The sequence below is a fragment of the Pantoea sp. PA1 genome (assembly GCF_056856975.1).
The window spans coordinates 446,262-674,594 of sequence record NZ_JBXGEE010000001.1; the positions used below are offsets into that span (position 1 = coordinate 446,262).

The 228,333-nt window shown below is 57.2% G+C and carries 216 protein-coding genes and 5 tRNA genes (2 of these 221 running past the window's edge); 131 read left to right on the forward strand and 90 right to left on the reverse strand.

The window, feature by feature from the left end; genetic code table 11:
• Positions 1-886 carry the 3' portion of a DNA-binding protein YbiB gene (gene ybiB, locus AC1V0D_RS02365; protein WP_482906923.1) on the forward strand. The gene continues 83 nt to the left of window position 1, outside the view, so the window shows 886 of its 969 coding nt (coding positions 84-969); its start codon lies off the left edge, out of view; the stop codon is at positions 884-886.
• A gap of 1 nt (position 887) precedes the next feature.
• On the opposite strand, the gene AC1V0D_RS02370 is transcribed toward ybiB, so the two are convergent.
• From AC1V0D_RS02370 to hutH (AC1V0D_RS02380), 3 genes are all read right to left on the reverse strand, one after another.
• A complete protein-coding gene (locus AC1V0D_RS02370) occupies positions 888-2,045 on the reverse strand; it encodes a M20 aminoacylase family protein (RefSeq protein WP_482906924.1) in 1,158 nt (385 codons plus the stop codon).
• A 203-nt stretch (positions 2,046-2,248) separates the two neighbouring features.
• Positions 2,249-3,934, reverse strand: coding sequence for a urocanate hydratase (gene hutU / locus AC1V0D_RS02375; RefSeq protein WP_150029455.1), 1,686 nt, complete (start codon positions 3,932-3,934; stop codon positions 2,249-2,251).
• Between the two features lie 15 nt (positions 3,935-3,949).
• Positions 3,950-5,500 (reverse strand): histidine ammonia-lyase, encoded by a 1,551-nt coding sequence (hutH, locus tag AC1V0D_RS02380; protein ID WP_046101485.1) that lies wholly within the window; start codon positions 5,498-5,500, stop codon positions 3,950-3,952.
• A gap of 305 nt (positions 5,501-5,805) precedes the next feature.
• On the opposite strand from hutH (AC1V0D_RS02380), the gene hutC reads away from it, so the two are divergent.
• Positions 5,806-6,561: a histidine utilization repressor gene (gene hutC / locus AC1V0D_RS02385; RefSeq protein ID WP_009091253.1), complete on the forward strand. Its 756-nt coding sequence runs from the start codon at positions 5,806-5,808 to the stop codon at positions 6,559-6,561.
• Here the strand turns inward: hutC and AC1V0D_RS02390 are convergent.
• Positions 6,545-7,087: a HutD/Ves family protein gene (locus tag AC1V0D_RS02390; protein WP_267372509.1), complete on the reverse strand. Its 543-nt coding sequence runs from the start codon at positions 7,085-7,087 to the stop codon at positions 6,545-6,547. The two genes, hutC and AC1V0D_RS02390, sit on opposite strands and share 17 nt — an antisense overlap.
• On the reverse strand, positions 7,084-8,439 hold the full coding sequence (locus tag AC1V0D_RS02395; RefSeq protein WP_482906925.1) for a formimidoylglutamate deiminase: 1,356 nt from the start codon (positions 8,437-8,439) through the stop codon (positions 7,084-7,086). The genes AC1V0D_RS02390 and AC1V0D_RS02395 overlap by 4 nt, the downstream gene beginning before the upstream one ends.
• A gap of 81 nt (positions 8,440-8,520) precedes the next feature.
• Here AC1V0D_RS02395 and hutI point away from each other — a divergent pair, with 81 nt between their 5' ends.
• The 7 genes from hutI (at position 8,521) to hutH (AC1V0D_RS02430) (ending at position 15,469) form a co-directional block, all read left to right on the forward strand.
• Entirely contained in the window at positions 8,521-9,738 is a 1,218-nt protein-coding gene (gene hutI / locus AC1V0D_RS02400; protein ID WP_482906926.1) for an imidazolonepropionase, read from the forward strand.
• Positions 9,735-10,526, forward strand: a complete 792-nt coding sequence (hutG, locus tag AC1V0D_RS02405) for an N-formylglutamate deformylase (protein ID WP_482906927.1) — start codon at positions 9,735-9,737, stop codon at positions 10,524-10,526. Before hutI ends, hutG begins: the two co-directional genes overlap by 4 nt.
• A gap of 312 nt (positions 10,527-10,838) precedes the next feature.
• Positions 10,839-11,687 (forward strand): transporter substrate-binding domain-containing protein, encoded by an 849-nt coding sequence (locus AC1V0D_RS02410; protein WP_307743516.1) that lies wholly within the window; start codon positions 10,839-10,841, stop codon positions 11,685-11,687.
• A gap of 12 nt (positions 11,688-11,699) precedes the next feature.
• Positions 11,700-12,419: an ABC transporter permease gene (locus AC1V0D_RS02415; RefSeq protein ID WP_482906928.1), complete on the forward strand. Its 720-nt coding sequence runs from the start codon at positions 11,700-11,702 to the stop codon at positions 12,417-12,419.
• Positions 12,420-12,427: 8 nt separating this feature from the next.
• Entirely contained in the window at positions 12,428-13,159 is a 732-nt protein-coding gene (locus AC1V0D_RS02420) for an ABC transporter permease (RefSeq protein WP_046101491.1), read from the forward strand.
• 1 nt (position 13,160) lies between these two features.
• Positions 13,161-13,955 carry an ABC transporter ATP-binding protein gene (locus AC1V0D_RS02425; RefSeq protein WP_009091239.1) on the forward strand — a complete coding sequence of 265 codons (795 nt, stop codon included), beginning with the start codon at positions 13,161-13,163 and terminating at the stop codon, positions 13,953-13,955.
• Positions 13,952-15,469, forward strand: coding sequence for a histidine ammonia-lyase (gene hutH, locus AC1V0D_RS02430; RefSeq protein ID WP_199559891.1), 1,518 nt, complete (start codon positions 13,952-13,954; stop codon positions 15,467-15,469). Before AC1V0D_RS02425 ends, hutH (AC1V0D_RS02430) begins: the two co-directional genes overlap by 4 nt.
• A 5-nt stretch (positions 15,470-15,474) precedes the next feature.
• Here the strand turns inward: hutH (AC1V0D_RS02430) and AC1V0D_RS02435 are convergent, their stop codons facing one another.
• Entirely contained in the window at positions 15,475-16,107 is a 633-nt protein-coding gene (locus tag AC1V0D_RS02435; RefSeq protein ID WP_009091235.1) for a flavin reductase family protein, read from the reverse strand.
• A gap of 141 nt (positions 16,108-16,248) precedes the next feature.
• On the opposite strand from AC1V0D_RS02435, the gene rlmF reads away from it, so the two are divergent.
• Entirely contained in the window at positions 16,249-17,181 is a 933-nt protein-coding gene (gene rlmF / locus AC1V0D_RS02440; RefSeq protein ID WP_482906929.1) for a 23S rRNA (adenine(1618)-N(6))-methyltransferase RlmF, read from the forward strand.
• A 307-nt stretch (positions 17,182-17,488) separates the two neighbouring features.
• On the opposite strand, the gene glnQ is transcribed toward rlmF, so the two are convergent.
• The 5 genes from glnQ to rhtA form a co-directional block, all read right to left on the reverse strand.
• Complete coding sequence (glnQ, locus tag AC1V0D_RS02445; protein WP_009091231.1) at positions 17,489-18,211, reverse strand: glutamine ABC transporter ATP-binding protein GlnQ; 723 nt, start codon at positions 18,209-18,211, stop codon at positions 17,489-17,491.
• Positions 18,208-18,867: a glutamine ABC transporter permease GlnP gene (gene glnP, locus AC1V0D_RS02450; RefSeq protein WP_009091229.1), complete on the reverse strand. Its 660-nt coding sequence runs from the start codon at positions 18,865-18,867 to the stop codon at positions 18,208-18,210. The genes glnQ and glnP overlap by 4 nt, the downstream gene beginning before the upstream one ends.
• 77 nt (positions 18,868-18,944) lie before the next feature.
• Positions 18,945-19,691 (reverse strand): glutamine ABC transporter substrate-binding protein GlnH, encoded by a 747-nt coding sequence (glnH, locus tag AC1V0D_RS02455; RefSeq protein WP_111208977.1) that lies wholly within the window; start codon positions 19,689-19,691, stop codon positions 18,945-18,947.
• Positions 19,692-20,019: 328 nt separating this feature from the next.
• Positions 20,020-20,523, reverse strand: coding sequence for a DNA starvation/stationary phase protection protein Dps (dps, locus tag AC1V0D_RS02460; RefSeq protein WP_009091225.1), 504 nt, complete (start codon positions 20,521-20,523; stop codon positions 20,020-20,022).
• A 325-nt stretch (positions 20,524-20,848) separates the two neighbouring features.
• The gene (gene rhtA, locus AC1V0D_RS02465) at positions 20,849-21,763 is read right to left on the reverse strand and encodes a threonine/homoserine exporter RhtA (protein ID WP_337021409.1); all 915 of its coding nucleotides are present in this window, start codon (positions 21,761-21,763) and stop codon (positions 20,849-20,851) included.
• A gap of 368 nt (positions 21,764-22,131) precedes the next feature.
• Here rhtA and ompX point away from each other — a divergent pair, with 368 nt between their 5' ends.
• Positions 22,132-22,644 carry an outer membrane protein OmpX gene (gene ompX / locus AC1V0D_RS02470; RefSeq protein WP_009091221.1) on the forward strand — a complete coding sequence of 171 codons (513 nt, stop codon included), beginning with the start codon at positions 22,132-22,134 and terminating at the stop codon, positions 22,642-22,644.
• Between the two features lie 235 nt (positions 22,645-22,879).
• On the opposite strand, the gene AC1V0D_RS02475 is transcribed toward ompX, so the two are convergent.
• On the reverse strand, positions 22,880-23,071 hold the full coding sequence (locus AC1V0D_RS02475; RefSeq protein WP_033736362.1) for a hypothetical protein: 192 nt from the start codon (positions 23,069-23,071) through the stop codon (positions 22,880-22,882).
• A 250-nt stretch (positions 23,072-23,321) separates the two neighbouring features.
• On the opposite strand from AC1V0D_RS02475, the gene mntR reads away from it, so the two are divergent.
• The 7 genes from mntR to AC1V0D_RS02510 all read left to right on the forward strand — a co-directional run bounded on the left by mntR (position 23,322) and on the right by AC1V0D_RS02510 (position 32,309).
• Entirely contained in the window at positions 23,322-23,780 is a 459-nt protein-coding gene (mntR, locus tag AC1V0D_RS02480) for a manganese-binding transcriptional regulator MntR (RefSeq protein WP_003850512.1), read from the forward strand.
• A gap of 20 nt (positions 23,781-23,800) precedes the next feature.
• Positions 23,801-24,910: an SLC13 family permease gene (locus AC1V0D_RS02485; RefSeq protein WP_482906930.1), complete on the forward strand. Its 1,110-nt coding sequence runs from the start codon at positions 23,801-23,803 to the stop codon at positions 24,908-24,910.
• 148 nt (positions 24,911-25,058) lie between these two features.
• Positions 25,059-26,204 carry an HlyD family secretion protein gene (locus AC1V0D_RS02490; RefSeq protein ID WP_009091215.1) on the forward strand — a complete coding sequence of 382 codons (1,146 nt, stop codon included), beginning with the start codon at positions 25,059-25,061 and terminating at the stop codon, positions 26,202-26,204.
• Complete coding sequence (locus AC1V0D_RS02495) at positions 26,201-27,769, forward strand: DHA2 family efflux MFS transporter permease subunit (protein ID WP_058957704.1); 1,569 nt, start codon at positions 26,201-26,203, stop codon at positions 27,767-27,769. The genes AC1V0D_RS02490 and AC1V0D_RS02495 overlap by 4 nt, the downstream gene beginning before the upstream one ends.
• A gap of 1 nt (position 27,770) precedes the next feature.
• Positions 27,771-29,300, forward strand: a complete 1,530-nt coding sequence (locus AC1V0D_RS02500; RefSeq protein WP_009091211.1) for an efflux transporter outer membrane subunit — start codon at positions 27,771-27,773, stop codon at positions 29,298-29,300.
• A gap of 837 nt (positions 29,301-30,137) precedes the next feature.
• Positions 30,138-30,539: an H-NS family histone-like protein gene (locus tag AC1V0D_RS02505; protein ID WP_009091208.1), complete on the forward strand. Its 402-nt coding sequence runs from the start codon at positions 30,138-30,140 to the stop codon at positions 30,537-30,539.
• 177 nt (positions 30,540-30,716) lie between these two features.
• Positions 30,717-32,309, forward strand: coding sequence for an ABC-F family ATPase (locus tag AC1V0D_RS02510; RefSeq protein ID WP_009091206.1), 1,593 nt, complete (start codon positions 30,717-30,719; stop codon positions 32,307-32,309).
• An 89-nt stretch (positions 32,310-32,398) separates the two neighbouring features.
• On the opposite strand, the gene moeB is transcribed toward AC1V0D_RS02510, so the two are convergent.
• Both moeB and moeA read right to left on the reverse strand, forming a co-directional pair.
• Positions 32,399-33,157: a molybdopterin-synthase adenylyltransferase MoeB gene (gene moeB / locus AC1V0D_RS02515; protein WP_111208980.1), complete on the reverse strand. Its 759-nt coding sequence runs from the start codon at positions 33,155-33,157 to the stop codon at positions 32,399-32,401.
• Positions 33,158-34,393: a molybdopterin molybdotransferase MoeA gene (gene moeA, locus AC1V0D_RS02520; RefSeq protein ID WP_482906931.1), complete on the reverse strand. Its 1,236-nt coding sequence runs from the start codon at positions 34,391-34,393 to the stop codon at positions 33,158-33,160.
• A gap of 253 nt (positions 34,394-34,646) precedes the next feature.
• Here moeA and AC1V0D_RS02525 point away from each other — a divergent pair, with 253 nt between their 5' ends.
• The 8 genes from AC1V0D_RS02525 (at position 34,647) to AC1V0D_RS02560 (ending at position 43,797) form a co-directional block, all read left to right on the forward strand.
• Positions 34,647-35,606, forward strand: coding sequence for an isoaspartyl peptidase/L-asparaginase family protein (locus tag AC1V0D_RS02525; protein WP_325973469.1), 960 nt, complete (start codon positions 34,647-34,649; stop codon positions 35,604-35,606).
• 9 nt (positions 35,607-35,615) lie between these two features.
• Entirely contained in the window at positions 35,616-37,472 is a 1,857-nt protein-coding gene (gsiA, locus tag AC1V0D_RS02530; RefSeq protein ID WP_337021414.1) for a glutathione ABC transporter ATP-binding protein GsiA, read from the forward strand.
• A 54-nt stretch (positions 37,473-37,526) separates the two neighbouring features.
• The gene (gene gsiB, locus AC1V0D_RS02535; protein WP_058957698.1) at positions 37,527-39,062 is read left to right on the forward strand and encodes a glutathione ABC transporter substrate-binding protein GsiB; all 1,536 of its coding nucleotides are present in this window, start codon (positions 37,527-37,529) and stop codon (positions 39,060-39,062) included.
• Between the two features lie 45 nt (positions 39,063-39,107).
• Positions 39,108-40,037 carry a glutathione ABC transporter permease GsiC gene (gsiC, locus tag AC1V0D_RS02540; protein WP_009091200.1) on the forward strand — a complete coding sequence of 310 codons (930 nt, stop codon included), beginning with the start codon at positions 39,108-39,110 and terminating at the stop codon, positions 40,035-40,037.
• On the forward strand, positions 40,034-40,939 hold the full coding sequence (gsiD, locus tag AC1V0D_RS02545) for a glutathione ABC transporter permease GsiD (protein WP_009091199.1): 906 nt from the start codon (positions 40,034-40,036) through the stop codon (positions 40,937-40,939). The genes gsiC and gsiD overlap by 4 nt, the downstream gene beginning before the upstream one ends.
• Positions 40,936-41,385: a DUF4385 domain-containing protein gene (locus tag AC1V0D_RS02550; protein WP_009091198.1), complete on the forward strand. Its 450-nt coding sequence runs from the start codon at positions 40,936-40,938 to the stop codon at positions 41,383-41,385. Before gsiD ends, AC1V0D_RS02550 begins: the two co-directional genes overlap by 4 nt.
• Before the next feature lie 521 nt (positions 41,386-41,906).
• The gene (locus AC1V0D_RS02555; RefSeq protein WP_009091197.1) at positions 41,907-42,542 is read left to right on the forward strand and encodes a carbonic anhydrase; all 636 of its coding nucleotides are present in this window, start codon (positions 41,907-41,909) and stop codon (positions 42,540-42,542) included.
• A 118-nt stretch (positions 42,543-42,660) separates the two neighbouring features.
• Positions 42,661-43,797 carry a PQQ-dependent sugar dehydrogenase gene (locus AC1V0D_RS02560; protein ID WP_140924465.1) on the forward strand — a complete coding sequence of 379 codons (1,137 nt, stop codon included), beginning with the start codon at positions 42,661-42,663 and terminating at the stop codon, positions 43,795-43,797.
• 1 nt (position 43,798) lies between these two features.
• Here the strand turns inward: AC1V0D_RS02560 and AC1V0D_RS02565 are convergent, their stop codons facing one another.
• Positions 43,799-44,455 (reverse strand): HAD family hydrolase, encoded by a 657-nt coding sequence (locus AC1V0D_RS02565; protein ID WP_009091195.1) that lies wholly within the window; start codon positions 44,453-44,455, stop codon positions 43,799-43,801.
• Between the two features lie 272 nt (positions 44,456-44,727).
• On the opposite strand from AC1V0D_RS02565, the gene AC1V0D_RS02570 reads away from it, so the two are divergent.
• Complete coding sequence (locus AC1V0D_RS02570; protein WP_072052704.1) at positions 44,728-45,930, forward strand: serine hydrolase; 1,203 nt, start codon at positions 44,728-44,730, stop codon at positions 45,928-45,930.
• A gap of 256 nt (positions 45,931-46,186) precedes the next feature.
• On the opposite strand, the gene ybjG is transcribed toward AC1V0D_RS02570, so the two are convergent.
• Positions 46,187-46,792: an undecaprenyl-diphosphate phosphatase gene (gene ybjG, locus AC1V0D_RS02575; RefSeq protein WP_046101501.1), complete on the reverse strand. Its 606-nt coding sequence runs from the start codon at positions 46,790-46,792 to the stop codon at positions 46,187-46,189.
• A gap of 231 nt (positions 46,793-47,023) precedes the next feature.
• On the opposite strand from ybjG, the gene AC1V0D_RS02580 reads away from it, so the two are divergent.
• Entirely contained in the window at positions 47,024-47,197 is a 174-nt protein-coding gene (locus AC1V0D_RS02580) for a hypothetical protein (protein ID WP_336793213.1), read from the forward strand.
• Here the strand turns inward: AC1V0D_RS02580 and AC1V0D_RS02585 are convergent.
• Positions 47,192-48,880 (reverse strand): aspartate:alanine antiporter, encoded by a 1,689-nt coding sequence (locus tag AC1V0D_RS02585; protein WP_009091191.1) that lies wholly within the window; start codon positions 48,878-48,880, stop codon positions 47,192-47,194. The genes AC1V0D_RS02580 and AC1V0D_RS02585 overlap by 6 nt on opposite strands.
• A gap of 258 nt (positions 48,881-49,138) precedes the next feature.
• Here AC1V0D_RS02585 and ybjM point away from each other — a divergent pair, with 258 nt between their 5' ends.
• A complete protein-coding gene (gene ybjM, locus AC1V0D_RS02590) occupies positions 49,139-49,504 on the forward strand; it encodes an inner membrane protein YbjM (protein ID WP_009091189.1) in 366 nt (121 codons plus the stop codon).
• A gap of 79 nt (positions 49,505-49,583) precedes the next feature.
• Here the strand turns inward: ybjM and AC1V0D_RS02595 are convergent, their stop codons facing one another.
• A complete protein-coding gene (locus AC1V0D_RS02595; RefSeq protein ID WP_046101502.1) occupies positions 49,584-49,847 on the reverse strand; it encodes a GrxA family glutaredoxin in 264 nt (87 codons plus the stop codon).
• Between the two features lie 253 nt (positions 49,848-50,100).
• Between AC1V0D_RS02595 and AC1V0D_RS02600 the strand changes: the two genes are divergently transcribed.
• From AC1V0D_RS02600 to rlmC, 10 genes are all read left to right on the forward strand, one after another.
• The gene (locus AC1V0D_RS02600) at positions 50,101-50,352 is read left to right on the forward strand and encodes a DUF1418 family protein (protein ID WP_482906932.1); all 252 of its coding nucleotides are present in this window, start codon (positions 50,101-50,103) and stop codon (positions 50,350-50,352) included.
• A 16-nt stretch (positions 50,353-50,368) separates the two neighbouring features.
• Complete coding sequence (nfsA, locus tag AC1V0D_RS02605; RefSeq protein WP_476640076.1) at positions 50,369-51,091, forward strand: oxygen-insensitive NADPH nitroreductase; 723 nt, start codon at positions 50,369-50,371, stop codon at positions 51,089-51,091.
• Between the two features lie 20 nt (positions 51,092-51,111).
• Entirely contained in the window at positions 51,112-52,014 is a 903-nt protein-coding gene (gene rimK / locus AC1V0D_RS02610; protein WP_046101504.1) for a 30S ribosomal protein S6--L-glutamate ligase, read from the forward strand.
• 87 nt (positions 52,015-52,101) lie between these two features.
• On the forward strand, positions 52,102-52,581 hold the full coding sequence (locus tag AC1V0D_RS02615) for a YbjN domain-containing protein (protein WP_009091179.1): 480 nt from the start codon (positions 52,102-52,104) through the stop codon (positions 52,579-52,581).
• Positions 52,582-52,961: 380 nt separating this feature from the next.
• Positions 52,962-54,071, forward strand: coding sequence for a spermidine/putrescine ABC transporter substrate-binding protein PotF (gene potF, locus AC1V0D_RS02620; protein ID WP_009091178.1), 1,110 nt, complete (start codon positions 52,962-52,964; stop codon positions 54,069-54,071).
• A gap of 122 nt (positions 54,072-54,193) precedes the next feature.
• Positions 54,194-55,327, forward strand: coding sequence for a putrescine ABC transporter ATP-binding subunit PotG (gene potG, locus AC1V0D_RS02625; RefSeq protein ID WP_009091176.1), 1,134 nt, complete (start codon positions 54,194-54,196; stop codon positions 55,325-55,327).
• Between the two features lie 9 nt (positions 55,328-55,336).
• Complete coding sequence (gene potH, locus AC1V0D_RS02630) at positions 55,337-56,299, forward strand: putrescine ABC transporter permease PotH (protein WP_482906933.1); 963 nt, start codon at positions 55,337-55,339, stop codon at positions 56,297-56,299.
• A complete protein-coding gene (gene potI, locus AC1V0D_RS02635; protein ID WP_046101505.1) occupies positions 56,296-57,141 on the forward strand; it encodes a putrescine ABC transporter permease PotI in 846 nt (281 codons plus the stop codon). Before potH ends, potI begins: the two co-directional genes overlap by 4 nt.
• Before the next feature lie 75 nt (positions 57,142-57,216).
• Entirely contained in the window at positions 57,217-57,684 is a 468-nt protein-coding gene (locus AC1V0D_RS02640; RefSeq protein ID WP_009091170.1) for a YbjO family protein, read from the forward strand.
• Between the two features lie 41 nt (positions 57,685-57,725).
• Complete coding sequence (gene rlmC, locus AC1V0D_RS02645; protein ID WP_482906934.1) at positions 57,726-58,859, forward strand: 23S rRNA (uracil(747)-C(5))-methyltransferase RlmC; 1,134 nt, start codon at positions 57,726-57,728, stop codon at positions 58,857-58,859.
• Between the two features lie 31 nt (positions 58,860-58,890).
• Here rlmC and AC1V0D_RS02650 read toward each other — a convergent pair whose 3' ends face one another.
• The 6 genes from AC1V0D_RS02650 to AC1V0D_RS02675 form a co-directional block, all read right to left on the reverse strand.
• Complete coding sequence (locus AC1V0D_RS02650; protein ID WP_046101507.1) at positions 58,891-59,622, reverse strand: arginine ABC transporter substrate-binding protein; 732 nt, start codon at positions 59,620-59,622, stop codon at positions 58,891-58,893.
• 115 nt (positions 59,623-59,737) lie between these two features.
• The gene (gene artM / locus AC1V0D_RS02655) at positions 59,738-60,406 is read right to left on the reverse strand and encodes an arginine ABC transporter permease ArtM (protein WP_009091164.1); all 669 of its coding nucleotides are present in this window, start codon (positions 60,404-60,406) and stop codon (positions 59,738-59,740) included.
• Positions 60,406-61,122 carry an arginine ABC transporter permease ArtQ gene (gene artQ, locus AC1V0D_RS02660; RefSeq protein ID WP_009091162.1) on the reverse strand — a complete coding sequence of 239 codons (717 nt, stop codon included), beginning with the start codon at positions 61,120-61,122 and terminating at the stop codon, positions 60,406-60,408. The genes artM and artQ overlap by 1 nt, the downstream gene beginning before the upstream one ends.
• 6 nt (positions 61,123-61,128) lie before the next feature.
• Positions 61,129-61,860 (reverse strand): arginine ABC transporter substrate-binding protein, encoded by a 732-nt coding sequence (artJ, locus tag AC1V0D_RS02665; protein ID WP_009091160.1) that lies wholly within the window; start codon positions 61,858-61,860, stop codon positions 61,129-61,131.
• 15 nt (positions 61,861-61,875) lie between these two features.
• A complete protein-coding gene (artP, locus tag AC1V0D_RS02670; protein WP_009091158.1) occupies positions 61,876-62,604 on the reverse strand; it encodes an arginine ABC transporter ATP-binding protein ArtP in 729 nt (242 codons plus the stop codon).
• A gap of 215 nt (positions 62,605-62,819) precedes the next feature.
• On the reverse strand, positions 62,820-63,359 hold the full coding sequence (locus AC1V0D_RS02675) for a lipoprotein (RefSeq protein ID WP_009091156.1): 540 nt from the start codon (positions 63,357-63,359) through the stop codon (positions 62,820-62,822).
• 106 nt (positions 63,360-63,465) lie between these two features.
• Here AC1V0D_RS02675 and AC1V0D_RS02680 point away from each other — a divergent pair, with 106 nt between their 5' ends.
• A complete protein-coding gene (locus tag AC1V0D_RS02680) occupies positions 63,466-63,786 on the forward strand; it encodes a heavy metal-binding domain-containing protein (protein WP_009091154.1) in 321 nt (106 codons plus the stop codon).
• Positions 63,783-64,607, forward strand: a complete 825-nt coding sequence (locus AC1V0D_RS02685; protein WP_312828415.1) for an N-acetylmuramoyl-L-alanine amidase — start codon at positions 63,783-63,785, stop codon at positions 64,605-64,607. Before AC1V0D_RS02680 ends, AC1V0D_RS02685 begins: the two co-directional genes overlap by 4 nt.
• Before the next feature lie 3 nt (positions 64,608-64,610).
• Here AC1V0D_RS02685 and ltaE read toward each other — a convergent pair whose 3' ends face one another.
• From ltaE to AC1V0D_RS02700, 3 genes are all read right to left on the reverse strand, one after another.
• Positions 64,611-65,612, reverse strand: a complete 1,002-nt coding sequence (gene ltaE, locus AC1V0D_RS02690; protein WP_482906935.1) for a low-specificity L-threonine aldolase — start codon at positions 65,610-65,612, stop codon at positions 64,611-64,613.
• A gap of 71 nt (positions 65,613-65,683) precedes the next feature.
• Positions 65,684-67,405, reverse strand: coding sequence for a ubiquinone-dependent pyruvate dehydrogenase (gene poxB / locus AC1V0D_RS02695; protein ID WP_058957467.1), 1,722 nt, complete (start codon positions 67,403-67,405; stop codon positions 65,684-65,686).
• 218 nt (positions 67,406-67,623) lie between these two features.
• Entirely contained in the window at positions 67,624-68,523 is a 900-nt protein-coding gene (locus AC1V0D_RS02700) for a LysO family transporter (protein WP_009091147.1), read from the reverse strand.
• A 133-nt stretch (positions 68,524-68,656) separates the two neighbouring features.
• Here AC1V0D_RS02700 and AC1V0D_RS02705 point away from each other — a divergent pair, with 133 nt between their 5' ends.
• Positions 68,657-70,294 (forward strand): DUF2813 domain-containing protein, encoded by a 1,638-nt coding sequence (locus AC1V0D_RS02705; RefSeq protein ID WP_482906936.1) that lies wholly within the window; start codon positions 68,657-68,659, stop codon positions 70,292-70,294.
• A 71-nt stretch (positions 70,295-70,365) separates the two neighbouring features.
• Here AC1V0D_RS02705 and cspD read toward each other — a convergent pair whose 3' ends face one another.
• Positions 70,366-70,587 (reverse strand): cold shock-like protein CspD, encoded by a 222-nt coding sequence (cspD, locus tag AC1V0D_RS02710; protein ID WP_009091144.1) that lies wholly within the window; start codon positions 70,585-70,587, stop codon positions 70,366-70,368.
• Positions 70,588-70,903: 316 nt separating this feature from the next.
• Here cspD and clpS point away from each other — a divergent pair, with 316 nt between their 5' ends.
• Positions 70,904-71,224, forward strand: coding sequence for an ATP-dependent Clp protease adapter ClpS (gene clpS, locus AC1V0D_RS02715; protein ID WP_003849318.1), 321 nt, complete (start codon positions 70,904-70,906; stop codon positions 71,222-71,224).
• Positions 71,225-71,276: 52 nt separating this feature from the next.
• Positions 71,277-73,553 carry an ATP-dependent Clp protease ATP-binding subunit ClpA gene (clpA, locus tag AC1V0D_RS02720; protein WP_009091142.1) on the forward strand — a complete coding sequence of 759 codons (2,277 nt, stop codon included), beginning with the start codon at positions 71,277-71,279 and terminating at the stop codon, positions 73,551-73,553.
• Between the two features lie 86 nt (positions 73,554-73,639).
• On the opposite strand, the gene infA is transcribed toward clpA, so the two are convergent.
• The 5 genes from infA to trxB form a co-directional block, all read right to left on the reverse strand.
• Positions 73,640-73,858: a translation initiation factor IF-1 gene (infA, locus tag AC1V0D_RS02725; RefSeq protein WP_002211347.1), complete on the reverse strand. Its 219-nt coding sequence runs from the start codon at positions 73,856-73,858 to the stop codon at positions 73,640-73,642.
• Between the two features lie 345 nt (positions 73,859-74,203).
• Positions 74,204-74,896, reverse strand: coding sequence for a leucyl/phenylalanyl-tRNA--protein transferase (gene aat, locus AC1V0D_RS02730; protein WP_033736359.1), 693 nt, complete (start codon positions 74,894-74,896; stop codon positions 74,204-74,206).
• Between the two features lie 33 nt (positions 74,897-74,929).
• Positions 74,930-76,660, reverse strand: coding sequence for a heme ABC transporter ATP-binding protein/permease CydC (gene cydC, locus AC1V0D_RS02735; protein WP_482906937.1), 1,731 nt, complete (start codon positions 76,658-76,660; stop codon positions 74,930-74,932).
• Positions 76,660-78,429 carry a heme ABC transporter permease/ATP-binding protein CydD gene (cydD, locus tag AC1V0D_RS02740; protein ID WP_167428442.1) on the reverse strand — a complete coding sequence of 590 codons (1,770 nt, stop codon included), beginning with the start codon at positions 78,427-78,429 and terminating at the stop codon, positions 76,660-76,662. Before cydD ends, cydC begins: the two co-directional genes overlap by 1 nt.
• A gap of 144 nt (positions 78,430-78,573) precedes the next feature.
• Positions 78,574-79,539 carry a thioredoxin-disulfide reductase gene (gene trxB / locus AC1V0D_RS02745; protein ID WP_009091134.1) on the reverse strand — a complete coding sequence of 322 codons (966 nt, stop codon included), beginning with the start codon at positions 79,537-79,539 and terminating at the stop codon, positions 78,574-78,576.
• A gap of 110 nt (positions 79,540-79,649) precedes the next feature.
• Between trxB and AC1V0D_RS02750 the strand changes: the two genes are divergently transcribed.
• The 7 genes from AC1V0D_RS02750 (at position 79,650) to AC1V0D_RS02780 (ending at position 89,271) form a co-directional block, all read left to right on the forward strand.
• The gene (locus tag AC1V0D_RS02750; RefSeq protein ID WP_141629822.1) at positions 79,650-79,883 is read left to right on the forward strand and encodes a hypothetical protein; all 234 of its coding nucleotides are present in this window, start codon (positions 79,650-79,652) and stop codon (positions 79,881-79,883) included.
• Between the two features lie 174 nt (positions 79,884-80,057).
• Positions 80,058-80,552 carry a leucine-responsive transcriptional regulator Lrp gene (lrp, locus tag AC1V0D_RS02755; protein ID WP_006118610.1) on the forward strand — a complete coding sequence of 165 codons (495 nt, stop codon included), beginning with the start codon at positions 80,058-80,060 and terminating at the stop codon, positions 80,550-80,552.
• Between the two features lie 118 nt (positions 80,553-80,670).
• Positions 80,671-84,276, forward strand: a complete 3,606-nt coding sequence (locus AC1V0D_RS02760; protein ID WP_482906938.1) for a DNA translocase FtsK 4TM domain-containing protein — start codon at positions 80,671-80,673, stop codon at positions 84,274-84,276.
• 177 nt (positions 84,277-84,453) lie between these two features.
• On the forward strand, positions 84,454-85,065 hold the full coding sequence (gene lolA / locus AC1V0D_RS02765) for an outer membrane lipoprotein periplasmic chaperone LolA (protein ID WP_009091130.1): 612 nt from the start codon (positions 84,454-84,456) through the stop codon (positions 85,063-85,065).
• Between the two features lie 7 nt (positions 85,066-85,072).
• Positions 85,073-86,416 (forward strand): replication-associated recombination protein A, encoded by a 1,344-nt coding sequence (locus AC1V0D_RS02770; RefSeq protein ID WP_009091128.1) that lies wholly within the window; start codon positions 85,073-85,075, stop codon positions 86,414-86,416.
• A 92-nt stretch (positions 86,417-86,508) separates the two neighbouring features.
• Positions 86,509-87,801: a serine--tRNA ligase gene (gene serS, locus AC1V0D_RS02775; protein ID WP_009091126.1), complete on the forward strand. Its 1,293-nt coding sequence runs from the start codon at positions 86,509-86,511 to the stop codon at positions 87,799-87,801.
• A 318-nt stretch (positions 87,802-88,119) separates the two neighbouring features.
• Positions 88,120-89,271: an MFS transporter gene (locus tag AC1V0D_RS02780; RefSeq protein WP_058957478.1), complete on the forward strand. Its 1,152-nt coding sequence runs from the start codon at positions 88,120-88,122 to the stop codon at positions 89,269-89,271.
• Between the two features lie 53 nt (positions 89,272-89,324).
• Here the strand turns inward: AC1V0D_RS02780 and pflA are convergent, their stop codons facing one another.
• From pflA to ycaO, 4 genes are all read right to left on the reverse strand, one after another.
• The gene (gene pflA / locus AC1V0D_RS02785) at positions 89,325-90,065 is read right to left on the reverse strand and encodes a pyruvate formate lyase 1-activating protein (protein WP_009091122.1); all 741 of its coding nucleotides are present in this window, start codon (positions 90,063-90,065) and stop codon (positions 89,325-89,327) included.
• A gap of 164 nt (positions 90,066-90,229) precedes the next feature.
• The gene (gene pflB, locus AC1V0D_RS02790) at positions 90,230-92,512 is read right to left on the reverse strand and encodes a formate C-acetyltransferase (RefSeq protein ID WP_009091120.1); all 2,283 of its coding nucleotides are present in this window, start codon (positions 92,510-92,512) and stop codon (positions 90,230-90,232) included.
• Positions 92,513-92,584: 72 nt separating this feature from the next.
• Positions 92,585-93,445, reverse strand: a complete 861-nt coding sequence (gene focA, locus AC1V0D_RS02795; protein ID WP_009091118.1) for a formate transporter FocA — start codon at positions 93,443-93,445, stop codon at positions 92,585-92,587.
• Positions 93,446-93,816: 371 nt separating this feature from the next.
• Positions 93,817-95,580, reverse strand: a complete 1,764-nt coding sequence (gene ycaO / locus AC1V0D_RS02800) for a 30S ribosomal protein S12 methylthiotransferase accessory factor YcaO (protein WP_009091116.1) — start codon at positions 95,578-95,580, stop codon at positions 93,817-93,819.
• Between the two features lie 314 nt (positions 95,581-95,894).
• Between ycaO and serC the strand changes: the two genes are divergently transcribed.
• The 12 genes from serC to AC1V0D_RS02860 all read left to right on the forward strand — a co-directional run bounded on the left by serC (position 95,895) and on the right by AC1V0D_RS02860 (position 109,902).
• Positions 95,895-96,980: a 3-phosphoserine/phosphohydroxythreonine transaminase gene (serC, locus tag AC1V0D_RS02805; RefSeq protein WP_009091114.1), complete on the forward strand. Its 1,086-nt coding sequence runs from the start codon at positions 95,895-95,897 to the stop codon at positions 96,978-96,980.
• A gap of 82 nt (positions 96,981-97,062) precedes the next feature.
• Positions 97,063-98,349 carry a 3-phosphoshikimate 1-carboxyvinyltransferase gene (gene aroA / locus AC1V0D_RS02810; protein WP_482906939.1) on the forward strand — a complete coding sequence of 429 codons (1,287 nt, stop codon included), beginning with the start codon at positions 97,063-97,065 and terminating at the stop codon, positions 98,347-98,349.
• Positions 98,350-98,547: 198 nt separating this feature from the next.
• Positions 98,548-99,234: a (d)CMP kinase gene (cmk, locus tag AC1V0D_RS02815; protein ID WP_009091111.1), complete on the forward strand. Its 687-nt coding sequence runs from the start codon at positions 98,548-98,550 to the stop codon at positions 99,232-99,234.
• A 108-nt stretch (positions 99,235-99,342) separates the two neighbouring features.
• On the forward strand, positions 99,343-101,016 hold the full coding sequence (gene rpsA / locus AC1V0D_RS02820) for a 30S ribosomal protein S1 (protein ID WP_009091109.1): 1,674 nt from the start codon (positions 99,343-99,345) through the stop codon (positions 101,014-101,016).
• 82 nt (positions 101,017-101,098) lie between these two features.
• Entirely contained in the window at positions 101,099-101,383 is a 285-nt protein-coding gene (ihfB, locus tag AC1V0D_RS02825; RefSeq protein WP_003849360.1) for an integration host factor subunit beta, read from the forward strand.
• A 203-nt stretch (positions 101,384-101,586) separates the two neighbouring features.
• Positions 101,587-103,842, forward strand: a complete 2,256-nt coding sequence (locus tag AC1V0D_RS02830) for a DNA internalization-related competence protein ComEC/Rec2 (protein ID WP_482906940.1) — start codon at positions 101,587-101,589, stop codon at positions 103,840-103,842.
• 34 nt (positions 103,843-103,876) lie between these two features.
• Positions 103,877-105,625: a lipid A ABC transporter ATP-binding protein/permease MsbA gene (gene msbA / locus AC1V0D_RS02835; protein ID WP_482906941.1), complete on the forward strand. Its 1,749-nt coding sequence runs from the start codon at positions 103,877-103,879 to the stop codon at positions 105,623-105,625.
• A complete protein-coding gene (lpxK, locus tag AC1V0D_RS02840) occupies positions 105,622-106,608 on the forward strand; it encodes a tetraacyldisaccharide 4'-kinase (protein WP_009091105.1) in 987 nt (328 codons plus the stop codon). Before msbA ends, lpxK begins: the two co-directional genes overlap by 4 nt.
• A gap of 41 nt (positions 106,609-106,649) precedes the next feature.
• Positions 106,650-107,864, forward strand: a complete 1,215-nt coding sequence (locus tag AC1V0D_RS02845) for a winged helix-turn-helix domain-containing protein (protein ID WP_009091103.1) — start codon at positions 106,650-106,652, stop codon at positions 107,862-107,864.
• A 104-nt stretch (positions 107,865-107,968) separates the two neighbouring features.
• Positions 107,969-108,151 carry a Trm112 family protein gene (locus tag AC1V0D_RS02850; RefSeq protein WP_009091101.1) on the forward strand — a complete coding sequence of 61 codons (183 nt, stop codon included), beginning with the start codon at positions 107,969-107,971 and terminating at the stop codon, positions 108,149-108,151.
• Entirely contained in the window at positions 108,148-108,897 is a 750-nt protein-coding gene (kdsB, locus tag AC1V0D_RS02855) for a 3-deoxy-manno-octulosonate cytidylyltransferase (protein ID WP_009091099.1), read from the forward strand. Before AC1V0D_RS02850 ends, kdsB begins: the two co-directional genes overlap by 4 nt.
• A 111-nt stretch (positions 108,898-109,008) precedes the next feature.
• Positions 109,009-109,902, forward strand: a complete 894-nt coding sequence (locus AC1V0D_RS02860) for a protein kinase family protein (RefSeq protein ID WP_140924423.1) — start codon at positions 109,009-109,011, stop codon at positions 109,900-109,902.
• Here the strand turns inward: AC1V0D_RS02860 and elyC are convergent.
• Positions 109,882-110,667 (reverse strand): envelope biogenesis factor ElyC, encoded by a 786-nt coding sequence (elyC, locus tag AC1V0D_RS02865; RefSeq protein ID WP_482907393.1) that lies wholly within the window; start codon positions 110,665-110,667, stop codon positions 109,882-109,884. The genes AC1V0D_RS02860 and elyC overlap by 21 nt on opposite strands.
• Positions 110,668-110,792: 125 nt before the next feature.
• Here elyC and cmoM point away from each other — a divergent pair, with 125 nt between their 5' ends.
• The 7 genes from cmoM (at position 110,793) to AC1V0D_RS02900 (ending at position 121,451) form a co-directional block, all read left to right on the forward strand.
• Positions 110,793-111,578, forward strand: coding sequence for a tRNA uridine 5-oxyacetic acid(34) methyltransferase CmoM (gene cmoM / locus AC1V0D_RS02870; protein ID WP_058957450.1), 786 nt, complete (start codon positions 110,793-110,795; stop codon positions 111,576-111,578).
• Positions 111,575-112,897: a chromosome partition protein MukF gene (mukF, locus tag AC1V0D_RS02875; protein WP_009091093.1), complete on the forward strand. Its 1,323-nt coding sequence runs from the start codon at positions 111,575-111,577 to the stop codon at positions 112,895-112,897. The genes cmoM and mukF overlap by 4 nt, the downstream gene beginning before the upstream one ends.
• Positions 112,878-113,603, forward strand: coding sequence for a chromosome partition protein MukE (mukE, locus tag AC1V0D_RS02880; RefSeq protein WP_009091092.1), 726 nt, complete (start codon positions 112,878-112,880; stop codon positions 113,601-113,603). The genes mukF and mukE overlap by 20 nt, the downstream gene beginning before the upstream one ends.
• The gene (gene mukB / locus AC1V0D_RS02885) at positions 113,600-118,087 is read left to right on the forward strand and encodes a chromosome partition protein MukB (RefSeq protein WP_482906942.1); all 4,488 of its coding nucleotides are present in this window, start codon (positions 113,600-113,602) and stop codon (positions 118,085-118,087) included. Before mukE ends, mukB begins: the two co-directional genes overlap by 4 nt.
• Positions 118,088-118,236: 149 nt before the next feature.
• Positions 118,237-120,048 (forward strand): L,D-transpeptidase, encoded by a 1,812-nt coding sequence (gene ldtD, locus AC1V0D_RS02890; protein ID WP_154927899.1) that lies wholly within the window; start codon positions 118,237-118,239, stop codon positions 120,046-120,048.
• A 185-nt stretch (positions 120,049-120,233) separates the two neighbouring features.
• Complete coding sequence (mepK, locus tag AC1V0D_RS02895; protein WP_009091085.1) at positions 120,234-120,782, forward strand: peptidoglycan L,D-endopeptidase MepK; 549 nt, start codon at positions 120,234-120,236, stop codon at positions 120,780-120,782.
• 39 nt (positions 120,783-120,821) lie between these two features.
• Complete coding sequence (locus AC1V0D_RS02900) at positions 120,822-121,451, forward strand: MBL fold metallo-hydrolase (RefSeq protein WP_482906943.1); 630 nt, start codon at positions 120,822-120,824, stop codon at positions 121,449-121,451.
• 61 nt (positions 121,452-121,512) lie between these two features.
• Here AC1V0D_RS02900 and AC1V0D_RS02905 read toward each other — a convergent pair whose 3' ends face one another.
• From AC1V0D_RS02905 to pncB, 4 genes are all read right to left on the reverse strand, one after another.
• Positions 121,513-122,703 carry an amino acid aminotransferase gene (locus tag AC1V0D_RS02905; RefSeq protein ID WP_009091082.1) on the reverse strand — a complete coding sequence of 397 codons (1,191 nt, stop codon included), beginning with the start codon at positions 122,701-122,703 and terminating at the stop codon, positions 121,513-121,515.
• A gap of 233 nt (positions 122,704-122,936) precedes the next feature.
• A complete protein-coding gene (ompF, locus tag AC1V0D_RS02910; RefSeq protein WP_046101533.1) occupies positions 122,937-124,061 on the reverse strand; it encodes a porin OmpF in 1,125 nt (374 codons plus the stop codon).
• A 300-nt stretch (positions 124,062-124,361) separates the two neighbouring features.
• The gene (gene asnS / locus AC1V0D_RS02915) at positions 124,362-125,762 is read right to left on the reverse strand and encodes an asparagine--tRNA ligase (protein ID WP_009091079.1); all 1,401 of its coding nucleotides are present in this window, start codon (positions 125,760-125,762) and stop codon (positions 124,362-124,364) included.
• Between the two features lie 158 nt (positions 125,763-125,920).
• A complete protein-coding gene (gene pncB, locus AC1V0D_RS02920; protein ID WP_009091077.1) occupies positions 125,921-127,126 on the reverse strand; it encodes a nicotinate phosphoribosyltransferase in 1,206 nt (401 codons plus the stop codon).
• A gap of 243 nt (positions 127,127-127,369) precedes the next feature.
• Between pncB and pepN the strand changes: the two genes are divergently transcribed.
• Positions 127,370-129,985, forward strand: a complete 2,616-nt coding sequence (pepN, locus tag AC1V0D_RS02925) for an aminopeptidase N (RefSeq protein ID WP_482906944.1) — start codon at positions 127,370-127,372, stop codon at positions 129,983-129,985.
• Between the two features lie 41 nt (positions 129,986-130,026).
• On the opposite strand, the gene ssuB is transcribed toward pepN, so the two are convergent.
• From ssuB to ssuE, 5 genes are read right to left on the reverse strand one after another with little or no spacing between them, the layout of a single operon-like run.
• On the reverse strand, positions 130,027-130,815 hold the full coding sequence (ssuB, locus tag AC1V0D_RS02930; protein ID WP_009091072.1) for an aliphatic sulfonates ABC transporter ATP-binding protein: 789 nt from the start codon (positions 130,813-130,815) through the stop codon (positions 130,027-130,029).
• The gene (gene ssuC, locus AC1V0D_RS02935; RefSeq protein WP_140924405.1) at positions 130,812-131,603 is read right to left on the reverse strand and encodes an aliphatic sulfonate ABC transporter permease SsuC; all 792 of its coding nucleotides are present in this window, start codon (positions 131,601-131,603) and stop codon (positions 130,812-130,814) included. The genes ssuB and ssuC overlap by 4 nt, the downstream gene beginning before the upstream one ends.
• A gap of 10 nt (positions 131,604-131,613) precedes the next feature.
• Positions 131,614-132,762 carry an FMNH2-dependent alkanesulfonate monooxygenase gene (gene ssuD, locus AC1V0D_RS02940; protein WP_046101538.1) on the reverse strand — a complete coding sequence of 383 codons (1,149 nt, stop codon included), beginning with the start codon at positions 132,760-132,762 and terminating at the stop codon, positions 131,614-131,616.
• A gap of 9 nt (positions 132,763-132,771) precedes the next feature.
• On the reverse strand, positions 132,772-133,725 hold the full coding sequence (locus AC1V0D_RS02945) for an aliphatic sulfonate ABC transporter substrate-binding protein (protein ID WP_482906945.1): 954 nt from the start codon (positions 133,723-133,725) through the stop codon (positions 132,772-132,774).
• Positions 133,726-133,735: 10 nt separating this feature from the next.
• Positions 133,736-134,287: an NADPH-dependent FMN reductase gene (gene ssuE / locus AC1V0D_RS02950; protein ID WP_009091065.1), complete on the reverse strand. Its 552-nt coding sequence runs from the start codon at positions 134,285-134,287 to the stop codon at positions 133,736-133,738.
• A gap of 738 nt (positions 134,288-135,025) precedes the next feature.
• Between ssuE and AC1V0D_RS02955 the strand changes: the two genes are divergently transcribed.
• From AC1V0D_RS02955 to AC1V0D_RS02970, 4 genes are all read left to right on the forward strand, one after another.
• Positions 135,026-136,006 carry a glycosyltransferase family 2 protein gene (locus AC1V0D_RS02955; RefSeq protein ID WP_046101540.1) on the forward strand — a complete coding sequence of 327 codons (981 nt, stop codon included), beginning with the start codon at positions 135,026-135,028 and terminating at the stop codon, positions 136,004-136,006.
• Between the two features lie 102 nt (positions 136,007-136,108).
• Positions 136,109-137,410, forward strand: coding sequence for a flippase (locus AC1V0D_RS02960; RefSeq protein ID WP_482906946.1), 1,302 nt, complete (start codon positions 136,109-136,111; stop codon positions 137,408-137,410).
• Between the two features lie 134 nt (positions 137,411-137,544).
• On the forward strand, positions 137,545-138,555 hold the full coding sequence (pyrD, locus tag AC1V0D_RS02965; RefSeq protein WP_111208088.1) for a quinone-dependent dihydroorotate dehydrogenase: 1,011 nt from the start codon (positions 137,545-137,547) through the stop codon (positions 138,553-138,555).
• Between the two features lie 153 nt (positions 138,556-138,708).
• A complete protein-coding gene (locus AC1V0D_RS02970; RefSeq protein WP_009091060.1) occupies positions 138,709-139,251 on the forward strand; it encodes a cell division protein ZapC in 543 nt (180 codons plus the stop codon).
• Here AC1V0D_RS02970 and AC1V0D_RS02975 read toward each other — a convergent pair whose 3' ends face one another.
• Complete coding sequence (locus AC1V0D_RS02975) at positions 139,252-140,361, reverse strand: YcbX family protein (RefSeq protein WP_482906947.1); 1,110 nt, start codon at positions 140,359-140,361, stop codon at positions 139,252-139,254.
• Between the two features lie 111 nt (positions 140,362-140,472).
• On the opposite strand from AC1V0D_RS02975, the gene rlmKL reads away from it, so the two are divergent.
• The 6 genes from rlmKL (at position 140,473) to rmf (ending at position 148,435) form a co-directional block, all read left to right on the forward strand.
• Positions 140,473-142,587 carry a bifunctional 23S rRNA (guanine(2069)-N(7))-methyltransferase RlmK/23S rRNA (guanine(2445)-N(2))-methyltransferase RlmL gene (gene rlmKL / locus AC1V0D_RS02980; protein WP_482906948.1) on the forward strand — a complete coding sequence of 705 codons (2,115 nt, stop codon included), beginning with the start codon at positions 140,473-140,475 and terminating at the stop codon, positions 142,585-142,587.
• A gap of 6 nt (positions 142,588-142,593) precedes the next feature.
• Positions 142,594-144,510 carry an ABC transporter ATP-binding protein gene (locus AC1V0D_RS02985; protein ID WP_058957434.1) on the forward strand — a complete coding sequence of 639 codons (1,917 nt, stop codon included), beginning with the start codon at positions 142,594-142,596 and terminating at the stop codon, positions 144,508-144,510.
• A 14-nt stretch (positions 144,511-144,524) separates the two neighbouring features.
• On the forward strand, positions 144,525-145,793 hold the full coding sequence (gene pqiA, locus AC1V0D_RS02990; protein WP_150029712.1) for a membrane integrity-associated transporter subunit PqiA: 1,269 nt from the start codon (positions 144,525-144,527) through the stop codon (positions 145,791-145,793).
• On the forward strand, positions 145,780-147,423 hold the full coding sequence (pqiB, locus tag AC1V0D_RS02995; RefSeq protein WP_009091050.1) for an intermembrane transport protein PqiB: 1,644 nt from the start codon (positions 145,780-145,782) through the stop codon (positions 147,421-147,423). The genes pqiA and pqiB overlap by 14 nt, the downstream gene beginning before the upstream one ends.
• On the forward strand, positions 147,420-147,989 hold the full coding sequence (gene pqiC / locus AC1V0D_RS03000) for a membrane integrity-associated transporter subunit PqiC (protein ID WP_009091049.1): 570 nt from the start codon (positions 147,420-147,422) through the stop codon (positions 147,987-147,989). Before pqiB ends, pqiC begins: the two co-directional genes overlap by 4 nt.
• Positions 147,990-148,267: 278 nt before the next feature.
• The gene (gene rmf / locus AC1V0D_RS03005) at positions 148,268-148,435 is read left to right on the forward strand and encodes a ribosome modulation factor (protein ID WP_008925875.1); all 168 of its coding nucleotides are present in this window, start codon (positions 148,268-148,270) and stop codon (positions 148,433-148,435) included.
• A gap of 68 nt (positions 148,436-148,503) precedes the next feature.
• Here rmf and fabA read toward each other — a convergent pair whose 3' ends face one another.
• Positions 148,504-149,022 carry a bifunctional 3-hydroxydecanoyl-ACP dehydratase/trans-2-decenoyl-ACP isomerase gene (fabA, locus tag AC1V0D_RS03010; RefSeq protein ID WP_009091047.1) on the reverse strand — a complete coding sequence of 173 codons (519 nt, stop codon included), beginning with the start codon at positions 149,020-149,022 and terminating at the stop codon, positions 148,504-148,506.
• Positions 149,023-149,090: 68 nt separating this feature from the next.
• The gene (locus AC1V0D_RS03015) at positions 149,091-150,959 is read right to left on the reverse strand and encodes an AAA family ATPase (RefSeq protein WP_337025023.1); all 1,869 of its coding nucleotides are present in this window, start codon (positions 150,957-150,959) and stop codon (positions 149,091-149,093) included.
• A gap of 53 nt (positions 150,960-151,012) precedes the next feature.
• On the opposite strand from AC1V0D_RS03015, the gene matP reads away from it, so the two are divergent.
• Positions 151,013-151,480, forward strand: coding sequence for a macrodomain Ter protein MatP (gene matP, locus AC1V0D_RS03020; protein ID WP_009091043.1), 468 nt, complete (start codon positions 151,013-151,015; stop codon positions 151,478-151,480).
• A 94-nt stretch (positions 151,481-151,574) separates the two neighbouring features.
• On the opposite strand, the gene ompA is transcribed toward matP, so the two are convergent.
• Together ompA and sulA are read right to left on the reverse strand one after the other, a co-directional pair.
• A complete protein-coding gene (gene ompA / locus AC1V0D_RS03025; RefSeq protein WP_009091041.1) occupies positions 151,575-152,645 on the reverse strand; it encodes a porin OmpA in 1,071 nt (356 codons plus the stop codon).
• Positions 152,646-152,995: 350 nt separating this feature from the next.
• Positions 152,996-153,487, reverse strand: a complete 492-nt coding sequence (gene sulA / locus AC1V0D_RS03030) for an SOS-induced cell division inhibitor SulA (RefSeq protein ID WP_111208080.1) — start codon at positions 153,485-153,487, stop codon at positions 152,996-152,998.
• A gap of 210 nt (positions 153,488-153,697) precedes the next feature.
• On the opposite strand from sulA, the gene AC1V0D_RS03035 reads away from it, so the two are divergent.
• On the forward strand, positions 153,698-154,327 hold the full coding sequence (locus tag AC1V0D_RS03035) for a TfoX/Sxy family DNA transformation protein (protein ID WP_058958010.1): 630 nt from the start codon (positions 153,698-153,700) through the stop codon (positions 154,325-154,327).
• Here the strand turns inward: AC1V0D_RS03035 and yccS are convergent.
• Together yccS and AC1V0D_RS03045 are read right to left on the reverse strand one after the other, a co-directional pair.
• Positions 154,324-156,465: a YccS family putative transporter gene (yccS, locus tag AC1V0D_RS03040; RefSeq protein WP_369750594.1), complete on the reverse strand. Its 2,142-nt coding sequence runs from the start codon at positions 156,463-156,465 to the stop codon at positions 154,324-154,326. The two genes, AC1V0D_RS03035 and yccS, sit on opposite strands and share 4 nt — an antisense overlap.
• A gap of 1 nt (position 156,466) precedes the next feature.
• Positions 156,467-156,907, reverse strand: a complete 441-nt coding sequence (locus tag AC1V0D_RS03045) for a YccF domain-containing protein (protein WP_009091033.1) — start codon at positions 156,905-156,907, stop codon at positions 156,467-156,469.
• A 123-nt stretch (positions 156,908-157,030) separates the two neighbouring features.
• Between AC1V0D_RS03045 and helD the strand changes: the two genes are divergently transcribed.
• On the forward strand, positions 157,031-159,085 hold the full coding sequence (gene helD, locus AC1V0D_RS03050; protein WP_265136561.1) for a DNA helicase IV: 2,055 nt from the start codon (positions 157,031-157,033) through the stop codon (positions 159,083-159,085).
• Position 159,086: 1 nt separating this feature from the next.
• On the opposite strand, the gene mgsA is transcribed toward helD, so the two are convergent.
• Positions 159,087-159,545, reverse strand: coding sequence for a methylglyoxal synthase (gene mgsA / locus AC1V0D_RS03055; protein ID WP_009091029.1), 459 nt, complete (start codon positions 159,543-159,545; stop codon positions 159,087-159,089).
• A 68-nt stretch (positions 159,546-159,613) separates the two neighbouring features.
• Positions 159,614-160,255, reverse strand: a complete 642-nt coding sequence (locus tag AC1V0D_RS03060) for a YccT family protein (protein ID WP_009091028.1) — start codon at positions 160,253-160,255, stop codon at positions 159,614-159,616.
• A gap of 176 nt (positions 160,256-160,431) precedes the next feature.
• On the opposite strand from AC1V0D_RS03060, the gene AC1V0D_RS03065 reads away from it, so the two are divergent.
• The gene (locus AC1V0D_RS03065) at positions 160,432-160,845 is read left to right on the forward strand and encodes a CoA-binding protein (protein ID WP_009091026.1); all 414 of its coding nucleotides are present in this window, start codon (positions 160,432-160,434) and stop codon (positions 160,843-160,845) included.
• A gap of 36 nt (positions 160,846-160,881) precedes the next feature.
• Here the strand turns inward: AC1V0D_RS03065 and hspQ are convergent, their stop codons facing one another.
• Together hspQ and rlmI are read right to left on the reverse strand one after the other, a co-directional pair.
• A complete protein-coding gene (gene hspQ, locus AC1V0D_RS03070) occupies positions 160,882-161,199 on the reverse strand; it encodes a heat shock protein HspQ (protein ID WP_009091024.1) in 318 nt (105 codons plus the stop codon).
• A 58-nt stretch (positions 161,200-161,257) separates the two neighbouring features.
• Entirely contained in the window at positions 161,258-162,448 is a 1,191-nt protein-coding gene (gene rlmI / locus AC1V0D_RS03075) for a 23S rRNA (cytosine(1962)-C(5))-methyltransferase RlmI (protein WP_482906949.1), read from the reverse strand.
• 85 nt (positions 162,449-162,533) lie between these two features.
• Between rlmI and yccX the strand changes: the two genes are divergently transcribed.
• On the forward strand, positions 162,534-162,812 hold the full coding sequence (yccX, locus tag AC1V0D_RS03080; protein WP_482906950.1) for an acylphosphatase: 279 nt from the start codon (positions 162,534-162,536) through the stop codon (positions 162,810-162,812).
• Here the strand turns inward: yccX and AC1V0D_RS03085 are convergent, their stop codons facing one another.
• Positions 162,813-163,139, reverse strand: coding sequence for a TusE/DsrC/DsvC family sulfur relay protein (locus AC1V0D_RS03085; RefSeq protein ID WP_482906951.1), 327 nt, complete (start codon positions 163,137-163,139; stop codon positions 162,813-162,815). It lies immediately after the preceding gene.
• 104 nt (positions 163,140-163,243) lie between these two features.
• The gene (gene yccA, locus AC1V0D_RS03090; protein WP_009091017.1) at positions 163,244-163,897 is read right to left on the reverse strand and encodes an FtsH protease modulator YccA; all 654 of its coding nucleotides are present in this window, start codon (positions 163,895-163,897) and stop codon (positions 163,244-163,246) included.
• A gap of 220 nt (positions 163,898-164,117) precedes the next feature.
• On the opposite strand from yccA, the gene AC1V0D_RS03095 reads away from it, so the two are divergent.
• The 3 genes from AC1V0D_RS03095 (at position 164,118) to agp (ending at position 166,353) form a co-directional block, all read left to right on the forward strand.
• A tRNA-Ser gene (locus tag AC1V0D_RS03095) sits at positions 164,118-164,205 on the forward strand.
• 73 nt (positions 164,206-164,278) lie between these two features.
• Positions 164,279-164,366, forward strand: a tRNA-Ser gene (locus tag AC1V0D_RS03100).
• A gap of 265 nt (positions 164,367-164,631) precedes the next feature.
• The gene (gene agp / locus AC1V0D_RS03105; RefSeq protein WP_482906952.1) at positions 164,632-166,353 is read left to right on the forward strand and encodes a bifunctional glucose-1-phosphatase/inositol phosphatase; all 1,722 of its coding nucleotides are present in this window, start codon (positions 164,632-164,634) and stop codon (positions 166,351-166,353) included.
• A gap of 64 nt (positions 166,354-166,417) precedes the next feature.
• Here agp and AC1V0D_RS03110 read toward each other — a convergent pair whose 3' ends face one another.
• The 3 genes from AC1V0D_RS03110 to wrbA are packed head-to-tail and all read right to left on the reverse strand — an operon-like array spanning position 166,418 to position 168,696.
• Positions 166,418-167,791 (reverse strand): NAD-dependent succinate-semialdehyde dehydrogenase, encoded by a 1,374-nt coding sequence (locus AC1V0D_RS03110; RefSeq protein WP_426607201.1) that lies wholly within the window; start codon positions 167,789-167,791, stop codon positions 166,418-166,420.
• Between the two features lie 54 nt (positions 167,792-167,845).
• Complete coding sequence (locus AC1V0D_RS03115) at positions 167,846-168,076, reverse strand: YccJ family protein (protein ID WP_482906953.1); 231 nt, start codon at positions 168,074-168,076, stop codon at positions 167,846-167,848.
• A 20-nt stretch (positions 168,077-168,096) separates the two neighbouring features.
• Positions 168,097-168,696: an NAD(P)H:quinone oxidoreductase gene (wrbA, locus tag AC1V0D_RS03120; protein WP_009091010.1), complete on the reverse strand. Its 600-nt coding sequence runs from the start codon at positions 168,694-168,696 to the stop codon at positions 168,097-168,099.
• Between the two features lie 301 nt (positions 168,697-168,997).
• On the opposite strand from wrbA, the gene AC1V0D_RS03125 reads away from it, so the two are divergent.
• Together AC1V0D_RS03125 and AC1V0D_RS03130 are read left to right on the forward strand one after the other, a co-directional pair.
• Complete coding sequence (locus AC1V0D_RS03125) at positions 168,998-169,171, forward strand: con-10 family general stress protein (RefSeq protein ID WP_009091008.1); 174 nt, start codon at positions 168,998-169,000, stop codon at positions 169,169-169,171.
• Positions 169,172-169,269: 98 nt separating this feature from the next.
• Positions 169,270-170,184 carry a DMT family transporter gene (locus AC1V0D_RS03130; protein ID WP_140924379.1) on the forward strand — a complete coding sequence of 305 codons (915 nt, stop codon included), beginning with the start codon at positions 169,270-169,272 and terminating at the stop codon, positions 170,182-170,184.
• On the opposite strand, the gene rutG is transcribed toward AC1V0D_RS03130, so the two are convergent.
• The 6 genes from rutG to rutA are packed head-to-tail and all read right to left on the reverse strand — an operon-like array spanning position 170,185 to position 175,114.
• On the reverse strand, positions 170,185-171,510 hold the full coding sequence (gene rutG, locus AC1V0D_RS03135) for a pyrimidine utilization transport protein G (RefSeq protein ID WP_058958004.1): 1,326 nt from the start codon (positions 171,508-171,510) through the stop codon (positions 170,185-170,187).
• 49 nt (positions 171,511-171,559) lie between these two features.
• Positions 171,560-172,072 carry an NADH-dependent FMN reductase RutF gene (rutF, locus tag AC1V0D_RS03140; protein ID WP_033736345.1) on the reverse strand — a complete coding sequence of 171 codons (513 nt, stop codon included), beginning with the start codon at positions 172,070-172,072 and terminating at the stop codon, positions 171,560-171,562.
• Positions 172,073-172,090: 18 nt separating this feature from the next.
• A complete protein-coding gene (gene rutD / locus AC1V0D_RS03145; protein ID WP_482906954.1) occupies positions 172,091-172,897 on the reverse strand; it encodes a pyrimidine utilization protein D in 807 nt (268 codons plus the stop codon).
• On the reverse strand, positions 172,897-173,292 hold the full coding sequence (gene rutC / locus AC1V0D_RS03150; protein ID WP_009090999.1) for a pyrimidine utilization protein C: 396 nt from the start codon (positions 173,290-173,292) through the stop codon (positions 172,897-172,899). The genes rutD and rutC overlap by 1 nt, the downstream gene beginning before the upstream one ends.
• 17 nt (positions 173,293-173,309) lie before the next feature.
• The gene (rutB, locus tag AC1V0D_RS03155) at positions 173,310-174,023 is read right to left on the reverse strand and encodes a pyrimidine utilization protein B (RefSeq protein ID WP_046102030.1); all 714 of its coding nucleotides are present in this window, start codon (positions 174,021-174,023) and stop codon (positions 173,310-173,312) included.
• Entirely contained in the window at positions 174,023-175,114 is a 1,092-nt protein-coding gene (rutA, locus tag AC1V0D_RS03160) for a pyrimidine utilization protein A (RefSeq protein ID WP_009090995.1), read from the reverse strand. Before rutA ends, rutB begins: the two co-directional genes overlap by 1 nt.
• A gap of 307 nt (positions 175,115-175,421) precedes the next feature.
• Between rutA and rutR the strand changes: the two genes are divergently transcribed.
• Together rutR and AC1V0D_RS03170 are read left to right on the forward strand one after the other, a co-directional pair.
• Positions 175,422-176,057: an HTH-type transcriptional regulator RutR gene (rutR, locus tag AC1V0D_RS03165; RefSeq protein ID WP_482906955.1), complete on the forward strand. Its 636-nt coding sequence runs from the start codon at positions 175,422-175,424 to the stop codon at positions 176,055-176,057.
• Between the two features lie 38 nt (positions 176,058-176,095).
• Positions 176,096-177,070, forward strand: coding sequence for a metal-dependent hydrolase (locus AC1V0D_RS03170; protein ID WP_058958002.1), 975 nt, complete (start codon positions 176,096-176,098; stop codon positions 177,068-177,070).
• 44 nt (positions 177,071-177,114) lie between these two features.
• Here AC1V0D_RS03170 and cycA read toward each other — a convergent pair whose 3' ends face one another.
• Complete coding sequence (cycA, locus tag AC1V0D_RS03175; RefSeq protein ID WP_046101562.1) at positions 177,115-178,515, reverse strand: D-serine/D-alanine/glycine transporter; 1,401 nt, start codon at positions 178,513-178,515, stop codon at positions 177,115-177,117.
• A 287-nt stretch (positions 178,516-178,802) separates the two neighbouring features.
• Between cycA and AC1V0D_RS03180 the strand changes: the two genes are divergently transcribed.
• The 3 genes from AC1V0D_RS03180 (at position 178,803) to AC1V0D_RS03190 (ending at position 182,118) form a co-directional block, all read left to right on the forward strand.
• Positions 178,803-179,498, forward strand: a complete 696-nt coding sequence (locus tag AC1V0D_RS03180) for an extensin-like domain-containing protein (RefSeq protein WP_482906956.1) — start codon at positions 178,803-178,805, stop codon at positions 179,496-179,498.
• A 1,166-nt stretch (positions 179,499-180,664) separates the two neighbouring features.
• Positions 180,665-181,387 (forward strand): autoinducer binding domain-containing protein, encoded by a 723-nt coding sequence (locus tag AC1V0D_RS03185; RefSeq protein ID WP_009090985.1) that lies wholly within the window; start codon positions 180,665-180,667, stop codon positions 181,385-181,387.
• 119 nt (positions 181,388-181,506) lie between these two features.
• Entirely contained in the window at positions 181,507-182,118 is a 612-nt protein-coding gene (locus AC1V0D_RS03190; RefSeq protein ID WP_033736343.1) for an acyl-homoserine-lactone synthase, read from the forward strand.
• Positions 182,119-182,155: 37 nt separating this feature from the next.
• On the opposite strand, the gene AC1V0D_RS03195 is transcribed toward AC1V0D_RS03190, so the two are convergent.
• On the reverse strand, positions 182,156-182,380 hold the full coding sequence (locus AC1V0D_RS03195) for a DUF2594 family protein (RefSeq protein WP_003849983.1): 225 nt from the start codon (positions 182,378-182,380) through the stop codon (positions 182,156-182,158).
• A gap of 430 nt (positions 182,381-182,810) precedes the next feature.
• Between AC1V0D_RS03195 and uvrY the strand changes: the two genes are divergently transcribed.
• From uvrY to AC1V0D_RS03225, 6 genes are all read left to right on the forward strand, one after another.
• Positions 182,811-183,470, forward strand: coding sequence for a UvrY/SirA/GacA family response regulator transcription factor (gene uvrY / locus AC1V0D_RS03200; RefSeq protein ID WP_009090981.1), 660 nt, complete (start codon positions 182,811-182,813; stop codon positions 183,468-183,470).
• Positions 183,463-185,295: an excinuclease ABC subunit UvrC gene (gene uvrC / locus AC1V0D_RS03205; protein ID WP_111208065.1), complete on the forward strand. Its 1,833-nt coding sequence runs from the start codon at positions 183,463-183,465 to the stop codon at positions 185,293-185,295. Before uvrY ends, uvrC begins: the two co-directional genes overlap by 8 nt.
• A gap of 69 nt (positions 185,296-185,364) precedes the next feature.
• Entirely contained in the window at positions 185,365-185,913 is a 549-nt protein-coding gene (gene pgsA, locus AC1V0D_RS03210) for a CDP-diacylglycerol--glycerol-3-phosphate 3-phosphatidyltransferase (protein ID WP_009090977.1), read from the forward strand.
• A gap of 152 nt (positions 185,914-186,065) precedes the next feature.
• A tRNA-Gly gene (locus tag AC1V0D_RS03215) sits at positions 186,066-186,141 on the forward strand.
• Positions 186,142-186,181: 40 nt separating this feature from the next.
• Positions 186,182-186,255 (forward strand) — tRNA-Cys (locus tag AC1V0D_RS03220).
• A gap of 10 nt (positions 186,256-186,265) precedes the next feature.
• Positions 186,266-186,352: transfer RNA gene (locus AC1V0D_RS03225), tRNA-Leu, on the forward strand.
• A gap of 111 nt (positions 186,353-186,463) precedes the next feature.
• Here the strand turns inward: AC1V0D_RS03225 and AC1V0D_RS03230 are convergent.
• Both AC1V0D_RS03230 and AC1V0D_RS03235 read right to left on the reverse strand, forming a co-directional pair.
• Positions 186,464-186,721 (reverse strand): hypothetical protein, encoded by a 258-nt coding sequence (locus AC1V0D_RS03230; protein ID WP_482906957.1) that lies wholly within the window; start codon positions 186,719-186,721, stop codon positions 186,464-186,466.
• 284 nt (positions 186,722-187,005) lie between these two features.
• Entirely contained in the window at positions 187,006-187,197 is a 192-nt protein-coding gene (locus AC1V0D_RS03235; protein ID WP_482906958.1) for a hypothetical protein, read from the reverse strand.
• A gap of 181 nt (positions 187,198-187,378) precedes the next feature.
• On the opposite strand from AC1V0D_RS03235, the gene AC1V0D_RS03240 reads away from it, so the two are divergent.
• Positions 187,379-187,576, forward strand: coding sequence for a DUF6404 family protein (locus AC1V0D_RS03240; protein ID WP_009090969.1), 198 nt, complete (start codon positions 187,379-187,381; stop codon positions 187,574-187,576).
• A 38-nt stretch (positions 187,577-187,614) separates the two neighbouring features.
• On the opposite strand, the gene AC1V0D_RS03245 is transcribed toward AC1V0D_RS03240, so the two are convergent.
• From AC1V0D_RS03245 to AC1V0D_RS03260, 4 genes are all read right to left on the reverse strand, one after another.
• A complete protein-coding gene (locus AC1V0D_RS03245) occupies positions 187,615-189,120 on the reverse strand; it encodes a SulP family inorganic anion transporter (RefSeq protein WP_482906959.1) in 1,506 nt (501 codons plus the stop codon).
• A 145-nt stretch (positions 189,121-189,265) separates the two neighbouring features.
• Entirely contained in the window at positions 189,266-189,520 is a 255-nt protein-coding gene (locus AC1V0D_RS03250; protein WP_033736573.1) for a biofilm/acid-resistance regulator YmgB/AriR, read from the reverse strand.
• A 379-nt stretch (positions 189,521-189,899) separates the two neighbouring features.
• Complete coding sequence (locus AC1V0D_RS03255) at positions 189,900-190,307, reverse strand: DUF2000 family protein (RefSeq protein ID WP_482906960.1); 408 nt, start codon at positions 190,305-190,307, stop codon at positions 189,900-189,902.
• Between the two features lie 41 nt (positions 190,308-190,348).
• The gene (locus AC1V0D_RS03260; RefSeq protein ID WP_150029694.1) at positions 190,349-191,197 is read right to left on the reverse strand and encodes a helix-turn-helix transcriptional regulator; all 849 of its coding nucleotides are present in this window, start codon (positions 191,195-191,197) and stop codon (positions 190,349-190,351) included.
• Between the two features lie 145 nt (positions 191,198-191,342).
• On the opposite strand from AC1V0D_RS03260, the gene AC1V0D_RS03265 reads away from it, so the two are divergent.
• The 23 genes from AC1V0D_RS03265 to AC1V0D_RS03375 all read left to right on the forward strand — a co-directional run bounded on the left by AC1V0D_RS03265 (position 191,343) and on the right by AC1V0D_RS03375 (position 210,748).
• The gene (locus AC1V0D_RS03265; RefSeq protein WP_009090959.1) at positions 191,343-191,774 is read left to right on the forward strand and encodes a MarR family winged helix-turn-helix transcriptional regulator; all 432 of its coding nucleotides are present in this window, start codon (positions 191,343-191,345) and stop codon (positions 191,772-191,774) included.
• A 2-nt stretch (positions 191,775-191,776) separates the two neighbouring features.
• Entirely contained in the window at positions 191,777-193,462 is a 1,686-nt protein-coding gene (locus AC1V0D_RS03270; protein ID WP_033736341.1) for an MFS transporter, read from the forward strand.
• A complete protein-coding gene (locus AC1V0D_RS03275) occupies positions 193,459-194,553 on the forward strand; it encodes an HlyD family secretion protein (protein WP_111208058.1) in 1,095 nt (364 codons plus the stop codon). Before AC1V0D_RS03270 ends, AC1V0D_RS03275 begins: the two co-directional genes overlap by 4 nt.
• The gene (locus tag AC1V0D_RS03280; RefSeq protein WP_482906961.1) at positions 194,550-195,932 is read left to right on the forward strand and encodes an efflux transporter outer membrane subunit; all 1,383 of its coding nucleotides are present in this window, start codon (positions 194,550-194,552) and stop codon (positions 195,930-195,932) included. The genes AC1V0D_RS03275 and AC1V0D_RS03280 overlap by 4 nt, the downstream gene beginning before the upstream one ends.
• Positions 195,933-196,198: 266 nt before the next feature.
• Positions 196,199-196,585, forward strand: a complete 387-nt coding sequence (locus AC1V0D_RS03285) for a hypothetical protein (RefSeq protein WP_058957993.1) — start codon at positions 196,199-196,201, stop codon at positions 196,583-196,585.
• Between the two features lie 228 nt (positions 196,586-196,813).
• Positions 196,814-197,545, forward strand: coding sequence for a beta-ketoacyl synthase chain length factor (locus AC1V0D_RS03290; protein WP_046101573.1), 732 nt, complete (start codon positions 196,814-196,816; stop codon positions 197,543-197,545).
• Entirely contained in the window at positions 197,538-198,338 is an 801-nt protein-coding gene (locus AC1V0D_RS03295) for a lysophospholipid acyltransferase family protein (RefSeq protein ID WP_009090948.1), read from the forward strand. Before AC1V0D_RS03290 ends, AC1V0D_RS03295 begins: the two co-directional genes overlap by 8 nt.
• Before the next feature lie 13 nt (positions 198,339-198,351).
• Positions 198,352-198,609 carry a phosphopantetheine-binding protein gene (locus AC1V0D_RS03300; protein WP_009090946.1) on the forward strand — a complete coding sequence of 86 codons (258 nt, stop codon included), beginning with the start codon at positions 198,352-198,354 and terminating at the stop codon, positions 198,607-198,609.
• Positions 198,610-198,625: 16 nt separating this feature from the next.
• A complete protein-coding gene (locus AC1V0D_RS03305; protein WP_009090944.1) occupies positions 198,626-198,880 on the forward strand; it encodes an acyl carrier protein in 255 nt (84 codons plus the stop codon).
• Positions 198,881-198,887: 7 nt separating this feature from the next.
• The gene (locus AC1V0D_RS03310) at positions 198,888-199,451 is read left to right on the forward strand and encodes a COG4648 family protein (protein WP_046101575.1); all 564 of its coding nucleotides are present in this window, start codon (positions 198,888-198,890) and stop codon (positions 199,449-199,451) included.
• Positions 199,448-200,767: an AMP-binding protein gene (locus AC1V0D_RS03315; protein WP_482906962.1), complete on the forward strand. Its 1,320-nt coding sequence runs from the start codon at positions 199,448-199,450 to the stop codon at positions 200,765-200,767. Before AC1V0D_RS03310 ends, AC1V0D_RS03315 begins: the two co-directional genes overlap by 4 nt.
• Entirely contained in the window at positions 200,754-201,101 is a 348-nt protein-coding gene (locus AC1V0D_RS03320) for a 3-hydroxyacyl-ACP dehydratase FabZ family protein (RefSeq protein WP_111208054.1), read from the forward strand. The genes AC1V0D_RS03315 and AC1V0D_RS03320 overlap by 14 nt, the downstream gene beginning before the upstream one ends.
• Positions 201,095-202,804 carry a glycosyltransferase family 2 protein gene (locus AC1V0D_RS03325; RefSeq protein WP_482906963.1) on the forward strand — a complete coding sequence of 570 codons (1,710 nt, stop codon included), beginning with the start codon at positions 201,095-201,097 and terminating at the stop codon, positions 202,802-202,804. The genes AC1V0D_RS03320 and AC1V0D_RS03325 overlap by 7 nt, the downstream gene beginning before the upstream one ends.
• A complete protein-coding gene (locus tag AC1V0D_RS03330) occupies positions 202,797-203,210 on the forward strand; it encodes an acyl-CoA thioesterase (RefSeq protein ID WP_009090934.1) in 414 nt (137 codons plus the stop codon). Before AC1V0D_RS03325 ends, AC1V0D_RS03330 begins: the two co-directional genes overlap by 8 nt.
• Entirely contained in the window at positions 203,204-203,812 is a 609-nt protein-coding gene (locus AC1V0D_RS03335; protein WP_337025032.1) for a LolA family protein, read from the forward strand. The genes AC1V0D_RS03330 and AC1V0D_RS03335 overlap by 7 nt, the downstream gene beginning before the upstream one ends.
• On the forward strand, positions 203,799-206,105 hold the full coding sequence (locus AC1V0D_RS03340; RefSeq protein WP_482906964.1) for an MMPL family transporter: 2,307 nt from the start codon (positions 203,799-203,801) through the stop codon (positions 206,103-206,105). Before AC1V0D_RS03335 ends, AC1V0D_RS03340 begins: the two co-directional genes overlap by 14 nt.
• Positions 206,102-206,674 (forward strand): DUF3261 domain-containing protein, encoded by a 573-nt coding sequence (locus AC1V0D_RS03345; RefSeq protein ID WP_482906965.1) that lies wholly within the window; start codon positions 206,102-206,104, stop codon positions 206,672-206,674. Before AC1V0D_RS03340 ends, AC1V0D_RS03345 begins: the two co-directional genes overlap by 4 nt.
• Positions 206,671-207,831, forward strand: coding sequence for a beta-ketoacyl-[acyl-carrier-protein] synthase family protein (locus AC1V0D_RS03350; protein ID WP_150029684.1), 1,161 nt, complete (start codon positions 206,671-206,673; stop codon positions 207,829-207,831). The genes AC1V0D_RS03345 and AC1V0D_RS03350 overlap by 4 nt, the downstream gene beginning before the upstream one ends.
• Entirely contained in the window at positions 207,821-208,297 is a 477-nt protein-coding gene (locus tag AC1V0D_RS03355; protein ID WP_058957513.1) for a hotdog family protein, read from the forward strand. Before AC1V0D_RS03350 ends, AC1V0D_RS03355 begins: the two co-directional genes overlap by 11 nt.
• Positions 208,294-209,025: a 3-ketoacyl-ACP reductase FabG2 gene (locus AC1V0D_RS03360; RefSeq protein ID WP_111208049.1), complete on the forward strand. Its 732-nt coding sequence runs from the start codon at positions 208,294-208,296 to the stop codon at positions 209,023-209,025. The genes AC1V0D_RS03355 and AC1V0D_RS03360 overlap by 4 nt, the downstream gene beginning before the upstream one ends.
• The gene (locus AC1V0D_RS03365) at positions 209,022-210,257 is read left to right on the forward strand and encodes a beta-ketoacyl-ACP synthase (RefSeq protein WP_181405379.1); all 1,236 of its coding nucleotides are present in this window, start codon (positions 209,022-209,024) and stop codon (positions 210,255-210,257) included. Before AC1V0D_RS03360 ends, AC1V0D_RS03365 begins: the two co-directional genes overlap by 4 nt.
• Positions 210,258-210,390: 133 nt before the next feature.
• On the forward strand, positions 210,391-210,534 hold the full coding sequence (locus AC1V0D_RS03370) for a hypothetical protein (RefSeq protein ID WP_009090920.1): 144 nt from the start codon (positions 210,391-210,393) through the stop codon (positions 210,532-210,534).
• A 40-nt stretch (positions 210,535-210,574) separates the two neighbouring features.
• Positions 210,575-210,748 carry a hypothetical protein gene (locus AC1V0D_RS03375; RefSeq protein WP_009090919.1) on the forward strand — a complete coding sequence of 58 codons (174 nt, stop codon included), beginning with the start codon at positions 210,575-210,577 and terminating at the stop codon, positions 210,746-210,748.
• Here the strand turns inward: AC1V0D_RS03375 and AC1V0D_RS03380 are convergent.
• Entirely contained in the window at positions 210,736-211,899 is a 1,164-nt protein-coding gene (locus AC1V0D_RS03380; protein WP_046101584.1) for a glycoside hydrolase family 1 protein, read from the reverse strand. The two genes, AC1V0D_RS03375 and AC1V0D_RS03380, sit on opposite strands and share 13 nt — an antisense overlap.
• 155 nt (positions 211,900-212,054) lie before the next feature.
• On the opposite strand from AC1V0D_RS03380, the gene AC1V0D_RS03385 reads away from it, so the two are divergent.
• Positions 212,055-213,515 carry a phospholipase D family protein gene (locus AC1V0D_RS03385; protein WP_009090917.1) on the forward strand — a complete coding sequence of 487 codons (1,461 nt, stop codon included), beginning with the start codon at positions 212,055-212,057 and terminating at the stop codon, positions 213,513-213,515.
• A 282-nt stretch (positions 213,516-213,797) separates the two neighbouring features.
• Here the strand turns inward: AC1V0D_RS03385 and mdoC are convergent, their stop codons facing one another.
• Entirely contained in the window at positions 213,798-214,928 is a 1,131-nt protein-coding gene (gene mdoC / locus AC1V0D_RS03390) for a glucans biosynthesis protein MdoC (RefSeq protein WP_111208047.1), read from the reverse strand.
• Positions 214,929-215,196: 268 nt separating this feature from the next.
• Here mdoC and AC1V0D_RS03395 point away from each other — a divergent pair, with 268 nt between their 5' ends.
• The 3 genes from AC1V0D_RS03395 to AC1V0D_RS03405 all read left to right on the forward strand — a co-directional run bounded on the left by AC1V0D_RS03395 (position 215,197) and on the right by AC1V0D_RS03405 (position 219,646).
• On the forward strand, positions 215,197-216,732 hold the full coding sequence (locus tag AC1V0D_RS03395) for a glucan biosynthesis protein G (protein ID WP_482907394.1): 1,536 nt from the start codon (positions 215,197-215,199) through the stop codon (positions 216,730-216,732).
• A complete protein-coding gene (gene mdoH, locus AC1V0D_RS03400; RefSeq protein ID WP_009090914.1) occupies positions 216,725-219,277 on the forward strand; it encodes a glucans biosynthesis glucosyltransferase MdoH in 2,553 nt (850 codons plus the stop codon). Before AC1V0D_RS03395 ends, mdoH begins: the two co-directional genes overlap by 8 nt.
• Positions 219,278-219,406: 129 nt before the next feature.
• Positions 219,407-219,646, forward strand: coding sequence for a YceK/YidQ family lipoprotein (locus AC1V0D_RS03405; RefSeq protein ID WP_033736571.1), 240 nt, complete (start codon positions 219,407-219,409; stop codon positions 219,644-219,646).
• On the opposite strand, the gene AC1V0D_RS03410 is transcribed toward AC1V0D_RS03405, so the two are convergent.
• The 3 genes from AC1V0D_RS03410 to AC1V0D_RS03420 all read right to left on the reverse strand — a co-directional run bounded on the left by AC1V0D_RS03410 (position 219,637) and on the right by AC1V0D_RS03420 (position 221,889).
• Positions 219,637-220,038 carry a MysB family protein gene (locus AC1V0D_RS03410; protein WP_009090912.1) on the reverse strand — a complete coding sequence of 134 codons (402 nt, stop codon included), beginning with the start codon at positions 220,036-220,038 and terminating at the stop codon, positions 219,637-219,639. The genes AC1V0D_RS03405 and AC1V0D_RS03410 overlap by 10 nt on opposite strands.
• A gap of 118 nt (positions 220,039-220,156) precedes the next feature.
• Positions 220,157-220,423: a hypothetical protein gene (locus AC1V0D_RS03415; RefSeq protein ID WP_009090911.1), complete on the reverse strand. Its 267-nt coding sequence runs from the start codon at positions 220,421-220,423 to the stop codon at positions 220,157-220,159.
• Positions 220,424-220,965: 542 nt separating this feature from the next.
• Complete coding sequence (locus AC1V0D_RS03420) at positions 220,966-221,889, reverse strand: Kdo(2)-lipid IV(A) acyltransferase (RefSeq protein ID WP_009090910.1); 924 nt, start codon at positions 221,887-221,889, stop codon at positions 220,966-220,968.
• Between the two features lie 253 nt (positions 221,890-222,142).
• On the opposite strand from AC1V0D_RS03420, the gene trhO reads away from it, so the two are divergent.
• Positions 222,143-223,192: an oxygen-dependent tRNA uridine(34) hydroxylase TrhO gene (trhO, locus tag AC1V0D_RS03425; RefSeq protein ID WP_009090909.1), complete on the forward strand. Its 1,050-nt coding sequence runs from the start codon at positions 222,143-222,145 to the stop codon at positions 223,190-223,192.
• Positions 223,193-223,239: 47 nt separating this feature from the next.
• Here trhO and AC1V0D_RS03430 read toward each other — a convergent pair whose 3' ends face one another.
• The 8 genes from AC1V0D_RS03430 to AC1V0D_RS03465 form a co-directional block, all read right to left on the reverse strand.
• Positions 223,240-223,812: a YceI family protein gene (locus AC1V0D_RS03430; RefSeq protein WP_009090908.1), complete on the reverse strand. Its 573-nt coding sequence runs from the start codon at positions 223,810-223,812 to the stop codon at positions 223,240-223,242.
• A 4-nt stretch (positions 223,813-223,816) separates the two neighbouring features.
• Positions 223,817-224,392 (reverse strand): cytochrome b, encoded by a 576-nt coding sequence (locus tag AC1V0D_RS03435; RefSeq protein WP_482906966.1) that lies wholly within the window; start codon positions 224,390-224,392, stop codon positions 223,817-223,819.
• A 294-nt stretch (positions 224,393-224,686) separates the two neighbouring features.
• Positions 224,687-225,799, reverse strand: coding sequence for an N-methyl-L-tryptophan oxidase (solA, locus tag AC1V0D_RS03440; RefSeq protein ID WP_046101588.1), 1,113 nt, complete (start codon positions 225,797-225,799; stop codon positions 224,687-224,689).
• 93 nt (positions 225,800-225,892) lie between these two features.
• Entirely contained in the window at positions 225,893-226,147 is a 255-nt protein-coding gene (bssS, locus tag AC1V0D_RS03445) for a biofilm formation regulator BssS (RefSeq protein ID WP_009090905.1), read from the reverse strand.
• Between the two features lie 240 nt (positions 226,148-226,387).
• Complete coding sequence (locus AC1V0D_RS03450; protein ID WP_009090903.1) at positions 226,388-226,660, reverse strand: hypothetical protein; 273 nt, start codon at positions 226,658-226,660, stop codon at positions 226,388-226,390.
• A 145-nt stretch (positions 226,661-226,805) separates the two neighbouring features.
• Positions 226,806-227,051: a DNA damage-inducible protein I gene (dinI, locus tag AC1V0D_RS03455; RefSeq protein WP_003849907.1), complete on the reverse strand. Its 246-nt coding sequence runs from the start codon at positions 227,049-227,051 to the stop codon at positions 226,806-226,808.
• A 62-nt stretch (positions 227,052-227,113) separates the two neighbouring features.
• Positions 227,114-228,157 carry a dihydroorotase gene (pyrC, locus tag AC1V0D_RS03460; protein WP_482906967.1) on the reverse strand — a complete coding sequence of 348 codons (1,044 nt, stop codon included), beginning with the start codon at positions 228,155-228,157 and terminating at the stop codon, positions 227,114-227,116.
• A gap of 134 nt (positions 228,158-228,291) precedes the next feature.
• On the reverse strand, positions 228,292-228,333 hold the final stretch of the coding sequence (locus tag AC1V0D_RS03465) for a lipoprotein (RefSeq protein WP_482906968.1). Its footprint extends 522 nt past the window's final position; only the last 42 of its 564 coding nucleotides appear in the window; its start codon lies beyond the right edge, outside the window; the stop codon is at positions 228,292-228,294.

Genomic DNA, 228,333 nt, shown 5'->3' on the forward strand with positions numbered 1-228,333 from the left:
CTACAGCGCCATGCTGGCGGGCGAGGTGCCCGATCTGGAACTGGGCGGTATCCTGATTGCGCTGCGCATCAAAGGCGAAGGCGAAGCGGAGATGCGCGGCTTTTATCAGGCGATGCAGGCGCAGATGATGCAGCTGCGTGCGCCGGAAAACCGGCCCATGCCGATCGTGATCCCCAGCTACAACGGTGCCCGTCGTCAGGGCAACCTGACGCCTCTGCTGGCGCTGCTGCTGGTAAAATTCGGCTTTCCGGTGCTGGTGCATGGCGTCAGCGACGACGCGACGCGCATTACCAGCGAGGCGGTGTTTGCGGCGCTTGGCATCGCACCGGTCACGACGGCAGAGGCGGCGCAGGCCAGACTGAATCAGGGCGAGCTGGCCTTTATCACCATCGATCACCTCTGCCCGCCGATGGCGAAGCAGCTGTCTCTGCGCTGGCGAATGGGCGTGCGTAACAGTGCGCACACGCTGGCAAAACTGGCGACCCCGTTTGCGGAGCGGGCGGCGCTGCGTCTGTCGAGCGTCTCGCATCCGGAGTATGTGCCGCGTGTGGCGAAATTCTTCAGCGACATCGATGCGCCAGCCCTGCTACTTAATGGCACCGAAGGGGAAGTGTATGCGAATCCGCAGCGCTGCCCGGCGATCAGCATGATTCAGGGCGCGGGAGCCGAAACCGAAGTCTGGGTGGAGCGTCAGCCAGAAGTAGCCGTTGAGCTGCCGGCAGATAAAACGGCAGAGGTGACGGCGCGCTGGATTGAGGAGGTGCTGAATCAGCAGCGCCCGCTGCCCGCGTCGCTGCGGCTGCAGATCGCCTGCTGCCTGCGCGCCAGCGGTCAGTGCGATTCACTGGCGGCGGCGGAGGAGCAGATCCGCGCCGCCGGTTACTGACTCAGGATTGCGGCAGGGCCTGTTCCACCAGATCCTGCCAGAAACGGATGCCAATCGGCAGCAGCGCGTCGTTGAAATCATAGCGGGCGTTGTGCAGCGGCGCAGAGGGGGTTTCTCCATCTGCGCCCAGCCAGAAGTAAGCGCCAGGGCAGGCTTCCAGCATGCAGGCAAAATCTTCCGACGCCATCGACGGATTCACCTGCCAGTGAACCTGTCCGGCACCCAGCGTCGCCAGCGCCACCTTGCGCACCTGCTCAGCGGGCAGCGCATGGTTAGCGGTCACCGGATAGCCCGGCAACCAGTGCACTTCACCACTGACGCCAAACGGACGCGGCAGAGTCGCCACAAACTCATCAATCAGTCCGCGCACCTTATCGCGCACGCTGGTCTGCAGACAGCGCACCGTGCCGCGCAGCACAATCTGCTCCGGGATAACGTTAATCGCCTCGCCACCGTGGATCTGGGTCACGCTCACCACCGCTGAGGCGAGCGGTGACAGGCGACGCGACGGGATCGTCTGCAGCGCCAGAATCAGCTCGGCGGCGACCACCATCGGATCGGCTCCGCTTTCCGGCATCGCCGCGTGGCAGCTTTTGCCGTGCAGGGTGATTTCAAACGAGTCCAGCGACGCCATCATGGCGCCGGGATTCACCGCCAGTGACCCCAGCGGCAGCCCCGGCCAGTTATGCATCGCGTAGATGGCATCCATCGGGAAGCGCTGGAACAGTCCCTCTTCCACCATTCTGCGTGCGCCACCGAGGTTCTCCTCGGCAGGCTGAAAGATGAAATGCACGGTGCCGCTGAACTGACGCGTCGCGGCCAGCTGGCGGGCAGCGGCCAGCAGCGTGGCGCTGTGACCATCGTGGCCGCAGGCGTGCATCACGCCCGGTGTGACAGAGCGCCACGCCGCTTCCCCTTTCTCCGTGATCGGCAGCGCATCCATGTCCGCCCGCAGGCCAATGACCGGGCCAGGACCATTCTCCAGCGTGCCGATGACCCCGGTGCCCGCCAGGCCACGAAACACCTGCAATCCCGCCCGGGCTAACTCCTCCGCGATAAACTGGCTGGTTTGCTGTTCCTGGTAACCTAATTCGGGGTGGCGATGAAACTCACGGCGCCAGCGCAGGGCATCTTCAAGCAGGGCAGGGGAAAGGGTCATGCAGAGTCGCGCTCCATACAGAATGAGAAGATTTCACTTTAGAGGTCGTCTGGCGCGGCGTCTATCGCCGTCAGGCTTAAATCGGGCTATAGGCTAAATCAAAATGGAATAAGTAATAAGGAAGTGATGTCAGCGGCCTGCCGCCGGGTGCGAAGCGTGAGGTTGAACGCCGGGGCAGGCTGCGGCCTGCCCCGGTCAGGGTGTTACTTCTGCATGGGCAGGTTCAGGTCGTGCTCTGCGGCGCACTGCTGCGCCAGCTCATACCCGGCGTCGGCATGACGCATCACTCCGGTCGCCGGATCGTTCCATAACACCCGACCCAGACGCGCATCCGCCTCTTTGCTGCCGTCACAGACAATCACCACACCCGAGTGCTGAGAGAAGCCCATACCCACGCCGCCGCCATGATGCAGGCTGACCCAGGTCGCGCCGCCTGCGGTGTTCAGCAGCGCATTCAGCAGCGGCCAGTCAGAGACCGCATCAGAGCCATCTTTCATCGCCTCGGTTTCGCGGTTCGGTGAGGCGACCGAACCACAGTCGAGATGGTCGCGGCCAATCACCACCGGCGCTTTCAGCTCGCCGTTGCGCACCATTTCGTTGAACGCCAGACCGGCCAGGTGCCGTTCACCCAGCCCCAGCCAGCAGATTCGGGCAGGCAGTCCCTGGAAGGCGATGCGCTCCTGCGCCATATCGAGCCAGCGATGCAGCGTTTTGTGATGCGGGAACAGCTCTTTGAGTCGGGCGTCGGTCTTATAGATATCTTCCGGGTCGCCTGACAGCGCCACCCAGCGGAAGGGGCCTTTGCCTTCACAGAACAGCGGACGGATATAGGCGGGCACAAAGCCGGGGAAATCGAAGGCGTTGCTGACACCCTCATCCAGCGCCACCTGGCGGATATTGTTGCCGTAATCCACGGTCGGAATGCCCATATGACAGAAGTCGAGCATCGCCTGGACGTGGACCGCCATCGAGGCGCGCGCCGCTTTCTCTACCGCTTTCGGCTGGGAAACACGCTCCTGCTCCCAGCGCGCCAGATCCCAGCCAATCGGCAGATAGCCATTGATCGGGTCGTGCGCCGAGGTCTGATCGGTCACGATATCCGGCTTCGGCCCGCCCGCCCTGGCGCGTTTTACCAGCTCCGGCAGAATCTCAGCGGCATTGCCCAGCAGACCGACAGAAATCGCTTTTTTTGCGGCGGTGGCGTCGCTGATTAACGCCAGCGCCTCATCCAGCGTGGTAGCTTTGTAGTCGACGTAGCGGGTGCGCAGGCGGAAATCGATGCGCGACTCCTGGCACTCAATCGCCAGCACACAGGCGCCCGCCAGCACCCCGGCCAGCGGCTGCGCGCCGCCCATGCCGCCCAGTCCGGCGGTGAGGATCCAGCGTCCGCTCAGGTCATTGTTGTAGTGCTGACGTCCCGCCTCGACAAAGGTTTCGTAAGTGCCCTGCACGATGCCCTGCGCACCGATATAGATCCAGGAGCCTGCCGTCATCTGGCCGTACATCATCAGGCCCGCTTTATCCAGCTCATGGAAGTGATCCCAGTTTGCCCAGTGCGGCACCAGGTTGGAGTTCGCCAGCAGCACGCGCGGCGCGTCGGCGTGGGTGCGGAAGACACCGACCGGCTTGCCGCTCTGGATCAGCAGGGTCTCGTCCGGCTGCAGAAGCTGCAGGGAACGCAGGATCTGCTCGAAGCATTCCCAGTTGCGTGCCGCCTTCCCGATGCCGCCGTAAACCACCAGATCCTCCGGCCGCTCGGCCACATCGGGGTCAAGGTTGTTCTGAATCATGCGGTAAGCCGCTTCAATCAGCCAGTTAGCGCAGTGCAGCGTAGTGCCGTGTGGCGCACGAATCTCACGTGCCACAGCCTGAGAAAGAGTTTCGCTCATTACAGATTCCTTAATTCAAGAAGTGGAGCGCATGCTCGGCAGCAGCGCGGTCAATGCCTGAGGCCAGTCAGCGCGACTCGCCCACTGACGCATGGCGTCGATATCGGGTGCCAGCAGGCGATCTTCCTCCAGGAAGGCCACCTGCTGACGGATCTCATCTAACGCCTGCTCAATCAGCGCAGAACTTTTCAGCGGCCGGTTAAACTCAATACCCTGCGCGGCAGCCATCGCCTCGATGCCCACCACGGCGGCGCTGTTAAAGCACATGCTGCCGAGACGACGCGCAGCGTAGGTCGCCATGGAGACGTGATCTTCCTGGTTTGCAGAGGTGGGGAGGCTGTCGACGCTGCCCGGATGGGCCAGCGACTTGTTCTCAGAGGCCAGCGCAGCGGCGGTGACCTGGGCGATCATGAAGCCGGAGTTCACGCCGCCGTCACGCACCAGGAAGGGCGGCAGACCGGATAAGCCGCTGTCCAGCAGCAGCGCCAGCCGCCGTTCAGAGATGGCGCCTACTTCGGCAATCGCCAGCGCCAGGATGTCAGCGGCAAAGGCCACCGGCTCAGCATGGAAGTTGCCGCCGGAGATCACCTCACCGCTGTCGCTGAACACCAGCGGATTGTCCGAGGCGGCGTTCGCTTCGATTTCCAGAATCCGCGCCGCGTGGCGGATATTGTCCAGGCAGGCACCCATCACCTGCGGCACGCAGCGGATGGAGTAGGGGTCCTGCACGCGGCCACAGTGGGTGTGGGACTGCAGGATTTCACTTCCTTCGATCAGGCTGCTGACGGCGGCCGCGACCGCAATCTGGCCCTGCTGACCCCGCGCCTGATGAATACGGGCGTCGAACGGTTTCAGGGAGCCTTTAATCGCCTCCAGCGACAGTGCACCGGCCATCAGACCGGCGGCAAACAGATTCTCCCCTTCAAACAGGCCGCGCAACGCCAGCGCGGTCGAAACCTGGGTGCCGTTAAGCAGCGCCAGCCCCTCTTTCGGCCCGAGCACAAAGGGCGACAGGCCCACGCTTGCCAGTCCCTCTGTTGCCGGGATCAGCGCGCCATTGACCCGCACCTGGCCTTCGCCCAGCAGCATCAGCGACATGTGCGCCAGCGGCGCGAGATCGCCAGAGGCCCCGACCGATCCTTTTTCCGGAATGCAGGGCATGACACCGGCATTGAACAGCGCCAGCAGCGCCTCCACCAGTTCGATCCGCACGCCGGAGTGACCGCGGGCCAGGCTGACGATTTTAGTGGCGACCACCAGACGGGTGACATTGTCGGGCAGCAGATCCCCCAGCCCGACGCTGTGAGACAGCACCAGGTTGCGTTGCAGATCGGCCAGACGGCTGGCCGGAATTTGCGTCTGTGCCAGCTTGCCAAAGCCGGTGTTAATGCCATACACCACATTGCCGGAGGCGACGATCGCCTCCACGGTCTGCTGCGCCGTTGCAATCGCCTGACGCGCGCTGTCATCGAGGCTCAGCGTTACGTGACCCTGATAGATGGCGCGTAAGGTGGCGAGGTCTACCTCGCCTGGCACCAGGCGCAATGCCTGAGACGAACCTGACATAGTCTACTCCTGTCTATACAAGTGTGCTGGCACGGCTGAGCGGTTTTTCCTGCCCTGAACCAGCGGGATAAAGCGAGTGAAACATAAGTGTCTATTCTTGTCTATACAAGTAGCAAGGGACGTGCCAGGCCGATCACAAAAATGGAATGCCCGCCTGCTGCGGGTGGATGAGGAAACGAAGGCGGAGGCTGCACCATCAGGAGGCGGGCGCTGCACCAGCGGGGCACAGCGCGCCGGACTGGATGTATATACATTCACGCGGTGAGACAGTAAACTGAAGGCACTATCAGGAAAAGGAACAGCAAATGGTCGAGCATACGGCACTGGCACAACTGGCGGCGGCGATGAGCGATGAGCCCGCCCCGATTTATCAGCGGGTGAAGCAGGCGATCATCAGTCAGATCCGCGAAGGAATGTGGAAAGCGAATCAGCGTGTGCCGTCAGAAAGTGAACTGGTTAATGAGCTGGGCGTCAGCCGCATGACCATCAACCGGGCGCTGCGTGAACTGACCAGCGAAGGCTTTCTGGTCCGGATGCAGGGCGTCGGCACCTTCGTGGCCGAGATGAAAGGCTACACCGCCATGCTGGAGGTGCATAACATCGCCGATGAGATCGCCCAGCGCGGTCATCAGCACAGCTGTAAAATTCTCGCTATCGGCCAGAACAAAGCCGATCCTGAACAGGCGGCGGTGCTGGGACTGACCACCGGACAGACGCTCTATCATTCGCTGATTGTGCACTACGAGAACGATCTGCCGGTACAGCTGGAGGACAGGCTGGTCAATCCGCTGGTCGCCCCCGATTATCTGGCGCAGGATTATCAGCAGATGACCCCGTATACCTATCTGATGCGGGTTGCGCCGCTGACGGCGGGCGAGCACATTGTCGAGGCGGTGCTGCCCGATGTGCGTCAGCGCAAACATCTGTCGCTGGATGAGCACGAACCCTGCCTGCTGATCCGCCGTCAGACCTGGAGCGACAACAAAATCGTGACCTACGCGCGGCTGCTCTATCCCGGCTCACGTTACAAACTGCTGGGCCGCTTCAGGGGACACGGCTAAGCCGGGTAAACAGCAGCCGGGCGTCCCGGCTGTCGGGCATGAAACTGCACGCCTCATCGACCCACCATGCGCCCTGTCGGACGGTCAGCTGTTTCCCGTCGTCGCTCCGCCACGCGCCTGCCAGCACCCAGGCAACCCCGTGCAGGCTGCTGACGGGGGCGGTAACCACCTCAACCGTGGCCTGCCACTGCTCCCGCCGCGTCATAATGTTAAAGTCTTCACTGATGCTGCCCTGCAACTGCGCGGTCAGGGCCAGTTCGCCGGCAAATGACCAGGGCTGCTGCGGCATTAACCGATGCGCTGTGCCCGGCGCGGTAAGCAGGACCGGGTCGCCGTGCAGCAGGGTGATGATCCGATCGATGCCCGGAAAGGCTGAGAAGGGGCCATCCTGCGCCAGGGTGGCAATGCTGGCGCGCCAGCCAAAGGATTCCGCACCGGGCGGAAAGCTGACAATTTCGCGGGTTTCGCCTCCGCCATTACGCCAGCGGCTGACCGCCAGGTCAGCGTAAGAGAAGCGGGCGATCATTGCAGTGCCGCCATGGCCTGACGGAAGCGTCTGGCACACGCCGCCTGATGAGGATGCTCGCCATCGACGATCACCGCCTTACCCGCCACGTAGACATCCCGAATCTGATCGCGCTGACCGGCAAACAGCCAGCGGTTCAGCAGCGCCTGAGATTCCACGCTGCCGAGCCACGCCTCATCGCGCAGCACCAGCCAGTCGGCGCGCTGCCCCACCGCCAGCGTTCCCTGCTGAATGCCGCACGCCTGCGCACCGCCCGCCGCCGCCTGCTGCCACAGCAGATCGCCGACCGACGGCTGGCCGGGCAGGGTAATGCGGTTGCGGCGCTGATCGCGTAGTCGCTGCGCATACTCCAGCCAGCGCAGCTCTTCCTGGGCGCTGAGCGAGACATGGCTGTCGGAGCCGATGCCCCAGCGTCCTCCCTGCGCGATATACTCCCCCGCCGGAAAAATGCCGTCACCGAGATTCGCTTCGGTGGTGGGGCAGAGACCGGCAACCGCACCGCTGCGGGCGAGGCGCGTCAGCTCGCTCTCATCCAGATGAGTGGCGTGGATCAGGCACCAGCGTGCATCCACGGCAAAACGGTTCAGCAGCCAGCTCACCGGGCGTTCGCCGCTCCACGCCAGCGAGTCATTCACCTCTTTCTGCTGCTCCGCCACATGGATATGCACCGGCAGCGTCGGATCGCTCTCCGCCAGCACCGTCTCCATCTGACTTTCACTGACGGCCCGCAGCGAATGAAAACAGAGGCCGCGGTTCAGCAGGGGCCGCTGCTGCTGCCACGCATCCAGTCGCGCCTGCTGTTGCAGATAACGATCGGTCTGCTGAATAAAGCGTTTCTGCCCGGCAGTTGGAGGCTGGCTGCCAAAGCCACTGTAGCTGTAGAGCACCGGCAGCAGCGTCTGGCCGATACCGGCCAGTTCGGCGGCGTCGATCAGCTGCTGCATCATGGCGTCATCTGCATAGGGCGCGCCGCTGGGATCGTGATGCAGATAGTGAAACTCCGCGACCTGGGTGTAACCCCCTTTCAGCATCTCAATGTAGAGCAGGGCGGCGATGTCGCCCGCCTGCTGCGGCGTCAGGCGCTGCACCATGCGGTACATCCGGTCACGCCACGTCCAGAAGCTGTCCTGCGGATCGCCCGCCACTTCCGCCAGACCGGCCATGGCGCGCTGAAAGGCGTGCGAATGCAGATTAGCGATCGCCGGGATCACCTCACCGTTGAGCAGCACCGCCTGATCGGCGTGGCTCTCCGGGGTAAGAGCGTCGATAAAACCGGCCTGATTGACCGTGATACGTACCTGCTGCTGCCAGCCCTCCGCCAGCAGTGCGCGCGGGGCAAAAAAAGTCGCCATGGTTGATCCTCGTCGGATGTAGTTGTATATACATATACATACTTTAAGAGACAGTGTAAACGGTGGAGGCACGAGGCAGCGATGGCGGAAGATATGCAGGTAGAGACGGTCTGGACCGGGGCGGATCTGGTCACCATGCGGGACGGAAAGTACCACCTGATACCTGAGGGGGCGATGGCGGTGCGGGCGGGTAAGCTGGTGTGGGTCGGCCCGGCGGCTGAGATGCCCGCCTTCGTCGCCGCGCGGCATCATCATCTGCCGGGCGGTATCGTGACGCCGGGACTGGTGGACTGCCATACCCATCTGGTGTTTGGCGGTGACCGCAGTCAGGAATTTGAACAGCGCCTGAATGGCGTCAGCTATGCCGACATTGCCGCACAGGGCGGCGGCATCCTCTCGACGGTACGGGCGACCCGCGCCGCCACGGAGGAGGCGCTGGTGGCGTCGGCGCGCTGGCGGCTCGACCGCCTGCTGGCAGAGGGGGTCACCACGGTGGAGATCAAGTCCGGCTACGGGCTGGATGAGGAGAGCGAACTGCGGATGCTGCGGGCTATTCGCCAGCTGGGGCAGAGCGTGGCCGCCGATGTCCGTGCCACCTGCCTGGCCGCCCACGCCTTTCCGCCGGAGTTTAAGCATGACCCGGAGGGCTGGGTCGACATCATCTGTGAACGGCTGCTGCCGCAGGTGCAGGCGCTGGGACTGGCGGATGCGGTAGACGCCTTCTGTGAACATCTCGCCTTTTCACCGCAGCAGGTCGCGCGGGTGTTTGATCGGGCGGTGGCGCTGGGTCTGCCGGTGAAGCTGCACGCGGAGCAGCTCTCGGCGCAGGGGGGAGCGGCCCTGGCGGCCCGTTATGGTGCCCTTTCTGCCGACCACCTTGAATACGCCACCGAGGAGGATGCGAAAGCGATGGCGGCACACGGCACCGTGGCGGTGCTGCTGCCGGGCGCTTTCTATCTGCTGCGGGAAACCCGGCGTCCCCCGGTGGATCTCTTCCGGCAGCACGGGGTGCCGATGGCGCTGGCCAGCGATGCCAATCCCGGCACCTCACCGGCGCTGTCGCTGCGTCTGATGCTCAACATGGGCTGCACCCTGTTCGGCATGACCCCGGAAGAGGCGCTGGCGGGCGTGACCCTGTGGGGCGCCAAAGCGCTGGGGCTGGCTGACAGCCACGGCTCGCTGGAGGCGGGAAAAGTGGCGAACTTCGTTCACTGGCCGCTGGCCCGTCCGGCAGAACTGGTTTACTGGCTGGGCGGTGAGCTGCCCTGTACCGTTATCTATCGTGGAGAACCCCAATGAATCCCTTTATATTTACCCGGGGCAGCCTGCCGCTGCTGGTCAGTATTCCCCATGCCGGCACCGAACTGACGCCCGAGGTGGACGCCGGACTGAGCGACGCCGCGCGCGGTTTACCGGACACCGACTGGCACATCCCGCAGCTCTATGATTTCGTGCGCGACCTCGGGGCCAGTGTATTAATCGGGCGTTACTCGCGGTTCGTGGTCGATCTGAATCGCCCGCCCGATAATCAGCCACTCTACACCACCGCCACCACCGGTCTGTTCCCGGAAACCCTGTTCGACGGCACCCCGACTTTCCTGCCAGGCAAAACGCCCGATGCGGCTCAGCGTCAGGGCTACATCGACCAGATCTGGCAGCCTTACCATCAGCAGATCCAGCAGGAGCTGGCGCGGCTTAAAGCAGAGCACGGCTATGCACTGCTGTTTGATGCACACTCCATCGCCAGTGAAATCCCCCGCCTGTTTGAAGGCCGCCTGCCCGATATCAACCTTGGCACCAATGACGGTGCCAGCTGCAGCCCGGCGATGAGCGCGGCGCTGGAGGCAGTCTGCGCCGCGCAGCACGACTACAGCTGGGTGCTCAACGGACGTTTTAAAGGCGGTTACATTACCCGCGCCTATGGTCAGCCGCAGCAGCAGACTCAGGCCGTCCAGCTGGAGCTGGCGCAGCTGAACTACATGGATGAAACCCCGCCTTATGCCTGGCAGCAGGCGCGCGCCGCGCAGTTGCAAAAAACGCTGAAAGCACTGATCCACGCCATGCTGGCGGAGGGCAAGCCCCGATAATCCCACCACGGCGATGCGCCACCCCGGTGCATCGCCGCGCTGAACCGGTGCAGGCGGGTGCAGGCCGCCTGACTGCACGGCGCTCCCGGCCGCCTTTTTCCCTTTTGCAGAGCTGGCATAACCTTTGCTTGGTTGTATGTACAAGTACAGCAGCGCATCTATCACATCATAAATTCTGTCTGGCTCACAAAACAGTAAAGCCGGGAATGAACTGCGCCGCGTTAGCTTGTATATACATGACATATCATCCTGTGAAATTTATGTTAAATCTCGTCAGGGCGATCACCAGGCCGCTACTTTCAGGAGAACCGTATGACGCACCCACTGACTCTTCGTCGTTTATGTCTCACGACCCTGGTTTCCTCTCTGCTGCTCTGTGGCGTCAGCGCCCAGGCGAAAGAGTGGAAGTCGATCACCATTGCCACCGAAGGCAGTTATGAACCCTGGAACCTGACGCTGCCAGGCGGCAAGCTCGGCGGCTTTGAACCGGAACTGATGGCGAATCTCTGCCAGCGTATGGCGATTCAGTGCAGGCTGGTGGTGCAGAACTGGGATGGCATGATCGCCGGGCTTAATGCCGGAAAATATGACGTGATCATGGATGCGATTGTGATTACCCCGGAACGAAAGAAAGTGGTCAGCTTCACCCTGCCTTACGCCTCGACGCCTGCCACCTTCATCACCCTGAAAGGGAGCCTGCTGCCCGCTGACAGCCAGATTATCAAGCTGACCGATGACGCAAAAACCGTGGAGCCGGCCATTGCAGGTCTGAAAGCGGCGCTGAAAGGTAAAACGATCGGTATCGCCTCCGGCACGGTTTACACCCCCTTTATCGACAAATATTTCAAAGAGGTGGCGGATGTCCGTGAATACACCAGCTCGGCCGACGCCATCCTCGACCTGCAGGCGGGGCGGATTGATGCGGTGTTTGACGACGTGACCTTCGCGCAGTCGATGCTGGCGCGGCCCGAGAACCGCAATCTCAGCTTCAGCGGCCCGCAGCTGGGCGGCCCGATCTGGGGTGAGGGAGAGGCGCTGGGCGTGCGCATGGCGGATAACGATCTGAAAGCCCGGCTGGATGAGGCGATCAAAGCCGCACTGACCGATGGCACAGTGAAAAAGCTGAGCGAGAAGTGGTTCAAAACGGATGTCACACCCTGAGTGAGGTAACTGATGATAAGCCTGCTGAGTTTTGGCCCGGACGGCTGGGGACGGTTGATTCTGAGTGCCGCGCTGACCACGCTGCTGCTGTCGTTTGCCGCGCTGGTGGTGGGGGCGGTGGTCGGATCGGGCGTTGCCGCCGCGAAGTTATCTCCCCACCGGCCGGTTCGCTGGCTGGGGGAGGGATACTCGGTGATCTTTCGCGGCATTCCTGAGCTGCTGGTGATCTACCTGTTCTACTTCGGGGGATCGGGGCTGATCACGCAGATCGGTCAGCTGTTTGGTGCCGACGGATTTATCGAAGCGCCGCCGTTTCTGATCGGGGCGCTGGCCATCGGGCTTATCTCCGGCTCTTATCAGGCGGAAGTCTATCGCGCCGCACGGCTGGCGCTGGCGAAAGGGGAGATCGAAGCGGCGGTCGCGATGGGCATGCCCCGCTGGCGCATCCGGCAACGCATCCTGCTGCCGCAGGTGGCGCGCTATGCGCTGCCGGGTTTATCAAACGTCTGGCAGATGAGCCTGAAAGATTCGGCGCTGGTATCGGTCACCGGCATTGTCGAGCTGATGCGGGCGAGCCAGATTGCCGCCGGTTCGACCCGTGACTACTTCGCCTTTTATCTGATGGGCGGAGGCTGCTATCTGCTGCTGACGCTGCTGTCCAACCGTGCCTTCCTGCGCGCTGAATCCCGTCTGGGGCGCGCCTGGCAAAGCCGCACCGCTGCACAGCATTAGGGGGATTGATGATCGATTTTGCGTTTCTCACAGACACCTTCCTGAAACTCAGCGCCGCGCTGCCGGTGACGCTCGGTCTGTTTATCAGCGCCTTTCTGTGCGGTGGCGTGCTGGCGACAGGGATTCTGGCGCTGCGCATGAGCCGCTGGCGGCTGCTCAGCGGCTTTGCCCGCGGCTACATTCTGGTGTTTCGCGGTTCGCCGCTGATGATCCAGCTGTTCCTGATCTACTACGGTCTGGGGCAGTTTGGCGTGATCCGCCACAGCCTCCTCTGGCCATTTCTGCGTGAGCCGTTCACCTGTGCGGTGCTCGCGCTGTCGCTCTGCACCGCCGCCTACACCGCAGAGATCCTGCGCGGGGCGTTGCTGGCGGTGCCGCCAGGCCAGGTCGAGGCGGGGCTGGCGTGTGGGATGTCACGCGGGCTGCTGCTGCGGCGCATTATCGCGCCGGTCATGCTGCGTTACGCGCTGCCTGCCTACTCTACCGAAGCGATTCTGCTGGTGAAATCGACCGCGCTCGCCAGTCTGGTGACAGTGTGGGATGTCACCGGGGTGGCGCAGCAGATCATCCAGCGCACCTACCGCACCATGGAGGTCTTTCTCTGTGCGGCGGCGATCTACCTGATCCTTAATTTCATCATTGTGCAACTCTATGCCCTGCTGGAGCGGCGTCTGACGCCGGTGCACAAACCGGAAAAAAAGCCGTTACCGTCCGCTAAGCCGATCCCCGGAGGAGAGTAATATGTCTGATTTGTCACCCGTCACGCTGTCGGCCAGCGATATCCACAAATCTTTTGGTGCCATGGAGGTGCTGAAAGGCATCTCACTGCAGGCGCACAAAGGCGATGTCATCTCGATTCTCGGTGCCAGCGGCTCGGGCAAAAGTACGCTGCTGCGCTGCATTAATCTGCTGGAGACGCCCGATTCGGGCGTGGTCAGCGTCGGTGGTGAGACCATTGAGATGAAGCGCCATGCCCGCGGGCATCAGCTGGCCGCTAATCCGCGCCAGATTGAACGGCTGCGTTCCCGGCTTGGCATGGTGTTCCAGAGTTTTAACCTCTGGTCGCATCTGACGGTGCTGCAGAATGTGATTGAAGGGCCGCACTATGTACTGAAGCGCGACAAAAAAGCCTGCATCGCCCAGGCGGAGCAGCTGCTGGACCGGGTCGGTTTACTCAACCGCAAAGATTTCTATCCCGCTCAGCTTTCCGGCGGTCAGCAGCAGCGCGTGGCGATTGCCCGCGCGCTGGCGATGGACCCGGAGGTGATGCTGTTTGACGAGCCGACCTCGGCACTCGACCCCGAACTGGTCGGTGAGGTGCTGAAGGTGATGCGCAGCCTGGCGGAGGAGGGGCGCACCATGCTGGTGGTGACGCATGAAATGGGCTTTGCCCGCCACGTCTCTAACCGGGTGGTGTTTATGCATCAGGGCACGATTGATTGTCAGGGCACGCCGGAGGCGATGTTTGGCGACGGCGGCTCGGCGCGCTTCAGGCAGTTTATCTCCCGTCATCATCAGGTGGAGCCGGTGTTATGAGCAGTACGCTGAATCCTCCGCAGGTGTGGGGCGATGCCCCGCTGACCTGGCCGTCGCTGGTGCAGGTCGCCCGGCACGATGCCCCTCTGACCCTCAGCGACAGCGCCTGGCAGCGGATTGCGCAGAGCCGCGAGATCGTCGGCACCATCGTGGCGACGGGTCAGGTCGCTTATGGCATCAATACCGGGCTGGGTGCGCTGTGCAACATTACCCTCTCTGAGGATGAACTGAGCCAGCTGTCGCGTAATACCCTGCTGAGCCACGCCTGTGGCGTTGGCCCGAAACTGGCCAGAGCCGAGGTGCGCGCCATCCTGTGTGCGGCGATCGCCAACTACAGCCACGGTAAATCAGGCGTCTCGGTAGCGCTGGTGCAGCAGCTGCTGGCGCTGCTCAACCGGGGGATTACCCCGCAGGTGCCGTCACAGGGGTCGGTCGGTTATCTGACCCACATGGCGCATATCGGGCTGACGCTGATCGGCATCGGTGAGGTGGAGTGGCAGGGCAGCGTCGTCCCGGCAGAGCAGGCGCTGGCGGAGGCAGGGCTGACGCCCTACCGGCCTGGCGCGAAAGAGGGGCTGAGCCTGGTAAACGGCACGCCGTGCATGACCGGCTTAGCCTGCCTGGCGCTGGATGATGCGGCGCGTCTGCTGGACTGGGCGGATGTCACGGGCGCGATGAGCTTTGAAGCGCTGCGTGGCCAGCTGGTGGCGTTTGATCCTGAGGTGCTGGCGCTGAAAGCCAGTCCGGGGATTCAGCGCAGCGGCGAACGTCTGCGCCAGTTGTTAAGTGACAGCCCGCTGCTGAAAGCGAGCGTCGGTATCCGGACACAGGATGCGATGAGCCTGCGATCGATGCCGCAGGTTCACGGTGCCTGCCGCGATCAGTTTACCCATGCGGTCCGTCAGGTGGAGACCGAACTCAACGCCTCTACCGACAATCCACTGATTCTGGGCACCCCCGACGCCTGGCGCGTCGTGTCGCAGTCGAACCCGCACGGCGAGTCGGTGGCGATGGCCTGCGACCTGCTGGCGATTGCGCTGGCGGAGCTGGGCAGCATCGCGGAGCGACGGCTTGATCGGCTGGTGAATCCGCTGGTGAGCGGTCTGCCGCCGTTTCTGGTGGCCGAGCCGGGCGTCAACTCCGGCATGATGATTGCGCAATATGTGGCGGCGTCGCTCTGCGCGGAGAACCGCCAGCTCGCTCAGCCGGCGGTGCTCGACAACTTTGTCACGTCGGGATTACAGGAGGATCATCTGAGCCTCGGCACCGGTGCGGCACTGAAGCTGCTGAAGCTGGTCAGCAATGTCGGGCACATCCTCGCGATTGAGTATCTGCTGGCGGCGCAGGCGCTGGAGTTTCACGGTGAATCCCAGCTGGCCGCAGGAACGCGGCGTGCCTGGCAGCAGTTACGGCAGGTAGTGGCGTGCTGGCAGCAGGATCGCTGGCTGGCGCCTGATATCGCCCGCGCGGCAGAACAGATCAGAGCGCACCGGTGCGATGCGCTTGAGGGATAGGCGGGTTACGACCGGCGGGCGTCCGGACGGACCAGGTCGAAGCGCTGGGCTTCACTGATGCCGTAATAGGCGCTGGGTCCCCCGGCGCGCAGAATCGGCTCCGCTTTGGCCGTCTGATAAATGCCCTCTTCCAGCAGCGTTTCACTGATGTGGATCGCCACCGCTTCGCCCATGACCAGCCAGCTGTCGAGCGGGTTGCCATCGGCATCCTGCAGCTGTATCAGCTGTGTTAAGCGACACTCAAAGTTGACCGGGCTCTCCGCCACCAGACTGGCGCTGACCTGGGAACCGGCCTGCGGCGTTAAACCGGCGAAGGTGAACTCATCCTGATCGGCAGGCAGCGACGCTGAGCTTTCATTCATCGCTTCCGCCAGCGGGCGGGTCGCCAGGTTCCAGACAAACTCTCTGGTCTCAGCAATATTGCGGACGCTGTCTTTCCAGCCGCTGCTGGCAAAACCGATAATCGGCGGATGATAGCTGAAGCAGTTAAAGAAGCTGTAGGGTGCCAGATTGCGCTGGCCGCTGGCGCTGACTGAGCTAATCCAGCCGATCGGGCGCGGGCCGATAATGGCATTCAGCGGATCGTGCGGCAGACCATGACCGGCACGGGGTTGATAAGAATAGCGTTTCTGGCTCATAACCTCTCCAACGGGGAATAATGATTAATCTTAGCGCGACAGCATGGCCTGTCGAATCGGAAAGCGGTAAGCGGATGGTGCGGGTTTATTTTCACTCGCCTACAGCGTATTGTACGCGCGCCTGAATAACTGAGAGAACGTATGAAAAAGTCAGCCAGCACCTCGCCTTTCCACGCCCGCAATCGCCATCAGGGCGAGTACGATTTTGCCGCGTTGACCGCCGCGCATCCGCCACTGGCGGCCAAAGTCCGGCCCAACGGGTATGGCGTGCAGTCGGTGGATTTTGCGGACCCCGAGGCGGTGATGCTGCTGAATCAGGCGCTGATCAAACTGTTTTATGATATCGACTGGCAGCTGGCCCCCGGCTCACTCTGTCCGCCGGTGCCGGGACGAGCCGACTATCTGCACTATCTTGCAGATTTGCTGGCGCTGGATAACAACGGCGTAATCCCCGCCGCTGACGTCCTGGATGTGGGCTGCGGCGCAAACTGTATCTATCCCCTGATTGGCGCGGCGGAATATGGCTGGCGCTTTACCGGCACCGAAATCAACGAGGTTGCACTCAAAGCGGCCAACCGCATTCTGGCCGCGAATCCGCGCCTGACGCGCCAGATCCGCCTGCGTCGTCAGAAAAACAGCGACGCGGTGCTGGCGGGCGTGATCAGCAAAAACGAATTTTTCAGTGCTGTCATGTGCAACCCGCCTTTCCACGCCTCTGCGGAGGAGGCCGCGGCGGGATCGCAACGCAAATTACGCAATCTCGGACTCAATAAAGCGGCGCCGCTCAACTTTGGCGGTCAGCATAATGAGCTGTGGTATCCCGGCGGTGAAAAAGCCTTTATCGGCAGGATGATCGCCGAGAGCGTGGCCTTTGGTCGTCAGATCGGCTGGTTTACCTCACTGGTGTCGCGCAAAGAGAATCTGCCCGCGCTGGAAAAACAGCTGCAGGCGCTCGACGTGGCTGAGGTGCGGGTGGTCAATATGGCACAGGGTCAGAAGCAGAGCCGCTTCCTGGCGTGGAGTTTTATGCCTGCTGCCCAGCGCAGCAAACTGCTGAGTCGCCTGGGGAACTGAGGCATCTCATTACGCAGGTAGCAGGAATCTATCTGCTGAGAAAAAAGGACGTGCTGCGATGCGGCCGTTTCAGACTGCTGACAAACCCAATCGGGGTTGCTCTTGCAGCAACACATTAGCTAATAGCGCAGGGAACACGGGCAGAGGAGGAAAGCGTCCCGCGCCATGGACGGCGCGGGCCGAGCGACCAGGGATGGTTTAAGCGACTTTCCGATCTGCCCGTGTTCCCTTCGCAGGGTCGGTCTCACAGCTGGGCAGGGCAGACTTTGCCAACAATAAAAACGGGCCGCTTAGCGGCCCGTTTTTATCAGGAGACGTGCTGCAGAAATTCGCGCAGACGCTCACTCGGGGGATTGCTGATCAGGCTGTCGGGATCGCCATCTTCCGCAATCCGGCCTTTGTCGATAAAGATCAGACGCGAGGCCACCTTCTGAGCGAAGCCGACTTCGTGGGTCACAATCACCATCGTCATGCCTTCTTCCGCCAGGTCCTGCATCACCTTCAGCACTTCGTGACGCAGCTCCGGGTCAAGCGCGGAGGTCGGCTCGTCAAACAGCATCATCTTCGGCTTCACCGCCAGCGCACGGGCAATCGCGACACGCTGCTGCTGACCGCCAGAAAGCTCAGACGGGAAGTGATGCGCACGTTCGGCGAGGCCCACTTTGCCCAGCAGCTCGCGCGCCAGCTGGCGTGCCGACTCTTTGCTGGCACCGCGCACCCGGATTGGACCGAACGCCACGTTGTCCAGCGCGCTCATCTGCGGGAACAGATGAAACTGCTGAAACACCATGCCCGCTTCCTGACGAATCAGGCGGTCATCGACTTTCGGATCGTTGACGCGCAGACCATCCACAATCAGCTCGCCGCTGGTGATCTCTTCCAGCTTGTTAATGCAGCGCAGCAGGGTTGATTTACCGGAACCGGAAGGACCGATAATGACCACCACTTCGCCCTGGTTAATTTTCAGGTCAATGTTGTGCAGCACCTGGGTCTGACCAAAATGCTTGGAGACATCTTTAAATTCAATCACAGGATTTTCACCCTTTTCTCAATGCGGCGCAGCACAAAGCTCAGCACCAGCGTAATCACCAGATAGATAATCGCGACGGCGCTCCAGATTTCCAGAGCGCGGAAGTTACCGGCAATAATCTCCTGACCCTGACGCGTCAGTTCAGCCACACCGATAACAATAAACAGCGACGTATCTTTAATGCTGACAATCCACTGGTTACCCAGCGGCGGCAGCATACGGCGCAGCGCCAGCGGCATAATCACGTAGCGCAGCGTTTCACGGCCCGACAGTCCCAGCGCCAGACCCGCTTCGCGGAAGCCTTTGTTGATTGACAGCACGGCACCACGGGTGATCTCGGCAATGTAAGCGCCGGAGTTAATCATGATGGTTACGACCGCCGCACTGAAGGGATCGATTCGCAGGTCGGGAAACGCCATTGGCAGGGCAAAGTAGATGAACATCACCTGCACCACGATAGGCGTGCCGCGGATGATTTCGATAAACACCAGCGCGATGTTATTGGTGATCCAGCCGCCGTAAGCACGGGCAAAACCGGCCACCAGACCGATAAGCAGACCGCCACACAGGCCGATGATTGAGATAATTAAGGTCAGTTTAGCGCCTTCGAGCAGCGCTGGCATGGCGGGCCAGATGACGCTCCAGTCAAACTCCATGGTGTCACTCCAGATATGTTGCGATGGAAAAAAGCAGGGAAAAGTTTCCCTGCTCAAATTAATTCACGGACAAATTATTATTTTGGTTCAGTGCCGAACCATTTTTTATAAAGCTGATTGTAGGTGCCGTTCTCTTTCAGGGTTTTCAGCGCGCCGTTGACTTTCTCACGTAAATCGTCGCTGCCTTTCGGGAAGGCAATACCATACTGCTGCGCTTCGATTGAATCGCCCACCGCTTTAAAGCGGCCTTTACCGGCGGTGTGAATGAAGTAAAGGATGTTTGGCGTGTCATGCAGCACGGCGTCAGCACGGTTAGTGCCCAGCTCCATGTAGGCGCTGTCGATGTTCGGGAACTGACGCAGATCTTTCGCTTTGATGTTGGCTTTCGCATACTCTACAGAGCCGGTGCCGCTTTTGACGGCGACCACTTTGCCATTCAGATCGCTGATGCCTTTGATGTTGTTTTCGTTGTTACGCACCATCACCTGCAGACCACTTTTGTAGTAGCCGTCAGAAAACTCGATCGCCTTTTTACGTTCTTCAGTAATGGTGATACCCGCCAGCGCCAGATCGACATTGCGTGTCTGCAGAGCAGGAATGATGCCGCTGAAATCCATCGGCTTCAGGGTGTAATCGAGCTTCAGTTCTTTGGCAATCGCATCCCACAGATCCACATCAAAGCCGACATATTTGTCACCCTGTTTGAATTCAAACGGAACGAAGGCGGTATCGGTCGCGACGACCAGCTTCTTTTCTGCTGCGGTGGAGGAGAGGGAGAAGGCCAGCGCCAGCGCGGCCACAGAAACTTTTAACAGTGACTTCATCATTTTTTCCTTTTTACACTCAGGCGGCAGGACCTGCGTTTTCGGCTTGTCATATGAAAAAATTATGCCAACTTTGCAAGATACGCGAAATCAGTGAGTTAAATATCACAGCTGAAGCGATTTTGCAGGTTATTCTGCATTTGCACCGTTTTGGTGCTCTATTGTGGTGCAGGTTGCGATTTTGGTGCAAGCGGTAGTTTGCCTCAGTTGTTGAAGCTTTGAAGCGAAGAAGAGAAGAACTGTTAACAGGGTCATAAAACGGGGTTATACAGACGTAAAAAAGGCGGGTTTCCCCGCCTGATTGACTGCACAGTCACTGCATTAAGTCTTATTCAATGTTGGCTTCGATGAACCACAGGAACTTGTCCAGGTCGCGAGAGGCCGCGGTGAAGATGTCAGCAGTATCTTCATCTTTCACTTCGGTAATCGCTTTACGGGTATCGTTAGCAACGATGGCATAACGATCGGCCAGTGCTTTCAGATGATCCTGCACGCTATGGATGTTCAGCGGATAGCTTTTCAGTGGGGTTTTGTCGTTCACGACCTGTGCGGTGCCCAGTGCCACGCCGCCCAGCTGCACAACACGTTCAGCAATCGTATCCTGATGATCGGTAATCGCGGTGCGGAAACCATCCAGCATCTCATGTACACCGATAAAGTTAGCACCGCGCATGTTCCAGTGCGCCTGCTTAGTGATCAATGACAGGTCGATAAACTCGACGACCAGACGATTCAGCACCTCGATGGTGGCTTTCTTTTCGTCTTCGGCTACGTCATTGCGGGTGTAAATCAGATCAGAAGATTTAGTTTTAACCAATTTAGCGGTACTCATCGTTTCAGTCCTCTCTTTGATGGTTGTCCTAATCAAGTACCGGATAAGTATAGCAGCGCTTTTTAACTTTGCAGAAACGACTTTATCAATGGATGAAATAGTGTCTCTCTTTGTCTGGTGCCGCGCGGGGTCAGGAAGGTTACTACTATGTTAAAATATAAAATAAAGAAAATTTTATTATGAATCAGTAAGTTAAATCATTTTGTAAATAACGGGTAAGTGACTGTTTCAAAATAGAAAGTGCAGAGGAATGAATCGGTTAAGAATAGTTCTCATGTTGAGCATGATTGTTATTTAGCCCGCCATAACAGCGGGCAGGACGCGCTTATTTCTGAGTGTCGCCGGATAATTCCACGTTGTTCAGCTGGCTCTTTTTCGGCCGCATCGTCAGTGTTGATCCTGCCGACGCGATGATGATAGCCAGCAGCGCCAGCCACTGGAGTGCACTCAGCGTTTCCCCCAGAAAGAGCATCCCTGAAAAGGCAGCCATCGCCGGCTCGAGACTCATCAAGGTGCCGAAGATGCGCGCCGGTAAGCGGGTCAGTGCGACCATCTCCAGCGAGTAGGGGATGGCGCTGGAGAGCAGGGCGACCAGCAGCGCGATGGGCATGACCGCCCAGTTCCAGATGCCATTCTCGGCAAAGGTCAGTCCCAGTGGCACAAAAATAACCGAGGCGATCAGCGAACCGATTGCCACGGTAGCAGGGCCATGCTCCGCGCCGGCCCGTTGTCCGGCCAGGATATAGATCGCCCAGCAGGCCCCGGCAGCGACAGCCAGCGCGGCCCCCACGGGGTCAATGGCGGTCATGCCTGTGCCAAACGGCAGCAGGAACCACAGGCCAATCACGGCCAGCACCACCCAGACAAAATCGAGCGGCCGGCGCGAACCAAACAGCGCCAGCGCCAGCGGGCCGGTGAACTCCAGACCCACCGCCACACCCAGCGGCACCGTCCGGATAGCCAGATAGAACGTGAAATTCATTGTGCCCAGCGCCAGGCCATACATCAAAAGGGGAAGACGCTGCTCGCGGCTGAAGCGTAAACGCCACGGTTTGAAAATTATGCAGAGTATCAGTGTGCCAAATCCCAGGCGCAGGGCGGTGATCCCGGTCGCCCCAACGGCAGGAAACAGTGACTTCGCCAGGGATGCACCGCCCTGAAGCGACAGCATCGCAATCAGCAGTACGGCGACCGGCAATAAAATCGGGGTAAGGTTTTTAGCAGCGGGAGAGGCAGACATCCTGTTCACTTTTCCTGGTCATCAACAAAATCAGTCGACCAGTGTAAAGGAAAGAGCGGCTAAAAAATCACGAATTTGCGTTTTAAATGCGAACGGGTTGCGCAGTTTTTGCCCGAATTCAGTGCCATTTTGGTAAAGAAATGTCAGGATTTTTTAGGATTTAACTTAAAGAGGGGATTCAGCACAAAATGATTGTTGCAGGAAGATGACGGATTTTATAAGAAAAATGAATGACATAGGATGTCGCATTAACGTCCTGTTACACCAAACTTTCTGTTAGACAACAAAATCCGGGCAGAGTTTCTCGCTATTTTTTGTTATATTTTCAGCGTTGTCAGGAGAGAAGTATTTTCACATTTGAGGTGGTTATGAAAAAAATTGCATGTCTTTCAGCATTAGCCTGTGTACTGGCAGTATCTGCAGGTTCAGCAATGGCACAGAGCACCGTAACTGGTGGTTACGCGCAGAGCGACTATCAGGGCGTGGCTAACAAAGCTAACGGCTTCAACCTGAAATACCGCTATGAAGACGGTTCTAACCCACTGGGTTGGATCGGTTCATTCACCTACACCGAAAAAGACCGCACTGAAGCTGGCGTTTACAACAAAGGCCAGTACTACGGTGTGACCGGTGGTCCTGCTTACCGTCTGAACGACTGGGCGAGCATCTACGGTGTTGTAGGTATCGGCTACGGTAAATTCCAGCAGAACGATACTTCTTCACGCGCTAAAACTGATTCAAGCGACGTAGGTTTCTCTTACGGTGCTGGTCTGCAGTTTAACCCAATTCAGGACGTCGCGCTGGACGTTGGCTACGAGCAGAGCCGCATCCGCAATGTGGACGTGGGTACCTGGATCGCTGGCGTAGGTTACAGCTTCTAAGTTTAGCTTAGCTGACCCGCCAAAAAACGGCCCCTCATGGGGCCGTTTTTTATTGTGCCGATGTTCTCCCTGCCATGCAGGCTCCCGCCTTTCTCTTCCCCAGCTGACAATCTCTGTGCCCTCATAGCCGGCAGCGTGATGCCCGCTGAGCGCGCGAAGTGTCAGGCGAAATAAGAGAAAAGAAAATAAGCAGAAGGGGAGAGCGCCTCCCGGGCTGAGAGGCGCTGAAAAGGGGTCAGCCGCGCCAGATAAGCTTCTGACAGCGACGATCGGCAGGTTTGTGGCCCAGCAGTTTCTCAATCAACATCAGACGCAGCGTGAAGGGGGAACGCGTCAGCAGGCACAGCCAGGATTTCATCTCCGTGGTTGTTCTCTTCTCAGCCTGGAAGCATTTGCTGCAATCTAAGCAACATTTCAGGGTGCTCATAGAATCACCTCCCAATCATTGTCAACGCGGTCGTCAGCAGCCTGGGGTGAGATACGTCATCACCGGATCCACCCAGGATCGCAAAGGATCCTCTGTGTGCTGCTTACATTATCAACAAATATAGCACTGGCTATATCCTTTAGCCAAGGCTAACGAGGAAAAATTTGAGCTTCTTTGCGGCTGGTTTACAATAAGCGCAGCTAAATCCGTACAGCAGTGCCCGTACGGGAAATAATAATGAGGAAGCTGAATGAGTCGTCGTGCTAAAAGCGTGGTTTCTGCGCCAAAAGGACCACTGAAAGATATTGAAGAGCATGTCGAAGGTTTTCGGCAGGTGCGTGAAGCGCATCGTCGGGAGTTAATTGATGACTACGTTGAGCTAATCTCTGATTTAATTGGTGAATTTGGCGAAGCACGTCAGGTCGATATGGCAGCCCGCCTGGGTGTGTCACAACCGACCGTGGCAAAAATGCTGAAACGACTGGGCAGTGCCGGACTGGTCGAGCAGGTCCCTTATCGCGGGGTCTTTCTGACCAGCGAAGGGGAGAAGCTGGCCGAAGAGAGTCGTGCCCGTCATCATATTGTTGAAAGTTTTCTGCTGGCGTTAGGCATCAGTCCTGAAACTGCCCGACGTGATTCAGAAGGGATTGAGCATCACGTCAGTGATGAAACTCTGGCTGTGTTTAAGAAGTTCTCCGAAACCCGTTAACGCTAAGGCGTACCCTCATCATGCCTCAACTGCTTCGATCTTTTTTGCACGACTCTATTTTGCATTTATTAATCGTGTTGGGTGTGGTTCTGGCTTTTCTGGCGGATTTCCGCTGGGGCGATCTGCCAGGTGCCGTAGACTGGCACACCATCATCACGCTGACCGGTTTGCTGATCCTGACCAAAGGGCTGGAAACGAGCGGCTATTTTGATGTGCTGGGGGGACGGCTGATTGCGCGTTTCCGGCATGAACGTGCGCTGGCGCTGTTTATGGTGCTGGCTGCTGCGCTGCTCTCGACCTTTCTGACCAATGATGTGGCGCTGTTCATTCTGGTGCCGCTGACCCTGACGCTGCGCAAATTCTCTCATCTGCCCATCTCGCGGCTAATCATCTTTGAAGCGCTGGCGGTGAATGCCGGATCGCTGCTGACGCCGGTCGGCAACCCGCAGAATATTCTGTTATGGAGTCACGGCAAGCTCAGCGTTATCGCGTTTATTGTGCAGATGCTGCCGCTGGCGGCATGGCTGCTGCTGAGCCTGATGGTCCTGACCTGGTTCAGCTTTCCAAAGCGGTCGATCGATAAGCATGACAATCCTGAACAGCCTGAGTGGCAGAAACCGCTGTTTATTGTCAGCGTGGTGCTCTACCTGCTGTTTATCGCCGGCCTGGAGCTGGAAATCACCGGCTGGGTGCTGCTGCTGATTCTCGCCACTTTTCTGGTCATGGCGCGCCCGGTGCTGCTGCGCATTGACTGGAGCCTGCTGGCGGTGTTTATCGCCATGTTCATTGATGTCTTCCTGCTGACCCGTCTGCCGGTGATGCAGGCGCACTTTGATGCGGTTTCCCACTTCGGTCATGGACAGCTCTATCTGCTGGCTATCGGGCTGTCACAGGTCATCAGTAACGTTCCGGCGACGATTCTGCTGCTGCAAAAGGTGCCACCCACGGATGTGCTCGCCTGGGCGGTGAACATCGGTGGATTCGGCCTGCTGCCGGGTTCTCTGGCCAATCTGATTGCGCTGCGTATGGCAAAAGATCGGGCCGTCTGGTGGCGTTTCCACCTGTTTTCACTCCCTCTGCTCGCCTGGTCGATGGCCAGCGGCTGGCTGCTGCTGCGGCTGCTCAATTAGTCCCACCCCGCCTGCCACCCTCATCAGGTGGCAGGACGTGCGCCATTTCTCAAGTTTCGTAAAGTTGCGCTGGATTTTGTCAGGTTCCGATATAAGGTTAACTAGACCTTTATGCCCGGAATCAGGGCCTTAGCCAGTGATGGGAACTATGAGCGAGAACAACCAACACGATCAACACCAGCAGGATGCCGATAACGCGACGGATAAAAACCGTCAGTCAGATGAAAACAAGGACAACGACCAGCAGCCAGAACGCAAACGCCCCGGTAAAAAGCCGCTGATTATTCTGGCGGTCGTGGTAGTGATCATGCTGATCGTTGGATTCTGGTTCTGGTTTACGACCCGCAATATTGAAACCACCGACGACGCCTTTACCGAAGGCGATGCGGTGACCATTGCGCCGAAAGCGTCCGGTTATGTGGTGAAGCTGCTGGTAAACGATAACCAGCGGGTGAAGAAGGGCGATCTGCTGGTGGAAATCGACCCCAGCGACAACCGCGCCCAGCGTGAACAGGCGCAGGCGCAGCTCGGCTTAGCTGTCGCGCAGCTTCATCAGGCGCAGGCGCAGCTGGCCCTGTCCCGGGTTCAGTATCCGGCTCAGCGCGATCAGGCGCTGGCGGACCAGGCGAAAGCGGAAGCTAACCTGCTGAACGCCCAGGCCGATTACCGTCGCCAGCGCGGCGTCGACCCGCGTGCCACCAGTCAGCGCAATATCGACAGCGCCTCGGCGCAGTTACGCTCGGCGCAGGCGCAGTTACAGAGCGCTAAAGCGCAGGTTGAAGTCGCATCACAGGTTGCCCTGCAGATTCGTCAGCAGGAAACCAATGTTGAAGCGCGTCAGCAGCAGGTTGAGCAGGCAAAAGCGCAGCTCAGCACGGCTGACCTTAATCTCTCCTATACCCAGGTTCGTGCGCCCTATGATGGCTTCATCACCAAGCGCAATGTTCAGCTGGGTACTCTGGTGCAGGCTGGCTCTTCGCTGTTCTCGCTGGTCTCACCGGACATCTGGATCACCGCAAACTTTAAAGAGTCTCAGCTTGAGCGCATGAATCCGGGCGATAAAGTTGAAATCAGCGTCGATGCCTGGCCGGATATGAAGCTGGAAGGGCATGTCGACAGCATTCAGATGGGCTCCGGTTCACGCTTTTCGACCTTCCCGTCAGAAAACGCCACCGGCAACTATGTGAAAATCGTGCAGCGCGTGCCGGTTAAAATCGTGATTGATAAAGGGCTCGATCCCAACCATCCATTGCCACTGGGTCTCTCTGTTGAACCCAAGGTGACGGTGGAATGAGTACGGCGCAGAGCTGGAAACCTGCCAGCAATCCGTGGTTAGTGGCGATCACGGTGACGCTGGCGGTGTTTATGGAGATCCTCGACACCACCATCGTCAACGTGGCGCTGCCGCATATCGCCGGTTCACTCTCCTCCAGTTACGATGAGTCAACCTGGGTGCTGACCTCCTATCTGGTGGCGAACGGCATCGTGCTGCCTATCTCTGCATTCTTCAGCCGTCTGTTTGGTCGTAAACAGTTTTTCCTGATCTGCATCGTGATGTTTACCATCTGTTCGTTCCTGTGCGGTATCGCCACCGAACTGTGGCAGATCATTCTGTTCCGCGTCCTGCAGGGCTTTTTCGGCGGCGGCTTACAGCCGGTTCAGCAGTCTGTGCTGCTCGACTACTTTAAAGCGGAAGATCGCGGCAAAGCCTTTGGTCTCTCCTCTATCGCCATCATCGTTGCGCCGGTGATTGGCCCGACGCTGGGTGGCTGGATTACGGATAACTACAGCTGGCGCTGGGTGTTCTTTATCAATATCCCGGTCGGGGTGCTGACCGTGCTGGCAATCTATCAGCTGCTGGAAGATCCACCGTGGGAGCGCAAATGGGCCAAAGGCAAACTTAAGATCGATTACATCGGTATCAGCCTGATTACCCTGGGGCTGGGTTGCCTGCAGGTGATGCTGGATCGCGGGGAAGATGAGGACTGGTTTGCCTCTCACTTTATCGTGCTGTTCGCTATTCTGGCGCTGGTCGGCATCGTCGGGGCCGTCTACTGGCTGATGTATGCCCGTAAACCGGTGGTCGATATCCTGGTGATGAAGGATCGCAACTTCTGGGTAGCGGGTTTGCTGATGGCGGGTATGGCGATGATCCTCTATGGCAGCTCTGTCGTGCTGCCTCAGCTGGCGCAGCAGGACCTGGGTTACACCGCCACCTGGTCAGGTCTGGTGCTGTCGCCCGGTGCGGTGCTGATCGTGCTGACGATTCCGCTGGTGCTGAAGCTGATGCCGATTGTTCAGACGCGTTACATCATCGCCTTTGGCTTCAGTTGTCTGGCGGTAGCGTTTTTCTACTCCGCCACCCTGGCACCGAATGTCGATTTTGCCACGCTGGTGATGATGCGCAGCGCGCAGTCGATCGGGCTGGGCTTCCTGTTTGTTCCGCTGACCACCATCGCGTTTGTCACCATTCCGCAGCGACTTAATGCGGACGCCTCGGCGCTGTTTACCATGTTCCGCAACGTGGCCGGATCGATCGGGATTTCGCTCTCGACCGCGGCTATTACCGAGCGCGAGCAGGTTCGCTCGGCGCACATGGTGCACAACATGACGCCGCTGAACGAGCAATTCAACATCACGCTGCAGCACTGGGCACAGGCGATACGCGACTTTACTTCGGCGGTAGGCGATCCCGTTACGCTGGCAACCGGTCAGCTTTATCAGGAGATGATCGCGCAGGCGCGCATTCTCGCTTATATCGATGTCTTCTCAGGCCTGAGTATTGTCGCCCTGATTTTGATTCCATTTTGCTGGCTGCTGTCGCCGATTAAGAGCGAAGGCAGTGCAGGAGCACACTAACATGAAGGTTTTTTACTCTCATCGCCTGAAACCCGTGAGTTTACTGCTGGCTCTCGCCCTGGCAGGTTGCGCCGTCGGGCCTGACTATCAGGCGCCGAAACCGGCCGTGCCGGGCAGTTTTAACGCCATGGCGTCGCAGGAGGCATCCGTACCCCAAAGCGCCGCGATTAACTCCCGCTGGTGGCGAAGCTTTAACGATCCGCAGCTCGACAGCCTGATTGAGCGGGCGATAGCAGGCAACCTGAGCCTGCAGCAGACGGTACTGCGTATTGCCGGGGCACGCGAACAGCTGACACAGGCCCAGGGTAGCCTGTTACCCAGCCTGAGCGGTTCGGCCAAAGTGACGCGTCAGCAGCTCGGTCTGGAAGGCTTGCTGAAAGCCAATGGGGCCACCGATCAGCTCGACAGTAACGTAGCCAGTCAGCTCAACGGCCTGACCCAGCCGGTCAATCTCTACCAGGGCAGCTTCGATGCGAGCTGGGAACTGGATCTGTGGGGCAAAGTGCGCCGTCAGGTTGAGGCCGCCACTGCCCAGCAGCAGGCGGCGATTGAGCAGCGCAATGATGCGCTGGTCTCACTGGAAGCGGAAGTGGCGCGCGCCTGGCTGCAGCTGCGCGGCGCGCAGAGCACCATCCAGACGCTGGAGCAGCAGATCAGCGTGGCGCAGCAGACGACCGAGCTGACACAGAGCCAGCAGCGTAATGGTCTGGCGCCGCTGACCGACGTGGAGAATGCCCGGGCCCAGCTGAGCACGCTGCAGGCGCAACTGCCGCAGTATCAGTCGCAGGCGCGGCAGGCGATGAACGGCCTGGCGGTGCTGCTCGGCAAGACGCCGGGCGCACTGGATGCGGAACTCAGTACACCGAAACCGTTGCCGCCGCTGCCTCAGTTTGTGCAGGTGGGTATCCCTTCAACGCTGGCGCGCCGTCGTCCTGATATTCGTCAGGCTGAAGCAACGCTGCATGCGCAGACCGCGGAAATTGGCGTCTCTGTCGCGCAGCTTTTCCCGAGTCTGTCGCTGACCGGCCAGCTGGGCGTGCGTAACACGGACGTCAGCTACCTGGATAACTGGAGCAGCCATTTCTACAGCTTTGGCCCCTCGTTATCAATTCCGATTTTCCAGGGCGGACAGCTGGTGTCGAGCGTGAAGCTGGCGCGGGCACAGCAGGCGAGTGCCGCACTGGATTATCGCCAGACGGTGCTGACGGCGCTGCAGGATGTGGAGAATGCGCTGGTCAGCTATCGCGCCGATCAGCAGCGTGTCACCGCGCTGGATGAGACAACCGGTGCTCTTCAGCGTGCCTTTGATCTCGCCAGCGACAGCTACCGTCAGGGGCTCTCCACCTTCCTGGAGGTGCTGGATGCACAGCGCCAGCTGGCACAGGCACAGGAGCAGGCAACCCAGGCACGGATGCAGAGCGCGCTCGATCTGGTGGCGCTTTATAAAGCACTGGGCGGCGGCTGGGAAACATACCAGACTGTTGAGATGCCGCACTACTCCGTCTTCGGTCCGGCCACCCAGGCCAATTAGTTCTCAGGCGGTCGCGGCGCTGCTGCCGTGACCGCCTGCTTATCCCTCTCCGCTGCTCGGTCAGCCCGCCATCTTCCGTTTACCGATAATCTAACTCATTGAATCAGCGGCAATCGTTGCCGGAATTCGTCAGGATAAAATGGCCGAAAATAAAACAGGCCTGACAGCAGGGCTATTATCTGCGCAGCGGTCAGGGCGTTATTATTTATGTGGCTGGCATCAGTTCAATTTAAGATTTAGAGCTGCATCACCTTTCTGCGTTTATTTCAGGATGCTTTTTTAATGCCACTCAGAACGCGCATGACAATTCGCCAGCGTCTGCAGAACGCGACCGCTGTTGTTCAACGGTCTTCTCTGCGAATAATCTGACGCTGCTGAAAAACGCAGCGGTAAAACATGCCGGGACGTCGCGACTGTCATAATAAAATCGAATAGGGCGATAATTCTTTAACGTTATTGCCCGATGAGAAGGGCAATTTTTAATCATGAACTGTAAACTATTGTGACAGAGGTAGCCTTTCCGGCCTTTTTTTATCGCCAGAGCATGGGCGATAAACCGGAAATAGCGGACCTGAGCCTGCACGCTTTCGCAGATGCGGTTATGCCTCTGCAGGCGGTATCGTCCGGCTGAAATCGTTTTCAATACAGGGACACAGGCCCGGTTTGTTGTTAATTCATCGTTAATAAACCTCAGGCGGGTCCGATTTTAAAAGCCATATTTCGGCATAATTAATACTTAAGAATTATCTGGGGCGTAAAAATAATTTATTTTTTTATTTGAATTAGGTAATCTTGCCGCTACAGTTTTATTAACCCCCCTTAATCAAGGACATTGTGATGAGTGACGCATTTAAGGTACTGAACAATATTCGCACATTACGTGCCCAGGCTCGTGAACTGCCACTGACCGATCTTGAAGAGATCCTCGAAAAATTAACTGTTGTTGTGACTGAGCGCCGCGAAGAAGCTGAAGCAGAAGAGACGCAGAATCGCGAAAAAGAAGAAAAGCTCTCTAAATATCGCGAAATGCTGCTGGCTGACGGCATCGATCCTAATGAATTATTAGGTGCCCTGGAAAGCGGAAAAAAACGCACCAAGCGTGCGCCGCGTCCGGCTAAATATACTTACACCGACGAAAACGGTGAGCAGAAATCCTGGACTGGCCAGGGCCGTACCCCGGCAGCGATTAAAAAAGCGCTGGATTCCGGTAAAAGCCTGGACAGCTTCCTGATCGATTGATCGACACAATCCTTGTAAGTGGGAGCCGGGGGCCATGATGGCCTGCCGGCTTTTTTATTTCTGTCGGGATATCAATCACCCGGCCAGCAATCCATCCCCGACGCTGGCGTGCGCTGCGTCACATCTGGCATAATAGCCGCCGTTTTTTCATCCACTCTCTTCACAAAGGTCAATGCCGTGTTAGTTAGCAGCAATATCACCATGCAGTTTGGCAGTAAGCCACTGTTCGAGAATATCTCCGTTAAATTTGGCGGCGGTAATCGTTACGGTTTAATCGGTGCGAACGGCAGCGGAAAATCCACCTTCATGAAGATTTTGGGTGGCGATCTGGTGCCTTCAGCCGGCAACGTCTCTTACGATCCCAACGAGCGTATCGGTAAGCTGCGTCAGGATCAGTTCGCCTTTGAACAATTCAGCGTGCTGGACACCGTGATCATGGGTCACCATGAATTATGGGAAGTTAAGCAGGAGCGTGACCGTATTTATTCTTTGCCAGAAATGAGCGAAGAAGAGGGGTATAAGGTCGGTGACCTTGAGGCGCTTTACGGTGAGATGGATGGCTATAGCGCCGAATCCCGTGCCGGTGAGTTATTACTCGGTGTCGGTATTCCGGTTGAACAGCATTATGGCCCGATGAGCGAAATTGCGCCGGGCTTTAAATTGCGCGTGCTGCTGGCGCAGGCGCTGTTTTCCAATCCCGATATTCTGTTACTCGATGAACCGACCAACAACCTGGACATCGATACCATTCGCTGGCTGGAGCAGGTGCTGAATGAACGTGACAGCACCATGATTATCATTTCGCATGACCGTCACTTCCTTAATATGGTCTGCACCCACATGGCGGATTTGGATTATGGCGAGCTGCGTGTCTATTCCGGTAATTATGACGAATATATGACCGCCGCAACCCAGGCGCGTGAACGTCTGTTATCTGACAACGCCAAGAAAAAAGCGCAGATTGCTGACCTGCAGTCGTTCGTCAGCCGTTTCAGCGCCAACGCCTCTAAATCGCGTCAGGCGACATCGCGCGCAAAACAGATGGATAAAATTAAACTGGAAGAAGTCAAAGCGTCCAGTCGTCAGAACCCGTTTATCCGTTTTGAGCAGGATAAGAAGCTGTTCCGAAATGCCCTCGAAGTGGAAGGATTAACCAAAGGGTTTGATAACGGTCCGCTGTTTAAGAATTTAAATCTGCTGATGGAAGTGGGCGAAAAGCTGGCGATCATCGGCGCCAACGGTATTGGTAAATCGACGCTGCTGAAGACGCTGGTAGGGCAACTTGAGCCCGATAACGGCAGCGTTAAATGGTCAGAGAATGCGCGCATTGGTTATTACGCGCAGGATCACGCCGAAGATTTTGCTAATGATTTGACCGTATTTGACTGGATGAGTCAGTGGAAACAGCCCGGTGATGATGAGCAGACGATTCGCGGTATTCTGGGTCGCCTGCTGTTTTCACAGGATGATATTAAGAAACCGGCGAAGGTGCTTTCCGGTGGTGAGAAAGGGCGCATGCTGTTCGGCAAGCTGATGATGCAGAAACCGAACATCCTGATTATGGATGAGCCGACTAACCACCTGGATATGGAGTCGATTGAATCGCTCAATATGGCGCTGGAGATGTATGAAGGCACACTGGTGTTTGTGTCGCACGACCGTGAATTTGTCAGCTCGCTGGCAACCCGCGTGATTGAGCTGAAAGCAGACAAGGTGGTGGACTTCACCGGCAACTATGAAGATTACCTGCGCAGTCAGGGAATCGTCTGATAAAAGGGGGGGGCGCAGGCCACCCCTTTTTTTGGCCCGGAATGGGCCGTGACGTAATCACTCTGAGGCCAGAGCCAGCTTCAGGGAGCCTATGCCCCATCGCCACACACTTCACAGTGCGCATCCTGCGCCACTTTCATGCTGCGGAATTCTGCACTCATGGCATCGTACATCAGCAACCGGCTGGTGGCCGGCGTGCCAAAGGCCGTCAGGACCTTAATCGCTTCCATCGCCTGCATTGCACCAATCACCCCCACCAGCGGGGCCATGACGCCTGCTTCGACACAACTCAGGGTCTGTTCGCCAAACAGGCGGCTGATACAGCGATAGCAGGGCGTGCCGGGCTGCCAGTTGAATACGCTGATCTGGCCCTCCATACGAATTGCCGCCCCGGAGACCAGCGGGACGCCCTGCTGGCGACAGAGCCGGTTGAGCTGCTCCCGCACCGCAACATTGTCGGTGCAGTCCAGCACCACCTGCTGGCGGGCTATCAGCGCCAGCAGTGCCGTATCATCCAGCTGGCCGTTGACCGGATGCAGCTGACAGTGAGGATTGATGGCCGCCAGGCTTTGTGCCGCCGATTCGACTTTGGCACAGCCAATATCGGCGTCATGATGCAGTATCTGCCGTTGCAGGTTAGAGTGCGACACGGTGTCGAAGTCAAGCAGCGTCAGGCTGCCGATCCCGGCTGACGCCAGCCAGGGCGCGGCGGCACAGCCAAGTCCGCCCAGCCCGACGATCAGCGCATGGCTGGCTTTAAGTCGCTCCTGACCGTCAAAATCGAAACCGCGCAGGACGATCTGCCGGTTGTAGCGCAGCATCTCCTCATCGCTTAATTCAGGCAGCATTTACGCCTCCAGCAGGGCGTTGAAGGGTTCCACCTCAACCCATTCGCCAGGCTCCACATTGCCGCGCTCCCGCTCCAGCACAATGAAGCAGTTTGCCTGCGCAAAAGAGCTGAAGACGTGGGAACCCTGCATGCCGGTGGTCTGCACCTCCAGCTCACCCTGCGCGTTCTGGCGCAGGATGCCACGCTGGAAGTCGAGCCGGCCCGGTGATTTTTTGAGCGCAGAGGCGCAGCGCACTTTCTGACGCGGCGGCAGAGCCGATTTCTGCAGGCCGGTAAGTTTCGCCAGCAGCGGCTGAACCAGCTGATAAAAGGTGACAGCAGCCGAGACCGGATTACCCGGTAAACCGCAGAACCAGCTGTGGCTGAGGCGGCCAAAAGCAAAAGGTTTGCCGGGTTTGATCGCCAGCTTCCAGAAGCTGATTGCCCCCAGCTCTTCCAGCATCGTTTTGGTAAAGTCCGCTTCCCCGACCGAGACACCGCCGGTGCTGATCACCACATCCGCCTGCCGATCCGCCTCTGCGAAAGCCGCCCGCAGGGCCGCCGGATCGTCTTTGATAATCCCCAGGTCAATGATGTCGCAGCCAAGCTTATTCAGCATCAGCGACACGGCGAAACGGTTAGTATCGTAAATTGCGCCTTCGGCCAGCGGTTCCCCCACCGGCTGCAGTTCATCACCGGTGGAGAAGATCGCCACCCGCACTTTTCGCACTACGCTGACCTGCGCAATCCCCAGTGAAGCCAGCAGGGGCAGTTCCGCCGCGCCCAGCCGCGTGCCCGCTTCCAGCACGACATGACCGGGCTGAATATCGTCGCCGGTCAGGCGGATATTCTGGCCGGGACGCACCGGTGCGGTGATCACAACGGCCCCCTCCCGCGTTTCCGTCTGCTCCTGCATCACCACCGCGTCGCAGCCTGCGGGAACCGGCGCACCGGTCATGATGCGGATCACGCTGCCCTGCGGCCACTCACCACTGAAGGGTGCGCCAGCGAAGGCTTTACCGGCCACCGGCAGCGGCTTACCGTGGCTGATATCTGCCAGCCTGACGGCGTAACCATCCATCGCGGAGTTATCAAAGGGCGGTACGGCGATAGAGGAGGTGACCGCTTTTGCCGTGATGCGGCCAGCCGCCGCGGCCAGCGACACGTTCTCAGCGTCGGCGATGGGCGTCAGCTGCGCGAGCATTTTTTGTTGCGCCTCCTCAAGGGAGATCAAACCTGCAGTAAAACTTTCCATAAGGGTCCAGCCTGGTGAATTCAGATGCTGCCTATTATGGTGGCAATTGGCCGCTGAGTCACATCGGTGTCACCCCGGGCTTGCCCGCGATAAGGGTCAAAATGATATAGGGTGGTAAGAAAAGGTTATAACCACAGGAACAGTTTCCGCTTTACAACCCTTAGCAGGCTTTCTATAGTCAAAAATCATCAAAAATGGATGAAAACCATTTTAAATCAGTGTTTTTCATGCGGATGCAACAGGGCAGAGCGTTATGGTTAAAGCAGTGATTGCCATTCACGGCGGCGCGGGTGCCATTACGCGCTCAGCGATGAGCGCTGAAAAAGAACAGGCATATCGTCAGGCGCTGCAGGAGATTGTCACTCAGGGCCAGCAGATCCTGGCGCAGGGTGGCAGCGCACTGGATGCGGTAACGGAAGCGGTGCGGCTGCTTGAAGAGTGCCCGCTGTTTAATGCCGGTAAGGGCGCGGTATTTACCCATCAGGGCACGCATGAACTCGATGCCTGCATCATGGATGGGCGCACGCTGGAGGCGGGCGCCGTCGCCGGCGTGACGCGGGTGCGCAACCCGGTTCTGGCGGCGCGTGCCGTGCTGGAAAAAAGCGAGCATGTGCTGTTCATCGGTGAGGGGGCTGAACAGTTCGCGGTGGCGAACGGGCTGGCGCCGGTGAGCCCCGACTACTTCTCGACGCCGGAACGGTGGGAACAGTTGCAGCGCGCGCTGAATAGCGAGTCGGCGGTGCTGGACCATGATGGCGCGGCACACCACGACGACCCGCTCGACCCTGACCGCAAGTTTGGCACGGTGGGCGCGGTGGCGCTGGACCTGGAGGGCAATCTGGCTGCGGCGACCTCAACGGGCGGCATGACGAATAAACAGGCCGGACGGGTAGGCGACTCGCCGCTGCCGGGTGCGGGCTGCTATGCCAGCAACGACAGCGTGGCGGTCTCCTGTACCGGCACCGGTGAAGTCTTTATGCGCACGCTGGCCGCTTATGACGTGGCGGCACAGATGCGCTATGCCGGTCGTACGCTGCAGCAGGCCAGCGTCAATGTCATTCATGACAGCGTACTGGAGCTGGGCGGCAGCGGTGGCCTGATTGCTGTCGATCGTGCGGGTAATGTGGCCCTGCCGTTTAACAGCGAGGGAATGTACCGCGGCGTCGCCCGGGTGGGCGAGCCAGCGGAAGTCGCTATCTACCGCGAAAGTTAAGGAGCAGAGATGAGCGACAGGCAAACGCATCCGACCCTGGCCCCTGAGCAGGTGCTGGCGGTGCGCGATCTCAGCGTGGAATTTCAGCATGAGGCGACCCTGACCCGCGCGGTGCGCCATTTGTCACTCGATCTGTTTCGCGGCGAGACGCTGGCGCTGGTGGGCGAGTCAGGTTCAGGCAAATCGGTCACGTCTCTGGCGCTGATGCGGCTCATTGAGCAGGCGGGAGGCCAGGTCAGTGGCGAAGCGCTGCTGCGCCGTCGCAATGGGGAGGTGCTGGATCTGATGCGTGCCTCAAAGCAGCAGATGCGCCGGGTGCGCGGCGCCGATATGGCGATGATCTTTCAGGAGCCGATGACCTCGCTGAATCCCGTCTTCTCCGTCGGCGAGCAGATCGCCGAATCGATTCGTCTGCATCAGGGGCAGAGTCATGCCGCCGCGCTGGCGGAAGCGCGCCGGATGCTGGACCTGGTACGGATCCCTGATGCGCAAAATGTCCTCTCCCGGTTTCCACATCAGCTGTCAGGCGGGATGCGCCAGCGGGTGATGATTGCAATGGCTCTCTGCTGCAAACCCGCCCTGCTGATTGCCGATGAGCCAACCACGGCGCTCGATGTGACGATTCAGGCGCAGATTCTGCAGCTTATCCGCGTGCTGCAGAAAGAGATGCAGATGGGGGTGATTTTTATCACTCACGATATGGGCGTAGTGGCTGAAATGGCTGACCGGGTTCAGGTGATGTACCGCGGCGAGGTGGTGGAAAAAGCCCCGGTCGACCGGCTGTTCAGCGCACCGGAACAGCCCTACACCCAGGCGCTGCTGGCCGCCGTGCCAAAGCTCGGTGCCATGCAGGGCCAGCCGTTGCCCGCGAAATTTCCCCTGCTGCACAGCGACGCGGCCCAAGACGTGCCGCAGGATACGGTACGCCGTCTGCAGCCCCCGATTTTACAGGTGCGTGATCTGGTGACCCGCTTCGATATTCGCGGCGGGCTGCTGAATCGGGTTAAAAGCCGGGTTCACGCCGTCGAAAAAGTCAGTTTCGACCTCTATGCCGGTGAGACACTGGCGCTGGTGGGCGAATCAGGCTGCGGTAAATCCACCACCGGACGTTCACTGCTCAGGCTGGTGGCGAGCCAGGGCGGCACGCTGACCTTCGACGGACAGCGGATAGATACGCTTTCCGGTGCCGCACTGGCCCATCTGCGACGCGACATTCAGTTTATCTTTCAGGACCCTTATGCCTCACTCGATCCACGCCTGACGGTGGGTTTTTCAATCATGGAGCCGCTGCTGGTACATAAGGTGATGCCGCGACGCGAGGCGGAGCAGCGCGTCGCCTGGCTGCTGGATAAAGTGGGTCTGCTGCCGGAGCATGCTCAGCGCTATCCGCATGAATTTTCCGGCGGACAGCGTCAGCGAATCTGCATCGCCCGTGCGCTGGCGCTGAACCCTAAAGTGGTGATCGCCGACGAGTCCGTCTCTGCGCTGGATGTGTCAGTTCAGGCGCAGATTATCAATCTGATGCTCGACCTGCAGCGCGAGTTTGGCATCGCCTTTCTCTTTATTTCTCACGATATGGCGGTGGTCGAGCGGATCAGCCACCGCGTGGCGGTGATGTATCTCGGTCAGATTGTCGAGATAGGGCCGCGTCAGGCGGTCTTTGAGCAGCCGCAGCATCCCTATACCCGCAAACTTATGGCGGCGGTGCCGGTAGCCGATCCGGCTCACCGCCGTCGTGAACGAGCCTTACTGGTCGATGAGATCCCCAGCCCGATCCATGCATTAGGGGATGAGCCTGAAGTGGCGCCGCTGATGGAGGTGGCGCCGGGCCATTTCGTCGCGCGCCACGTTATCAGTGCGACCTGAACAGTGACGATGTCGCCCCGGCGACCAACCCGACAGGGATTACAGGAGAACAAGATGCAGATAACGATGCGTAAAGGGTTACTGGCGGCTGGCGTGTTAAGCAGCGCAATGGCACTGCCCGCCTGGGCAGCACAGGATGCGGTGATTGCCGTCGCGTCCAATTTCACGACGCTCGATCCCTATGATGCCAACGACACGCTGTCGCAGGCGGTCGCCAAATCTTTCTATCAGGGCCTGTTCGGCTTTGATAAAGCGATGAAGCTGACCAACGTGCTGGCGGAAAGCTATCAGGCCAGCCCGGACGGACTGACCTACACCATTAAGCTGCGTTCCGGCATCAAATTCCAGGACGGCACGGACTTCAATGCCGAAGCCGTGAAGGTCAATCTCGATCGCGCCAGCAATCCCGATAATCACCTCAAGCGCTACAACCTGTTTAAACATATCGCCAGCACCGAAGTGGTGGATCCGACCACGGTTAAAGTGACCCTGAAGGAGCCGTTCTCCGCCTTTATCAACATCCTGGCGCACCCGGCGGCGGCGATGATTTCGCCCACTGCGCTGAAAAAATATGGCAAAGAGATCGGTTTCCATCCGGTCGGGACCGGTCCGTTTCTGTTTGAAACCTGGAATCAGACTGACTTTGTGAAGGTGAAGAAGTGGGATGGCTACTGGAAGCCGGGCTATCCGAAGCTGGACAGCATCACCTGGCGTCCGGTGGTGGATAACAACACCCGTGCGGCGATGCTGCAGACCGGTGAGGCGAACTTCGCTTTCCCGGTGCCTTATGAGCAGGCGAAGCGGCTGGAGCAGAACAGCAAGCTGGATGTGGTGACCACGCCATCCATCATGCAGCGCTACATCAGCCTTAACGTGACTCAGAAGCCGTTCGATAACCCGAAAGTGCGCGAGGCGCTGGAATACGCCATCAACCGTCAGGCGCTGGCGAAAGTGGCGTTCTCCGGATATGCGACGCCAGCGACCGGCGTTGTGCCGCCCTCCATCGACTTTGCGCAGAGCTATCCGGCGATAAGCTACGACCCGGCCAAAGCCAGAGCGCTGCTGAAAGAGGCGGGCTATCCGAACGGTTTCGAGACCACGCTCTGGTCGTCGCACAACCACAGTACTGCGCAGAAGGTGCTGCAGTTCACCCAGCAGCAGCTGGCACAGGTGGGCGTGAAGGTTAAGGTCACGGCGATGGATGCCGGTCAGCGTGCGGCGGAAGTTGAGGGCAAAGGGCAGAAAGAGAGCGGTGTGCGGATGTTCTATACCGGCTGGTCCGCCTCAACCGGCGAAGCAGACTGGGCGCTGACGCCGCTGTTCGCCACCGCAGCCTGGCCACCGGCCATCTTCAACACCGCGTTTTACAGCAATCCAAAGGTCGATAAAGATCTGGCCGATGCGCTGAAAACCACCGACCGTACTGAGAAAGCGCGCCTTTACAAAGATGCGCAGGATACCATCTGGCAGGATCACCCCTGGATCCCGCTGGTGGTTGAGCAGCTGGTCTCTGCTAACAGCAAAAACCTCAGCGGTTTTTATGTGATGCCCGATACCTCATTCAATTTTGATGAGGCGACTCTGAAGTAACGGAGCCGGCCAGCCCGCGGGCTGGCCGCAGCTGCAGGATGTTGCATGTTTAACTATTTCATTAAACGACTTTTCGGGCTGATCCCGACGCTGCTGATTGTGGCGGTGCTGGTGTTCCTGTTTGTGCACCTGCTGCCGGGCGATCCCGCACGCCTGATCGCCGGGCCGGAAGCCGATGCCTCCGTGGTGGCGCTGGTGCGGCAGGAGCTGGGGCTGGATCTGCCGCTGCCGCAGCAGTTCTGGCACTTTTTACTGAATGCGCTGCAGGGCGATTTTGGCCAGTCGATGGTGTCGAAACGGCCGGTCGCCGAAGAGATTGCCACGCGCTTTATGCCGACCCTCTGGCTGACGCTGGTCAGCATGGTCTGGGCAGTGATTTTTGGCATGGCGATTGGCCTTGTCTCAGCCGTCTGGCGCAACCGCTGGCCCGACCGGCTGGGGATGACGCTGGCGGTGTCGGGCATTTCGTTCCCCGCCTTTGCACTCGGCATGCTGCTGATGCAGGTCTTCTCGGTTGAGCTGGGATGGCTGCCGACGGTAGGTGCAGAGAGCTGGAAACACTACATCCTGCCTTCGATCACCTTAGGTGCCGCGGTCGCGGCGGTGATGGCCCGTTTTACCCGCGCCTCCTTTGTCGAGGTCATGCAGGAAGACTATATGCGGACTGCACGGGCCAAAGGGGTACGCGAGTCGCTGGTGGTGGTCAAACATGGCCTGCGCAATGCCATGATCCCGGTTGTAACCATGATGGGCCTGCAGTTCGGTTTTCTGCTGGGTGGCTCGATTGTGGTTGAAGTGGTTTTCAATTGGCCTGGCCTGGGACGTCTGCTGGTCGATTCTGTGACGATGCGCGACTACCCGGTGATTCAGGCAGAGGTCCTGCTGTTTTCACTGGAGTTTATTCTGATCAATCTGTTTACCGACATGCTCTATGCGGTCATCAATCCCGCTATTCGCTTTAAGGAGTCGCGATGAAAAACTGGCGACGCGAAGCGGCACTGAAAAGCATGCCGCTGCTCGCGGAGAATCGGGTGCGGACACCGTGGCGTGAGTTCTGGCGGCGTTTCAGACGGCAGCCGGTGGCGCTGCTGGCGGGCCTGTTTGTGCTGATGCTGATTGTACTGGCATTTATCGCACCGTGGGTTGCGCCGTTCGATGCGGAGAACTATTTCGATTATGACCGGCTCAACGAGGGGCCGTCACTGATGCACCTGTTTGGTGTGGACTCGCTGGGGCGCGATATCTTCAGCCGGGTGCTGGTCGGCACGCGTATTTCCCTGATTGCGGGTTTCTTCTCTGTGTTGATCGGCGCGCTGATTGGCACCCTCTCTGGCCTGCTGGCGGGATATTATGAAGGGTGGTGGGACCGCATCATCATGCGCATCTGTGATGTGCTGTTTGCCTTTCCCGGCATTCTGCTGGCGATAGCGGTTGTCGCCATTATGGGCAGCGGCATGAGCAATGTGATTGTGGCGGTAGCCATCTTCAGCATCCCGGCTTTTGCCCGCCTGGTGCGCGGCAATACGCTGGTACTCAAGCATCAGACCTTTATTGAGTCAGCGCGCAGCATCGGCGCCTCTGACTGGACCATTCTGATGCGACATATCCTGCCGGGGACGGTCTCACCGATTGTGGTATATTTTACCATGCGCGTCGGCACCTCCATCATCACCGCTGCCAGTCTCTCCTTTCTGGGTTTAGGGGCACAACCGCCCACGCCGGAGTGGGGCGCCATGCTGAATGAGGCGCGCGCCGACATGGTTATCGCGCCGCACGTGGCGATTTTCCCCAGTCTGGCGATCTTCTTCACTGTTCTGGCATTTAATTTACTCGGAGACGGGCTGCGCGACGCACTTGATCCTAAACTAAAGACATGAAACCTTTCGATTATGATCAGGACTTCAGCACTATCGACTTCCGTAAGCACCCTGAGCGATATCAGGTCGGCCGCGGGGAGCAGGGTGTGCTGATGGTCGAGCCTTATAAGAGCGAAATCCTGCCTCACTGGCGATTTCGCACCGTTCCCATTGCTGAAGAGTCGGCAGAAAAGATCATGGCGCTGTTTGAAGATTACCGGCGTCAGGATGACTTTGTCGGCATGGATATGGCGCGCAAGTTTATCCAGATGGGCTATACCCGTGCCCGCCGCTACAGCAATCACAAGGGCGGACGAAAATATGACGCTGAAGGCAAGGAGCTGCCGCGTGGCGTCAACGAAGAAAAAGCCGCGGCGGCGGCCATTTTCAAAGCTTACTGGGACCGTCTCCGGGCCGATGAGGACTATCTGCAACGGAAAAAGGCGCATCAGCAACTTTATGGCTGAGCGCTGAACCAGCATGACCGCTTTTCTGCCCGGCGCGTCTACAGCGCCGGGGAGGCGAAATTTATTTCACGCCGCAGTGCCTCCGCTTTCCGCGCTATTTCATCTTTCCTGCTTCTTCCCGTCAAAACCCTGCTGGCTGACTGCACCCGGCGGATTACGCTCACGGCGCAGCAATCTGCCGGATGCGATGCGTCCGCTGAGCGTGAATGACTGAAAACGATTTCAGCCTGGCGCACGACGTAAAGTAGTGAAAAAACGCGTAAAAGCCTGTTCGCTTTGCAGACCCGCATCAGGCTCAGAGAAAAACGGGCGCGTCGTGGTAACTCACCGTGCTATAAAAAGAAATCGCCGCCTGGACCGCTGTCTGGCGGATAAGCGAAGCGCTGTACGTAACCCCGGCTGAACAGTGAATGAAAAACGCGGGTTGATATTCACTTGTTTTCATTAATAATAAACCCGCTAACCCCACTGAGGGGGCTATGCCCCTCAGGTAATGAAATGGATAATGTGAGAGCTAAATAATGAAAGAGATCATCAAAGGATTTCTGAATTTCCAGCAGAATGTGTTTCCTGAAAGGAAGGATCTTTTCAAAAGCCTGGCGTCAAATCAAAATCCGAAAGCCCTGTTCATCTCCTGTTCAGACAGCCGTCTGGTGCCTGAGCTGGTGACGCAGCAGGAGCCAGGAGAGCTGTTCGTTATCCGCAACGCGGGCAACATCGTTCCCTCATTTGGCCCGGAGCCTGGTGGTGTATCCGCGACAATCGAATATGCCGTGGTCGCGCTGGGCGTTTCCGACATCATCATCTGCGGTCACTCCAACTGTGGTGCCATGAACGCCATTGCTTCCTGCGCCTGCATGGACACCATGCCCGCAGTAGAGCACTGGCTGCGCTATGCCGATGCGGCAAAAGCGGTGGTCGAGCAGCGTGAGTATGACTCACCGGAGAAGAAGCTGAATGAGATGGTCAAAGAGAACGTGATCGCGCAGCTGAACAACATGAAAACCCACCCTTCGGTTTCCGTCGCACTGCGCAACGGCAAACTGCGTCTGCATGGCTGGGTTTACGATATCGAAAGCGGCACCATTATGGCGCTGACCCAGGGTGGCAAGCAGTTCATCACCCTGTCTGAGAATCCGGACACCTGCTTCGAGTAATGCCTCTCACCCGCTGCGTCCTGCGGCGGGTTTCCTGTTTAATCTTTTGTAAATCCTCAGGTTCACTGTGCGCGGGCTGACTACGCTTAAGGGCACGCTATCCCATGAGGAGAACTCTATGTCCCGTTTTTCAACCGTTCTGCTGCTGACCGGTTCGCTGCTCTCAGTCCCGCCGCTGTTTGCCGCTGACCTGCAGGTTGAGGTGTTACAGGATAAGTTACAACATCCATGGTCGGTTGCCTTTCTGCCCGATAATAAAACGCTGCTGATAACCGAACGGAGCGGGCAGCTGCGCAGCTGGAACCCGGAGAGCGGTCTGTCGCAGCCGATTCAGGGCGTGCCAGAGGTCTGGGCACAGCGGCAGAGCGGCCTGCTGGATGTGGTGCTGGCTCCCGACTTCGCCAGCAGCCGTCGTGTCTGGCTCAGTTACACCGAGGCTGACAGCAAGGGCAAAGCGGGGGCGGTGGTCGGTGTCGGGACACTGAGCAGGGATAATCGCCAGCTCAGCGATTTCCGCGAGGTGATCCGGCAGACGCCGATGCTCTCCAGCGGTAATAACATCGGCACCCGGCTGGCGTTTGATACTCAGGGCTATCTCTGGATCGCCTTCGGCGATAATTTTGTCAGCAGCGCCGCGCAGGACCTCGATAAACTGCAGGGCAAACTGCTGCGGCTGAATGCCGACGGCAGCGTGCCGGATGATAACCCGTTTGTGAAACAGCCCGGCGCGCGGCCGGAGATCTGGGCGCTTGGCCTGCGTAATCCGCAGGGGCTGGCGCTGAATCCCTGGACCGGCATGATATGGGAAAATGAGCATGGCCCACGCGGCGGCGATGAAGTGAATATCATGAGCCGTGGAAAAAACTACGGCTGGCCGCTGGCGACCTACGGCATTGACTACAGCGGCGATAAAGTGCCGGAGTCAAAGGGTACCCATGTTGCAGGCACCGAGCAGCCGATCTGGCACTGGAAAGTCTCTCCAGCCATCAGTGGCATGGCGTTTTACAACAGTGCCCGTTTTCCGCAGTGGAAGAATTCGCTGTTTATCGGCGCGCTGAAAGAGAAGAACCTGATTCGGCTGAGTGTGAACGGCGAAAAAGTGGTGGAAGAGCAGCGTCTGCTGGGTGATCAGAATGCGCGGATTCGCGATGTGCGGCAGGGACCGGATGGCTGGCTCTATGTGCTGACCGATGAGGCCAACGGCAAACTGCTGAAAGTGGGATTAGCGCAGGACGCTGGCGCGTCCCGCGGCTGATTCAGCGTGCCCAGTGATAAACCTGCCATCCCCGGCTGACCGCTTCCTGATGCAGTCTTTCGTCCGGGTTGATGACATGGGCGTGATCGGCCTGCTCCAGCAGGGGCAGGTCATTCATCGAATCGCTGTAGGCCCAGGTGCGGTCAAACGTCTCCTCCGCCTGCAGCGCTTTCCAGTCACCCAGCCGGGTCACTTTGCCCTCTTTATAGGTCATGGTGCCGTAGGTATTGCCGCTGTAACGCTGGTCCACGATTTCAACGCCAATCGCCAGCGCACCGCAGGCCCCCAGTTGCTGAGCAATCGGCACCACCAGATGCTCACCGCTGGCAGAGATAATCATGACGCGGTCGCCGCGCGCCCGGTGCCACTCGATGCGTTCCCGCGCCGCGGGAAAAACGCGGGGCATGATGTCGCGATGAATAAAGCGGCGCACCCAGCCTTCCACCGTGAGGGTGGCCATACCCGACAGCGGTGAGAGGGTTTTATTCATATACTCTTCAATTGAGAGCGTGCCGGCATAGTACTGGGCCATCAGTGCTTGTTCCTGATCGATCAGTTCGCTGGGGGCGAACCCCTGTGATACCAGCCAGCGCAGCCACAGGCTGGTGCTGTCTTCACAAATAAGTGTTTCATCCAGATCAAAAAGGGCTAAGTCCATGGTCGGTCTCCTCGGCTGACTGGCTTTCAGGTTAGCGGAAAATTGTGACCGACTTAACTCTTCTGCGAAAAATCGGAATTTCACGCAGTTTTGGGAATGACAGAAGCGAGGCGAAAGGGCACGCGCGCGGCCGTTGTGCCAGGGTAAATCGACTAAACTCTAAAAAACTTTACGATTCGGCGGTTTTTTTCGCTGCCGTCAACGGTTAGCGTTTGAGTGAGAATTTTCTGCCCCTGGAATTTCGCGTTAACAAGGACAATCCGGCCACGCCCATGACAAACACTCGCTTCCCATCACGCCTGCGGCTTCTCGCTGCTACCTCATTACTGATTATCGCCCCGATCAGCGCCTATGCTGAACAGGCTCCCGCCGCGCCAGGCATTGACGCAAAAGCGTGGATCCTGATGGATTACGCCAGCGGTAAAGTCTTAACTGAATCCAGCGCCGATCAGCGTCTCGATCCCGCCAGTCTGACCAAAATGATGACCAGCTACGTGGTGGGTCAGGCGATTAAAGCGGGCAAAATTAAACCGGATGATATGGTTACCGTAGGACAGGATGCCTGGGCGACCGGCAATCCTAAGCTGCGCGGTTCATCCCTGATGTTTCTCAAGCCGGGTGACCGCATCCCGGTACATGAGCTGAATAAAGGCATTGTGATCCAGTCCGGCAACGATGCCTGTATTGCGCTGGCGGATTACGTGGCGGGCAGTCAGGATTCGTTTATCGGCCTGATGAATAACTACGTGAAGGCGCTGGGCCTGCAGAACACCCACTTTATGACGGTTCACGGCCTGGATGCAGAAGGGCAGTACAGTACCGCACGGGATATGGCCCTGATTGCGCAGGCGCTGATCCGTGATGTCCCCGATGAGTATGCGCTGAACAAAGAGAAAGAGTTCACCTTCAATAATATCCGCCAGATCAACCGTAACCGTCTGTTGTGGAGCACCAATCTCAAGGTCGATGGCGTTAAAACCGGCCACACCTCCGGGGCGGGGAACAATCTGGTTGCCTCTGCGACCGAAGGTGACATGCGCCTGATCTCCGTGGTGCTGGGCACCACCAGCGATGCGATCCGCTTCCGCGAAAGTGAAAAGCTGCTGACGTGGGGCTTCCGCTTCTTTGAAACGGTAACCCCTATTAAAGCCGATGCACCTTTTGCTCAGCAGCGGGTCTGGTTCGGCGATCGCAGCCAGGTCAATCTTGGCGTCGCAAAAGATGCGGCGCTGACCATCCCTAAAGGGCAGATGAAGAACCTGAAGGCGAGTTTTAAACTGACCACACCTCAGCTGGAAGCACCGCTGAAGAAGAATCAGGTGGTGGGCACGATCGATTTTCAGCTGGACGGCAAAACCATTGAACAGCGCCCGCTGGTGGTGATGCAGGATGTGCAGGAAGGCGGATTCTTCAGCCGGATGATTGACTTCGTGATGATGAAATTTAACGGCTGGTTTGGGAAATGGTTTTCATAAGTTATCAGGGACGCTGACGCGTCCCTGAAGCGGTTAATGCATCCAGACCAGGGGATAACCGCTACGCATCAACGTAAGGCGCAGGGAACAGGGTCAGAAGAGGAAAGCGTCCCGCGCCAGGGAAGGCGCGGGCCGAGCAGTCAGGGATGACGGTTTTGCGTCTTTCCGATCTGACCCTGTTCCCTGAGCAGGCTCGATCATGCCGCGAGCATCGCAGACCTGCACGGTAATTATCAGGAGGCTGTCGCCTCTTTTTTCAATCCTGCGTCCAGCCTTTGCGAATCGGCACCGCAAACAGCGCCCGATAGAGGGGATGGATAACAGCCAGCATCCGCTCGCCATAGAACTGCCATGCCAGATGCGAAGCCAGACAGCTCAGCAGCCCGACCAGGAATCCACCCAGCATATCCAGCGGCCAGTGAACGCCAAGATAGACCCGTGACCAGGCGATAGCGCAACCCACACCCATCAGAACCACCCCCGACCAGAGGCGATGCCAGAAAATAAAGGCCAGGGCAAAAGTGAAAATCGTGGTGCCGTGATCGCTGGGGTAGGAGTCATCCGCCGCATGATGCAGGAACTGATAACCGAAACCAATGGCGAACGGACGCGGATGGGGCAGCAGCTGGCCTACACACCAGGAGATCGTCAGCGCATAGATCAGCGCCATGCCGGTTTTCAGCACCAGTGCCCGCTGCGAAGAGAGCTGATCGCGTGGCCCCCACAACCACATCACCACGATGAGCAGCGGCACGATGGCAATCAGATCTTTGGCAATAAAGGTCGCCAGTTGCAGTAACCAGGCAGGTGACGCTGGTGTGGCATTAATGGCAGTAAACAGTGAGTGGTTCAGTTCTTCCATTCCGGGATAGATTCCTCAGCAGACAGCCCGGCTAACAGTGGCTGACGCTACCCGGTCAGCCTTCTGATAACAGCGGCAATAAAAACAGTCAGCACCAGCGCGCTCGCCCAGTTAATCAGCACAAATAGCTAATTTCACAGCACTCTATCCTGCTGATTGCGATGCGTTTCGTCCATCATCGTGCTCTTAATCTGTTACTGAGTTGTGCAACGGTTTAAGTTCGGCAGGGGAATGGCGGGATTCAGACGCGGCAGCGCGGCGCGCAAGAAAAAAGGGCATAAAAAAACCCGCCAGGAAAAAGACCAGCGGGCTCCACAATCTGGGGATTTCAAAGAAAAGCAGTGGCACTTATTAGGACTGCCCGCTGACAAAAAAGTTCTGGACGTAGCCAAAAAATTTTTATAGGGGCAATATCGGCCAGACAATTACAATCAGCGTCCCCGCCAGCGTCAGTAACACGTTGGCGATGGCGTAGGTCCCGGCATAGCCCAGCGCCGGGATATTACTGCGAGCCGTATCGCTGATAATCTCCATTGCAGGGGCGCAGGTGCGTGCGCCCATGATGGCACCAAACAGCAGGGCGCGGTTCATCCGCAGCACATAGGCACCAAACAGAAAGCAGATGATGACCGGAAGCAGGCTGACCAGCAGGCCGCACAGCAGCATCAGCGCACCATCGCTGCTCAGGCTGTGATTAATGCCGCTGCCGGCACTCAACCCCACTCCCGCCATAAACACCATCAGACCGAACTCTTTCACCATTGTCAGCGCGCCCTGCGGAATATAACCAAAGGTCGGGTGGTTGGCGCGCAGGAATCCCAGCATGATCCCGGCGAACAGCAGGCCGGCGGCGTTACCGATACCAAAACTGAAATTGCTGAACTGGAAGGTAATCAGACCAATCATCAGCCCCACGATAAAGAAGGCACAGAACGCCAGCAGATCGGTCATCTGACTGTGAATGGCGATAAAGCCAATGCGGTCCGCGACGCTTTTCACCCGGCGTGCCTCGCCGCTGACCTGCAGCACATCGCCTTTGTTCAGCATAATGCTGTCGTCGATCGGCATCTCAATCTGGCTGCGGATGACCCGGTTCAGGAAGCAGCCGTGATCGGTCAGGTTGAGCTTACTGAGGCGTTTGTTCACCGCGTTGTGGTTTTTCACCACGATCTCTTCGGTGACAATGCGCATATCCAGCAGGTCGCGGTCAAACACCTCTTTGCCGTTACGGAAGCTGGGATCGAGCCGGGCGTGCGCGTCGGGATAGCCGACCAGCGAGATATCATCACCCAGTTGTAACACCGCATCGCCATCGGGACTGGCGAGAATACCGTTGCGGCGGATGCGCTCGATGTAGCAGCCGGTCTGACGATAGATACCGAGCTCACGCAGATTTTTGCCGCCGCTCCACGCCACCAGCTCCGGGCCAACGCGATAGGCGCGGATTACCGGCAGGAAAACTTTGCGCTGACTGTCTGCATCCAGACCGCGCTCGCGGGCGATCTGCTGGGCGCAGGTAGGCAGATCCTGATGTTGCAGGCGGGGCAGGTAACGGGCACCAAAAATCAGACTGACCAGGCCAATCAGATAGGTTACGGCATAGCCCAGGCTCAGCTGATCCTGCATCAGTCCAAGCTGTTTAGGATCGCTGATGCTCTGCCGCAGCGTATCGCCTGCGCCCACCAGCACCGGTGTTGAGGTCATGGAACCGGCCAGCATCCCGGCGGTGAGTCCAATATCCCAGCCGAAGAGCTTGCCGAGTCCCAGTGCCAGCAGCAGCGCGCTGACCACCATAACGATGGCGAGCATGAAATAGTTTTTGCCGTCGCGAAAGAAAATAGAGAAGAAGTTAGGGCCGGCTTCGACGCCGACACAAAAAATAAACAGCATAAAGCCCAGGCTTAATGCATCGGTATTGATGGTGAAATGCTGCTGCCCTAATAAGAGCGAAACCACTAATACGCCAATCGAATTTCCCAGCTGAACTGAGCCAAGACGCAACTTACCCAGACAGAGGCCGAGCGCTAAAACGACAAATAATAACAAAATGTCATTTCCGCTTAACAATCCTGCGACGTTAATATTCACTGTTTAACTTCTTGTTTACTTGTAACCTGTTGAAGAGTGGCCTGTTTTTCGCTATCTTGAGCAGGCCGTTGAGGTGCTGTTGTATCAGTACTGCAAATGCAACCTTTTCCGCGGCGCTATTCTAATCACAAATATCTTCTACAGCCATTGGCTGTTTTCATTCGTTGTCACAACGAACTGTTTCTTTTTATTTCCATCTGAACGCAGCAGGGTTATCAGCAGGTCATTGTCGGGATTACTTTTAATCAGTGGGGTGGTATGCCGCAGCGCTCTTATCTCTGGACGACCCGCCTGTGCGGCGTGGTGTTGTACAGTCTGGTGTTTGTTTTTACCTGTCACACCTGGCAGGTGGGACCCGGCCCGCTTCGCGGTCAGCCTGAATTACTGCTCTTTATGCTTCCCGGCATTCTGATGGCGCTGCTGCAGGTGGAGAGTCCGCTGAAAAGCACGCTGCTGATGGGGCTGTGGGGGACGTTACTGGCCGCGCTACTGCTGAACAGCAGCCTCTTTATCCACGGCAACGGATTTTTTGTGCTCGCCTGGAGCCTCAGCGCGCTGTTCTGGGCAGGCTGCGGCGCCTTGCTGGTGCGGCTGATGCAGATCGTGATGGCGTCACTTAACTAAGCTCAGCCGTGCTGCTGATACCCGAAAGTAAAAAGGCGAGACACTGGTGTCTCGCCTTTTTTATTTGGCCTTTCAGCCCTTATGCGGCAAATCCCAGATTCTCTTTGGTCCAGGCCGCAAACTCGGTGTAACCACCGATATGTTTTTCATCCACAAAGATCTGCGGCACGGTAGAAACCGGTTTGCCCGCACTCGCTTCCAGATCGGCTTTAGTGATGCCTTCCGCCTGAATATCGACATACTGATAGCTAAAATCGTCCCGCTCGGCAGTCAGCTTATCAGCCAGTTCATGAGCGCGAACACAGTAGGGACAGCCTGGACGACCAAAAATAACAGCAATCATAGAAAACTCCTTGCAGCGACTGTTGTGTGATGTACATCACACAACTAAACAGAGAATGGCAACCATGATGCCCGCTCATATCGCTTAAAGAAAGCAGGATTTGCCTGTTAGTCTGATGCCCGCACGCTATGTTAAGCGTCAGGAAGCGTCTGAAACAGAGGCTTTTTTGCCCGTGCGGCGGCCACAGCCCGCGCAAATTTTGGGTTGTTGACCATAATTGACCCTCAGTAGCCCGTGAAGGCAGGAGAGTGTGATGCAGAGTGTAGCCAGATTACCGCGGTTTGTGGTGGTGATGGAGGCGGCTGGCGGCCTGTTAATTCTGGGGGCGCTGCTGCTGATAAACCACTGGCTGCCTGTGCCAGGTCTGGCTGAGCCAAAAACGCTGGCCACGCTGCTGTTTATCGCCGGGGTCGTGCTGATGCTGCCCGCCGCCTGGCTGTTGATGTGGCGTACCGCAAAAGCGATAGCCCCACAGCTGTTTAACCGAACCGATAAAAGAAAATAATGTTGCTGGAGACTTTATGACACCGACCATTGATTTACTGTGCAGCCACCGTTCAATCCGCGCCTTTACCGACCAGCCGGTCAGCGAAGCGCAGCGCGAAGCGATTATTACTGCGGCGCAATCGGCGTCCACATCCAGTTTTCTGCAATGCTCCTCCATTGTCCGCATCACCGACAAAGCGCTGCGCGAGAAGCTGGTCACGCTGACGGGCGGACAAACCTGGGTCGGAGAGGCTGCTGAGTTCTGGATCTTCTGCGCTGACTTCAATCGTCATCTGCAGATTTGCCCGGATGCCCAGCTGGGTCGTGCCGAGCAGCTGCTGCTGGGCTGCGTCGACACCGCGCTGATGGCGCAGAATGCAATGGTGGCCGCAGAGTCGCTGGAGCTGGGCGGCGTCTTTATCGGCGGGATCCGTAACAACATCGCCGAGGTGACCGAGCTGCTGGGCCTGCCGAAATTTGTGCTGCCGCTCTTTGGTTTCTGCCTGGGTCATCCGGAGTCAAAACCGGACGTGAAACCGCGCATGCCACACGCCATGCTGGTGCATGAAAACCGCTATCAGCCACTGGATAAAAACGTGCTGGCCGAATACGATAGCCGCACTGAACTCTATTATCAGCAGCGAGACAGCAACCAGCGTAGCGAAACCTGGAGTGAGCTGATTCAGCGTCTGATCATCAAAGAGACACGCCCGTTTATGCTGGATTATCTGCATCAGCAGGGCTGGGCAACACGCTAAGCCAGGAGCGGAGAGCAGAGATGAAAATCGCCATTTTGTCCCGTGATGCCACGCTTTACTCCAGTCGCCGGCTGCAGGATGAAGCGATAGCTCGCGGTCATGAGGTGCAAATCATCGATCCGCTCTCCTGCTATATGAACATCAATCCGGCCTCTCCGGCGGTTCACTATTGCGGTGAACCGCTGGGCCATTTTGATGCGGTGATCCCGCGCATCGGCAACGCCATCACCTTTTACGGAACGGCGGTGCTGCGACAGTTTGAGATGTGCGGCAGTTACACGCTCAATGCCTCCGCCGCGATTACCCGCACCCGCGACAAATTACGCTCGCTGCAGCTGCTGGCGCAGGAGGGCATCGACATGCCGGTTACCGGCTTTGCCTCCTCACCCGATGACACCGACGATCTGATCGCCATGGTGGGCGGCGCGCCGCTGGTGGTGAAGCTGGTGGAGGGCACGCAGGGTATCGGCGTGGTGCTGGCGGAAACGCGGCAGGCGGCAGAAAGCGTTATCGATGCCTTTCGCGGCCTCAACGCCCATATCCTGGTGCAGGAGTTTATCAAAGAGGCCCGGGGGCGCGATGTGCGCTGTCTGGTCATCGGTAATCAGGTGGTGGCGGCGATTGAGCGGGTGGCGAAAGAGGGCGATTTTCGCTCCAATCTGCATCGCGGCGGCAAAGCCTGTCCGGTGGAGATTACCCCTCAGGAGCGGGAAATTGCGGTGAAAGCCGCCGCTACGCTTGGGCTGGAGGTTGCGGGTGTCGATATTCTGCGCGCGCATCGCGGTCCGCTGGTGATGGAGGTTAACGCTTCCCCCGGTCTGGAAGGCATTGAAACCTGCAGTGAACTGAACCTCGCCGCGCTGATGATCGCGCGGATTGAACAGCAAACCATCCCCGGGCTCCGTCCTAAAACCGCAGGCTGAAACGCGCTTTTCAGCAGTTTTCGTGGCATCGTCGCCCGTTTTTCCGTAAGCTAAGTCGCCTGTTTATCACCCCACTGGGATTTTACGATGGATTCTCTTGTCGTTCCGGATATCGACCTGTTGCGTCGCTGGCTGGATCAGCAAAATATCACCTGGTTCGAATGCGATGCCTGTCAGGCACTTCATCTGCCGCACATGCAAAACTTTGATGGGGTGTTTGACGCCAAAATCGATCTGGTCGACAACGTCATCCTGTTCTCGGCGCTGGCGGAAGTAAAGCCCACGGCGCTGATTCCGCTGGTCGGCGATCTGTCGCAGATCAACGCCAGTTCGCTGACGGTAAAAGCGTTTATCGACATTCAGGATGACAATCTGCCGAAGCTGATTGTCTGCCAGTCAATGACGACCACCGCCGGATTAACCTTTGGTCAGTTCTCGCACTTTATGAAACAGAGCGAAGAGCAGATCTCGATGGTGATCCTGGAAGCCTTTGCTAACAATCTGCTGATTGTCGGCGAGGAAGAAGAGCACGTTGCGGTCTCCAGCGTGCATTCGGTGCTGCACTAGCCCGACCCCTCCAGACTAAGCCGTCCCTGAGACGGCTTTTTTATATCCGCCGCCTGCCGCCACCTTTTTTTATTCTGCATTTTGCCCTTTAATGCCAGATATCTGTCGTCGTTTATGCCATCAAAGCCGAACCTCATAGCTCAAACATGCATAAAATATCGGTTTCAGGCGTTTTTTACGCTGGGGTCTGGTGCAGCATGAGCAGGGGGGCTATGCTTGCGGGGCTGTAACAGGCGCGTAACTGCGCTTCAGATATAGGATTTTGCTATTAAACTCCCGCTGAATAATGATTCATTGTGTCACTGACGTCCTGTACAGAACGCAATGCAGGGATCTCAGGTTTGCAGCGTTGTTATGACCCGCTCAGGAGGATGGAAAACATGTTCAACTCACGTCAGAAATGGCTGTCAGCTGTGGTAGCGGCTTCGCTGATGGTCGCGTCGGCCAGCAGCATGGCGGAAGATAAAACGCTGCACGTCTACAACTGGTCCGATTATATTTCGCCAGATACCGTGCCGAACTTTGAAAAGCAGTCCGGCATCAAGGTTGTCTACGATGTCTTTGACTCCAACGAAGTGCTGGAAGGCAAACTGATGGCGGGCAGTACCGGCTACGATGTCGTGGTGCCATCCTCCAGCTTCCTGGCGCGTCAGCTTCAGTCCGGGGTCTTCCAGCCGCTGGATAAGAGCAAGCTGCCAAATTACAAAAACCTCGATCCGGCGCTGATGGAAAAAGTGGCGCAGCACGATCCGGGTAACAAATATGCGATTCCTTACCTGTGGGGCACCACCGGCATCGGCTATAACGTCGACAAGGTGAAGGCCGCGCTGGGAACCGATGCGCCGCTCAACAGCTGGGACCTGGTGATGAAGCCGGAAAACCTTGAGAAGCTGAAAAGCTGTGGTGTCTCATTCCTGGATGCGCCAGAAGAGATTTTCGCTACCGTGCTGAACTATCTGGGCAAGGATCCTAACTCTTCGGATGCCAAAGATTATTCCGGCGCGGCGACAGACCTGCTGCTGAAGCTGCGTCCGAATATCCGCTATTTCCACTCGTCTCAGTACATCAACGATCTGGCCAACGGCAATATCTGCGTGGCGATCGGCTGGTCAGGTGACATCCTGCAGGCGAAAAACCGTGCGGATGCGGCAAAAAATGGTGTGCATCTGGGCTACAGCGTGCCGAAAGAGGGGGCACTGGCCTTCTTCGACATGATGGCGATTCCGAAAGATGCGAAAAACATTGACGGCGCCTATGCCTGGCTGAACTACATCATGGATCCGAAAGTGATCGCTGATGTCTCCAATAAAATGAACTATGCCAACGGCAACAAAGCGTCACTGCCGCTGATCAATGCCGACATCCGTAACAACCCGGGTATCTTCCCGACGCCGGAAGCGATGTCGAAATTGTTTGTGCTGAAAGTCCAGGATCCGAAACTGGATCGTGTGCGTACGCGTGCATGGACTAAAGTAAAAAGTGGTAAGTAGTTCGTCCCGAACGGATTGACCTGTCACGTAACAGCAACAGAGGCGCAGTGTCGGCCTCTGTTGTGCCATTTTAGCGGCGGATTTTGCCGCGATGTTCCGCCTGGCTCCGGAGAGAGATAGTAGTGAACGATGCCATTCCCCGTCCTCAAAATAAAACCGCAAAGGCGTTAACGCCGCTGCTGGAGATTCGCAATCTGACCAAATCCTTTGACGGCCAGCACGCCGTGGATGATGTCAGTCTGACCATTTACAAAGGTGAAATTTTCGCGCTGCTGGGCGCGTCAGGCTGCGGCAAATCAACGTTGCTGCGGATGCTGGCCGGATTTGAGCCACCGACCAGCGGCCAGATTGTGCTGGATGGTCAGGATCTGTCGCACGTGGCCCCCTATCAGCGCCCGATCAATATGATGTTCCAGTCCTATGCGCTGTTCCCGCACATGACGGTGGAGCAGAACATCGCCTTTGGCCTGAAGCAGGATCGCCTGCCGAAAGGGGAGATCGCCAGCCGGGTCGCCGAGATGCTGTCGCTGGTGCATATGCAGGAGTTTGCCAGACGCAAACCGCACCAGCTCTCCGGCGGGCAGCGTCAGCGTGTTGCGCTGGCACGCAGCCTGGCGAAGCGGCCTAAACTGCTGCTGCTGGATGAGCCGATGGGCGCGCTGGATAAGAAGCTGCGTGACAGGATGCAGCTGGAGGTGGTCGATATTCTGGAGCGGGTTGGTGCGACCTGCGTGATGGTGACGCACGACCAGGAAGAGGCGATGACCATGGCCGGCCGTATCGCGATCATGAATCGCGGCAAGTTCGTACAGATCGGTGAGCCGGAAGAGATCTATGAGCATCCAACCAGCCGCTACAGCGCCGAGTTTATCGGTTCGGTTAACGTCTTCGAAGGCCTGCTGCGTGAACGTCAGGCGGACGGCCTGGTGATCGACAGCCCCGGTCTGATGCATCCGTTAAAAGTCGACTCCGATGTCTCGGTGGTGGATAACGTCCCGGTTCATGTCGCGCTGCGTCCGGAAAAAGTGATGCTGTGCGATGAGGTGCCTGCCGATGGCTGCAACTTTGCGGTGGGTGAGGTGGTTCACATCGCCTATCTTGGCGACCTCTCTATCTTCCACGTCCGTCTGCATAGTGGACAGATGATCAGTGCACAGTTGCAGAACGCGCATCGCTACCGCAAAGGGCTGCCCACCTGGGGTGACGAAGTTCGCCTCTGCTGGGAAAGCGACAGCTGCGTGGTGTTGACGGTTTAAGGAGCGGCTATGAGCCAGATTTTCCAACGCGCCAAAGCGCCCGCCCGGCTGGTCGGCACGCCGCTGCAACGCTGGGCCACCCGGGTCAAAATGCAGCATGGCCGCAAGCTGGTCATTGCGCTGCCTTACCTGTGGCTGGTGCTGCTGTTTCTGCTGCCCTTTCTGACGGTGCTGAAGATCAGCTTCGCAGATATCGCGCGGGCGATCCCCCCTTACACCGAGCTGGTGAGCTGGGCGGACGATCAGTTCAGCATTGTACTCAACTTTGGCAACTACCTGACGCTGACCGACGACCCGCTCTACATTGACGCCTATCTGCAATCCCTGAAGGTAGCGGCGATTTCGACGGTCATCTGTCTGCTGATTGGTTATCCGCTCGCCTGGGCTGTTGCACACAGCAAGCCGTCGATGCGCACGATTCTGCTGTTGCTGGTGATCCTGCCGTCGTGGACCTCCTTTCTGGTGCGCGTTTACGCCTGGATGGGGCTGCTGAACAATAACGGGATTCTCAATCGTTTCCTGATGTGGCTCGGCGTGATCGATCATCCGCTGGTGATCCTCTATACCAACACCGCCGTCTATATCGGTATCGTCTACTGCTATCTGCCGTTTATGGTGCTGCCGATCTATACCGCGCTGACCCGTATCGACTACTCGCTGGTGGAAGCGTCACTGGACCTGGGGGCGCGTCCGCTCAAAACCTTTTTCAGCGTCATCGTGCCGCTGACTAAAGGCGGCATTATCGCCGGATCGATGCTGGTCTTTATCCCGGCGGTCGGGGAGTATGTGATTCCTGAACTGCTGGGCGGGCCGGACAGCATCATGATTGGCCGTATTCTGTGGCAGGAGTTCTTCAATAACCGTGACTGGCCGGTGGCCTCTGCGCTGGCGGTGATTATCCTGCTGATCCTGATTCTGCCGATCATCTGGTTCCATAAGCATCAAAACCGTGAAATGGGAGAGAAGACATGAATAATCTGCCCACCATTCGCTCACCCTGGCGAACCGGTATTCTGGTCTGCTGTTTCCTGTTCCTCTATGCGCCGATGCTGCTGCTGGTGGTTTACTCCTTTAACAGCTCACCGCTGGTGACGGTGTGGGAGAATTTCTCTTTCCACTGGTACAGGGTGCTCTTCCAGGACAGCGCGATGATTGATGCGGTGCTGCTGAGCCTGAGCATTGCCGGGCTTTCCGCCACCATGGCTGTGGTGCTGGGCACGCTGGCGGCGGTCATCATCGTGCGCTTCGGGCGGTTCCGCGGACATAACGGGTTTGCCTTTATGCTCACCGCGCCGCTGGTAATGCCCGACGTAATCACCGGACTGTCGCTGCTGCTGCTGTTTGTGGCGATGGGCAACGCCTTTGGCTGGCCCAGCGAACGCGGCATGCTCACCATCTGGCTGGCACACGTGACCTTCTGTACCGCCTATGTGGCGGTGGTGATCAACTCGCGTCTGCGTGAACTGGACCGCTCGATTGAAGAGGCGGCGATGGACTTAGGCGCCACGCCGCTCAAGGTCTTCTTCGTGATTACCGTGCCGATGATTGCGCCGGCTATCGTGACCGGCTGGCTGCTGGCGTTTACCCTGTCACTCGACGATCTGGTGATCGCCAGCTTTGTCACCGGGCCCGGTGCCACCACGCTGCCCATGGCGATCTTTGCCACCGTGCGGCGCGGCGTGAATCCGGAAATCAACGCGCTGGCGTCGCTGATTCTGTTTGTGGTCGGTTTAGTGGGTTTTATCGCCTGGCGGGTAATGGCGAACGAAGAAAAACAGCGTTTAAGCGATATTCAGAAAGCTAAACGTGGCTGAAATCGTTAACCTTTGCCACTATATGAACGGGCCGGTTTAACCGGCCCGTTTTTCGATCGGGTGGAGCCACGGACTATGTCAGAAATCTTTAAAAGCAGTGCCACGCTTTCCGATGCGCCGGTGCCGGTCAGTGTGGCGGGCATTGCCATCATTGCCACCCGCTGCCTGAGCGTCCTGATGCTGGCCAATGAGCTGGGCTACAGCGAAATCGCCAACTTTGTTCACCGCAGTGCTCAGTCCTGGGACTCTACGCTTATCTTTATCGCCAGCCAGCTGATCTTCCTGTTTGAACTGCGCTGCGCCTTTACCCTGATGCGCGGCAGTAATGCCGGACGCTGGGGCTATGTGGCGACCCAGGTGCTCGTACTGGGCTACATGCTGGTGGCCTCGCTGGGCTGGATCTACCCTGAGATTTTCAGTATCGACGGCGACAACAATGTCCAGATTATTCACCACACCCTGACGCAGAAAATCCCCGATCTGCTGGTGCTGATGCTGCTGTTTCTGCCTGCCAGCAGCCGCGCTTTTTTCAGAAAGCGGTGATACAATCGCGCTCCGCCCGACCCGATCGTTAAGGCTTTACCATGCACTGCGCGCTTTATGACGCCAACCGTTGCCGCTCCTGTCAGTGGCTTGACAAACCCTATTCCACTCAGCTCAGCGACAAACAGTCACTGCTGGAACAGCTGCTGACTGAACAGCCGGTCGCGGCCTGGTTGCCGCCGGTGGTATCACCGCAGCAGGCGTTCCGTAATAAAGCGAAAATGGTCGTCAGCGGCAGCGTTGAGCGTCCGGTGCTGGGCCTGTTGTCCCGGGAGGGGGAGGCGGTCGATCTGTGTGCGTGCCCGCTCTATCCGGACAGTTTTCAGCCCGTCTTTGCCGCACTGAAACCTTTTATCGCGCGTGCCGGGCTGACGCCCTATAACGTGGCGCGCAAGCGTGGAGAACTGAAGTTTCTGCTGATTACCGAAAGTCAGCAGGGGGGTATGATGCTGCGCTTTGTCCTGCGATCGACGGCGAAGCTGGAACAGCTGCGTGCGGCGTTGCCGTGGCTGCAACAGCAGCTGCCACAGTTGAGGGTCATCTCTGCCAACATTCAGCCGGTACATATGGCGATTCTGGAGGGCGATGAGGAGATAGCGCTGACGCCGGATCAGTCGCTGGCGGAGAACTTCAATGGCGTGCCGCTCTGGATCCGACCGCAGAGTTTCTTTCAGACCAACCCGCAGGTTGCCAGCACGCTTTATGCCACTGCCCGCGACTGGGTCCGCGCACTGCCGGTCAACAGCATGTGGGATCTCTTCTGCGGCGTGGGCGGTTTCGGTCTGCACTGTGCGACACCGGCGATGCAGCTGACCGGGATTGAGATCAGCGCCGAGGCGATTGCCTGCGCTCAGCGCTCCGCCGCGATGCTGGGGCTGGAGAAGGTGCAGTTTGCGGCGCTGGATTCGACGGCGTTTGCCACCGGACGGGACGCGGTGCCGCAGCTGGTGCTCGTCAATCCGCCCCGTCGCGGGATTGGCAAGGCGCTGTGTGACTATCTGAGCCAGATGGCACCCGATTATCTGCTCTACTCAAGCTGTAATCCGCAGACCATGGCGCAGGATATCGCCCGACTGAGCGCGTATGAGATCACGAAGGTGCAGCTCTTCGATATGTTTCCTCATACCGCCCATTTTGAGGTGCTGACGCTGTTAACCCGCCGCCAGCAGCCGTAGAGCACGGAGGCGGGCGCTGCGATCGTGAGGATTACTCCGGGAACCACTTCTGATTGAGCTGCTGCCAGCTGCCGTTAGCTTTCAGCGCGGCGAGCGCCTGGTTAAACTCATCGCGCAGCGCCGTATTACCCTTACGTACGGCAATGCCAAGGCCGGTGCCAAAGTAGTCCGTGTCGGTCACATGCTCACCGACCGTAGCCAGCTCCGGATTGCTCTTCAGCCACTGATTCACCACCGCGCTGTCGCCAAATACCCCATCCAGCCGGCCACTCTTCATGTCGAGAATCGCATTCTGGTAGCTGTCATAGGCCACCACTTTCACTTCCGGATGTTTTTCCTGCAGGTACTTCTGGTGCGTGGTGCCGTTTTCCACGCCGATGCGCTTGCCTTTCAGGTCGCTGAAGTGACTGAACTGGCCTTTACGGGCGATCACGATCGCTGAGTTCGCATAGTAAGGCTGGGTAAAATCGACCTGTTTGCTGCGCTCTGCGGTGATATCCATGCCGGAGATGACCGCGTCATAGCGGCGGAACTTCAGGGAAGGGATCAGGCTGTCGAAGGCGTTATTGGTAAACGTACACTCCGCTTTCATCTGCTGACAGAGCGCTTTAGCCAGATCGATATCAAAACCCACCAGGTTATTTTCCCCGTCGAGAGATTCAAACGGCGGATAGGTGGCGGAAGCGGCGAAGCGAATTTTTTCCGCTGCCTGAGCGGTGATCGCCAGTGACGCCAGCGCCGCGGCAATAATCCATTTTTTCATTGTAAAAATCCTGTGTTGTGGTCAGCCAGAGAAGGCGATACCCTGCCACAGATTGAATGATTATGCAATTATTGTGATTTTCCAGGCGGGAAGGGCGAGCGAGCTCGCCCGGGGATCAGTTGCGCCTTTCAAAGGCCAGCGCACGCCTTTCGATCAGTCGCATCATCAGCGTCAGCAGACCGTTCACGCAGAGATAAATCAGGCCGGCTGCGGCATAGACGGTGACGTCATAGGTCCGGCCATAGAGCAACTGACCGTGGCCCATCACTTCCATCAGGGTGATGGTGTAGGCCAGTGAGGTGCCCTTGAAGACCAGCACCACCTCATTAGAGTAGGAGGAGAGGGCACGTTTAAATGCATAAGGCAGAAGAATACGCAGGGTATCTTTTCGGCGCATGCCAAGCGCTGCACACGACTGCCACTGCCCGGCAGGGATCGCTCGCACGGCACCGTAGAAGAGCTGGGTGGTATAGGCTGCGCTGTTCAGCGACAGGGCCAGCATCGCGCAGAGCCAGGGCTGTGAGAGTAAATGCCACAGCCAGGGGATCTGCTGAAGCGAGGGAAACTGTCCCGGCCCGTAGTAGATCAGGAAGATCTGCACCAGCAGCGGGGTGCCGGTAAACAGCGTAATAAATCCTTTTACCAGCGGCGAAAACAGCGGGGTTTTCAGTGACAGCACCACGGTGAAGAGCAGCGCAAGCAGCAGGGCCAGGATCAGCGAGGCCGCGGTGAGCGTCAGACTGGTGTGCAGCCCTTTCAGGAGTTCAGGCAGGTAAGCCAGCATTAGCTGTTCCCCCGTTCAAAGCGGGTAGTGCGCAGTTCGATGCGGCGCAGTACCGCCTGGCTGAACAGTGTAATCACTAAATAGATTGCCGCCGCCACAAGGAACCAGGTAAAGGGCTCCTGGGTGCGGGTAGCGATACTTTTGGTCTGCAGCATCAGATCGTTAACGCTGATCAGCGAAACCAGGGCGGTATCTTTCAGCAGAACCAGCCACTGATTGCCCAGACCGGGCAGGGCGTGACGCCACATCTGCGGCATAATCAGCCGCAAAAAAATGGCCGATTTTTTCATGCCCAGCGCCTGGCCCGACTCCCACTGGCCGACCGGAACCGCTTTCAGCGCGCCGCGCAGCGTTTGTGAGGCGTAGGCGGCATAGAGCATCGCCAGCGCAATCACGCCACACAGGAACGGACTGACATCGAAGTTCTCAATCTGCATCTGCACCGGCAGCTGAAACAGGCCGAAGTTAAGCGTGAAGCCGTCGGACAGGGTCAGGAGCAGCTGAGAGGCACCGAAATAGATAAACAGCACCACCAGAATTTCCGGCAGGCCGCGAATCAGGGTCACCAGGCCGGTGCCGATCCACGCCAGCGGTCTGAGGCGCAGTGACTCCCAGCCAGCAAACAGCATCGCCAGCACGAGGCCAGCGATGAGAGCACAAACGGCAAGGCCGACGGTCATACCGGCGGCGCTTGCAAGGGTCATCATTTCATTCATCAGAGATTACTGCTGGAACCATTTGCTGTAGATGGTTTTGTACGTCCCGTCAGCTTTGATCTTATCCAGTGCGCCGTTGAATTTGCTCTGCAGCTCGGTGTTACCGGTGCGCACCGCGATGCCCAGGCCGGTACCAAAGTAGGCTTTGTCCGTTACTTTGTCACCGACAGCCGCCAGCGCAGGGTTCTGCTTCAGCCATTCGTTGACCACGGCGGTATCACCGAACACGGCATCAATACGGCCATTTTTCAGATCCAGAACGGCATTCTGATAGCTGTCGTAAGGCACAGTGGTAATTTCGCTGTGTTTTTCCGTCAGGTACTTCTGATGGGTGGTGCCGTTCTGAACGCCTACACGCTTGCCTTTCAGCGCCTCAACGCTGGCCACTTTGCCTTTCTGGGCAACAAACAGCGCTGAGTTGTCATAGTAAGGCTTGGTGAACAGGACCTGCTTTTCACGCTCCGGAGTAATATCCATGCCGGCCATCACCGCATCAAAGCGGCGGAACTTCAGGCTTGGGATCAGGCTGTCGAACGCCTGATTGGTAAAGGTGCAGGTTGCGTCGATCTCTTTACAGAGCGCATTGGCCAGATCGACATCAAAGCCCTGAATCTTATTGTCCGCATCCACAAACTCAAACGGAGGATAGGAGGCTTCGGTAGCAAAACGAATCGTCTGCGCCGCCGTAGCGGTCAGGCTAAAACCAGCGAGCAGTGCAGCAAGTACCATTTTTTTCATTTTTAGCATCCTGACTTAGTGCGAAAGATAGTGAGCAAACGCCTCGGTTTGCGGCTGTGTAAAGCGGCTGGCATCGCCCTGTTCCACAATATGACCGTTCTCCATGTAAACCACGCGGCTGGCGGTTTTACGTGCCACTTCCACTTCATGGGTCACGATCACCTGAGTGATACGGGTCTGCGCCAGTTCGCGAATAATTGAGACAATCTGTGCGGTAATTTCGGGATCCAGCGCGGCGGTTGGCTCATCAAACAGCAGTACCTGCGGCTCCATCATCAGCGCACGGGCAATCGCCACGCGCTGCTGCTGACCTCCTGAGAGGTGAAGCGGAAAGCGGTCGCTGTAAGGGGTCAGACGTAGCCGGTCAAGCAGCCGGTCGGCGCGGGCGCGGGCATCGCTCTTGCTGAGCCCCAGCACCCGGCAGGGCGCTTCCATCAGATTCTGCAGCACGGTGAGATGCGGCCAGAGATTATATTGCTGAAAGACCATACCCACGTTCTGACGCAGCTCCCGAATCGCGGCATCGGAAGGCTTCTGACTGAAGTCGAACTGATTACCGGCAATCTGCAACTGACCTGAACGCGGCTGCTCCAGCAGGTTGAGGACCCGCAGCAGGGAACTTTTGCCCGCGCCGCTGGGGCCCAGCAGCACCAGGGTCTCGCCCTGAGGGCACTCAAGGTTGATGTCGAACAGCGCCTGATGAGCACCGTAGAAGCAGTTTATTGCGTTTAGTTGAATACTCATGCGCCAGATTTGAATAGCTATTAGTGCCGCGGATTTTAACGTCACCAGAATAGTTATGCAATTCAGGCGGGTTAAAATTTGTAAAACAGGGGGTAAACAGCAAAAGCTTAGCAGAAAATCATGCCCTGTCCGGGGACTGACGGGGGGCTGGCCAGGATGCAGAGATAAAAAAAGCGCGGCAGTGGGGCTGGCCGCGCTTCTCATGACTGTCTGATCTATTTTCGCGTTTTTTCCAGCATCTGGCTCAGGCTGCCACCGTCGGCATGCGCAGGATTTCCCATGTAGCGCACGTCATCCACCACCCAGCAGCTGCCCTGATGGATCATCAGCACTTCATCCTGCCACTGACGGTTGTCACGGCTCAGGTCAACCCGCAGCGGAATGTTGCGCGCATCGCGGTTCGGAATCGTTGAGGCATCGGCCACGCTGGCGGCTGTCGGACCCTGCGAGAGGCTGGAGAAGATATCGCCATTGCGCCACTGCGCACCGGCGTTGCTGCCGCTGGCCGCCTGTAACGCACGATAAAGCGCGTCACTCAGGTAGGGACGGTATTTCGCCAGCGTGTTGCTGTCGGGCAGTCCCGGCACCGGTTGTTCGATCCGCAGGTCATAAAACTGCTGAGCGACCTGGTCAGGACCGCCCTCAATGCAGGGCGCGGTTCGCGGCCCATTATCCTTAATCACGGGTTCCACGGTGGTACAGGCGCTGAGCAACAGGGCAGCCGGGATCATCAGCGCAAACGCATTGTTTCTCATCTCGATTTCCTTATGGTTCTCTGGCAAGGTGCCTTTTTTAGCATAGAGTATAGCCATGCTTTTTAGTCGATAGAGCCTTAGTCCGGTTTTCAACAAGGAGAATGCGATGAAATTTTCAACCACCCCAACCCTGGAAGGTCACAGCATCAGCGACTATTGCGGCGTAGTCACCGGTGAAGCGATTCTGGGTGCCAACATCTTCCGTGATTTTTTTGCCGGAATCCGCGACGTGGTCGGTGGCCGTTCCGGTGCTTATGAGAAAGAGCTGCGCAAGGCGCGCGAGATCGCTTTTGACGAGCTGGAAGCGCAGGCGAAAGCGCTGGGCGCCAACGCTGTGGTCGGCATCGACATTGATTACGAAACGGTGGGCAAAGAGAGCAGCATGCTGATGGTCAGCGTCACCGGCACGGCGGTGATCCTGCGTTGAGACGCCTGCTGTTGCTGCTGACGGCGCTGCTGCTGGCCGGCTGCCAGACCGGCATAGAATCCCGCGACGGCTACTGGGCCGACCTGCGGCATCCGGCACAGGGTGCGCGACCACGGGTGAAGGTGATCGTGATCCACTACACGGCCGAAGACTTTTCGTCGTCGCTGGCAACGCTGACGGATCGGGAGGTCAGCGCGCACTATCTGATCCCCCGTCAGCCGCCACAGCGCGCCGGGAAAGGGATTATCTGGCAGCTGGTGCCGGAGCAGCAGCTGGCCTGGCACGCCGGACCCAGCTTCTGGCGCGGGGCCACCCGTATCAATGACACCTCAATTGGGATTGAACTGGTGAACCGGGGCTATCGTCGCACGCCAACCGGTCCCGAATGGCAGCCCTTTACTGTTGCACAGATGACGGCGCTGGAGGCGCTGCTGCGGGATATTGCCCGGCGTTACGCGATCCCACCGGAAAATATCGTCGGCCACAGTGATATCGCGCCGCAGCGCAAGCAGGATCCGGGGCCGTGCTTTCCCTGGCAACAGCTGGCGCAGCGCGGACTCGGTGCCTGGCCGGATAGCCGTCGGGTGCAGTTCTGGCTGGCTGGCAAGGCGCCGCACGCGGCGGTGCCCGCGGATCAGGTTCTGACCCTGTTAAGCCGCTACGGCTATCCGGTGAGTGACGGGATGAGCGCGCGTGAGCAGCAGAAGGTGATTGCCGCCTTCCAGATGCATTTCCGGCCAGCGGATTATCGTGGGCTGCCCGATGCTGAGACGGCTGCGATAGCCGCCGCGCTGCTGGAACGCTATGGCGCGGCGCAGTAGCCGTTACTGCTGCAGAAACGCCTTCCAGTGTGCGACCACCTGTTCCAGCGCGGCACGATCCGTATCCAGATGGGTGACCAGACGGGTGCGGGTGCCCGCGCTGATTAATACCCCACGCGCTTTCATCCACTCGCCCAGCGGCCTGACCTGCGCCTCCGGCACGGCAACAAACAGCATGTTCGTCTGCTGCTCAATGACGTTGACACCCAGCTCATGCAACTGCTCACCCAGCCAGGCCGCATTGTCATGATCCTCCTGCAGCCGCGCCACGTTGTGTTCTAACGCGTAAAGGCCGGCTGCCGCCAGAATGCCCGCCTGACGCATGCCGCCGCCGGTCATTTTCCGCCAGCGACGTGCGCGCTCAATCAGCGCCGTGTCGCCGCACAGCAGGGAACCCACCGGTGTCCCCAGACCTTTCGAGAGACAGATAGTGAGACTGTCGCAGTAGCGGGCAATCGCCGCCAGCGTGGTCTGCTGCGCCACCACCGCATTAAAGATCCGTGCGCCATCAATGTGCAGCGCCAGCTGATGCGTGCGGGTAAAGGCCCAGGCCTGTTCCAGATAAGCCAGCGGCAGCACTTTGCCGTGATGGGTGTTCTCCAGACTCAGCAGACGGGTGCGGGCAAAGTGAATATCATCCGGCTTGATAGCGGCCGCCGCCACGTCGAGCGGCAGGGTACCGTCCTCACTGGCCAGCACCGGCTGGGGCTGAATACTGCCCAGCACCGCCGCGCCACCCGCCTCATATTTGTAGTTGTGCGCCTGCTGACCCACGATATATTCATCGCCACGTTCACAGTGGCTCAGCAGCGCCACCAGGTTTGCCTGGGTACCGGTCGGAAAAAAGAGCGCGGCGGCTTTGCCACTGAGTCGTGCCGCCTCCGCCTCCAGCGCATTCACGGTCGGATCGTCACGGTAGACATCATCACCGGTTTCGGCAGACATCATCGCGTTCAGCATGGCGGCGCTGGGCCGGGTCACGGTATCACTGCGTAAATCGATCACCTTATGCTCCTGAACGTAGCGGAAGACAAAAAAAAGGCGGGCATCGCGCCCGCCTGGATGGAACCCCTGTTTTACCGCAGCCAGTTGGTTTTCGCCAGTTCTACCACTTCATCCCCGCGACCGTTCATAATGGCGCGCAGCATGTAGAGGCTGAAGCCTTTGGCCTGCTCCAGTTTGATCTGCGGCGGCATCGCCAGCTCCTCTTTGGCGGTGATGACATCGACCAGCACCGGCCCGTCATGAGCAAATGCCTGCTCCAGCGCGCCGTTGAGTTCTGACGCTTTCTCCACCCGGATCCCTTTGATGCCGCAGGCCTGAGCGATGGCGGCAAAGTCGGGATTGTCCAGTTCGGTGCCGTCGGTCAGGTAGCCGCCCGCTTTCATCTCCATCGCCACAAAGCCCAGCACGCTGTTGTTGAAAATCACCAGTTTCACCGGCATTTTCAGCTGCGCCAGCGAGATAAAATCGCCCATCAGCATGCTGAATCCGCCGTCACCACACAGCGCCACCACCTGACGATTCCGATCGATGGACTGCGCGCCCAGCGCCTGCGGCATGGCGTTTGCCATCGAGCCGTGGTTAAACGACCCCAGCAGGCGACGTCTGCCGTTCATCTTCAGGTAGCGCGCCGCCCAGACGGTAGGCGTGCCGACGTCACAGGTGAAAATCGCATCCTCGCTGGCGTAGTGGCTGATCTGCTGCGCCAGATATTGCGGATGGATAGGCTGTTTGTCATTGGGCTGTGCCAGCTCATCCAGACTTTTCCTCGCCTCACGATAGTGCTTAACGGCGCTGTCGAGATGGGTACGATCGTTTTTGTGCGTCAGCTGCGGCAGCAGCGCCTGCAGGGTGGTTTTCACGTCACCGACATAGGCCTCATCAACGTGACAATGCGATCCCAGGCTGCCGGGATTGATGTCGATCTGGATGATGCGCGCCTTTTCCGGATAGAAGGCGCGATAGGGGAACTGGGTACCCAGCAGCACCAGCGTCCCGGCGTTCATCATGGCGTGGAAGCCCGATGAGAAGCCAATCAGACCGGTCATCCCGACATCATAAGGGTTATCATATTCCAGGTGTTCTTTGCCGCGCAGCGCATGCACGATAGGGGCCTTCAGCGCTTCGGCCAGCGCGACCACTTCCTGATGTGCTCCGGCGCAGCCACTGCCGCATAGCAGCGTAATGTCGCTGGCGTCATTCAGCGTACTGGCCAGCTGAGCCAGTTCGGCAGGCTGCGGCAGAACCTGCGGCAGCTGCGGTGGATACCACTCGGTGCGGGCACTCTCCGGCGCGGGCTGCAACGCGATATCGCCGGGTAAGACCACCACCGAAACCCCCCGGTTCAGGATCGCTTTACGCATCGCGATGCCCAGCACCTGCGGTAACTGCTCCGGATTGGAGACCAGCTCGCAGTAGTGGCTGCATTCGCGGAACAGCTCCTGCGGATGGGTTTCCTGAAAATAGCCGCTGCCGATTTCGCTGGAGGGGATGTGCGCGGCAATCGCCAGCACCGGCACGCGGTTGCGGTGGCAATCGAACAGACCGTTGATGAGATGTAAATTGCCCGGCCCGCAGGAGCCGGCGCAGACCGCCAGTTCGCCGCTGATGTGCGCTTCTGCGCCCGCCGCAAACGCCGCCACCTCTTCATGGCGCGTCGGCATCCATTCAATGGTGCCCATGCGATTAAGGCTGTCACTCAGGCCGTTCAGGGAGTCCCCGGTGACGCCCCAGATGCGTTTTACGCCCGCGCTTTCCAGCGTTTTGGCGACCAGCGCCGCCACGGTTTGTTTCATGCTCTTCTCCTTTGTCGGCTCGCCCTGATGTATGACGTGACCAGAACTGAAAAAAGAAGCGTAGACGACACGGCAGAAAAGCAGGCGTGAAAAAATGCGCTGGCAGAGCCGGGGGCCGTGCAGAGGACGGGCCACTTTTCGCTTCTGACCCTGTTCCCTGCGCGTTGCGCTTATTTATCGCGGCCAGGTAAATGGTGACCTGCGCATTTCAGACAGCTTCAGGCAGAGAAAAGGGCGATCAGAATCGGGGCCAGCAGGCTCATCACAAAGCCGTGTACGATGGCCGCCGGGACAATCTCATTGCCGCCCGCCCGCTGCAGCACCGGCAGGGTAAAGTCCATCGAGGTGGCGCCGCACAGGCCCAGCGCGCTCGAACGATGGCGGCCAATCAGCGCCGGGATCAGCATGATCGCCACCAGTTCACGCACCAGGTCGTTGAAGAAGGCGGCACTGCCGATGACCGGGCCAAAGGCTTCGGTCATCAGGATCCCGGAGAGGGAGTACCAGCCAAAGCCGCTGGCCAACGCCAGACCGGTTTTCAGCGGCACGCCAAGCAGCAGCGCGGCGATCACGCCGCCAGCCAGCGCGCTGACCAGCACCACGCTGGCGACCAGCAGGCCGCGGCGGTTCAGGATAATCTGGCGCAGCGTCATCCCACTGCCGCGCAGCTGAATACCGACCAGGAACAGCAGAAAGATCAGGGCATATTCGCTGGCCGTCGAAGCATGATGCAGCAGCGGCCACTGCGTCAGGCCGAGCAGAAAACCGATCACCACCACGCCGCAGAGCTTCAGAGAGTCCAGCGCCATATGCAGCCGCGACGGCAGCTTCTCCTGGCGATGCGCATGCTGCCAGGGGGCATATTTTTCCAGTCCGCGCAGTGCCAGCAGGTTACAGATCAGGATGCAGAATGCGGCCACCAGCGCAGTGTGAAACACCGCCAGCAGGTTGCTGCTGAGGTTGTCGAGAAAGGCCAGGCTGATGCCCATAAAAAACAGTATGACGTAAACCATCCAGCCCAGGAGCTGGTTGACCCGGCGCAGGGTCGCGGTCTGTCGGAAGGGTAACAGCCAGCCAGCGATCAGCGGCAGCAGAATAATCAGAAGTCCGGAGTACATAACAGCAGGTTCCATCCCTGGGGAAAAGAGGCGACAAGCTAACGAAAAAGGGTGACAGAGTAAACCCCGAAAACGCGGCTTGACCGGCTGGCTTACGGCAACCATGCTTCTTATAAACTGAGGATGGACGCCTGTGATTCTGGAACATATCGATATTCGGGGTTTCCGCGGCATCAATAAGCTTTCACTGCCTTTGACCCGGACCAACCTGTTGATTGGTGAGAACGCCTGGGGCAAATCCAGCCTGCTGGATGCCCTGAGCCTGTTGCTTTCGCCGCATCAACCGGCGCACGTTTTTACGCCCGCCGATTTTCACTTTACCCCGGGCGAGGCGGACGATCCGATGCGCCGTCTGTCGGTTCTGTTTCACTTTCGCGACGATGAGCGCGACGCCGATGAGCTGTTCGCTCCCTTCTGGCAGCGTGACGCTCAGGGACAACGCAGACTCTTTTACCGCGTCAGCGCCATCTGGCGGGATAGCGGTATTGAAACCCAGCGCCGTTTTACAGACGCTGACGGTCAGCTGTTGCCTGAGCCTGGCTGTGCCGGGGCCATCGATCGGTTGCTGAAACGTCATCCGGTTCTGCGACTGCGCGATGCGCGTTTCAGCAAGCGCACCCGGGGGAGTGCGCCGCTGGATTCTGCGCATACCCCGTTACTGGCGGGGATGGAGTCGCTGGCGCGCGATCTGGCGCGCCACCCACAGCAGCTCAGCGATGAGGCGCTGCGGCAGGGACTAAAGACCATGCAGCAGCTGATGCAGCACTACTTTCAGGTGCAGACGCCGGAAACCGGTCAGACGGCGCGGCCGCGGGATGGGCAGACGCGCGACGGCGGGCAGGGCTGGCGGGCGCTGGATCATCTCAATCAGCTGATTGCCGGAACGGACTCCCGCAGCCGCCAGCTGATCCTGCTGCAGATCTTTACCCTGCTGATCGCGGCGCGGGGCGATCTGCCTCTTGCCGCCGATGCCCGGCCGCTGCTGTTGATTGAAGACCCGGAAACCCGGCTGCACCCGATTATGCTCTCGGTAGCGTGGAACCTGCTGAGGCTGCTGCCGCTGCAGAAAATTGCCACCACCAATTCCGCTGAGCTGCTGTCGCAGGTGCCGGTGGAAAATGTCTGCCGTCTGGTGCGTGAATCGTCACGCGTGGCGGCCTGGCGCATCGGTCCGGAAGGACTGAGTGCCGAAGAGAGTCGGCGTATCGGCTTTCATATCCGTGTCAACCGTCCTGCGGCGCTCTTCGCCCGCTGCTGGCTGCTGGTGGAGGGGGAGACCGAAGTCTGGATCATGAATGAGCTGGCGCAGCAGTGTGGCTACAACTTTGCGGCTGAAGGGATCAAAGTGATTGAGTTTGCGCAGTCCGGCCTCAAGCCCCTGCTGAAGTTTGCCCGGCGTATGGGCATCGCCTGGCATGTGCTGACCGATGGCGATCAGGCGGGGCATAAGTATGCCGCCACGGCGCGCAGTCAGCTGCAGCCGGGTGACGCGGAGCCGCGTTTTCTGACGCAGCTACCGGCGCTGGATATGGAAAATTTTCTCTATCAGCACGGCTTCCAGGAGGTTTATCATCAGATGGCGCACCTGCCGTTAAACGTTCCGATGAGTTCCAGGCGTATTATTACCAAAGCGATTCACCGCAGTTCCAAACCTGAGCTGGCGATTGCGGTAGCCTCATCGGCGGCAGAGCGCGGGCCAGAGGCGATTCCGCCACTGATGCGGCAGATGTTTGCCCGGGTTATCCGGCTGGCCCAGGGGCAGGCAGACTGAATGCCCCTGGAAATGAAAATGCCAGCGGCACGGGCTGGCATTTGGGTCCACCGTTCATAAGGGGAGAAGTGTCAGGCCACAACCTGCACCTCAACGGGGACGATAAGGCTGGCGTGATTGCCTTTCGGACCTTCATGAACATCGAACTGAACCTGCTGGCCTGCCTTTAGCGTTCGGTAGCCCTCCATCTGAATGGTGGAGTAGTGCGCAAAAATATCGTCGCCGCCTCCGATCGGACAGATAAAGCCAAAGCCTTTGGAATTATTGAACCATTTAACGGTGCCCGTCTCCATGCTTTTACTTCCCTCGCAAGACATTTTATAAGTAGGTGAGGTCTCAGACGCTGTGAGTCAGAGTTGATTAAAACTCAATCAGCCTGTGCAGGTAGAATGTAGAGAAAGCGCCGCTGGCGTCAAGCAAACCACCGGGCCAGGTGGGGAAAAAATCATCAAAATTTGAGGCAGTTAACGCTATTGCGAATTTTGTGATGCAGGTCGCGCGAGGAAATTTCTGAATAAATTTTCAGCAGCGGCCAGCGGCTTGACAGACATGTTAAACTCTCAGGATGTAGCGACGTAAAAGCTCAAAGCGAAATCTCAACGGAACACTATGGCAAACACAAACGACTGGCTTAATTTTGAACATCTGGCCGAAGACAAAGTACGCGAAGGGTTAAAGCCGCCTTCAATGTATAAAGTCATTCTGAATAATGACGATTATACACCTATGGAATTTGTTATTGACGTTGTACAAAAGTTCTTTTCTTATGATGTTGAACGTGCAACGCAGCTGATGTTGAAAGTTCACTATCACGGCAAGGCGATCTGTGGTGTATTTACTGCAGAAGTCGCCGAAACAAAAGCGGCCCAGGTGAACAACTATGCGCGGGAAAATCATCATCCGTTGCTGTGTACGCTGGAAAAAGCCTGAACACGTCTCCATATAGGAAACTGGTAAGGGCGATAATTGGGGGAGGTGCCTAATGCTCAATCAAGAACTGGAACTCAGTTTAAATATGGCTTTCGCCAGAGCGCGTGAGCACCGTCATGAATTTATGACCGTCGAGCATCTGTTACTGGCATTGCTCAGTAACCCGTCGGCCAGAGAGGCACTGGAAGCCTGTACGGTGGACCTTGTGGCTCTAAGGCAGGAACTCGAAGCCTTCATCGAACAAACCACGCCGGTGCTGCCCGCCAGCGAAGAGGAGCGTGATACCCAACCGACGCTCAGCTTCCAGCGCGTTCTGCAGCGTGCGGTTTTCCATGTCCAGTCATCCGGTCGCAGCGAAGTCTCCGGCGCGAATGTGCTGGTCGCCATTTTCAGCGAGCAGGAGTCGCAAGCGGCCTATCTGTTACGCAAACATGAAGTCAGCCGCCTTGATGTGGTGAATTTCATCTCTCACGGTACGCGCAAAGATGAGCCGGGCCAGGCGCCAGGCGCAGAAAATCCGGTTAACGAAGAGCAAGCAGGCGGGGAGGAGCGTATGGAAAACTTCACCACCAATCTTAATCAGCTTGCTCGCGTCGGTGGGATCGATCCACTGATTGGTCGCGATAAAGAGCTGGAACGTACCATTCAGGTGCTGTGCCGTCGCCGTAAAAATAACCCGCTGCTGGTGGGGGAATCCGGTGTCGGTAAAACCGCCATTGCAGAAGGTCTCGCCTGGCGCATCGAGCAGGGTGACGTGCCGGAAGTGATGAAAGAGTGCACCATCTACTCGCTGGATATTGGTTCGCTGTTAGCTGGCACCAAATATCGGGGTGACTTTGAAAAACGGTTCAAAGCGCTGCTGAAGCAGCTGGAGCAGGACGAACACAGCATTCTGTTTATCGATGAGATTCACACCATTATCGGTGCAGGAGCTGCGTCCGGTGGCCAGGTCGATGCGGCCAACCTGATCAAACCGCTGCTTTCCAGCGGCAAGATTCGGGTGATGGGTTCTACCACCTATCAGGAGTTCAGCAACATCTTCGAAAAGGATCGTGCGCTGGCGCGTCGTTTCCAGAAGATCGATATCACGGAGCCGTCTGTTGATGAGACCGTGCAGATCCTTAATGGACTGAAAACCAAGTATGAAGCGCATCACGATGTGCGTTATACCGCGAAAGCGGTGCGCGCCGCCGTGGAGCTGGCGGTGAAATATATCAACGACCGTCATCTGCCCGACAAGGCGATTGACGTCATCGATGAAGCGGGTGCGCGTGCGCGCCTGATGCCTGCCAGCAAGCGCAAGAAAACCATCAATGTCTCCGACATTGAAACCGTGGTTGCGCGTATTGCCCGTATTCCGGAGCAAAGCGTCTCTGCAACTGATCGCGATACGCTGAAAAATCTGGGCGACCGTCTCAAAATGCTGGTCTTTGGTCAGGACAACGCCATTGAGGCGCTGACCGAAGCGATCAAAATGAGCCGCGCAGGTCTGGGTCAGGATCGCAAGCCAGTAGGTTCCTTCCTGTTTGCCGGACCAACCGGTGTCGGTAAGACGGAAGTGACCGTGCAGCTGGCGAAAGCGCTGGGTATTGAGCTGCTGCGCTTTGATATGTCTGAGTACATGGAACGTCACACCGTCAGTCGTCTGATTGGTGCGCCTCCGGGCTACGTCGGCTTTGACCAGGGCGGCCTGCTGACGGATGCCGTTATCAAGCATCCTCATGCGGTGGTGCTGCTGGATGAGATTGAGAAAGCGCACCCGGATGTGTTCAACCTGCTGCTGCAGGTGATGGACAACGGTATGCTGACCGATAACAACGGACGCAAAGCGGACTTCCGCAACGTGGTGCTGGTCATGACCACTAACGCCGGTGTGCGTGAGACGGAACGTAAGTCGATTGGCCTGATTCATCAGGACAACAGCACCGACGCAATGGAAGAGATCAAAAAGATCTTTACGCCAGAGTTCCGTAACCGTCTCGACAACATCATCTGGTTCAGTCACCTGTCACCAGAAGTGATCCACCAGGTGGTCGACAAGTTTATTGTCGAGTTGCAGGCGCAGCTAGATGCCAAAGGCGTGTCGCTGGAAGTCAGTGATGAAGCCCGCGACTGGCTGGCGGAGAAGGGTTACGACAAGGCGATGGGCGCGCGTCCGATGGCGCGTACCGTGCAGGACAGCCTGAAAAAACCATTAGCCAATGAGCTGCTGTTTGGTTCGCTGGTGGATGGTGGCTCGGTATCCGTGGCGCTGGATCGTGAGAAAGGTGAACTGACCTATCATTTCCTGAGTGCGGAAAAACGGAAAACTGAAGGCACGGTGCATTAATCGCCTGCTGCAGATGTGAAAAAGGCCGGATAATTATCCGGCCTTTTTTTTCGCTGCAACCTGAAGGGCGGCGAAATTAATGTCTGTTAGCGACTACGGAAGACAATGCGGCCTTTGCTCAGGTCGTACGGGGTCAGCTCAACGGTCACTTTGTCGCCCGTCAGGATGCGGATGTAGTTTTTGCGCATTTTACCGGAGATATGAGCAGTAACCACGTGTCCGTTCTCAAGTTCTACGCGGAACATGGTGTTAGGTAACGTATCCAGTACGGTACCTTGCATTTCAATATTGTCTTCTTTGGCCATCGAATCCTCTGGGTGTACTACCTTTCAGTTGAACCGGCAAGATAATGCCCAATTCAACGATTTATGTAAAGAACCGTCGGCGATTTTGCCAACGCTTTGCCGGGGGTGCTCGTCAGGGGCGGGCATCCGGTAAAATTAGGGTGTTTATGTGGCGTCTGCGGGGGATTAGCGGGCTAAGAATCTGTATCAACCGGTTACACGCGCACGATTGAAAACAGTTCCGAGAGTGCGTTGAGATTCCCAGCCTGGCAATTCCGGCTCGTTATTGCGAAGCGCGGACGACATACCAAACCCGACTATTATACCACTTAACCGTCTTTATGTGTGCAAAACATCTCGGCGTGACTAAAAAAGGGTCTGGGTCTGCCAGCAGCCTTCGCTGACCGGCTGGCTGGCAAAGTTCTGAACATAGTGCAGATAGTCACTGCGGGGGATCTCCTGCGCGCCCAGCGAGGCAGTGTGCGGGTTAAGCACCTGGCAATCGACCAGACGCCCCTGATGGCGGATGAAATGCTGGCAAAAGACTAACAGCGCGGTTTTCGAGGCATTCTGCTGGCGGCTGAACATCGACTCGCCGCAGAAAATCTGCCCCATCGCCAGCCCATACATGCCCCCCACCAGCTGATGCGCGTCCCACACCTCAATGGAGTGGGCGTGGCCCAGCTCATAGAGTCGGAGCCAGGCGCGCTTCATTTCAAACGTGATCCAGGTGCCTTCTTCGCGACCGCTGGCGCAGCCCTCGATCACCTCGGCAAACGCCTCATTCATCGTGACGCGATAGGGCGACTGGTTATGGAAACGCTTCATGCTGCGGCTGAGATGAAACTGCTCGGGCAGAAGAACCGCGCGGGGATCGGGTGACCACCACAGGATAGGATCGCCGGACGAAAACCACGGAAAGATGCCGCGCTGATACGCATTCAGTAACCGGGCAGGGGAGAGGTCGCCCCCCATGGCCAGCAGGCCATTCGGCTCACGCAGTGCCATTTCAGGAGGCGGAAATTGCAGAGATTCCCGTGACAGTTGTATCAGTCTCATCGCGATAGGTTACTCATCAGCATTTCGCTAAGACTATAGCGCAATCCGTTGCCGGAAACGCCAGTAGCGACCCGCTTTTGAGATTAATTCGCAATGGCTGCCCTGTTCGACAATCGTCCCGTTGTCCATCACACAGATGCGATCCATCTTTTCCAGACCGCTCAGGCGATGGGTAATCATAATGACGGTTTTTCCGGCGGTCAGCTGCTGTAGCAGGGCGAGAATATGCTGTTCAGTGGTGGCATCCAGCCCTTCGGTGGGTTCATCCAGCAGCCAGAGATCGCCGTCGTGCAGTAATGCGCGCGCCAGCGCCAGCCGACGCAGTTCACCACCGGAAAGCGGCCGGCCGCCTTCGCCCATCCAGGCATTTAAGCCTTCCTGATTCTCCAGCAGGCGCTGCAGGCCAACCTGGCTCAGTACCTGATTCAGTTGCTCATCACTGGCGCCGGGAGAGGCCAGCAGTAAGTTATCGCGCAGGCTCTGACTGAAAAGATGCACCCGCTGAGTAACCACACTGATGCGCTGGCGCAGTGCTGATTCGGACCAGGCGGCGATCGGCAGATCGTTCAGGCGGATATCACCCTGCTGGCTGTTCCAGCCGCGGGTCAGCAGCGCCAGCAGGGTGGATTTTCCGCAGCCGGTGGGCCCGAGCAGCGCAATGTGTTCGCCCGCATCCACTTTAAGCGTAAATTGATCAAGCACCCGGTCTGGGCGATCGGGATAGCTGAAGCCGAGCCGATCGATATCGACCGTCAGGCTGCCGGGCCGGGCAGCGGAATGGGCCGGAAAGGTGATGGCAGGTGATTGATCGATAATGTCACTGACCCGCTGAGCCGCGGTGGTCACCTGAGACATCGGCAGAAAGGCGCCCGCGACGGGAGCCAGCGCCTCAAAGGCTGCCAGCGCGCAAAACACGACCAGCGCAATCAGCGAGCCGGGCAGTTGCTGCTGACTGACTGTCGCAGCCCCAAGCCAGAGCAGAAGTGTAACCGTCACGCCGCTAATCAGCAGCAGCAGGCTCTGCGCCAGGGCCTGCAGACGCTGCTGCTGGCATTGCGACTGCTGCCACTGCTGTTCATCTTCATCCAGTCGCTGACGCCACGCCGGCGACGCACCGTATAACGTCAGTTCTGCCTGCGCCGTCAGCCACTGCATCAGCTGTAAGCGCCAGCGGGCGCGGCCACGCGCAATGGCGACGCCCGCGGGCCGGCCCAGGCGATAAAAGAGCGCGGGCATCACGATCAGGGTGACCAGCATGATGCCGCCCAGCGTCAGGGCCAGCCCGATATCGATGAAACTCATGCCCGTGGTGACCACCACGATGACCACCAGGGCACCGGTCAGCGGCGAAATAACGCGCAGATAGAGATGATCCAGTGTGTCTACATCTGCCACAAAGCGGTTGAGCAGATCCGCCTGCCGGAACCGCAACAGCTGCCCGGGCGAAAGCGCCATCAGACGGCTGAAGGTGTGGAGACGCAGATGCTGAAGCACCCGGAAAGTCGCATCGTGGCTCACCAGGCGTTCCGCATAGCGCGCCACCGTACGAATAATGGCGGCGCCCCGCACGCCGGCCGCAGGCAGCATATAGTTAAAGCTGTAGAGGCCTGCCACGCCTGCGACGGATGAGGCGGCCAGAAACCAGCCAGACAGGGTCAGCAGGCCGATACTCGCCAGCAGGGTCGCAATCGCCAGTACGATGCCCAGCGCGAGGCGAAAAGGGTGGCGCAGCCAGAGACGAAGAAAGGGGCGCAGGGCGGACATCAGCGGATCTCCTGTTGACGATGTTGCAGCATCTCACGAAAAGCACCGGGCTGTTGCGACAGCGCCTGCCACTCTCCCTGCTGCACCAGCTTACCCGCCTCCATAACCCAGAGGGTCTGCCAGCGGCTCAGCGTATCAATCTGATGGGTAATCATCAGCGTGGTCTGTCGGGAGGCCGCCTGATTCAGCGCTGCCATTACATGTCGTTCGCTGAGTGCGTCCAGGCTGGCAGCGGGTTCATCAAGCAGTAAAAAATGCGACCTTTTGTAGAGCGCGCGCGCGACGGCGATCCGTTGCGCCTGACCCACAGAGAGCAGCTGACCCCCCTCGCCGGGGCGGGTCCCGATGCCATCGGGCAGACGCGGCAGGAACTCATTAATTCCGCACGTCTCCAGCAGCGCGGCAAATCGTTCCGCCTCCCAGGCTGCATTCATCACGATGTTGTCACGGAGCGTGGCGGCCGGTAGCTGAGGGTTCTGTCCTACCCAGCTGAGCTGCTGATGCCAGTCCGCCCGCTGCAGATCGCGCAATTCAACCCCGTTAGCCCTGAGCGATCCCCGGTAAGGCAGGAAGCCGAGCAGGGCGTTCATCAGCGCCGTTTTGCCAGCCCCGCTCTGACCGACCAGCGCAATCTGCTCACCGGCGGCGATGGTAAACGTGAGCGGGCCACACAGTACCTGACCATCGGGAGCGCAGACTTCCAGCTGGTCGGCGGTCAGCGAGAGGGATCGATTGGCCGTAAAGGGGATCTGACCCTGCTGAGGTGTGGCGGCTGGCGTAGCCTGCATAAACGCCTCGAGTGCATCGGCAGCGCCTACCGCCTGAGCTTTCGCATGATAAAACGCGCCGAGATCGCGCAGTGGCTGAAAAAATTCTGGCGCCAGAATCAGTACCAGAAAACCGGCGAACAGCGTTACGCCGCGGCCATAGTCGCCGAAATGCAATTCGCCCAGATAGGAGAAGCCAAAATAGACTGCCACGACCGCGATCGCCAGGGAGGCAAAAAATTCCAGTACGGCGGAGGAGAGAAAAGCGAGGCGCAGCACTTCCATGGTGCGCTGGCGAAAATCGGTGGTGGCGTCTGCCACTGCCTGCTGCTCTGCTGCACCCCGATAGAAGAGTCGCAGCGTCTCCCGGCCGCGCAGGCGATCCAGGAAGTTACCGCTCAGACGCGCCAGCACCAGGAAGTTCCGCCGGTTGGCTTCAGCGGCGCCCATCCCCACCAGCGCCATAAACAGTGGGATCAGAGGAGCAGTGGCAAACAGGATCAGACCCGCGGTCCAGTTGAGCGGAAAAATTGTCAGCAGAATGCAGCAGGGGATCAGCACTGCCAGCGTCATCTGCGGCAGATAGCGTGCATAGTACTCCTGCATCTCTTCAATCTGTTCCAGCAGCAGGGTCGCCCAGCTACCGGCCGGTTTACCCTGAATCCACGCCGGACCCAGCCCGGCGAGCCGGTCCAGCACCTGCTGACGTAACGCCTGACGGATCGCCTGCCCGGCACGATAGCCGGTCCGTTCACGGGCATAATTTATCAGGGCGCGCAGCACAAAGCAGAGCAGCAACAGCAGCAGGCTGGCCGTTACGGTTTCACGCGGCTGTTGCCCGATGATCAGCGTCTGAAGCAGTGAGGCCAGTAAACCTGCCTGAGCAATAATCAGCAGGGCACTGACGGTGCCCAGCAGCGTATTCAGGCGCAACCAGCGACCGCCGAAATGACGCTGCTGACGAAGCCAGCGGGTGAGATGCTGTTGCCGCGATTTATCCATGCGAGACCATGCTAAATTTCGATGACGGGGAGGAGAGGGAAAGGCATTTCCCTCCTTTCTGGCGCCAGAATCTAGCATGGGGGCAATAAAAAAGGCGACTGAAAAACCGTCGCCTGGAACATTTGAGATCAGCGGGTTAACAACTTACTGATCGTTTTTAACCAATCCATCAAGAAAACGCTCAGCGTCTAACGCCGCCATACAACCGGTGCCCGCAGAGGTGATCGCCTGGCGGTATGTGTGGTCCATCACATCACCTGCCGCAAACACACCCGGGATGCTGGTCTGCGTCGCGTTTCCGTGCAGGCCGGACTGTACTTTAATGTAGCCATTTTCCAGCGCCAGCTGTCCGTCGAAAATTGCGGTATTCGGGCTGTGGCCGATAGCGACAAACAGACCCGCCACATCCAGCGATTCGGTTTCCTCGTTCTGCGTCGAGCGCAGGGTCAGCCCGGTGACGCCCATCTGGTCACCGACCACCTCTTCCAGCGTGCGATGCGTGTGCAGCACGATATTCCCGTTGCGCACTTTTTCCATCAGACGATCAATCAGGATCTTCTCAGCACGGAAGCTGTCACGGCGATGGATCAGATGCACTTCAGACGCGATGTTCGCCAGGTAGAGTGCCTCTTCAACGGCCGTATTACCGCCGCCAATCACGGCCACTTTCTGGTTACGGTAGAAGAAACCGTCGCAGGTGGCGCAGGCAGAGACGCCTTTGCCTTTGAACGCCTCTTCGGAAGGCAGACCCAGGTAGCGCGCTGACGCACCCGTCGCAATGATCAGGGCGTCAGCCGTGTATTCGCCGCTGTCGCCGGTCAGACGGAACGGACGGTTCTGCAGATCAACGGTGTGGATGTGATCGAAAATGATCTCAGTATTGAATTTTTCGGCATGCTCATGCATACGCTCCATCAGTGATGGACCTGTCAGATCGTGCGGGTCGCCCGGCCAGTTCTCCACTTCAGTGGTCGTGGTCAGCTGTCCGCCTTTTTCCAGACCGGTGATCAGCACCGGGTTCAGGTTGGCGCGTGCAGCATAAACCGCTGCGGTATAACCCGCTGGGCCGGAGCCCAGAATGAGTAGCTTACTGTGTTTGGCCGTACTCATGCGTTCCTCAGTTTCATTCGGCTGACATAGCCTGCGATTGTAGGGAATATCCGGCAGCAATGACAAGGTTTAGGCAATTTTGTTAACGATAGCTGCAAGTGGCGTAGACGATGAATGGCAACTTTGCCTGTGCAATGCGCCAAAAGGGGGCAAAACTCCGCTTAAGCGGTGCAATAGCTGAAAAAACCTCATTTAAAAACAGTAACCCAGCGGTCTGTCTGGCATCTTGTCCTGAATTTGGTGATTTTACTTTGACAATCGCCTGCGCTTTTGCGAAAACATTATCAGAAGCGGATAACATTTATCGGAACAAAACAGGTTTTCATCGCCTGTTTTGCACTTAACGCCGAATAAAAGCAGCCTGGTATGGATAATGACGCATGATGTGGACAGACAGCATGCGTCATATCGATAAGTCTCACCCACAGGCTCTGTTAGCTCACTTCAAAAATGCCCCGAACAATGAGCGTTTTCAGGGTGTGGCAGGTAAAGGGAAGGAATGAAGAGAGACAATAATAATGGTAGATAATAAGAAACGCCCCGGGAAAGACCTCGACAGAATTGACAGGAACATTCTGAACGAACTTCAGAAAGATGGTCGTATTTCAAACGTAGAGCTTTCCAAACGCGTAGGATTATCGCCTACGCCATGTCTTGAGCGCGTGCGCCGTCTCGAACGTCAGGGATTTATTCTTGGCTACACCGCACAGCTGAACCCGCACTATCTTGATGCTTCTCTGCTGGTATTCGTTGAGATTACTCTGAATCGTGGTGCGCCGGATGTGTTTGAGCAATTTAACGCCGCTGTGCAAAAACTTGAGGAAACTCAAGAGTGTCACCTCGTTTCCGGTGATTTCGACTACCTGCTGAAAACGCGCGTTCCTGACATGTCTGCCTACCGTAAGTTGCTGGGTGAGACCCTGTTGCGCCTGCCGGGCGTAAACGACACGCGAACCTATGTCGTCATGGAAGAGGTCAAACAGAGCAATCGCCTGGTAATCAAGACTCGCTGATGCGGGGCAGGTGCAAAACCTGAGATATTTCGGTACACTCCTGTGAATTCATACAGGATCAGCGTCGGGCTTGCCCGACGCTGTTGCTTCTTACTTTACAGGCACCTGGAGAGTCCTCTTGAGCCAGGAATATACAGAAGATAAAGACGTTACGTTACAGTCGCTGAGCAGTGGACGTCGTCTGCTGGAAGCGTTGCTCATTCTGGTGGCGCTGTTTGCCATCTACCTGATGGTTTCACTGGTCAGTTTTAACCCTTCCGACCCGAGCTGGTCGCAAACGGCCTGGCATGAACCTATCCACAATATCGGCGGCAGCGTCGGTGCCTGGCTGGCTGACACCTTACTTTTCATCTTTGGTGTAATGGCGTACGCCATTCCGCCGGTTATCCTGGGTCTGTGCTGGATTGCCTTCCGTCAGCGCGATAATCAGGACTATTTTGACTACTTTGCTGTCGGGCTGCGCCTGATCGGCGTTCTTGCGCTGGTGGTCACCACCTGTGGCATGGCGGCACTCAACGCAGATGATATCTGGTACTTTGCCTCAGGCGGGGTGATCGGCAGCCTGGTGAGTAATGCCATCGCTCCCTGGTTCAGTCCGGCTGGCGGCACGCTGATGCTGCTCTGCGTCTGGGCGGCAGGTATCACGCTGTACACTGGCTGGTCATGGCTCACTATCGCCGAGAGAATTGGTGGGGTCGTGATGGGCGTGCTGACCTTTGCCAGCAACCGCTCCCGTCACGATGAACCCTGGCAGGAAGAGGATGAACAGGATTCGCGTGAGTATGATGACGCGCCTGTGCTGCATACCGGCGATCAGGATGATGATGTGCTGCTGTCTGCCCCCCGCAAAGCCGCTGAACCCTCACCGTCTGAGCAGGATCCGTTGCTGGCTAAAGCCGCCGCAGCCACCAGCGCGGCCGTCGCCACTACCGCAGAAGCGGCCGATGTGCTGCTGACTCCGGCTGCGCCTGTTGCAGCGGCAACGCCAGGAACTGCTGCGTCCGCGGCGCCTGCAGCCGTACCGCCGTCAGCGGTGCATCCAGCAGCAGAAAGCCTGTCGGCCTCCCAGCCAGCTGCGCCTGTGCAGCCGGCACCGGCTCAGAGCGCCCCTGCTTATGCGGCAGCGTCTGCGCCGACGGCAACGCAGAGTGCATCTGCGCCTGCTGCCGCACCTCCGCTTTATCACTTTGAAATGCCTGACGAGGCGCCAGCGGTTCCGGCGTTCAGTGCCTGTGACGATGATGAGCCGAAAATGGGGAACTGGCGCGACACGCCGGTCAACCCTGTGGTGCCCGCCGCAACAGCCGCGGTCACCGCCGCTGCCGCTGCCTCCCGAACCGCGACGCGCACGGCCCCGGTCTTTGACCTGGCACCTGAAACGAATCTGAATCCGCAGGTTAAGCAGGGTATTGGCCCGGCATTGCCGCGTCCTAATCCGGTAAAACTGCCTACCCGCCGTGAGCTGGCCTCGTATGGTATTAAGTTACCTTCGCAGCGTATGGCTGAAGAGAAAGCGAAAGCGGAAAGCGCTGAATCAACTGCGGCTGCATCCGATCTTCCGACTCAGGAGGCTGAAGAAGCGCAGCAGCAGGCTGAACTGCGCCAGGCCTTCCAGTCTGAACAGCAGCAGCGGTATGGCGCCGGCTGGCAGCAGGATGATGAGGAAGAACAGGAGGCGCAGCAGCAGGCCGCCCTGGCGCGGCAGTTCGCCGAACAGCAGCAGCAGCGCTATGAACCGCAAGAGCGAAAAGAACCGGTCTTTAATCTGGATACCGCGTCAGCCTTTGATTTTTCGCCAATGAAAGATCTGGTTGATGAAGGCCCGTCTGAACCGCTGTTCACCATTGCCGCTACGCCGGAACCGGAAGCGCCGGCGGTTTCACATGAACCCTGGCAGCAAGTGCGTGAGGTTTCAGAACCGCAGGCTCCGGCTCAGGTTCCTGCTCCCCCACGCTATGCGCCGGCAGAGCCCGCCTATGCTCCGCCAGCGGCAACGCCTGAGCCGGATTATGCCGCGCCTGCTTACAGCGCCCCGGCCGCGCCTCAGGCTCCGGCCCACTCTGCATCAGCCTACGCTGCGCCCGCGGCTCCTGCTTATCATGCACCGGCTGCGGACAATGCTGCGCCCGCTTATGGTTCGCCAGCGGCACCGGTTCAGCCGGTTGAAGAAGCGAAGCCGTCACTGCATGACAGCCTGATCCACCCGTTCCTGATGCGTCATGAGCAGCCGCTGGAGAAACCTTCCACGCCGTTGCCTTCGCTGGATCTGCTGACCGCACCGCCGGAAGAGGAAGAGCCGGTAGATATGTTCTCACTGGAGCAGACTGCCCGCCTGGTGGAGTCGCGTCTGGGTGACTATCGCGTCAAGGCGGAGGTGGTCGGCATTTCACCGGGGCCGGTCATCACCCGTTTCGAGCTTGACCTGGCGCCGGGTGTGAAAGCGGCACGTATCTCCAACCTGTCACGCGACCTGGCTCGCTCACTGTCGACAGTCGCGGTGCGTGTGGTGGAAGTCATTCCAGGCAAACCTTATGTCGGTCTGGAACTGCCTAACAAACATCGTCAGACCGTCTATCTGCGTGAAGTACTGGATTGTCCTAAATTCCGTGACAATACCTCTCCGCTGGCTGTGGTGCTGGGTAAAGACATTGCCGGTCAGCCGGTCGTCGCCGATCTGGCGAAAATGCCTCACCTGCTGGTTGCCGGTACGACCGGTTCCGGTAAATCGGTGGGCGTAAACGCCATGATCATTAGCATGCTTTACAAGGCGACGCCGGAAGAAGTGCGCTTCATCATGATCGACCCGAAAATGCTCGAACTGTCGGTCTATGAAGGCATTCCGCACCTGCTGACGGAAGTGGTAACCGACATGAAGGATGCGGCGAATGCGCTGCGCTGGAGCGTGGGTGAGATGGAGCGTCGCTACAAGCTGATGTCGGCGCTGGGCGTGCGTAACCTGGCGGGCTACAACGAAAAAGTTGAGCAGGCGGAAGCGATGGGACGACCGATTCCTGATCCGTTCTGGAAGCCGGGTGACAGCATGGATATGACGCCGCCGGTGCTGGAGAAACTGCCTTACATCGTGGTGATGGTCGATGAGTTTGCTGACCTGATCATGGCGGTCGGTAAAAAGGTTGAAGAGCTGATTGCGCGTCTGGCACAGAAAGCCCGTGCTGCCGGTATTCACCTGGTGCTGGCCACACAGCGTCCTTCTGTCGATGTTATTACCGGTCTGATTAAAGCGAACATCCCGACACGTATCGCCTTTACCGTTTCCAGCAAAATTGACTCGCGCACCATCCTCGATCAGGGTGGCGCAGAGTCGCTGCTGGGTATGGGTGACATGCTCTACATGCCGCCAAACTCCTCAATACCGATTCGTGTTCATGGCGCGTTTGTTCGCGACCAGGAAGTTCACGCGGTGGTTCAGGACTGGAAAGCGCGAGGCCGTCCGCAATATATCGAAAACATTACGGCGGGCGAAGAGAGCGAAAGTGCCGGTGGAATGGAAAGTGATGAAGAGCTGGATCCGCTGTTCGATCAGGCTGTCAGCTTTGTCATCGACAAGCGCCGCGCGTCCATTTCAGGCGTGCAGCGTCAGTTCCGCATCGGCTATAACCGCGCGGCACGGATCATTGAACAGATGGAAGCGCAGGGTATCGTCTCTGCACCCGGACACAATGGCAACCGTGAAGTGCTGTCGCCACCGCCACACGAAATGTAACGGTTAACAGGTTGTAACACGTCTTAATGAGCCAGTTCCGACTGGCTCATTGTTTTTATGCGGTTTATCCCCCATATCTGAATCAGCTTTCGGTTTTTTCCTCTATCCTGATGGCGGAACGGCGACCAGGCTTAAAGCAGTCATCGATGGGAACGTTTAAATAAGGAATTGAAGCAGATGAAATTACGCGTAATCGCTCTGGGCCTGTTGGCCACCTTTGCTTCAGCCAGCGTGCTGGCTGATGCGTCCAGTGATCTGCAACAGCGCCTGAATAAGGTCAGCAGCTTCCACGCCAGCTTCACACAAAAAGTCACGGACAGCAGTGGCGCCAGCGTGCAGGATGGTGAAGGCGAGCTGTGGGTCAAGCGTCCCAGCCTGTTTAACTGGCATATGACCGCCCCGGACGAAAGCATCATCATCTCTGACGGCAAATCGCTGTGGTTCTACAACCCGTTTGTTGAACAGGCGACGGTCAGCCTGCTGCAGAATGCGACGAGCAATACGCCGTTTATGCTGATTGCCCGCAACCAGTCCAATGACTGGAAGCAGTACAACATCAAACAGCAGGGCGACAATTTCGAACTGACGCCGAAAAGCAGTGATGGCAATCTGAAACAGTTTACGATTCAGGTAACGCCTGGCGGAACCATCAATCGCTTCAGCGCGGTGGAACAGGATGGACAGCGCAGCGATTATCAGCTGAAAAGTCAGCAGAATGGTGCAATCAGCCCGGACAAATTCACGTTCACACCGCCAAAAGGCGTGACGGTGGACGACCAACGTCAGTGAGGTCACGGTGAGTAACCTGTCCCTGGATTTTTCCACCGAAAATTTCAAACCTCTGGCCGCGCGTATGCGGCCAGAAACGTTGAAACAGTACATTGGTCAGCAACATCTGCTGGGTGCCGGTAAACCGCTGCCGCGTGCCATTGAGGCAGGGCACCTGCACTCCATGATCCTCTGGGGGCCCCCCGGGACCGGCAAGACCACGCTGGCTGAAATCATTGCGCACTATGGCAATGCCGATGTGGAACGTATCTCAGCCGTGACCTCCGGGGTTAAAGAGATCCGGGAGGCCATTGAGCGTGCCAGGCAGAATAAGCAGGCCGGGCGGCGGACGATCCTGTTTGTGGACGAGGTGCACCGGTTCAACAAAAGCCAGCAGGATGCTTTTTTACCCCACATCGAAGATGGCACCATTACTTTTATTGGTGCCACCACAGAAAACCCCTCTTTTGAACTCAACTCGGCATTGCTGTCACGCGCCCGCGTCTATCTGCTGAAATCCCTGGCGCTGGAAGATATCGAGCAGGTGCTGGATCAGGCGATGCAGGACAAGGCGCGCGGCTACGGCGATACAGATATTGTCCTGCCGGACAACACGCGCAGAATGATCGCTGAGCTGGTAAATGGCGATGCGCGTCGGGCACTGAACACGCTGGAGATGATGGCCGATATGGCCGAAACCACCGCATCCGGCCAGCGGGAACTCACGCCTCAGTTGCTTAATGAAGTGTCTGGCGAGCGTTCGGCGCGTTTCGACAACAAAGGTGACCGCTTTTACGATCTGATTTCGGCGCTGCACAAATCCGTGCGTGGCTCTGCGCCTGATGCGGCGCTCTACTGGTATGCACGTATCATCACCGCCGGGGGCGATCCGCTCTATGTGGCGCGCCGGTTACTGGCTATCGCCTCTGAGGATGTCGGCAATGCCGATCCGCGCGGGATGCAGGTCGCTATTGCCGCGTGGGACTGTTTCACACGCGTAGGCCCGGCAGAAGGGGAGCGCGCCATTGCACAGGCGATTGTTTATCTGGCCTGCGCACCGAAGAGTAATGCCGTTTATACCGCCTTCAAGGCCGCCATGCGGGATGCCCGTGACCATCCGGATTTTGATGTGCCGGAACATCTGCGCAACGCGCCAACGAAGCTGATGAAAGAGATGGGGCTCGGCAAAGAGTATCGCTACGCCCACGATGAAACCAACGCTTATGCCGCAGGTGAAGTCTATTTCCCGCCGGAACTGGCTGACGCGCGCTATTACCGTCCAACCCAGCGCGGGCTTGAGGGCAAGATTGGCGAAAAGCTAAGCTGGCTGGCTGAACAGGATCAAAATAGCCCGACAAAACGCTACCGCTGAAACAGACGTTACGGTAATGTGGGCAATGTTTTCAACGCATTCCGCCGGAGTGCGTCCCTTCTTTCAACCAACTTTTTAAACACAGGATAAGCATGCTCGATCCCAATCTGCTGCGTAACGAGCCAGACGCAGTCGCAGAAAAACTGGCACGCCGGGGATATAAACTGGATGTGGAAACGCTGCGTTCGCTGGAAGAGCGTCGCAAGGTCCTGCAGGTAGAAACAGAGAATTTGCAGGCAGAGCGTAACTCCCGATCCAAATCCATCGGTCAGGCCAAAGCCCGTGGGGAAGATATCGAGCCGCTGCGTCAGGAAGTGAACGCGCTGGGCGAACGCCTGGATGCCGCAAAAGCAGAACTGGATGAACTGCAGAATCAAATCCGTGACTTTGCGCTGGCACTGCCGAACATTCCGGCAGACGAAGTGCCGCTGGGTAAAGATGACAGCGAAAACCAGGAAGTCAGTCGCTGGGGAACCCCGCGTCAGTTTGATTTCCAGGTTAAAGATCACGTTGAGCTGGGTGAAGCAGCCAAAGGCCTGGATTTTGCGGCCGCCGTAAAACTGACCGGTTCGCGCTTTGTCGTGATGCAGGGACAGATTGCCCGCCTGCACCGTGCGCTGAGTCAGTTTATGATTGACCTGCACACTGAGCAGCATGGCTACCTGGAAACCTATGTGCCTTATCTGGTTAACCACGAAACGCTTTACGGTACCGGACAGCTGCCGAAATTTGGCGAAGATCTGTTCCACACCCGCCCGCTGGAAGAAGAATCAGACAGCAGCCACTATGCCTTGATTCCGACGGCAGAAGTGCCGCTGACTAACCTGGCGCGTGACGAAATCCTCGAAGAGGAGAGCCTGCCGGTCAAACTGACCGCGCATACGCCGTGCTTCCGTTCCGAAGCGGGTTCATACGGCCGTGATACCCGCGGTCTGATCCGTATGCACCAGTTCGATAAAGTGGAAATGGTTCAGATTGTCAGCCCGGAGCAGTCGATGGATGCGCTGGAAGAGCTGACAGGGCACGCCGAGAAAGTATTGCAGTTGCTGAACCTGCCTTATCGTAAGGTTTTACTCTGCACCGGAGACATGGGCTTTGGATCGACCAAAACCTACGATCTTGAAGTGTGGTTACCGGCTCAGAACACTTATCGTGAAATCTCCTCCTGTTCGAACATGGGCGATTTCCAGGCGCGTCGTATGCAGGCACGTTGCCGCAATAAACAGGATAAGAAACCACGGCTGGTACACACCCTGAACGGCTCGGGGCTGGCTGTAGGCCGTACCCTGGTTGCGGTGCTGGAAAACTATCAGCAGGAAGATGGCCGCATTGTTGTGCCTGAGGTTTTACGCCCATATATGAATGGCGCTGAGATCATTGGCTGAGCAAGCCTGACGGACTAAACCCGGCGCCAGCCGGGTTTTTTTATGCCCGCAGTTTTCAATACCCAGCCTGATTAGCGTCAAATGCATCACAAATAAACGTTATCGACAGCAGATGGGCCGTAATGCTTAAAAATCTGTATTTTCATAGAGATAGCATTTGATGTCCTGATGCCCTGTCGGATTGTAACCCACTGAAGATTAGTAAATTAAATTGTCGGACAGCAAAATGTGCTGCTGCTAAATGGCACCCATTGACTTTAAAAAAGCCAGTGGCAAACTGCGCGCAATTTCCTTTATCTGTTCTGGTTTCGATCCCCTATGTCAACCTGGTCACGCCCTGTGATTTTGCTGCTTTGCGGCCTGATGTTAATGACCGTAGCCATCGCCGTATTGAATACGCTGGTTCCACTGTGGCTGACCCATGACTTACTGACAACCTGGCAGGTGGGCATCGTAAGCTCCTCTTATTACACCGGTAATCTCGCAGGCACGCTGCTGGCTGGCTGGTTGATCAGACACTACGGATTTAATCGCAGCTATTACCTGGCAACCGGACTCTTTGCTGTCGCCACGCTTTGCCTTGCGACTCTTGAAGGCTTCTGGGCATGGAGTTCGCTGCGCTTTATTGCGGGCGTGGGCTGTGCGCTGATGTGGGTGGTGGTTGAGAGTGCGCTACTCTGCAGCGGAACGGTGCGTAACCGCGGCCAGCTTCTGGCAGCCTATATGATCGTCTACTACCTGGGCACGGTGGCCGGTCAGTTGCTGGTCAGCAGACTCTCAACAGAGTTGCTGAGTGTGATCCCCTGGGTCACGTCGCTGGTGTTCTGCGCAGTACTGCCGCTGGTCTTCACCCGCGTCTCCGCCAGCGCAGACGCGGCGGAGCCCGTACCGGCCCGCATCTGGCCTATGCTTCGTCGCCGCAGCTCGCGCCTTGGCATCAATGGCTGCATTATCTCTGGTATCGTCTTAGGTTCACTTTACGGTCTGATGCCGCTTTACCTGTCGCATCAGGGAATGAGTGATGCTCACGTGGGCTACTGGATGGCGTTACTGGTCAGTGCCGGGATTGTGGGGCAGTGGCCTATCGGTCGTCTGGCTGACCGCTTTGGTCGCATGCTGGTGCTGCGGGTGCAGGTCTTTGTGGTTATCCTGGGGGCGATGGCGATGCTGGCCAATGCCGCAATGGCACCGTCGCTGTTTGTGCTCGGCCTCGCGGGCTTTACGCTCTATCCGGTGGCGATGTCCTGGGCCTGTGAGACGGTATCACACCATGAGCTGGTTGCCATGAATCAGGCGCTGCTACTGAGTTATACCGTCGGAAGTCTGGCGGGACCGGCGATGACCTCCGTTCTGATGCAGAATTACTCTGATCGCTCACTGTTTATCATGATTGCGACGGTGGCGCTGATCTATCTGGTAATGCTGCTGCGTAAAGCGAATCATCATGCCACGCCAGTGGCGCATGCCTGATCGCGGAATAACAAAAAGGGAGCCACTGGCTCCCTTTTCTGGCATTAAATGGTTCAGTACATGACTTCGTGTCCGTAGCTGGCAAGAATATTTTTTACCCGCTCCATTGTCTCTTTCTTCGGCGGCTTCACGCCATCCAGTTTGTACTCTTCCCCCATCGCAATCCATTTGTGCTTACCCAGTTCGTGGTAAGGCAGCAGTTCAATCTTCTCAACATTCTCCATGTCGCGAGTAAATTCACCCAGCCGGTGCGCAGTATCATCATCGTCGGAATAGCCTGGCACTACGACAAAACGAATCCAGGTGCGTTTGCCTTTTTTCTGCAGGTAGCGGGCAAAGTCCAGCGTGCGATGATTCGACACGCCCACCAGAATCTGGTGGATATCGTCATTCATCTGCTTGAGGTCGAGCATCACCAGATCGGTCACGTCGAGCAGTTCATCGATCACCGGATCATAACGGCGGACAAAACCGTTGGTGTCGAGACAGGTATGAATGCCTTCCGCCTTGCAGGCACGAAACCAGTCGCGCACAAACTCAGCCTGAAGAATGGCTTCGCCTCCGGATGCGGTGACGCCACCGCCAGAGGCGTTCATGAAATGGCGATAGGAGAGCACATCCGCCATCAGGGCTTCGACGCTGATCTCTTTGCCACCATGGGTATCCCAGGTATCTCGATTGTGACAGTAAAGGCAGCGCATCAGGCAGCCCTGGAAGAAGGTAATGAAGCGGATGCCGGGACCATCGACGGTGCCGCAGGATTCAAATGAGTGGATACGACCGTTAACTGACATTGCGATGTTTTCTCCAGTGAGTCTGCCGTAACAGACGGCGCAATCTCTGTTGCGCTCAGGGCAGGAAATCGATTCTGGTGGACACCTTCACAGAGACGACCACCAGAACAGACTTTTAAATAAAAGGCTCCGCGAGGAGCCTTTTTAAGCGGGTAGGGCGGTGATTACAGTGACTGAGTAAAGGTACGGGTAATCACATCCTGCTGCTGCTCTTTAGTCAGCGAATTAAAGCGAACAGCATAACCGGAAACGCGGATGGTCAGCTGTGGATACTTCTCAGGATGCTCCATCGCGTCCAGCAGCATTTCACGGTTCATCACGTTGACGTTAAGATGCTGACCGCCTTCGATGCTGGCTTCATGATGGAAGTAACCATCCATCAGACCGGCAAGGTTGGTTTTCCGTACGTTATCATCTTTACCCAGCGCGTTCGGCACGATGGAGAAGGTGTACGAGATACCATCTTTCGCATAGGCAAACGGCAGTTTCGCAACGGAGGTTAGTGACGCTACCGCACCTTTCTGGTCGCGACCGTGCATCGGGTTAGCACCTGGTCCGAACGGTGCACCAGCGCGGCGTCCATCCGGGGTGTTACCGGTTTTCTTACCATATACCACGTTTGACGTAATGGTCAGGACAGACTGAGTCGGCACGGCATTGCGATAGGTGGTCAGCTTCTGGATTTTCTTCATGAAGCGTTCAACCAGATCGCAGGCCAGGTCATCCACCCGCGGATCGTTGTTACCGAACTGCGGATATTCACCTTCGATATCGAAGTCAATTGCCAGGCCGTCTTCATCACGGATAGGTTTTACTTTGGCATATTTAATCGCGGAAAGTGAATCCGCCGCTACAGAGAGTCCCGCAATACCGCACGCCATGGTGCGATAGACGTCCCGGTCGTGTAAGGCCATCAGTGCCGCTTCGTAGCTGTACTTGTCATGCATGTAGTGAATGATGTTCAGCGAGGTCACATACTGTTTTGCCAGCCAGTCCATGAAGTGATCCATACGCTCCATGACGGTGTCGAAATTCAGCACGTCGTCGCTGATTTTGTCGCCTTTCGGGCCCACCTGCATTTTCAGTTTTTCATCAACACCGCCGTTGATTGCATAGAGCAGTGTTTTCGCCAGGTTGGCTCGCGCACCAAAGAACTGCATTTGTTTGCCGACAATCATCGGGCTGACGCAGCAGGCAATGGCGTAGTCATCATTGTTGAAATCCGGACGCATCAGGTCATCGTTCTCATACTGCAGGGATGAGGTGTCGATAGAGACCTTCGCGGCAAATTTCTTAAAGTTAATCGGCAGTTTCTCTGACCACAGAATGGTCATGTTCGGCTCGGGTGACGGTCCCATGGTGTAGAGGGTGTTCAGGAAGCGGAATGTGCTTTTTGAGACCAGTGTACGGCCATCAACACCCATACCGGCCAGGGATTCAGTGGCCCAGATTGGGTCGCCTGAGAACAGCTCATCATATTCAGGTGTACGCAGGAAGCGGACCATGCGCAGTTTCATCACCAGATGGTCGATCAGCTCCTGGGCCTGTTCTTCTGTCAGCTTACCGGCTTTAAGGTCACGCTCAATGTAGACATCTAGGAAGGTGGATACGCGACCAAAGGACATCGCAGCACCATTCTGTGATTTCACGGCGGCCAGATAGCCGTAGTAGGTCCACTGTACCGCTTCGGCAGCATTGGTGGCCGGGCCGGAAATGTCGTGGCCATATTTTGCCGCCATCTCTTTGATCTGCGCCAGCGCACGGTGCTGATCGGAAATCTCTTCACGCAGACGAATCGTTGCTTCGAGATTTACGCCATTCTCCAGATCGTTCTGCAGTGAGGTGAACTGTGCGAATTTATCCGCCATCAGGAAATCGATGCCGTAGAGCGCGACACGACGGTAGTCACCGATGATACGTCCGCGACCATACGCGTCCGGCAGACCGGTCAGAATACCGGATTTACGGCAGCGCAGGATGTCGGGTGTATAGACGTCGAACACACCCTGGTTGTGGGTTTTACGGTATTCGGTAAAGATTTTTTTCAGTGAAGGATCAAGCTCACGGCCATAAACTTTGCATGAGCCTTCCACCATTTTGATGCCGCCGTAAGGAATAATGGCGCGCTTCAGAGGGGCTTCAGTCTGCAGACCTACGATTTTTTCCAGTGGCTTGATGATGTAGCCAGCGTCATGTGAGGTGATGGTTGAAGCAAGATCGGTGTCAAAGTCGACAGGCGCGTGGGTGCGGTTCTCAATTTTGATCCCTTCCAGCACGCTTTCCCACAATTTGGTAGTGGCTTCAGTTGCACCCGCCAGGAATGACTCATCACCTTCATAAGGGGTGTAGTTCTTCTGAATGAAATCGCGCACGTTGACGCTATTCTGCCATTCGCCTTCAGCAAATCCTTCCCATGCTGTGGCCAGTTTTGCATTAAGTTCGGTCATACTATACCTGCCTTAGATGAAGAGACTGTTACGGTCAGGCACAGCGGATGGGCTGTGCCATCAAAAATACGTTTAGTGTACCGGGTCACCTTTACGGAGATAGATCACCCAGTAAGTCAGACCCACCAGAACGCCGCCGCCAATAATGTTACCTAGGGTTACGGGAATCAGGTTGTCGAGAATAAAGTGAGTGACGGTCAGTGAGTGAAACTGTGCTGCTGTCGCCCCTGCCGCCTGCCAGAACTCGGGTGTCGCAAAGTCGCGGATAGTAATGGCATAGGGGATCAGAAACATGTTGGCGATACTGTGTTCGAAACCACTGGCTACAAACATCGAAACGGGCAGAATCATCACCACCAGCTTATCGGTCAGGCTACGGCCGGAATAACTCATCCAGACCGCGAGGCAGACCAGCAGATTAGCCAATGTGCCCAGGCAGACTGCTTCAATAAAGGTGTGGTGCATTTTGTGATCGGCGGTCTGCAGCACATTTAATCCCCAGGCACCGTTGGCAACCATATGTTGTCCGGCAAACCACATCAGGGCGACAAAGAAGAGGGCACCGCCCAGGTTACCGACATAAACGTTGATCCAGTTACGGGCCAGCTGGCCCCAGCTGATACGTCCACTGGCTTTGGCCACAACGATGAGGACCGTCGATGTGAAGAGATCGGCACCACACACGACAACCAGCATCAGGCCGAGTGAGAAGCAGATACCCCCAATCAGTTTGGCTATGCCATAGGGCATGGTGCCGCTGCCGGTGGTGGCTGTGATATAAAAAACGAATGCGATTGAGATAAATACGCCAGCGGTTAGCGCCAGAAAGAAAGTGGTAAAGGGGTGTTTGGTGGCTTTATAAATTCCGGCATCTTCAGCAACTTTTGCCATGGCGGCCGGAAGTAATAGATTAAAAGGGTTGTCAGTTTTCACACTAACTTACTCCAGAAGTTGTCTGAAAAAATAGTAACAAAGGAGTAGTAGCAAGTAATTGATGTGGATCATGTTTGCCAGAACGGTAACCGTTTTGTCACAGGAAAACTGAATGATTTTGTTGTAATTTATTGAATTTATTGCATTAAATATTTTTTAAAATATGCAGGATTATTTTAATGTCCGGTCTGTGATTGCCTGTCCGGAATGGCATTTGTAGTTGATTGGTCATCCGCATGTTAAACAAAACAATGGGATGTTGCGGGAAAGGGATTTAATGCAGCTAATGTTTCATGAAAAGAAAATAGCATGGCACCCGGTAAATGCAGTGCCATGCCGGATCGACTATCGACCCGCTGACGCGTCAGGAATTACGCGTTTTTCCAGTAGTGGCGTTTGGCCGTTTGCAGTTTTTCGTAAGCCGCAAGCAGAGACTGATGAGCCGGGAATGCCAGCAGCTCATCATCAACCGCCTGAAGTCCGTTAAACGGCTGTTCACCGCTGATGGCGGCCGAGGCGGCTTCCACTGCGCTTTCACCATACATCCGCGTGAAGGCATGATGGTATTGCAGCGGGTCACGCTCATCTTCCATCGCTAATAGCAGCAGGGTCTGCAGGCAGCGGTAGTAATTTGCCCGCTCTGGCGTAAAGACAGAGCTGTTAAATTCCATTGTCCACTCTGTCCAGATCAGAGCCTGCTCCAGATCGCCACCCGCCAGAGCCAGCATCGCCTTTAATTCACCGATACGCAGCGTCGACCAGCCGTTATCTTTACCGGTGGCCAGACCCAGCAGCTCCCGGACGCGGGTAAAGTCATCGAAACCTTCGTCATCCAGTTGCCCGATTAAATCGAGATACTCTTCCGGATTCCAGTTGCTGTCAGGCAGTGCCAGCAGGGTTTCACGTATGCCCGCTCCCATGCTGTTATTTGCCAGGAAGAGGTCTTCTGCCGGATAGATATCAGACATGCCAGGCACGATGATGCGACAGGCGTAGACACCCAGATGCTCATAGTCAGCGATATAGACTTCCTGATCTTCTGAAGCAAAGATCGCCATCAGTGTGGCAAACTCCTCTTCAGTACTGCCTGCGAAGGACCAGTCCACAAAGGGATAATCCGCCGTCTCTTTAAACAGATCCCAGGAGATCAGGCCGCTTGAATCAATGAAATGGGTTTCAAGGTTGGCGTGCTCGGCGACTTCTTCATCGTCGAACGTCGGTGGGGTAAACACATCCAGATCTTTCAGGCTCCGGCCCTGCAGCAGCTCGGTGACGGTACGCTCCAGCGCAACGCCAAAATCGGGATGCGCCCCAAAGGAAGCAAAACAGGTGCCGTTGGCCGGGTTAAACAGCACCACGCAAATCACCGGATATTTACCGCCCAGTGAGGCGTCGTAGGCGAAAATCGGGAAACCTTCCGCTTCAAGACGGGCAATCGCTTCGATCACGTCAGGGTAGCGCTGCATCACCTCATCCGGTATCGCAGGCAGGCTGATAGCTTCAGCAATAATGCGGTTTTTGATGTAGCGCTCAAACACCTCAGATAGCCCCTGAACACGTGCTTCATTGGCCGTGTTACCCGCCGACATGCCGTTAGAGACATAGAGGTTACCAATGATATTCATCGGGATATAAACGGTTTGCTGGTCGGACTGGCGGGTAAACGGCAGGGCACAGATGCCCCGTTCAGCATTACCGGACTGCAGATCGATTAATCCGGACGCCGTCAGCGCCTGGTCTGGATCGTAAAAGGCGCGCAGACGCGGGTCCAGAATCCCTTCAGGTAAGGATTCATCCTCAGGGACAGCAAACCATTTTTCATTGGGATAGTGAACAAAATCGCCGTTCGCGATCTTTTTTCCAAGCCAGAAGTCAGCAAAGAAATAGTTCGTTGAGAGACGCTCAAAATATTCGCCCAGCGCAGAGGCCAGCGCCGCTTTTTTACTGGCGCCTTTGCCGTTGGTAAAACAGAGCGGGCAATCGCGGTCGCGAATATGCACAGACCAGACATGGGGAACAGGATTCAGCCAGGAAGCTTCTTCAATATTAAAGCCAAGATCCTGCAGCTTATTCTGGAAACGCGCAATGGAGTCTTCCAGTGCGGCATCTTTGCCCGGGATAAATGTTTGCGTCATAGTGCCGCTCTCTCAGTTGTCATAGGGTGCGTAAAGCGCGCCATGATACGGATTTTGCCTGAAGACCGCTATCAGGGCGGGATAAATTTACCGCCGTAGTTTTCCATTACTTCGCTTTACCGGCCAGACGCACTTTTATCGTGCTGAACGGCGCCTCACAAAATTTCGTGCAGGTTTGCATTGGTAACATAACATCCGGCGCGGCAGAGTCAGAAAATGTGACCGCCTCCTGATTTATGATTGCAGCTATCAGAATGCAGTGATAAAACCGGATGATTATTCATAACCGTTCGATATGACAGTGGTGAGGGGAAATGACGCAGGTTTATAATTTTAGCTCTGGCCCGGCGATGCTACCGGTAGAAGTGCTCCGTCGTGCAGAACAGGAACTGACGAACTGGCGCGGTCTGGGTACCTCTGTAATGGAGATCAGTCACCGCAGTAAAGAGTTTATTCAGGTGGCTGAGGAAGCCGAACAGGACTTCCGTGATCTGCTAAAAATCCCGGCCGGTTACAAAGTTTTATTCTGTCATGGGGGCGCACGTGCGCAGTTCGCTGCCGTGCCGGGCAATCTGCTGGGGTCCGCGACAACGGCCGACTATGTTGATGGCGGTTACTGGGCGCACAGTGCCATTAAAGAGGCGGAAAAGTATTGCTCCCCGCGTACGCTGGATGTCAAAACAACCCGTGACGGTAAACGTGCCATTCTGCCGATGCGCGAATGGGCCGTCAGCGAAGCGTCCGCTTACCTGCACTACTGTCCGAATGAGACCATTGACGGCATCGCTATTGATGAACAGCCCGATTTTGGCAGCAAGACCGTGGTCGCTGACTTCTCCTCTACCATTCTTTCACGTCCGATTGATGTCAGCCGTTACGGTGTGATTTATGCCGGCGCGCAGAAGAATGTGGGCCCGGCTGGTTTGACGCTGGTCATCGTACGCGAAGATCTGCTGGGTCAGGCACACAGCTCTGTTCCCTCTATCCTTGATTACAAAGTTCTGGCCGATAACGATTCCATGTTTAACACGCCACCGACTTTTGCCTGGTACCTTTCGGGTCTGGTGTTTAAATGGCTGAAAGAGAAAGGCGGTGTAGCTGAAATTGATCGCATCAATCAGGCAAAATCTGACCTGCTTTACGGTGTGATTGATGGCAGCGACTTCTATCGCAATGATGTGGCGACAGAAAACCGCTCGCGGATGAACATTCCTTTCCAGCTGGCCGATGCCTCACTGGATGCGCTGTTCCTGGAAGAGTCATTTAAGAATGGATTACATGCGCTTAAAGGACATCGTGTAGTAGGTGGTATGCGCGCCTCTATTTATAATGCGATGCCGCTGGAAGGTGTTAAGGCCCTGACTGATTTCATGGTCGATTTTGAACGCCGTCACGGCTAACCGATAAGATATCAGCGCTGATGCTGATGCCAGACCTCGTCCTGCGACGAGGTCTCTGTATTTTTTGAGGATTTCGTTTCACATGCAGGACTCCCTGACTCTCCAACCGATTGCGCGCGTCGACGGCACGGTAAATCTGCCTGGCTCCAAGAGCGTTTCCAATCGTGCACTGCTGCTGGCTGCACTGGCAAAAGGCACCACCCGACTCACCAATTTACTCGACAGCGATGATGTAAAGCACATGCTGAATGCGCTGACCGCACTGGGCGTCAGCTATACCCTTTCAGACGATCGCACCGTGTGTGAAGTGACGGGGAATGGCGGCCCGCTGCACGCCACACAACCACTGTCGCTGTTTCTGGGGAATGCCGGAACCGCAATGCGCCCGCTGGCAGCAGCACTTTGCCTGGGTCAGCACGATGTCGAACTGACCGGCGAACCACGCATGAAAGAGCGCCCAATCGGCCATCTGGTGGATGCGCTTCGTCAGGGTGGAGCGGCCATTGAGTATCTGGAAAACGAACACTATCCGCCGCTGCGTTTACGCGGGGGGTTTACCGGCGGTGACGTCAGTGTGGATGGCAGCGTCTCCAGTCAGTTCCTGACGGCACTGCTGATGACTGCGCCGCTGGCTCAGCAGGACACCTGCATCACCATTAAAGGCAATCTGGTATCGAAACCCTACATCGACATCACGCTCAATCTGATGCAGTGCTTTGGCGTCGACGTTGAAAATCAGAACTATCAACGCTTCCTGATCAAAGGTGCGCAGCAGTATCAGTCGCCAGGGGATTACCTGGTCGAAGGCGACGCCTCTTCCGCCTCCTATTTCCTGGCCGCCGCCGCGATCAAAGGCGGAACGGTTCGGGTCACCGGGATCGGACGTAAGAGCGTGCAGGGTGACATCCGTTTTGCTGACGTGCTGGAAAAGATGGGCGCGAGCATTGAGTGGGGCGATGACTATATTGCCTGCACCGCCGGAAAACTGCAGGCGATCGACATGGATATGAACCATATCCCGGACGCGGCGATGACCATTGCGACCACGGCACTGTTTGCAGAAGGGACAACGCAGTTACGTAATATTTATAACTGGCGGGTAAAAGAGACCGACCGGCTGAGCGCGATGGCCACTGAACTGCGTAAAGTGGGCGCAGAGGTCGAAGAGGGCCATGACTACATCCGCATCACGCCGCCAGCGACACTGATTCATGCGGATATTGGCACCTATAACGATCACCGCATGGCAATGTGTTTTTCTCTGGTGGCGCTCTCTGATACGCCGGTCACCATTCTTGATCCAGGCTGTACGGCAAAAACCTTCCCGGACTATTTTGTGCAGCTTGAGAAAATCAGCCAGCGCGCCTGACAGACCTTCTCCGGTGCGTTCCCGCACCGGATTTTCCCTGATTTAATCTGGCTTTAATCGCCCGGATATCCTCTTATTTGACTAAATTTTCCCAGCCGCTCAGTGCGAAAGGGTAACCAAGCACGGCTATGCAGCGTATAATGCTAACCATAAAGGGTGGCCTTCAGGCCATGAAGCACGCAGCAACAGGAGGGAATAATGACAGTAACTGCCCCGGTCATAACTATCGATGGGCCAAGTGGCGCGGGGAAAGGAACCCTGTGCAAAGCCATGGCAGAATCGCTGCAGTGGCATCTGCTGGACTCCGGTGCTATTTATCGCGTGCTGGCGTTAGCCGCATTGCATCATCAGGTGGATATCGATTCGGAAGAGGCGTTAGTGCCGATTGCTGCACACCTTGATGTGCGCTTTGTCTCTCAAAAGGGTGAAATGCAGGTCATACTGGAAGGGGAGGATGTCACCGGCGAGATCCGTACGCAGGAGGTGAGCAACACCGCTTCCCGTGTCGCTGCCTTTCCCCGGGTGCGCGAAGCACTATTGCGCCGCCAGCGTGGTTTCCGCGAGATGCCGGGTCTGATTGCGGATGGCCGGGACATGGGCACCGTGGTTTTCCCGGATGCGCCAGTGAAAATTTTCCTGGATGCCGGCCCGGAAGAGCGCGCCCGGCGCCGTATGCTACAGTTGCAGGAAAAGGGCTTTAATGTTAACTTTGACCGCCTTTTAGCCGAGATAAAAGAGCGCGACGACCGCGATCGTAACCGCGCAATTGCGCCTCTGGTCGCCGCTGGCGATGCACTGGTATTAGACTCGACTGAGATGTCTATCGACCAGGTCATTGAAAAAGCGCTACACTATGCCCGCGAAAAGCTGGGCATCCCGGCTTAACTGAATTAATAACCCTGTACCACGGATCCGGTGCAGGGCATGTGAAACAACCCCATCCGACATGAAGTCAGATGGACGTTAAATTGAAGAATCCTGAAGATTATCAATATGACTGAATCTTTTGCTCAACTATTTGAAGAATCCTTAAAAACAATCGAAACCCGCCCGGGTTCTATCGTTCGTGGCATCGTCGTTTCTATCGACAAAGATGTCGTTCTGGTTGATGCGGGTCTGAAATCTGAATCTGCAATCCCTGCAGAGCAGTTCAAGAACGCAGCCGGCGAACTGGAAATCCAGGTTGGCGACGAAGTTGATGTTGCTCTGGATGCAGTGGAAGACGGCTTCGGTGAAACCCTGCTGTCCCGTGAGAAAGCTAAGCGCCATGAAGCATGGATCACGCTGGAGAAAGCTTACGAAGACGCTGAAACTGTTACCGGTGTTATCAACGGCAAAGTTAAAGGCGGCTTCACAGTTGAGCTGAACGGTATCCGTGCGTTCCTGCCAGGTTCACTGGTTGATGTGCGTCCGGTGCGCGATACGCTGCACCTGGAAGGCAAAGAGCTTGAGTTCAAAGTAATCAAGCTGGATCAGAAACGCAACAACGTCGTGGTTTCACGTCGTGCCGTTATCGAATCTGAAAACAGCGCAGAGCGCGATCAGCTGCTGGAAAACCTGCAGGAAGGCATGGAAGTTAAAGGTATCGTTAAGAACCTCACTGACTACGGTGCATTCGTTGATCTGGGCGGCGTTGACGGCCTGCTGCACATCACTGATATGGCGTGGAAGCGCGTTAAGCATCCAAGCGAAATCGTTAACGTTGGCGACGAAATCACCGTTAAGGTGCTGAAGTTCGACCGCGAGCGTACCCGTGTTTCTCTGGGTCTGAAGCAGCTGGGCGAAGATCCATGGGTTGCTATCGCTAAACGCTATCCGGAAGGCACCCGCCTGACCGGTCGTGTGACCAACCTGACTGACTACGGCTGCTTCGTGGAAATCGAAGAAGGCGTTGAAGGTCTGGTACACGTTTCTGAAATGGACTGGACCAACAAAAACATCCATCCGTCTAAAGTTGTTAACGTAGGCGATGTGGTTGAAGTTATGGTTCTGGACATCGACGAAGAGCGTCGTCGTATCTCCCTGGGTCTGAAGCAGTGTAAATCTAACCCATGGCAGCTGTTCGCTGAGACGCACAACAAAGGCGATCGTGTTGAAGGTAAAATCAAGTCAATCACTGACTTCGGTATCTTCATCGGCCTGGACGGCGGCATTGACGGTCTGGTTCACCTGTCTGACATCTCCTGGAACGCGACTGGCGAAGAAGCCGTTCGTGAGTACAAAAAAGGCGACGAAATCGCTGCCGTTGTACTGCAGGTTGATGCAGAGCGCGAGCGTATCTCTCTGGGCGTTAAACAGCTGGCAGAAGATCCGTTCAACAACTACATCACTCTGAACAAGAAAGGTGCGATCGTCACCGGTAAAGTGACTGCAGTTGATGCTAAAGGTGCTACAGTTGAATTAGCAGACGGCGTTGAGGGTTACCTGCGCGCTTCTGAAGCTTCACTGGACCGCATTGAAGACGCCACTCTGGTTCTGAACGTTGGCGACGACGTTGAAGCTAAGTTCACCGGCGTTGATCGTAAAAACCGTGTCGTAAGCCTGTCTGTCCGTGCGAAAGACCAGGCTGATGAGAAAGAAGCTATCAACACTGTTAACACCAAACAGGAAGAAGGCAACTTCTCTAACGCGATGGCTGAAGCGTTCAAAGCGGCTAAAGGCGAGTAATCGACCTGAAGCACCGGGTGGGCAACCACCCGGTTTCGGTAAAAGCTGTCATACTTTCCCTGAGGGATAAACCGGAGGTTACATGACCAAGTCAGAACTGATTGAAAGACTGGCGGGACAGCATACTCATATACCGGCGAAAGTCGTTGAGGATGCAGTAAAAGAGATGCTCGAGCACATGGCCACGACGCTGGCACAGGGTGAGCGCATCGAAATCCGGGGATTCGGCAGCTTTTCTTTGCACTATCGCGCTCCGCGCACCGGGCGTAACCCGAAAACGGGTGACAAAGTGGATCTGGAAGGTAAATACGTTCCCCACTTTAAGCCAGGCAAAGAGCTTCGCGATCGCGCAAATATTTACGGCTAAGCCGATACCGAACCCGATAAACGACATCTCCGGATGTCGTTTTTTTTGCCCGCTATCCTGTCTGCGATCGGCTATCCACGCTGTTCTCATCTGACGCTATCCATCACAAGTTCTTTGCGAGCCCGCTCGGGCCAGCGCAATTCTCTCCTGTTACTTTCTCCTGAGGGGTTCAGACTTACCGAACTGACCCGATGGATATGATTATGCTGACATGGACTGTTCTGGCGCGACTGACGATTGTGGCCACACTGCCGCTACTGCTGATGGCCCGGCTGCCTTCAGGCCAGATGATACTGATGTTCCTTCTTACCGGTCTGGCGCTGCTGCATTCTCCTTATCAGCCCGTTCGTCTGATCGGTATCACGCTGCTGCTTCTGAGCTGGGCGTGCTACGACGCCCGTCTGATGGTGCGGGACATTGAACATTTCTCTGCACGTACCAGGACCTATAAGATTCAAATCGCTGAACTGCGCCAGGCGCGCAGGCAAATCCAGGTTCGCCTGCTGGAAGAAGAGGGCAGAAGGATATTTCCGCCGCGCTTCGCCTGGATCTATTTCGATGCTGACTCAGCGCTCTACTGTCCCGGACAGCGCTGGACGATGCAACTGCGTCTGCGACCGGTCCATGCCCGTCTCAACGAAGGCGATTTTGATGCCCAGCGTTTCGCACTCGCTAACAATACGCCGCTACAGGGTCGGATCCTGAAGCAGGTCGCAATTGATGAGCGCTGTGACGCGCGCTGGCGGTTTATTCTGGGGCATCGGGAGAGCACCCGCGGCCTCGCTTCACGGGCGACGCTGGAAGCGCTGGCGTTTGGCGTTCGTGATGAGATGAGCCAGCAGACGCGTCAGCTTCTGCGGGAGACGGGCACTGCGCACCTGATGGCGATCTCCGGTATGCACATCGCCTTAGCGGCCAGCACCGGCTGGCTGATTGCGCGCGGCGTGCAGTTCTTTTTGCCAGTCCGCTGTGTCGGCTATCTTTTTCCTCTCATCGTGAGCTGGCTGTTCGCCGCACTCTATACCTGGCTTTCAGGGGCGCAGCCGCCCGCAGAGCGTTCATTGCTTGCCCTGACGCTATGGGGAATAACCCGGACTGCCGGTATTCAACTGAACAGCTGGCAGGTCTGGACATTCTGTATTGCACTGCTGCTGGTGGCAGAACCCTTAACCGTACTCTCTGACAGTTTCTGGCTCTCGGTACTGGCTGTCGGCATGCTGCTGGTCTGGTATCACTGGTTTCCCTTGCCTGCCGCGCTTCGGCATCAACGACGCTGGCTGCCGCTTCAGCTGCTGCATCTTCAGGCGGGCATGATGATTTTAATGGTACCGCTGCAGGTGGCGATTTTTAACGGCATCAGCTTGACGGCCCTGATGGCAAATTTCGTCGCGATTCCGGTCGTCTCATTCCTTACCATGCCCCTGATGACGCTCGCTATGCTGTTGCCGGTCACACAGCTCTCCGGCTTCTTCTGGAGCGCGGCCGATCTTTCCCTGCGAGCGCTGTTTTACTGCCTGAAGCAGCTGCCGACGGGCTGGTATCCACTGAGTGGCACAACCTGGTTTACGGTCATGGTCTGGGGCGGCCTGATCCTCTGGCGCGCGCAGCTCTTTTTCGCTTTTCCTGTGAGCAGCAGCGCGATCGCCCTGGCGATGATACTCAGTCGCCAGCCCAATCAGGAACGGGGCTGGCGTATCGATATGCTGGATATCGGACACGGATTGAGCCTGGTGATCAGCCAGGGCGACGAGGCGGTGATCTATGACACCGGGCCACGCTGGCAGAACGATAATGCAGGCAGTCGGGTGATTATTCCGTGGCTGGAGCGCAGGCAGCTGCGCCTGAAGCAGGTGATCCTCAGCCATAAACATCTTGATCATACCGGCGGGCTGGATGCGATCAAAAAGCGCTGGCCCGCAGCGGAAATCAGAAGTGCGCTGGCGGACAGGACGCACTTACCCTGTGTGCGTGGCACGCAGTGGCGCTGGCGACAGCTCACTTTTCGGGTCATCTGGCCGCTGACGGCCCCTTTACCCGGTGGAAACTACGACTCCTGCGTGATGATTGTTGATGATGGTCAGGTGCGGCTGATGTTAACCGGCGATATTGAAGCCAGGGCGGAGCGTCAGCTGGTGGCCCTGGAAAAGGAGGGATTGAAGGTCGATATCCTGCAGGTGCCGCACCACGGCAGTCGCACTTCGTCCACTTCACTGCTGCTGCGCAAAGCGGCAGGCCACACCGCCATCGCCTCTCTGGCGCGCTACAATGCATGGCGTATGCCTGCAAAACGGGTCGTGGAAGCCTATCACGCCGCCGGTTTTCACTGGCTGGATACCGGGCAGTCAGGGCAAATCAGCATCAGGATAGAGCAGGGCAGCGTGCAGGTTTTCAGCCTGCGGGATCAATTAATGCCCCGTTGGTATCATCAGTGGTTTGGCGTCAAACGTGATTCCAGGTAGAATGGCCGGCTATTTCCAACAGCGTGAATAAATAATGCATCAAGATAAAGATCTCTCTACGTGGCAGACGTTCCGCCGACTCTGGCCGATGATCGCGCCAAATAAAGCGGGATTAATTGTGGCCTCTGTCGCCCTGATTATTAATGCTGCGGGCGACGCCTTAATGCTCTCCCTGTTGAAACCGTTACTGGATGATGGTTTTGGTAAAGCCGACCGGTCAGTGATGCTGTGGATGCCGTTGGTGGTGATCGGCCTGATGCTGGTACGTGGCGTAACCAGCTATATCTCCAGCTACTGCATCTCCTGGGTCTCCGGCAATGTCGTGATGAATATTCGCCGTCGCCTGTTCAGCCATATGATGGGCATGCCGGTTTCGTTTTTTGACCAGCAGTCGACCGGCACCCTGCTGTCGCGTATCACTTATGACTCTGAACAGGTCGCCTCCTCCTCTTCCGGTGCGCTGGTCACCGTGGTGCGTGAAGGGGCATCGATTATTGGCCTGTTTATCATGATGTTCTACTACAGCTGGCAGCTGTCGTTAATCCTGATCGTGCTGGCACCTATCGTCTCCTTTGCCATCCGCACCGTTTCTAAGCGCTTCCGTTCAATCAGCAAAAGTATGCAGAACACCATGGGGCAGGTGACCACCAGCGCCGAGCAGATGCTGAAAGGACATAAAGAGGTACTGATTTTTGGCGGTCAGGAAATTGAGTCAGAGCGCTTTAACCGCGTCAGTAACCGTATGCGTCAGCAGGGAATGAAGCTGGTCTCAGCCTCCTCTATTTCCGATCCGGTGATTCAGCTGATCGCCTCTCTGGCCCTGGCTTTTGTTCTTTACGCCGCCAGTTTCCCGAGCGTCATGGATACCCTGACCGCTGGCACCATCACCGTGGTCTTCTCTTCGATGATTGCTCTGATGCGCCCGCTTAAGTCTCTGACCAACGTCAATGCCCAGTTCCAGCGCGGCATGGCAGCCTGTCAGACCCTGTTCTCCATTCTGGACAGTGAACAGGAAGTGGACAATGGCACCCGCGAAATTACCCGCGCCAAAGGTGATATTGAGTTCCGCGACGTGACCTTTACCTATCCGGGCCGTGAAGTCCCGGCACTGCGCAATATCAATCTGTCGCTGCCCGCCGGAAAAACGGTCGCGCTGGTGGGCCGTTCCGGTTCCGGTAAGTCCACGATGGCGAGCCTGCTGACCCGCTTTTATGACATCCAGCAGGGTGAAATTCTGCTGGACGGTTTTGACCTGCGTGACTACACCCTGCGTTCGCTGCGTAATCAGGTGGCGCTGGTGTCGCAGAATGTGCATCTCTTCAACGACACGATTGCCAATAACATCGCCTATGCGCGCAGTGAGCAATACAGCCGTGAGGAGATTGAACGGGCAGCGACCATGGCGCACGCCATGGACTTTATCAATAAAATGGATAAAGGCCTGGATACGGTCATTGGTGAGAATGGCGTGCTGCTGTCTGGCGGCCAGCGTCAGCGTATTGCCATCGCCCGTGCCCTGCTGCGCGATTGTCCGATTCTGATCCTCGATGAAGCGACCTCAGCTCTGGATACCGAGTCCGAACGTGCGATTCAGTCAGCCCTGGATGAGTTGCAGAAGAACCGCACCTCGCTGGTGATTGCGCATCGACTCTCCACGATTGAAAAAGCGGATGAGATTGTGGTGATTGAAGATGGTCAGATCGTTGAACGCGGAACGCATCAGGTGCTGCTGGCTGAACGCGGTGCCTATGCCCAGCTGCACAAGATGCAATTCGGCCAATGATTGAACGTATCTGGAGTGGTCGCTCACCGCTGTGGCTTCTGCTCTGGCCATTAAGCCTGCTGTATGGGGCGATTACGGCTCTGATACGTTTCAGTTACCGCCGGGGCTGGCGAAAAAGCTGGCGTGCGCCCTTGCCGGTTGTGGTGGTGGGCAACTTAACCGCTGGCGGCAATGGAAAAACGCCGGTGGTGATCTGGCTGGTTGAGGCGCTGCAGCAGCGCGGGCTGCGTGTGGGGGTCGTCTCCAGGGGATATGGCGGCAAGGCGGATCACTATCCTCTGCGGGTGACCAACCAGACCGGCACCGATCAGGCCGGGGATGAACCGGTCCTGATTGCCCAGCGCACCGGGGCACCGGTCGCGGTCGCCCCCCGGCGTCAACAGGCAATTGAGGCGTTACTGCAGCAGGGCCCGCTGGATGTCATTATCACGGATGATGGCCTGCAGCATTACGCTCTGCAGCGCGACCGGGAAATTGTGGTGGTGGACGGCCTGCGTCGCTTCGGTAATGGCTGGTGGTTGCCCGCCGGTCCGATGCGCGAACGTGCCAGTCGTCTGCAGCAGGTTGATGCGGTAATCATCAACGGCGGCGATGCACTGGCCGGCGAGATTGCCATGCATCTCCAGCCTGGCCTGGCCACTAATCTGCTGACCGGCGAAACCTGTCCGTTGCAGCAGCTGGAGGCGGTGGTGGCGATGGCCGGTATTGGTCATCCGCCCCGCTTTTTCAACACGCTGAAGCAGCAGGGTATGACGCCGCTGGCAGAAGTCGCCTTTGCCGATCATCACGCCTACAGCGAAGATGAGCTGACCCGCTTACTGCAGCCGGGCCAGCAACTGCTGATGACCGAAAAGGACGCGGTGAAATGCCGTCCGTTTGCTCAGCCGTCGTGGTGGTATCTGCCGGTAGATGCCCGGTTATCCGGCCAGGCCGTGACGCCCTTACTGGACGATATCGAACAGCTCTGCCGCCGCAAGCCCTGAACCCCCAATGCGCATTCAGGTGAGGCCTGATAAGGAAAAGAATGAACACCACGCATTCACTTTCGTTACAGCAGGCCCGTCACCTTCATCTTGCCGCCCAGGGCCTGCTGCGCGCCCCCGCAAAGCGCGCGGTCTATCAGGATCTGATCGCGTGCATCTCCCGCATGTCGCTGCTGCAGATTGATACGATCCATGTGGTGGCCCGCAGTCCCTATATGGTGCTTTTCAGCCGTCTTGGTGACTTTCCACAGCGCTGGCTGGAACAGGCGCTGGCTGAGGGTGAGCTGTTTGAATACTGGGCGCACGAGGCCTGCTTTATTCCCCGCGCTGATTACCGGCTTCTGCGTCATCGCATGCTGTCGCCGGAGCGGCTGGGCTGGAAATATAATGCGCAGTGGGTTGCTGAGCATCAGCAGGAAATAGCCGATCTCCTGCAGCAGATCAGGGAGAAGGGGCCGGTACGGGCCGCCGACTTCAGCCATGCTGATAACCTAAAATCGGGATGGTGGGCATGGAAACCGCATAAGCGCCATCTGGAAAATCTCTTCAGCGCCGGTGAACTGATGGTTACCGAACGCCGCAATTTTCAGCGAGTCTATGACCTGCGCAGCCGCGTGATGCCTGACTGGCAGGATGCCATCCATGGCATCAGCGAAGCGGAAGCCATCCACCAGATGTTGCTGAACAGTGCCCGCAGTCTGGGTATCTTTCGCACTGCCTGGCTGGCCGACTACTACCGTCTGAAACGGGCACCGCTGAACGCGTTTATCGCCGAGGCGCAGGCAGCCGGAGAACTGGTGGCCGTCAACACGGAAGGGCTGGGGGCGATGTGGCTTCACCGGGACCTGCTGCCGTTACTGGAGACCCCGCTGCAGGCGACGCACAGCGCGCTGTTGTCGCCGTTTGATCCGGTGGTCTGGGATCGCAAACGTGTACTGGAGCTGTTCAGCTTTGACTATCGTATTGAGTGCTATACCCCGGCGGAAAAGCGGAAATTTGGCTATTTTGTGCTGCCCATTCTCCATCGCGGTCAGCTGAAAGGCCGGCTGGATGCCCGCATGCTGCGTAAGGCTAAACAGCTGGAAATTAAAAATATCTGGCTTGAAGAGAAGACCCGTGTGACGGCACGCTTTGTCGTGGATATCCGGCGCGCGATCGAACGTTTCGCCGCATGGCAGGGTGCAGAGAGCGTCGTCATCCTCAACATGCCAGAGGCCCTTAGCGATTGCTGGCCTGCGCTGTGGACACTGGCATAATCTCTTTTGCGGCAGCTGCCGCAGAGAACGTTTTACCCCATCCCGCATGAAGCGGGCTATGGTATGCTTTACCCCTTAAGCATTTGCTCCCTGATGGAGGACATATGGATCATCGTTTACTCGAAATCGTTGCCTGCCCGGTCTGTAATGGCAAACTCTACTTTAACAATGCTCAGCAGGAGCTGATCTGCAAACCCGATGGCCTGGCCTTTCCGGTCAGAGAGGGGATTCCGGTACTGCTGGAAACAGAAGCCCGTACGCTCTCTGTTGAAGAGATTCATCCATGAGTTTCACCGCCATCATTCCTGCACGTTATGCGTCAACCCGCTTACCCGGCAAGCCGCTGCTCGATATTCATGGTAAACCGATGGTGGTGCATGTGATGGAGCGCGCCCGCGAGTCGGGTGCCAGCCGGGTCATTGTGGCCACCGATCATCCCGATGTGGCGCAGGCCGTGGAAGCGGCAGGCGGCGAAGTCTGCATGACGCGCGCCGATCATCAGTCCGGCACAGAGCGGCTGGCGGAAGTGATCGAAAAGTATCAGTTTGCTGATGATGAAATCATCGTCAACGTGCAGGGCGACGAACCGATGATTCCGGCAGAGATTGTGCGTCAGGTGGCGAATAATCTGGCGGGGTCGGCCGCGGGCATGGCGACGCTGGCTGTACCCATCACGGATGCGGAGGAAGCGTTTAATCCCAATGCGGTGAAAGTGGTCATGGATGCGCAGGGTTACGCGCTCTATTTTTCACGGGCGACTATCCCTTGGGATCGTGAACGCTATGCTGCGTCACGCGACCAGATTGGTGACACGCTGCTGCGCCACATTGGTATTTACGCCTATCGTGCCGGTTTTATCCGCCGCTATGTTGCCTGGGCACCTTGTCCGCTGGAGCAGATTGAGCTGCTCGAACAGCTGCGGGTGTTATGGTACGGCGAGAAAATTCATGTTGCTGTTGCGCAAACTATTCCCAGCGTGGGGGTAGACACGCCAGACGATCTGCAACGTGTCCGCGAGGCCATGCAGGCCTGATTATCGGGGAGCCTGTCTCCCCGTTTCCGCACAACCATATTGATCCGCCACTAAACTTATCGCCAACACTTCCTTCAGGATATTGTGATACTCATCTGAGGAGGATGCCGCATGGAAGAGCTTAAATCGGAACTCACGCTGGCGCTGGGGGAAACGATCAGCCGCCTCGAAATCATCAGCGAACAGCCGCCCACCCGACTTTATGCGTTATACGATCGGGAAGGCCTCCCTATGCCGGTCGTGGCAAAATATTTTCGTCATCAGGGCCGGGCAGCAATAGAAGCGAAAAAGCTGACGTTGCTCGGTCAGGCCGGACGGATTGCGGTGCCAGCCGTGTATGGTCTGGTGATGAGCCAGCGTCCTCCGGTTCATGAAATGCTTCTGCTGGCGCGACTCAATGGCGTGACGGCGGAGGCCCCGGCGCGGGATGCTCAGCGCTGGCAGCAGTTTTGTGAGCAGGTAGTCGAGGGGCTGCTTGCCTGGCATCGGCTCGACAGCCATGGGCTGGTGGGTACGGTGGACAGCACTCAGCAGAATCGCTGGCCCGCCTGGTATGCTCAGCGGGTTGAGGTGCTGTGGGCGACGCTGAATTATCTGCGACCACCGGCTTTGACGCTCGAAGATCGCCAGATTCTGTTTCGCTGCCGGGCGCGACTGGCGCATCTGTTCCGCGGCTTTGACGATCCCTGCGTAATGGTGCATGGCAACGTCCGGCTGCAAAGCATGCTGAAAAACAGCCGCAGCGATCAGCTAATCGCGATGACCCAGCCCGGCCCGCTCCTCTGGGCACCGCGTGAGATTGATCTCATCCATCTGGATGACTCTCCTGCTGAAACCGCGCTGCTGCACAGCTATCTGCAGCGGGCACCGGTTTCAGAAGGATTTGTCTGGCGTCGGTGGGTTTATCAGGTGTGGGACTGTGTCGACCAGCTGATCCAGACCGGCACCTTTAATCGTCCCCGTTTTGACCATGCCTGCGCGCAGCTACTTCCCTGGCTCGGCTGAGTCCGGTTTCTCGCCTTTCAGCCTCTGCAATAGTGCGCCAAGCGTTTCATACACCGCCCGTTCGCTGTGACTCAGCCAGATCGGGGAAGGTATCGCCCGCTCCCATCCATTCAGCGGCGAGGTAATTGCCAGCTGGTTGGCGGGTGCGGCAATCGGCTGCAATCCGACCGCGTGGAAAAAACGTATTGCCCGCGGCATATGATTCGCGGATGTGACCAGCAGGAATGGATGTTCACCCACCACGCCTTTCACCGCCTGCGCCTCATCCGCCGTATCGCGCGGCTGATCGAGAAGCTGAATATGTGCCGGGGGAACCCCCAAACTTTCGGCTACCTGTGCCGCGACCCAGGCGCTGCTCTCCGGATTGGTGCCGCCTGCGGCGCCGGTGAAAATCAGGGTCGATTGCGGATTGCGTTGCCACTGACGCACTCCTTCTGCCACGCGCGGCAGGCTGTTGTTCAGCAGGTTTGAGCTCGGCGCCCACGCCGGATTGAACGTGTAGCCTCCGCCCAGCACGACGATGTAATCCACCTCACGGGTGCCGTTCCAGGTCGGATAACGGCTATCCAGCGGCAACAGCAGGCGATCGGCCAGCGGTTGCAGACTCAGAAGCAGCAGTAACAGCCAGCTGACAGAGATCACGGTTTTACCGCTTTTCTGCCAGTCAGTCAGCCAAAGCAGTAAAATGCCCAATGCCATCAGCAAAAGCAGAAACGGCAGGGGTAAAAGCAGCCCGCCAATCACTTTTTTCAGGGTAAATAACATCAAAAACGCGTCCTGTTGTCCGAAAATAGAGCACCCGGAAGGGAAGATGGGGATGAAAGGTTCATTCTTCTGGTGCCTGTGACAAAATAGCACAAGTCTTACCGCAGCATACCGGAGCGCATGCCATGCAGGATCGTAACTTTGACGATCTCGCGGATAAATTTTCGCAAAATATATACGGCACCACCAAAGGACGGATACGCCAGGCCATTCTCCATGATGAGCTGGCGATGATCCTGCCAGGCCTGTCGCCACATCCGCTCTCCGTGCTGGATGCGGGTGGCGGAATCGGCCAGGTCTCCAGCGGTCTGGCGGCGCAGGGCCATCAGGTGCTGCTGTGCGATCTCTCCGGTGAGATGCTGCGCCGGGCGGAAGAAAATGCCACGGCGCAGGGTGTGAGCCACAACATGCAATTCAGACAAATTAGCGCCCAGCAGGTGGGTGAACATTTGGATAAGCCGGTGGATCTGGTATTGTTCCACGCTGTGCTTGAGTGGGTCGCCGAACCGGAGGCGGTGCTGAAAGCGTTGTATGATGTGCTGCGTCCGGGTGGGGTCATGTCACTGATGTTTTACAATCTGCACGGCCTGACACTGCGCACCTTAACGCTGGGCAACTTTGGCTATCTGCGCACCAACCTGACCAAACGCAAAAAGCGCACGCTATCGCCTGACTATCCCCGCGATCCCGATCAGGTTTATCGCTGGCTGGAGGCCTGTGGCTTTGTGATTGAGCGGCGTGCCGGTATCCGGGTTTTCAGCGACTACATGAAACCGCCAAAGGGCGAGCCCAAAAGCGACGATGAAATTATTGAGATGGAGCGGCGTTACTGCCGTCAGGAACCCTTTTTAAGCTTAGGGCGTTACATCCACGTGACCGCGCGTAAACCCGGGCAGAAGGACGAATTATGAGTGAATTTTCCCAGACGGTACCTGAACTGGTATCCTGGGCGCGCAAAAATGACTTTTCCCTTGCGCTGCCAGTGGAACGGCTGGCCTTTTTGCTGGCTATCGCCACCCTCAACGGGGAGCGGATGGACGGCGAAATGAGCGAAGGCGATCTGATTGATGCTTTCCGTCACGTCAGTAAAGCGTTTGAACAAACCCATGAAACCGTGCTGGTTCGCGCCAATAACGCCATCAATGACATGGTGCGACAGCGCCTGCTCAACCGCTTTACCAGCGAGCTTACCGAAGGCAACGCCATCTATCGCCTGACGCCGCTGGCGATTGGTATCACCGACTACTACATCCGTCAGCGGGAGTTTTCGACCCTGCGCCTGTCGATGCAGCTTTCCATTGTGGCCAGTGAGCTGAAGCGGGCCGCCGATGCCGCCCAGGAAAATGGCGATGAGTTTCACTGGCACCGTAATGTTTTCGCGCCGCTGAAATATTCGGTGGCAGAGATATTCGACAGCATCGATATGACCCAGCGTCTGATGGATGAGCAGCAGCAGGCGGTCAAAAACGATATCGCCGAGCTGCTGAACAAAGACTGGCGCGCGGCTATCTCCAGCTGCGAAATGCTGCTTTCAGAGACCTCGGGAACCCTGCGCGAACTGCAGGATACGCTCGAAGCCGCGGGTGACAAGCTGCAGGAAAACCTGTTACGCATTCAGGATGCCACGCTGAACAGCCCGGATCTCGGGTTTGTCGACAAGCTGGTGTTTGATCTGCAGAGCAAACTTGACCGAATCACCAGCTGGGGCCAGCAGGCGATTGACCTCTGGATCGGCTACGACCGCCACGTCCATAAATTTATTCGTACTGCCATCGACATGGATAAAAACCGCGTCTTTGCGCAGCGTCTGCGGGTATCGGTTCAGAATTATTTCGACGCGCCGTGGGCGCTGACCTATGCCAACGCCGACCGTCTCTATGACATGCGCGATGAGGCCCTGACGCTGCGTAACGACGAAGTCATGGGCGAACTGCCGCCGGAGATGGAGTACGAAGAGATCAACGAAATCCGCGAACAGCTGGCAGCCATGATTGAAGAAGCGCTGCAGGTCTACAAGTTGCAACAAAAACCGCTCAACCTCGCGTCAGTAATGCGCGACTACCTGGCCCAGTATCCCCGCGCCCGTCATTTCGATCTGGCGCGCATTGTGGTGGACCAGGCGGTGCGTCTTGGCGTAGCGGAAGCCGATTTAGCCGGCTTGCCTGTGGAATGGCAAGCTATCAATGATTACGGAGCCAAGGTGCAGGCACATGTCATCGACAAATATTGAACAAGTGATGCCGGTTAAGCTGGCACAGGCACTGGCCAACCCGATTTTCCCCGCGCTGGACAGCCAGTTACGCGCGGGACGCCACATCGGTATTGAAGAGCTGGATAACCACGCTTTTCTGATGGACTACCAGTCGTTTCTCGAAGAGTTTTACAGCCGCTATCACGTGGAGTTAATCCGTGCGCCGGAAGGTTTCTTCTATCTGCGTCCGCGCTCAACCACGCTGATCCCGCGCTCGGTACTCTCTGAGCTGGATATGATGGTCGGGAAAATTCTCTGCTATCTCTATCTCAGCCCGGAACGGCTGGCCAATGAAGGGATTTTCACCCAGCAGGAGCTCTACGATGAACTGCTCTCGCTGGCGGACGAGAACCGGCTGCTGAAGCTGGTGAATCAGCGTTCAACCGGGTCGGATCTGGACCGCACCAAGCTGCAGGAGAAAGTGCGCGCCTCACTGAGCCGTCTGCGCCGTCTCGGCATGGTGTGGTTTTTCGGCAACGACAGCAGCAAATTCCGCATCACGGAATCGGTGTTCCGCTTTGGCGCCGACGTGCGCGGCGGGGATGATGCCCGTGAAGCGCAGCTTCGTCTGATTCGTGACGGGGAAGCGATGCTACTGGAAAACGCCACTGCACCGGTTGACACCGATGAAGGTGACGGGCAGGAGAGCGACGCGAGTGAGAACGCAGAGGAAGAACAGGCATGATTGAGCGCGGAAAGTTTCGTTCGCTTACGCTGATCAACTGGAACGGCTTTTTTGCCCGCACCTTTGATCTTGATGAATTAGTTACCACGCTGTCAGGCGGTAACGGGGCCGGTAAGTCCACCACGATGGCGGCTTTTGTCACCGCGCTGATCCCCGATCTGACACTGCTGCACTTCCGTAATACCACCGAAGCGGGTGCGACCTCCGGGTCGCGCGATAAAGGCCTGCACGGCAAACTGCGCGCCGGCGTCTGCTACTCCATGCTGGATGTGGTGAACTCACGCCACCAGCGTGTGGTGGTGGGTGTTCGCCTGCAGCAGGTCGCCGGTCGGGATAAAAAGGTGGACATCAAGCCGTTCAGTATCCACGGTCTGCCTGCCGACACCAATCCGACCGACATGCTGACTGAAGTGCTGAACAGCCGTCAGGCGCGCGTGTTGCCGCTGAATGAGGTGAAAGAGCGGGTTGAGGCGCAGGAAGGGGTACAGTTCCGCGCCTATAACTCGGTCACTGACTATCACGCCATGATGTTTGATCTGGGTGTGGTGCCGCGTCGTCTGCGCTCCGCCAGCGATCGCAGCAAGTTTTATCGCCTGATCGAAGCCTCGCTCTACGGCGGTATCTCCAGTGCGATTACCCGATCGCTGCGTGATTACCTGCTGCCTGAAAACAGCGGCGTGCGCAAAGCCTTCCAGGATATGGAAGCCGCACTGCGCGAGAACCGCATGACGCTGGAGGCAATCCGCGTAACTCAGTCCGATCGCGATCTGTTTAAACACCTGATCTCTGAGGCGACCAGTTACGTTTCGGCTGACTACATGCGCCATGCTAACGAGCGTCGGGTTCATCTCGACAGCGCGTTACAGCTGCGCAATGAACTGTTCAGCAGCCGCAAGCAACTCGCCACCGAGCAGTATCGTCATGTTGAAATGGCGCGCGAACTGGCTGAGCACAGCGGCGCCGAAAACGATCTCGAAGTCGATTATCAGTCCGCCAGCGATCACCTTAACCTTGTGCAGACGGCGATGCGTCAGCAGGAGAAGATTGAACGCTACGATGCCGATATCGAAGACCTGACGCTGCGGCTGGAAGAGCAGACCGAAGTGGTGGCCGAAGCGCGTGAGATTCAGGAAGAGAACGAAGCACGGGCTGAAGCGGCTGAGCTGGAAGTGGATGAGCTGAAAAGTCAGCTGGCTGATTTCCAGCAGGCGCTCGACGTGCAGCAAACCCGCGCCATTCAGTATCAGCAGGCACTGCAGGCGCTGGAGCGCGCCCGCACCCTTTGCCAGTTGCCCGACCTGAGCATCGACAATGCAGCCGAATGGCAGGAGAGCTTCCAGGCTAAAGAGCAGGAAGCGACAGAGCACCTGCTGCGTCTGGAGCAGAAGCTGAGCGTGGCGGAAGCGGCGCACAGTCAGTTTGAACAGGCGCTGGCGCTGGTGACCAGCATCGCCGGTGAGGTGAGTCGTCAGGATGCCTGGCAAACCGGCCGCGAACTGCTGCGGGATGCCAGCAATCAGCGCCATCACGCCGAACAGCTCTCCTCGCTGCGTCTGCGTCTCAATGAACTGGAACAGCGACTGCGCGAGCAGCATGAGGCTGAGCGTCTGCTGGCCGAGTTCTGCAAGCGTCTGGGGCAGCACTACGACGCGGATGCGCTGGCTGGCCTGCAGCAGGAGCTGGAAGCGCAGATCGAACAGCTGAACAGCAGCGTGGCTGACGCGGGTGAGCAGCGCATGAAGATGCGCCAGGAGCTCGAACAGCTGCGTGAACGTATTACAGGCCTGACGGCGCGCGCGCCGCACTGGCTCGCCGCCCAGGAGATCCTGACGCAGCTCAGCGAACAGACCGGCCAGGCGCTGAACAGCAGCCAGGATGTCACCGAGTACATGCAGCAGCTGCTGGAACAGGAGCGTGAAACCACCGTCGAGCGCGACGAGGTGGCAGCACGTAAACGCGACATCGAGCAGCAGATTGAACGGCTCAGTCAGCCGGGCGGTGCTGAGGATGCGCGTCTGACCCAGCTGGCAGAACGTTTCGGCGGCGTGCTGCTGTCAGAGATTTATGATGATGTGACCCTGGACGATGCGCCGTACTTCTCGGCGCTCTATGGTCCGTCACGTCATGCGATCGTTGTACCTGATCTTTCACGGGTGCGCGAGTTACTGAACGGACTGGAAGAGTGCCCGGAAGATCTCTATCTGATCGAGGGCGATCCGCAGTCATTCGACGACAGCGTCTTCAGTGTTGATGAGCTGCAGAATGCGGTCGTGGTAAAAGTGGCTGAGCGTCAGTGGCGCTACTCCCGCTTCCCGAAAATACCGCTGTTTGGCCGCGCGGCGCGTGAAAACCAGCTTGAGCTGCTGCATCTGGAGCGCGACAAGCTGGCGGAACGCTACGCGACCCTGTCGTTCGATGTGCAGAAAACGCAGCGTCTGCATCAGTCCTTCAGTCGCTTTATCGGCAGTCATCTGGCCGTCGCCTTTGATGCCGACCCGGAAGCGCAGATTCGTCAGCTGGGCGCGCGTCGCGGGGAGCTGGAGCGGGCGCTCAATCAGCATGAAAGTAACAATCAGCAGCAGCGTCAGCAGTATGAGCTGGCGAAAGAGGGCGTATCGCAGTTAAACCGCCTGCTGCCGCGCGTTAATCTGCTGCTGGATGACACCCTGGCCGATCGCTGCGAAGAGATTCGTGAGCAGGTTGATGCCGCTCAGGATGCGGCGCGCTTCCTGCATCAGCATGGCGCTAAGCTGGCGAAACTGGAACCGATCATCGCGGTTCTGCAGAGCGACCCGGAACAGCACGAACAGCTGCAGGCGGACTATCAGCAGGCGCAGCAGCAGCAGCGCAACGCCCGTCAGCAGGCATTTGCCCTGACCGAGGTGGTGCAGCGTCGTGCTCACTTCAGTTATGACGATTCAGCCAGCATGCTCAGTGGCAACAATGACCTCAGCGACAAACTGCGTCAGCGCCTGGAGCAGGCTGAAGGCGAGCGCAGCCGCTGCCGTGAACGTCTGCGTGAACATCAGGCACAGTTGACCCAATATGCTCAGCTGCTGGCCTCGCTGAAAAGCGCCTGGGATGCCAAGCGCGACATGCTGAAAGAGCTGCAGCAGGAGATGCAGACGATTGGCGTTCATGCGGACAGCAGCGCAGAAGCGCGGGCGCGGGCGCGTCGCGATGAGCTTTATACCGCACTGAGCCACAACCGCGCACGCCGGAATCAGCTGGAGAAACAGCTGACCTTCTGCGAAGCGGAGATGGATAATCTGCAGAAGCGACTGCGCCAGCTGGAACGCCAGTATCATCAGGTGCGTGAACAGGTGGTCAGCGCGAAAGCGGGCTGGTGCACGGTGCTGCGTCTGGTCAAAGAGAATGGCGTGGAGCGCCGTCTGCATCGTCGTGAACTCGCCTACATGAGTGGCGACGAACTGCGTTCGATGTCGGATAAGGCGCTGGGTGCGCTGCGTCTGGCGGTGGCGGACAATGAGCATCTGCGCGACGTGCTGCGGCTGTCGGAAGATCCGAAACGTCCGGAACGTAAAATTCAGTTCTTTATCGCCGTTTATCAGCATCTGCGTGAGCGTATTCGTCAGGACATTATCCGGACTGACGATCCGGTGGAAGCGATTGAGCAGATGGAGATTGAGCTGAATCGCCTGACGGAAGAGCTGACCGCACGTGAGCAGATGCTGGCCATCAGTTCACGCAGTGCAGCGAACATCATCCGTAAAACCATCCAGCGTGAACAGAACCGTATCCGTCAGCTTAATCAGGGCCTGCAGACCGTCAGCTTTGGTCAGGTGCGCAGCGTACGTCTCAACGTTAACGTTCGCGAAACCCATGCCATGCTGTTGGATACGCTGTCGGAAGAGCATGAACAGCATCAGGACCTCTTCAACAGTAACCGTCTGACCTTCTCAGAGGCGCTGGCGAAGCTCTATCAGCGTCTGAACCCGCATATCGATATGGGTCAGCGGACGCCGCAGACTATCGGTGAGGAGCTGCTGGACTACCGCAACTATCTGGAGATGGAGGTCGAAGTTAACCGCGGTTCGGATGGCTGGCTGCGTGCAGAAAGTGGCGCGCTCTCAACCGGCGAAGCGATCGGTACCGGGATGTCGATTCTGGTGATGGTCGTGCAGAGCTGGGAAGAGGAGTCCCGCCGTCTGCGTGGCAAGGATATCTCACCTTGCCGCCTGCTGTTCCTGGATGAAGCGGCCCGTCTGGATGCCCGCTCTATCGCCACGCTGTTTGAGCTGTGTGAACGTCTGGAGATGCAGCTGGTGATTGCTGCGCCGGAGAACATCAGCCCGGAGAAAGGCACGACCTACAAACTGGTGCGTAAGGTGTTTAACAACACAGAGCACGTGCATGTCGTCGGCCTGCGTGGATTTGCGGCCGATCCGGTGCCCACTCGCGCCGGGAGCGGGGAGGCCGCTCTGCCCGATCTGACCACTGAAAAATCTCAGGCTGAGACGTAGTCAAAAACCGAACCATTGGTTAATCTGGAAACGGCATTTGTCGCATGAGGCAAATGCCGTTTTTGTTTGTATACTCAACATAATGAGTCACAGCCCGATCGCAGCGGATACAGGGAACGCTGCGCAGTTAAGAAGATAAGGGGGCAGGGATGTTGCTGGCAAAAAAGGTTAATCATCATCGTGTTATATCATTGTTAGCGCTGGCGCTAACGGTTGTTCCATTTACGCTACCACAGGCCGCTGTTATCGCCGCGATGCCCGGCACCGCGCACGCGTCAGTTTCGGTTTCCGACAGTCAGCAACGTATCCGCCAGGCGTTTTCCAGCGCCGATCAGCCATTTTATCTTGCGCCGCTGGCGACGCTGTATGCGTCCCGGCACATGCAGCCGCTCTGGCAGGATGAGCAGGCGGTTCAGAAGTTTCAGCAGCAGCTGGCTGAGGTGGCGCTCTCTGGCGTTCAGCCGCAGTTCACGCGCTGGGTTGACCGTCTGACTAACCCGGCTATCACTGGTTTTGCGCGTGACGTGACCCTCTCCGACGCCATGCTGGGCTACCTGCAGTTTGTCTCTAACGTGCCGACGCAGGGCGAAACCTGGCTCTACAGTAATGTTCCCTACAGGCTGACACAGCCGTCGGTGGCCGTGGTGAATCAGTGGCAGAATGCGGTCAATGCGGGCGCGAGCAGTACGTTTGTTGCTTCCCTGCAGCCGCAGCATCCTCAGTATCAGCCGATGCACGCTGCGCTGAAAGCGCTGCTCAGTGATAAACAGCCCTGGCCGCAGCTGAAGAACAGCGAAACGCTGCGTCCGGGGCAGGTCAGTGACGATGTGCCCGCACTGCGTGAAATTCTGCAGCGCAGCGGCATGCTGACCGCACAGAGCAACGCTCCGGCACCGGATGATGATGCCGTGCCGGTCGCTCCTTCGCCGGTAACCCACAGCGATCAGCCGGTGGCAGTGAGTCCTTCCGCTACGCCGGTCAACGATCTGCCTGCGCCATCGCCGCAGTCACCCGGCAACGTTCAGAGCCAGACGCTGGAAGGCAACACCGCCAATGTCTATGACGAGACGCTGGTGGCGGCGGTTAAACGTTTTCAGCAGTGGCAGGGACTGGATGGTGATGGCGCTATCGGTGCCAGAACGCGGCAGTGGCTGAACGTCTCACCCCAGATGCGCGCTTCGTTACTGGCGCTGAATATTCAGCGGCTGCGCCTGCTGCCGGATGATATGCACAACGGCATTATGGTCAACATCGCCAACTACTCGCTGATCTACTACAACAACGGCAACAAGATCCTCTCTTCCCGGGTCATTGTCGGGCGTCCCGATCGTAAAACACCACTGATGCGCAGCGCGCTCAATAATGTGGTGCTCAATCCGCCGTGGAATGTGCCGACGACGCTGGTGCGCAAAGATATCATCCCTAAAGTGAAACAGGACCCCACCTATCTCTACAAGCATGGTTATACCCTGCTGTCGGGCTGGAGTGCTGACGCTGAAGTGATCGATCCCAGCATGATCGACTGGCGCATGGTTTCCGCTGCATCCTTCCCTTACCGGATGATTCAGGCTCCGGGTCAGACGAATGCGCTGGGCCGATACAAATTCAACATGCCTAGTTCAGATGCCATCTATCTGCATGACACGCCAAACCATAACCTGTTTCAGCGTGATATTCGTGCGCTCAGCTCAGGCTGCGTGCGTGTGAATAAGGCATCAGAACTGGCCGGGTTGTTACTGCAGGATGCAGGCTGGAACGACTCCCGTATTTCCAGCACCCTGAAAGAGGGGGATACCCGTTATGTGCCGATTCGCCATCGCATCCCGGTCAATCTCTATTACCTTACGGCCTGGGTTGCTGATGATGGCAAGCCGCAGTTCAGAACAGATATTTACAATTATGATGACACCGCCCGTTCGGGCAGTCAGGCACTGAGCCGGGCCAAACAGTTATTGCTCTAGTGATTGATTTTAAATCGTTAGCGGCGCACCTGGCACCGTAAGAAATATCCTCTGAGAGCGATTCCTTCGGGAATCGCCTCTCAAACACGCCCCACATGGGTTGACGCTTACCTGAGAGAAAGTTATGGTTCGGCCTGTGCGCTTTTTGCACATTTCTATGGCTTCACTCTCAGGTAAACCGCTACATGTCTACTATTGATTCTTTTCGTCGCAACCTGCTGCTTTGCGGTAGTGCCGCCGCCGGACTGGCATTATTGCCCGCTTCTGCAAGGGCTTCGCTTTCCACATCTCGCCCGCGTGTATTGATGCTTAACAATCTTCACACCGGTGAAACCCTTAAAACTGAATTTTTTAATGGTAAGAGTTACGACAAGGATGAGTTGACACGATTAAATCACTTTTTCCGTGACTACCGCGCCAATAAAGTGAAAAGCATTGATCCGCACCTCTTCGATCAGATTTTCCGCCTGCAGGCACTGCTCGGTACGCGCAAACCTGTCCAGCTGGTCTCGGGCTACCGTTCACTGGCGACCAACAATATGTTACGTGAGAGCGGTCCGGGAGTCGCGAAGCATAGCTATCACACCAAAGGCCAGGCGATGGATTTCCATATTGAAGGGGTTTCATTAGCCAATGTACGCAAAGCGGCGTTATCTCTGCGTGCGGGTGGTGTAGGATATTATCCCCGCAGTAACTTTGTACATATTGATACCGGTCCGATCAGGCACTGGTAACGACACCGGCGACGCTGCGTGAGCCGGTCATGGAGCGTTATGAACTACCACATTATTCCTGTTACAGCCTTTGCCCAGAACTGTTCCGTTATCTGGTGCGGCACCACCCGTGAAGCTGCTTTGGTCGATCCAGGCGGCGATGCCGATCTGATTAAACAAACGCTGGAACAGCTCAGACTCAAACCCGCTCAGATTCTGCTGACCCATGGTCATCTCGATCATGTCGGAGCCGCGGTAGAACTGGCGGCTTACTATCAGATCCCTATTGTCGGGCCACAAAAGCGGGATGCTTTCTGGCTGGAGGCGCTGCCCACGCAGAGCCGGATGTTCGGACTGGAAGAGTGCGCCCCTTTTACGCCGGATCGCTGGCTGGAAGAGGGGGAGAGTGTGCAGGTCGGGCTGACTACGCTGGAGGTCCTGCACTGCCCGGGCCATTCACCTGGTCATGTGGTGTTCTTTGACCGTCCCGGAAGGCTGCTGATTTCAGGTGATGTGATTTTTAATGGCGGCGTGGGGCGAACAGACTTCCCGCAGGGCGATCATCAGCAGTTAATTGAGGCGATTCACACTAAATTGCTGCCGCTGGGCGATGATGTGACTTTTCTGCCCGGCCACGGCCCGATCTCCACACTGGGACAGGAACGCATCAGCAATCCTTTCCTGCAGTAAATCAGACCTTTTGCTGCCATAAAAAATGGGCCCTCAGGCCCATTTTTGTTTATCGCCTGCCTCAGAGCACCGCGACAATCGCTTCGCACAGCGCCGACATGTTGTCCGGCGTCATTCCGGCCACATTCACGCGACCAGAGTTAACGGCATACACAGCGAACTCTTCACGCAGGCGAATAACCTGCTCTTTGGTTAAGCCGCTGAATGAAAACATGCCGTTTTGCTTAATGATAAAGCTGAAGTCACGCTGCGCACCTTTCTCTGCCAGCGTGTTAACAAACAGCTGCCGCATACGCTGAATGCGCTGACGCATGTCCGACAGCTCCTGCTCCCAGATCGTCCGCAGCGCGTCGTTACTCAGAATCGTCGCGACGACGGCCGCACCATGCGCCGGGGGGTTGGAGTAGTTGGCACGAATGGTGTATTTCACCTGGCTGAATGCGGTTTCTGCTACGCCGGCGTCGGCCGCTACCAGCGTGATGGCCCCCACGCGCTCATTGTAGAGACCAAAATTCTTCGAGTATGAGCTGGCGACGATCAGCTCCTGATGTGACGCGGCGAAAATACGCAGGCCTTCGGCATCTTCGTCCAGACCACGGGCAAAGCCCTGATAAGCGAAATCGAACAGCGGCAGCCAGCCATTCGCCTGTGAGATCTCTGCCAGCTTCTGCCACTGCTCCGCTGTCGGATCGATACCGGTCGGGTTATGGCAGCAGCCGTGGAAAAGTACCACGTCGCCAGGCTGAACCTGACTCAGCGACGCCAGCATTCCCTCAAAATCAAGCGTATGGTTTGCCGCGTCATAATAGTGATATTCACACACCTCAAGACCGGCAGCATTGAACACATTTTTATGATTCGGCCAGCTGGGATTGCTGATCCAGACCCGTTTTACCGCCGTCTGCGTGGCCAGAAAATCTGCCGCAATGCGCAGCGCGCCTGTGCCACCTGGCGTCTGTGCCGTACGTGCACGGCGAGCGCTAATCAGTGGGCTGTCATTGCCGAACAGCAGGGCCTGCGTGCAGCGCGCGAAATCCGCCAGACCATCAATGCTGAGATAGTTTTTGGTGGTTTCGTTTTCCAGCAGATACTGCTCAGCCTTTTTAACACTGGTCAGCACCGGGGTCTTGCCGGTTTCGTCTTTATAGACGCCGATACCCAGATTGATTTTTTCAGGGCGGTCATCAGCACGAAACAGATCGGCGAGCCCGAGAATAGGATCGGCGGGTGCAGCAGAGATCGATTCAAACATGTGTCAGGTCCATTAGCGTGAACGTTTGCAAGAGGGCTCTCAGGTTAACGTCCGGCCAGGCAAATGCCAACCGTTTGCGAATCAAAATGCTCTATTTTGCGGTGCGGATTGCGCGATGGTGAGATAAAGACGTTAACGCAGAGCGGAAAGGGGTTAAGCAGCGCAGAGGTTGTGATTAACGGCCATAAAAAAACGGGGCCGTGGCCCCGTTTTTCAACATGTTTAAAGCAGGATTAGAACTGGTAAACCAGGCCCACTGCTACAGTGTCATCAGAGTTCAGACCCAGACGGTTGTTGTCATCCAGCTGGTTAATCTGATAGTCCACATAGGTAGACATGTTTTTGTTGAAGTAATAAGTTGCGCCGACGTCAATGTATTTAACCAGGTCAGCATCGCCCACGCCTTCGATGTCCTTGCCTTTAGACTGAACGTAGGCAATAGATGGACGCAGACCGAAGTCGAACTGATACTGTGCAACCAGTTCAATGTTCTGAGCTTTGTTAGCAGAGGCAGCGCTGGTGGTGTTGTTCAGGCCAGTCACAACAGAGATAGGCGTAGAGTTACGGGTTTCACCGTACATCGCTGCCAGATAAACGTTGTTTGCATCATATTTCAGAGCAGTTGCCCAGTTTTCAGCGCGTTTGCCCTGACCAACAACGTTACCGTTGATATCAGTGGTACCGTCTGCCTGAGAGTCGGTACGATCGCTGCTGCTGTATGCACCAACTACACCAACACCGATTGGTGAGGTATAGCTGGTCGATGCGCCCCAGCCGTCGCCGTTAGCACGACGAGTGTCGGTACGCTCGTTTTTGCCCTGATACTGAACAGCGAAATCCCAGCCATCTACCAGACCAAAGAAGTTGGTGTTGCGGTAGGTCAGCAGGCCGGTGCTACGACCGTTCATGAAGTTGTCAGAGTATCCTGAGTCGCCACCGAATTCTGGCAGCATATCGGTCCAGCCGATTGCATCGTAAACCACACCGTAGTTACGGCCGTAGTCGATTGAACCTGCATCGCCGAATTTCAGACCGGCAAAGCCCAGACGAGTCTTGTTGCCGTTCTGTGCGTCAGAACCTTCAGAGTTGTTCGCCTGAATGTTATATTCCCACTGGCCGTAACCGGTCAGCTGGTCATTAATCTGAGTTTCACCTTTGAAGCCGAAACGAACGTAGGATTTGTCACCGTTGTTGCCATCGCCATTTGCTGCATCGTTATCAGAGAAGTAATGCAGACCAACAGCTTTACCGTACAGGTCCAGTTTGTTGCCGTCTTTGTTATAGATTTCGGCAGCATTGGCTGCGCCGGCGGCTAACAGAGCAGGGATAACCACTGCCAGAATATTGCGCTTCATCATTATTCATTACCCTCATTGGAGTTATTTGTACACCTGCCACTGCCGTAAGGAAATCTTTACAGAACCCTCAACGAAGTTTGGTGTCTTCCTGTGTCTGCACGCATCTTTCCATCCCCCCCGCCGTAATTCTAGCGCGAAAATGCTACTAAACTCGCAATCTGGTTTCCAAAGGAAAATATGTATTACAAAATGTAAAAAAGACGGAACTTTGTGAGAGAACTCAAAATTTACAAAAATAAAAAAAGGCCGGCAGTGCCGACCTCTTTATATATATGATTTTCTTATATTTAATGCCGAATGTCAGAAACTCGCATTGCGTGGGGTGCGTGGGAAGGGGATAACGTCCCTGACATTTTGTACGCCGGTAACATAGGCGATTAAACGTTCAAAGCCCAGACCAAAGCCAGAATGCGGAACGGTGCCATAGCGACGCAGGTCACGATACCACCAGTAATCCTCTTTATTCAGCCCCATCTCTTCCAGACGCGCATCCAGCACATCCAGACGCTCTTCACGCTGTGAACCGCCGATGATCTCACCAATGCCCGGCGCCAGAACGTCCATCGCCGCCACGGTTTTACCATCCTCGTTCAGGCGCATATAGAACGCCTTAATATCTTTCGGGTAGTTTTTTACGACCACTGGCGCTTTGAAGTGTTTCTCTGCCAGATAACGCTCGTGTTCAGAGGAGAGGTCGATACCCCAGGAAACCGGATTCTCGAAGGTCTGACCGCAGTTCTTCAGAATCTCAATTGCGTCGGTGTAGTCGACCTGAGCAAAATCGGTAGTGATGAAACGCTGCAGGCGTTCAACAGCCTCTTTATCGACACGCTCAGCAAAGAAGGCCATGTCGTCAGCGCGCTCTTCCAGCACCGCGTTAAACACATATTTCAGCATGGCTTCGGCCAGTGCTGCGGCATCATCCAGCGAAGCAAACGCAATTTCCGGCTCCAGCATCCAGAATTCCGCCAGGTGACGGCTGGTGTTAGAGTTTTCGGCGCGGAAGGTCGGACCAAAGGTGTAAATCTTCGACAGGGCGCTGGCATAGGTTTCACCGTTCAGCTGACCTGATACGGTCAGGAATGCCTCTTTGCCAAAGAAATCTTCAGCGAAATCGACTTTGCCCTGATCGTCACGCGGCAGGTTTTCCAGATCCAGCGTCGAAACGCGGAACATCTCGCCTGCGCCTTCGGTGTCTGACGCGGTGATCAGCGGGGTGGAGACCCAGAAATAGCCATTTTCATGGAAGAAACGGTGCAGCGCCTGCGCCAGAGTATGGCGGACGCGGGCAACCGCGCCAATCAGGTTGGTGCGCGGACGCAGGTGAGCCACTTCACGCAGATACTCAATGCTGTGGCGCTTAGCCGCCATCGGGTAGCTGTCCGGATCTTCCACCCAGCCGACCACTTCCAGATGGGTCGCCTGGATCTCAAACGCCTGGCCCTGACCCGGCGAAGCCACCACTTTACCGGTGACGATAACCGAACAGCCCGTGGTCAGACGCAGCACTTCATCCTGATAATTATTCAGAGAATTATTGACGACAGCCTGAACGGGATTAAAGCAGGAGCCGTCATACACGGCGATGAAGGAAAGACCGGCTTTGGAATCTCTTCGGGTACGCACCCAACCACGTACGGTGACTTCACTGTCAACCGCGACGCGACCGTGCAGTACGTCCGCTACAGGCACTACGCTCATAAATATCTCTCTATATAGAAGAAGTGAGTAAAAAAAGTTGCCCCATCCGGGGTTTTGCTATGTTACTTGCGAGTCTTCAGGAAACAAGCAAAATTCAGGCTGAAAACAGATTTATTACAGCAGAGGCGGGGCGTATTGACGCCCCGATAAGAGGGGATTTAACTCGCTTTTTTTACCAGCGGCAGGTCAAAGGCTTTACGCAGCGCTCTGACAAAGGCTTTGTCCTGACAGATCGTTTTACCCGGACTGTCGGAAAGTTTTGCCACCGGTTTACCGTTGCACTGCACCAGTTTAATGACGATATTCAGTGGCGTGACGCCCGGGATATCGCAGGTCAGGCGGGTCCCGATACCGAAAACCACATTCGTTCGCTGACCAAAATGGCGGTAAAGCGCCAGCGCTTTGTCGAGATTCAGATTGTCAGAAAAGACCAGATTTTTGCTTAAGGGATCGATACCCAGCTTCTGATAGTGGGCGAGCGCTTTCTCACCCCACTCAACCGGATCGCCGGAATCGTGGCGCAGACCCTGATAACGGCGGGCGAACACCGGGCCAAAGTCGCGCAGGAACGCATCCATGGCGATACAGTCGGTCAGCGCAATACCCAGCTGGTCGTCATACTCATCCAGCCACGCCTGCAGTGCTGCCCGCTGGCTGTTCGCCAGAACGGGACTGATCTGCTGGAACGCCTGAAACCACTCGTGCGCCTGGGTGCCCACTGGCGTGAGTGACAGGCGGCGCGCCAGGTCATAGTTACTGGTACCAATCAGCCAGGGGAAATCCTGTTTCAGCGTTGCGACAATCGACTGCTGTACATCCTGTGAATAGCGACGGCGGGTGCCGAAATCCATCAGGCGGAAGCGTGACATGTCGAGGTCGGCCACCTGCGCGTTAAAGTCGCTGAGCTTATGATGCAGGTGATCAATCGCCTGCTGAGTGGTGACCTGCGGTGTGCGATGACGATGCACAATCTCGCTGATCAGCGCCAGCAGCGGCACCTCCCACAGTATCACTTCACGCCACGGCCCCTGAATACGAAGGTCCAGCTTGCCGTGGTGATTGCGCACCTCAACCTGCTCCGGTTTGTAGCGGAACTGGCGAAGCCAGCTCAGGTAATCTTCGCGAAAGAAGGGAAGATGAGACAACCAGGTCGCTTCATCTTCAGTCAGCGCCAGATTTTGCATTGCGGTTATCGCGTCACGAATTTCGTCAGCGTAGAGACCCAGCAGTTCGTCGCCGCGGCAGCGAAACTCCGCCGTCACCGTTACGTCATGGTAGCGGTGGAAAACGGCCTGCTGCATATGGAGCTTATAGGCGTCCGTATCCAGCAGCGAGGTCAGTATCGGGGAAGCATGTCCTGTCATGGCGCGTTTCAGCATCCTGTTCGGTGGCGCAGAGCCCGGTGTTGTACACAGTCATAAAGACGCAAAAGTATAATTCACTATCTGACGCCGATCACAGCATATTTCAGTCCGGCGGGTCGAGGCCAATCTGTGCCTTTGTTAACAAACTGTAGACATTTCACCCTTTAGCTGCATTGTGCGTGGCAAGCTTGTTGTAACAAGCTTAGACTTTGCCGGTAAACTTATAACAACGCGAGACGGAATATGACGCAACAGCCCCAAATCAAGTATCGCCACGACTACCGTGCGCCTGATTACACCATCACCGACATCGATTTAACCTTTGAACTGGATGCGTCGACCACCCGCGTAACGGCCATCAGCCAGGTCAAACGGCTGGGCGACAGCCAGGCTGAGCTGCGCCTGGACGGAGAGGCGTTAACGCTGATTGCGCTGGAAATCGACGGGCAGCCCTGGACGGCGTTCCGTGAAGAAGAGGGGGCGCTGGTCATCAGTCAGCTGCCGGAAAGCTTCACCCTGAAAATCATCAACGATATTCATCCGGATCAGAACACCGCGCTGGAAGGACTGTACAAATCGGGTGAGGCGCTCTGCACCCAGTGCGAAGCTGAAGGCTTCCGTCATATTACCTGGTATCTCGATCGCCCGGATGTGCTGGCGCGTTTTACTACCACCATTTATGCCGACGGCAATCGCTATCCCTACCTGCTCTCCAACGGTAACCGGATCGACGGCGGCCAGGACGATCAGGGGCGTAACTGGGTGAAGTGGCAGGACCCGTTCCCGAAACCCTGCTATCTGTTTGCGCTGGTGGCGGGCGACTTCGACGTGCTGCGCGACAGCTTTACCACCCGCTCAGGCCGTGATGTGGCGCTGGAGATCTTCGTCGACCGCGGCAATCTCGACCGCGCTGACTGGGCGATGACCTCGCTGAAAAACAGCATGAAGTGGGATGAGGAGCGTTTCGGTCTGGAGTATGACCTCGACATCTTTATGATCGTGGCAGTGGACTTCTTTAATATGGGGGCGATGGAAAACAAAGGCCTCAACGTCTTTAACGCCAAATATGTGCTGGCCAAAGCTGAAACCGCGACCGACAAAGATTATCTCGGTATCGAAGCCGTGATTGGTCATGAATATTTCCATAACTGGACCGGTAACCGTGTGACCTGCCGCGACTGGTTCCAGCTCAGCCTGAAAGAGGGGCTGACGGTCTTCCGCGATCAGGAGTTCAGCTCCGATCTGGGCTCGCGCGCGGTGAACCGCATCGATAATGTGCGCATCGTTCGTGGTGCACAGTTCGCCGAAGATGCCAGCCCGATGGCGCACCCGATCCGTCCGGATCAGGTGATCGAAATGAACAACTTCTACACCCTGACCGTGTATGAAAAGGGATCGGAAGTGATCCGCATGATGCACACGCTGCTAGGTGAGGAGAATTTCCAGAAAGGCATGCAGCTCTATTTTGAGCGCCACGACGGCAGCGCGGTAACCTGTGATGATTTTGTTCAGGCGATGGAAGATGCTTCTAACGTCGACCTGTCGCAGTTCCGCCGCTGGTACAGCCAGTCGGGTACACCGGTCCTGACGGTTCGTGACGACTATAATCCGGAGCTGGAACAGTACACTCTGCATGTTACCCAGCACACGCCAGCCACCGCCGACCAGAAAGAGAAGCTGCCGCTGCACATTCCGCTGGATATCGAACTCTATGATGGCGAAGGTAAGGTGATCCCGCTGCAGCATAATGGGCAGCCGGTGCATCATGTGCTGAATGTTACCGAGGAGTTCCAGACCTTTATTTTCGACAACGTCTACTTCCAGCCGGTGCCGTCGCTGCTGCGTGAATTCTCTGCGCCGGTGAAGCTCGACTATAAGTGGAGTGACGCGCAGCTTACCTTCCTGATGCGCCATGCCCGCAACGACTTCTCCCGCTGGGATGCGGCTCAGAGCCTGCTGGCTACCTATATCCGCCTCAATGTCGCCCGCTATCAGCAGGGTCAGCATCTGTCGCTGCCGCTGCACGTCGCCGACGCGTTCCGCGCAGTGCTGCTTGATACCGACTGCGACCCGGCACTGACCGCGCTGATCATGACGCTGCCGTCAGAAAATGAGATTGCCGAGCTGTTTGACGTTATCGATCCGCAGGCCATCTCACTGGTGCGGGATGCGTTGCAACGTACGCTGGCGCGCGAACTCGCCGATGAATTCTTTGCGATTTACAACGCCAATCAGCAGCCCGAGTACCGGGTGGAGCATGAGGCGATTGGTCAGCGCAGCCTGAAAAATATCTGCCTGACCTATCTCGCCTTCAGCGATGCGCAGCTGGCGGACAAACTGGTGCAGGCGCAGTATCAGCAGGCGACCAACATGACCGATGCGCTGGCCGCTCTTTCTGCCGCTGTGGCGGCGCAGCTGCCGTGCCGCGATGCGCTGCTGGCGGCGTATGATGAGCGCTGGCATCAGGATGGTCTGGTCATGGACAAATGGTTTGTGCTGCAGGCGACCAGTCCGGCTGCCAACGTGATGCGCAACGTGCGTCAGCTTCTGACGCATCGCTCCTTCACGATGAGTAACCCGAACCGCGTTCGCTCGCTGGTGGGTGCCTTTGCCTCCGCGAACCCTGCTGCTTTCCATGCAAAAGATGGCAGCGGCTATAAGTTCCTGGTCGAGATGCTGACTGACCTCAACACCCGTAATCCGCAGGTGGCGGCACGGATGGTGGAGCCGCTGATTCGCCTGAAACGCTATGACGAAACGCGTCAGGCGATGATGCGCGAGGCGCTGGAAGAACTGCTGACGCTGGATAAACTCTCTGGCGATCTCTACGAGAAAATCACCCGAGCGCTGAACGCCTGATAATAAAAAGGCGGAGCGTCTGAGACGGCCTCCGCCTTTTTTTAGCGCTGCTGCGCCAGTCGCACCGGTGGAGTGCGCTCCGTACGCTGCATCACCCGATCCAGCACCTCCGCTTCCAGCTCGGCGAGTCGTGCCGATCCCCGGCGCCGCGGCCTGGGCAAATCGACCTGAAGATCCAGCCCGATCTCTCCCTCCTCAATCAACAGCACCCGATCCGCCATTACAACCGCCTCACTGACATCGTGCGTGACCAGCAGCACGGTAAAGTGATGCTGCTGCCACAGCGACTCAATCAGTCCCTGCATTTCGATGCGGGTCAGGGCATCCAGCGCCCCCAGTGGCTCATCCAGCAGCAACAGACCGGGACGATGGATCAGCGCCCGGGCCAGCGCAACCCGCTGTTTCTGGCCTCCCGACAGCGCAGCAGGCCACTCATCAGCCCGATCGGCAAGTCCGACTGCCGCCAGCGCATCCCGCGCCGCGCCGCGCCATTCGCGTCCTCGCAGTCCCAGGCCGACGTTATCGATCACTTTTTTCCACGGCAGCAGTCGCGCATCCTGGAACATCAGACGGGTATCGTCGCGCGCCGACTGCAACGGCGCATTGCCCGCCAGCAGCTCACCGCTGGAGCAGTGCTCCAGCCCGGCCAGCAGGCGCAGCAGGGTACTTTTGCCACAGCCGCTGCGGCCCACGACCGCCACAAACTGACCGGAAGGGATATGCAGGTCAATTTTATTGAGAATGGTGCGGTTGCCATACTGTTTGCTGACGCCGTTGACGCCAACCGGGGTGCCGGTGTTGAGGCGTGCCGGTGAGAGAATCGGACTCATGCGTTCTCCTCCTTTAATTGATAAGCGGGATGCCAGCGCAGCCAGACACGCTCCAGCAGCAGCGCGGCGACATCCGCCAGTTTACCGAGCAGGGCGTAGAGAATAATGGCGACCACCACCACATCCGTCTGCAGAAATTCCCGCGCATTCATCGCCAGATAGCCGATGCCGGCGTTGGCGGAAATGGTCTCCGCGACGATCAGCGTCAGCCACATCAGGCCGAGGGCGAAACGCACGCCGACCATGATATTCGGCAGCGCGCCGGGCAGGATCACCTGGATAAACAGACTCCAGCCGGAGAGGCCGTAGCTGCGCGCCATCTCAACCAGCCCGCGGTCAATATTACGGATGCCGTGATAGGTGTTGAGGTAGATAGGGAAAAGCGTGCCCAGCGCCACCAGGAAAATCTTGGCCGACTCATCAATACCGAACCAGAGGATCACGAGCGGGATCAGGGCCAGATGCGGCACGTTGCGCAGCATCTGAACCGAGGTATCGAGCAGACGCTCACCGGTTTTTGAGGTGCCGGTAATCAATCCAAGTATCAGACCGATGGAGCCGCCGATAGCGAAACCGACCAGCGCCCGCCAGCTGCTAATCGCCAGGTGCTGCCACAGTTCGCCGCTGACCGTCAGCCGCCAGAAGGTGGTCACGATTTTCTCCGGCGCCGGCAGAATGCGGGTTGATAACCAGCCGGTTTGCGAGGCAATCTGCCACACCACGATCAGCAGGAGAGGCAGCAGCCACGGCACCAGCGTATCGGCAAGACGTTTTCGGGTTCTGGCCATTCTGCTCTCCTCAGCCCCGGGCGACTTTTTTCTCAGGGGTAAAATCGTTGGCTACCGCTTCACCGTGCGCCTGAACGACGCGAGGCTGCGGGACCAGCGGCACCTGCAGGTCGAGATGCGGGAACAGGAGTTCCCCGACGCGATAAGCCTCTTCCAGATGCGGGTAGCCTGACAGAATAAAGGTCTCGATACCCAGCGCTTCATACTCTTTGATCCGGGCGGCAACGGTCGGGCCATCACCCACCAGCGCGGTTCCGGCACCGCTGCGCACCAGACCGACACCTGCCCAGAGGTTCGGGCTGATTTCGAGCTTGTCGCGGCGACCCCCGTGGAGCGCGGCCATGCGACGCTGTCCGACAGAATCGGCGCGCTGGAATGCCGCCTGCGCTTTTGCGATGGTGGCGTCATCCACATTGGCAATCAGCCGGTCAGCCGCCTGCCAGGCCTCTTCATTAGTTTCACGCACAATCACATGCAGACGGATACCGAACCGCACGGTCCGGCCCTGAGCGGCCGCTTTCGCGCGCACCTGCTCAATCTTCTCTTTGACCTGCGCAGGCGGCTCGCCCCAGGTGAGGTAGACATCAACCTGCTCCGCGGCCAGATCCTGCGCCGGTTCCGAGGAGCCGCCAAACCAGAGCGGCGGACGAGGCTGCTGGACCGGCTTAAACATCAGCCGCGCCCCGCGGACGTGCACATGCTTGCCTTCATAATCGACAGTTTCCCCCTCAAGGACCCGACGCCAGACGCGGGTAAACTCGGCGGACTCCGCGTAACGCTCGCGGTGATCGAGGAACACCCCGTCGCCCGCCAGCTCTTCCGGATCGCCGCCGGTCACCAGGTTGAACAGCGCCCGCCCGTTAGAGAGGCGATCCAGGGTGGCGGCCTGACGGGCGGCCTGCGTCGGTGAAATCACACCCGGCCGCAGCGCCACCAGAAACCGCAGACGCTGAGTGACCGGAATCAGCGAGGCGGCCACCAGCCAGGCATCTTCACAGGAGCGGCCGGTCGGGATAAGGACGCCGCCAAAGCCAAGACGGTCAGCGGCCTGCGCCACCTGCTGCAGATAGGCGTGATCAACCGGTCGCGCTCCTTCAGCCGTGCCAAGATAGTGTCCGTCGCCATGGGTTGGCAGGAACCAGAAAACAGATACGCTCATTGTTGCTCCTTATTGCGTGACGGTGTGGGGATGCCAGAGACGATCCTGAATCGTCACTTTGACTGGCAACAGATGATTGGCATAAAAGAGATCGGCGGTGCGCTGCTGCGCGGCGGCCGTTTCGGCACTGACCGGTGAAATGCGGGTCGGCGGCCGGTGATCCAGATAGCTGGCGATAACCGGTTCGGGCAGGCCCATCGCCTGAGCCAGCAGGGTGGTACTCTGCTGCCGCTGGCTGATGGTGAGCGCATCGGCCGCACTGAACGTGTCGAGCACCTGCTGAATAAAGGCGCCATGGGCTTCGGCATAGCTGCGGGTCGCTAAATAGAACGAGCCGGTCAGGTTGAGCGAGCTGCCATCGATCAGCAGACGCGAGTTACCCTGCTGGAGCACGGAGGAGTAGTAGGGGTCCCAGATAGCCCAGGCATCAACGTTGCCCTGCTGGAAAGCGGCGCGGGCATCGGCGGGCGTCAGATAGACCGGCGTAATATCGTTAAAGGAGAGTCCCGCCTGCTGCAGCGCGCGCAGCAGCAGGTTGTGCGAGCTGGAGCCTTTCTGGAAGGCGACTTTTTTCCCTTTCAGATCCGCCACCTGTTTCAGGGGGCTGTTTTTCGGCACCAGAATCACTTCTGATTTCGGTTTCGGCGGCTCAGAACCTACGTAGAGCAGATCAGCACCCGCGGCCTGCGCAAACAGCGGCGGAAGGTCGCCGGTGCTGCCGAGATCGATGCTGTTCACATTCAGCGCTTCCAGCATCTGAGGGCCCGCCGGGAACTCGACCCACTTAATATGCGTATGGGGAAAACGCTTCTCCAGTAACTGATGCGACTTTGCCAGCACCATGCTGACTGAGCCTTTCTGATAACCGATACGAATCTCAGCCGGGTCGGATTCGGCGGCCTGAGCCTGAAGGCCCGCCAGCAGAAGTCCCGCAACCAGCCACTTTCCTAATCTCTGCTTCATTGCTCTTTCCTTAAACCGCTTGCGCAACGGGGTGGTGGTGACGGGTCAGCGCCAGCCAGAAGGCGGAAACCGCTTCATCCAGACGCTCTGCCAGAGAGGCCTGTAATTCAGGCTGCCGGTCATAATGAACCACCTGATGATCCTCGGCATAAACGCCGTGCAGAATCTCCTGCGCCTTTAAGGCATTGAGAACCGGCTTCAGGGCGTAGTCGAGCGCCAGCATATGACCGGCACTGCCGCCGCTGGCCAGTGGCAGCACCACTTTATGTTCCAGCGCGCGCTCCGGCAGCAGGTCAAGCAGGGTCTTCAGCGCCCCCGAAAATGAGGCTTTATAAATCGGGGTCGCCACAATCAGCCCATCCGCTGAGGCCAGGTCCTCGCGTAATGCCAGCAGGGCAGGCGCATCAAAGCGCGCATTGATCAGATCGTCAGGCTGAAAGTTGTGAATATTCCAGGGAATGACTTCAACGCCACGCGCCTCCAGCTTGTGCTGACACAGCGTCAGCAGGGAAGTTGAGCGGGAGGGGAACCGTGGGCTGCCTGCCAGCGTAATAACTCGCATCATCACTCCTTATAACTAAAAGTTATTGATTATCAAATGTTGAGAACTTATGCCTTCATACTGTCAGAGCAGGGCAGTGGGCTTAAATGATTTATCCGGCAAAGTAAGCGTAAAAACTGCAAATAGAAGCGGCGGAAACCGGGGCGCATCCGGGGACATTCCGAATATTCTTAATTTCAGGGCAAACAGAGAAACGATTCATTAAGGAGGGTGATACAAGATTGCGAAAACAGGCGGGATGCCCGAAAAAAATCGCTCTCGTCTGATTGCCTGAACATTCTGATTGTGACCAACAACCCAATTAAGCGCAGCGGCCGGGTCAGAAGCAGCACGGAAACTGACTGGTGGTGGGCTTCCTTCGTCTGTTATTAGGATTTATGCCATAAGGCAGAGTGTAATAAAAATGAAGGAATGATGACGTTTTTCACTGATTCAGACGTTCGCTTACAGATTCCTGAATCTGGTTACGTCTGCTTTATCACCTATTTTTAAATCAATCCTCAACGGTTTTAACATTGCAGCAGGATATTGATGCACGTCTTTTAACAGTGATAGTCCTGTGAAACGTTAAGATATTTTTTACGACTGGTCTTTTTTTACGAAGCCGGTTTAAGATAATCGGGCTGAATCAAAGAAACAGAATATCAGCCTTTCACTCTTTTCATCGCTTCGCCTCTGGTCAGGACCTGCATCAGGCAGGTGAATCGTTTTGTTATTTTTAACAGCAGAGAATTGCCTATGTCTGACATCCTGTTATCCGTAATTATTCCAACCTACAACGTTGAGAAATATATTGTCGAGTGCGTTGATTCCTTATTGCGCCAGGTTAAATCTCCCAATGAAATTCTCATTGTGAATGATGGCTCCACCGACGGAACGCTGGCCTTACTTGAACAGAATTATGCGCATCTTTCTCAGGTAAAAATAATTACTACGGAAAACGGCGGCGCCGGTCGTGCTCGCGATGTGGGCATTGAGCAGGCCAGAGGCCAGTTCCTCTTTTTCTGCGACCCGGATGATGTCGTGGTTGATGGGCTGGTGGCGGAACTTGCGACGGTCGCGGAACAGCACCCGGAAACCGACCTGTTCTGTTTCAACTCCTGCGTTTATCGTGATGGGCAGATTGATGTCACCTCACCTAAAGTCAGACACGAAATTTTTGGCCAGCAGAAATCGCAGGAGGTCTTTTTGCATCTGCTGCGAAACGGCAGATATACCTCGGCGGCCTGGAGTTATATCGTCAGTAAGCGAATTGTCGAGCAGCATAAATTACGCTTTGTTGGACGCGTTCATGAAGATCACAACTTTACGCTCTCCGTGTTTGTAAAAAGTCAGCAGGCCTGGGTCAGCCGTCAGGTTTATTATAAACAGCGTATCCGTAATGGCTCGCTGACCAACAGTACCAAAAGTAATGAGTTTTTCTATCAGCGCTATAACGCTTTTATGCACGCCTACAGTACGTTAAACAGCTCAGTAACGAAATCAGCCTGGCGCAGTTCGCTGGAGAAAGCCTATTTAGTTCATTCGTTTCGTCTGATGATCTATCTGTCACTTTATAATGGCACCCCCGTACCGGAATATGTCCTGAATGCCATCCGCTTCCTCGGTCGTAACGTCAAAACAGAAAACGTCAAGGAGTGGCTACTGTTCAATCGCCCTGAACTCTTTATTGCGTTACAGCATTACAAAGTTAAAAAAGAGCTCAGTCGCGCCGCCTGATCCTGTAAAAGCAGCCGGATTCTGAAAAATTTGAAGCGATATTGTTTATGCCTTAGCGAAATGAGAAGGTGAGACATGCAATGTGTATAAGGTTGTTGCGTCATGGCAAAAGTACTCGATAAAAGTCTGATTATTAATATTTTTTCGCTGCTGGCGTATCGCGGCGCGTCGTTTCTGTTTCCGCTGGCTACGCTACCCTATCTGGCCCGTGTTCTGGGTGTAGAACAGATGGGTACGCTGGCGCTGGCGATCGCCTGCGTGCTCTATTGCAGCACCATCTCCGACTGGGGATTCAATGTCTTTACCACCAAAGATATTGCACATCATCGTGACGACAAGGAGCGTGTCAGTCAGCTCTTCTGGTCCACCTTTAACGCCAAGCTGATGCTGCTGCTGCTGACCAGTGGCACGCTGCTCACCGCCACCTGGTTTAATCCTGCCTGGCACTCACTGTTCTTTATTGTGCTGGCGAACTGCACGACGCTGGTTGGCTCGCTGTTTTCCTTTGGCTGGCTGATGCAGGGCTTTGAGAAGCTGGGCAAAACCGCAGTTATCGCCACCTTCGGTAACTTCTGCGCCATTCCGCTGACCTTTTTGCTGGTGAAATCTCCGGAGGACACCTGGCTGGCTGCGCTGATCCCTGGCGTTGTCTCCATGATCAGTGCGGCGATAACGCTGAAGTTTGTGCTGGAGATGAAAGTCATTGGCCATTACCGCTTTGAACCGCGTGAAATTAAACAGCGCATCACCGACAGCATGGATGTCTTTATTGCCATTGCCGGGGCCAACCTGTTTAACAGCGTCAACGTGGTGATCCTTGCGACCTTTACCTCTACCTATATGGTGGGGATCTATAACGGTGCCGATCGCCTGCGTAAAGCGGCAAACTCCGTGCCGGAGCAGATCGGGAGCGCCTTCTTTCCGCGCGTCAGCCACCTGTTCGGCCGGGATAAACGCGCCGCGATTGCCGCAACACGCAAAAGTCTGCTGCTCTCATTCTCTCTGAGTCTGTCGATTGTCATCTTTACCTGGTTTTTTGCTGACCTGGTCGTCTCGATTTTACTGGGTAAAGACTTTATTCCGTCGGCGGATGTGCTGCGCGTCTTTGTACTCTGCTTCCTGTTTGGCAACATCGCCTATCCGGCCGGATTACAGATCCTGATCCCACACGGCCTGGCGCGCCAGCGTATGTGGGTCATGATGGCGGCGGGGGTGATTAACGTACCGCTCTGCTGTTTCCTGGCCTGGAAGTTTGGCGCAATCGGCGCAGCATGGTCGATGGTGGGCGCGGAAGCGTTTGTCTGTCTCGGCATTTTTGGCATCATGCATCGTCACGGTATCCTGCGGGAATATCTCTTTCCCTCTCAGGTAGAAAATCGCCCCGTAAACGATTCCGCTGCGTAAGATCAAAGCAAGGTGACTTAACTTCCCGCCTTTCCGCCCTTCGATTTACTTTTGCGCCAGAGCACTTTACCATTCTGGCGCACAATTTCCCGTGCACCGACTTTCACGATTGCTTCCGTCCTTCAGGAGAGTGCATGTTTTATCCTATCGTCCGACCGGCGCTGTTTAAACTCGACCCCGAACGCGCGCACGAACTCACCTTTCAGCAACTGCGCTTTATGAATGGCACCCCGCTGGAACGGTTTTATCGCCAGAATCTGCCGTCGCGTCCGGTCACCTGTATGGGACTGACCTTTAAAAATGCCCTTGGCCTGGCCGCGGGCCTGGATAAAAACGCGGAGTGCATTGACGCCTTTGCGGCGATGGGCTTCGGGTTTGTTGAAGTGGGCACCGTCACGCCGCGCGCTCAGGCAGGCAATGATAAGCCGCGCATGTTCCGACTGGTTGAAGCGGGCGGGATTATCAATCGCATGGGATTCAATAATCTGGGGGTCGATCACCTGGTCGAAAACGTGAAAAAAGCGCGTTTTAACGGCGTACTGGGGATTAATATCGGCAAAAATAAAGATACGCCGGTTGAGCAGGGAAAAGAGGATTACCTGATCTGCATGGAAAAGGTGTATGCCCACGCCGGTTATATCGCCATCAATATTTCCTCACCTAACACTCCCGGTCTGCGCTCACTGCAATATGGTGAGGCTCTGGATGATCTGCTTTCCGCCATTAAACAGAAACAAAAAGCGCTGGAACAGCGTCATCTCAAATATGTTCCGCTGGCCGTAAAAATTGCTCCGGACCTCTCTGAAGAGGAGTTAATTCAGGTAGCGGACAGTTTAGTACGTCACCAGATTGATGGCGTGATTGCGACGAATACCACGCTCGATCGCTCCCTGGTAACGGGGCTTAAGCATGCTGAGGAAGCCGGTGGCTTAAGCGGACGGCCTGTCCAGTCGCGCAGCACGGCGGTCATTCAGCGCCTCTCACAGGAACTGCAGGGACGCCTGCCGATTATCGGCGCAGGCGGCATTGATTCTCTGACCGCTGCGCGTGAAAAGATTGCGGCAGGGGCTACGCTGGTTCAGATCTATTCAGGCTTTATTTATCAGGGGCCAGGATTAATTAAAGATATCGTCACACATCTCTAAGACAATTCTCACAATGCTTCGCCGGGGGGTTTATTTATCCCCTCGGCTCGTTTATATTTTGTCCTGTTGCACGATTTTTCAGCTTTTCCTTATATTCTATTTTCGCTGAATTCTGCGTGACGTATGGCGCAGCGGTAAAAGACAGGGCAGACGATGAACATTAAACCCGACGATAACTGGCGTTGGTATTTTGACAACAGCCACGACCGAATGATGCTCGACCTGGCAGACGGTATGCTTTTTCGCTCCCGCTATTCCCGCAAAATGCTCACGCCCGATGCGTTCTCAGAGTCGGGTTTCTGTGTTGATGATGCCGCCCTCTATTACACCTTTGAAGAGACCTGCCGTCAGTGCAAACTCAGTGGCAGCCATCGCGCTGAACTGGTGCTGAATGCCCTGGTCGCCGCGCGCTTCCTGAAACCGCTGATGCCGAAAAGCTGGCACTTCACCGCGTATGCCCCGGCTATGCAGCCGCGGCCCGGTGAGATGGTGCAGGTTACGCTGGCAGAAGAGGGAACGCAGGCGCGTCTGCTGGTGGTTGAAAGCGGCAGTAACGCGGCGCTCTGCCTGCTGGCTCAGCCAGCACTGACGCTGGCCGGCAAAAATATGGTGCTCGGCGATGCCATCAAGGTGATGAACGACCGCCTGCAGCCCTGGTATCAGGATGTCGCGCCGCGCTATGCCCGTGCGGTCTGACTATTTCAGTTCGACATCGCCTGCCGGAATACAGCTGCAGCTCAGCAGCGTTCCGTCCTGACGCACGGCGCCTTTCTTCAGTGCTTTGACTTGGCCCGACACCAGATTCAGCTTACAGCTGCCGCACAGTCCCGCACGACAGGAGTAGGGGATACGAAATCCCTGCATTTCCAGCTGATCCAGTAACACCTGCTGATTATCCCCGCGGAAGGTCTGTCCCTGAAAGGTGATAGTCACTGCATCAGGGGTCTGCGGCTGCGGTTTAAGCGTCTCAATGACCTCTCCGGCACCGTAGAGGCGCGGAGCATGGCGCTTCAGGATCACCATTTCGTCACCGGCACGTACCACACCCTGATTACGGGCCACCAGATTCAGGCCAAAATCGATATCCCCGCTGCCATCCTGGGCGCTGCGGAACGTCTGCAGAGTGGCGAGCGGATGACCGGCAGGATGTTTGCGTCCGGTTTCGGGGCTAACCGTGGTCAGCACGCAGCGACTGCAGGGTTTAGGCACTTCAAAGATGACTTCACCTATCCGGATCTCCGCCCAGCTGTCTTCATCCCATGCAGCCGCACCGCTCACGACCAGATTGGGACGAAACTGTTCGGCACGTACGCTGGCCGGGCAGCGCTGTTGCAGGTCATGCAGCGAGGCGCTGTTCACCAGCAAAAACGGAAAGCCATCGGCAAAACTCAGCGGGACATGGTCAAATGCTTTGACCCGGCGACGGGGTTCAGGTCCGACCCAGCGCAGCTGGACGTCACGGGGAAAGAACTGGCTCAGCCACTGATTAATGGCGGGCGGGGCGATGCGTGCGCCGAAGCGATTGCCCCAGACCTCGGTCGGGTGTTCCTGCTCCCCGAAATCGCTGAAGCGGATAAGCATGTGACTGCCGTCAGGCGCTTCCAGTAACAGCCCCTCAGGTAAAATAGCGGGTGTAAAGCGCACCATCTCCGGATGCTGCCGGGCGGTAATAAAGGTGCCGTCAGGTTCCGTCACCATAAACAGACGATCAAAAGCCAGCCCGCTGCCAGAAATCCGGGCGTGTGACAGTGCCAGCCCCCGCATCGACTTCACAGGATGAATAAATAAGCGGGAAAGCGTGATCATGGTGTTCTCCTTGAAACCCGACGCGCAAGACAAAAGAAGCTAACTTTATGACATAGGTCTGTGATTCGCTATAATGCGCGACAATTTTCTCAAGAGTTAAAAAGTGACGATATGAATTCTCTGTTTGCCAGCACGGCGCGTGGGCTCGAAGAGCTGTTAAAAAGTGAGCTGGACGCGCTGGGCGCGCAGGATTTGCAAGTGGTGCAGGGAGGCGTTCACTACGAAGCCGACGATCGCGTCATGTACCAAAGCCTGATGTGGAGCCGTTTAGCATCACGCATCCTGTTGCCGCTGGGAGAGTTTGGCGTCTACAGCGACCTCGATCTCTATCTGGGTGTGCAGGGCGTGGACTGGCCATCCATGTTCGGCAGCGACAAAACCTTTGTCGTCCATTTCAGCGGCACCAATGACTCGATTCGCAACAGCCAGTTTGGTGCGCTGAAAGTCAAAGATGCCATCGTGGACAGCTTTACCCGTAAGAATCTTGAGCGTCCCAATGTCGATCGTGAGCAGGCGGATATTCGTATCAACGTCTGGCTGAATGACGATCGCGCCAGCATCGCGCTGGATCTGAGCGGCAGTTCATTACATCAGCGTGGCTATCGCCAGCAGACCGGTCAGGCACCGTTAAAAGAGAATCTGGCGGCGGCGATTGTGCTGCGTTCTGGCTGGGAGCCATCCACACCGCTGATCGATCCGATGTGCGGTTCGGGTACGCTGCTGATTGAAGCTGCGCTGATCGCCTGCGATCGTGCGCCTGGCCTGCTGCGCCGTCACTGGGGCTTTATGGCCTGGAGCCAGTTTAATGCTGCGCTGTGGCAGGACGTGAAAAACGAAGCGCATAATCGTGCCCGCACCGGCACGGAGAATACGCAGGCGCGCTTCTTTGGCTATGACACGAACGGCCGGGTGCTGGAGTGGGCGCAGGCGAATGCCCGCCGGGCGGGTGTGGAAGAGCTCTTTACCTTTGCACAGCAGGATCTGCTGAAGCTGACCAATTCGGTGGATGCGGCGGTTCACGGCACGGTGCTGAGCAACCCCCCTTACGGTGAACGCCTGGAGAGCGAACCGGCGCTGATCGCGCTGCACAGTCAGCTTGGACGCCTGATGAAACAGCATTTTGGCGGCTGGAAGCTTTCCCTGTTCAGCGCTTCACCTGAGCTGCTGAGCTGCCTGCAGCTGCGCGCCGACCGTCAGTTTAAAGCCAAAAATGGCCCGCTGGATTGCGTGCAGAAAAACTATCAGCTCGCGGTGAACAGCAGCGAAAGCGCCGGACAGATTGCGGAAGATTACGCAAACCGTCTGCGTAAAAACGTGAAGAAGCTGGAGAAGTGGGCGCGTCAGGAAGGCATTGAATGCTACCGCATTTACGATGCCGATCTGCCAGACTACAACGTGGCTGTTGACCGCTACGCTGACTGGGTGATTATCCAGGAGTATGCGCCACCGAAAACCATCGATCCCAACAAAGCGCGTCAGCGCCTGTTCGATGTGATCAGTGCGACGCTCACCGTACTGGCGTTGCCTGCAGACCGTCTGATTATGAAAACCCGCGAACGTCAGAAGGGCAAAGCGCAGTATCAGAAGCTGAGTGAGAAGGGCGACTATTTCGAAGTTAAAGAGTTTAATGCGCGTTTCCTGGTGAACCTGACCGACTATCTCGATACCGGTCTGTTCCTCGACCATCGCATTGCCCGCAAAATGCTCGGTAATATGAGCAAGGGTAAAGATTTCCTGAACCTGTTTGCTTACACCGGCACCGCCAGTGTGCATGCCGGTCTGGGCGGGGCACGCTCGACCACCACGGTCGATATGTCACGCACCTATCTGGAGTGGGCGGAACGCAACCTGCGTCTCAACGGGCTGACCGGTCGTCAGCACCGTCTGATGCAGGCGGACTGCCTGAGCTGGCTGCATGAGAGTGATGAGAATTTTGACCTGATCTTTATCGATCCGCCAACTTTCTCCAACTCCAAGCGTATGGAAGAGAGCTTCGACGTTCAGCGCGATCATATGATGCTGATGCGTAACCTGAAGCGCCTGCTGCGTCGCGGCGGCACCATCATGTTCTCCAACAACAAACGCGGTTTTAAAATGGACATGGATGGCCTGAAATCTCTGGGCCTGCAGGCGCAGGATATTACCCAGAAAACGCAGTCGCAGGATTTCGCGCGCAACCGACACATTCACAACTGCTGGCTGATCACACACGCCGGTAAGGAATAAGATTACATGTCATTAATCAGTATCCACGGCGCCTATCTCTCCTTCAGCGATGCGCCGCTGCTAGACAACACCGAACTGCATATCGAAGAGAACGAGCGCGTCTGTCTGGTCGGCCGTAACGGTGCAGGTAAATCCACCCTGATGAAGATCATCAATGGTGAACAGCCCCTGGATGATGGTCGCATTATTTATGAAACCGACCTGGTCGTGGCACGTCTGCAACAGGACCCCCCACGCAATATTACCGGTTCGGTCTATGACTTCGTGGCTGAAGGCGTTGAAGAGCAGGCAGAGCATCTGAAAGCCTATCACGCCATTTCCCATCTGGTGATGGACGATCCAAGCGATAAAAACCTCAACGAGATGGCGCGTCTGCAGAGCATTCTCGACCATCAGAATCTGTGGCAGCTGGAAAGCCGCATCCATGATGTACTGGAGCAGATTGGCCTGAAGCCCGATACCGAGCTTTCATCGCTTTCGGGTGGCTGGCTGCGTAAAGCGGCGCTGGGCCGTGCGCTGGTGAGCAATCCGCGCGTTCTGATGCTGGATGAACCGACGAACCACCTGGACATTGAAACCATCGACTGGCTGGAAACCTTCCTGAAGAATTTCAGCGGCAGCATCGTCTTTATCTCCCATGACCGTTCGTTTATCCGCAACATGGCGACGCGGATCGTCGACCTTGACCGCGGCAAACTGGTCTCCTGGCCGGGCAACTACGATCAGTATCTGGCGGGTAAAGAAGAAGCGCTGCGCGTCGAAGAGATGCAGAACGCGGAGTTTGACCGCAAGCTGGCGCAGGAAGAGGTGTGGATCCGTCAGGGCATTAAAGCCCGTCGTACCCGCAATGAAGGTCGCGTGCGTGCGCTGAAAGCCCTGCGTCGCGAGCGTTCTGAACGCCGTGAAGTGATGGGCAAAGCGAACATGCAGGTGGGCGAAGCCTCCCGCTCGGGCAAAATTGTCTTTGAACTGGAAAATGTCGATTACGCGGTCGATGGCAAAGTGCTGGTGAAGGACTTCTCTTCCCAAGTGCAGCGTGGCGATAAGATTGCTTTGATCGGGCCAAACGGCTGCGGTAAAACCACACTGCTGCGCCTGATGCTGCAACAGCTTAAGGCCGATCATGGCCGCGTGCATTCCGGCACCAAGCTGGAAGTGGCCTACTTTGACCAGCACCGTGCGGAGCTGGACCCGGATCGCACCGTGATGGACAACCTGGCCGAAGGCAAGCAGGAAGTCCTGGTCAACGGCAAACCGCGCCACGTTCTGGGTTATCTGCAGGACTTCCTGTTCCATCCGAAACGGGCCATGACCCCGGTGCGCGCGCTCTCTGGTGGTGAACGTAACCGCCTGCTGCTGGCGCGTCTGTTCCTGCGTCCCAGCAACCTGATGATTCTCGATGAACCGACTAACGACCTCGACGTCGAAACGCTGGAACTGCTGGAAGAGCTGATTGATGGTTATCAGGGCACAGTACTGCTGGTCAGCCACGATCGTCAGTTCGTCGATAATACCGTGACCGAGTGCTGGATTTTCGAAGGGAATGGCGAGATTGGCACGTTTGTTGGCGGCTACCACGATGCACAACAGCAGCGTGCAGCCTACCGGCAGCATAAGGCCTCAGCCCCAGCCAGAGCGGCAACCAGCACCGCAAAGCCCGCCGCAGAGAAGAGCGAGGCGAAGCGTAATGTGAATAAACTCAGCTATAATCTGGCGCGTGAGCTGGAACAATTGCCGCAAAAACTGGAGCAGCTTGAAGCGCGCATCGGTGAACTGCAGGCGAAGATGAGTCATCCGGACTTCTTCAGTCAGCCACACGATCAGACGCAACCGGTGCTGGATAATCTTGCTCAGGCCGAGCAGGAGCTGGAAACCGCGTTTGCGCGCTGGGAAGAGCTTGAGTCACTGAAAAACGGCGCGTAGGGCAGGGCTAGCGGATGTGTTCAGCAGTGAAAAGTAACGCGTGGATGCTCTGTCCACAGTGCGATTTAACGATCAGGCTGCCGGACATTCCCGTTGGCAGCCGGGCATCATGCCCGCGCTGCCACACTGCTCTGACGGCGAACTGGCATGAACCGCGTAAACGACCAACGGGCTATGCGCTGGCAGCGCTGTTTATGCTGGTGCTGGCGAACCTGTTTCCATTCGTCTCCATGAAGGTGGCCGGGCTGACCAGCCAGATCACCCTGATGCAGATACCCAGAGTGATGGTGTCGGAAGATTACAGCAGCCTCGCTACGCTGTTTCTGCTGTTCGTGCAGGCGGTTCCCGCCTTCTGCATGATAACCATCCTTCTGCTGGTCAATCCGATACCGTTACCCACATCGCTCAGAGTCGGTCTCGCCCGAATCCTGTTTCATCTGCGCAACTGGGGCATGTCAGAAATCTTCATGGCTGGCGTGCTGGTCAGCTTCGTCAAGCTGATGGCCTATGGTGAAATCGGACTGGAAACCAGCTTCTGGCCCTGGGTTCTGTTCTGTCTGCTGCAGTTGCGTGCCTTTCAGTGCGTCGATCGGCGTGCGCTGTGGGATCGCCTCTCACCCCGCCCCGCACTGCCGCATGCGCCCGAGGTGGGCGTCAGTGGCCTGGCGCAGGGCCTGCGATCCTGTCCCTGCTGCACCGCCATTCTGCCTGCGGATAAGCCCGTCTGTCCGCGTTGTGGCGTCCAGGCGCAGGCCCGGCGTAAGCACAGCCTGCAGTGGACGCTGGCGCTGCTGCTCACCTCGGTGCTGCTCTACATTCCGGCTAACCTGATGCCGATTATGGTCACGGAGACGCTGGGCAGCGCCTATCCCTCCAATATCATGGCGGGGGTGATTGTCCTGTGGGCTGATGGCTCCTATCCGGTGGCGCTGGTGATCTTTATCGCCAGCATCATGGTGCCGACGCTGAAAATGCTGGCAATTGGCTGGCTCTGCTGGGATGCCAGCGGACGCGGACGGCGGGACAGCCACAAAATGCATAAGATTTATGAAGTGGTCGAGTTTGTTGGCCGCTGGTCGATGATCGACGTGTTTGTGATTGCCGTGCTCTCTGCGCTGGTGCGTATGGGGCAATTAATGAATGTTTATCCCGCGTGGGGGGCAGTTCTGTTTGCGATGGTGGTGATCATCACCATGATCGCTGCCATGACCTTTGACCCGCGATTACTCTGGGATCGTGCACGTGAAAACACAATGAAGGAGTCGCGCCTTGACGGAAACTAACCACGGCCATGCAAAGGTGGAACAGATTAAGCGCTGGTCGCCGGTCTGGATTGTCCCCATCGTCACGCTGCTTATCGGCGGATGGATCCTCTTCTATCACTTCAGCCATCAGGGGCCGGAAGTGACATTAATTACCGAAAACGCTGAGGGCATTGTGGCAGGTAAAACCACCATTAAAAGCCGCAGCGTGGATGTCGGTGTGGTGGAAAGCGCGGTGCTAAGCGACGATCTCCATCATGTGGAAATTAAAGCGCGCCTGAACGCGGGCATGGACAAGCTGCTGCACAGCGACAGCGTGTTCTGGGTCGTGAAACCGCAGGTGGGCCGTGAAGGTATCAGCGGCCTTGGCACGCTGTTGTCAGGCGCCTACATCGAACTGCAGCCCGGCACGAAAAACCAGGCACCTGAGCAGTACAAGCTGCTGGATGCTCCGCCGCTGGCGCCACCGGATGCTAAAGGGATCCGCATCATACTGGACAGCAAAAAAGCCGGTCAGCTTAATCCGGGCGATCCGGTTCTGTTCCGCGGCTACCGGGTCGGTACAGTGGAAACCAGCTCGTTTGACACCGATAAACGCATGATGACCTATCAGTTGTTTATTGCCGCGCCTTACGACCGCCTGGTGACCACCAACGTGCGTTTCTGGAAAGACAGCGGCATCGCCGTGGATATGTCCGCGTCAGGCATGCGGGTCGAAATGGGATCGCTGACCACGCTGTTCAGTGGCGGCGTCAGTTTCGATGTGCCGGATGGCTGGGATCTGGGTGAAGCGGCGACAAATCATGCCGACTATCATCTGTTTGACGATCAGCGCAGCATCCAGGATTCGCTCTACACCAATCACGTCGACTATGTGCTCTTCTTCTCTGACTCCATTCGCGGTCTGCAGGCTGGTGCACCGGTTGAATTCCGCGGCATTCGCCTCGGTACCGTGTCACAGGCACCGCTGATGAAAGCGGGTCTGGATCAGGCACTGAACAACGATTACCGCGTTCCGGTGCTGATTCGCATTGAGCCGGATCGCTTTATCAGCCGACTGGGCGAGAATTTCGATCTGGAGCAGCATCTGCAGGATGGGAAGAAACGTGGCCTGCGTGCCACGCTGAAAACCGGCAACCTGCTGTCGGGTGCGCTCTATGTCGATCTCGACTTCTATGACAATGCGCCAGCCTACAAAGGCCCGCAGAAAGTCTCAGGTTATGAAGTGATCCCAACCGTCAGCGGCGGACTGAGCCAGATTCAGCAGAAACTGATGGCGGCCCTGGATAAGATCAACAGCCTGCCTCTGAACGGCATGGTCAATGAAGCGACCGGTACGCTGAAAGAGAGTCAGAAGACGATGCGCGATCTGCAGCGCACTATCGACAATATCAACAAAGTGACCGCCAGTCCGGCAATGAAGACCCTGCCGGAAGATCTGCAGCAGACGCTGCGTGAGCTGAATCGCAGCATGAAAGGACTGCAGCCTGGTTCGCCTGCTTACAGTAAGCTGGTCGGGGATATGCAACGACTGGATCAGGTGCTGCGTGAACTTCAGCCGGTACTGAGGACACTCAACACCAAGAGCAATGCGCTGGTATTTGAGGCGAAACCGGGACAGGATCCCCAGCCGAAGAGGGCGAAACAGTGAAAAAAGGATTGATACTTTGTGCCGCGCTGGTGATGAGCGCATGCAGCAGCAGCGTTGACAATACCTGGTATCAGCTGCCCTCCGGGGCGGCTTCCATGCAGGTCAGCAGCAGCCAGATGAACGAAGCTCAGCCGATGCTGTGGGTGCAGCAGGTGACGGTGCCGGATTATCTGGCCGGTAACGGGCTGGTCTACCAGACCAGTGACGTCAAATATGTCATTGCCGCCAACAACCTCTGGGCCAGTCCGCTTGATCAGCAGCTGCAGCAGACGCTGATCACCAATCTGAGCAAGGCGCTGCCTGGGCGGCTGGTAGCCGGATCGCCGCTGGGCGCGCAGCACGACACGCTGAATGTGACTATTACAGGCTTTCAGGGGCGCTACGACGGCAAGGCGATTGTCAGCGGTGAATGGACGCTGGAGCATCAGGGCCGTCTGACCAAACAGGCATTTAATATTGTCCTGCCGCAAACTGAAGATGGCTACGATGCCATGGTCAGAACGCTGGCCACCGGCTGGCAGCAGACGGCGCAGCAGATCGCCAATAGTGTGGTTGCGCTAAATTAAGAATATTATGAATAAATAAGCTAAGCCCCTGATGAAATGTCGCGATATAACGGCATGATTCAGGGGCTTTTTATTAGCTTAATCAGGGCGATAGTGTTGCCGTCTCCATCACAAAACCGCGCTTTCTTTTCCGATTAAGGTCACATTTATGACAGTGGCATGAAGATTGCGCATTGATCTTTGGGTGCGCAGGGGGTAGAACGTAAGAGTGGTTGAACATTAATTCACCACTTTTCTTTCCACCAGATTCCACAGACCTTACATGAGGGACACGGAGTATGAAGAGACAGAAACGAGACCGCCTCGAACGCGCCCATTCACGTGGTTATCAGGCAGGCATTACTGGACGCTCAAAAGAGATGTGTCCGTATCAGTTGATTGACGCTAAGTCTCACTGGTTGGGAGGTTGGCGACAAGCCATGGAGGACAGGTCGGTAGCAGCATAACCGGATGTCACTGAAAAAGGAAAATAACCTCCGCCTGGCGCGGAGGTTTTTGTTTCTGTGCAGAATGCTCAGAATGCCGCGGTGTCTTTAAACAGACCCACTTTGAGATCGCTGGCGGTGTAGATCAGGTTACCGTCAACCAGCACTTCGCCATCTGCCACGCCCATCACCAGCTTGCGGTTGATCACGCGTTTGAAGTGAATGCGGTAGGTGACTTTCTTCGCGTCCGGCAGGACCTGACCAGTGAATTTCACTTCACCCACGCCCAGCGCACGACCTTTACCTTCGCCGCCCAGCCAGCCCAGATAGAAACCTACCAGCTGCCACATGGCATCCAGACCCAGGCAACCTGGCATCACCGGATCGCCGATAAAGTGGCAGCCGAAGAACCAGAGATCGGGATTGATATCCAGTTCTGCTTCAACAAAGCCTTTGTCATATTTGCCGCCGTCTTCGGTCATTTTGACCACGCGGTCCATCATCAGCATGTTGCCGGAAGGAAGCGGCGGACCATTTTCGCCAAACAGTTCACCACGACCTGACAGAATCAGATCTTCTTTGGTATAGGATTCGCGTTTATCTACCATGTTTTCAATAAGCCTTGTTTTAGTGAATCACGAATATTAGCGAACAGTTGTACGCTGAGCAAATCGGATTAACGCTGGTTGAACCAGTTAAGCCAGCGCAGCGCCCAGGGACGTTGCGGGACATCCGGCTGGTTGAACAGGCTGATGCGTTCCTGGATGGTGTGCAGCAGGCAATCGCCCTCGCCATCTTCCGTACGCCATATTTTACCGGTCAGCAGTGGCAGGGCCTCATCAGCACGTTCTACAGCCCAGATGTGGAAACGGCCCTGTTCTACCGCACTGACCACTGCCTGGCTGAGGCTGAGATGACGCACATTACAGGCCGGGATAATGACGCCCTGCTGGCCGGTGAGTTCACGCTGATGGCAGATCTCGAAGAAACCTTCAATCTTCTCATTCAGGCCGCCTACCGGCTGAACGTTGCCGAACTGATCAACCGATCCGGTGACGGCAATCTGCTGATTGATTGGCTGGTTAGCCAGCGCGCTGATCAATGCACAGAGCTCGGCCAGAGAGGCGCTGTCGCCATCAACCTCAGAGTATGACTGCTCAAATACCATTGACGCTGAAAAGGGCAGTTGCTGATCGAGCTCCAGCTCTGCAATCAGGTAAGCCTGCATGATCATCATGCCCTTAGCGTGGATATTGCCGCCTAGCTCCGCCTTCCGCTCAATATCCATGAACTCCCCATCACCGGGGTGAACGACGCAGGTAATCCGTGTCGGATCGCCCCACGCGCGGGGATGGCCAGGATATTCAACGACCGAGAGGCCGTTGATCTGACCGACCACTTCGCCTTCGGTTTCAATCAGAATCTGTCGCAGCAGGATTTCATCCCGCATCCGCTCATTGAGATAGTTCTCACGCCATAAGCGGGCTTCCAGTGCGTCGCGAAGCGCTTCGGCATTGAGCGTGTCACCCATCAGGGCTGACTCGCGCATCTGGCGCTGCAGCCAGCGCGGACAGAGGGGCAATGTCTCCTGATCGCCGCTATAGCGGACACCCTCTTTAATCAGTTCCGGCCAGAAGTCCGCTTCCGGAACCGGCAGACCCGCCTGACGCGCCAGCTCTTCGTTCCAGCGACACCAGGCCAGCATGTCATCTTCATCCAGAATCTGAATGTTCTCTTCAAATTCGGTATAAATCGCCATTTCATGCGCTTCAGGATCGAGCTCCTGAAAATCGGCCAGCACCTCGCGGTCTCCGCACAGCACCAGATTCAGCCTGAGCGGCACAGGCGGAACAGAGACGGGCAGGGGCCGGCGCTCGTCCTGGGAAGTCCACTCCACGTAGCCCTGCTCAATCGCTTTTTTCAGGCGCAACCAGAGGATCGGCTGGGTCATCAGGCTTCGCAGTGAGAGCACCAGCGTACCGCCATTGGCGCGATGGATCAGGCCCGGCTCAGGCTGGAGGCGATCTTTATACTGGCGTACGCAGCCAAACAGCTGCTCCATCTCAATCCATTCAGCAAAATGAATGCCACCCTGACTGGTGAACGGGCGCTGAGGATCGGAGGGCGGCAGGAGCGTGATAATGTCACCCATGATATGGTAATCACCGCCGTACAGCGTGGTACTGTCAGGTATCACCCGCTGCGCGGCCTGGGCAATGAAGGTCAGATAATCGCGATTCTCCTGGCTTCGAACCAGCAGTAACGGGAATCCCTGCGACTGGTGATGTAAATGCGCCAGGGCATTCAGCAACCGGGGCTGTACCGTTGCCAGAGCATCAGTTTCTTCATCAGCAATTCGGGAGAAAACGGATTGGTATGGTGCGCTATCCGGCTGTAGGGTCTGCCACGTAAGTTGGGTGCTGGTCAAAATAATCGCATTTATCTGTTTTAAGAAAAGCGAGATTATACAGGATTCACCCTGGTTAAGCACTGCAGACTTCCTGGTGAAGTTGTGAAGCTGACAGCATGTTTTTCGTTGCTGCATCCGGGAAAAAAGCTGTTATTCTTAGCTCGTTACGTGATCACGATGAGATTCCGATGAAATACCAGCAACTCGAAAATCTTGAAAGTGGATGGAAGTGGAAATACCTGGTGAAAAAACATCGGGAAGGTGAACTGATCACGCGTCACCTTGAATTGAGTGCGGCGCAGGCGGCAGTCGATAAACTGCTGGCGATGGAAAATAATCCGGTGACGGTGAATGAATGGATTGCTGAACATATCCATGCCGATCTTGATAACCGGCTGAAACAGACCATCCGCGCACGGCGGAAACGCCATTTTAATGCAGAACATCAGCATACCCGAAAAAAATCGATCGACCTGGAGTATCTGGTCTGGCAGCGACTGGCCGGACTGGCACAGCGGCGCGGCTGTACCCTCTCTGAGACCATTGTTCAGCTGATCGAGGATGCGGAACGCAAAGAGAAATATGCTACGCAGATGTCGAGTCTGAAGCAGGACCTGCAGGCGATTCTGGGTAAATCAGGTTCAGAAAACGACTAGCCGGGCAGGTGGAGCAGGGTGGCCAGTTCCGAACATCCCTTTATTACCGGCATAAAAAACCCCGCCTTAGCGGGGTTTTTTATTACGTGTTAACTTAAGCCTGTGGCTGAGTTACAACGTCTTTGATGCCTTTAACGTCGATTTCTACGCGACGGTCCGGCGCCAGGCAGTCGATCAGGGCGTTACGGCCTTTCACGCTGTCACAGGTGTTGCCGGTAACTGGGTTAGATTCACCCATGCCACGTGCAGAGATCTTGTTAGAAGGGATACCTTTAGAAACCAGGTAATCTACGACTGACTGAGCACGTTTCTCAGACAGTTTCTGGTTGTACTGCTCTGAACCGATACGGTCAGTGAAGCCCAGTACGACAACGGAACCATCTTTAGGATCCATTGAGCTCAGCTGGCTGTACAGCTGATCCAGAGCCTGCTGGCCTTCTGGCTTCAGGGTCGCTTTGTTGAAGGTGAACAGAACGTCAGACTTCAGAGTGAAACGCTTGGTTTCAACAACTGGAGCTGGAGCTGGGGCCGGAGCCGGAGCTGGTGCAGCGACGTCATCCTGACCGAAGCGGTAAGAAACGCCTACGCTCAGCATGCCGTTGTCTGGACGTGCACCAACGGTCTGTGCATCACCGATGTTGTTAACCCACTGGTAGTCCAGGCGGGTAGCCCAGTTTTTGGTCAGTGCGTATTCAACACCTACAGCAGCCAGCGGAGATACGCCGGTGTCGTGGTCGCTGATGCGGCCAGTAGTTGGGTTAGTCTGCGTAGCATCTGCACGCCATACCATGCCGCCCAGACGGGTGTACACGTCCAGATCGTCATAGATTGGGTAGCTCAGTTTAGCTGCCAGCTGAACGCCCTGTGCTTTGAATGCGCCGTTAGTCACGGTGCCTTTGTTAGGCATGCGACCCAGCCAGTCATAGCCCAGCTCGAAACCCAGGTATGGGTTTGCCTGATAACCAACGAACGCACCTGCGCCCAGCTGGCTTTCATGAGTTGGACCGTTATTGTTCTCGTAACCGTGGCCGTAGTAGCCAGTGTCGTGATACTGAGACCAGCCCAGTTTAGCACCGGTGTACCAGGTGTCATCTTTCGGAGCGGCCTGCGCTACGGTAGCGAAGCCAGCCAGTGCCACTGCAATTGCGATAGCTGTCTTTTTCATTTTGCGCCTCGTTATCATCCAAATAGGCAATGAGCAAAAAGGTTGCTCTTGGTTTAAATCCTTCGCCGGGTCAAAACGCTCGCTTATGACTCTACCGCAAAAAACGGAGGTTATTGAGCACCCTGGCGAGATAAAGTCTACAACGAGATTGGAAACTTACAAGTATGATGTGAGGCGCTTCTGTAAAAAAACAGCGATTTATACACAATTTCTAACAATTAGCCTGGTAGTATTGTCGCGGCAGCAAGCCTGAAAAACCTGCTAAACCATTGTCAATGCTCGAACTAACAGAATCAGTGGTTTAGCGACGACAGATAAGAAAAATAGCTTGAGAAACTTCTTATTTTTACTTAATGAAACAAATCCGACTGAATTTTTATGGGGTTTTGTGGTCTGAGAGGCGCTTCCGATGTCCCGCCTGAACGCAAAATCAGCCCCAGCGCTTCACCCTCTGCTGCTGCATTTTCCAGTTGACGACGCTCATCTTCATCCAGCTCGTAGGGGATCCATGCCAGTACCACGCTGTAATTGCCTGTGCGTAACGCCCTGACCATCGCCTCAACCGCATTCAGTCGTTCTGAATCGGCGATGTGCATGCTTTTATTCAGCGGTAATCCCGATTCCTGCAGCCAGGCGCGATTCAACTTATGCGCGGGGGTTAACCACAGCTGCCAGCGTGATTGCTGACTCAATTGCTGCAATAACGGTAGCAGTAACATCTGCATCATTCCGGGCTGCTCACTGTAACGTAACTCTGTAATTCCACCAGGCTGAGCCGCCGGAACAGAAGAGGACGCATAACGATGAGCATAGCGTGCATTATCAGGATGTTGGGTTCGCATAAGTTAATCACCAGCAGTTGACTGTATGAATATACAGTACTGTCATCCTGGATAAAGATCAACCCAAATTTCTGAAAACGCCTCGCAAAAACGCGACAAGATTAGGCGAACCACTATTTATTCGTTGAACCCGCTTACTCTTTTTCCTATCTTCTAATTGCCTGATACCCAAGGCAATTTACGATCTGTTTCTGACATGGAGGTGGTGCAATGAAAAAGGTGAATCCGGTTGTAGAGCGCTCCAGAGCGCATCTGGCCCCACTGGGAGCCATTGAGTCCCGTACCCAGTTCGGCGGGTATGCACTGGCGGTTGAGAGTGTGGTTTTCGCGTTAATTAATCAGGGTGAGCTCTACCTGCGCGCCAGTGAACCCCTACAGGCGTACATCACCGATCGGCCTCTGCAGCCGCTGGTGTTTCGCAAGCGAGGTAAGCTGGTCAGTCTCAATTACTACCGCGTCGATGAGACGTTATGGCGCGATCCTGAGCACCTGCTGGCGCTCTCCGCCGCCTCACTGGAAACGGCGCAGCTGGAGCTGCAGGACAGGCAGGGTTCACCGCGCCTCAAAGATCTGCCCAACCTCAGTGTCCGTCTGGAGATGATGTTGTATGACGCGGGTATCATGAGCGTCAACCATCTTTACCAGATGGGGGCCAAACAGTGCTGGCTGAAGCTGAAAGCCATCAACCAGCACGTCGGATTTCAGACATTGCTGGCGCTGCAGGGCGCAATCACCGGTCATCATGCTGCTGCACTGCCGCAGGCAACCCGGGCCGAGCTGAACGCCTGGTTTCAGCGCACGCTGTTGTCTGACACAGCGCCCGGAAGCAGCAAAGGTTAGTCGGCGAGTAGCGTGCGGCGCAGGCGAGCCATTTCAGGCATCAGTGCCACCAGCAGACCGAGTTGCTGGAGCACCAGTGGCGCACGCGTGTCTGCATCCGCGGCCAGCTGGCTGATGCGCTGAGCTAACGGCTGGCGCATCGCCTCTGCCTGTTCATCACTGACCACCTCCGTCTGCAGCACATCTTCCACGTAGCAGACGGTGTCATCCAGCAGCGTCAGCAGTGCCGGATCGCTGATCTTATCGCGGTGGGCACCCAGTGCAGAGATGTAACTCAGAAACGAGTGGTTAGAACAGAGCAGCTGAAAAGCGGATTCACGCAGTTTCTGGCTGGTGCGACTTTCACTGCTCATATTTGACACCACCGACGCCAGCTCAGCATCGGCATTGTGCGCATCACGACGCGCAATGCGATAGGCGAGTCGGTTGTCTTTGCCCTGATGATACTGCTCCATGATGGCGTCAAGATAACGACAGTTGGCCTGCAGAGTGCGTTCTGCCACGGCCGGTAACTGACGGAACCGCCAGTCAGGCCAGATAAAGGCCACAGCCAGCCAGGCCAGCCCACAGCCCAGTAAGGTATCTACCACCCGTGGCAGGGCGACCTCAAATCCTTCACCTAACAGATTGAAGCAGAGCAGCACCAGCAGCGTAATAAACAGCGTGGCCTGCGCATACTGGACCTGTCTGAAGGCAAAAAAGAGCACGCCGGAGATAACGATCAGGATTAACTGACCCTCTATGGAGGGCACCAGCCATAAAACGGGCAGGCCAATCGCAATACCGGCCAGCGTCCCGCCGATACGCAACGCCAGCCGTCGCTGGGTTGCGTTGTAGTTAGGCTGACAGACAAACAGACTGGTCAGCAGGATCCAGTAACCGCGTTCCAGTCCGGTCACCTGAATAAAACCGTAGCCGATACAGAGCACCACAGACATCCGGACAGCATGCCGGAACAGCGCCGACGCGGGCGTGAGATGTCGGCTGAAGCGCAGCCGGATATCACTCCAGCCACTCAGCCCTTCTCGCGACAGCAGATTGTCGCTGTGCTGAGTGTCTTCGCCTGACAGGGTCTGTTCAGATTCAATCGAGGCGAGTTGAGCGTCGATGGCGCGCAGATTACGCAGCAGCCAGAAGAGCGCACGCGTATGGGCGGCTTCCGGTTCACGCTGCTCCAGACGCTCTATGGCTTTCTGCAGACGTTCAAACGCGCGCTCAAACCGGCTGTCATGTACCCATCTTTCGCGCATCAGGATGCAATGCGCCAGCTGCCGACACGCCTGAGCCTGCATATTCAGCAGTCGCTGGAAGCGAAACAGAATTTCGTTATAGCGCCAGTCACCCCGCAGCAGGTGATATTGCAGGTGAGATGAGCTGGCCCGTTCATGAATGTCCTGCGCCACAAAGTAGTAGTGGAGGCTGCGGCGGGTTCCGCGAGAGCCGCGATCGCCGCGCAGACGACTCTGCAGCGTGGTTTTGGTCAGGTTGAGCTGGGCCACTAACTGGCTGTTGACCATTGCCGCCTCCACAAAGGCGGCATCATCCTGTTCACCCGCATCCGGGTCGAACAGATTCGCTTTCGCATCCAGATAACGCGCCAGTTGTGAAAAACTGCCGGCCAGCTGCTCCTGCACCGGTCGCACCGGGAACATCAGGTGACCCAGCAGTGTCAGCAGGTTGTACCAGAGCGCGCCGACCAGCAGCAGGATCGGCTGCATATACCACTGACTGAACAGCCCGATGCCAAGCATGGTGTAGACCGCAATCAGCAGCGCGCCAAAGGCGATCGTCGCATAACGCTGACCCAGCGCCCCCAGCAGAATAAAACCCCAGGTTGAGATCGCGAGGCCAGCGATAAAGGCCAGAGGCCAGGGAAACAGTAACTCGACGGAAACCGAGGCGATGCAGAAGCAGAGCAGGGTAATCAGCAGATTCTTCAGGCGGCCCGCCAGACGATCATCGAGATCGGCCAGCGCCGCCGCTACCACGCCCAGCGTCAGCGGGATGGTCCACTCAATCTGGTGCAGCCACCAGGGAATAGCGGCACATCCGCTCAGCGCAAACAGGATGCGCAGCAGATAGCGCCAGGCGCTGTTAAACAGATATTTGCGCCAGCCCGGCAGCGTAGCTGACATCATATTAATAGCGGCGGGCATTGGCTTCGCGCGCAGCCTGCGCCTCTTCCACTGACACCACCCGGCGTCCGACCGGCCAGAGTGCTATCGCGGCGATCTTGAAGTTAGCCAGCCCGACCGGAATGCCGATGATGCTGATGCACTGCACAATCCCGACAGAGATATGGGAAAGGCAGAGCCACCAGCCGAAGAAAATCAGCCAGAAGATATTCAGAAAGGTTCCGCCAGTGTTCATGATGTGGCTTTTGTTTTCAGGGCGAAGCACATCCACATGCACCGCCTCGTTACCAAATGGCAGCAGCGAGAGTTTGGTAATTTCCCAGCAGGAGCGGGTAAGCGGCAGGGTAAAAATCAGTACGATGCTGATCAGGGTGGCAAAGAGCCAGCTCAGGGTGGTGAAAAAACCGCCCAGGACAAAATTAAGAACGTTTAAGACGGTGCGCATGATCTTCTTTTCCTTTTGCATTCCGCAAGATGTGACGCCAAGTTTAGCCTGTTTTAAGGCTGGAGCGCCAAGGGTCTGACAGGTAAACTTCCCCGAATCCTATTCTCTGACGTGAGTGTCGGCGTGGAACTGAAAGCAACTTCGATGGGCAAACGACTTGCCCGGCATCCCTATAATCGTGTCCGTCTGATGGCAGCGGGCGTCGAAGTCAGTGGCGATAAGCATGAGTACCTGATCCCTTTTAATCAGTTGCTGGATATCGCCTGCAAACGCGGCGTGGTGTGGGGCGAACTGGAATTTTTGCTGGCTGATGAAAAAGTGGTGCGGCTGCATGGCACGGAATGGCAGGAAACGCAGCGCTTTTATCACTACCTGCTGCAGGCCTGGCAGAGCTGGAGCCTGGAGATGAGTGCGGTGTGCCGCGACGTGCTGCAGACCCTGCGTGATGACATTGAGGCATTCAGTGCGCAGGATCGCTGGCTGAACCGGCATGAACTGCAGGCGCTGAAAAACACCATTATTCAGCAGTTCGATGCGTTGCCGTTGCCGCTCTCCCGGTTGAAGGATTTTGCTGACTGTCGTGAAAACCAGGCTTTCTGTCAGCGCTGGCTGGAGCAGGGCGAGGCGGCCCTGCGGCAGCGAAACCGTGACTGGACCGCCGCAATGCTGACCCGCTACCGGGCATTCTTCGACACGGTCGAGAGTACGCCTCTCAATCAATCGCAATGCGAGGCGGTAGTCAACGGCGAAGATTCACTGCTGGTGCTGGCGGGCGCCGGGAGCGGTAAAACCTCCGTGCTGGTGGCGCGTGCGGGCTGGTTAATGCAGCGCAATCTCGCCAGCGCCGATCAAATTCTGCTGCTGGCCTTTGGCCGACAGGCTGCAGAAGAGATGAACGCCCGTATCCAGTCGCGGCTGTCAGCCAGTGATATTCAGGCGCGAACCTTCCATTCTCTGGCCCTGCATATTATTCGTGAAGGCAGCAACAAACAGCCGGTCATCAGCAAGCTGGAGAGCGATGCCGATGCACGTCGTGCACTGCTGATTCAGGAATGGCGGCAGCAGTGTCATGAAAAAAAGGCCCAGGCCAACGGCTGGCGCCAATGGCTGCGTGACGAGCTGGAGTGGGAGGTGCCGGAGGGGCCATTCTGGGAAGATGACAAACTGGCTAAGCGCCTGGCGTCCCGGCTCGAACGCTGGCTGGGGCTGATGCGCATGCATGGCGGCGCGCAGGCCGCGATGATCGCAGAGGTGCCTGAGGATGTGCGCGATCTGTTCAGCAAACGTATCAGGCTGATGGCTCCCCTGCTGAAAGCGTGGAAGAGTGCGTTAAAAGAGGAGGGCGCGGTCGATTTTTCGGGGCTGATTCATCAGGCGATTGCTCTGCTGGAAAAAGGGCGCTTTATCAGCCCCTGGAAACACATTCTTGTGGATGAGTTTCAGGATATCTCACCGCAGCGCGCCGCCTTGCTCAGCGCTTTACGCCAGCAGAACAGGCGCACCGCCCTGTTTGCCGTTGGTGATGACTGGCAGGCCATCTACCGCTTCAGCGGTGCAGAGATGACGCTGACGACGGCGTTTCATCACTACTTTGGTGAGGGTGACCTTTGTGTGCTGGATACCACTTACCGCTTTAACGATCGCATCGGCGACATTGCGAACCGTTTTATCCAGCAGAATCCGCAGCAGCTGGCGAAGCCGCTTAACAGCATCACCAAAGGGAATAAAAAGTCGATTTCACTGCTGGCGGACGATCAGCTGGAGCCGTTGCTGAATAAACTCAGCGGCTATGTAAAGCCTGATGAGCGCATCCTGCTGCTGGCGCGCTATCACTACCTGCGACCGGATGTGCTGGACAAAGCCAGAACCCGCTGGCCGAAACTCAATCTGGAATTTATGACCATCCATGCCAGTAAAGGCCAGCAGGCGGACTACGTCATTCTGCTGGGGTTGCAGCAGGGCAAAGAGGGCTTTCCGGCGAACGTGCGCGAATCGATTATCGAACAGGGCCTGTTACCGCAGCCGGAAGCGTTCCCGGATGCAGAAGAGCGCCGCCTGGCCTACGTCGCTCTGACACGGGCGCGCCAGCAGGTTTTTCTGCTGTTTGATAAAAGCGCGCCGTCACCCTTTGTCGGGCACTTCCGTGAGCTGGGTGTACCGGTGTTGCGTAAAGCCTGAGTTACTTCAGCCGTCCGGCCAGATAGCGCGCATAATCAGGGATCATGATCTCGCTGCTTTGCGCAAACAGCGGCGACTGAATAATAAAATCTGCGGTGGAGCGATTGGTGGCGACCGGGATATTCCATACGGTAGCCAGACGCAGCAGCGCTTTGACATCGGGATCGTGGGGTACCGCATTGAGCGGGTCCCAGAAAAAGATCAGCGCATCTATCTTTCCTTCTGAAATCAGCGCGCCTACCTGCTGGTCGCCGCCCATCGGGCCGCTCAGCATGGCCGTGACATTCAGGCCGGTGTCGCGGTTGATCAGATTCCCGGTGGTGCCGGTCGCATAGAGGATATGGGATTCCAGTGCAGGCTGATTCTGTTTAACCCACTCAAGCAGAGCGGCTTTGCAATGGTCATGGGCGACCAGTGCGATATGTTTTTGTTTGCCAAGGGTACGGGTAGTCTGCTCCACAAACGTCTCCATTCAGGGTCATGCGGAAAAAGCGATAGCGCGAGTTTACCTCTGCGCTTTCAGCGCTATCAACTGGTGCGCAGCATTTTGACCAGCGTCAGAAACTGCTGACGCGTCGCTTCGTCAAAGCGCTGAAACCAGCGGTGAAGTGAGGGATGCTCCGCTTCAATCGTCCAGTCGAGATCGGCGGTCAGACTGACCGCAGAAGGCGTCTCAGAGGCTGAATGGGCAAAACGAGGCACAGAGGCGATCTGACCGGTGCGATTGTAGTTCACCATCGCTTTTTCCATGTCGACAGCGGGCGCGGCAGGCAGACGATCGCGCAGGCTGGTGATTTCGTTCCCTTTCTCATCCACCAGCAGGAAATTCAGGCTGCGATCGAAGTGATAGCGCTCGCGTTTTGTCTCCAGCGCAGGCAGCCGGATGGTAATGGTTTTAGCCACGGCAGTGAAGGTGACGATCATCGGCACCGATTGATAGGCGAGGGTGCTCTCTTTCTGACCTTTTCGTTGCTGCTCTACCCGAAACAGAAACTGATGCTGACCCCGGTCCAGCTCTAAACTGTCTGCGCCCTTGAGGAGCGAGCCTGAAATCTTACGGCCATCCAGCACCAGCAGATCGATTTGCGGATCGAGCTTTAACGTGATGGCAGAACAGGACGCCGAAACGAGGAGAGCGACCCACCCCATTACAGCCAGCGACAGCTTCATTTCAACTCCGGTAACTGATGACACACAGGATTATGTGTAGCAAATTCTTACATTATGGCAGTTAGTTTACATTTAAACATATTTAATCGTGCGCTGGCTCAATTAATTACGTCACTGACTTAACCGTTCGGGGGTGTGCCCATCTACACTCAACTCTGGCCTGAAAGGAGATAACGATGAACGACCAGACAATTCGCGAGGTGCTGACCCGCACCCAACGCATCGCCTTAGTCGGGGCAAGCGATCGCCCTGAGCGTCCCAGCTACGGCGTGATGAAATATTTGCTTGATCAGGGGTATGACGTGATTCCGGTCAGCCCGAAGCTGGCGGGCAAGACGCTGCTGGGGCAGCAGGCGTATGCCAGCCTGGCAGATGTTCCGGGCCATATTGATATGGTGGATGTATTTCGCAATTCTGAAGCCGCGTGGGGTGTAGCCCAGGAGGCGATTGCGGTGGGCGCAAAAACCCTGTGGCTGCAGCTGGGTGTGATTAATGAGCAGGCGGCCGTGCTGGCACAGGATGCGGGTATGACGGTGATTATGGATCGCTGTCCGAAGATTGAGATTCCGCGGCTGGGGATCACGCGCTGAGAAGAGAGGTGTGGCGGCAGAGGGTGCCGCCACAGATTAATGTCGCAGATGAGGCGCCTGAAGCTGCTGACGCACTGAGGCCGCCAGTTCATCCATTGAGGGCTGCTCAGGGTGTTCAACACTGGTTTCGCCCGAAAGCTGAATTTCAGCAACATAGGTATGCACCTGATCGCCTTCTTCATCTTCCATCACGACATGATACCAGGGTGCCGAACGCATCTTCTCTTCCGCGCCAACCTCTTCAATTTTAGGCTCATCTAACGAGTACTCAGGATCGACATCGACAATAACGCCCAGTACGCCGGACAAACGATGACGAACCTGCTGACCAATACCAAATTTACTGGCAATCATAGTGACCTCCGAAAAAAAGCTCTCTTTCCAATATGGGGGCAGGAGCCAATTTTTCAAGTCACATGACGCGGCAGGCGAAACCTTTCAGGTAGAGTCCCTCCGGGTAACTGGCGATCACCGGATGATCCGCTGCCTGACGGAACTGCTCAATAAACTGCACCTCGCGGCCGGCATCCAGTGCGGCATCGGCAATGATCTTCTGGAACAGTTCGGTGGCCATCAGACCGGAGCAGGAGAAGGTCAGCAGAACGCCACCGGGATTCAGCAACTGAATGGCGAGCATGTTGATATCTTTATAGCCGCGACAGGCGCCCATCAGCTGACTTTTGTTTTCGACGAACTTCGGCGGATCCATAATGATCAGATCAAATTTCTCCCCACTGTCACGATAGCGACGCAGCAGTTTGAAGACATCATCACGCTCAAAGCGCGCGCGGGAGAGGTCGAGTTCATTCAGTTCGACGTTCTGACGTGCCACATCCAGCGCTTCCTGCGAAGTATCAACGCTGATCACCTCTTTACAGCCGCCCATCAATGCCGAGACGGCGAATCCACCGGTATAGGAGAAGCAGTTAAGTACCCGGGCATCCTGAGCGTAACGGCGGGTGGCGAGACGGCTGTCTCGCTGATCGAGGTAGTAGCCGGTTTTATGGCCGCCCTTGATATCAACCAGCAGCTTCATGCCATGCTCAGTAATCGGCAGCAGAGGCGGCGGCAGTTCGCCGGTAATCGTGCCCTGCGTCAGTTCCAGCCCCTCTTTCTTCCGCACAGCGACGTCGGAGCGGTCATAGACTGCACAGCCGGGGAAACATTGCTGCAGGGCAGTAATGATCGCCGCTCGCTGATATTCGGCTCCAGCGGAGAGCAGCTGCAGAACAAAAAAATTGCCAAAGCGGTCAATGGTGACGCCCGGTAAACCATCAGATTCACCGGCGATCAGACGATAGCTGTCCAGACCGTCGCGCGCTGCCAGCCATGTGCGCCACTGCTGCGCCTGCTCAAAACGGCGCACAAAGAAGGCGATATCGATGGATTCATCGGCCTGCCAGCTCCAGACACGGGCGCGAATCTGTGACTGAGGAGAATAGGCGGCGCGCGCCAGCCATTTGCCGTTACTGTCACACACGTCAATGGTTTCACCCAGTTGCGCTTTACCTTCCAGACGCGCGACAGCGCCTGAAAAGACCCAGGGATGGCGACGGAGCAGGGACTTTTCACGTCCCTTTGCGAGAATCAATCTGACTGTCATAGTTTGCTATGCTTACCTGAAAAAATGAGGTGCCATTGTCCGGTGGATAACGGGAAATTGCAACGAACAGCAGCAGGAGGGCAGTATGTCAGCAGCCTGTTTTAAAGCATGGGTTTATGGCCGCGTGCAGGGCGTCGGATTCCGTTACAGCATCCAGGCCGAAGCCCGCGCGCTGAGCGTACTGGGCTATGCGCGCAACCTGGAGGATGGCAGTGTCGAAGTGCTGGCCTGGGGCGAGGCGGAAAAGGTCGACGCCCTCATCGCCTGGCTCAAAGCGGGCGGGCCACGCAGCGCGCGGGTGGAAAGTGTACGGGTGGAGCCGCACCAGCCGTCATCACCCCCACGCGGCTTTACGACCGGATAGTCAGAGACATTTGGCCGGTTTGGGCAGGCCTGCGACTTTCGTCGCCTGCTTAGCCGGCCCGTCAGGGAAGAGACGAAACAGATAGCGGCTGTTGCCTTTCTCTTCTCCATACTTCTTCGCCATCGCCTTCACCAGCATTCGTACGGCGGGGGAGGTGTTAAATTCCAGATAGAAGGCGCGCACAAAATGGACGACCTCCCAATGGGCGTCGGTCAGCGTAAGGCCTTCCTGCGCGGCAATATGTTCAGCCAGCGCTGCACTCCAGTCGCTGGGATTTTTCAGATAGCCTTCGGCATCGACGGCGATTTCGTTACCGTTAAAATTCACGTGAATTCCTCTCTGTAAATGACGGCGCAGTGTAGCAAACTGACGTAACAGTAAAAGCAAAAACCCCGCCGGAGCGGGGTTTTCAACGCTGATGAACGTGTCTGTCAGTTGCTGCGGGCAAAACCGAGCAGGCTCAGCAGGCTGACAAAGATGTTATAGAGTGAAACGTAGAGGCTGACCGTGGCCCGGATATAGTTTGTTTCTCCGCCGTGGATGATATTGCTGGTTTCCCACAAAATCGCGCCGGCTGAAAAGAGAATGAACAGGGCGCTGATAGCCAGATGCAGAGCAGGTAACTGCAGGAAGAGGTTAGCCACTACCGCGACCAGCAGCACCACAAAGCCCGCCATCATCATTCCGCCAAGGAAGGACATATCACGGCGGGTCGTCAGCACATACGCGGAACAGCAGAAGAAGACCAGCGCCGTTCCACCCAGCGCCAGTGCGATCACATCCCCCATCCCTGCGGTCAGGAAAGAGCTCAGGATCGGACCCAGGCAGTAACCCAGGAAGCCGGTGAAGGCAAAGGCGGCCAGGATGCCCATCGGGCTGTTAGCCAGACGGTAAGTTAAAAACATCAGACCATAGAAGCCGACCAGCATCAGGATCAGACCGGGAGCGGGTAACGCCAGCAGGGTGCTGGCCGTGGCCGTCACGGCTGAAAAAGCCAGGGTTAATCCCAGCAGAAAATAGGTATTGCGCAGAACTTTGTGCGTTGAGAGCAGTGAGGACTGCGATGAGGTGACAATTCTTTCCATGTTGCGCTCCTTTAAGCAGAACACTAAATATGAGCCGAGAATACGCAGGCCATTAAAGAGGGAAAAGCCGTTTTACCCTTCTTTACGCGCTAATCTGCTAATTGTTTGAGCAGAGTGGTGATTTTGACAGCGAAAAAACAGGAAATGGCTGTTTTTCATGCGAACAGTCAGATACAGGCTTTACATCGATAATCGGGATGTTTATAGTGCGCGTCATTGCGGAGGGGTGGCCGAGCGGCTTAAGGCAGCGGTCTTGAAAACCGCCGATGGGAAACCATCCGAGAGTTCGAATCTCTCCTCCTCCGCCACTTTATCTGCCTCGGGCAATAAAGTGGCAAAATGTCAGCTGATTATTTTGCCAATGCAGTACTGTTTTAAAACGGAGGGGTGGCCGAGTGGCTTAAGGCAGCGGTCTTGAAAACCGCCGATGGGAAACCATCCGAGAGTTCGAATCTCTCCTCCTCCGCCAGATTTTACAGGCCAGCACTGAGTGCTGGCCTGTTTCGTTTCTGCCTTCCTCTGTTCTTCTGCCATGCCGGAAAGGCGCACTGAGCCGCACCCGGCTTTGCATTCATCTCTCTTTATCCTCTCTGCTATAGTCTACTCACCGTTTTTGCAAACATCTGGCGCTTTTCTGAGGCGAGCTGAGTTACACTAGGGATTACGTCGCTCTGAGGCGAGCTAATCGGTTGATAGCCAGAGTGTTTCTTTACTGAATGAATGGAATAGGCACAATGATCAAGAAACTGAGTCTTTGCGCATTGTCAGTGCTCGCAGCATTGCCGGTCGGAACCGTCGCGCTGGCGGCTGAAGGTGATATGCAGCTGCAGCAGGTCCTGATGCTAAGCCGTCACAATCTGCGTGCGCCGCTGGCCGATAACGGCAGCGTGCTGGAGCAGTCCACCAAAAAAAGCTGGCCGCAGTGGGACGTTCCTGGCGGTCAGCTGACCACCAAAGGTGGCGTGCTGGAAATCTACATGGGTAACTATACCCGTCAGTGGCTGGCCCAGCAGGGACTGGCGAAGAACGGCAGCTGTCCTGACAGCAATAACGTCTTTGTCTATGCCAACAGCCTGCAGCGTACCGTTGCCACCGCCCAGTTCTTTGTCAATGGCGCCTTCCCGGGCTGTGACATCGCGGTCACGCATCAGGATGCGATGGGCACCATGGATCCTATCTTTAATCCGGTCATCACAGATGGCAGCGAAGCCTTCAACAAGAAAGCGCTGGCCGCGATGGCTGCCGAAAATGAAAAACTCTCGCTGAAGCCTGCTTTCCAGCGTCTTGAGAAGATTGTTGACTATAAATCTTCGCCTGCCTGTAACAATAAAAAGCAGTGCGATCTGAGCAGCGGTCAGAACACCTTCAGCGCGGAAAATGGTAAAGAGCCGAATGTCAGTGGCCCGCTGAAAGTGGGTAACTCGCTGATGGATGCGTTCACTCTGCAATATTATGAAGGTTTCCCGCTGGAGCAGGTGGCGTGGGGACAGATCAAGACGCCTGAACAGTGGAAAGAGCTGTCGGCCATTAAAAATGGCTATCAGGACGCGCTGTTTACCAGTCCGGATATCTCGCGCGAAGTGGCCGCCCCGCTGGTGGATTACATCCGCAGTCAGCTGGTCGATCAGGATAAAGCCAGTGCACCAGCTATTACGCTGATGGTGGGGCACGATTCAAACATTGCCTCGCTGCTGAGCGCGTTGCAGGTGAAGCCGTATGAGCTGCCTGATACCTGGGAAAAAACGCCGATTGGTGGTCAGGTTGTCTTTGAACGCTGGCACGACGCGAAAAATGACAAAGACCTGCTCAAAGTCGAATATGTCTATCAGAGCGCCGATCAGCTGCGCAATGCGGACGTGCTGAGTCTGAAAAACCCGCCAAAACGTGTGACGCTGCAACTGGCGGGCTGCCCGACGGATGCTAACGGCTATTGCAGCTGGGATCAGTTCTCTCAGGCGCTGAACGCGGCGCTGCAGGGCACGCCAATGCAGCCAGCCGCTGCACCACAGCCAGCCGCCGCGACGCCATCTGATGACGACAGTGCGAAAGCTGCTGCGACGCAGGATGCTGCCGCTGACAAAGCGGAAGCCGATAAGGCGACCGCAGACAAAGCGCAGTCGGATGCGGATAAGGCTGCCGCCGGGAAGGCTGATGCAGATAAAGCCGCCGCCGACAAAGCCGCAGCGGAGAAGGCCAGAGCGGAGAAAGCTGCCGCCGACAAAGCCGCAGCAGAGAAGGCTAAAGCGGATAAAACTGCCGCTGATAAAGCCGCAGCGGAGAAGGCTAAAGCGGAAAAAGCTGCCGCTGATAAAGCGGCGGCTGATAAGGCCAAAGCGGATAACGCAGCGGCGAAATCAGCCGGTGACAACGCCACGGCTGACAAGGCTGATAGTGCAACACCGTCTGCCAGCGCGCAGAACGATAAAACAAAGTCAGCGGCTGAAGCGACACCGTAATATCCCCATCCTGCTGATAATAAAAAACCCCGTCGAGACGGGGTTTTTTTATACCTGCGACAGCTTATCCCGCCACAACAACCAGTTTCTGGTTAGCAAACTCTTTGATACCCAGATCGGAAAGTTCACGACCATAGCCGGAACGTTTCACGCCGCCAAAAGGCAGCTCGGCGGAGGTGTCGCTCTGCGAGTTAATAAACACCATGCCGGTTTCAATGGCAGAAGCGAGCCTGCGGCCACGGGCAATATCCCGCGTCCAGACGGAGCCGCCAAGACCATAGTGAGAGTCGTTGGCCAGCGCCACCGCGGCCTGGTCGTCAGCAACTACATAGACCTGTGCCACCGGGCCAAAGAACTCCTGATAGTAAGCCGGATTATCGGGTGTGATGCCGGTCAGAATCGTGGGCTGGTAATAGCAGCCCACGCCGTCAACGGCTTTACCGCCGGTCAGCAGTTTTGCGCCGCTGGCGACAGCTTCATCAACCTGTTTAACCAGACGGTCGCGCGCATCTGCCGAGGAAAGCGGACCCAGCGTGGTCTTCTCATCCAGCGGATCGCCCAGCGTCGCCGCGCTCAGCGCCGTGCTGAACTGGCTGATAAAGCGATCGGCAATTTTCTCATGCAGAATAAACCGTTTTGCTGCCGTACAGACCTGACCGCAGTTGCTCAGGCGCGCCTGCACACCCTGACGCACGGCTTCATCAAGATTGGCATCATCCAGTACGACAAAGACGTCATTGCCGCCCAGCTCCAGCGTCGATTTCTTCAGGTGCTTACCGGCCTGTTCGGCCACGGCGCTACCGGCGCGCTCGGAACCGGTCAGGGCAACCCCCTGAACCCGATCGTCAGCAATCAGATCCGCAACCTGCTCCGTAGAGATAAACAGGTTCGTCCAGGCTCCTTCAGGCGCACCTGCTTCGCGAACCAGTTTTTCAAAGACATCGGCACAGTGCGGCACGATATTGGCATGTTTTGCCAGCACCGGGTTACCCAGCGCGAGGTTAGGCGCCAGCACGCGCATCAGCTGATAGTAGGGGAAGTTCCACGGCTCAACGGCCACCAGAACACCAATCGGATGATACTCGACCCAGGCTTCGCCCAGCTCACTGGGGTAGGTGTGCGGCTGCAGGATGCGCTCAGCATTCTCCGCGTAGTAGCGGGCAATCTGCGAGCAGATTTTGACTTCGCCCCGGCTCTGACCAATCAGTTTACCCATCTCTTTACTGGCGATGGTGGCGAGTTCTTCCGCACGGCTATCAATCAGGTCAGCCAGCTTTTTCAGTACCTGCAGGCGCGGCTGAATCTCCCCTTTGCTCCAGGAGGAGTGGAACAGCTGGTCAGCGACCTCCAGGGCATGGCTGACGGCGGCATCATCATGGGATGGCCAGCTCTTCAGCAACTGGTTGTTGGCGGGATTAATGCTTTGATAGGAAGACATAGCGTTCTCCTTGGTGAGCGAAAAAATTGAGGGCGGGAAGATCCCGCCCCTGAATCAGACGTTTTTACGTTCTACGGGTTTGTCATCCCAGGTCAGGAGATCTTTATCGGTTTTTTCAAAGGCGCGAATCAGTACATCGTCACTGCCCTGCTGACGCCAGATCTCTTCTGCCAGTCTCTCATCGTAATCAGCCACTTCGAAAATGGCCTCAGCAATTTCAGGGGAGGTATGACGCAGACTGGACCATTCGCCAACGTGATGTGCTTTTGATTGTTCAGTAGACATACTTTTCTCCTTTGATTAAATCAGTCCTGCAGTTTAGTGGTCAGGCTGGCAACATGTTCGCCCTGAAAACGGGCGATGTTCAGCTCCGCTTCCGTGGGCTGACGGGAGCCATCCCCGCCTGCCAGGGTTGTCGCACCATAAGGTGTTCCGCCGCGCACCTGAGAGATATCAAACAACTCTTTGGTGCCGTAGCCGATGGGCACGATCACCATGCCGTGATGCGCCAGGGTGGTCCAGACCGAGGTAATCGTCTGTTCCTGACCGCCGCCGGTGCCGGTTGAGGTGAAGACGCTGGCGACCTTGCCAAACAGGGCACCTGATGCCCACAGGCCGCCGGTGCGATCCCAGAAGGTGCGCATCTGACCGGACATGTTGCCGAAGCGGGTCGGGGTGCCGACGATAATGGCGTCATACTGCGGCAGCACATCCGGCGTCGCCTCTGCCGCCAGCTGATCGGTTTTGCCGCCCACCTCCGCAAAGCGACTGGCCTCCATCGTTTCTGGTACCCGCAGGATATCCACTTCCGCGCCGGGAACCCGACGAGCGCCTTCAGCAACCGCGTTCGCCATCGTTTCGATATGTCCGTACATTGAGTAATAAAGCACCAGAATCTTAGCCATTGATCTCTCCAGGTGGTTTAGACGTCCAGAAAAAGTATAGAAGAGCTTTCGTTTTACGCAGGGGAGGGAAGGAATGGGCGGATTTAGCTGTGTAATAATTCCGCAGCTAATCGGTTGTAAGCTAGAGGAATGTTCGTTATTTACTCAAATCGGTGGTGAATAGTCTGTTGCTAAATGTGACTGTGCGCGGGGTGAAAGCAGAATCTGGCTATTCTTTAACCATGGGTTGAATCCAGGCCCCGGGCCGTCAGCTCTCGACTTTCTCATTCTTATTTATCGCACTACGCGACAGGAGCACATCATGACAACACATCGTGGCGGTTCAGGTAATTTTGCTGAAAACCGTGAACGTGCCGCAGAGGCGGGACGCAAAGGGGGCAAAAACAGCGGCGGTAATTTTAAAAACGATCCGCAGCGTGCCGCGCGTGCCGGCGAAAAGGGCGGACGCAGCAGTCCGAAGAAAACGGACGCTTAATCCCCTGATAGCCGCCGGTAAGATCCGGCGGTTAACGTCGTTGCTTTTCCCCCTCGCTCTCCTCCACAATGTTGTCCGAATCTTTTATCAGGTGAATTATGTCGGACACTCTCCGCGGCTTATCCCTGCGCCTGACGCGGCAGGAGCTGGTGTTAATCTTTATAACTATGATCTGGGGCGGGACCTTTCTGGTGGTGCATCGGGCGATGCAGCACTCGGGACCGTTCTTTTTCGTCGGTCTGCGTTTTGCCACCGCCGCACTGCTGCTGGCGCTCTTTTTCCGACGCTATCTCAAAGGAATAACCTGGCTGGAAGTGAAAGCCGGGACGCTGATTGGCCTGTCGATTGCCGGCGGTTACGGTCTGCAGACCTGGGGAATGCAGACCATCTCCAGCAGTCAGTCCGCGTTTCTCACTGCGCTCTACGTGCCGGTGGTGCCGCTGCTGCAATGGCTGTTTTTACGACGTCCGCCGGGCATCATGTCATGGCTGGGGATTGTGCTGGCCTTCACCGGTCTGCTGCTGGTGGCGGGGCCGCAGGATGGCCGTATCAGCCTGAATGCCGGGGAGATAGCCACCCTGTTCAGTACGCTGGCGATTGCCGCTGAGATTATCTTAATCAGCCGCTTTGCCAGTCGGGTCGATGTGCGTCGCGTGACGATGATCCAGCTCGCGGTGGCGTCGCTGTGCGCCTTTGCGCTGATGATCCCCAATGGGGAGACGGTACCTGTGATTTCCATGCCGCTGCTGTTCAGTGCGCTGGGACTGGGCGCGGCCAGCGCGCTGATTCAGGTCACGATGAACTGGGCGCAGCGCAGCGTGTCACCCACGCGTGCCACGGTTATTTACGCCGGTGAGCCGGTCTGGGCGGGTGTGGTCGGACGTATCGCTGGTGAGCGGCTGCCTGCACTGGCGCTGGTGGGTGGGGCGCTGATTGTCTGTGGCGTGATTGTCAGTGAACTGCGGCTGAAACGAAAGAAAGCGGTGCAGCCTGCTGCCACACCGCTGGAGTAGTTAACCCTGCTGACGCGCCAGCTTATCCTGCTGCATGGCGCGGTTACGGCGCAGAATGGCATTGAGGATAATCGCCCCAAAGGTCGCCGTGCCGATGCCGCCCAGCGTGAATGAACCGATTTTAAGCGCAAAGTCACCTGCGCCAAGGACCAGCGTTGTCGCCACCATGATCAGGTTACTGTTCTGGCCTAAATCGACCTGATTCTGAACCCAGATGCGCGCGCCCGCTACCGCAATCAGTCCGAAGACCACAATCGAGGCACCGCCGATAACCGGCGCCGGAATGGTGTGGATCAGCGCACCGAACTTCGGCGAGAAACCGGCCAGGATCGCGATGACCGCCGCAGCAACAAATGCCAGCGTCGAGTAGACCTTGGTCACCGCCATCACCCCGATGTTTTCCGCATAGGTGGTCACCCCGCTGCCGCCGATTGAACCGGAGAGCATCGTGGCAAGACCATCGCCCACAAAGGCGCGTCCCATATACGGGTCGAGGTTGCGTCCGGTCATGCCCGCTACCGCTTTCAGGTGGCCGAGGTTCTCCGCCACCAGGATAATGGCGACGGGGGCGATTAATACCATCGCATGCAGATCAAAGGTCGGCGAGGTGGTATGCGGCAGACCAAACCACGCCGCCTGTGACAGCGCCGTAAAATCCACCGGCTTGCCCAGTCCCAGAACGTTAGTCAGCAGGGCATAGATCGCCCACGCCAGAATCAGCCCCACCAGAATCAGCAGGCGCTGAACCATTCCGCGGGTAAAGACGGCCACCAGGCCAATACATAACACGGTCATCACCGCGATCCAGCTGTCGAAGGCGGAGGCTGAGACGCTGTGCACCGCAATCGGTGCCAGATTCAGCCCGATAGCCATCACCACGGCTCCGGTCACCACGGGCGGCATCAGATTCTCAATCCAGCGGGTGCCGGATTTCATTACCACCACGCCTATCAGCGTATAGAGCAGGCCGCAGGCGATGACGCCACCCAGCGCCACGCTGAGGTTGGGGTTCAGCCCCTGACCGCTGAAACCGGTCACCGCAATCACAACGCCCACAAACGCGGCGCTTGACCCGAGATAGCTGGGCACGCGACCGCCGGTAATAAAGAAGAACAGCAGGGTCCCTATCCCGGAGACCAGAATCGCCAGATTGGGATCCAGTCCCATCAGCAGCGGCATCAGCACCGTTGCGCCAAACATCGCCACCGCGTGCTGTAAACCCAGCACCAGCGTCTGCCCCGCAGGCAGTGTCTCATCCGGGGCGATAATACCGTTTTCTGTTAAAGCCGACTTCTTTTGCCATTGCGGAAACCAGGATCGTGCCATCGTCTACTCCAGAGCGTTATGAATGCCGGTGGGTTTCAGGGAAGGGTTATCAGGCTTCCTGCCGCATCAGGGGATGGTATCCCCGGTCAAACCAGGCCAGGCCGTGAGAATCGTCGTTGCGCACTACGGCCAGGACTTCACAGAACAGGGTGTCATGGGTGCCGACGCTGACAATCTGAGTGATCCGGCAGTCAAAGGAGGCGACCGCGCCGCTCAGCACCGGCGAGCCGGTAACGGCCGTCGACCACTCTGCGGCCACAAACCGCTCAGCCATCGGGGTTTTACCACCAAACAGCGTGGAGAGCGCTTCATGGCCCGCCGCCAGAGTGTTAACGCACAGCTGCATGTTTTCGCGGAACACCGGATAAACCGAGGCCGAACGGTTCAGGCAGACCAGCAGTGTAGGGGGCGCATCCGTGACACTGCACACCGCAGAGGCGGTGAAGCCTGCGCGTCCGGCAGGACCTTCCGTGGTAATGATGTTGACCGCCGCGCCCAGGCGCGACATCGCATGACGAAAGGCCGTTTTGTCAACGGCAGGGGTAAGGGTATCCAGGCTCATAATCTTCTCCGCAAAAGCTTAGACGACGCGCTGCAGGGGCTGCACGTCATCGGTCTGATCCAGCCACTGCAGCAGCAGGGCATTAAAGGTTTCGGCGTCGGTGACGCTCATGGCGTGTCCGCCCCAGGCCATTCTCTGCTCCGTGGCGTTGGGCAGGGCGGCAGCCAGCGCGGATGAGCAGCTCCACGGCACCAGCAGGTCATCTTCACTGGCGATAACCAGCACCGGTTGCGGGATCGCGGCTGCCCGGGCGCTGAAATCTGCGCTCATCAGGGCGTGCAGCCGGCGCATCAGGTTTTCCATGCCCTGAAAATGGGCGACATGATGACTGTCCTCCTGCTCAAGCCGCGTCTGATGCTGCGCCATCCATTCTGCCGGATAGAGAAACAGCGGCTGAGCACGGACAAAGGCCTCCACGCCGACGTTCAGCAGCAGATCCTGGCGCACCTGAAAGCAGCGGCGGGTATGGGGATGCAGCGACAACCAGCCGTTGATCACCACGATCCGCTCGATCCGCTCCGGGTAATCCAGCGCCAGCTGCATCCCCAGCAGGCCACCCAGCGCATGACCAATCAGGCTGAAGCGCAGGATGCCGTGCTGCGCCAGCGCATCGGCCAGCTCCGCCGCCATCATCGCCATGCTGTAGCCCTCCGGCAGCGTGTCAGCACTGCGTCCGGTGCCGCGCTGGTCATAACAGACCACCCGATAGCGTGTCGTCAGCGCCGCCAGCTGTGGCTGCCAGAAACCGGCTACGCCGCCCAGCCCGGAGGAGAGCACCAGCGTCGGTGCATCGGGATTTTGCAGGCCCAGAATATCCAGCTGCATCAGACCTCCGGCTTGCCAATGTGGGCCACGCTGGCGATCTCAATCAGCGCATCCGGTTTGACCAGCCCGCACTGAATACAGAATCGGGCCGGTTTGTCGCCGGGAAAGTAGTCGGCGTAGACCTGGTTCACCGCACCATAGTTTGCCCAGTCGGTGATAAAAATAGAGTTGAAGGTGACATCCGCCATCGTGCCACCCGCGGTTTCAATCACCTTTTTAATGGTTTCCAGCACGTGGCGGGTCTGCGCGGCGGCATCCCCGACGTGCACCACGTTGTTGTCAGCATCAAACGGCAGCGTGCCCGAAACATAGACCACGCCATCTGCCAGCGTGCCAGGGACAAACGGGGCGATGGGCGTCGTGGTGCCCGGTGGAACAATGATACTTTTTGGCATAGCGTCATCCTCGGTGATCAGGGGGCTTTCAGGCTTTCGCAGAAGGTATCGACATCCGATACCCAGCCAAAAAAGGTTTCGATATTGAACAGCGCCGCCTGCTGGGCAAATGGCGGGCCTGCCTGGTAGGTTGCGTCTTCCAGCACCACGCCGAAGTACTCCAGAAAGAAGCCGTCGCGCAGCGTCGATTCCACACAGACGTTGGTGGCAATGCCGGTAAAGATCAGATGACGAATGCCGCGACTGCGCAGCATGCTGTCGAGCGGCGTGTTATAGAAGCCGCTGTAGCGCGATTTGGGCAGCACAATGTCCCCGGGCTGCGGCACCAGTTCATCCACCAGTGCGTAATCCCAGCCGCCTTTGGAAAGCAGCGTGCCCTGCAGTTCAGGTCGTTTGCGCATGGTTTTCAGCGCATTAGATTTGTGGAAGTTGGGCGAACCGGCATCACCGGCTTCAACATAGTCACTGTCCCAGCCGTTCTGGAACCAGATAATCTGCACGCCTGCGGCACGCGCCGCCGTCACTGCCTGATGAATCTTCGCTATCACCGGTTGCGTGGCGGAAACATCAAAGCCCGCCAGGTCAAGATAACCCCCTTCAGTGGCGTAGGCGTTCTGCATATCGACCACGATCAGCGCACTCTGACCGGGGGGAAAAGCAATCGGCTCCGGCCGGGCTGGCAGTTCGACCTGAGTCACCTCAGGCGTGTGAGCGCAGTAAACGGTATTCATCATGCCACCTCCTTCTGTGCATCCAGCAGGGCGCTGCGACAGCGCATCAGCGGCTGGATGTGCTGTCCGAAGTTCTCGATCCCTTCCAGGAAATCATCAAAGGTCAGCAGCACGCCGTGGGTGCCTTCAACCTGAGCCACTTCATCCAGCATCCGCGCCACGCTGGCCCAGGAGCCGACCAGGGTACCCATGTTGATGTTGACGGCAGAGGTGGGGTCGGCCATCTGGCGCACGTTGGTGTCGCTGCCCGATTTGGTATCCTGCTGACTCTGGGTGGTCAGCCAGGAGAGCGCCTCTTCATCGGCACCGGCTTTATAGTGTTCCCACTTCGCCCGCGCTTCCTCATCGGTTTCCGCGGCAATGATCATGAACAGGACGTAGGAGCCGACATCGCGACCGGCTTTCTCCGCCGCCTGTTTCATGCGAATCGAGGTTGAGCTGAACGCGGCAGGGGTGTTTACCCCTTTGCCGAAGCAGAAGTTGTAATCGGCATACTGTGCGGAGAAGGCCATACCGGCATCGCTCTGACCGGCGCAGATGACCTTCATCGGGCGCTGCGGCTGCGGACTGACGCGACAGTCGTTCATGGTGAAGAATTCACCTTTAAAGTCCGATTTTCCGGTGCCCCACAGGTCGCGCAGCACGGTAACGTATTCGGTCAGATAGGCGTAGCGGCTGCTGAAGTACTCATCGCCAGGCCACATACCCATCTGTTCATATTCCGGTTTCTGCCAGCCGGTGACCAGGTTGACGCCGAAACGGCCGCCAGAGATGGAGTCAATGGTGGACGCCATGCGCGCCACAATGGCCGGTGGCAGCGTCAGGGTGGCGGCAGTGGCATAAATTTCAATACGTGAGGTGACGGCCGCCAGACCAGCCATCAGGGTGAATGATTCCAGGTTATGATCCCAGAATTCTGTTTTTCCGCCGAAGCCGCGCAGTTTGATCATCGAAAGCGCAAAGTCGAAATGGTAATGCTCTGCTTTCAGTACGATTGCCTTGTTGAGTTCAAAGGTTGGCATGTACTGCGGTGCATTGGAGGAGATCAGCCAGCCATTGTTACCAATCGGAATAAAGACGCCTATCTTCATGTGAAACCTCGTTGCGATGGGGGGAAAGGTGTTTCACGCGCGGCACTGCATCCTGCCTCATCCCTGTGGGCTGCGCTCAGTCACAATTTTGCAAACCCTGTGCCACAATTTTTAATTGTTTATATAACAATGGGTTAAAATGGAGAGGAGAAATAAAAGTGGAGTGACTGGTCCATTTCAGACCGTTTGGTCAAAATTCGCTGCACGTTTTCCATGCAGGCTGAGCAAAAAAGGTGCAGCACGCTGGTTAGGCAGCCAGGGATCCCTTTGCTATGATGCGATGACACCTGACGGATGAGGTAAGGCAGTGAAAACCGATGAAAAAAAGCCAACGCGTCGTTCACGCGCGGTGGCGGCAAAGCGAGCGGCGATACTGGATGCGGCGCTGACCCTGTTCTCGCAGTTTGGTATTCATGGCACCAGCCTCGATAAGGTGGCCGAGCTGGCAGACGTTTCCAAAACCAATCTGCTCTACTATTTTCCCTCGAAAGAGGCGCTCTATGTGGCGGTGCTGAAACAGATTCTGGATGTCTGGCTGGCGCCGCTGCGCGCGCTGGCGCACGATCAGGATCCGCTGATGGCCATCCGACGCTATATCCGGCTGAAGCTGGAGGTGTCGCGGGATCATCCTCAGGCCTCCCGGCTGTTCTGCCTGGAGATGCTGCAGGGCGCACCGCTGCTGAAAGGGGAGCTGGCGGGCGACCTCAAGCAACTGGTGGATGATAAGGCGGCGATAATTGAGCGCTGGATTGATGAAGGGCGTCTGGCTGGCGTCCAGCCGCAGCATCTGATCTTTATGCTCTGGGCCACTACGCAGCACTATGCCGATTTCGCCACGCAGGTGGAGGCGGTGACCGGACAGACCCTCAGCGACGGCGCGTTCTTTGAGCAGACTGTCGAGAACGTTCAGCGCATGATCATTGAAGGCATTCGCGTACGCTGATTCCGCGCAGATTCACGGTTCGGTAACGGAGTTAATCTATGGATTCTGTTTCGCAGTGGGTACTGGGCGCCTCCGTCAGCGTCGCGGTGATGGGGCGTCGGGTTCCGATCTGGCAGGCGGCACTGGTTGGGGGTGTCTGCGGCACCCTGCCCGATCTGGATGTCTTTATCGATCATGGCGATGCAATACGCAACATGACGCTGCATCGCACCGAAAGTCATGCGCTGCTCTGGCTCACGCTGATCTCCCCGCTGGTTGCCTGGCTGGTGGCGGGGCTGTGTCGTCAACGGGTGGCATGGCGGGCGTGGTGGCCCGCCATCTGGCTGGCACTGATCACGCACCCGCTGCTCGACCTGATGACGGTGTATGGCACCCAGCTTGGCCTGCCGCTCACTGACTTTCCCTATGCGATTGGCAGCATCTACATTATCGATCCCCTCTATACGCTGCCGCTGCTGGTGGGGCTGGCTGTGGCGCTCTGGCGTGGCGGCGAACGGGGACTGCGCGGCAACCGGCTGGGATTAACGCTGAGCTCGCTTTATCTGGTCTGGAGCGTGGTGATTCAGGGCGTGGCAGGCTGGCAGATCCGGCAGTCGCTGACCGGGCAGGGGATTCCGACCGATAAGGTACTGGTGACGCCAACGGCGTTCAATACGCTGGTCTGGCGCAGCGTGATCCTGACCGGCGACCGCTATGGCGAAGCTTACTGGTCGTTACTGTCGCCTTCGCGTCCGCTACAGGTGACGTGGTATCCGCGTCATCCCGAACTTTACAAAGGGTTCCGTGGCAGCTGGTATGCAGAACGCGTCGCCTGGTTCAGCCACGGTTTTTATGCCCTGCGTGAGCAGGATGGGCAGACGACGATAGCTGACCTGCGTATGGGCGAAGGGGAAAACTATACCTTTACCTTTGGTCTCGGCACGCCTCAGCAGCCCGATCCCCGGCCGCAGCGCTTACCTTCTGAACGGCCTTCGTTGTCCGCCAGCTTTTCTGCGCTGGGCGAACGCCTGTAAAAAAGCCCGGTCATCTGACCGGGCTTCCTCTCTGACAGGCAGAACTAGCGACTGCGTGAGCCGCGATGACGCAGCCACCAGCCCACACCCAGCAGGGCGAACCAGAGTGGCGTCACCATCAGCGCCTGACGCGTATCATCCTGCAGGGTCAGCAGCACCAGCACAAAGGCAAAGAAGGCCATGCAGACCCAGCACATCAGCTTGCCCAGCGGCATCTTAAAGCCGGATTCCGCATGACGCTGCGGATGCTTTTTGCGATAGGCCAGATAGCTGCACAGGATGATAGTCCAGACAAACATAAACAGAATCGCCGAGACGGTGGTTACCAGGGTGAAGACCGTCATCACATCCGGGATCAGGTAGATTAACGCCACGCCCGCCAGCAGGCAGAAGCAGGAGAAAAACAGACCGGTGGTCGGGACGGCGCGGGCTGAGAGCCGGCCAAAGGCGCGGCTGGCAACCCCCTGCTGTGACAGACCATAGAGCATCCGGCTGGTGGAGAAGATGCCGCTGTTCGCGGAGGAGGCAGCTGAGGTCAGCACCACAAAGTTGACGATACTCGCGGCAGCGGGCAGGCCAATCAGGACAAACATCTCAACAAACGGGCTGCGATCGGCCATCACCTGGGTCCATGGCGTCACCGCCATAATAACCATCAACGCCAGCACATAAAACATAATGACCCGCAGCGGGATGGCATTAATCGCGCGTGGCAGGACTTTATGCGGATCGTGAGTCTCTGCCGCCGCCGTGCCAACCAGTTCAATCCCGACAAAAGCGAACACCGCAATCTGGAATCCGGCAAAGAAGCCGCTGAGCCCTTTCGGGAACAGTCCGCCATGATCCCAGATGTTGCTCAGTGCCGCCGTACCGCCGCCCGGAGAGGGGTAGTGGATGGAGACCAGCACAATGCCCGTCACGATCAGCGCGACAATGGCGACGATTTTAATAATCGCAAACCAGAACTCCATCTCGCCGAACAGCTTGACGGTCGCAATGTTGAGTGCCAGAAAGACCACCACGCAGAGCAGGGCGCTCATCCAGATCGAGAAGCCCGGAAACCAGAGCTGGAAATAGGCGCTGATGGCCACCACGTCAGCGATGCCGGTGACCACCCAACAGAACCAGTAGGTCCAGCCGGTAAAGTAGCCTGCCCAGGGGCCGAGCAGATCCGCGGCAAAGTCGCTGAACGATTTATACTCCAGATTGGAGAGCAGCAGTTCTCCCATCGCGCGCATGACAAAGAACAGCATAAAGCCGATGATCATATAGACGAAAATGATCGAGGGGCCGGCCAGGCTGATGGTTTTACCTGAACCCATAAACAGGCCCGTTCCGATCGCGCCGCCGATGGCGATCAGCTGAATGTGTCGGTTGTGCAGGTTGCGCCGTAGCTTGTCGGGGCCTTCCTGCGTTAAGGGGGCATCTTTAGATTGATCGACCATAGAATACTCTTTCCTGTCTTGATGTTGTGTCAGCTCTGCTGGCTGATAATGAATAGCCTTACCCGAAGGGCTGGTCGGCATAAGATAGAGGAAGTCACCCCAAAGCCGGTAACAGTTTTTTACCTGATGTGACACCGGCCATGGTCAGCCAGAGCAATCGTTGCGCATTCTGGTTAATCCTGCGTCAGCCAGGGTAAGGATTCATCACGTTATGTCAGTTGCACAGCGCAGCGTGAATCTGGCTTCTACACTTTTTGTTTGCTAATCATCATGCTGCGAGAGGGGTTATGCGCACGCTTATCCTGTTTTTGCTGTTAATCGCGCTGGGCTGGATGAGTCTGCCATGGCTGAAGCAGCATCTGCCACCGCAGTTCAATCCCTTTACCCCGCTCGCCGTTACCGATCCTCCGGGCTGGATGACGCAGCTTAAGATGAAACGGCTGGCCAGCGATCCCGATGCCTGCCTTGCCGTGATGCGCCGCGCTCAGCAGGCCGGTTGGGTGACGTTCAGCGAACGACCGGCAGTGACGGGCAACTGTCCCCTCAGCGACCCGCTGCGCATTCAGCGATTTGGTCCGGTGAGCCTCAGCAGCAGCTTTCTGGCGAGCTGTCCGATGGCGGTTGCCAGTACGATGTATGCCCTGCGCAGTCGTCAACAGACCGCCAGGGATATGCAGAGTCCACTGGTACGGATTACGCATGTTGGCAGCTACGCCTGCCGTAACATTTATCATCGCGCGCAGGGGCGATTAAGTGAACATGCCACCGCCGATGCCTGGGATGTGACCGGCTTCCAGCTGGCGGATGGTCAGCGGCTTGAGATCAGTCGTCACTGGCAGCAGCCCGGGCAAAAAGCGGCCATGCTGCATACCTTGTGGCGGGGGGGATGTGAGGTGTTTGGCAATGCGCTGGGCCCGGATTACAACACGGCACATGCTTCACATTTTCATCTGGGGATGCGGGGCGCGGGCTATTGCCGGTAAATCATCAGTCAGGACTAATACCATCTTTGATTAATAATTGATCGGCTATCTGTAAAAATTCAGTCCAGTTATCTGCTGGAATCTGGCACCGGCCGGAAATCATTCATTCGCTGAGAGAACAACATTAAGGCATTTGATTTTAGTGCCATCTATTTAAAGAGTAAAACTGTCCGCCGAATAAATGCGCTATTCCCTTTTTTCTCCTCTCTCATCAAATTCTCGTCACTGAGCGGCAGAATGAAAATATTTCACCATACAGACAGCCGAATTAAGTGAAATGAGAAGGGAAAATTAACAAATGCGCTGGGGCGTTATCTCTGTTTTTTTACAGGCAGGATTATTTTTCAGATAGTTTAACCCGGTGACTACCTTTAATGTCATTCTGCTGACTAAACTACGATAAAGGGTGAGCCTGCTAACGAAACAGCCGCTTCGCTTTTAACGGGATCGAAATCAGGCTGAAGAGATAAGTGAGGCTTATCAGGAAGCGGTTTTTGCCTGACCTTTTCTTTTGCAGGCTGTCAGGATGATAAACAGCAAAAAGCCGCCGGATGGCAGAAGAAAAATAGAGGGTGGTCAGGGGCCACGGGTTAACTTAAGCAACAGAACCGGCGCAGGTCTGCAGAAAAACGCAGCACAACATTTGTGGTCCTGAGCCCGCAGCGGCAGGCCAGCGAGCCTCTCCGCCTGCCCCGCTGCGTTTCCCGGTGGCCGGATGATCCGCCAGCCAGGTGCGCGCCGGACAAGTTTAAAAAAGCAGATCTTATTTCCTGATGAGAAATATGTTGGCGGTTCCTGGGGAGGCAGCGTTAATCGAATTGAATTAACGTCTTGTTTACTCATTATTTACTCAATAAGCAGTAGCGCTATTTATTATTTCCGCTCCATTTGCAAATTTGCGATAAAGTGTCACCAGGTGACAGGCATTGAAATCCTATAAGAAAAATCTTATTCTTAGGGTGTGATTGAAAATGGCGTGACTGACCTCACATTGCCCGGACAGGGACACGTTTTCACTCCGCCATGACGATGAAAGGTAAAAGGCGCTTCATCAGGCAACGGATTCATCTCTGACGATATATTCATTTTTTCTGAAAAATTTAAACTCTCTGATGAGTCTGATTGAATAGCATTGGAAGGGCGGGTGAAAATAATGCTGAGGCAATATGAGTAGTGAAAATTATTTCGCCTGGCGAAGCAGTGTGAAAGAACAATTTCAGGCATTAACGACCTCATCTGAATTGAAGGCGTTATTGCAACATTTTACGGAATCATTAGGCTTCGATTATTTTGCTTTTTTGATTCAGCACCCGGTGCCATTTACCCGACCGCGCATTCATTTATACAGCACCTATCCCACATTATGGGTTAAGCGCTATGAGAAGCAGAATTATTACGCGGTGGACCCGGTGCTGAGCTTGTGTCAGCGACCAGGGAGGGGGATGGCATGGACGGAGGCGCAGTTTGCTGACGCAGGCAACCTGTGGCGGGAGTCGCGGGAATATGGGCTTCAGAGCGGTTTTTCTTGCTCTGCAATGGCACCAAATCGCGTCATTGGTATATTATCTATATCGTCCCAACAGCCCATTTCTGTCCAGCTCTGCCATGCTGAGCTGGAGGTGAAACTCCACCTTTTAGCGGAACTAAGCCTGGATACGCTGGAACGCTTTAGCGATGATGCGATGATGGTACTGAAAAATGCGTTAAGTCAGCGCGAGCTGGAAATTCTGAAATGGACAGCCGAAGGAAAAACGGCGGTCGAGATTTCACTTATTTTATCCATCTCTGAACATACCGTTAACTTTCATCAAAAAAATATGCAAAAGCGTTTCAATGTTTCCAATAAAACGCAGATTGCCTGTTATGCAGCCGCAATCGGACTGATTTGAACATCAACAACTGCCACCTTTGGCAGTTTCTTTGTACGGGTCAGTTGTCTACCCTGCGCCGGAACTTTGCCAGGCTGGCGCAAAAAATCATTGCAACATGGGGATGTCAGAGGCGCATGATGAAAATAGTGCAAACGCAGTTAAAGGATATGCCATCCTCTTTGCTCGCCGAGCTGGGCAGCTACCGTTACAGCGTCTTTGCGCGCGGCGAAGGGTGGTCTATTCCCCCGCGCCTGAGCACGCCAGGACAGGAGTATGATCGCTACGATCGTTCAGATGTGACCTGGCTGATCGCATGGAATGCCCGTGCAGGGATCTGCGGCTGTGCCCGCCTGATGCCCTGGTTTGAGCCTGAGCAGAGTGAAGGCATCGTGCTGCCCTTCAGCCATGAGAAAGTCTGGGAAATGTCGCGCTTCTCTGCACGCCTGGATGTGGATGCCGAACTGCCGCTGAACATACTCTGGCACGCGGTACAGCTGGCGGAACTGCACGGCATGGAGTACATCATCAGTTCGGCAACGCCAATGCTGGAGAAGATGTTTGAGCAGCATCAGGTGGTCTATGAGCCACTCACACCCGGCCTGATTCTGTCAGAAGATAATCTGTTTGCGATCCGTATTCCGGTGACTCAGCCTGCGCTGGCAGAGAAGTATCGGGGCACCCGACGCTTCAGCCCGGAAGAGGTGCTGCCGACGCTGGGTGTGTCGGTCAACTGGCAGTCGCATAATTAGGTCAATTGCCCCCGCGGCTGGGGGCAACACAACACGCTTACTGACGGTAGGCGGTTTTAATCTGCTTGATGGTATTGCTGAACACTTCCGCCTGCGGTTTGTCGCCCAGCGTCTGTACATAGCGTTCCATGTTAATAATCACTTTTCCCGCATCAGCCTGACCCATCCCTTTCAGAATCAGGGTGATCATCATCTTCAGCCCCGCGATTTCATCCGCTAATTTCCGGGCTTCCTGGGAAGTTGCAAAATCTTCATCGCTCATGAGTTTCTCCTTGGTGAATGACAATGTGTCGGCAATCTGTCCGCACAGCAGTGCGTGAGTATACCACAGGGGAGGTAAGTTGCTGATGGTGCCGGTCCGCTTTGCCTTTAAAGGCTGTTTCGTCCAGCACAACTAATCAATCGCTGAAAGTAATCACACGATTGACTGGCCCGGAGCGGACAGCAATGCGTTGTAGACAGGTTTACCGAACGCGGTTGTTAATCTTCTGAAATACAGAGAATTTAATCAATATGCAACGATGCTGATGATGAGCAGAAAAGTCTGATGCGACGCGCCACGTCCGGCTGAGGGTAATGATGCAATGCGTCCACTGTTTTGCTTTGTTGATGTGCTTTTGGGGCAAAAGCGGGTATGATTACCGCTCACATTACCTGATTGCTTCCTCTTTTTAGCCTCTGGAGTTTCCCCGTTGATCAGTGTGCTTCTTGTTGATGACCATGAACTTGTCCGTGCCGGGATCCGTCGTATCCTGGAGGATGTTAAAGGGCTGGCCGTGGTCGGAGAGGTTAACTGCGGCGAGGATGCGGCCAAATGGTGCCGGTCCAATCAGGTGGATGTCATTCTGATGGACATGAATATGCCGGGTATTGGCGGGCTGGAAGCGACGCGAAAAATCGTGCGCTACAACCCCGATATCAAAATTATCATGCTGACTATCCATACCGAAAATCCGCTGCCTGCCAAAGTCATGCAGGCGGGGGCTGCGGGTTACCTCAGTAAAGGGGCCGCGCCGCAGGAAGTTATCAACGCGATTCGTTCGGTCAATGCCGGCCAGCGCTACATCGCGTCAGACATCGCCCAGCAGATGGCTCTGAGCCAGATTGAACCACAAAAAGCGGAATCTCCCTTCAGCTGTTTGTCGGAAAGGGAATTGCAGATTATGCTGATGATCACCCGAGGACAAAAGGTGACGGAAATTTCCGAGCAGTTAAATCTCAGTCCTAAAACCGTTAACAGTTACCGCTATCGGATGTTCAGCAAACTGAATATCAGTGGCGACGTCGAGTTAACGCATCTGGCCATTCGACATGGCCTCTACAATGCGGAGCCGTTAATCAGTAGTGAATGACGTTTTTGATTCCAGAGCTTTTCTGAGTACGGTAACCAGCAAGCCCGGTGTTTACCGCATGTATGACGCCTCAGGCACCGTCATCTATGTGGGCAAAGCCAAAGACCTGAAGAAGCGTTTGACCAGCTACTTCCGCACGCAGGTCGGCAGCCGCAAAACCGAAGCGCTGGTCAGCAATATCCAGCACATCGATGTTACCGTAACCCATACCGAAACCGAAGCGCTGCTGCTTGAGCATAACTACATCAAGCTCTATCAGCCGCGCTATAACGTCCTGCTGCGCGATGATAAATCGTATCCCTACATATTCCTCAGCAGCGATACCCATCCACGTCTGGCGATGCACCGTGGTGCAAAACATGCCAAAGGCGAATACTTCGGCCCGTTTCCGAATGGCTACGCGGTGCGTGAAACCCTGGGCCTGCTGCAAAAAGTATTCCCTATCCGCCAGTGCGAAAATAGCGTCTACCGCAATCGCTCCCGGCCCTGTCTGCAATATCAGATAGGCCGCTGCCTGGGTCCCTGTGTGGCCGGGCTGGTCAGTGAAGAGGAATATGCACAGCAGACCGACTATGTGCGCCTGTTCCTGGCCGGTAAAGACGATCAGGTGCTTAATCAGCTGGTCAGACGCATGGAAGAGGCGAGTACCGGGCTGCGTTTTGAAGAGGCGGCACGACTGCGCGACCAGATTCAGGCCGTGCGGCGGATCACTGAAAAGCAGTTTGTCTCAAATCAGGGTGATGACCTCGATGTCATGGGCGTGGCGTACGACGCCGGTATGGCCTGTCTTCACGTGCTCTTTATTCGTCAGGGTAAAGTATTGGGTAGCCGCAGCTACTTCCCGAAAGTCCCGGTGGATACCGATCTGGCCGAGGTGGTGCAGACCTTTGTCGGGCAGTTCTATCTGCAGGGCAGTGAGGCTCGCACCCTGCCAGGTGACATCCTGCTGGACTTTACCCTGCCAGAGCGCGAGCTGCTGGCTGAGTCTCTGAGTGAACTGGCGGGACGCCGGGTTAACATTCAGAGCAAGCCGCGCGGCGATCGCGCCCGTTACCTGAAGCTGGCGCGCACCAATGCCGCGACCGCGTTAACCACGCGTCTCTCTCAGCACTCCACTATTCATCAACGCCTGATGGCGCTGGCGGAGTTCCTTGAGCTTGACCGGATCACGCGCATGGAGTGTTTCGATATCAGTCACACCATGGGTGAGCAGACCATCGCCTCCTGCGTGGTCTTTGACCAGAACGGTCCGCTGCGCGCCGATTATCGCCGCTATAACATCAGTGGCATTACACCGGGCGATGACTACGCCGCCATGAACCAGGTGCTGCGTCGCCGCTATGGTAAAGCCATTGAAGAAGAGAAGATCCCGGATGTCATTCTGATTGATGGCGGTAAAGGGCAGCTGGCGCAGGCGATACAGGTCTTTGCGGAACTGGACGTGCCCTGGGATAAGACGCGGCCGATTCTGCTCGGCGTGGCTAAAGGCAGCGATCGCAAAGCCGGACTGGAGACGCTCTTCTTTGAAGCAGAAGGTGAGGGCGTTTCGCTGCCGCCTGATTCGCCCGCGCTGCATGTGATCCAGCACATTCGTGACGACGCTCACAATCATGCGATTTCGGGCCACCGTAAAAAACGGGCGAAAGTGAAGAACACCAGTGCACTGGAGAGCATCGAAGGGGTGGGGCCAAAACGACGTCAGCAACTGCTCAAGTACATGGGGGGCCTGCAACCGCTGATGAATGCGTCGGTGGAGGAGATCGCCAATGTGCCGGGTATCTCTCATGCGCTGGCAGAAAAAATATACTACTCACTGAAACACTAGCATTGAAACGGGGGGGGCAATGTAGGAACATAGGCTAAATTCTACCTATATCCAGACAGTTACCGGCATATGCAATTAAACATTCCGACGTGTCTCACCCTGTTTCGAGTCGTGCTCATCCCGTTCTTTGTGCTGGCTTTCTATCTGCCGTTCACCTGGGCACCGCTTGCTACCGCATTGATTTTTGTCTTTGCAGCCATCACCGACTGGTTTGATGGCTTCCTGGCGCGCCGCTGGAAGCAGACGACGCGTTTCGGGGCTTTTCTCGATCCGGTGGCGGACAAAGTCATGGTCGCGATTGCGCTGGTGCTGGTCGCAGAATATTTCCACGCCTGGTGGATTACTCTTCCTGCCGCAACCATGATTGCGCGCGAGATCATTATCTCTGCGCTGCGTGAGTGGATGGCGGAGATTGGCAAACGCAGCAGCGTATCGGTGTCCTGGATTGGTAAAGTCAAAACCACGGCTCAGATGTTCTCACTGTTTGCCTTGCTGTGGCGTCCGGATGCCACCATTGTGGCGGTGGGTGTCGTCGCGTTGTATGTGGCTGCGGTGCTGACTTTCTGGTCAATGTTCCAGTATTTAAGCGCGGCGCGCGGCGATCTGCTCGAACCGTGATCGATACGATTTAAAAAGCAGCAAACGGACAGGCGGTGAGGATAATTTTATTGACTCATCGCGTCAGGTCAGTAGAATGCAACGCATCGAAAGGCAGCGTGTCTGTCAGAAGATAAGTAAAATCAGCAGGTTCGACGAAATTGCTGAAAATTGCGGGAATAGCTCAGTTGGTAGAGCACGACCTTGCCAAGGTCGGGGTCGCGAGTTCGAGTCTCGTTTCCCGCTCCAGATTCGCAGGTCAGGTTAACCTGGCGGCACATCAGTTTAAGGCGCGTTGGCAGAGTGGCTATGCAGCGGATTGCAAATCCGTGTACCTCGGTTCGACTCCGGGACGCGCCTCCAGTTACACCCTGCCCGGGTGGTGAAATCGGTAGACACAAGGGATTTAAAATCCCTCGATCGTAAGGTCGTGCGGGTTCAAGTCCCGCCCCGGGCACCATATCGATTTACCAATAAAATCAATGATAAGCAGTGTCGTATGACCGCCTCATAAGGGCGGTTTTTTTGTGCCTGTTATACCGCACAGATTCTGTTTTCTGCCTGCATCCCCTCAGCCACGCGAGCTGAACACCAGTTCATCCGGCGTGTCACTGATCAGCACCATCCGCTGTGCCTCACCACTGGATGACACAAACGTCACTTCATGTCCGATGCTGAAAGCCGCAAAGGCGTCGGTGGGCTGAACCGACTTCTGGATCTCCAGCACCAGCCGCGAGGAAAAGGGTTGGTCATTGACCGTATCAAGATGATAATTCGCCGTAAAACTCAGCTCGGGTTGATCAATTACGTAGAATTGTCCTGAAGGCATAGTGTTGACCTCTGCATAATCTGACCATTACGTGCCGCCGGAACAGGCTGCCTGAAACTTAAGGGTAGCTGAATAACCCTGTCCCGAAAGTCCGGCTTGCCAGTTTTTGCTCTCTGCGACCCTGGCGGACAGCAGGTAACGCTTTCGCTGCCGGGTCAGTCGTTGGTGATGAGAGTGAACAGGAGCAGGATGGGGGAATAGCGTCGCTGCCTCCCGGCAGAATGGGTAACGTCCCATGCGGGGGCGGCACCAGCCAGCCTGCAGGGCAGGCCAGCTGGTTAATATCAGGCCTGAGGCTGGCCTGCCGGACCGACGCCACCGGGTGCGCCTACCGGTGCCTGTCCACCCGGCGGCGGCGGCGGGGCATCTTTGCCTGGTGGCGGCGGCGGGGCATGTCTGGGCGGTGGGGTCGGTGCGCAGGCGGTAAGCGTAGCAAGGATGGTCAGCGTCGATAACAGATAAGCAGTACGTTTCATCGTAATTCCCTGATCGGTTAAGCGGAGCGTTAAGTATAGATAAGCGCCGTCAAAACGCCTGACGTAAAGCAGACGGCAATGTTATTGTCGATTATTTGAGATGCTTCGCAACTTGTGCACGGTAACCATGCGTTTCAGATCAGAGATCGCTAAGGTAGCGCTTCAATTAAGAGGAGTGGTTATGAATGGCATAATGAAGTTCGTCCGCGGCTGGCTGGTCTTTTCTCTCTTGTGGGGCGTGTTCATGTGGTTTATGTCATGGCAGGAGCAGGGCAAAGCGCCAGGTCTGGCAATTCTGATGAGTCTCTATGCGGGATTAATCTATCAGGCTCTGATGACGATGGTTGGCCGCTACCGGACGCGGCGTCAGCAGGCATAACAGGTTCTGCTGCCGCAGAGGCAGCAGAACCGCGCACGTTAACCGAAGTTACCGGTCAGACGTTGATGGAAGTCGGTACTGCGTGAATCCAGCCCCTCAATCGTCACTTCGGCACCATATCTCTGATAGCGATACTCAATGCCATCCAGCGCCGCGACGCTGGATGCATCCCAGATCTGCGCATGGGTTAAATCGATCGTGACCTTTTTGGGATCGTGAGCGTAATCGAAATGCTCAAACAGGTCGTTGCTGCTGGCGAAGAAGAGCGGGCCGCGCACGACATAGCGCACCGACTGACCATCATCGCTCAGCTGACGCTCTGCATGGATAACATGCGCAATGCGGCGGGCAAAGAGCAGCATGGCAAGGATCACCCCCGCAAGCACACCCAGCGCCAGATTGCCCGTCCAGACCGTGACCGCCACCGTCAGCACCATAATCAGCGTTTCTGACCACGGCATACGCTTCAGGGTGGCGGGCTGCAGGCTGTGCCAGTTAACGGTTTTCACCGCGACGACCATCATGATGCCCGCCAGAACCACCATCGGGATCTGCGCCATAATCTGACTCAGTCCGGTCACCAGTAACAGCAGCACCAGAGCGGCCGCAACGGTAGAGACCCGGCTGCGTGCCCGACCCAGTTCCACGTTGACGATGGTCTGTCCGATCATCGCGCAGCCCGCAATACCGCCATAGAAGCCCGCCAGGATATTCGCCACGCCCAGGCCCCAGGATTCACGGCGCTTACTGGAGGGGGTATCCGTCAGATCATCGACCAGTTTGGCGGTCAGCAGCGACTCCATCAGGCCGACAAACGCGATACTCAGTGCCGTGGGCCAGATAATCTGCAGCGTCTGCAGGTTCAGGGGCACCAGCAGCGTATTCAACCCGGGCAGGCCAGGGCTCATCGGCCCCTCGTCACCCACGTTCGGCATGCGATAGCCCATCAGCAGTGCCACCGCCGTCACCACTACAATGGCGACCAGCGGGGAGGGCACACTTTTTATCAGGCGCGGCAGCAGCAGCACAATGGCCAGGGTGACGGCAAAGAAGATCCACACCAGGGATGACTGACCCCAGACGTGCGGCACCTGCGCAAAGAAAATCAGGACCCCAAGCGCATTCACGAACCCCAGCATTACCGAGCGGGGAATGTAACGCATCATGCGCGCCAGACCGGCCAGGCCAAACAGAATCTGGATGATGCCGCCCAGCACAACGGCGGGCAGAATATATTCCACGCCATGCAGATGCACCATCGGCCCGATGACCAGCGCGACGGAACCGGCGGCAGCTGTGACCATTGCCGGGCGACCGCCCAGAATCGACAGGGTCAGACAGAGTACCACCGAAGCCACCAGGCTGACTTTCGGGTCGACACCGGCAATCACGGAAAAGGAGATCACTTCGGGGATCAGGGCCAGCGCGGTAATCACACCGGCCAGGCATTCGCGGGTCAGCAGCGCAGGCGAACGCAGTACGCGCCCCGTGCTGATATCGCCCGCCACAACGTCAGTTGCGGTAACATCATTAGTCTGGGTCATAAAGGATTGCAGGCTCTTTAGTTATTTTGCTCCCGCGCGGAAGGCGGAAAGAATGGGATAAACAGTGAGAGGCAGATACTACCGGGGGATCGACGAAGATACCAGAAAAAGGCGGTGGATTCCCTCCCTGGAATCGCGACTACAGTTAAAAGTCATCCGGGGTTTTGTGGACCACCAGGTCAAGCAGCTGACGGTAGATATCCAGCGAATCCCTGTCGCTTTCCAGTTCCAGTCGGTGGATCAGCTTTGAAATAATGGCCTTATTACTGACAGGCATACCCGATTGCAGGATTTCTGCGATCAGGACACCCAGCATTTCCATCTCGCTGGCGGGTTTATTCGCTGCAGGATTGAAATAGTCGGCAATTTCCTGGTCAGTCCGGGGAAGTGTATTTTGCATGTGTAAGCCCTTCATAACAGCCCGATTCCGGTTCGGATGTCAGGACAAAATCGATCAAAAAAGCCATCGCATGGACAGATGCGATGGTGCCAGCGTGAACATAACGCAGATAAAAAATAACCTCTGAAGGTGGAAATCCACTGACACCTTCAGAGGCGACGCAAGTGCATCATTCGTTACAGAGTCGCATGACAACTCGTGGCAGTAAAGTTATACAATGAAAGCCAATCTGTACAATCGAATCCTTTTGCAAAATGTGCTATTTGCCGCTTTTCAGCAGCTTATAAGGATTATTCCGAGAAAAAAACTGTACAGAGAACCTATACAACCCGCAGATTCGACCGGACAGATAAAAACAGTCAGGCACCCCGCAGGGTGATCAGGCAAATAACGCCAGCTTTGCCGTCAGCTTACGCAGCGCTTTTTTATCACCGACGATGGCGAGACCCAGCAGCCGCCACTGCCGCCGCGATTGCTGGCGCAGGGCGATGCTGAGCGCCTGATAATCGGTGGTGGTCTGTCCCTCTTCGGGAAACAGCACCCGATCGTATCCGGCCTCTTCAGCCTTCAGCAGCAGTGCCCGAAGCTGCTCATCGGTGGCCGCCAGCACGGGAATACCGGTGCTGATCAGACCGGGGGAGGGATGGCGCTCCGCATCTTCCAGCGCATCACCAACCAGCTCCGGATGGCGCTGCCCCAGCGTTAATGCCAGCACGGCAGCGGCGTTGGTGGCTTTACCGGCTGGCAGCGCGGCATTCAGTATCATCACACATCGTAAGTCCTGCATTGCGTTTCTCCTCACTCAAAAAACGCATTGTGGCAACGGTGTCAGTTCGGGTCTGGAAGATTTGTGCAGGCGTGCTGATAGCGTGACGGCGTGAGCTGGCAGGCGCGTTTAAACCAGCGCCCCAGATGGCTCTGATCGGCAAAACCCAGCGCGGCGGCCACGTCCGCAACCGGCTGGCCCTGCGCCAGCTGCCGGCGCGCCTGGCTCAGCCGCCACTGCACCAGCCAGGCGTGAGGCGGCAGGCCCCAGTGCGCCTGAAACAGGCGTGATAACCGGAAGCGGTCCACCTGCAGCTGCTGTGCCATCTGCGCCAGGCCAGGATTTTCCGCATGATGGGCGATCAGCCAGTCACGCGCCTGTAATGCCAGCACCGTATCTTTGTCCGGGTGGCGATCGGGCAGGAAGATCTGCTGGTGCGGCGTGAGCTGAGAGAATAACCGATCCAGCACCGCCTCTTTGATCAGGGCGGGATGGTTGTGCCACAGCGCCTCGAACGCATGCCAGACGGCATAGGCCAGCGACCGATCGTCGCGCAGCGTTGCAGCAAACTGTAATGCGGGGGAGGGCGGCGCGTCACGCCCGGCCGGGTTGAGGTGCTGTGCAATCTGCTGTGGAGAAAGGTAGAGCATACGGTAGGTGAAACCCTGTTCGTTGATGGCATCCCCATCATGCAGCTCTTCCGGTTCCAGCATAAACACCGTGCCGGGTCGGCTCCGGTGCTGTCTGCGCCGCGAGTGAAACTGCTGTACTCCCTGTTCAGTCACACCGATCAGATAGCTGTCATGCCAGTGCGGATCATAGGCGTGACCGGTAAAATGAGCGCGCAGCGCCTCAATACCGCTGATGGCGTCACGGCGGAGATCCACCCAGTTTGCTGCTGGCTGTTTCATATTATCGGGCTCCCGATAGCGGACTCTGGACATTCTGCCGCGATCCACTAGTTTTTGACAGAACGGCCGCTTTTCAATCCCGTTTTGCTTTGCGTATAATAACCTTTCTATTTAATCAGAATCCTAACCATTAGGCTGCTAACATTTGTCTCAGCATACCCGTACCTTCACCCATTTACTGCACCTGACCGCACATGCCTGGCGCCTGGCGGTGGATCGTCATCTCAGAGACAGCGGCTTAAGTATGAGCAGCTGGATGGCTATTGGCCTGATCGCCAGCGAACCGGAACGCATGACGCAAACCGAACTGGCGCAATTGCTGGGGCTGGAAGATGCCAGCATGGTTCCGCTGGTGGATCGGCTGGTCAAACAGTCACTGCTGACGCGGGTGCAGCCGCCGGAAGATCGCCGCAAGCGCCACCTGGTGTTGACCGAAAAAGGCAACGAGGCGTTTGCCCGCGTGAAAACCGAGGCCGATGCGCTGCGCACGGAGATGCTGGCTGATATCGACCCGCAGGATCTGGCCGTTACCGAACGTGTGCTGCAACAACTGCTGAGTCGTATGGGAAGTATGTAGCAGTGGCAAAGCGAAATCCCTACGCTGCACGCGAGTGGTTACCGCACGAAAAACCCATGCTGCCGGGCTCGCCCTCGACCCCGCTGCACCCGATGCCCAAACGCCTGGCGTTTGGCCTGATCGGTCTGCTGATTTCCCTGACCGGTGCGCTGAGTAACGCGCTGGTCACAGCAAATCTGGTCAATCTGCAGGGCACCTTTGGTGCCTGGTCGAATGAAATTGCCTGGCTGCCTGCGGTCTATGTGATGGGCAATATCTCGATCAACCTGCTGCTGGTGAAGTTCCGCCAGCAGTTTGGACTGCGGGTCTTTACCGAGGCGTTTCTGGTGCTCTATGTGCTGGTGGCGTTCTTTCATCTGTTTGCCAACGACCTCAGTTCCGCAATTATTGTGCGCACCGCGCACGGCATGGTGGCGGCCGCCCTCAGCTCACTCGGCATCTACTATCAGGTGCAGGCCTGGCCCGCAAAACATCGCCTGAAAGCGCTGGTTATCGGCCTGACGGTGTCGCAGCTCGCCATTCCGCTGGCCCGACTCTTCTCCTCTGAACTGCTGCAGCTCAACGAGTGGCGCGGTCTCTATCTGTTTGAACTCGGTCTGGCGATGATTGCGCTGGGCGGGGTGCTGATGGTGAAACTGCCGCCGGGTGACCGCATCAAAACTTTTGAGAAAATGGATTTCGTCACTTTCATTCTGCTGGCACCCGGCATGGCGCTGCTGTGCGGCGTGCTGTCGCTGGGGCGGATTGAGTGGTGGTTCACCACGCCCTGGCTCGGTATCTGTACCGCGATAGCGCTGACGCTGATTGTCGCGGCGATGGTGATCGAACATAACCGGCGCAATCCGCTGATCAATACCCGCTGGCTCAGCAGCGGCAACATGGTGCGGCTGGGCATCGTGATGATCATGATCCGTATTGTCCTGGCCGAACAGAACACCGGCGCGGTCGGCTTCTTACAGCAGCTTGGCCTGCAGAACGATCAGATGCGTGGTCTGGCACTGGCCATTATCGCCGGGGTGATTGTCGGCATTGCTGCCAGCGCGCTGACCATTAAACCCACTCATCTGAACTGGCCGATTGTCGCCTCGCTGGTGGTGATGATTATCGCGTCACTGATGGATTCGCAATCCAGCCCGCTGACCCGGGGTCCCGAAATGTATTTCAGCCAGTTCCTGCTGGGTTTCAGCAGCGCTTTTTTTATGGCGCCCGCCATGCTGATGGGGATTGGCAGCGTCGTGACCCAGCCAAAGAATCTGGTCAGTTTTGTGGTGCTGTTTGGCATGAGCCAGAACCTCGGCGGTCTGATCGGTTCCGCCATTCTGGGCACCTTTCAGGTCTGGCGGGAAAAATATCACTCCAGCCTGCTGGGCGATCAGCTTTCCCTGCTCGATCCCAATGTCACCGAGCGGCTCAGCCAGTACAATGCGCTGTTTAACCCGCTGGTGGGTGACAGCGTGCTGCGCGGTGCGCAGAGCACCAGCCAGCTTCAGACGGTCGCCACACTGCAGGCGAACGTGCTTGCCTATAACGACACTTATCTGCTCACCGCCGCGCTGGCGCTGGCAACGCTGATGTGGGTAATCTGGCGTTTAACCCGTCGCCGTTATCTGGAGTGGCGTCAGGCGCGATTTAACCTGCGTGAGCAGCAACAGCTGGCCGCATTACAGGATTTAAGGGAGAAACAATGAGTCAGCAGGATGAGCTTCAGGCTGCAGAACGCGAACGTGTTAATCGCCGCCGTATTCTTTCTGTCGCCGTGGGTAGCGGCATTGTGGTGCTGGGCGTGCTGGTTATTCTCTACGCCTGGCAACTCTGGCCCTTTACCAGCGCGGTGCAGAGCACCGAAAATGCCTATGTGCGCGGTCAGGTGACCTTTATCAGCCCGCAGGTCAGTGGCTATCTCACCTCGGTGGAGGTGATCGATCTGCAGCCGGTGAAAAAAGGGCAGTTACTAATGACGATTGACGATCGGATCTATCGTCAGCGGGTGCATCAGGCGCAGGCGCAGCTGGCGATGAAGCAGGCGGCGCTGAACAATAACCTGCAGCAGCGTCGCAGCGCAGAAGCGACGATTCAGAGCAACAAAGCGGCACTGGAGAATGCCAAAGCCCAGGCGTTAAAAAGCGGCTTCGATCTGAAGCGGGTTGAGAACCTTGCGGCGGACGGATCGCTCTCAGTGCGTGAGCGTGATGCCGCCCGTGCCGCCAGCGCCCAGGCGCAGGCGCAGGTGCGTCAGGCGGCGGCGCAGATCGCTGTGGCACAGCAGAATCTGCAAACGGTCATTGTAAACCGTGATGCGCTGGAGGGGGATGTCGCCAGCGCGCGTGCCGCTCTGGAACTGGCGGAGATCGACCTGGCGAATACCCGGATTACCGCACCGGATGACGGCCAGCTCGGTCAGCTGTCGGTCCGCACCGGCGCCTATGTCACTGCCGGAACCCGCCTGACGTCGGTGGTGCCCAATCACAAATGGATTATCGCCAATCTGAAAGAGACCCAGCTGGCCCATATTCGTCCCGGCCTGCCGGTGACGATTCGGGTCGATGCGCTGGACGGCAAGCGCTTTAACGGCGAGGTGGAGTTTATCTCCCCGGCTGCAGGCTCAGAGTTCAGTGCCATTTCACCCGACAACGCCACCGGCAACTTTGTCAAAATCGCACAGCGCATTCCGGTTCGCATCCGCCTGAATGAGCAGGATATGGCACAGCTGCGTCCCGGCATGTCCGTGGAGGTCAGCATCGATACGGCCGCCCGGCCCGCCGGTGAGGCTGCGCCATGAGGGGCCGCCTAGCGATCGCTGCCCTGTCACTGCTGCTGTCAGGCTGCGCCACACAGGTTGAAAAGGCACCGGCCTCGCTGCCGATCCCGGCGGCCTGGCGGGAGAGTGTCGGCCCCGGCGCCGCGCCGGAAGCAGAGTGGTGGCGTGCTTTTCATGATGAGTATCTCAACCGGCTGGTCAGCCAGGCGCTGCGCAACAATCCCGATATTCTTACGGCGCGATCCCGGGTCGATCAGTATCGCGCCCAGCTGCGCGCCACGCAGGGTGATAACTTCCCCACCGTCAGCGCCGGTGTGGCCGCGACCCGTGAACGCACGCTCTCGTCAGTGACGGGGCAGCCTTATGAGACCGATGTGTTTCAGGGACTGTTACAGGGCAGCTACGAGGTTGATCTGTGGGGCGCGCGCAGCAGCAGCATCACGGCGGCGCAGGCGACCTTAGCAGCGCAGCAGGCGGCGGCTTCCGCTGCTGAGCTGACCATCGCCAGCTCGGTCGCGTCGGGTTACCTCAACCTGTGTGCGCTGGATGAGCAGCTGCGGGTCACCGAGGCGACGCTCGCCACCCGAAATAATTCGCTGAAGCTGGCCCGGCGTCAGTTTGAAACCGGCTACACCTCCCGGCTGGAGTGGATGCAGGCGGCCTCAGAATATCAGTCGGCCAAAGCGCAGATACCGCAGCTGCAGCATCAGATCGCCCAGCAGGAGAATGCGCTGAGCATTCTGGTGGGAATGAACCCGCGTACCCTTGCCCGGCGTCAGCAGTTTGACCAGATTCTGCCGCAGGAGATGCCGTCGCTGCTGCCTTCTGCGCTACTCAACCGCCGTCCCGACATCGTGCAGGCGCAGCGTCAGCTGCTGGCGGCCGATGCCAGCCTGGCGTCGTCACAGGCGAAGCTGCTGCCGTCACTTAATCTCACCGCCAGCGGCACCCTGCAGAGTTCGGTGCTGCATCAGTTAGCAGATAATCCGTTCCGGCTCTGGAGCGTGGGCGGCAGCATTCTGGCGCCCTTGCTGAACCGTGAAGCGCTGACGGCGCAGGTCGATGTCTCAATGGCCACGCGGAACCAGGCGCTTTACAGCTATGAAAAAGTGGTGCGCAACGCCTTCTCGGAAGTCAACGATGCGGTTGACGCCATCAGGCAGAGAGAGGCCCAGCTTCAGGAGCTGCAAAAGCAGGAGGCCTACGTGACCGAGGCGCTGCGCATTGCCCGCAACCGCTATCAGAACGGTTATGCCTCTTATCTGGATGAGCTGGATGCGCAGCGCACCCTGTTTTCCACCCAGCTTAATCGGGTCACCGTCAAAAATAACCTCCTGCTGGCACAGATCGATCTCTATCGTGCGCTGGGGGGAGGCTGGACGCCCGCCGCAACGCCATAGTCGTCCAGGCCGATCCAGCCGTCGCCAGAGTTTCACGGCGCGGATCGGCCCCCTGACGACAGCAGGAGAGCCTGTTTCCTCCGCCGCAATCCCCCGAATATCCGCTATAAAGCGATGCATACTTCTGCTTACCTGTCTTTACATTCGATGGTATCATGCGCGGGTTTTACACCAGCCAGACGGAAAAGCGCACGAAAAGCGCAGGCTGCGCACGGCGAATTATCCGTTTATATTACTGATAAATATCATAAAAGAAGGGATTCCTGATGAATAAGAAGACGATTTTCACGCTGGCCGTGGTTGCTGCGTTATTGACCGGTTGTGCCCGCACCGCACCGATTCACAATGTGAATCAGAGCCTGACGCAGCGCTACAGCGATAACCAGATGAAAACGGCGATCATTGAAGCCGGCATTGGCCGTAAATGGGTGATGACCCCCGTATCGCCAGGTGTGATCACTGGCCGCCTGTCCCAGCGTGGTTTCGCGGCGACCATTCGCATCACCTACACCAGCCAGAACTACCGCATCGATTATGTCAGCAGTGAAAACCTGAAAGCAGGGCAGGGGCAGATCCACAGTAACTACAACCGCTGGATCGCCAATCTGGATCAGGACATTCAGTTGCGCCTGTCGGCGCTGGCGGCGCAATAAGGCGTCTCCCGTCGCAATAACGTCCCGTCAGAGGACCTGAGTATAAAGATTGGCTCCACCCGGCCGACAAATCAGATGAGCTGCTATTGCTGAACCTCAGCATAAACCTCTACCGTGAACGCCCGTGGCGCGATCGGCAGAGGCGTTCAGCAATGCACTTTTCTGCACCGGGCAGGCGTAACGTCCTGATAATTGCTGACACCACACGTTTGACGAAAGAATGTTGAGATGAGACTCGCTTACTCACTGCTCGACTGGCAGGCCCTGGCTCCAGGATTACAGGGGCACGAGGCCTGGCAGGACTGGGCGCGACAGGGCACCGCTATCGATCCCGCAGGAGAAATGGCGAAACCGCAGTTTTTACCGATGATGACCGCGCGTCGTCTGAGCGGCGGCAGTCGTGCGGCGGTTGAGTGCGGGCTGGCACTGCTGGCCCGGCAGCGGGTGGACGCGATCGTCTTCACCAGCCGTCACGGCGAACTGGAGCGTAACCTGCGCATCCTCACCACGCTGGCCGATCAGCAGATGATGTCACCCACTGATTTTGCCATGTCGGTTCACAACTCGGCGGTGGGCAGCCTGACTATTGCGGCCAAAGCGCCGCTGGTCTCCACCTCCATCGCCGCCGGCATCGACTCTTTCCAGCAGGGATTGATTGAAGTCAGCGCCCTGCATCAGGCGGGTTATCAGCAGGTGCTGCTGGTCGATTTCGACGGCTGCGTGCCCGATTATTATCAACACTGGCTGCCGGAGCAGGGCATGAATGTGCCTTATGCGGTGGCGCTGCTGCTGGGTAAAGGCGAGGCATTGCGCTGCAGCGGTCGCCCTGAACCGGCGCAGACCCACGCGCCGCTGTGGCCGCAGAGCCTGCGTTTTCTGCAGCAGTGGCTGGCGGCGTCGCCCGCGTTCAGCCTGCCGGGTGAACGCCTGACATGGCACTGGGAGAGAGAACATGGCTGACTGTTCACAACCGGCACTCTGCGCGGGCAGCCGCCTGAACTACTGCTGGCGTCTGGTGATGACCGCGCTGAGTTTCACGCTGTTTGGCCTGGGTGGACTGCTGCTGTCGCTGGTGGGCTTTAATCTGCTGCTGCTGGTTCAGCGTGATTCGCTGCGCCGCCGTCTGCTGGCCCGACGCGCCATCGCGTTCAGCTTCCGCTGCTTTCTGCGGTTCTGCCGGCTGACCGGGGTCTACGACTACCGCATCGAAGGCGCTGAGCTGCTGCAGCAGGATCGCGGCTGCCTGATCGTGGCCAACCATCCCTCGCTGATCGATTACGTGATGATCGCCTCGGTGCTGCCGGAGATGGATTGTCTGGTGAAGGCCGATCTGCAGAAGAATCCTTTTATGCGTGGGGTGATCCGCGCGGCCGACTATCTGATCAACAGTGAAGCGGAGACGCTGCTGCCCGACAGTCAGCAGCGCCTGGCGCGCGGCGACAATATTCTGATCTTTCCGGAAGGCACCCGCACCCGCTACGGTCAGCCGCTCTCCCTGCAGCGGGGCGCCGCCAATATCGCCGTGCGCGCCGGCTGCGATCTGCGCGTCGTCCACATCACCTGCAGCCAGCGCATGCTCGATAAGCAGAGCCGCTGGTATCAGATTCCGCCAGTTAAACCGCTGTTTACTGTGCGTGTACAACCGCGAATCGACAGTCAGTCGTTTTGTGAAAGTAATCCCGATGCGCAGCCGCTGGCCGCGCGTCGCCTGACCCGCCATTTACAACAGGCGCTGGTCCCCCAGAACAGGTAAGACGAAAACCGGTATGGATGTATTAATCAACGATATCAAACAGATGATTATCGACACGCTGAACCTTGAAGATCTCAGCCCCGAGGATATTGAGACCGAAGATGCGCTGTTTGGCGACGGCCTCGGCCTGGACTCAATTGACGCGCTGGAGCTTGGCCTGGCGGTGAAAAATCGCTACGGCGTGACGCTCTCTGCGGAGAGTGAAACCCTGCGTGCCCACTTCTTCTCTGTTGCGACGCTGGCAGCGTTCGTCAACCAACAGCGCAGCTGAACGCGGAGACCATTTTATGATGAACAAAGAAGAGATTTATCAGGAAGTGTCGGCCCTGCTGACCAGCCTGTTTGAAATTGCGCCGGAGGATATCCATCCTGAGGCCCGCCTGTATGAAGATCTCGAACTCGACAGCATCGATGCCGTCGATATGGTGGTTCACCTGCAGAAACGCACCGGTCGTAAAATCAAACCGGAAACCTTCCGCGCGGTGCGAACCGTGCAGGACGTGGTCGATGCGGTCGAACAACTGATGCGCGAAGACGCCTGATCCCGCCGTGCCTGCTGCCACTCTTCGCCTGCTCAATCTGCTGACGCTGCTGGCCTGGCCGTTGCTGGTCTGGCTGGCGCTCACCCAGCCGCGCTGGCAGGGACTTTTCTGGCTGCTGGCGCTGCTGTTTGGGCTGCGCTGGCTGCAGCTGCGTCGTCAGCATACGGCCATGGGGGCTGTGATGGGCTGGCTGGCCCTGCTCGGCGCGCTGCTCTGTATCAGCAGTCAGCTGCTACGTTCGCAGCATCTGCTGCTGTGGTATCCGGTGGCGGTCAATCTGGCGATGCTGCTGCTGTTTGGCGCCTCGCTCTGGAGCGCGATGCCGCTGGTGGAACGTATCGCCCGACTGCGTGAGCCCGTGCTTCCGCCTGCTGCGGTGCGCTACACCCGCCGCGTCACTCAAATCTGGTGCCTGTTCTTTATCGGCAATGGCAGCATGGCGCTCTTCACCTGCCTGCTGGGGAATCTGCGACTCTGGACATTGTGGAACGGCGCGATCAGCTATCTGCTTATCGCCGCGCTGATGGGCGCGGAGTGGTGCGTCCGTCAGCGCGTGAGGCGCAAAGCATGAGGGTGGCCGACTGGCTGACGGGCGCCGATCGGGAAGTCGCCTGGCGGGGCGATCAGACGCTGATGCTCAGCACCATGCGCCGTCAGGTGCTGGCGCTCAGCCAGCGCTTAGCGGCAGAGGCGGGCACACACTGGGCGCTCTGTTTTGACGACAGCTACCGCTTCTGCGTGGCGCTGCTGGCGAGCTGGTATGCCGGTAAAACGCCGGTGATGCCGGGTCATGCCCGCGCCGCACTGCTCGATGAGATGCAGGATCGGCTGGATGGCGTGCTGTGCGACATGCCGCTGGCGGTCAGCCTGCCACGGCTGGCGTGGGATGAGGCCGAAGCGCAGGGCGCGCTGCCGCCGCTGCCGGACGGGGCTGAGCTGGTGCTGTTCACATCGGGTTCAACCGGCACGCCACGTCAGGTGGTAAAGTCCCTGGCGGTGATGGAGCAGGAGAGCCGCTGGCTCTGCGCCCTGTGGGGTGAACAGCTTCGGGCGTGCCGGGTAATTGCTTCGGTCAGCCATCAGCACCTGTACGGTTTATCGTTCCGGATCTTTCTGCCGATGACGCTGGCGCGCCCGTTCGCCGCCCAGCCGCTGTTTTATGGCGAACAGCTGGCTCAGCTTCCGCGTCACTGGCGCTATGCCTTTATCAGCAGTCCCGCTTTTTTGTCGCGGCTGGACAGGTCGCTGCAGACGCCCGCCTGTGAACTGATTGTCTCCGCCGGTGGCGCGCTGCGCGCATCGGATGCTGAGCAGGTCTGGCAGCGCTTTGGCTGTCGGGTCAGTGAGATCTATGGCAGCACCGAAACCGGCACCCTGGCCTGGCGTCATTGGGCGCGGCCCGGGGAGGCGTGGCGCTGTTTCCCCGACGTCCGGCTGGAGGAGGTGAGGCCCGATCGCTGGCAGGTCTGGTCGCCGCTGATTGCCGCAGCGGACGGCATCCCGCTGGACGATCGTCTGCACAAACAGCCGGACGGCGGTTTTCAGCTGGCAGGCCGCCATGACCGCATTGTCAAAATCGCGGACAAGCGCATCTCTCTCAGTGAGATTGAGCGCCGTCTGCGGGATCTGCCGGAGATAGAGGATGCCGTGGCGCTGGTGGTGACCCGCCATGAACGGCAGGCGATAGGCGTCGTGCTTTCGCCCACCCGACCGCTGGATGAGGTGGCGCTGCATCAGCGCCGTCAGCAGTGGAAACAGCAGCTGCAACGCTGGCTGGAGCCGCTGGCCATGCCACGCTACTGGCGGGTTGTGGCCACCATTCCGGTCACCGCCCAGAGCAAACGCGCCTGGCCGCAAATAGAGGAACTTTTTCATGTTGCCGATTGAACGCAGCCGAACGTTACAGGCGAACAGCGTCACGCTGACGTTAGAGGTAGAGCCGGGACTGTTCTGGTTTCAGGGTCACTTCCCGACCCTGCCCATTCTGCCCGGCGTGGCACAGCTGGATTGGGTGATGCACTATGGTCTGCTGCTGCTTGCTCCCGGCAGGCAGTTTGCGGCCATCGATAACATCAAATTCCAGCAGCCGGTGCCCCCCGGCGCGCTGCTGCAACTGCACCTTGAGTGGCACGCCGAAAAATCGCGCCTGAGTTTTCGCTACAGCCTGCTGAGTGAAGCGGGCGAGCAGAGTGCCAGCAGCGGGAAGATCGCGCTGTGTTAACGACTGCGTTCTCACCCTGCGTGGTGATCCCCTGCTACAACCACGGCGCGATGATGGCGTCGGTGCTGGCGCGGCTGGCTCCCTTTAACCTGCCGATCATCGTGGTGGATGATGGCAGCGATGCGGCGACCCAGCTGCAGCTGGCGACGCTGCACGCCCCGCATCTCAGCCTGCTGCGGCTCGACACCAATCAGGGCAAAGGGGCGGCGGTGATCCACGGCCTGCGGGCCGCGGCGGCGCGCGGTTTCACCCACGCGGTTCAGCTCGACGCGGACGGTCAGCATCAGGCGGAAGATCTGCCGTTAATGCTGGCGGAAGCGGCGCGTTATCCCGATGCGCTGATCTCCGGTCAGCCGCTCTACGATGACTCCATCCCCAAATCACGCCTGTATGGCCGCTACATTACCCATTTCTGGGTCTGGATTGAGACGCTGTCGCTGTCGATCCGCGACAGCATGTGCGGCTTCCGCGTCTATCCGCTGGCCGCCACGCTGGCACTGTGCGACCGCCGGCCTGTCGGACAGCGCATGGATTTCGACACTGAAATCATGGTGCGGCTCTACTGGCAGGGCACCCGCAGTCGCTTTATCCCGACCCGCGTCACCTATCCGGTCAGCGGGCTGTCGCACTTCGATGCCCTCTATGACAACCTGCGCATCTCCTGGATGCACACCCGGCTCTTTTTCGGCATGCTGCCGCGCATCCCCCGCCTGCTGGCGATGCGCAGACCGCAGACGCACTGGTCTGTGGAAACGGAACGGCGCGGGCAGTGGGGATTGCGCTTTATGCTGGCCGTCTATCGCTACGGTGGACGCCTGCCTTTTACTCTGCTGCTCTGGCCGGTGGTGGCGGTTTACTGGCTGAGTGGCCAGCGTGCGCGCAGCGCCTCCCGGCAGTGGCTGGCGCAGGTCAGCCACGCCGCGCAGCAGCGGCAGATTGCGCTGCCGGCCCGGCTTAACAGCTATCGCCATTTCCTGCGGTTTGGTGGCGCGATGCTGGATAAAGTGGCCAGCTGGCGTGGCGATCTGCGCTGGGGGCGTGATATCGATTTTGCCCCGGGTGCGGAAGCGGTGATCCGCACGCCCGCACCGCAGGGGAAGCTGATTCTGGCCTCCCACCTGGGTGACATCGAAGCCTGCCGCGCCATGGCGCAGCAGGTCAGCGGTCTGGTGATTAACGCGCTGGTCTTTACCGACAACGCCCGCCGTTTCCGCGCGGTGCTGGAGACCATTGCCCCGCAGGCCGGAGTGAATCTGATGCCGGTCAGCGACATCGGGCCGGAGACGGCGATCCTGCTGCAACAGAAACTGGATGCGGGCGAATGGGTCGCGATCGTCGGGGATCGCACAGCGGTCAATCCGCAGCGTGGCGGCGAGCGACGGGTGATCTGGAGCGACTTTCTCGGCCGTCCCGCCCCCTTTCCGCAGGGGCCCTTTGTGCTGGCGGCCGCGCTGCGCTGTCCGGTGCTGCTGATGTTTGCCCTGCAGCAACAGGGTAAACTGCGCATTCACTGTGAGCGCTTCGCCGATCCGCTGCTGTTGCCGCGTGCGCAACGTCAGCAGGCGCTGCAGGAGGCGGTGGATCGCTATGCGGCGCGGCTGGCCCATTACGCGCTGCTGGCACCGCTCGACTGGTTTAACTTTTTCGATTTCTGGACGCTGCCTGATCCGCAGGCGCACCACAAGGAGTCTGACCATGACTGAACATCAGGCTGACGTCGTCCTGACCGTCTCGTTTCACGACTGCGATCCCATGGGGGTGGTCTGGCACGGCAACTACTTCCGCTTCTTTGAAGTCGCGCGCGAAGCCCTGCTGCGCAGCATCAACTACAGCTATGCCGAAATGGCGGCCAGCGGCTACGTCTGGCCGGTGGTCGACACCCGGGTCAAATACCGTCATCCGCTGCGCTGTGAAGAGACGATTCGCGTCAGCGCGCGGATCACGGAGTTTGAGAACCGCCTGCGCATCGACTATGAGGTGCGAAACGCCGCCGGTCAGATCACCACTAAGGCACACACTCTGCAGGTGGCGGTGGAGCAGGAGAGTCAGGCCATGTGCTTTGTTTCACCCGATATCTTACTGGAACGTTTAGGAGTGAAAGGATGCTGAAAATCATGCTAACCGGCCTGCTGCTGTGGGCCAGTGCCGCCAGCGCGGTCACGCTGGATCAGCTGCAGCAGCGTTTTGCCAGCCAGCCGGTGATCCGGGCAGACTTTACCCAGACGCGCACCATTGCCGGGATGCGCCAGCCACTGGTGTCACACGGGCAGATGCTGATCGCGCGTCAGCAGGGACTGTGGTGGCATCAGCAGACCCCCTTTGTGATGACGCTGCTGCTGGATGATAAGCGCATGGTGCAGAGCCTGAGCGGGCAGAAGCCGCAGGTGATCACTGCCGACAGTAACCCGCAGATGTTCCAGTTCAACCATCTGCTGCGGGCGCTGTTCCAGGCCGATCAGAAGGTGCTGAATGAGAATTTCACGGTGGCCTTCAGCGATCGCGGCAACGGTGCCTGGGCGCTGGAGCTGACCCCGAAAGCGGCGCCGCTTAACAGAATCTTTAACCGCATCTCGCTGGCGGGCAATGCGTTTCTGGACAGTATCCGGCTGGACGATAAGCAGGGTGACAAGACGCTGATTCAGCTCAGCAATACCCGTACTGAACCGCCGCAGCTGAGCGACGAGGAGCAGGCGCGTTTTGCCGGGCCGTAACGATCGACGGCTTGCCATCCTCTGGCTCGCCATCTGCCTGCTGCTGGCGGCGGCGCTCTCTTTTCTGCTGCCGCGCAGCCAGCTCAACAGCAGCGTGCTGGCACTGCTGCCGCAGCAGAATCTGGGGGCTGCGCCGCCCGCGCTGCAGCAGGCCTTTATGCAGCGGCTGGATCGCCAGCTGGTGTGGCTGGTTTCACCCGGTGAAGAGGACGATCCCGGCATCGCGGCCTGGTGGCAGGCGCAGCTGCGCGCGCTGCCTGACCTCAGGCAGGTGCAGGGCGATCTCGATGCCGGGCAGCAGGAGGCGTGGGGCCGGTTTGCCTGGCAACACCGTAATGGCCTGATCGACGAGGCGACGCGCAGCCGCTTGCAGAACGGCGGCGGGGCGCAGGCGGAGTGGCTGCTGGCGCAGCTCTTCTCGGCATTTTCGGGTGTCAGCAGCAAGGAGCTGCAGGGCGATCCGCTGATGCTGGTGCGGGGGGCGCAGCTGGCGCTGGCGCAGAATGCCGGACGTCTGACGCTGCACAACGGCTGGCTGACGGTGCGCGATGCGCAGGGGCGGCAGTGGTATTTCCTGCACGCTGAACTGGCCAATAACGCTTTCAGTATGCAGCAAAGTCATGCGCTGGTGACACGGCTCAGCGCGCTGGAGCAGCAGCTGAAAGCCCGCTGGCCGCAGGCGAAACTGCTGACGCGCGGCACGGTGCTGTTCAGCGACAACGCCAGCCAGCGGGCGCAGCATGATGTCAGAACGCTGGGCAGCGTGACGCTGGGGGGCGTTATCCTGCTGGTGCTGCTGGTCTTCCGCTCACTGCGACCACTGCTGCTCGCGGTGACCTCCGTAGCGGTGGGAGCCATGACCGGCACGGTGGTGACGCTGCTCTGCTTCGGGGAACTGCATCTGATGACGCTGGTGATGAGCCTGAGCATTGTCGGCATCTCCGCCGACTACACCCTCTATTATCTCACTGAGCGGATGGTTCACGGCGATCAGCAGACGCCGTGGGAGAGTCTGCGTAAAGTGCGCGGCACGCTGCTGCTGGCGCTGGGCACCACGGCGATCGCCTGGCTGCTGATGCTGCTGGCCCCGTTCCCCGGACTGCGTCAGCTGGCGGTATTTGCCGCCAGCGGCTTAACGGCCTCCTGCCTGACGGTGATTCTGATCTATCCATGGCTGGTGCGCGGTCTGCCGGTGCGTCCGGTGCCGCTGATGGTGCCGCTGGCACGCTGGCTCGCCGCCTGGCGACGGCAGCGCGGGCTGCGCGTCGGCTTACCGCTGGCGCTGGCGATGTTCGCCGCCACCGGTATCGCCCGACTGAATGTGGATGATGATATCGCCCATCTGCAGAGTGCGCCGGCCTCGCTGCTGGCACAGGATCGCCAGCTGGCTGCCCTGACGGGGCAGCGAGCCGATCAGACCTGGTTTGTGGTCTGGGGCGATGACGCGCAGCAGACCCTGCAGCGGCTGGAAAAACTGGCACCGGATCTTCGCAGGGCAGAGCAGCAGGGCTGGCTGCAGGGCTATCGTCTGCTGCCGCTGCGATCGCTGGCGCAGCAGCAGCAGGATCGCCAGCTGTTGCAACAGGCTGTGCCCACCGTGACGAGCCGCCTGCAGCAGGCGGGGATTGCCCTGGCTGCGCCGGATCTCTCCCCGATGCCGGTGACGCCAGCCGAGTGGCTGGCCAGTCCGCTGAGTGAGGGGTGGCGACTGCTGTGGCTGACGCTGCCGGATGGCCGCAGCGGCGTGCTGATCCCCACCAGCGGCGTCAGAAACAGCGCCGCCCTTGCGGCGCTCGCGGCGCAGCATACTGGCGTCAGCTGGATTGACCGCAAGGCGGGTTACGACAGGCTGTTCAGTTTCTGGCGCACCCTGCTGACCGGTCTGCTGGCGCTGGCGCTGCTGTTCATCACGCTGACGTTTGTGCTGCGTCTGGGCCTGCGCGCGGGCTTACGCAGCGCGCTGCCGTCGGCGCTGTCGCTGGCGGTGGCGCTGGCCACGCTGGGCTGGATCGGCGCGTCACTGAATCTCTTTGCGCTGCTGGCGCTGATTCTGGTGCTGGGCATCGGCATTAACTACACGCTCTTTTTCAGCAATCCGCAGGGGACGCCCCTGACGTCGTTGCTGGCGGTGTCGCTGGCGATGATCACGACGTTACTGACGCTGGGCATGCTGGTCTTCAGCAGCACCAGCGCGATTGCCAGTTTTGGCACTGTTTTATGCAGCGGCATTTTCAGCGCTTTCCTGCTGTCGCCGCTGGCGATGCGACCCACCCGATCAAGGAGTAAACGATGATCCGCGCCGCCTCTCTTCTGCTGACGGCGCTGCTGCTCAGCGCCTGCGCCGGACCGGCACCTGACAGCAGCCGTCCCAGCGCCTGGCTGAAACCGGGGGTAAAGGTTACGCTGCCGCCGCCGGGTATCCATCCCGCTTTTCAGCAGCAGCAATTACTGACCGGACAGGTCAAAGGTCAGAGTCAGTCGCTGCTGGTGCTGCTCAGCGCCGATGAGCAGCAGATCGATCTGGCCGGACTCTCCTCGGTCGGCATTCGCCTGTTCAGCCTGCGCTATGATGCCGGTGGCATTCACACCCAGCAGCTGATGCCGCTGCCGCAGATGCCGCCAGCCAGCCAGGTGCTGGCTGACATCATGCTCAGCTACTGGCCGCGGGAAGTGTGGCTGAAACAGCTGCCGTCCGGCTGGCGGCTGGAGGATCAGGGGTTAAAGCGCCAGCTGTTCGATGCCGATAACCAGCTGGTGACCGAAATTGATTACCTGCAACGCGGCTCTCTGCGCCAGCCGATCAGCATCCGCCAGCATGCGTTTGGCTATCAGATCCGCATTCAACATCTGGACGCCTCATGATTTACCTCTCCGCCTTCGGCATGCTGAATGCGCTGGGCAATACCAACCGGGAAATTGCCACCCATCTGCAACAGGGCATCGCGCCCGGCATGCAGCGCTGTGACGGCTGGCTGAGCGGCGAGCGCAGCTGCTGGCTTGGCCGCGTTGTGGGCGAGCTGCCGCCGGTTCCGGCTGCCTTACGCGCGCACAACACCCGCAATAATCAGCTGCTGCTGGCGGCGCTGGCGCAGATCCGCCCGGCACTCGACGCGGCCGTGGCGCGCTATGGGGCTGACCGGGTCGCGATCGTGCTCGGCACCAGTACCTCGGGTGTGGATGAGGGCGATCGCCAGATTGGTGCGCCTCAGCCTGACTATCACTATCAGATGCAGGAGCTGGGCGATCCTTCCCGATTTCTGGCGCACTACCTGCAACTGAATGGCCCGGCCTATACCATTTCGACCGCCTGCTCCTCCAGCGCCCGCGCCGTGATCAGCGGTGAGCGACTCATCGCAGCCGGTCTGGTGGATGTGGCGCTGGTGGGCGGGGCGGACTCGCTGAGCCGGATGCCGATTAACGGATTCGACAGCCTGGCCTCGCTCTCTGAACGTCGCTGCGCGCCTTTCAGCCGCGATCGTGACGGCATCTCTATCGGTGAAGGGGCGGCGCTGATGCTGCTGACGCGTGAACCGCAGCCGCTGGCGCTGCTGGGCGCAGGCGAATCGTCTGACGCCTGGCACATGTCCGCGCCGCATCCGCAGGGCGAAGGCGCTGAACGGGCGATGCGTATGGCGCTGCAGCAGGCGGCGCTGTCGCCGCAGCAGGTCGGCTATATCAATCTGCATGGCACGGCGACGCCGCTCAACGACCAGATGGAAGCCGGTGTTATCGCGCGTCTGTTTGGTAACCGTGTGCCGTGCAGCTCGACCAAGCACCTGACCGGCCACACGCTCGGCGCGGCAGGTATCTGCGAAGCGGCGCTCAGCGCCCTGATCCTGCAGGAGAATCTGCCCCTGCCTGCCCAGGATTTCCGGGCGGCGGCACAGGATGAGACGCTGCCGGATTGTGGCCTGCTGTTACAGCCGCAGGCGCTGGAGCGGCCGATCATCGCCTCAAATTCATTCGCCTTTGGCGGCAATAACACCTGTCTGATACTGGGACGCCCCGATGACTTTTAATTCTCCCGCCGCGTACTGGCTGCCCCACGCCGCACCCATGCTGCTGCTCGATCAGCTGATTAGCGTTGACGATGATCAGGTTCACTGTCAGGTCTCGACCTGCACCGGTGGCGTCCTGACGCCCTTTCTGACGCCGCAGGGCGAACTGCCCGCCTGGTTTGGCGTTGAGATGATGGCGCAGACCGTGGGCGTCTGGTCAGGCTGGCATGCAAAGCAGGGCGGTGCCACCCTGATCCCCCCCGGTATGCTGCTCGGCGGACGCGGCTGGCGGGCGCATCAGCCCCATTTTCCCGCCCGCGCCACGCTGGATATCAGAATGACGCTGCTGATGCGCGACGACCGCATGGGCAGTTTTGAGGGCGACATTCGCCACGGCTCGCAGCTGCTGGCCAGCGGTCGTCTGAATACTTATCAACCCAATGAAGCAGAGTTACAGCAATTAATGTCACAAGGAAATCAACCATGACAGATTCGGTATTGGTGACGGGTGCCAGTAAAGGCATCGGCCGCGCAATTGCGCTGCGTCTCGCCCAGGATGGCTTTCAGGTTATCGTCCATTTCAACCGCGATCGGGCTGGCGCTGAGCAGTGCCTTGAGGCGATCGTCGCCGCAGGCGGCAGCGGTCGCGTTCTGGGATTTGATGTGGCCGATCGCGCCGCCACCCGCGCCGCGCTGGAGGCTGACATTGAGCAGCATGGTGCCTACTACGGTGTGGTCAGCAACGCGGGCATCACCCGTGATGCCGCTTTCCCGGCGCTGACGGATGAGGAGTGGGACAGCGTGATCCACACTAACCTCGACAGTTTTTACAACGTGATCCAGCCCTGCGTGATGCCGATGATCGCGCTGCGACGCGGGGGGCGTATCATCACGCTCTCCTCGGTGTCGGGGATGATGGGCAACCGCGGTCAGGTCAACTACAGCGCGGCGAAAGCGGGCATTATCGGTGCCACCAAAGCGCTGGCGATTGAACTGGCTAAGCGCAAAATCACCGTTAACTGCATTGCACCGGGTCTGATCGACACCGGGATGGAGGGGCTGGCCCCGCAGGTCATCGATGAGGCGATGAAGATCGTGCCGATGAAGCGCATGGGGGCGGCGGAAGAGGTCGCCGGGCTGGCGAGCTATCTGATGTCCGATATCGCGGGTTACGTGACGCGTCAGGTCATTTCGATCAATGGAGGCATGCTGTGATCCATCGTGTCGTCGTGACGGGCATGGGCGGCGTCACCGCTTTCGGGGAGTCCTGGGCTGAAGTCTCGGCGCGGATCCGGGCCGGTCGTAATGCCGTGCGTTTTATGCCGGAGTGGCAGGTCTATGACGGGCTGCATACGCTGCTGGGTGCACCGATTGATGACTTTGCGCTGCCGGCGCACTACACCCGCAAGCGCATCCGCGCGATGGGTCGCGTGTCGCTGCTGGCCACGCGCGCTACCGAGCTGGCGCTGACCCAGGCGGGCCTGATTGACCATCCGGTGCTGACCAGCGGTGAAACCGGTATCGCCTACGGCTCGTCGACCGGCAGCACCGGGCCGGTCAGCGAGTTCGCCACCATGCTGACGGAAAAGCACACCAACAATATTACCGGCACCACCTATGTCCAGATGATGCCACACACCACCGCCGTCAATGCCGGACTCTTTTTCGGCCTGCGCGGCCGGGTGATCCCGACGTCCAGCGCCTGCACCTCCGGCAGCCAGGCGATTGGTTACGCCTGGGAGGCGATTCGTCACGGCTATCAGACGGTGATGGTCGCTGGCGGGGCAGAAGAGCTCTGTCCGTCAGAAGCAGCGGTGTTCGACACCCTGTTTGCCACCAGTCAGCGCAACGATGCGCCCCACACCACGCCGGCACCTTTTGACCAGCAGCGTGATGGCCTGGTGATTGGTGAAGGGGCCGGAACGCTCATTCTGGAGTCGCTGGAACATGCGCAGGCACGTGGCGCAACCATTTACGCGGAACTTACCGGCTTTCATACCAACTGCGACGCGGCGCACATCACCCAGCCGCAGCGGGAAACCATGCAGATCTGTATCGAGCGGGCGTTGCAAAGCGCCGGGATTACCGCCGCTGAAATCGGGTATGTGAATGCGCACGGAACCGCCACTGAGCGGGGCGACATGGCCGAAAGTCTCGCCACGGCGGCGGTCTATGGCGACACGACACCCGTCTCATCGCTGAAATCCTATTTCGGCCATACGCTGGGGGCCTGTGGCGCGCTGGAAGCCTGGATGAGCATTGAGATGATGCGGGAAGGGTGGTTTGCGCCGACGCTGAACCTGACGCAGCCTGCCGCTGACGCCGGGCAGCTGGATTACATCATGGGCGCGCCTCGTGAGATTGATACCGACTACATTCAGAGCAACAACTTTGCCTTTGGGGGCATCAACACTTCACTGATCTTCAGACGCTGGCGCGGCGCCTGATCACCGGCCCGTGCCGTCCTGGCACGGGCCGGTTTATTTCCCGGACGAAAGAAACAGACGTCACTCCGCCTTTCATCTACACTGTCACGCACCGCATCACTCCCGGCGGCCCATGCTTTTTCACAGGATAGTTATGTCGTTACCTTTGCCGCCCGATGATCACGATGAGCCGATTCGCCACTCCATGGACGATGCGCACTTTGCGATAGTGGTGCTTGCGGTGACCTCGGTAACGCTTATAATCTTCGTCCTGATGATTACGCTCTGGATGAGCTGACAGAGACCGCTGCGTCAGCGCAGGGAATAAGGAGAGGGCAATGGAATCCAGAGATGACAAATTGATCGCCATTATCGGTCTGCTGGCGGCCTGCCTGATCGGCGTTACCTTCCTGTTTACCATGGTCTGGCTGACCGATGTCCGGCATCCTGCCGATCCTTCACTCGACGTTCAGTCCTGCCACCCCAAAAAGCCACCCGCTCAGCATGTCTGATCGCGTGCCGTGAACCTGATCTGCTGGCTGCGCAGTATCAGCGCCAGGGCTTCATGCAGATTACGGTTGCCATTGGGGTCCGCTAATCCCAGCAGCGGGCCAGGCGAACGGCGGTCATCCGCCCACGCGGGATACTCCACCACGGGATAGAGCGAAATGCCTTCTACGGCAATCCCCTGATCCAGCGCCACCGCCACGTTCTCACTGACCTCCTGCAGCCAGGGGGCACGGGCCTCGCCCTCCGCGCCGGTTTCGGCAATCAGCATCGGGCGCTGGAAGCGCTGCCAGCACTGCGCCAGCAGAATGTGCAGCGGCACCCGCTCCGGCTCCTCCAGCGACATCGGCTGATCGGGGAAAAACCAGTGGTTATCGGGATAGTAGTTGAGGCCGAGAATATCCAGGCAATCTTCGCTGCCGCCCAGCTCTTTATCCACGCGACCGGCCAGCATATCCCAAGCTTCGAACTGCGCCTGATGCTGGGCATCGGCGTAGGGTTTGCTGTCCGGATTAGTGGGATGATGGGCGATCTGCACCAGCGGGTCGGTCAGCACAAACCGCGCCCCCGGATAGACCTCCCGGATGGCATGGATCGCCGCCAGAGACGCTCGCACCAGCTGGCGCTTCAGCTCTTTGCCGCGTCCTGCGGCATGCGGATTGAACCAGGCCACCTCCGCCCCGGCCCATGACCAGAATGAGATTTGGTTAACCGGCGTAAAGAAGGGATTTTCAATGCCTTCATCGCGCATCAGCTGCGCCATTGCGCGGGCGAAACGGCTAAAATGGTCAACAAATTCCGCTTTCCAGATATTAAGATGATCCGGATAGCCAAAGTGAGCCAGCTCCCAGATGATCTCTACCTGCTGACGCCGCGCTGCCTCAACCATCGGCAGAAAGCTCTGCCAGTCATAGTGACCCGGCACCTTCTCAATCAGGTGCCAGCGTGCACCGTCGCGGGCGGTCAGCAGATGCTGCTCAGCCAGGGCCGCATAATCCTTTTCCAGCAGCATGTCATGCCCGCTGCTGATGACCATATCGAGCCGTTTTCCGGGCGTGCGGCAGGCCGTGGAGCAGGGGAAGCTGCCCTGGAAAAAACTGCGAAACAGACGGGGATGGTGGCGCTGGCTGGCATCAAAAAGGGGGTGATGAGACATATTCCTCTCCTGCCGGAGCATTGCCGGTCACAGATCGTCCGGTTAAGTCTAGACTAAAAAACGCCCGCGACTTTTTGCTAAGTCGGAACAGAGGTATAGCCTCAGCGGTGGGACCGGGGAATAATAAAAATAACTGCCATATACAGGGAATTGTCATGACCGAAGCGTTTGAACTCGCCCACTCACCGGAGCCTGCCAGCTGGCTGGAAACAAAGCTGGCCCCTCAGTGTCAGCGCCACCCGGGGCTGAGCGGCATCCATCCCCTCAGCGACGGGCTGGATGCGTTCGCTGCACGCTATCTGCTGATGCAAAAGGCGGCGCGGTCACTCGATATTCAGTACTACATCTGGCAAAACGATCTCTCTGGCCGCCTGCTGTTCAGCGCCATGCTGGAGGCGGCGCGCCGCGGCGTCAAGGTACGACTGCTGCTGGATGATAACAATACGCCTGGCCTGGATGACACCCTTGCTCAGCTCAACCGCCACCCCAATATTGAGGTGCGGCTCTTCAATCCTTTCTCTTTTCGCACCCTGCGCGCACTGGGCTATCTCACTGACTTCGCCCGTCTGAACCGGCGGATGCACAACAAAAGCTTCACCGTGGATGGTGTCACCACCATTGTGGGCGGGCGCAACATTGGCGATGAATATTTTGGCACCGGTAATGAGCCGCTGTTTGCCGATCTCGACGTCATGGCGATTGGGCCGGTGGTCAGCGAGGTGGCCGGGGATTTTGAACGCTACTGGCACAGTAAGCCGGTCGCGCCGCTGCAGCAGGTGCTGGATGATGATGAACCGGACGAGGATAGCGTGAGCCTGCCCGCCGAATGGCGTCACAGTGAGCCGGTGCAGCGCTATCTTCAGCGGCTGGAAAACGCGTCGCTGCTGCAGGAGATGGCGCAGGGCACGCTGGATCTGACCTGGGCAAAAGCACGTCTGCTGAGTGATGACCCGCGCAAGGGGCTGGGTAAAGCGCGCGCGAAAAGCCTGCTGCCGCAGCGTATGCTGGAGGTGATTGGCACGCCACAAGAACAGTTCGATATTATCTCAGCTTACTTTGTGCCGACCCGCGCGGGCGTCGCTCAGCTGCTGGCGCTGAAACGCAAAGGGGTGAAGATCGCCATTCTGACCAATTCGCTGGCGGCCAATGACGTGTCGATTGTTCATGCCGGTTACGCCCGATGGCGTAAAAAACTGCTGCGTCACGGCATTGCGCTTTATGAGCTGAAACCGCAGGCGGCCATGCAGGATGCGCCGCACGATCGGGGGTTAACCGGTAACTCGGGCTCCAGCCTGCACGCAAAAACGTTCTCAGTGGATCAAAAGACGTTGTTTATCGGCTCCTTTAACTTCGATCCGCGCTCAGCGGTGCTGAATACTGAAATGGGGCTGGTGATTGAGAGTGCGGCGCTGGCCGGAGAAACGCACCAGCGCTTCAGTCAGTCGATGCGTGATCGGGCCTGGACACTGCGGCTGGATAAGTGGGGGCGCGTGAACTGGCTGGAGTATCCGGACGAGCCGCAGCAGATTGTGCATAAGCACGAACCGGACTGCTCCTGGTGGCAACGACTGCAGGTGCGGCTGGTGTGGCGACTGCCGATTGAGTGGCTGCTGTAAGCCTGCGCCTGCGTGCGCACCTGCACAGGCACATGCGCAGGCTCATCCCGGAGGCGTTGCTTCATGGCGACCATTACTCCAGGGCGGGACTCTCACAGGCGACTGCCCGACGTAAAGCGATGGGAGGCTGTACCTGTAGCAAAGCATAGCGGGCCAGGGATGGCCCGCGCTGAGCCTGCCAGGGATGGCGGTTTTGCGTCTTTGCGTAAGGCACAGCCTCCCTGAGCCTGCTCACCAGGCGCCCGACGATGAAAGCCGGTGCGCCCTGTCTCACATGCTTCGTCAGACCTCTTTACGCTCAAACTTCCCCGAAAACAGGAACCGCAGCAGTGGAATGCGCAGGTGGATCTCATACAGCAGAAACGCGATGCCAAACACCATCAGTAAGCCGACAAAGAACCCCAGCGTGTTGTTTTCAATCCGTGGCGTGACATAAATGCCATACAGCAGCGTCAGCGGATGGTGCACCAGATAGATAAACAGCGACGCATTAACCAGATACATAATGCGCGGCGAATGCGCATTCAGCAGCTTATGACCAAAGCAGAAGCAGACATTCAGCATGCAGAGCCCCATCAGCGTGGTAATCAGCGCATCCAGCTCATACAGCCAGCCATCGCCACTGCTCAGACGCTGATTGGTGCAGTAGGCGATAAACAGCAGCAGCGCGCCAATCCACATCACCGGATTAAACCGAACAAACAGCGCTTTCAGCGGCGGGTGTTTCCACGCCAGTGCGCCCAGCATAAAGAAGGGCAGGTAGAAGAGCGTCTGCATCACGATGATATTGAACAGACCATCCATCAGCCAGGCGGGCTGGAAGATAAACACCAGACGGCGGAACACACACCAGAGCAGGGCCCAGGCCAGTACACCCACCGTCAGCGTACCCCAGCCGACCCGCGTGTAGTCGATGGCGCGGTGCTGGTCGCGCAGCCAGCGAAACGTCACCATACCCAGCGTAGTCAGCATCACCAGCACCACCAGAAACCACAGGTGTGAAATCAGCTCCCACATCAGGTTATTGAACTTCTGATAGGGGGTGAAGCGGGGCCAGTCGGCCAGTTTATCTGTCCAGGCTTTCAGCATGAAAAATTGCGGCAGCGTAATCAGCGGCACCGCAGTGAGCATGGGGATCCCGACGCGTTCCAGACGCACCTTCAGGAAACGCCGCGGCTGATAGCGCAGGTAGAGCATGTAGGAGAAGTAACCCGAGATAACAAAGAACACCTGCATGCGAAATGCATGAATAAAATCATTCAGCAGCGTCAGCCATAACGAGGCTTCCTGGCTGTTCACTGCCCATTTCTGCGCGGAGTAGATGAGGGAAACGTGAAACGGTACCCCCAGCAACATCAGGTAGGCGCGGATAGAGTCGAGGAAATATTCACGTTCAGGTTTTACAGTACTCATAAAGTTCCAGTTCGTTAGTACGGTTAGCCAGTTTCACCCTGAAACCGGATTATGTCCGGGTAAAATTCTACCTGCCATAAACCGGGTATACTATCAGTGGAATCCGTAGTGTCTAATTGTCCTAAAAGTAGCGTTAAGCCTGACGAAATGCGGGAACAATGTTGCGCATAAGCTGTCGGAAAACCGAATAATCCTTTAAGATAAACGGGTTTGATTTAAGCACACGAAAGGGGGGGATGTGCTGACTAAAGAAAAAAATAAAGCCGGACTGATGAAGGTACGCTGGATTGGTACTGCGGTTCTGCTGGCGTTATATGCCAATAACAGTTGGGCGTTTAACATTGATGATGTTGCCACACAAGCCAAAGCGTTGGCAGGGAAAAGCTTCGAAGCGCCTAAAAGCAATTTACCCTCTCAATTTCGTGAAATGAAATTTGCTGACTATCAGCAGATCCAGTTTAACCACGATAAAGCGTACTGGGGCAAACTGCGCACGCCGTTCAAGCTGGAGTTCTATCACCAGGGGATGTATTTCGATACCCCGGTGCAGATCAACGAAGTGACCGCCAGCGCGGTGCGTGAGATCAAATACAGCCCCGATTATTTCAATTTCGGTAACGTAAAACATGACGCTGACGCCGTTAAAAACCTCGGTTTTGCCGGTTTCAAAGTGCTTTACCCGCTTAATAATAAGGGTAAAAACGATGAGATCGCCAGCTTCCTGGGCGCCAGCTATTTCCGTGTAATCGGTGCCGGTCAGGTCTATGGCCTGTCGGCGCGTGGACTCGCCATCGACACGGCATTGCCGTCCGGTGAAGAGTTCCCGCGTTTCAAAGAGTTCTGGATTGAGCGTCCGAAACCTCAGGACAAACAGCTGGTGATCTATGCGCTGCTCGATTCGCCTCGTGCGACGGGTGCGTATCGCTTCGTGCTGCGTCCGGGTGAAGCCTCTACCGTGGATGTGCAGTCCAAAGTTTACCTGCGTGACAACGTCGGCAAACTGGGTATTGCTCCGCTGACCAGTATGTTCCTGTTTGGCCAGAACCAGCCATCGACAGTGAATAACTTCCGTCCGGCACTGCATGACTCTGACGGCCTCTCTATCCACAATGGCAACGGAGAGTGGATCTGGCGTCCGCTGAACAACCCGCGCCATCTGGCGGTGAGCACCTACACTATCGAGAATCCGAAAGGCTTCGGTCTGCTGCAGCGCGGGCGTGACTTCAGCAACTATCAGGATCTGGATGACCGCTATGACCTGCGCCCAAGCGGCTGGGTGGAGCCATTAGGCGACTGGGGTAAAGGCCGGGTTGAACTGGTTGAGATCCCGACGGCCGATGAAACCAACGATAACATCGTTGCGTTCTGGACGCCGGAGACGCTGCCAGAGCCTGGCAAAGAGATGAACTTCAAATATCGCCTGCACTTCTCGCGCGACGAGAAGCAGCTGCACTCGGATGACATTGCCTGGGTCAAAAACACCCTGCGCTCAGCGGGTGACGTGAAGCAGTCAAACCTGGTGCGTCAGCCGGATGGCACCGTGGCTTTCACCATCGACTTCGTGGGTAAAGACATGAGTAAGATGGCGGAAAACAGTCAGGTGACCCCGCAGTTCAGCGTCGGTAAAAACGCTGAAGTGGTTGAGCAGAGCGTACGTTATAACCCGGTCACTAAAGGCTGGCGTCTGGTGTTGCGTCTGCGTGTGAAAGATGCCAAGCAGTCCACCGAAATGCGTGCGGCGCTGGTTAGCGGCGACAAGACATTGACGGAAACCTGGAGCTATCAGTTACCTGCCAATGAATAAATCGACTTTTACACCTCAACGTTATGTGGAATCTCTGCCGCTGGATGCGGCAGGGAAGTCTCGCCTGAGCGTCTCATTGCAGAATGCCAGTGCGTTCCACTTCATTCATGATGTGCTGGGCAGGGATGTCGCAGCCAGTGACCGTCCCGACGATGCGCCGTTAAAATCGGTCTCATCGCGGGTGGAAATGGCCTGGCCCGATGCACTGGCGGGCGGTCAGCAGCTAGGTAAAGATTACCTCGACCGCACCACGCTGAAGGCGATGCCCAAAGTCAAACGTTCACTGATGTTCCCGGAAGCGTGGCGCACCAACCCGGTTGCCCGCGCCTGGGACTCTCTGCGTGGACGCAAATCTGTGCCGCGCTACGCCAGTGCGGAAGAGCAGCGAGCCGAAGAGAAGTGGCGTCATGTCGGTTCGATTCGTCGCTACATTCTGCTGATCCTGACGATTTTCCAGACCGTGGTCGCCACCTGGTACATGAAGAGCATTCTGCCCTATCAGGGCTGGACGCTGCTGGACCCGATGGAGATGATCAACCAGAACTGGCAGCAGTCAGTGATGCAGATCCTGCCGTATGTGCTGCAGACCGGCATCCTGTTCCTGTTTGCCATTCTGTTCTGCTGGGTGTCAGCCGGTTTCTGGACCGCCCTGATGGGCTTCCTGCAGCTGCTGATCGGGCGCGATAAATACAGCATCTCCTACTCCACGGTCGGGGATGAGCCGCTGAATCCGGCGCATCGCACCGCGCTGATTATGCCGATCTGTAATGAAGACGTAGAGCGTGTTTACGCCGGTCTGCGTGCGACCTGGGAGTCAGTGGTTCGCACCGGTAACGCAGAGCACTTTGACGTCTACATCCTCAGTGACAGCTACGATGCGGATATCGCCGTTGCCGAACAGAAAGCCTGGATGGAACTGGTCCGTGACGTCGGCGGGGCAGGCAAGATCTTCTATCGCCGTCGCCGTCGTCGTGTGAAGCGTAAAAGCGGGAACATCGATGACTTCTGTCGTCGCTGGGGCAGCAACTACAGCTACATGGTCGTGCTGGATGCCGATAGCGTCATGAGTGGCGAGTGCCTGACCGGCCTGGTGCGTATGATGGAGGCTAACCCGAACGCCGGGATCATCCAGTCGTCGCCGAAAGCCTCAGGAATGGATACGCTCTATGCGCGCTGTCAGCAGTTTGCGACCCGCGTCTATGGTCCGCTGTTTACCGCCGGTCTGCACTTCTGGCAGCTGGGCGAGTCGCACTACTGGGGGCATAACGCCATTATCCGCGTGAAACCCTTTATCGAGCACTGTGCGCTGGCGCCACTACCGGGCGAGGGGTCGTTTGCGGGCTCGATCATGTCGCATGACTTCGTCGAGGCGGCACTGATGCGTCGTGCCGGCTGGGGCGTCTGGATCGCCTATGACCTGCCGGGCTCTTATGAAGAACTGCCGCCGAACCTGCTGGATGAGCTGAAGCGTGACCGCCGCTGGTGCCACGGTAACCTGATGAACTTCCGTCTGTTCCTGGTAAAAGGGATGCACCCGGTTCACCGCGCGGTGTTCCTGACCGGCGTGATGTCCTACCTGTCAGCTCCGCTGTGGTTCCTGTTCCTGGCGCTTTCCACGGCCCTGCAGGTCGTGCATACGCTTATGGAGCCGACCTACTTCCTGCAGCCGCGACAGCTCTTCCCGGTCTGGCCGCAGTGGCGTCCGGAGCTGGCGATAGCGCTGTTCTCGACCACGATGGTGCTTCTGTTCCTGCCGAAGCTGCTGAGCGTGGTGCTGATCTGGTTTAAAGGGGCGAAGCCTTACGGTGGCGCACTGCGCGTGCTGTTGTCACTGGTGCTGGAAACGCTGTTCTCGGTGCTGCTGGCCCCGGTGCGCATGCTGTTCCACACCGTGTTTGTGGTCAGCGCCTTCCTTGGCTGGGAAGTCGTCTGGAACTCCCCGCAGCGTGATGACGATGCGACGCCATGGGGCGAGGCGTTCAAACGTCACGGTTCACAGATGGCACTGGGTCTGGTGTGGGCAATTGGTATGGGACTGCTGGATCTCAACTTCCTGTGGTGGCTGGCACCGATCGTCTTCTCCCTGATCCTGTCACCGTTTGTGTCGGTGATGTCGAGCCGCGCAACGCTGGGCCTGAAGAGCAAGCGCGCGAAGCTGTTCCTGATCCCGGAAGAGTCTTCACCGCCGCAGGAGCTGGTGGACACCGACCGCTATCTGCAGCTTAACCGCGAACGTGTACTGGAGAACGGCTTTATGCACGCGCTGTTCCATCCGGCGTTTAACGCGCTGGCGACAGCGCTGGCGACTTCACGTCACCGGCAGAGTCAGCTACTCGACTACGCCCGTGACCGTCGTGTCGATCAGGCGCTGAGCGATGCACCGGAAAAACTCAGCCGCGACCAGCGTCTGCAGCTGATCAGCGATCCGGTGGTGCTGGCCCGCGTCCATACCCGACTGTGGGAAAATGCGGAGAAGTATCACCAATGGGTAGAGAGTTATCAGAAACTGACGCTCAACCCTAACGCGCTGGCAAAAAACGCGTAATCTGAAAAAGCGGCAGCGATGCCGCTTTTTTTATGGGATGAAAACAGGGCGGGGATGATAATTTACTCGCAGGCCGTCACCGCATGCCGCGCGTGACACTCTCTGGGGCAGGTAAAGGCGGGTTTTGTGGTGAAACGAGTTTTAAAGGCAGGTGTTATCGCTCTCGCGGTGCTCTGCTTAAGCGGATGCGGCAGTATTATCAGCCGAACCGTGCCCGGACAGGGACACGGTAATCAGTACTATCCAGGCGTACAGTGGGATGTACGCGACAGCGGATGGCGGGTGCTGACCATCCTTGATCTGCCCCTGTCGCTGGTGCTGGACACCCTGCTGTTGCCAGTGGATGCCAGCCATGGTCCTTACGAATAACCGCGATCGGAGTCGCTGTTATCATCTTCCCACTCCTGAGCCGCGGCTTCACCCTCTTCGGTGTCCAGCGGCGGCTCCAGCTGGAACTCGCCGTCGTCCCACTCGTGCAGGGTGTTTTCCGCTAACCACTCCTGACGCAGTTCCACTTCGTCAAAATCAGCGTCAAAAATAGCCTGAGCAGCTTCACCGGTGCGGTAAGGAAGGCATTCGCCTGCGTCACCTTCGTCGACCAGGAACTCAGCCTGCCACATGATATCGCCATCCTGCATCACATACTTTTGCAGGCCGAACTGGCTGACCGACGCCTCTTCTTCATCCACTTCAGGGTTGTTTGCGAGAAACTCCTCACGTGCAGCATCAATCGCTTCCTCTAAGGTACTGTACATGCTCATCGATCTTCTCCTTACCGGGTTCACTTGATTTCAGTGAAGAATAGACGAAATTTGCCGGAGGGAAAGGGCGGGGGCGTGTGACTGGCGGGAAATAAACCACTTCCCGCCAGCAGCGGGATTAACGCATTTTTTGCGGGAAGTGCAGAACCGGCTGTACCGACTCATGAATAACCGGTGCCGCGTAGCGAATACAGCATTTGATGCAGGGTTTAACTTTCTTAAAATTGATTCTGGCGATGGATAAGGCCTGGCTGAGATTATACAGGGTGCCGATAAAAATCATCTGCTCCTTGCCGGGCATCCGTCTGCATCCCTGACGATGAAGAAAATGGTAGTTCTCCTGATCGGTCGTAATGGTGACGTAATAGTAGAGACCTTTACTCATATTAGGGATCCCCTGAGGTTCGCTGTGTGAAATCGTTTTTTTATAATTGAGCTGAAGTCGTTAAAAGCCTGAATGTCACTGCTGAAATTACCGTTAAGTCGGAACAGGTTCAAATGCAATAACGGCATATCGGGCTGTTAAATTTTTGTAAAAATGAATATGTCGGCGGCTTGTATGACAATGCCTTGTTAATTAAGTTAATTTTAGTGGATTGATAAGCGACCAGAAAGCATTAAGCCTGGCTAAATAGGAATAGGCCTGGTGATAAAAATAATTAGCGCCAGCGGAAATTAAAGCAGGATAATTAAAATCTGATGAATGTCTGCCAGAATATGCAGCAGGCGGCTCTTTGTGGTTTTAATAAATAAGCCGGGCTGATTGAATGCGGTGGAAATCAGCGTCTCCTGCGAGCGTATCTGATAATAGCTGGATCGTTAAACCGGGAAGCCGCAATATCGGGCAGCCGCGCGATTGATTTATCGGGGCAGAGCATTGCAGCAGAAGAGGCGCTAAACGGCCGTGAGACCGTTTAGCGTGACAGATTAATAGCGGGAGGGTTCGCCTTGCGGACGGGTTTTAAAGCGGCGATGCAGCCACATATATTGCTCAGGTGCCAGCAGCACACCCTCTTCAACCACTTTGTTCATCCTGGCCGCGGTAACTTCATCGTTTTCCAGCGTAAATTCGCTGCGGATGTCGGGCAGGATCATCAGTTCATAGCCCCGGCCACCAGGCAGACGACGCGGCACAAACGGAATGACTGCGGGGTTGCCTGCGCGGATCAGCAGATGGGTCCCCACCGTCGTTGCCGCCTTTTCCACGCCAAAGAAGGGCACAAAGACGCTGCTGCGCGGGCCATAGTCGTGGTCAGGGGCATACCAGATAATGTCCCCCTGCTTCAGGGCGCGGATCATTCCTTTAAGATCCTTACGGTCGAGCATGCTTTTGTTTGACCGCATGCGACCTTTGACCTGCAGCCAGTCAATCAGCTTGTTGTCATTGGGGCGATAGACGCCAATGCCAGGATTGTGGATGCCAAACATGCGCGCGCCGATCTCCAGCGTCAGAAAGTGCATGCCGATGAGCAGCACACCGCGCTGGTTGTCGCGCGCGGCCTGAATATGCTCCAGACCGGACGGCTTGTGCCACTTGTTAATACGCCAGTCCGGCCAGAACCACGCCATGCCGGTTTCAATCAGGCCCATGCCGACGGATTCGAAATTATGTTTCACCATCGCCTCGCGCTCATTGACCGGCATCTCCGGAAAACTTAATTCCAGATTACGGCGGGCGATGCTGACGCGACGATTCATAAAGCGCATGGCGATACGGCCAATATTGCAGCCGAGCACATAGAGAAGGGGATAAGGAAGGAGCACCAAAAGATAAAGAAAAGCGATACCCAGCCAGGTCAGCCAATAGCGCGGGTGAAGCAGTTCTCGTGAAAACTGAGGCAACTGAGTCATGTGAAGGTTAATTTTCCTGCGTCATGCACCCTGCGGTGCTGATATCTCATTGATTTACACTATTGTGCCAGTTTTTAACGTTCGCTTAAATATCGCTGATGGAACCGCGCCTCAATGAGCGGGGAGAAAGCCGCCGCAAGTGCCGGAAAAAACAGCAACTGATGATGGGTCCTGACGCAACGCTTTGCATACACCTGAAATCAGGTATCATGTGCCCGCTAATTTTCTCCTATTGATAACAGGAAAGAACACCATGCCAGTGTTACATAACCTCGTTTCCAATAAAGAGCTGAAGGCGCGCATGCTGGCTGAAACTGAGCCGCGCACCACTGTCTCTTTTTATAAGTATTTCCAGATTGCCGATCCTAAAGCCTTCCGCGATGCGCTCTATGTTGGCCTGACCGCCCTCAAGGTGTTCGGTCGCGTCTATGTTGCCCATGAAGGCATCAACGCGCAGATCAGCGTGCCCGCCAGCCAGTATGAAAAGATGAAGGCCTGGCTGTATGCGTTCGATCCCGCGCTGAACAACCTGCGTATGAACGTTGCTCTGGATGATGATGGAAAGTCGTTCTGGGTACTGCGCCTGAAAGTGCGCGATCGCATCGTGGCGGACGGTATTGAGGACAGCAGCTTCGACGCAAGCAATGTCGGTCACTACCTGAAAGCGGCGGAAGTCAACGCCATGCTGGACGATCCGGACGCGCTGTTTGTCGATATGCGAAACCACTACGAATATGAAGTGGGCCGTTTTGACAACGCGCTGGAAGTGCCGGCAGACACCTTCCGTGACCAGCTGCCGATGGCCGTGGATATGCTCAGGGAACAGAAAGATAAAAAGATCGTCATGTACTGCACCGGCGGCATCCGCTGTGAAAAGGCCAGTGCCTGGATGCGGCATAACGGTTTTGAAGATGTCTACCATATCGAAGGTGGCATCATCGAGTACGCCCGCCGCGCCCGTGAACAGGGCTTGCCGGTCAGATTCAAAGGCAAAAACTTTGTCTTTGATGAGCGGATGGGGGAGCGGATTTCTGACGATGTGCTGGCAAACTGCCATCAGTGCGGTGAGCCCTGCGATACCCACGTCAACTGCGTGAATGACGGCTGTCATCTGCTGTTTATTCAGTGCAAGAGCTGCGCCGAGAAGTTTGAGAACTGCTGCAGTCCGATCTGTCAGGAAGAGGCGAAGCTCTCTCCGGAAGAGCAGCGCGCCCGTCGTGCCGGACGAGAGAATGGCAATAAAATCTTTAACAAGTCGCGTGGCCTGTTAAACATGACCATTCCCGCGCCGAAGAAGTCATAAAGCGGTAAACGTGGCCGCCTGAACACTGATTCAGGCGGCCTGCGGCTTTACTGACGCACACCTTCCACGGAGATCATCAGCTGAACCTTCTGCGAGGCTGGCCCCAGATCTTTCGTTATATTGAAATCTTTCAGCGCAATTTCACCTTCCGCTTCAAAGCCAGCACGATAACCGCCCCACGGATCTTTGCCTTCACCCAGCTTCTTCGCCTCCAGCGTCACCGGCTTAGTGACGCCGTTCAGCGTCAGATCGCCGGTAATCTCTAATTCATCGCCCTCTTTCTTCACCGACGTGGATTTAAAAGTCGCCTGCGGATTTTTACTGCTGTTCAGGAAATCCGCGCTGCGCAGATGTTTGTCACGTTCGGCATGGTTGGTATCCACGCTGCTGGTATTAATCGTCACCTCGACTTTATCGGCGGCAGGGTTCTTCTCATCAAAGGTGAAGCGGCCATCGAAATCCTTAAAGGTTCCGTAGAGCCAGCTGTAACCCAGATGCTGGATGCGAAACTGAATAAAGGCGTGCTGCCCCTCTTTATCAATTTTGTAGTCAGCGGCACTGGCACTCAGGGAACCGAGCAGCAGGCTGGCCGCGGTCATCGTCAGCAGACTTTTCTTCAACATATTATCTGTCCTTTTCAGAGGGTAAGGGGAGGCGTAAACCTGACATTCGTTTTAAGGTGTTATCGCGATCGATAACATGGTGTTTTATCGCAGCCAGACCGTGCAGGATCGACAGGATCACCACACTCCAGGCCAGCCAGAGGTGAATATCGCCTGCGAGGTCGGCCTGCTCGCCTGCACCGCTGAACAGGGCAGGCAGCGTAAACCAGCTGAACACGGCGATGGGTTTACCGTCGGCGGTGGAGATGAGATAGCCGCTGATCAGAATGGCCAGCAGCAGGGTATAAAGTAACAGGTGTGCCACGACAGAACTGATGCGCACCAGAGGGGAATGGCTGCTCAGCGGCCTGGGCGGCGGCGAAATAACGCGCCACACCAGGCGGATAATCAGCGTCAGTAACAGCAGCACGCCAATACTTTTATGAATTTCCGGGGCGTCGTGATACCAGCTGTCGTAATAGCCCAGACCGACCATCCATAATCCCAGCGCAAACATGCCATAAATGGCCAGCGCCATCGACCAGTGCAGCAGCACAGCAACCCGGTCAAACTGATGCGGTGTATTACGTAATAACATAATCTGAGTGTCACATAGAAATAATATGAAATAAGCATCCACATTATGAAATATAAAAGCAATCGCCCTTACGATTCTATATACTTAAAAAAATCATCGGAAAAGGTTGAATAAAAAGGCAGGGAAATGGGCAATATTACTGAATAATAATTTTGATGAGGGGAAAACGGTCAACCTCATTCCGTGCAAATGAACAATCGGGGCGAAATAAGGGCGAATTTTTGTCAGGGAAATTCAGCTTGCGTCAATTTTTGTCAGCAGGATGGCACCCTGTGATGCCATCCGTTTGCAGAGTCAGAAACGCGAAAGGCGGAACGGAGAGAGATCAAAGGAAAAAGGTTTCTGCTGCGCAAATTCCGCGGCCAGTTCGCCCAGCACGCTGGCAAATTTAAAGCCGTGTCCGCTGAGTCCGGTTATCAGCAGGCGATTGGGTTCGCCCGGCAGCGTATCAATAATAAAATCTTCATCCGGGCTGAAGTCGTAGCTGCACGCTTCACCATGCAGACAGACACCGACGCCCGGTAAGAACTGGCGCAGGAAGCCAAAAGCTTCACTGCCATCTGCCGCCACCGCACCGAAGGGTTTACGATCTTCAGGCTGCTGCATCGGCTGTCCGCCATCGTGACGACCCACTTTCAGTGCGTTATTGTCGGCCGGGAAGCCATAGAACTGGCTGCCGTCACGCATCTCGACGGTAAAGCCCGGGAACCTGTTGTTCTCGCTGTAGCGACCATCAGCCTGATACCAGGCAAACACCTTACGGGTAGGGGCAACCGGCAGATTCGGGATGAGTTTTCCGACCCAGGTACCGGCGCTGACCACCATTTTACGGCCGCGATAGACACCATCCAGCGTCGTAACCTGCTGAAGATCGCCATCCCGTCCCAGTTCTGAGACCGGGCAGTTGAACAGCTGGGCACAGCCTGCCTGTTCCGCCAGCTGAACCCAGCTGCGCACCGCCTGTTCACATTTCAGGAAGCCCGACTGCGGCTCAAATACGCCCAGATAGCCCTCAGGTACGTTAATCTGTGGCCAGCGCTGACGCACTTCCCCGGGCTGCATCACCTCAATGTTAAGCTGCCAGCGGCTTGCGCTGTCGATAACGTTGCGGATAAAAGGGGAGTCGTGAGGGGCGAGGTTAAGTACGCCGCTGCGATGCATAATGCGCTCACCGGCTCGCTGTTCCAGTTCATCCCACAGCGTCTGCGCCCGCAGCACCAGCGGCACATAACGTTCACCTTCGCCGTAGGCGTGACGAATCAGACGGCTCTCGCCATGATGCGTGCCCTGATTGTGAGGAGGGTGGGCGCTGTCGATCATTAATACCGAGAGGCCTGCCTGGGTGGCATAGTAGCCAGCCGCCGCACCTACTGAGCCGCTGCCAACGACGATAAGATCATAAATCATGGTAACTACGCTCTAAGAGTCAGATAATCAACAGCATACCGAAACAGAAACGAAAAAGGCACCCCTGAGGGTGCCCCTTTGATGTGGCTGAAACTAATGCTTACTGAGGAGTCGTTCCATCTGCTCGGCGGATTCAATCTTGGCGATGCCTGCTTCGAGGATCGAGATGAACTGCCTTGCCACATCCGTTGTCAGCCAGTAGGTGGGGCCAACATCCGCTTCTTCTTCTTTTTGATCCTGCGACGACAGCGAGTGCAGGCGGATCATCATGGCGTCATAGCTATCAACGGTACTGATATCCCAGCCCACCAGCGGGTGAGTCTGAATAACGTCTTTTCTTCTGTCCATTATAACCTCCTTATTACTCGTTAAACGAAGTGCATGATGAGGTTCAATGCGGCTTTTTTATTCCGATAGCGAAACAATTATAACAGTAAACCCGGGTGTCACTGTTTAAAAAATGCCGTGAGTCAGCTTCTCACAGAATATTCGCTTTTAACAGGCAGGAGTCAAAAAATAAAATGCCTGGCAGGCAGGCATTTTTTCTACGATTCAGTGGGCAGGCGAAAAGCGGGGCAGGCCGCCGGTTCAGAGCGCCGGGCTGTCTGGCACGATGCCGCCGACGCGTTTCTGCAGGGACTCTGCCAGACGGGCAAAATGTTGCTGAAGCTGTTCATCATGGTTTTGATTCTGGGCTTCCAGCGACAGATTGTGCACCAGCAGCTGGCTGGCACGATCGTCAAGACAGAAAATCAGACTGGAAAAGGCATTTTCCAGCACCGTTAAACGACGCTGCTGATCACCAATCAGTGCTAACAACTCACCAAAGGTCATCGCCTCTTCCGGTTTATCAGTAGTCATGGTGTCGCACCTCCTGTTATGCGTGACGAGCGCAAGGATAGGGCATTGATCAGTAAGAGTCTAGATGCAGGAAGAGGGAAGTGCGAGAGGGGAGAAAAGATAAAAAAACCGGGTGGCGACACCCGGAAAAAAAGCACAGTGGCGGTTAATCAGTAATGAACCAGTCGTCAGCACTCTCCCACGTCTGTTGCAGGATTTCGCTGATCTGGTCGCGCGTCTCTTTTCCACCGCCCAGCACGCTGAGATTGTTGGCACTGGCATAACGTACCTTGACGTGATTGGTCGAGTCAGGGAACTGTTCGTCAATGCGGCGCGACAGTTCATCGCTTAACGCCTCTATCGCGCCAGCAGGAAGAGGTCGGGTATTTGATACGGTAATTTCAACACGCATAGCAGCCTCCGGATAAGATACTGTATATATTTACAGTATCCATCCACCGGAGGCAAGCAAAATTATGCAACGCGCCAGTTGAGCGTTTCACCCGCGAGGAAAGGAATCAGAGCGTCACTGCCCAGTGAGATGGACGCCGGCACCTGCCAGGGCTCACGCACCAGGGTAATTGTGCCTTCATTCAGCGGCAGGCCATAGAAACGCGGGCCGTTTTCAGAACAGAACGCTTCGAAATGCTCCAGCGCATTCAGCTCTTCAAACACGGTCGCGTAGGCCGCCAGCGAGGTCGGCGCATTAAATACGCCCGCGCAGCCACAGGCAGACTCTTTAAGATGCTGCAGATGCGGAGCGGTGTCGGTGCCGAGGAAGAAACGCGGATGACCACTGGCCACGACCCTGCGCAGCGCGTCCTGATGCACATTGCGCTTAAGAATCGGCAGGCAGTAAAGATGCGGGCGAATCCCGCCCACCAGCATGTGGTTGCGGTTAAACATCAGGTGCTGCGGCGTAATGGTCGCGCCCAGCGTCTCATCGGCAGCAGCGACATAATCCGCGGCATCCTGGGTGGTGATGTGCTCCATCACCACTTTCAGCCCCGGAAACTGACTGCGCAGCGGCACCATCACCGTCTCAATGAAGCGGGCTTCGCGATCAAAAATGTCGATATGGGCATCGGTGACTTCGCCATGAACCAGCAGCGGCATACCCAGCTGCTGCATCCGCTCCAGCACGCGGGCGATGGAGGCGATATTGGTGACGCCGTGGCTGGAGTTAGTGGTGGCATGAGCCGGATAGAGCTTGGCGGCGGTAAACAGACCGGATGTGAAGCCACGCTCAAGCTCATCCGGATCCAGTGAGTCAGTGAGATAACAGGTCATCAGCGGCGTAAAGGCGTGATCGGCGGGCAGCGCGGCCAGGATGCGGTCACGGTACGCTTCTCCTGCCGCCACGCTGGTCACCGGCGGCACCAGGTTAGGCATCACGATGGCACGACCATTAACCGCGCTGGTATAGGGCAGGACCGTTTTAAGCATCTCATCGTCACGCAGATGAATGTGCCAGTCGTCAGGGCGACGCAGGGTAAGTTGCTGAGGTTGTGCTGTCATCAGTGAAGCTCCGGCATAAAGGAAACAGAAGGCATGTTTTGGCCGGGGTCTAAGCATAAGGATTCAGGCAACCGTTTGCACCTGCTTTTTCTGCTGACAGCAAAAATCCGCGCCGGATGGCGCGGCAATCGGGATTACTGCGTGAAGGGGATAACCAGTTCGCCCGGTCTGACTTC

Excerpts from the sequence above, each read along its gene's own strand:
- serS (WP_009091126.1), top strand. The coding sequence starts at position 86,509 with ATGCTCGATCCCAATCTGCTGCGTAACGAGCCAGACGCAGTCGCAGAA.
- hutH (WP_199559891.1), top strand. The coding sequence starts at position 13,952 with ATGAGCAGTACGCTGAATCCTCCGCAGGTGTGGGGCGATGCCCCGCTG.
- AC1V0D_RS02700 (WP_009091147.1), bottom strand. The coding sequence starts at position 68,523 with ATGTACTCCGGACTTCTGATTATTCTGCTGCCGCTGATCGCTGGCTGG.
- AC1V0D_RS02580 (WP_336793213.1), top strand. The coding sequence starts at position 47,024 with ATGGCGGGATTCAGACGCGGCAGCGCGGCGCGCAAGAAAAAAGGGCAT.
- hutH (WP_046101485.1), bottom strand. The coding sequence starts at position 5,500 with ATGTCAGGTTCGTCTCAGGCATTGCGCCTGGTGCCAGGCGAGGTAGAC.
- clpS (WP_003849318.1), top strand. The coding sequence starts at position 70,904 with ATGGCAAACACAAACGACTGGCTTAATTTTGAACATCTGGCCGAAGAC.
- AC1V0D_RS03350 (WP_150029684.1), top strand. The coding sequence starts at position 206,671 with ATGATTTACCTCTCCGCCTTCGGCATGCTGAATGCGCTGGGCAATACC.
- AC1V0D_RS03255 (WP_482906960.1), bottom strand. The coding sequence starts at position 190,307 with ATGCAGGACTTACGATGTGTGATGATACTGAATGCCGCGCTGCCAGCC.
- AC1V0D_RS02595 (WP_046101502.1), bottom strand. The coding sequence starts at position 49,847 with ATGATTGCTGTTATTTTTGGTCGTCCAGGCTGTCCCTACTGTGTTCGC.
- AC1V0D_RS02370 (WP_482906924.1), bottom strand. The coding sequence starts at position 2,045 with ATGACCCTTTCCCCTGCCCTGCTTGAAGATGCCCTGCGCTGGCGCCGT.
- AC1V0D_RS02435 (WP_009091235.1), bottom strand. The coding sequence starts at position 16,107 with ATGAGCCAGAAACGCTATTCTTATCAACCCCGTGCCGGTCATGGTCTG.
- AC1V0D_RS02475 (WP_033736362.1), bottom strand. The coding sequence starts at position 23,071 with ATGAGCACCCTGAAATGTTGCTTAGATTGCAGCAAATGCTTCCAGGCT.
- artP (WP_009091158.1), bottom strand. The coding sequence starts at position 62,604 with ATGAGTATTCAACTAAACGCAATAAACTGCTTCTACGGTGCTCATCAG.
- rutC (WP_009090999.1), bottom strand. The coding sequence starts at position 173,292 with ATGCCAAAAAGTATCATTGTTCCACCGGGCACCACGACGCCCATCGCC.
- AC1V0D_RS03355 (WP_058957513.1), top strand. The coding sequence starts at position 207,821 with ATGACTTTTAATTCTCCCGCCGCGTACTGGCTGCCCCACGCCGCACCC.
- aroA (WP_482906939.1), top strand. The coding sequence starts at position 97,063 with ATGCAGGACTCCCTGACTCTCCAACCGATTGCGCGCGTCGACGGCACG.
- AC1V0D_RS03035 (WP_058958010.1), top strand. The coding sequence starts at position 153,698 with ATGAAAAAGGTGAATCCGGTTGTAGAGCGCTCCAGAGCGCATCTGGCC.
- AC1V0D_RS03315 (WP_482906962.1), top strand. The coding sequence starts at position 199,448 with ATGAGGGTGGCCGACTGGCTGACGGGCGCCGATCGGGAAGTCGCCTGG.
- AC1V0D_RS03245 (WP_482906959.1), bottom strand. The coding sequence starts at position 189,120 with ATGACCCAGACTAATGATGTTACCGCAACTGACGTTGTGGCGGGCGAT.
- AC1V0D_RS03280 (WP_482906961.1), top strand. The coding sequence starts at position 194,550 with ATGAGGGGCCGCCTAGCGATCGCTGCCCTGTCACTGCTGCTGTCAGGC.
- fabA (WP_009091047.1), bottom strand. The coding sequence starts at position 149,022 with ATGGTAGATAAACGCGAATCCTATACCAAAGAAGATCTGATTCTGTCA.
- gsiB (WP_058957698.1), top strand. The coding sequence starts at position 37,527 with ATGCAGATAACGATGCGTAAAGGGTTACTGGCGGCTGGCGTGTTAAGC.
- AC1V0D_RS03450 (WP_009090903.1), bottom strand. The coding sequence starts at position 226,660 with ATGACTACTGATAAACCGGAAGAGGCGATGACCTTTGGTGAGTTGTTA.
- bssS (WP_009090905.1), bottom strand. The coding sequence starts at position 226,147 with ATGGACAGAAGAAAAGACGTTATTCAGACTCACCCGCTGGTGGGCTGG.
- AC1V0D_RS02490 (WP_009091215.1), top strand. The coding sequence starts at position 25,059 with ATGAGCGAGAACAACCAACACGATCAACACCAGCAGGATGCCGATAAC.
- mdoH (WP_009090914.1), top strand. The coding sequence starts at position 216,725 with ATGAATAAATCGACTTTTACACCTCAACGTTATGTGGAATCTCTGCCG.
- rlmI (WP_482906949.1), bottom strand. The coding sequence starts at position 162,448 with ATGACAGTCAGATTGATTCTCGCAAAGGGACGTGAAAAGTCCCTGCTC.
- AC1V0D_RS03190 (WP_033736343.1), top strand. The coding sequence starts at position 181,507 with ATGAAAATAGTGCAAACGCAGTTAAAGGATATGCCATCCTCTTTGCTC.
- pyrD (WP_111208088.1), top strand. The coding sequence starts at position 137,545 with ATGTTTTATCCTATCGTCCGACCGGCGCTGTTTAAACTCGACCCCGAA.
- AC1V0D_RS03130 (WP_140924379.1), top strand. The coding sequence starts at position 169,270 with ATGTCGGACACTCTCCGCGGCTTATCCCTGCGCCTGACGCGGCAGGAG.
- AC1V0D_RS03345 (WP_482906965.1), top strand. The coding sequence starts at position 206,102 with ATGATCCGCGCCGCCTCTCTTCTGCTGACGGCGCTGCTGCTCAGCGCC.
- AC1V0D_RS03370 (WP_009090920.1), top strand. The coding sequence starts at position 210,391 with ATGTCGTTACCTTTGCCGCCCGATGATCACGATGAGCCGATTCGCCAC.
- glnH (WP_111208977.1), bottom strand. The coding sequence starts at position 19,691 with ATGAAGTCACTGTTAAAAGTTTCTGTGGCCGCGCTGGCGCTGGCCTTC.
- AC1V0D_RS02780 (WP_058957478.1), top strand. The coding sequence starts at position 88,120 with ATGTCAACCTGGTCACGCCCTGTGATTTTGCTGCTTTGCGGCCTGATG.
- AC1V0D_RS02505 (WP_009091208.1), top strand. The coding sequence starts at position 30,138 with ATGAGTGACGCATTTAAGGTACTGAACAATATTCGCACATTACGTGCC.
- AC1V0D_RS02680 (WP_009091154.1), top strand. The coding sequence starts at position 63,466 with ATGAAATTTTCAACCACCCCAACCCTGGAAGGTCACAGCATCAGCGAC.
- lpxK (WP_009091105.1), top strand. The coding sequence starts at position 105,622 with ATGATTGAACGTATCTGGAGTGGTCGCTCACCGCTGTGGCTTCTGCTC.
- AC1V0D_RS02485 (WP_482906930.1), top strand. The coding sequence starts at position 23,801 with ATGCCTCAACTGCTTCGATCTTTTTTGCACGACTCTATTTTGCATTTA.
- potI (WP_046101505.1), top strand. The coding sequence starts at position 56,296 with ATGAATAATCTGCCCACCATTCGCTCACCCTGGCGAACCGGTATTCTG.
- AC1V0D_RS03230 (WP_482906957.1), bottom strand. The coding sequence starts at position 186,721 with ATGCCTTCAGGACAATTCTACGTAATTGATCAACCCGAGCTGAGTTTT.
- artQ (WP_009091162.1), bottom strand. The coding sequence starts at position 61,122 with ATGAATGAAATGATGACCCTTGCAAGCGCCGCCGGTATGACCGTCGGC.
- AC1V0D_RS03330 (WP_009090934.1), top strand. The coding sequence starts at position 202,797 with ATGACTGAACATCAGGCTGACGTCGTCCTGACCGTCTCGTTTCACGAC.
- AC1V0D_RS03110 (WP_426607201.1), bottom strand. The coding sequence starts at position 167,791 with ATGTCTTCCTATCAAAGCATTAATCCCGCCAACAACCAGTTGCTGAAG.
- lolA (WP_009091130.1), top strand. The coding sequence starts at position 84,454 with ATGAAATTACGCGTAATCGCTCTGGGCCTGTTGGCCACCTTTGCTTCA.
- AC1V0D_RS02570 (WP_072052704.1), top strand. The coding sequence starts at position 44,728 with ATGACAAACACTCGCTTCCCATCACGCCTGCGGCTTCTCGCTGCTACC.
- clpA (WP_009091142.1), top strand. The coding sequence starts at position 71,277 with ATGCTCAATCAAGAACTGGAACTCAGTTTAAATATGGCTTTCGCCAGA.
- pncB (WP_009091077.1), bottom strand. The coding sequence starts at position 127,126 with ATGACAGGACATGCTTCCCCGATACTGACCTCGCTGCTGGATACGGAC.
- AC1V0D_RS03115 (WP_482906953.1), bottom strand. The coding sequence starts at position 168,076 with ATGTCTACTGAACAATCAAAAGCACATCACGTTGGCGAATGGTCCAGT.
- AC1V0D_RS02500 (WP_009091211.1), top strand. The coding sequence starts at position 27,771 with ATGAAGGTTTTTTACTCTCATCGCCTGAAACCCGTGAGTTTACTGCTG.
- AC1V0D_RS03290 (WP_046101573.1), top strand. The coding sequence starts at position 196,814 with ATGAGACTCGCTTACTCACTGCTCGACTGGCAGGCCCTGGCTCCAGGA.
- AC1V0D_RS02900 (WP_482906943.1), top strand. The coding sequence starts at position 120,822 with ATGAACTACCACATTATTCCTGTTACAGCCTTTGCCCAGAACTGTTCC.
- AC1V0D_RS03260 (WP_150029694.1), bottom strand. The coding sequence starts at position 191,197 with ATGAAACAGCCAGCAGCAAACTGGGTGGATCTCCGCCGTGACGCCATC.
- AC1V0D_RS03240 (WP_009090969.1), top strand. The coding sequence starts at position 187,379 with ATGAATGGCATAATGAAGTTCGTCCGCGGCTGGCTGGTCTTTTCTCTC.
- AC1V0D_RS02395 (WP_482906925.1), bottom strand. The coding sequence starts at position 8,439 with ATGGCGACTTTTTTTGCCCCGCGCGCACTGCTGGCGGAGGGCTGGCAG.
- mukE (WP_009091092.1), top strand. The coding sequence starts at position 112,878 with ATGTCATCGACAAATATTGAACAAGTGATGCCGGTTAAGCTGGCACAG.
- lrp (WP_006118610.1), top strand. The coding sequence starts at position 80,058 with ATGGTAGATAATAAGAAACGCCCCGGGAAAGACCTCGACAGAATTGAC.
- AC1V0D_RS02560 (WP_140924465.1), top strand. The coding sequence starts at position 42,661 with ATGTCCCGTTTTTCAACCGTTCTGCTGCTGACCGGTTCGCTGCTCTCA.
- ssuE (WP_009091065.1), bottom strand. The coding sequence starts at position 134,287 with ATGCGAGTTATTACGCTGGCAGGCAGCCCACGGTTCCCCTCCCGCTCA.
- sulA (WP_111208080.1), bottom strand. The coding sequence starts at position 153,487 with ATGCGAACCCAACATCCTGATAATGCACGCTATGCTCATCGTTATGCG.
- AC1V0D_RS02425 (WP_009091239.1), top strand. The coding sequence starts at position 13,161 with ATGTCTGATTTGTCACCCGTCACGCTGTCGGCCAGCGATATCCACAAA.
- nfsA (WP_476640076.1), top strand. The coding sequence starts at position 50,369 with ATGACACCGACCATTGATTTACTGTGCAGCCACCGTTCAATCCGCGCC.
- moeB (WP_111208980.1), bottom strand. The coding sequence starts at position 33,157 with ATGCTGCCTGAATTAAGCGATGAGGAGATGCTGCGCTACAACCGGCAG.
- msbA (WP_482906941.1), top strand. The coding sequence starts at position 103,877 with ATGCATCAAGATAAAGATCTCTCTACGTGGCAGACGTTCCGCCGACTC.
- hutU (WP_150029455.1), bottom strand. The coding sequence starts at position 3,934 with ATGAGCGAAACTCTTTCTCAGGCTGTGGCACGTGAGATTCGTGCGCCA.
- pgsA (WP_009090977.1), top strand. The coding sequence starts at position 185,365 with ATGCAATTAAACATTCCGACGTGTCTCACCCTGTTTCGAGTCGTGCTC.
- AC1V0D_RS02985 (WP_058957434.1), top strand. The coding sequence starts at position 142,594 with ATGTCATTAATCAGTATCCACGGCGCCTATCTCTCCTTCAGCGATGCG.
- AC1V0D_RS03305 (WP_009090944.1), top strand. The coding sequence starts at position 198,626 with ATGATGAACAAAGAAGAGATTTATCAGGAAGTGTCGGCCCTGCTGACC.
- AC1V0D_RS03380 (WP_046101584.1), bottom strand. The coding sequence starts at position 211,899 with ATGTCTCATCACCCCCTTTTTGATGCCAGCCAGCGCCACCATCCCCGT.
- ycaO (WP_009091116.1), bottom strand. The coding sequence starts at position 95,580 with ATGACGCAAACATTTATCCCGGGCAAAGATGCCGCACTGGAAGACTCC.
- mntR (WP_003850512.1), top strand. The coding sequence starts at position 23,322 with ATGAGTCGTCGTGCTAAAAGCGTGGTTTCTGCGCCAAAAGGACCACTG.
- AC1V0D_RS03195 (WP_003849983.1), bottom strand. The coding sequence starts at position 182,380 with ATGAGCGATGAAGATTTTGCAACTTCCCAGGAAGCCCGGAAATTAGCG.
- artM (WP_009091164.1), bottom strand. The coding sequence starts at position 60,406 with ATGCTGGCTTACCTGCCTGAACTCCTGAAAGGGCTGCACACCAGTCTG.
- mukB (WP_482906942.1), top strand. The coding sequence starts at position 113,600 with ATGATTGAGCGCGGAAAGTTTCGTTCGCTTACGCTGATCAACTGGAAC.
- AC1V0D_RS02675 (WP_009091156.1), bottom strand. The coding sequence starts at position 63,359 with ATGAGAAACAATGCGTTTGCGCTGATGATCCCGGCTGCCCTGTTGCTC.
- ihfB (WP_003849360.1), top strand. The coding sequence starts at position 101,099 with ATGACCAAGTCAGAACTGATTGAAAGACTGGCGGGACAGCATACTCAT.
- ybjG (WP_046101501.1), bottom strand. The coding sequence starts at position 46,792 with ATGGAAGAACTGAACCACTCACTGTTTACTGCCATTAATGCCACACCA.
- rlmF (WP_482906929.1), top strand. The coding sequence starts at position 16,249 with ATGAAAAAGTCAGCCAGCACCTCGCCTTTCCACGCCCGCAATCGCCAT.
- trhO (WP_009090909.1), top strand. The coding sequence starts at position 222,143 with ATGCCAGTGTTACATAACCTCGTTTCCAATAAAGAGCTGAAGGCGCGC.
- AC1V0D_RS02975 (WP_482906947.1), bottom strand. The coding sequence starts at position 140,361 with ATGATCACGCTTTCCCGCTTATTTATTCATCCTGTGAAGTCGATGCGG.
- rmf (WP_008925875.1), top strand. The coding sequence starts at position 148,268 with ATGAAGAGACAGAAACGAGACCGCCTCGAACGCGCCCATTCACGTGGT.
- pqiA (WP_150029712.1), top strand. The coding sequence starts at position 144,525 with ATGTGTTCAGCAGTGAAAAGTAACGCGTGGATGCTCTGTCCACAGTGC.
- gsiC (WP_009091200.1), top strand. The coding sequence starts at position 39,108 with ATGTTTAACTATTTCATTAAACGACTTTTCGGGCTGATCCCGACGCTG.
- yccX (WP_482906950.1), top strand. The coding sequence starts at position 162,534 with ATGTCAGCAGCCTGTTTTAAAGCATGGGTTTATGGCCGCGTGCAGGGC.
- kdsB (WP_009091099.1), top strand. The coding sequence starts at position 108,148 with ATGAGTTTCACCGCCATCATTCCTGCACGTTATGCGTCAACCCGCTTA.
- asnS (WP_009091079.1), bottom strand. The coding sequence starts at position 125,762 with ATGAGCGTAGTGCCTGTAGCGGACGTACTGCACGGTCGCGTCGCGGTT.
- AC1V0D_RS02830 (WP_482906940.1), top strand. The coding sequence starts at position 101,587 with ATGCTGACATGGACTGTTCTGGCGCGACTGACGATTGTGGCCACACTG.
- cmk (WP_009091111.1), top strand. The coding sequence starts at position 98,548 with ATGACAGTAACTGCCCCGGTCATAACTATCGATGGGCCAAGTGGCGCG.
- yccA (WP_009091017.1), bottom strand. The coding sequence starts at position 163,897 with ATGGAAAGAATTGTCACCTCATCGCAGTCCTCACTGCTCTCAACGCAC.
- trxB (WP_009091134.1), bottom strand. The coding sequence starts at position 79,539 with ATGAGTACGGCCAAACACAGTAAGCTACTCATTCTGGGCTCCGGCCCA.
- AC1V0D_RS03420 (WP_009090910.1), bottom strand. The coding sequence starts at position 221,889 with ATGACTCAGTTGCCTCAGTTTTCACGAGAACTGCTTCACCCGCGCTAT.
- rlmKL (WP_482906948.1), top strand. The coding sequence starts at position 140,473 with ATGAATTCTCTGTTTGCCAGCACGGCGCGTGGGCTCGAAGAGCTGTTA.
- AC1V0D_RS02410 (WP_307743516.1), top strand. The coding sequence starts at position 10,839 with ATGACGCACCCACTGACTCTTCGTCGTTTATGTCTCACGACCCTGGTT.
- mepK (WP_009091085.1), top strand. The coding sequence starts at position 120,234 with ATGTCTACTATTGATTCTTTTCGTCGCAACCTGCTGCTTTGCGGTAGT.
- hutG (WP_482906927.1), top strand. The coding sequence starts at position 9,735 with ATGAATCCCTTTATATTTACCCGGGGCAGCCTGCCGCTGCTGGTCAGT.
- ldtD (WP_154927899.1), top strand. The coding sequence starts at position 118,237 with ATGTTGCTGGCAAAAAAGGTTAATCATCATCGTGTTATATCATTGTTA.
- AC1V0D_RS02600 (WP_482906932.1), top strand. The coding sequence starts at position 50,101 with ATGCAGAGTGTAGCCAGATTACCGCGGTTTGTGGTGGTGATGGAGGCG.
- cycA (WP_046101562.1), bottom strand. The coding sequence starts at position 178,515 with ATGGTCGATCAATCTAAAGATGCCCCCTTAACGCAGGAAGGCCCCGAC.
- glnP (WP_009091229.1), bottom strand. The coding sequence starts at position 18,867 with ATGGAGTTTGACTGGAGCGTCATCTGGCCCGCCATGCCAGCGCTGCTC.
- rimK (WP_046101504.1), top strand. The coding sequence starts at position 51,112 with ATGAAAATCGCCATTTTGTCCCGTGATGCCACGCTTTACTCCAGTCGC.
- pflA (WP_009091122.1), bottom strand. The coding sequence starts at position 90,065 with ATGTCAGTTAACGGTCGTATCCACTCATTTGAATCCTGCGGCACCGTC.
- AC1V0D_RS03335 (WP_337025032.1), top strand. The coding sequence starts at position 203,204 with ATGCTGAAAATCATGCTAACCGGCCTGCTGCTGTGGGCCAGTGCCGCC.
- AC1V0D_RS02555 (WP_009091197.1), top strand. The coding sequence starts at position 41,907 with ATGAAAGAGATCATCAAAGGATTTCTGAATTTCCAGCAGAATGTGTTT.
- hspQ (WP_009091024.1), bottom strand. The coding sequence starts at position 161,199 with ATGATTGCCAGTAAATTTGGTATTGGTCAGCAGGTTCGTCATCGTTTG.
- pflB (WP_009091120.1), bottom strand. The coding sequence starts at position 92,512 with ATGACCGAACTTAATGCAAAACTGGCCACAGCATGGGAAGGATTTGCT.
- AC1V0D_RS02615 (WP_009091179.1), top strand. The coding sequence starts at position 52,102 with ATGGATTCTCTTGTCGTTCCGGATATCGACCTGTTGCGTCGCTGGCTG.
- AC1V0D_RS02905 (WP_009091082.1), bottom strand. The coding sequence starts at position 122,703 with ATGTTTGAATCGATCTCTGCTGCACCCGCCGATCCTATTCTCGGGCTC.
- gsiD (WP_009091199.1), top strand. The coding sequence starts at position 40,034 with ATGAAAAACTGGCGACGCGAAGCGGCACTGAAAAGCATGCCGCTGCTC.
- AC1V0D_RS03065 (WP_009091026.1), top strand. The coding sequence starts at position 160,432 with ATGAACGACCAGACAATTCGCGAGGTGCTGACCCGCACCCAACGCATC.
- rutA (WP_009090995.1), bottom strand. The coding sequence starts at position 175,114 with ATGAAGATAGGCGTCTTTATTCCGATTGGTAACAATGGCTGGCTGATC.
- rutB (WP_046102030.1), bottom strand. The coding sequence starts at position 174,023 with ATGAATACCGTTTACTGCGCTCACACGCCTGAGGTGACTCAGGTCGAA.
- AC1V0D_RS03045 (WP_009091033.1), bottom strand. The coding sequence starts at position 156,907 with ATGCGCACCGTCTTAAACGTTCTTAATTTTGTCCTGGGCGGTTTTTTC.
- potH (WP_482906933.1), top strand. The coding sequence starts at position 55,337 with ATGAGCCAGATTTTCCAACGCGCCAAAGCGCCCGCCCGGCTGGTCGGC.
- rutD (WP_482906954.1), bottom strand. The coding sequence starts at position 172,897 with ATGCAGCTGGATATTCTGGGCCTGCAAAATCCCGATGCACCGACGCTG.
- AC1V0D_RS02495 (WP_058957704.1), top strand. The coding sequence starts at position 26,201 with ATGAGTACGGCGCAGAGCTGGAAACCTGCCAGCAATCCGTGGTTAGTG.
- ompX (WP_009091221.1), top strand. The coding sequence starts at position 22,132 with ATGAAAAAAATTGCATGTCTTTCAGCATTAGCCTGTGTACTGGCAGTA.
- cydD (WP_167428442.1), bottom strand. The coding sequence starts at position 78,429 with ATGGATAAATCGCGGCAACAGCATCTCACCCGCTGGCTTCGTCAGCAG.
- elyC (WP_482907393.1), bottom strand. The coding sequence starts at position 110,667 with ATGTTATTTACCCTGAAAAAAGTGATTGGCGGGCTGCTTTTACCCCTG.
- cspD (WP_009091144.1), bottom strand. The coding sequence starts at position 70,587 with ATGGAGACGGGCACCGTTAAATGGTTCAATAATTCCAAAGGCTTTGGC.
- AC1V0D_RS02955 (WP_046101540.1), top strand. The coding sequence starts at position 135,026 with ATGTCTGACATCCTGTTATCCGTAATTATTCCAACCTACAACGTTGAG.
- AC1V0D_RS02960 (WP_482906946.1), top strand. The coding sequence starts at position 136,109 with ATGGCAAAAGTACTCGATAAAAGTCTGATTATTAATATTTTTTCGCTG.
- AC1V0D_RS03015 (WP_337025023.1), bottom strand. The coding sequence starts at position 150,959 with ATGCAGCAACGAAAAACATGCTGTCAGCTTCACAACTTCACCAGGAAG.
- AC1V0D_RS02845 (WP_009091103.1), top strand. The coding sequence starts at position 106,650 with ATGAACACCACGCATTCACTTTCGTTACAGCAGGCCCGTCACCTTCAT.
- AC1V0D_RS03180 (WP_482906956.1), top strand. The coding sequence starts at position 178,803 with ATGCGCACGCTTATCCTGTTTTTGCTGTTAATCGCGCTGGGCTGGATG.
- AC1V0D_RS02650 (WP_046101507.1), bottom strand. The coding sequence starts at position 59,622 with ATGAAAAAATGGATTATTGCCGCGGCGCTGGCGTCACTGGCGATCACC.
- matP (WP_009091043.1), top strand. The coding sequence starts at position 151,013 with ATGAAATACCAGCAACTCGAAAATCTTGAAAGTGGATGGAAGTGGAAA.
- agp (WP_482906952.1), top strand. The coding sequence starts at position 164,632 with ATGATCAAGAAACTGAGTCTTTGCGCATTGTCAGTGCTCGCAGCATTG.
- cydC (WP_482906937.1), bottom strand. The coding sequence starts at position 76,660 with ATGTCCGCCCTGCGCCCCTTTCTTCGTCTCTGGCTGCGCCACCCTTTT.
- yccS (WP_369750594.1), bottom strand. The coding sequence starts at position 156,465 with ATGATGTCAGCTACGCTGCCGGGCTGGCGCAAATATCTGTTTAACAGC.
- AC1V0D_RS02565 (WP_009091195.1), bottom strand. The coding sequence starts at position 44,455 with ATGGACTTAGCCCTTTTTGATCTGGATGAAACACTTATTTGTGAAGAC.
- rutG (WP_058958004.1), bottom strand. The coding sequence starts at position 171,510 with ATGGCACGATCCTGGTTTCCGCAATGGCAAAAGAAGTCGGCTTTAACA.
- hutI (WP_482906926.1), top strand. The coding sequence starts at position 8,521 with ATGGCGGAAGATATGCAGGTAGAGACGGTCTGGACCGGGGCGGATCTG.
- aat (WP_033736359.1), bottom strand. The coding sequence starts at position 74,896 with ATGAGACTGATACAACTGTCACGGGAATCTCTGCAATTTCCGCCTCCT.
- ssuC (WP_140924405.1), bottom strand. The coding sequence starts at position 131,603 with ATGGCCAGAACCCGAAAACGTCTTGCCGATACGCTGGTGCCGTGGCTG.
- dinI (WP_003849907.1), bottom strand. The coding sequence starts at position 227,051 with ATGCGTGTTGAAATTACCGTATCAAATACCCGACCTCTTCCTGCTGGC.
- artJ (WP_009091160.1), bottom strand. The coding sequence starts at position 61,860 with ATGAAAAAAATGGTACTTGCTGCACTGCTCGCTGGTTTTAGCCTGACC.
- poxB (WP_058957467.1), bottom strand. The coding sequence starts at position 67,405 with ATGAAACAAACCGTGGCGGCGCTGGTCGCCAAAACGCTGGAAAGCGCG.
- cmoM (WP_058957450.1), top strand. The coding sequence starts at position 110,793 with ATGCAGGATCGTAACTTTGACGATCTCGCGGATAAATTTTCGCAAAAT.
- AC1V0D_RS03300 (WP_009090946.1), top strand. The coding sequence starts at position 198,352 with ATGGATGTATTAATCAACGATATCAAACAGATGATTATCGACACGCTG.
- ssuB (WP_009091072.1), bottom strand. The coding sequence starts at position 130,815 with ATGAGTCCGATTCTCTCACCGGCACGCCTCAACACCGGCACCCCGGTT.
- wrbA (WP_009091010.1), bottom strand. The coding sequence starts at position 168,696 with ATGGCTAAGATTCTGGTGCTTTATTACTCAATGTACGGACATATCGAA.
- moeA (WP_482906931.1), bottom strand. The coding sequence starts at position 34,393 with ATGGAAAGTTTTACTGCAGGTTTGATCTCCCTTGAGGAGGCGCAACAA.
- AC1V0D_RS02850 (WP_009091101.1), top strand. The coding sequence starts at position 107,969 with ATGGATCATCGTTTACTCGAAATCGTTGCCTGCCCGGTCTGTAATGGC.
- pepN (WP_482906944.1), top strand. The coding sequence starts at position 127,370 with ATGACGCAACAGCCCCAAATCAAGTATCGCCACGACTACCGTGCGCCT.
- gsiA (WP_337021414.1), top strand. The coding sequence starts at position 35,616 with ATGAGCGACAGGCAAACGCATCCGACCCTGGCCCCTGAGCAGGTGCTG.
- solA (WP_046101588.1), bottom strand. The coding sequence starts at position 225,799 with ATGATTTATGATCTTATCGTCGTTGGCAGCGGCTCAGTAGGTGCGGCG.
- AC1V0D_RS02750 (WP_141629822.1), top strand. The coding sequence starts at position 79,650 with ATGAATGGCAACTTTGCCTGTGCAATGCGCCAAAAGGGGGCAAAACTC.
- ompF (WP_046101533.1), bottom strand. The coding sequence starts at position 124,061 with ATGATGAAGCGCAATATTCTGGCAGTGGTTATCCCTGCTCTGTTAGCC.
- rhtA (WP_337021409.1), bottom strand. The coding sequence starts at position 21,763 with ATGTCTGCCTCTCCCGCTGCTAAAAACCTTACCCCGATTTTATTGCCG.
- AC1V0D_RS03375 (WP_009090919.1), top strand. The coding sequence starts at position 210,575 with ATGGAATCCAGAGATGACAAATTGATCGCCATTATCGGTCTGCTGGCG.
- ybjM (WP_009091189.1), top strand. The coding sequence starts at position 49,139 with ATGCCGCAGCGCTCTTATCTCTGGACGACCCGCCTGTGCGGCGTGGTG.
- AC1V0D_RS03235 (WP_482906958.1), bottom strand. The coding sequence starts at position 187,197 with ATGAAACGTACTGCTTATCTGTTATCGACGCTGACCATCCTTGCTACG.
- AC1V0D_RS03250 (WP_033736573.1), bottom strand. The coding sequence starts at position 189,520 with ATGCAAAATACACTTCCCCGGACTGACCAGGAAATTGCCGACTATTTC.
- AC1V0D_RS03295 (WP_009090948.1), top strand. The coding sequence starts at position 197,538 with ATGGCTGACTGTTCACAACCGGCACTCTGCGCGGGCAGCCGCCTGAAC.
- ompA (WP_009091041.1), bottom strand. The coding sequence starts at position 152,645 with ATGAAAAAGACAGCTATCGCAATTGCAGTGGCACTGGCTGGCTTCGCT.
- mdoC (WP_111208047.1), bottom strand. The coding sequence starts at position 214,928 with ATGAGTACTGTAAAACCTGAACGTGAATATTTCCTCGACTCTATCCGC.
- AC1V0D_RS03435 (WP_482906966.1), bottom strand. The coding sequence starts at position 224,392 with ATGTTATTACGTAATACACCGCATCAGTTTGACCGGGTTGCTGTGCTG.
- rutF (WP_033736345.1), bottom strand. The coding sequence starts at position 172,072 with ATGAGCCTGGATACCCTTACCCCTGCCGTTGACAAAACGGCCTTTCGT.
- AC1V0D_RS03385 (WP_009090917.1), top strand. The coding sequence starts at position 212,055 with ATGACCGAAGCGTTTGAACTCGCCCACTCACCGGAGCCTGCCAGCTGG.
- AC1V0D_RS03320 (WP_111208054.1), top strand. The coding sequence starts at position 200,754 with ATGTTGCCGATTGAACGCAGCCGAACGTTACAGGCGAACAGCGTCACG.
- AC1V0D_RS03185 (WP_009090985.1), top strand. The coding sequence starts at position 180,665 with ATGAGTAGTGAAAATTATTTCGCCTGGCGAAGCAGTGTGAAAGAACAA.
- pyrC (WP_482906967.1), bottom strand. The coding sequence starts at position 228,157 with ATGACAGCACAACCTCAGCAACTTACCCTGCGTCGCCCTGACGACTGG.
- AC1V0D_RS02420 (WP_046101491.1), top strand. The coding sequence starts at position 12,428 with ATGATCGATTTTGCGTTTCTCACAGACACCTTCCTGAAACTCAGCGCC.
- serC (WP_009091114.1), top strand. The coding sequence starts at position 95,895 with ATGACGCAGGTTTATAATTTTAGCTCTGGCCCGGCGATGCTACCGGTA.
- infA (WP_002211347.1), bottom strand. The coding sequence starts at position 73,858 with ATGGCCAAAGAAGACAATATTGAAATGCAAGGTACCGTACTGGATACG.
- AC1V0D_RS02415 (WP_482906928.1), top strand. The coding sequence starts at position 11,700 with ATGATAAGCCTGCTGAGTTTTGGCCCGGACGGCTGGGGACGGTTGATT.
- AC1V0D_RS03170 (WP_058958002.1), top strand. The coding sequence starts at position 176,096 with ATGGATTCTGTTTCGCAGTGGGTACTGGGCGCCTCCGTCAGCGTCGCG.
- AC1V0D_RS02390 (WP_267372509.1), bottom strand. The coding sequence starts at position 7,087 with ATGATCGCCCGCTTCTCTTACGCTGACCTGGCGGTCAGCCGCTGGCGT.
- AC1V0D_RS03410 (WP_009090912.1), bottom strand. The coding sequence starts at position 220,038 with ATGAGCATGTACAGTACCTTAGAGGAAGCGATTGATGCTGCACGTGAG.
- AC1V0D_RS02970 (WP_009091060.1), top strand. The coding sequence starts at position 138,709 with ATGAACATTAAACCCGACGATAACTGGCGTTGGTATTTTGACAACAGC.
- AC1V0D_RS02640 (WP_009091170.1), top strand. The coding sequence starts at position 57,217 with ATGTCAGAAATCTTTAAAAGCAGTGCCACGCTTTCCGATGCGCCGGTG.
- AC1V0D_RS03125 (WP_009091008.1), top strand. The coding sequence starts at position 168,998 with ATGACAACACATCGTGGCGGTTCAGGTAATTTTGCTGAAAACCGTGAA.
- AC1V0D_RS03415 (WP_009090911.1), bottom strand. The coding sequence starts at position 220,423 with ATGAGTAAAGGTCTCTACTATTACGTCACCATTACGACCGATCAGGAG.
- ssuD (WP_046101538.1), bottom strand. The coding sequence starts at position 132,762 with ATGAGCGTATCTGTTTTCTGGTTCCTGCCAACCCATGGCGACGGACAC.
- AC1V0D_RS03060 (WP_009091028.1), bottom strand. The coding sequence starts at position 160,255 with ATGAAGCTGTCGCTGGCTGTAATGGGGTGGGTCGCTCTCCTCGTTTCG.
- rlmC (WP_482906934.1), top strand. The coding sequence starts at position 57,726 with ATGCACTGCGCGCTTTATGACGCCAACCGTTGCCGCTCCTGTCAGTGG.
- mukF (WP_009091093.1), top strand. The coding sequence starts at position 111,575 with ATGAGTGAATTTTCCCAGACGGTACCTGAACTGGTATCCTGGGCGCGC.
- hutC (WP_009091253.1), top strand. The coding sequence starts at position 5,806 with ATGGTCGAGCATACGGCACTGGCACAACTGGCGGCGGCGATGAGCGAT.
- potF (WP_009091178.1), top strand. The coding sequence starts at position 52,962 with ATGTTCAACTCACGTCAGAAATGGCTGTCAGCTGTGGTAGCGGCTTCG.
- dps (WP_009091225.1), bottom strand. The coding sequence starts at position 20,523 with ATGAGTACCGCTAAATTGGTTAAAACTAAATCTTCTGATCTGATTTAC.
- AC1V0D_RS02860 (WP_140924423.1), top strand. The coding sequence starts at position 109,009 with ATGGAAGAGCTTAAATCGGAACTCACGCTGGCGCTGGGGGAAACGATC.
- AC1V0D_RS02550 (WP_009091198.1), top strand. The coding sequence starts at position 40,936 with ATGAAACCTTTCGATTATGATCAGGACTTCAGCACTATCGACTTCCGT.
- AC1V0D_RS03275 (WP_111208058.1), top strand. The coding sequence starts at position 193,459 with ATGAGTCAGCAGGATGAGCTTCAGGCTGCAGAACGCGAACGTGTTAAT.
- AC1V0D_RS02945 (WP_482906945.1), bottom strand. The coding sequence starts at position 133,725 with ATGAAGCAGAGATTAGGAAAGTGGCTGGTTGCGGGACTTCTGCTGGCG.
- AC1V0D_RS02525 (WP_325973469.1), top strand. The coding sequence starts at position 34,647 with ATGGTTAAAGCAGTGATTGCCATTCACGGCGGCGCGGGTGCCATTACG.
- AC1V0D_RS03285 (WP_058957993.1), top strand. The coding sequence starts at position 196,199 with ATGAATAAGAAGACGATTTTCACGCTGGCCGTGGTTGCTGCGTTATTG.
- AC1V0D_RS03360 (WP_111208049.1), top strand. The coding sequence starts at position 208,294 with ATGACAGATTCGGTATTGGTGACGGGTGCCAGTAAAGGCATCGGCCGC.
- rpsA (WP_009091109.1), top strand. The coding sequence starts at position 99,343 with ATGACTGAATCTTTTGCTCAACTATTTGAAGAATCCTTAAAAACAATC.